The following is a 230,686-nucleotide window of genomic DNA, read 5'->3' as shown; positions in this document are numbered from 1 at the left end:
AGGCCATCACCGTAGACCGGCAGTTGCTTGCCGGCGAGGGCGTTGAGGATGACCAGCGGGATCAGTTTTTCGGGGAAGTGGAACGGCCCGTAGTTGTTCGAGCAGTTGGTCAGCAGCACCGGCAGGCCGTAAGTGCGCTGCCACGCGCGGACCAGGTGGTCGGACGCCGCCTTGCTGGCCGAGTACGGCGAGCTTGGCGCGTAAGGCGTGGTTTCAGTGAACAGGTCGTCCACGCCGTGCAGGTCGCCATAAACCTCATCGGTGGAGATGTGGTGAAAGCGAAACGCGCTCTTGGCCGGCTCTTCCAGCGTTTGCCAGTAAGCGCGAGTGGCTTCCAGCAGGCTGTAAGTGCCGACGATGTTGGTCTGGATGAAATCCGACGGGCCATCAATGGAGCGGTCGACATGCGACTCGGCTGCCAGGTGCATGATTGCCTCAGGCTTAAAGCGCGCAATCACGGCGCTGACCGCAGCCTGGTCGATGATATCGGCCTGCACGAACTCATAGCGGCTATTGGACGCAATGCTGGTCAGCGATTCCAGGTTGCCGGCGTAGGTGAGTTTGTCCAGGTTGAGCACGTCGTGCTCGGTGTTTTGAATCAGGTGACGAACCAGGGCGGAACCGATAAAACCGGCACCGCCGGTGATGAGAATACGCATGTCGAGGGCCTTTTCCTTAGACGAAGACTTGGCGAAGTTGGCATAGCTTGAGTTGTGAATCGGGACGGCACAAGCCCGGTATGCATGAGGGGTTGATTAACAGCCCCGAACAATGGCGATATAAGCGCCTGAAAAAGCAGAGGTCGCCACCATGTTGCTCGCCACGTTGATCCATCGTGCCAGTTTGCCTTGCCCACAAATAAGCGCCGATCAAGCCGCGCAATTGCTCGAGCAACATTACGGTTTGACGGGCGCGTTGCAGTCGCTGGGCAGCCAACAAGACCTCAATTACCGAGTTGACAGCGAGCGTGGCCGCTTCGTTCTGAAGATCTGCCGGGGCGACTACGCCACCATTGAACTGCAGGCCCAGCACGCCGCCCTCAATGACCTGCAAGCGCACGTGCGCGTGCCCAAGGTGAACCGCGCACTGACCGGGGAAGACGTGCTGAGCGTCACGGTGGGCGGGCAAACCGTGCACCTGCGGCTGCTGGACTATATCGACGGCCAGCCCCTGACGCATCTGCCGCACCTGGGCCGTGACGTGATCGCAGGCTTTGGTGAGCTGTGTGGACAGGTCAGCCGCGCACTTGAGCATTTCGAGCACCCGGGCCTGGACCGCACGTTGCAGTGGGACCCGCGCCACGCCCATGCACTGATCACGCACCTGCTGGCCAACCTGAATAACCTGCCGCACCGCGACGCCATCGAGCGCGCGGCCAACCACGCACACACGCGCCTTCAGCCTTTGGCCGATCACCTGCCGTGGCAAGCCGTGCACCTGGACATCACCGATGACAACGTCGTTTGGCAGCGCGACGCCCAGCGGCATTGGCAGGTCCAGGGCGTGATTGATTTCGGCGACCTGGTGCACACCTGGCGCATTGCCGACCTGTCGGTGACTTGCGCGGCGCTGTTGCACCATGCCGATGGAGACCCATTTGCCATCCTGCCGGCGGTCCAGGCCTGCCACGCGGTGACGCCATTGCTACGCGAGGAGTTACAGGCGTTGTGGCCGCTGATTGTGGCGCGCGCGGCGGTGCTGGTGCTCAGCAGCGAACAGCAGCAACGCCTTGATCCTGACAATACTTACCTGCTGAAAAATGCCGAGCACGAGTGGGAAATTTTTCATGTGGCGACCTCGGTGCCGTTTGCGCTGATGGAGGCGGCGATCCTGAGCTGTGTCGCACAAGCGTTGCCGCCGATGGCCGGCCAAGACTTTGCACCGTTGCTGCCGGGCCTGGTAGGGCGTGAGTTTGCGCTGATCGACCTGGGTGTACTCAGCCCGCATTTCGAGGCCGGCAATTGGGAGTTGCCCGGCATAGACCACCGGTTATTGGATGAAGCGGCGACCCTGCATGGGCTGGCGGCCAGTCGGTATGGGCAATATCGGTTGTCGCGAACGCGTGCCGACAGTGCCGTCGAGCCGCAGACTTTCCCGCTTCACGTGGAGTTGCATCTGCCTCATGGCACCGTATTGGAAGCGCCCTTTGGCGGTACGTTGCGCCAAGGCGACGACGGTCTGCTGTGCTTGCATGACGCTCAACTGAGCCTGCGCATAGGCGGCGCGAAAACCGCGTTGAAACCGGGTTCGGTGGTGGTGAAGGGGCAACTGCTCGGTGAGGTGCACGCCCCGCTCACCGTACAGTTATGCCGTGCCGAGCTCGAACCGCCGTTGTTCTGCACGCCGTCCAGGGCGCCGGCGTGGCAAGCCCTCTGCCCGTCGCCGGCTGCGTTGCTGGGGCTGGCCTGTGATGCCGAGCCGGAGCTGGACGCCGAAGCTCTGCTGGCGCGTCGGGATGCCAGTTTCGCTCGCTCGCAGAAGCACTATTACGTCGACCCACCGCGCATCGAGCGTGGCTGGCGCAACCACCTGATCGACATGCAGGGCCGTTCCTACCTGGACATGCTCAACAATGTCGCTGTGCTGGGCCATGGCCACCCGCGCATGGCGGCGGTGGCGGCGCGGCAATGGTCGCTGCTCAACACCAACTCGCGCTTTCACTATGCGGCGATTGCCGAGTTTTCCGAGCGTTTGCTGGCATTGGCGCCAGAGGGCATGGACCGGGTGTTTCTGGTCAACAGCGGCACCGAGGCCAATGACCTGGCGATCCGCCTGGCCTGGGCCTACAGCGGCGGGCGCGACATGCTCAGCGTGCTGGAGGCGTACCACGGCTGGTCGGTGGCGGCGGATGCGGTGTCGACCTCGATTGCCGACAACCCGCAGGCATTGAGCAGCCGCCCGGACTGGGTGCACCCGGTGACCGCGCCGAACACCTACCGCGGCGAGTTCCGTGGGCAGGACAGTGCGCCGGATTACGTGCGAAGCGTGGACCACAACCTGGCGAAAATCGCCGCGAGTAACCGCCAGTTGGCAGGGTTCATATGCGAGCCGGTCTACGGCAATGCGGGGGGCATTTCACTGCCGCCGGGTTATTTGCAGCAGGTGTACGCGCGGGTGCGCGCCCAGGGCGGCGTGTGCATCGCCGATGAGGTGCAGGTGGGGTATGGGCGCATGGGCCACTTTTTCTGGGGCTTTGAAGAGCAGGGCGTGGTGCCGGACATCATCACCATGGCCAAGGGCATGGGGAACGGCCAGCCGTTGGGCGCGGTGATCACCCGGCGCGAAATCGCCGAGGCGTTGGAGGCCGAAGGGTATTTCTTCTCGTCGTCGGGGGGCAGCCCGGTCAGCTGTCAGATCGGCATGGCCGTGCTGGACGTGATGCAGGAAGAAAAGCTGTGGGAAAACGCCCAGGTGGTGGGCGGGCATTTCAAGGCGCGCTTGGAGCAGTTGATCGATCGTCACCCACTGGTCGGCGCTGTTCATGGCTCCGGCTTCTATCTGGGGCTGGAGTTGGTGCGTGATCGCCATACGCTTGAACCGGCCACCGAAGAAACGGCGTTACTGTGTGACCGGTTACGGGAACTGGGTATTTTCATGCAGCCTACGGGTGACCACCTCAATATCCTCAAGATCAAGCCGCCGATGGTCACGTCCAAACGCAGCGTGGACTTCTTCGTCGACATGTTGTCGAAGGTGCTGGATGAGCAGTTGTAATAGTCGATTGTTATCGGTTATTTGCTGTGATGTTTTGTGATTGTCATCTTTTTTACCTTTTAAAGCCGATTTTTATCCGTTATAAAGTCGGTCTTTCACCCCATTCGGAGCCCTGAACGCCATGACCACCCTGCACAGCACACCTCGCGCCGATGGCTTCTACATGCCCGCCGAATGGGCACCACAGACTCAAACCTGGATGATCTGGCCTGAGCGGCCGGACAACTGGCGCCTGGGGGGTAAGCCCGCGCAGGCTGCGCACGTGGCGGTGGCCAAGGCCATCGCACGCTTTGAGCCGGTGACGGTGGGCGTCTCGGCCGGGCAATACGAAAACGCGCGCGCGCGGTTGGACGTGCCGAACATCCGCGTGGTGGAAATGTCCAGCGATGACGCTTGGGTGCGCGACACCGGCCCAACCTTCGTGATCAACAACAGCGGCGAAGTGCGCGGCGTGAACTGGGATTTCAATGCTTGGGGCGGTTTCGATGGCGGCCTGTACGCGCCGTGGAACCGCGATTCGCAGGTAGGCGGCAAGGTTCTCGAGATCGAACGTGCGCCGCGCTACCGCACCGAAGGCTTCGTGCTGGAAGGTGGCTCGATCCATGTGGACGGCGAAGGCACGTTGATCACCACCGAAGAATGCCTGTTAAACCGCAACCGCAATCCGCACCTGGATCGCGCGGCCATCGAAGCGGTGCTCAGCGCCAATCTGGCTGTGGATAAGATCATCTGGTTGCCGGACGGGCTGTTCAATGACGAAACCGATGGTCATGTGGATAACTTCTGCTGCTATGTGCGCCCAGGCGAAGTGCTGCTGGCGTGGACCGACGACCCGCAAGACCCGAACTACGCGCGTTGCCACGCTGCCATGGACGTGCTGCAAAGCAGCACCGACGCCCAGGGGCGCGCATTCATAGTGCACAAAATGCCGATCCCGGGGCCGCTGTATGCCACCGAAGAAGAGTGCGCGGGCGTCGACCCGGTGGACGGTAGCCAGGAACGTAACCCAAGCGTGCGGTTGGCCGGTTCCTACGTGAACTTCCTGATCGTCAACGGCGGCATCATCGCGCCAAGCTTCGACGACCCGTTGGACAGTCAGGCCAAGGGGATTCTGCAGAGCCTGTTCCCGCAGCACGAAGTGGTGATGGTGCCGGGGCGCGAACTGTTACTGGGTGGCGGCAATATCCATTGCCTGACCCAACAACAACCGGCGCCGCACAAAAACTGAGTGCAGTTGTAACAGCGTCTGAGCAACAGCCCGGCGCTACCCGTTCGTAGCGCTAATAGCAAGCCCGCGGCCCTGCACGGCCGCGGGCTTTTTTGTGTCCGAATGCCTGTATATACGGGACATTGGCATAGCTCTTGTATCGATGTCGTCACAGTGACTCAAGGCGATGACTGCGCAGTTCTGTCACAAACCTTGAGTAAGTTAGCCGCTCACGCAGTAGGAGAGAGCGCTGAAATGAATGCCGATATCAACCTGATCTACACGCGCCCGTTCCACCCCACGCGGGTCAACGGTGATGCGATCCGTGCGTTGGCGCTCTGGTTGAAGGCAAACGGCTCGCGACGGGTCAGGCAAGCTGACCTGCGCCGCGTGATGAGTGAACGTTACCCGGCGGGGCTGTTCAGTGAGGATGAAGTGCGCGCGTTGTGTGAATTGTTGAAAAACTGACCAGCACTGAGATCAGTGATGGCAGCGGGCTTGCCTGCGATGGCATCGCAGCCAAGCCCGCTCGCACATCAGGGTGTGAGGTTTTAGAAACTGTAGGTGCCCGTTACAACCAGGCTACGTGGCTCGCCCGGCTGGATCTGCGCCGCACTGGTGGCCGAAGCGTAATAGTTTTTATCGGCAATATTGTTCAGCGCCGCGCGTACGTCCCATTCCTTCTGGCGGAACCCGGCCAACGCGTCCCATCGCCCATAACCTGGTAGCGCCACGGTGTTGAGGTTGTCGGCGTAACGGTCACCCACCAGGGTCAGACCGGTTTCGGCGTACCAGCCCATCTCGGGTTTCCAGGTGATAAACAAGCTGCCATTGCGCTTGGCCACATCGCTGATGCGCTTGCCTTCAAAGCCATTATTGTCCTTCTCGACCTTGGCATCCTGCAGGCCGATGCCACCACGCACATACCAATTGCCGACGAGCTTGCCGGTGGCCGTCAGTTCCACGCCGCGCGAGCGTTGCATGCCTGTGAGCAGGGTGATGGTGCGGTCGAGCGGGTCGCTGGTGCGGCGGTTATAAAGCTCAAGCTCGTACACGGCGAGGGTGGTGCTCAGGCGGTCATCGAGCCAATCACTCTTCACGCCGATTTCCTTCTGTTTGGTCAGTTCAGGGCTCAGGTCGTTGACGCTGCCAGCGGCATTGGGCGTGATACCGATCAGGCCACCGCCCGCGGGGGAGAAGGTTTTGCTCCACGAGGCATAAAACGAGTGATGTTCCAGCGGCGTCCATACCAGGCCGACGCGCGGGCTGGTGCTGCGGCTATCGACAGCTTGCCGGGTGTTGAGCACCTTGCTGGTGGTGTCCACTTCGAAATGGTCATAGCGCAGGCCAGCCAGCAGTTGCCATTGATCGTTGAGGCGCAGTTGGTCCTGCACGTACACGGCGCGACTTTCGACTTCGGTGTGGTTGTAACTTGAAAGACTCATCGGCCCGTTGTGGCTCAGGTGGCGGTTGGGCTGGTTGAGATCCAGGCTCGGCACGGCTTGGCCGCCACGATTGACGGCGGTGGCGGTATACAGTTTCGGGTCGCGGCGCTGGCTGCCCAGCTCCAGGCCGGTGAGCAGGCGGTGCTCCAGGCCGAAGGTGTCGAAAGCGCCTTCCAGCTCGAGGTTGTTGAATACATTGCGGGTGGTCAAATCCTGCTGCCAGCGCTGGCGCGTGACCTTGTTGGTTTTCGGGTCGTAGCCGGTCTGGTAGGTGTTGTCGAAATCGCTGTCGAGCTTGAACACGCCCAAGGTGTGGCGCAGTTGCCAGTTGGCGTTGAGTTCATAAGCGAGCCTGGAGCGCAGCGACTGAGACTTGTCGTCGATGTAATCGCGGCTATCAAAATAGGTGGCGCTGCGGCTCACGTCTGCCGGGCGCCCGTTGACTCCGGGAATACCGCGGTCCGGCGTGCGGTTGTAGCGGCTGTATTCGTATTGCACCAACCAATTGAGGTCGGGCGTCAGTTGCCAGCTAATCGATGGCGCAAACAGCTGGCGATTGCCACTGACGCCATCGCGAAAACTGTTGTTGTCCTGGTTGCCCATGTTCAGACGCAGGCTGATGTCGTCTGTGGGGTCGGTGCTGAGGTCGGCATACAGGCTGCGCAAATCATGGCTGCCGCCCTGGGCTTCGATGCTGGAGGGGTGACCCGCGGTGGGCAATTTGCTCACGCGGTTGACGATCCCGCCCTGACCGCCGCGCCCGTACAGCACGGCTGCCGGGCCTTTGAGCACCTCAATGCGTTCGATGTTATGCAGGTCGCGCACGTATTGGCTGTCGTCGCGAATGCCGTCCAGGTAGAAGTCGTTGCTTGCGTCGAAACCACGAATGCGCAGGCTGTCGAAGCGCGTGTCGGCGCCGCTGCTTACGTTGGGAATGCCGCTTAACGCCTGGCCCAGATCGTTGGTGCCGTAGGCGCGCAGGGTTTCGGTTTTTACCGAATCGATGGCCTGCGGCACATAACGCACTGACGTGGCAGTGCGGGTGGCGGTGTGGGTCTCTTTGACGCGTGGGTCGTCTTCGTCAACTTCGGTGCTGATCGAGGTTTGCGGCAAAATCGTGGTGGCGCAGGCAAAACCAGCAGACAGCAGAGCAGAAAGCCCAAGGGTAACGGGCGTCAGGCGAGAGACTGGCATGGAGGAATCTATCCAAAAAAGTTCGGGAAGGAATGTACGCGTTAATGGTAATGCTTTGCATTTGCGCACGTTATGCATTCCCAAAAATGTAGGCTTTGGAAAGTGTTACTTGATGTGTTTTTTTAGCGGCTTTAAGCGATTTTCTGGCTTTCACACAAGCGCTGTAGGCCGTTGCTTAGAATTATTTCGCCTAAATACAGACGATTCACGAAATTGACACATAGTTCAACGCGCGCATAGGATTGCGCCCAACGCCTGTGGCTAACCGCCATGACTTATCCAATAAAAAAAGGCCCGCGGCAGTTCAGTCGTCCGCGGGCTTTGTTTTTTCCGGAAAAAGTCGACACCAGAAAAGCGACACGGAGCCTGGTGTCACAGCGCGTACTCAACCAGTAATAAGGAATATAAGAAATGTTGAAGCAACGGATGGGTCTGATCGCTCTGGGGATTTTGAGCGCTACTCAGGCAATGGCAAACGACCAGGAGCAATCCAAGGGTTTTGTTGACGACAGCCACCTGAACATCGCAGCACGTAACGCCTACATCAGCCGTGACTACAAAAACGGCAAGCAAGACAAAGCCGAGTGGGGCCAGGGCTTCATCGGTAAATTTGAATCCGGCTTCACCCAAGGCACCGTCGGTGTGGGTGTTGACGTGATCGGCCAATACGCCATTCGCCTGGATGGTGGCCGAGGCCGCGCAGGCGCGGGCGGTATCGACTTCTTTAAAGAAGGCGCAGCCACCACGCGCGCGGATGGCACGACACGTAACGGCGCACCTGCCGACGATCTGGCCAAGGGCGGCGCAGCCGTCAAATTCCGGGTTTCCAACACTGTGCTGAAGTACGGTGATCAGTTCCCGGCAGTCCCTGTTCTGCAGTACGACAACTCCCGCCTGTTGTCGGAAACCTACACAGGTACCTCGATCGTTTCCAAAGAGATCGCCGGCCTGCAACTGGACGCTGGTCACTTCACCAAGGAAGCGCGCAAGAGCGCCGAAGGCACCGACAGCGGTCGCCTGAAAAGCATTGATTACATCGGTGGTAGCTACAAATTCACCGAAAGCCTGTCGGCCGCGCTGTACGCCTCCGACATGCAAGACGTGCTGAAGAAGCAATACGTCAACGTCAACTACGTACTGGCCCTGCCAGAGAAGCAATCGTTGACCTTTGACTTCAACGGCTACAAAACCAAGCTGGACAAGAGCTTCGCCCTTGAAAACCAAGGTGACGCCGACGCTCGCGACAACAAAATCTGGAGCCTGGGCGCTACTTGGGCTGTTGGCCCGCACAGCTTCACCGTTGCTCACCAGCGCAGCACCGGCGACACCGGTTATCTGTACGGCGGCTACCGCAACGCTGGCGGCATCGGCGATGGCGGCAACACCATCTTGCTGGCCAACTCCTACTGGTCCGACTTCAACGGTAAGGACGAGCGCTCCTGGCAAGCAGGCTACGGCCTGGACTTCAGCGCCTTCGGCGTGCCTGGCCTGACCTACAACATTGCTTACGTGCGCGGCACCAACATTGACGACGGCTCCAACCGCGGCAGTGGCACCGAGCGTGAAATCTTCAACCAGTTCAAATACATCGTTCAGAGCGGCCCAGCCAAAGACCTGAGCCTGCGCGCTCGTGCGTCCTGGTTGCGCGTCTCCAGCAACGCCAGCAACTACAACGTAGGCGGTAACGAAATCCGTCTGTTCGCCGATTACCCGATCAACGTTTTCTAATTGATTTGGCGTCGCGCCTGATTTCAGGCGATCAAAAACCCCGACTGGTTCGGGGTTTTTTTATGCCTGCACTTCAGTCTTGGCGGTTTTGCAAAATTTTGCGGGCGAGCGAGGCATTCAGGTAGTTGAGCATCATCGTCAACCCTTCGTAAGGCTCGATTTTCTGGTTATCGATGCACAGTTGGGCCATCTGCAGTAGCACTTGGCGTTTCTTCTTGTTGACCCGCGCTCCGGGTACGCCGAATGCGGTTTTACATCGCTCGGGTAATGGCGCTTCGGGCGTCAGTTCTACCGTGACCCAGACTCCGTGGGCAAACTGCAGCCTGACATCGGCAATGTGTTCGATGGGCAAGGGGTGTTTCAGGTTGGCGAACACAAAATGCTCCGGCGTCAGGCGCAGCGCGGTTCGCGGTGCGCGCTTGAAGCGGCGGATGCCCATCCATAAAAAGATCAGCGCGATGCTACCGATCGCCGCGCCGGCGCCCACGGCCGATAGCGGGGTGCCTTTGAATTTTTCCGGGGAAAGCCAGGGCCGACTCATGATGGCCAACCCCAGCAACACGAACGGCACTGCCAACACCGCCATCAGCGTGCCGCGCCACCGGCCGCCTTCATGCAGCGAGCATTCGCCTGTAGTGGACGTCACCATGGTTTCCAACAGCTCGGTTTGCGCAGTGTTTTCGGTCTCTGCCAGCGCATTCAGGTCGTGCGAAAGTTGTACTCGCACGCTAAGCGGCGCACTGAAACACGCATCGATTTGCGCATTCGCAGCAGCTACATCCACCGCGCGCGTGGCGCTGTGCACGGCGTCTTCCACGTGCACTTGTAAGGCTTGCAAGCGTTCGCCATTTGATGGGTGAGAGTCGGTCGGGTGCGGTTGGTGAATGTCCAGCGCTTCGGGCGGCAGCTGCAAGGGTGTGTCGCGCAATGCGGTCAGCACCGCGCCCGGCAAGTCATCCTCTGTGGCCGTGTCACACAGCGTCAGCAACGCCTGCTCGATGTGGGCATGCAGCACCGAGATTCGCAACAACGCCGAGGCCGCCGCCGCATTCCCCACTAACCGGGCGCCGGCAGCATCTGCCAGCAACTCGCGTTCTCGGCTCCAGTGATTTACCGCGTGATCGAACCGCTGCATGAAAAACAGGCCGAACATGAACGAAGGGCGCATGAGCCAACCCTGGATCAGGTCGCTGGCCTGCATGGTTTCCAGCAGCGCCCGCAGGCTGCGGTCGACGCCGTCGTAGATCGGCAGAAAATGCAGGCTGTACTCGGTGTCTTCACCCACAAAGTGCGCCAGTTCGTGGCCGATCACCGCGCCGATTTCTTCACGGCTCAGCAGGCCCAGGTGCAGCAGCGGCACATGCAAGGTGCGCCCGCGCAATCGCGTTTCGGCGGGCATTACACTGGCTTCGCTGGAGGTCACGTAAAAGCCCTGGGCCAGGCTCACCACAATATGATCCGGCGCCAATGCACCCAGTTGGCCGGCCAGTTCGCGCACATGGCGCCATAACTCGGGTGCCTGCTGGGGTGTAACGGCCTGCCCGAACATCTGCAGAGGTTCGGGCTTGAACATCCCCAGCATGTAGCGCAGTTGTTTAAGCAGCGACCAGATTGAATACACACTGAAAGCGGCCAACACGCCCAGTGTCGCCATCAACTTCACTTCGCCGCTGCCCAGGCGGCCCACATGCCACATCGCCAGGCCTTCATAAATCAGCACCAACGCCAACGTCGCGGCCATTGCCACCACGTGGCTCACCAGCCCAAAAGGCAACAGCCGGCTGCCCAGGGAGAACACCTGCAGCAATTTCTCCCGCGACTGCTGCGCGCGTTGACCTGCCCACTGAGTGCCGGCCAGCGCGGCCAGGCCGATGCATGCCGCGAGCAACCCCAGGCCGACCACCCACGGTGCCAGCTCGCGCAGGGCGCGGTTTAGGCGATGAGCAGTCGGCAGCTCGGCTTCAACGTTATCCAGGCGCGAGAGCGCCAGTTGCACGCTGATTTTCTCTTTGCCCAGGTCGACCAGCGCCGCTGGATCTTGCGCTGCCAGCGCCTGCAACTGCTGTTTAGCGGCGTTCACCTTGGCGCTGTAGACGATGATGCTGGTGGATGCCTCGGCAGCACGTTCGCGCTCCCAGACACCGAGGGCGGCGAGCAATAGCGGGAAAATGACGAGCAGACAGATCAGTTTCAGGGCGTTCATGGAAGTCCGGTCCCAGCGCAGAGCTGTCGGTTATACCGAAAAAAACGCCAGGCGCGATACTTGAAGGTATTACCTAATACATCCGTTACACCGCGTCACTAATGAAGTACTCCAGCCCATCTTTATCCCCACCAGGCGCACGCCTAAATTAGCCCTGCCCGCCCATCACCCCGATGGCCGGCCACTGGAGCCACTGCCATGCCCTTTGTCAGCCTGCGCGTTACCCGTGACGGCGTTACCCCGGAGCAAAAAGCCCAGGTCATTGCCGAATTCACCGAAACCCTCGAACGCGTGCTCAACAAACGACCCGACTTGACCCACATCGTCATCGAAGAAGTCGATACCGATAACTGGGGCTACGCCGGCGTCACCACCACTCAATACCGTAAACAGCTCGCGGAAAATCCGTCATGAGCACGCCCGTCACCATCGACTTCATCTCCGATGTGGTCTGCCCGTGGTGCGCCCTGGGCGCTACTGCGTTGGAGCAAGCCATCGCCAACCTGGCGGGCGAAGTTAAGGTTGAACTGACCTTTAAACCCTTCGAACTCAACCCTGACATGCCGGCCGAGGGCGAAAACGCCGTCGCCCACATGATGCGCAAATACGGGCGCAGCGCTGAAGACGTCGCCAGCGGCAAAAGGATGTTGATGGAGCGCGGCGATGCCATCGGTTTCACCTTCGACCTGGAAAAACGCAGCCACTTCTACAACACCTTCGATGCGCATCGGCTGCTGCTGTGGGCGTTGCCGCTAGGGCGGCAGATCGTGTTGAAAAAGATGCTGTTGCGCGGTTTTTTCACCGACGGTCAGAACCTCAGCGATCACGAAACCCTCGCACGTTTAGCCGCCGAGGCCGGGCTGGACATTGATGACGCACGAAGGGTGCTGGCGTCTGCCGACTACGCCAATGAAGTGCGCGAGCTTGAAGCGTTCTACCGCGAGCGCGGCATCAACGCCGTGCCGGCCATGGTCCTCAATGGTCGTCAGCTGGTCTGCGGGTCGCAATCAGTCAGTTATTACGAACAGATGCTGCGGGAAATGTCCGCCGTGGCTGCTTGAACCATCTCACTTTCCATACAGAGGTTTCATCATGAGCAATTCGAAAAAAGTCGTTGTGATTACCGGCGCATCCCAGGGCCTTGGCGCTGCTGCGGTCGAGGCTTACCGCCAGCTGGGTTACCGTGTGGTTGCCACTTCGCGGTCGATCACGCCGTCGACGGATCCGGAGATTCTTACCGTGGCCGGCGATATCGCCGACCCGGCCACCGCCGAGCGCGTAATCCGCGAAGGCGTGGCGCACTTTGGCCGCATCGACAGCCTGGTCAACAACGCCGGTATCTTCGTCGCCAAACCCTTCACCCGCTACACCCACGAAGACTACAAGAATGTGCTGGGCGTGAACCTCAACGGGTTCTTCTACATCACCCAGCTGGCGATCACCGAAATGCTCAAACAGGGCGCCGGGCACATCGTCAACATCACCACCAGCCTGGTTGACCACGCCATTGACGGTGTGCCGTCGGTGCTGGCCTCTCTGACCAAAGGCGGCTTGAGCGCAGCGACCAAATCCCTGGCAATCGAATACGCCAAACGCGGCATTCGCGTGAACGCGGTGAGCCCCGGGATCATCAAGACGCCGATGCACGGTGAAGAAACCCACGCGGCATTGGGCAACCTGCATCCGGTCGGGCACATGGGCGAAGCGAGTGATATTGCCCAGGCAATCATCTACCTGGAGAACGCCGGGTTCGTCACCGGGGAGATCCTGCACGTGGACGGCGGCCAAAGCGCGGGGCACTGAAAAAAAGCCCCACGTCGATCCCCGTGGGAGCCGGGCTTGCCCGCGATAGCGCCACCCCGGCCCCCACATTCACATCCTATTGCCCAGCATTGCAGGGCGACTCCCACCTTCACCGCTTTTACCATCACCAAGAGGTGACGCCTGAAGTGCAGTTATTGGTGAGACGCCCCTATCGAGTGAGAGCTATCACGTTCGTTGATTTAACGACGGCGTGGCGCTTTTGGCGCCTGCCTCAAAATCGGATTCTCAAGCGTGGTCGTTGAGTTCGCAGCCGAGCGTCAGTCGTGTCGAAAGCCAGAAATCCCCAGGCAACAGGCCGCGAAGTTCAAACCATCACAACGTGAAACTGCTCTATGCCATTGTGGCAGCGCTTTCCTGGTGTCGGGATTTTCGATGCACATAGTTCAGCGCAGGCTTCTCGATAAACAGCCACGACAGGCTGGCCAGCACGATGACAACTGCCACGGTTGCCAGCATGGAAGCGTAGAAACTCAGCGCCGTCGTATTGATCATGAGTTGCTGCACGGGGAAGGCGTAGAGATACATCCCATACGAAATATCGAATCGAGATTTAATGATTCGATCTTTGCACAAACTCCCAAGTGACAGCACCAGAAGACTCACTCCGATGCTTGCAAACACCATAACCAACGGTGTGTTCAGGGAGACCAGAACAAGTGCCGCCGACAGAATGCCGATCAATAGTTTCGCTTTCACGCTGCTGAATGCAGCTCGATAGAAATACAGCGAAGACCCTACGAAGAATGCAATCCCGACGGTTGAGTACACCAGTAGCTTCGGCGCCATCGGGTGCGCTGACGTGCTGCATAGGTAGGTGGTTATGCAAAAGGCGAGTGCGATGATCTGCGGTACGGCTGCCCTGCGCATTACCAGCAGCGCCAACGCGAGCAGCACGTAGCAACCAAACTCAATTTTCAGCGACCACAAGCTTCCGTTGAACGAATCTTTAAATATGAAGGTGCGGGTGATGTCGCCTATGTCTGCGCGGCCAAACGCCGACACTTTCAAGAAGTCTGTCAACGACTCCAGGCTGAATGCATAGCCCAAACCGTTTTTGCTGAATGCAGGCCCGCAGAGGTACACCATCACAAATGCGCAGCCGATCAAGGCAGGAAAAATTCGCGCGATTCGCTTCTCCATGTAGTGGTAGAAGCTGCGAGTATTTAGAAAGCTTTGAGTGATGAGGAAGCCGGATATGGCGAAGAATGCCAATACGGCAATCGCCCCTAACGAGTTGTAGCCCTGCAACATGGGTTCTTGCTGGCCGGAAAGTACGTAGTGGTGGCTTACAAGAACTGCCAGCGCCGCTAGGTGCCTGATCAAGTCGAATGAATTGTCGCGATTAATCACGCACCGCTCCGTTGGTAATTGAATGATGAAATGTGTGCGTGACGGGCCGCTCAGGTGCAGCGTTTCCTTGCCGTGGCGCATTCTCCATCAATCATTCGGTAGGGCAAAGTCGTTTTTCAGCTGGACCAAAAGCTATTGATAGGGGATGAGGCCTCAGCTGAGGGAGGGGGCGCAAATGAGCGCAGAGACGAACGACATCACAGTCGATGTGAACAGCTGTGGGTGAACCGAGGGAGCTGATGCTTACGCCAGAAACAACAAAGCCCTCACATTGCTGTGAGGGCTTCGTCTTATATGGTGCCGGCACCAGGAGTCGAAAATTCTCACAACTAATTGATTTTTAAGTATTTTACTTCTATAGGCGCGTACTTCTATCTCTAAAACTATCCTCAGGCGCCCCCTCTGATGATTAACGAGTCAAGGAAAGCTAAAACAAGAACTTAGGGAATTACACTGCCTCGAGGTTTCGATATCGCAGACCCTCATAGTCGGATGATGGAGGGCACGACCCTACCGCTTAGGGTAAGCGACAGCACATGACCTCGTGTAAAAGGCAAAGCTCGATACTCTTTCAATTTGAGCTGACTGCTATAAATGCGTGGGAAGCGGCCATGGCGGAAAATGGCCGGAAGCTGAAAACAGTGCTAAAGAAATTTTAGCAAAAAAGCCCGGCAAGCGATTGAGCTTACCGGGCTTTCTATCTACATCAGTGAGGCTTGGATGGTGCGCTGTCGTCCGTCAGGTCGAGCGTACCTTGCTCACCGGCTCCTTCTGGTTGCTTCGCCTTCCGAACTTCATCTACCTCAAAGCAGAACGCGGTTTTACCAACCTCGTGTGCGAAAAGGCGTTTGCCGTTGCGGAGGGTAATGAAGGGTCTGCAAATCAAAGTCATACGGATTCTCCAAGAGAACCCGGAAGTACTTGCGACACTGCAAATGCCGCTAGTCAAGCAGGTGTTGTAAAGAGATCGATATGTACGTAGAATCTCTTCCCGAGTATGGAAACCTGACCTCCGGGTTTGTTTTCTAATTGTGCTTTGGAGTTCTGCAAAAACATCCATTGCACGGTTCAAATCGCCTGCCAATGCTGCAAACATTGGTGGGCTTTTTTGTCGATAAAAAAGCTATCGGCAATTATAATTATCCTGTCATATCATCTTGCCGTCAACCCTTCTCCTCTAATTTTCCCTTCGTTTTCAGGCCGTTGGCTCAGAAGTTGAGATTTTTTCACTCAGACGTCAAAAATTGGCTGCGCTGGGTCGCTTCGCAAGCTCACATAGTCAGCCTGCCATCTGATCAGGTTTAGCGACTGACCATAGGTCAGCGCCTCATCGGATATCACGTTGATTTCTGTCAGCTCGATCCATTCCCAAGCCTGATTCGCGCCTGTTCTGCAGCGGCTCAGAAAAAGTTCGTCGATGGCCTTTGCTGCAGCCAAGGCTGCTTCTTCCGCAGTCTCAGGATCTTCGTCGGTTTTGTAGAGAACCAAGATCGCGAGCTCGTAAAGATCGTCCGATCCTTCTCGGGTTCTCTCCGTCCCCTGATCAACGTCAAAGAACACTGCTGGAATGTGGTTCCCGGACTCTTTAAAAAGCCTGGCAAGTCGATCGGCAACCTTTGTATCTCGCAGCCTGCGGTCAAACTCGTCCGGGAACGATGATCGGCGATATCTTGCTGCTAGCCAGCGCTGGAAGATGCTTCGTTCCTGGCCGTTCATCAAGGCAGCCCGAGTCGGCTCGTAGGACACAAATGCCTTGGACGGATCCTTATGCTCCTTCTGAACCCTAACCCGCTTGCTTGCATCGAATTCGCAAAGTAAGTGCTCGTCCGTGCCAGTCAGTTCGATATGTAGGCGCCTCGCGGTTTTGCAGTGCGTATAGTTCCCATCAAGTTTGTCCGTCAGGACCTTCCCTAAAATGAGCTCCACCTCCGGTTCGCCGTATGCTAGCTGCGCAAGGTCGCAATCATGCGTGGCGACGGCTGCGATGATTTTTTCCTGGTCATCGCCGTCGATGGTGATGCCGAGCTGGGCGAGTGTTTCGCTATCGACAATATAACCTTGTCGCCACGGTGTTGATCGACTCCAGCTCACCATCAACTGCTACCTCATGCTCTGTCTTGCAAATGGGGTGAGCCGATCGACGCGAGATCTACGGCGGCCCGATTTCGAGTTTTCAGTCTCGAGTCCATTGCTGCACGTTGTGCGCCTTCCTTTTGAGCCATAGCGATGAGTTTCCCAGCTGCCTCTACACCCGACATGCCTCCGGCAACAGCTTCAAATAGAGATTTGCCGCCTGGGAGCTTCCGCTTGGCGTTCACTTGTCCTGCTAGCGGATGGGCCACGATACGATCGGCCGCTGCGGCCAGTTCGTAGAGCAGGGCTTGGTTGCCCTCTGAGATGTGCTCACCGGCTTGCCAGTTATAAATCGCCTGCCTCGAAACTCCGAAGATCAATGCCAATTCGGTCACCGCTGGTTTCAAGGTGTTGCGTACGTAAGACATAGCTTCTGCGGTTGTCCGTGGGGCAGTTGTTTGCTCATGCTTGGCGATGCCTTGAGCCGATTCTTTGTATTCCTTGCTAGCCCGGTTCTCGCGAGGTTGGGGTTGTGGTGACAAGGTTCCAAGGCATAGTGCAAAGGCAACAGTCAGGCCGTAGCCCCAAGCCAGTGCTGCGCTGCCTGCCGTGCGCTTGACCTTCTCTCGTTCGGATTCGAGATGCCGGCTTGCTGCATTAAATGATCGGTTTGCCATTCCCGGGTTTGGAGATGGCGCGTACATTGTGCTCATAGGTTAACTCCATGCTTTCCGTGCGTAGTCCGTCACAGTCGCGTTGAAGAACAGCTCAACGAGGTCGTGAAGGTGTTGAAACCTATCTTTGATTTCGGTCGAGTCGTACTTTCGGCGCTCGGAAAAACTGGCGTCGACGTCAACGGTTGCGTGCTGACCATTGAGTCCTCTGAAGCGCTCGCCAACTTTGAGCGGATCTGGCAGCAGGTCTGGTGGAAAGCGCAGTTCGCTGTTCTGGGCAACCACCCGCGAGACCACCTGCCCTATGCTTGGGATGGTGGCCGACGACTCGGCAAAAGAATGATTGTAAGTCAGTGGTTGCCCTTCGAACTGGTACATCTGGTTGAGATCGAGCGAGGCTGGTGTTCCCCACACCTCTCGAGCAAGGTACTGCTGTAAGGTTTCCCCTTCAGCAGGTACTACAGCATCGAGGTACCTCAGGCCTAAGCGCTCAAAATAAGCGAGACCGTCGACCGCTTCCTCCAGAATGCTCAAACCCCGTTCCAATTCAGCATAGAACTTCGGAAAGGTCTCGTATTCAGTGCAGCGAAACGAAAGCGCACTCGGCTCCATCAGAAAGCCTTGAGTACCTTCGAGGTTGGAGAACGTATAGCTTTCGATCTGCTGTACGCCCGGCTGGAAAGGCTGCGTGTCATCCCCGCCTGTAATAGCACCAAAAGAGAATTGCATCTGCTGAGCGCTTTTGAAATCAGGGTAACCAGCCTTGCGCATCCGCTCCTGAATAGCCGGAAGGTAAGCCTTCAGTGACAGCAGTGTGTTGTGACGCACCTGGCCGATGGTGAAGTAGACTGGGGCGTTTGCGTATTTCTTTCCCATTTCGATTACTCAGCTTGACACTTTGATTGACAGTTTACAGCTAGGTTTACACTCTAGCAAGCGGATGAGTGTCCGCTGTGTCTAGAGCTCGACATCAGCGCTCATCAAGGGGAGCTGACTGATGCCTACGCAAAAAGCCACTAGTCAAGGTCAGTTGCTTTTGGGTTGATTGCTATCGGTATCAGGTGCCACTTAGAGATTGAAAGTCCATGACGTCTGTAGGCGCTGAGCGAGCAGTCGGACGGTAAGCAGGTAATAGTAACGAGTCGCTTCACTACGCCCAGCTAGCCGATGGTCCATAAACCAAATTAGGTGTTTTCTCTGCCAGCTCCATGGCGTCTCTCGCCGCCATCGCGCTGCGATCTCGGCGCTAATAATCCTGGCTTGCCGCAAATGCCGCTGCTGCGTTGCATGCGATCCAGTCAGCACGCCACCTAGGAACATCTCCATATCAAACGCCTTACTCATGTCCGTCCTCCAATATAGGCAGCGGCAACGTCGATCCGACTGTGCCCCAGTTCTTTGCTGATCTGCATGCGAGCCTCACAGTCAAGACGCCGATCCACGGCATAGCACTGACCACCATTAACCGGCGCTTGGTGCTGGGTAATTTGCTCATAGCGCTCACAAGCAAACGCCGCCCGTAGCTCGTGAAAGCCTTTGAGGTTGTGCTTATGGAGAAGGTCCCGCGCGGGACGGACGATTTCCCGTTGGAAATCGAGGTATCTTTCATTCGGCGCAAGCAGGTTGTGGCTGCCGCGGGGTGAGACCTGTTCGGCGAATCTCAAAGCTTCGTGAATATGATCATCCACTCTGATCCAGCGAGGTGCCGAGGCACCTGAGCGCCCCCCTTTGGTGCCATCCTGGATGTTGATCTTGCCGTAGTGTTCGGCCTCACGTTTTAAGCGCGGTAAGTCGGCCAAAATGGCCTCGCGCAGGCGCATTCCGGTGGCCCGCGCTAACTGAGCGATGGCCGCGGCACGAGAGTGCTGTTCGCTGAGCGTCTCGACGATTCGCATCAGGTGTTCGCGATCCTGGCCTTGTGGAGCTGTCGTGCGGATGGTGGTGCGCTGCATTCCCAGCGCTTTGCTCGGACTCGGCACTTTCACGTACTGATCACCGCGAAGCGCCGCCATGGTTCGGTTGACGCTGGACAATCGATTTTGTGCGGTGGCGATGGAGAGGTCGCCGCGATCGACCAAGTGACGCAGATGCGCCACGTAATCCGCCAAGATCTGACGATCTACCTGTCGTGCATCGTTGAGTCCTGGTCCATCGTCTGAGCGGCACCAGCGCACGAATGCCTGCCAACGATCACAGTGCGCTTTAACGGTCCCGTAGTGCCCGCCACCGAACATGTCTCTCAGCGCTTGCGGCCCGGCATAGCTCAGTTGCCGGCCATAGCCAAAATTGCGCCCATCTCGTCTGCCCACCAGCGCCATGATCAAACTCCTCTCGAAGCCAAAACTTTTAAAACTTTCCCCACGTCATCCCGCCAAGAATGTTGAGTGTTATCAGGGATCAAGGCCCCTGCGACCTGTGAGGGTTGTCCATTAACGCGGGACTGGCGGCTCCTTACGACCGGGAGCGTGGGCATCTCATGATCTGGCCTCCTGAACACTTCCGAAGAAGTGGGCGGGTGGAGGCTGTGCTGGCTGACGAAACCAACGCCGCGAGATCCTGAGTCGAGTGAAGGCAGTGATGTGATGACCGGGGCATGCCTGACTGTCAGTCAGGTTCAGTCCATTCCCTGGGCTGCGACACCATCATCTGCATCGCTGTTGCTGGTGACTTCGGTGTTTGTCACGCCGATTGTCACGAGGGGGAATGCCGCAAAGCCTTGTACGAGTTGGGCTGCAGCAGCGGTAGGAGCGCCCGTCTCTTTCCGGGAGAAAGAGACGGGCGCAGGTTGGCGCAAGGAAATGGCCAAGCGGATAGGTTGCTGCAGGGCAGCTATGAAAGGGGTGAGTTGCCGCAGTGGGCACTCTGATAGAAGTAGGCATCCATCACATCGCTGTGACTGTGCGAGCCACCGGACGCTAATCGCACTTTGGGAGAACCACCACCGTGTGGCGTAGCCTTGAAGGTTCTGGCTACCTGGGTTGCTGTCGACGACAGCGCTTTGCTCGATCTTTTCTACGCCTGTGGATAATTTGGGTCAAGGCCCCAATTTTCGGGAGTTCTGCGGCTGTGGATGAAATTATCCACCGGTGGAAATCCGTGGTTTTCCACAGACAGTTGCGTGGGCTTTAGATTTTTTAAGTGAGGTCCATCCAAACAGGGCGGCTTTGCAGCCCTGTTTGGATGGACCCGCGTGGCAGAGCAGATTGCGAGAGCCTTACGGATGTACGCTTACTTTACTGCGGCACTTTAAAAGCCAAAGTAGTGTTAGCACCGTCGGCCAAAATAACGTGTTGAGAACGTCGTGAGCGCTTGCCTGCCAGCGCCAGTACCCGAAGCTTCCAATATCGTCTCGCCGATCTACCCACTCGCCTGCACACGCAATGATGAAAACAACCAGCCAGCCAAGGTATGGCCTGAATCGTCGGGTGCCAACGATCAACGTCAAATAGACCGCCATGCCCAAATAGATATGCAGCGCGTCTTTTGACAGTCCGGTTGCCGACACAATGGCGAGCTTGATGCTTTGTGCGGTTGAGATATCCATATCAACTCCTCCTCTCTGCGCCAATGCCAGGCTTCGCCTTTATGCGAGTAACGTTATCTCCAATCTGGTTGGCGAATTCGTGTGGAGTGACATGCTCCTGTCGGTTGGCCTCCAGGTACCGACTCCACCAGTTCATGATCAGCCTGCGTTCCTCAATGAATTCGGCCTTGTGGATGTAAGCGGCGCGGACATTGTTGCGTTCCTTGTGGCTCATCTGCCGTTCAATGGCTGTCTCGGACCACAATCCTGACTCGATCAGTGCGCTGCAGGCCATCGAACGAAACCCATGTCCGCAGATATCGGTTTTGGTGTCGTATCCCATCGTCCGTAGCGCGTTGTTCACGGTGTTTTCAGACATGGGTTTCCAGGGCTTGGCATCGCCTGCAAACACCAGGTCGAATTTACCGGTGAGTGCGTGGATCTGTTCAAGCAAGGCCACTGCTTGCGGCGATAAGGGTACTAAATGGATATCCCCTGCCATCTTCGTACCCCTTGTGGAAAAGGCTACTCCCTCCAACGCGGGTCGAGTGTCCGGGATTTCCCAGACGCCGCGCTTAAGGTCGAACTCGCTCCATCGGGCGAAGCGCAGCTCGCTGGACCGTACAAACACATGGAGCGACAGCATCACCGTCAGACGGGTAAGTGCCCGGCCTTTATAGGTGTCGATCCGCTCTTGCAGTTCCGGCAGTCGCGATAAGGGTAGAGCGGGGCGATGGATCACCCGCGGGGCTTTGATCAAGCCTTCGAGGTCGTAAGCAGGGTTTGCGGTGATAAGCCGGAGTCGCTTTGCCTCGCGCATGATGCTCTGCAGGTAGTTTTGTACCCTTAAAGCAACGTCTATCGTTCCGCGCTTCTTGATCGCTTCCAAGGGCTGCATAAGGTCATGGGTGTCGAGATCAACAATGGCGCGTGCGCCGATCAGCGGGAATACGTGGGTTTTTAGGCGGCTCATCACTGTCTTGGAATGGCCTGGTGCCCACTTGGCCGACATTTCTGTGTGCCAGTCCAGCGCAACGCTTTCAAAGGTTCTGCCTTTGATCACGGCTTCCGCCTTGGCTTGGTGCTTGGTCTCTATGGGATCAATGCCATCCGCCAGCATTCGCTTGATCTCCAAGCGCTTGCGGCGCGCATCGGCGAGGCCAATGACGGGGTAGTTGCCGAACGAGGTCAGTCCTTCCCGTCCGTCAGGTTTGACGTAACGGAGCCGCCAGCCTTTGCGGCCATTGGGTTGGACTAGGAGGTAGAGGCCGTCGCCGTCGAAAAGCTTGTAGGCGCGGTCGGTGGGCTTGGCTGAGCGGCAAGCCGAATCAGAGAGTGGAGCAGTGGTGCGCGACATAAGGGTACTCCCTTTTATCGAAGTGACCTGTATCCCAAACTCTACCCTTAAAACGGTTGGAATCCACCAGTTTCTGACGGAAACCGATGGAACGCCAAAACGAAAAAACCCGCCAGAAGGCGGGTTTTTCGGGGGTTCTAGAGATTTTGAAAGCCTTCTCTGGAACCTTGTATGGTGCCGGCACCAGGAGTCGAACCCGGGACCTACTGATTACAAGTCAGTTGCTCTACCAACTGAGCTATACCGGCGTGTTAGGGCGACGATTATAGCGATTGGCAAGCATCTGTAAACCCCTGAATTCTGACTATTTTTGCAGAGGCGAAGGTTTTTTTGCGATCACTGCTTTTTCGTCGTCTCCGGGGCCTCAAATCAGCCTCAATTTCCGTCCCCGCAAGCGTCGGTAAATTTCATGTAGTCCAACACCTGTGTCTGGCCCTTCGAATCCAGGTAGGTCATTCGCGCATTCACCACGCCGCAGCCCGAGCGGGCGTCTTCGGTGGTTGACAGTACGCGTTGGATGTCCGGCTTTTGGCTTGCCTCGGCATGGGCGCCGAAGGTCAGGGCAAGCAGGCCTAAGGCAATGCAGTGTTTCCAGTTGTTCGGGTTCATGGTGCTGTCCTCTGGGGCGTCAATGGTGGCGTGAGGTCATTGAATGCCTTGCAGGTATCTGGGCTGTGTCTCGCAGACTCGGTTTTGTCTCGTTATGTGTTGGCCTTAGATTTATGTACTTGCTGATACGAAAGAGGTTTGAGAGCGGTTTTCATGAATCACGAGCTGGTCAAAAAACACACAAATAATACTTAGTGTGTTGATTTAAAACATAATATTTAGGTATTGGCTTGCAGCCATAAAAATGGCGCCATGCCGCTCATCTGAAAGGAATTCGTTACAAACACCAAAATACTGACACCATCAGTGTGATATCACACAATGCGCGCCTTAATTGATCAGCGATGAGAACGGGAGGAGCAGTCAGTGGGGCGTGCAGATCACATTTCAAAACTTTACACCGCGCTGGCTGAACCCTGTTTGCGCGAGCCCTCGGTGGCCGAGCCTTTACAGCGCTTGCTGGATCAATTGAACCAAGGGGCGGCCGCTTCTGCTCACCCACCCCAAGTAGTAGAAAGCCCGCGTGGCGAGGTGTATTCGCACGCCTCGGCGCCCAAGGTCGTGGTGGTGGTTTCTGCTACCGGCGGCGTTGGGCGCAGCACGTTGGCCGCCGCGCTTGCCAGTGGTTTGCAGCGCCAGGGGCATCCAGCGCTGGCGCTGGACCTGGACCCGCAAAACGCGCTGCGTCATCACTTGTGCCCGGGGTTTGATCTACCTGGCCTGGGGGCGACCAGCTTGCTCAATCAAACCTGGCACGCCTTGCCCAAACGAGGGTTTGCCGGGTGCCGGCTGGTCAGCTTTGGTGAAACCGACGCCGTGCAGCAACAAAGCCTGAATCGTTGGCTGGGGCAGGATCTCGAATTTCTCGGCAAGCGTTTGGCCGGCCTCGGGCTCAATGGCCAGGACACGGTGGTCATCGACGTCCCTGCGGGCAACACGGTGTATCTCGGCCAGGCAATGTCGGTGGCGGATGCGGTGCTGGTGGTGGTTCAGCCGGACGCGGCTTCGTTTCGCCGATTGGCCAAGATGGACGAAGTGCTCGCGCCCTACCTTGCAAGTGAATCGCCGCCTCAACGGTTTTACGTGATCAATCAGGTCGACGGTGCTCACGCGTTCAGCCAGGACATGGCGGGCGTTTTCAAATTACGCCTGGGTGATGCCGTGTTGGGTACGGTTCAACGCGATCCCTCGTTCAGCGAAGCGCAGGCTTACGGTCGAGACCCGCTCGACCCAGTGCTTGATAGCGCCGGATGCCAGGACGTGAATGCGTTGTGTCGGGCGTTGAGCGCGAGAATGCGTTAAAACGCGCACGGCCATTAATTTGACTATTTACCGTTTGTCTAAAAAACAACCAGTCAAAACATCAAAATAATGACACTTCGCCGCACCTGTCACAGAATGCGTCACTAAGACGCCAATAATAAGACCTGCGGTAAGTGCCTGCTTGCCGACCTTCACGTCTTTACGCTGCGTCGTGAGGAGTAGGCCATGAGCCTGAGTGAAGAGCTTTTGACGTTGTTCGGCAAAAACGTCACCCACGATGCCCAAGGCATCAATGCGCGCATGCACTTTTTCGGCAGCGTGCCTTCCGACCCATCCCCCCACGCACACCCTCAAGCCATTGATCTGGCAGCACTGCGCCCGAAAATCGTCGCGCTGGTGTCGATGAATGGGGGTGTCGGCCGAAGCACATTGGCCACAGCCCTGAGCAGCGGCCTGCAGCGCCACGGCGAATCAGTGGTGGCGTTGGACCTGGACCCGCAGAACGCCTTGCACCATCACTTCGGCGTCAGCGCGGCGCTTCCCGGTATCGGCCGCACCAGCCTGGAGCATGGGCAGTGGAGCCCGTTGCAACAGCTTGGTTTCGCCGGTTGCCAAGTACTCACTTTTGGCGATATCGATGTCCAGCAGCAGGAAAATCTCGAGCGCTGGCTCAAGCACGAGCCGACCTGGCTGGCTCAACGCCTCTTGTCGCTTGGCCTGAGCGAGCGGCAAACGGTGATCATCGATACGCCGGCTGGCAACAACGTCTACTTTCATCAAGCGCTGAACGTTGCCGACGTGGTGTTGGTGATTGTGCAGGCGGATGCCGCGTGCCTTGGTACGCTCGATCACTTGGATGTATTGCTTGCGCCGCACCTTGCCGGTGAGCGCCCGCCTGCCGTGCATGTGGTGGTCAATCAGGTGGATGAGAGCAATGCATTCAGCCTGGACATGGTTGAGGCCTTCAAACAGCACCTCGGCAAGGCTCCGCTGGAGGTTCACCGTGACGTGGCGATCAACGAGGCGCTGGCGTTTGCCGCCGACCCGTTGGATAACGTCGCGAAACACCTGGCCAGCGACGATATCAACGAAATTTGCCGGTTGTTGAAGGCGCCCAAAAGAACGGCTTAAGCGTGGTTTATATGCTTTACGCCAGATGCTTATGCACAATCGGTTGGTCGTGGGTGTCACGAAACAGCCATTTTGTGGAGCCGTTCTCAACACGCTGCAACTGCCTGTTTTGCGTGCATTTTATAATGTGAACAAAAAATGACCAGCTTGGCTTTTGGCCTGTAGCGCTGATAGTTACAGCGCTCGTAAAGAATTCATCAACAGACTTATCCACAGGGCGCGTGTAGGAAAATTTGCCCCTTAATCGCGCTCAGCCACCACCATCAAATTACGCGGGGTCAGCGTGGCTTCGCAGAAGCGGCCTATCTCAACGTTGTAGCCCTGTTCGAGCAGAAAAAGTGCCCGGTCCAGCACCAGCCACATCTCCAATGGGCGCCGAAACAACCCACGCACCAACTCCAGGTTTCTGACCTCGGCCAGCCGGCGCCAGCCCTGCGCTTCCAGCGCCTGCCAATCCTGTTCACCTGTGGATAAGCCTTTAAGGCTCGCCAGCGCTTGGCAATAGTCTGCGAAAGGTTGATCCAGCCAGCGGGCGGGCAAGGACGGCGTGGGCAAATAGTCATCGCAGTCGCGCAATTGCCGCTGTAACTGATCGAAGCCCAGGCGTCGGGCCATGGAGATATCCCGCTGTTGGCGTACGCGGTTGCCGGCAGTGACGGTTTCGCTCAACGGCAGGCCCAGGTCATCAATCGATAGCCGTAATTGCGATGCGCGTGCGGCACTGGATACGGCTTGATAGCTGTCGGCGTTGATGCGGTTGTAACAGCAGGGCGCCAGTGCCAGTTGCTTGCAACCAGCCGCGCTGGCCAGTTGCAGCAGGCGCACGTGCAGGTCGCCGCAGGCATGCAGGGCGACGGGTGTGTGTTCGGGGCTGAGTGCCACCTGGGCCATCACGTCTTGCAGGCGATGGGTGACGGGCAAGCGGTGGTGGTCGCTTAATGCCTGGCCGGAGGCGATCAGCGCCGGGTCGTGTTCCAGGCACGTCAGCTGTTGGCCGGGTTGCAGCAGTCGGCGGCCAAGGTGGCCTTTGCCGGCGCACCAGTCCAGCCAATGGCCGGGCGTGTGGGTGAAGTTGAGTGCGGCGCCGAAAGCTTCTATCTGTTGCCATTTGCGACCCGGCACGTCGACATTCAATCGATGACGCGCCGGCTGCAGCGTCCGTGTCGGTAACCTGTCCACGGCACTGAGCTGAAGCGCCTGTTCGGCCAGCTGTGGAAAAGGCGCAGGCGCCGGCAGGTCGTGAGGCCAGTTGTGACAGCTTTCGGCATCGGCCAAAGTGCGCTGGCGTAACCACTGGGCAAGCTCGGGATACTCGCGTTCCCAGGGTAATTGCAGATGCGTAAAGGGCCGTGGTCGCCACAGCCCTTGGTGCTCGATCAGGAACGCATCCAGCGCCGCGAAGCGCGCCTCAACGTCCCTGGCAAGCATCGACGCGCAACCAGCGTTCGAGCAGTTTGAAGCCGCGTACCAGGATGTAGGAAATCAGCAGGTAGAACACGCCGGCGGTGAAGAACATCTCAACTGTCAGGTAGTTGCGCGCAATGATGGTCCTGGCCATGCCGGTCAGCTCCAGCAAGGTCACAGTGCTCGCGAGCGAGCTGGCCTTGAGCATCAAAATGACTTCGTTGCTGTAGGCCGGCAGGCCGATGCGGGCCGCACGCGGCAGGATGATATAGAACAGCGTTTTCGGCTTGGACATGCCCAGCGCGCGCGCCGCTTCGATTTCGCCCGGCGGGATAGCCTGGATGGCGCCGCGCAATATCTCGGCGATATAAGCCGCCGTGTGCAGGGTCATGGTGGCCGTGGCACACCAGAAAGGGTCGCGCAGATACGTCCACATGAAGCTTGCGCGCACGGCGTCGAATTGGGCCAGGCCGTAATAGACCAGGAACAACTGCACCAGCAACGGGGTGCCGCGAAAAAAGAAGATATACGCGTAGGGCAGCGAACGTACATACCAGCGCTTGGACGAGCGAGCGATACCCAGCGGGATCGCCAGGATCAGCCCGAGAATCACGGCAATGCCAACCAGTTCCAGGGTCAGAATGGCGCCCTGGATAAACTTCGGCAGCCACTTATAGATGACTTCCCATTCCATTACGTCGTCCTCACGAAGCCGCGGGCGGCGCGTTTTTCCAGCACGTGCATAGCGACCATCGACAGCGACGTCAGCCCCAGGTAAATGAACGCGGCGACCAGATAGAAGGTGAACGGCTGTTTGGTGACGGTGACCGCGATCTGGGCGTGGCGCATGATTTCTTCCAGGCCGATGACGGTGACCAGCGCGGTGTCTTTCATCAGGATCAGGAACAAGTTGCCCAGGCCCGGCAGGGCGATGCGCCACATCTGCGGCATGATCAGACGGGTGAAGATGCGAAACTTCGACAGGCCCAATGCCACACCGGCTTCGCGATGGCCCTTGGGAATAGCGATGATCGCGCCACGTAACACCTCGGTGGCGTAGGCCCCGAAACACAGGCCCAAGGCGATCACGCCGGCCGCGAAAGCGCTGAGCGACAGGTCGGGGATGCCGAGCATTTCACCCAGGCTGCGCATCGCATTGATCGTGCCGAAATAAATCAGCAACACCCACAACAGTTCCGGCACGCCGCGAACGATGGTCGAGTAAACGCCGCCAAGCCATTGCAACGGCTTGTACGGGGACGTCTTGGCCAAGGCGCCGGCAAGGCCCAGCACCAGCCCCAGGCATAAAGCCGTGAGTGCCAGTTTGACGGTCATCAGCGCGCCGGCGGCGAGCGCCGGGCCGAATCCGTAGAGATCGAAATTCATGGTGTTTTCATATCGCGGCAGGCATTGCTAAAAGCCGACGCGCTCAAGCAGCGCGTCGGGCAGGCCGTTCAGATCATTCGATGCTGAACGGGAAGTACTTGTCGTTGATCTTTTTGTAGGTGCCGTCTGCCTTGATCTCTGCCAAGGCTTTGTTCAGGCGCTCGCGCAGCGGGTCGCCCTTGCGCACGGCGATCCCGATCTTGTCGCTTTCTACAACGGGGTCGCCCTTGAATTCATAGGCCGAACCGTCTTTGCTCTTGAGCCATTCGTACTGCACGTATTTGTCGGCAAGGATGCCGTCAAGGCGGCCAGACGTCAGGTCGAGGTAGGCGTTTTCCTGGGTGTCGTAAAGCTTGGCCTCGGTGTCCGGCAGCTTGTCTTCCAGGTAGGTACCGGCCAACGTCGCGCGCTGTGCACCGATGACCTTGCCCTTCAGGTAGGCGGCGTCGGTCTTGAAGTCCGCAGTCGCTTTAGGCGCGATGAATTGCAGCTTGTTGGAGTAGTACGGGTCGGTGAAGTCGACGGCCTGCTTGCGCTCATCGGTGATCGACAGCGAGGACACCAGGAAGTCGAACTTCTTGGCGTTCAGGGCCGGGATGATGCCGTCCCAGTCGGACACATACACTTCGCACTTCTCGACTTTCATCTTCGCGCACAGGGCGTCGCCGATGTCTTTGTCGAAGCCGACGACGTTGCCGCTGGCGTCTTTATTGTTGAAGGGCGGGTAGGCCGCTTCGATCCCCATCTTCAAGGTTTCTGCCATGGCCGTGGCGCTGAACGCCATCGAAACGGCCGCGGCCAGAAGGAATTTTTTATAGTTCTGCATGCATGTTGCTCCGTTAGCGGTTGCTGGACATGAATTGTTTGCAGCGCGCCGAAAGCGGGTTTTCAAACACCTGCTGTGGCGATCCTTGCTCTTCGACCAGGCCCTGGTGCAGGAACACCACTTCACTGGACACCTGACGGGCAAAGCCCATTTCATGGGTGACCAACAGCATGGTGCGGCCTTCTTCGGCCAGCGCGCGGATCACATTAAGTACTTCCTGGACCATTTCCGGGTCAAGCGCCGATGTCGGCTCGTCGAACAGGATGACCTTGGGCTGCATCGCCAGGGTGCGCGCAATGGCCGCCCGTTGCTGCTGGCCACCGGACAGTTGCGCAGGGTAGGCGTGGCGCTTGTCAGCGATGCCGACCTTGGCCAGCAAGGCTTCGGCCACTTCTGTGGCTTCGGCTTTGCTTTGGCCGAGCACACGGCGGGGCGCCTCGATGATGTTGTCGAGGATGCTCATGTGCGGCCACAGATTAAAGTTTTGAAACACAAAACCGATTTCGCTGCGCAGGCGGTTGATCTGTTTGCCGTCGGCGGCCATCAGCTCGCCGTTTTTCGCGGCCTTGAGCTTGAGCTCTTCGCCGGCGACCAGGATCTGCCCCTGATGCGGGTTTTCCAGCAGATTGATGCAGCGCAGGAAGGTGGACTTGCCGGAACCGGAGGAACCCAGGATCGAGATCACGTCGCCGTCGCGGGCGGTCAGCGAGATACCTTTAAGTACCTCAAGCTCACCATAGCGTTTATGCAAGTTGCGGATTTCAAGCGCGGGCGCGGCCTCGGCCATGTGCGGTCCTCATTGTGTTCATTGCATTCCTGCTGTTGGGCCGCCTTCCTAGCGAGGCGCCAAGCTAGCATAGCGTTCGGATGGCAGCCAACAGCGCTGCGGACGGTTAACGGGTGGCCTGCGGCAGGGTGTCGCATCGGCGCAGCAGCGTGTCGCGCCATCAACAACCTACAGACGTTTGAACCCGAGAAATCCACAGGCTTTGCGTAAAAAAGGGCGCGATGGTGCCAGCTTTGGGCGGGTGTTGGAAGGGTTAACCGGGCAAACGGTCCATATCAGCCCCTTTGTGGGGCGTCACGCACTTTTTGTGTGTGTTTTTGGTGCGCTTGAGCGTCTTGAATGTGGGTCGCACGGTAACGCTATAGCGGAATGCCATTGTTCTCAATGACTTGCAGCTCACGTTGAATTGTCCTACAGCCCGCGTCAATCGCGGCTCTGTAACATTTTGGCGCAAATCTTGCGTAAAAAATAAAGAACGCCCCGTTGGTTTCTTTTCACGAGAAAGATCGCAGGCCGGGCGGCCCGTTTTCGCAATTCCTCGTAAAGGTGTGTCAATGAGTAGTACGCAAAGCTCCAATGACCTCGAACAGGGGCTCAAACCGCGTCACGTCACCATGCTGTCGATTGCCGGCGTCATTGGTGCCGGTTTGTTTGTTGGCTCCGGCCACGCGATTGCTGCCGCCGGCCCGGCCGTACTGCTGGCTTACGCCGCTGCGGGTACGCTGGTGGTATTGGTGATGCGCATGCTCGCCGAAATGGCCGTGGCCTCGCCGGATACCGGTTCGTTCTCCACCTATGCCGACCGCGCGATTGGCCATTGGGCCGGTTTCACCATTGGCTGGTTGTACTGGTTGTACTGGTGGTTCTGGGTGCTGGTGATTCCGTTGGAGGCCAACGCCGCTGCGACCATCCTTAATGCATGGTTCCCCGATGTGGCGATCTGGGCCTTTACCTTGATCATCACGTTGCTGCTCACGGCAACCAACTTGTTCAGCGTGAAAAACTACGGTGAGTTCGAGTTCTGGTTTGCGCTGATCAAAGTCGTGGCGATTGTGGGCTTTGTGATCCTCGGCCTGGCGGCAATTTTCGGCTTCCTGCCGACCAGTCAGGTCAGCGGTGTGTCCCACCTGTTCGACACCCAAGGCTTTATGCCTAATGGCATGGGCGCGGTGTTGGCGGCCATCCTGACCACCATGTTCTCGTTCATGGGCACCGAGATTGTCACCATCGCTGCGGCCGAATCGAAGAACCCTGGCCAGCAAATCACCAAGGCCACCAACTCGGTGATCTGGCGGATTGGTTTGTTCTACCTGCTGTCGATCTTCATTGTTGTGTCGCTGGTGCCATGGAACGATCCGACGCTGGCTGCCGTAGGTTCCTACCAGACTGTGCTGGAACGCATGGGCATTCCGAACGCCAAGCTGATCGTCGACCTGGTGGTATTGGTTGCCGTGACCAGCTGCCTGAATTCGGCGTTGTACACCGCCTCGCGCATGCTGTTCTCCCTGGGTCGTCGCGGTGATGCACCAGCGATGTCCAAGCGCACAAACAAAAGCGGCACGCCTTACTGCGCGGTGCTGTTGTCCACTGGCGCGGCGTTCCTGGCCGTGTTCGCCAACTACGTCGCCCCGGCGGCGGTGTTCGAGTTCCTGTTGGCTAGCTCCGGTGCCATCGCGTTGCTGGTGTACCTGGTGATCGCGGTGTCGCAACTGCGCATGCGCCAAAAGCGCACGGCTGCGGGCGAGAAGATTGTGTTCAAGATGTGGCTGTTCCCTGGCCTGACCTACGCGGTAATGGTGTTCATCGTCGGTACGCTGACCATCATGCTGTTCCAGGAAGCGCACCGGGTCGAGATTATTGCGACCGGGATTTTGAGCTTGCTGGTGGTGCTGGCGGGGTTGTTTGTGGCGAGTCGTCGCAAGGCGCAGAGGGTAGGCGCTGCCGTACTCAATTGATGTAATGAAATGCGGTGCTCATTGCACCGCAATGCAAATGTGGGAGCGGGCTTGCCCGCGATTACGGTAGATCAGCCAGCACATCTGGCGACTGATCCACCGCTTTTCGCGGGCAAGCCCGCTCCCACATTTGGTTTTGTGTCAGTCTGGCGAGTTGGTGAGCGCTTGGGACGCCGCCACGTAATCGGCCTGAAACTCCGGCGACTCGATCCACGCCAGCGCTGCCGCCTCATCGTCACTGTCCGTCGCCCACTGTCGGTACTCGATCAGTGCCGCGAGAATGAAGTCGGTGGCCTCTTCTTCGCCTTCCTGCTCCAGCACCAGCGCCAACAACGGATGCGCCAGGAATACTGCACACAGTGCCTGCTGGCTGGTTTCGCCCGCGGTGCGCATCTCCATAAACAACTCGGTCAAATCCACCGACTCAAGGTCGATGCGGCTGTCATCGCCGGCGAACGCATCCGGCTTGGTCGCCACGCTGCGTTGGGTACGGTTTTGCTTGGCCTTGGCCTTTGCCCGGTGGGCACGTTTTTGCTGCTTGTTCGGCGAGGCCATGGGCTCAACGTCCTTGGGTACTGGGTGTGGGTGGGTATTGAAGCGCAGGTTGGGGGTAAATCCCAAGGGATTCTAAACGCGCAGACCGGGGGCGCCTTGCATCAACTCACCATGTTGCAGCCACGCCAGTGCAATCGGCCACAGCCGGTCCTGATATTCACTGCGGAAAAAGGCGAAATGCCCGACGGCTTTTTCGCCAATATCTTCAGGTGCTATGCGCAGATGCGTGCGCTCGCTGTGTTCAAAATAGCCCAGCAGACGCTCAATGGCCGCCACTGTGCCAAACGGGTCATCGGTGATGCTGATCGCCAGCAATTGCGCCTTCACGCGGGCAAACGGCAGCTCATTCAGCACCCGCCCGCTGGGGCGCGTCTCATACCTGGGGGTTGGTGTGCCCCAGTCGTGCACCACGCCGGCCGGTGTGTCCTCCAGCCAGCCCAGGCGTTTACCGGGGAAGTAGCCATACAGCGCAGTTACCAGCGGCATCACCACATGCCACTTGGCAAACATGCGCCAGCGCCCGCTGGCCTCATAGTCGCGCCAGTACGCAAACTGCGCGCCGACGGTGACGATGCGTCGAATCATCGCGCCGGAAGCGCCAAGCCCCGCCGCACAGCCTCCAAAGCTATGACCGACCACGTCAATCGGCTGCCCTGGAAACTCCCGTTGCGCGCGCTGCAGCATCGCCTCGAAATCCAGCACGCCCCAATCCGACCACGTCGCCTTGAAGCCGCGCAGCGAGCCACTGCGGGATTCGCCTATGCCTCGGTAGTCGTACGTGATGACGTCCAAGCCGTTGGCAAACAGGTAGTCGGCGAAGCGTGAGTAGTGCCGGCAGCGCACGGAGGTGGCGGCGTTGATGATGACAACCGGGCGTGTCGGGTCGGTTCTGATATGGCGCCAGGTGAAGCCGCCGATGGGATAGCCGTCGGTGGCGGGCTCACGGAATGCTTCTGGGGCTGGTCGAGTGGGCAGGTTCATAGGGCGGCTTGATCCTTGCGCTTTTGGTGTGGGCTGTAGGGCCACGCGCTTTTATAAGAAACCGAAATTAACAAATTTAGCGCGGCAGGGGCGTAACAAATATCGCGATGCTCGACCTCGGCCCCCTGAGTGCTTAGGCTTGCGATCTGTTCATCAGCCAAAGTCAGTCCATGACCCGCGACACCCTCGAACACAATCAGATCCTCATCTACTTCGTCGCCGTCCTGCTGGCGGCCGCATTCGGCGTGCTTGCGCCGCTTGCAGCCCACGGTCTTGGCGTACTGGTGACGCCTGCCATCGCGGTGCTGATGTACGCGATGTTCCTGCAAATCCCGTTTCTGGACCTGCGCCAGGGCTTGGGCAACAAGCGCTTTATTTCGGCGCTGCTGTTGGCCAATTTCATCCTGGTGCCCTTGCTGGCGTGGGCGCTGACCCGTGGCCTGGTGGAGCGCCCGGCGCTGTTGGTGGGGGCGTTGCTGGTGTTGCTGACGCCGTGCATCGACTACGTGGTGGTGTTTACCCACATCGGTAAAGGCGATTCGCGGCTGATGTTGGCGGCAACACCGGTGCTGTTACTGCTGCAACTGGTACTGCTGCCGGTGTACCTGGGTTTCATGCTGGGCGCGCAATCCGCTGTCGTCGTGGCAGTAGAGCCGTTCGTGGAGGCGTTTGTGCTGTTGATTGTGCTGCCGATGATGCTGGCGGTACTGACGACGTTCCTGGCGCGGCGCTCCAGTGTGATCAATGCCTGGAACGACGCCTGGGCCTGGCTGCCGGTGCCCGCGATGGCGCTGGTGCTGTTTGTGGTCATCGGCTCGCAGATTACCTCGGTGGTGCGCGATATCGGTGTGCTGTTGCCGCTGATGCCGGTGTACGTGGGCTTCTTGTTGCTGGCGCCGTTGATGGGCGCGCTGGCTGCGCGGTTGTTTGCGTTGCCTGCTGTGACCGCGCGGGCGGTCACGTTCAGTGCCTCGACCCGCAATTCTCTGGTGGTCTTGCCCCTTGCGCTGGCTTTGCCGGAAGACGTGCGCGGGCTGGCTGCAACGGCGGTGATTCTGCAAACCCTCGTTGAGTTGATGGGCGAGCTAGTCTACATCCGGCTGATTCCGGCACTGGTATGGCGCGCTGGTCGATAAATCCATAAATGTTCGGGTTTGTTCAGGCGCTATTCAGGGGCTGAGTCGGCACCATGGCGTCGGAGCAGCCTACTGAAAGGATATTCGATGGATCACCGCAGCCGTTTTCGCCTGGAGTCCCTGGGCCTGTTTCTGATCGCTTTATTGCTGTTCACCTTGGGCATCTGGGATGAGCAGCCCCAAGGGTTTGACGGGCGTTGGGCACTGTTCCTGCAGGAAATGTTTCGCAATGGCGCGAGTCTTTTTCCTACTACCTACGGTCAGCCTTACCCTGACTACCCGGGCACCGCGACCTTTTTCAGCTTCGTGTTTGCCCGCGTGTTCGGGGCGCCCAACCACCTCGCGAATGTGCTGCCGACGGCGCTTGCCTCGGCGGGCATGATTGCGCTGATCTATCGCTTGCTGGTGCCATTTAGCCGACCTTGGGCGTGGCTGACGGTATTGCTGACGCTGCTCACCACCCAATTGCTCGATAAGTCGCGCTCGGTGTGCCTGGACCTGATGATCGCATTGCTATGTGTGGGCAGTTTCTACCTGCTGCACAGCGGCGAGCGCATGGGGTCGCGGGTAAGGCAGCTTGCCGTGTTCCCGTTATTTATTCTGGCGTTCGCGATTCGCGGGCCGCTTGGATTGATCGAGGTGTGTGGCGTGGTGTGCGTGTACTGGGCGCTCGGCCGGCCGGGGGAGCGCGTCAAGCAGGTGCTGATTCACGGTGTTGTGGGGTTGGTGTTGCTGGTGGCGTGCTGGTGGATGTTGATGAAGCTGGCGCGGTTCAGCGGGGGCGACGCCTTTGCCGATGAGGTGTTCAGGATGCAGGTCAGCGGGCGCCTTGATGAGAGTGGCGAGCCGTTTTACTTCTACTTCAAGCTCAGTTTGTACCGCTACTTCCCGGTGGTGCCGCTCGCGCTGGCCACGATGATTGCGCTGCGTCATCGCTGGTCTGAGCGCTGGGTCAATGACGATATTGAGCTGGTGGTGCGGCTTGGCGCCTGTGGCTTGATGATTTTGCTCGGGCTTTCGGTGCCGCACTTCAAACGCGCTTATTACATCTTGCCGATGGTGCCGATGTTTGCCGCTGTCGCCGCCTATGGGCTGCTTCAGGCGCAACATTGGCTGATTGGCGTGCGCCGCTGCTACGAAGGGCTTGTCGCGGTGCTACCGGCGTTGTGCGTGGTCGTGCTGTTTGTGTGTCGGCATGCCTGGCAAAAGCACGGCTACTGGCCGGACGTTTCGTTACCGCTGATGATTGGCGCGATGCTGGTGTTGCAAGTGGCGGCGCTGATGGCCTGGCGTCGTCCATTGCGGTTGGTGTGGCTTAGCGTGGTCGCACTGGCGGCGCAATGGCTGCTGTTGGTGGTGGTGATAGACCCCGCCAAGGATCTGCAATTTGATACGCGCAAGTTTGTCACCCAGGTTGAAGCGCTGCGTGTGGCCGAGCCAGGCCCCTTGGTGTTCGTCAATCTGGGGCGCGATACCTGGGCGGTGCGCTACATGATGAACCTGGATCACGATGAACAGCCGCTGTTCGTCGCTGGTAATCAGCTTGAACAATTAACCACGTTGCCACGGCCATCCTGGGTGATTGTGCCGCGCAAGGAGGCAGCGCTATTGAAAGGGACGTCGATGGAGCAGCAAGCGCCAAGCTTTGAAGGGCGGCTGAACGATAATCCGCTGATGGTGTTTCTGCTGAAGTAGGCGGGCGGCTTACTGGCGTTGCATAGGCTCGGGGCGATAGTGGATCGCCCTGGGTAGAGTGCATAAATTCCAGACAACAAAAAACCCGCACTTGGCGGGTTTTTTGTGTGTTTCAGATGACGTTTGCACCACCTGAAACTAATTAGTGGTGCCCAGAGACGGAATCGAACCGCCGACACGGGGATTTTCAATCCCCTGCTCTACCGACTGAGCTATCTGGGCAACGGGGCGCATTAAACGGGTTTTTCAGGGGGTCGTCAAGCAAGTTTTCAAAAAATATTTAATTATTACCGTCGCTTACGTGCCGACCCCGATTTTTGATCAATTATTGAGCAGGCGGCACGTAACCGTCGGCCTTGGCGTAATCCTCGCCGGAAAAGAACTTGTCCATCTCGCCCTGCAGGTATTTGCGGTCTTCGGCGTTCATCATGTTCAGGCGTTTTTCGTTGATCAGCAGGGTCTGGTGTTTTTGCCAGTCAGCCCAGGCTTTGGCGGAGACATTGTCGAAGATGTCCTGGCCTTTGGCGCCGGGGAACGGTGCACGCTCCAGGGCAGGCAATTCTTCGTGGTACTTGCGGCACATGATGGTGCGGGTCATGACGGAACTCCTGCGTTCAATACGTCGGCCGCGCGCTTCAGCAGTTTTTTTACCGGGGCGGCAAGGCCCAGGCGCGGCGGGGTGGCGAGGTTATACCAGAGCCAGTCGGCCTCGGCCACGTGATGGGCGGATTCCTCCACCTGGACCAGCCAGGGTTCGATGGCCAGCTGGAAATGGCTGAAGGTGTGGATCAGCCCCGGCAGTTCATGCGGCGTACCCAGCGCGAGCGCGTGCTGGTTGGCCAGGTGTTCCAGGTCTTGGAGGTCGTCCAGCTCCGGCAAACTCCACAAACCGCCCCACAGGCCCGTGGAAGGGCGGCGGTAAAGCAGAATCGCGCCCTCTGCGTTAGCCAGCATCGGCATCAGCGTGCGCTTTTGCGGGATGGTCTTGCGCGGCTTGGGAATGGGGTAGCGCGTCTCCAGACCGAGCATGTGCGCCTCGCAGCCCTTTTCCAGCGGGCACAACAGGCAGCTGGGTTTGCTGCGGGTGCAGAGCGTGGCGCCCATGTCCATCATCGCCTGGGTGTAGGCGTTGACGCGATCGTGCGGCGTAAAGCGCTCTGCGGTGGCCCAGAGCTGCTTGGCGACCTTGGGCTCGCCGGGGTAGCCCTCTTGCGCGGTAAAGCGCGCCAATACGCGCTTGACGTTGCCGTCGAGGATGGGCGCCCGCAGGCCCATGCTCAGGCTCGCGATCGCACCGGCAGTGGATAAGCCAATGCCGGGCAGTTCAGTGAGTTTTTCGACGTCCTTGGGAAACTCGCCACCGTATTGGGCGACGACGATTTTGGCGGTCTTCTGCAGGTTGCGTGCGCGGGTGTAGTAACCCAGGCCGGTCCACAGGTGCAGCACTTCGTCTTCCGGCGCGGCGGCCAGGGCTTCGACCGTCGGCAGGGAAGCCATGAACCGGTCGAAGTAGTTGAGCACGGTGCTGACCTGGGTCTGTTGCAGCATGATCTCCGAGACCCACACCCGGTAAGGCGTAATGCCCTGTTGCCAGGGCAGGTCATGGCGGCCGTGGCGGTCGTACCAGTCCAGCACCGCCTGTGAAAACTGCTCGTTTCTCATCGTTTGAACAAGCCTTTAAGGGCGTCTTTCAACTGCGGGTTGACCTTGTCGAGTTTCTCTTCGAGCTTCTCGCTGAGTTTGTTGCCGGCGGCTTTGACCGCAACCTGAGTCAAGCCGTCCTTGTCCAGGCGGCAGGCTTTGGCGCCCAGTTCCAGCGGGCCACGGCAGCGCAGCGGAACTTCGATGCCCTGGAAGTTGGAGCCGACCTGGCAGGCCGGGTCCGGCACGTCGCGTGTATCGCCTTCGACGATGATACCGACGCGGTAATCCATGCCCAGCACGCGCAGGTCGATGTCACCGTTGCCGTTGACTGTCAGGCCCGGGATACGCACTTTCAGGTCCGGGTTGCTGGCCACGCCGTTGCGCAAGGTCAGGTTGCCGCGCAGTTCCTGGAACGGCGTGTCCTTGCCTTGTGGCGTGGTGCTCAAGGTCTTGCGGTTGAGCAGTGCGATGCCGGTGCACAGCTGCTGTTCAATGTTGGCGTTGAGTAGCGCGCCGTTATTGATCACAAAGCTGGCGGTGCCGTTAAGGCTGTCGATCAGCGCCTTCTGGCTGTTGCCACGGCCGTTGAGGTTGCTGTCGAGGGTGATCTGGCCTTTTACCGGCGGGTTTTGCCCCTGAGCTTGCAGGATGCGCTCAACCGGCACTTGCTTGATGTGGGTTTGCAGCGCCAGCGCCGGGATGTCCTGGCGCACATCGAGTGTGCCGTTGGCCTGGAAGGTGCCGTTGTAGAGCCCGCCGCTGAGGGTATCAAGCTTGAGCTGGCCATCGACGCCGGAGGCTTTGAGTGCCGCGTTCTGGATCGGCAACTTGCTCAGGGTCAGTTGACCGAAGGCCAGGTCGGCGTCCACGTCCAGCGTGCGCAGACGCGTGAGTGGCAACAGCTTGTCGGTGCTCCACGCGCCTTTGGTCGGTGCGTCAGGCAGCGGTGTGGTGCCACCGGCGGCCATGGCGCCGGCCTCGCTGTTCTGCACTTCGGCCTGGCGTGCGGCCGCTGCACCTTTGGCGGTTTCGGACTTGGCCGGCAGGTAGTTGTCGGCGTTGAAGGTATCGCCTTTGAGTTGCAGGCGCAGGGATTGCTTGGCGAAATCCTCTACAGCGATGCGGCCGGTGAAGGTGCTGCTGTCGAGTTTCAGGTTCAAGTCTTCCAGTGCCGCGCTGGTAGGCGTGCCCTTGAGGCGGCTGACCAGTTCGACCTTGCTGAGGCTGCCCGCCGCCATCGGCGGCAACGGGTGGCCGACGCTGTCGAGGAACTTGGCCAGGTCAAACTGGGCAATGGACAGGGCGCCGCTGAGCTGTGGGGTTTTGTTCAGGTCATTGACCTTCAGTTCTCCCAAGGCGCGCAGCTGGTTGGCGGAGAGTTTCAGGTTGGTCCATTCGGCAATGTTGGCCGCCAGGTCCACCAGCAGTTGGCCCTGGGTGGAGAACGTTACGGTCTTGCCCAGCAGTGGCTCGCCGGTGGCTTCGCCGCTCAGCTTCAAGTCTTCGAACTGGTAGCGCTGGAGCGCACGCTGGATGCGCAGGTTGCCGTTCAACTCGGTCTTGACGCGCATCAGCGGCTGGTTGCTGCCCAGAAATGCCGTGAGTTTGAGCGGAATGCTCGCGCCTTCGTGCACGGCACCGGCGCTCAACTGGATGCTTTCGGCGCTGTACTGCTTGCCGGTCTGCTCATCGTTGTATTCAACGCGGGCGTTGTTGATGGTGAGGCTGTCGATGTCCAGACGGATCGGTTTTGGCGGCTTTTCCGGTTCAGGTTCGGCCGGCGTTTGCTCGGGGGCAGGCACCGGCGCATTGGCCGGTTTCTCGGTCACGTTCTTGCCGATGTCCTCCCAGTTGCCGTGGCCTTGCTTGTCGCGGTTGAGGCGCAGGTTCAGGCCTTCGACACGCACATCGCTCATCTGCACTTCACGGCGCAGCAGCGGCAGCACGCGCACCGACAAGCCGAGCATCTGCAGGTCGGCAAACGGCTGAGTCGGGTTGGTCATGGTCGCGACGCTGGCTTCGTGCAATTCCAGGCCCAGCCAGGGGAACAGGCTCCAACCAATATCGCCATTGAGCGTCAGCTCGATGTGGGCCTTGTCGCGGGCAATCTGGCGGATCTCGTCTTTGTAATCGTTGGGATCGAAGAGGTGGGTCAGGGCAAAGCCCAGGGCCACAATGATCAGCAACAGCCCGAGAAGTACCAGACCCAGGATTTTGCCGAACGCTTTCATGGGCGAGTCCTTGTATGTCGATTTCAAAATTTAGCCGCAGAGTATAACGCCCGACGGCCTGCGTCAGTTCATGCATCGTTACATTGTATCTAGACGCAGCAAAATCGGATTTTGCCGCCCAACAGAGCAGGTTGCGTGAAAAAGGTGATGTCAGTTTGGTTTTTCTGTCATCCACTGGTGCTAATCTGCGCGGGTTCGTCTGTCGTCTGCGACACAGCGTCGCGCTCAAAAGGAGCTTTACTCAACAACAACGGCCAACGCTCTGCGTGCAAGGCCGAGGGAGAGAGCGCCTGACGGACACATACTAATAACTGGGGGAAATACCAATGAGCACAAGCACTGCGGCGGGTAGTAATGCCGCACAGCCTGCGTTCCTGTCCAAGGAACGCATTATCGCCAAGCCAGGGTTCAACCGCTGGCTGGTGCCACCGGCCGCTCTGGCCATCCACCTCTGCATCGGCATGGCCTACGGGTTCTCGGTGTTTTGGCTGCCGCTGTCCAAGGCGCTGGGTATCACTGCACCGGTCGCCTGCGCGCCGGACATGAGCTTCATCACACAAGTGTTCTCGTCCCAATGCGACTGGCCCATCTCCATGCTGGGCTGGATCTACACGCTGTTCTTCATCTTCCTGGGTTGCTCCGCAGCGATCTGGGGCGGCTGGCTGGAACATGCCGGGCCACGTAAAGCCGGCGTTGTATCGGCCTTGTGCTGGTGTGGCGGTCTGTTGATCTCGGCGTTGGGCATCTAGACCCACCAGATCTGGCTGATGTGGATCGGCTCCGGCGTGATCGGCGGTATCGGCCTGGGCCTGGGCTACATTTCGCCCGTGTCGACCCTGATCAAATGGTTCCCGGACAAACGCGGCATGGCTACCGGCATGGCGATCATGGGTTTCGGCGGCGGCGCGATGGTTGGTGCTCCGTTGGCAGCCGCCCTGATGGGCCACTTCGCTTCGCCGACCAGCGTTGGCGTATGGCAGAGCTTCGTGGTCATGGCTGTGATCTACTTCGTGTTCATGATCGGCGGTGCCTTGTCCTACCGCGTTCCGCCAACCGGCTGGAAGCCTGAGGGCTGGACCGCGCCGGTAAAAAAAGCCGCCAATGCGATGATCACCCACCGTCACGTTCATGTGAACGTGGCGTGGAAAACCCCGCAATTCCGTCTGGTGTGGCTGGTGCTGTGCCTGAACGTGTCTGCCGGTATCGGCATTCTCGGCATGGCGTCGCCGCTGCTGCAGGAAGTGTTCGGTGGCAAGTTGCTGGGTGTGGATGTGCCGTTCGGCCAACTGGATGCCGGGCAATTGGCGTCCATCGCGGCCATCGCCGCAGGCTTCACCGGCTTGTTGAGCCTGTTCAACATCGGTGGACGGTTCTTCTGGGCATCGTTCTCCGACTACCTGGGCCGTAAAAATACCTACTTCGTGTTCTTCGCCCTGGGCTTTGCCCTCTACGCGCTGATCCCGAATCTGGGGCACCTGGGCAACGTGGCGCTGTTCGTGGCGGCGTTCTGCATCGTCCTGTCGATGTACGGCGGCGGTTTTGCGACCGTTCCGGCCTACCTGGCCGACCTGTTCGGCACCCAGATGGTCGGCGCAATCCACGGTCGCCTGTTGACCGCTTGGGCGGCGGCGGGCGTGTTGGGCCCGGTGCTGGTCAACTACCTGCGTGAGTATCAGCTGAGCATCGGCGTTGAACGTGCCGCAGCGTATGACATCACCTTGTACATCCTCGCCGGCCTGCTGGTGCTGGGTTTCATCTGCAACCTGCTGGTGCGCCCGGTGGCCGACAAGTACTTCATGACCGACGCGGAACTGGCTGCCGAACAGGCGCTGGGCCATGACAAAGGCGCCACTGCCTCTACCTCGCTGGAGTGGAAGGCCGCTTCCGCCAGCGTGCCATTAGCCATCGTGGCGTGGCTGGCAGTGGGTATTCCGTTGGCGTGGGGTGTGTGGGTGACCCTGCAGAAGACCGCGGTATTGTTCCACTGACAGACCGTTCCCCAGTGCCCGCTCACGCAAGGTGAGCGGGCCTCGGGCAGCCAGCGCGGGCTAATCCTGCTTCTTGTCAGGCAAGGCTTTGGTTGATTGACCGCGCCATGGGATGCGTTGAAACCATGGCCGCGGCACCGGATGCACAATCACCCGCAAGGCTCGTGCGTAATCCATCACCAGGCCGGGTGTCCAGGCCATGGTCATGGCGCGCTTGCGTACTTGCGCGGCAATCCACAGTTCCGGCATGAGCAGGGTCTGCAACACCGACCGCCAGCGTCGCGAGCGTTCCGCCAATACCCCATCCATCGAGGCTTCCAAGGCAAATGCCACGCTGCTCGAGCAGTTGCGGTAGGTCAGGTTGTAAGTGGCCTGTTGGCGATAGTTATTGGAAAACTCAATCAACGCCTTGCGGCTGTACCGGTGAAAAATGATCTTGCGGTCCGAATCGCACCAGTTGGCCACTTCGGTGGCGTAGTCCGGCTGGAAGGTGCCCGGCACGTCATTGTTGCGGGTGGCCTTGAGGATACGGAAAAACTCTGACGGTGAGCGATCGATGTCTGCCACCGGATACAGGCTCAGGTACACCGACGGCGACAGTTCAAGGGCAGCGTGCCCGGTTGAAATCACGCCTTGTGCGTCCACGGCCGCGATGTAGCGATTGATGATCGGGCGTGGAATGGTGGTTGCGCTGGCGGTGCCTTCCGGCGTCCAGATATGCACCACCAGTGGATCGGTGCAGGCAGGCTCCGGCTCAAGCTGCGGTGGCGGTTCCTGCGGCGGCAGCTTCTTGAAATCCGATAGCAGATCCCTGGGCGCAAGCAGCTCGAACGTCGAGGTGCCATGGCGCAATCGCCTGACGCGACGCGCAATGCGTACCGTGTTCAGGCCGCTGACGATCATCAGCGCGCCAAGAAAAAAAGACACGGTGGCACTGTTGGCGATGGGGTAGGGGCTGACCAGCAACCCGGCGAATACCACTTGGGCGCCGCCGCTGATCAACGATGATCGCCAGCGCGGGAACCTGACGACCCAGGCCGAGGTGATGGTCAGCAGGCCGATCACAAAATAGGTAAAGCCAAAAATGATCGCCAGCAGCAGGTTGCTGTAGACCTTGTCGGCGAGGATCAATACCGCGACAAAAAAGCAAATCCCGCCCTTGAAATACAGCACGGCGCGCTGAGTACCTACGCCGCTGGCGGCCACGCTCAGGGTGACAATGCTTTCCAGCAGCAACAGCAAGCCGAACGCGCGCAGCGGAAAGTACAACTCGCCATCCAGGCCGTCGATCATCACGCCAACGCCCATCACGCCCCATACGATACCGATCAGGCCGAGAAACCAGAATTTGGATCGGACGAATTCAACGCCGAACAGCAGTAAAGCAATCTGAATCATGAAGGTGCTCGTACAGGTAGACGCTGGTCGGCAAAGGGCGAAGGTTCAGGAATAACGACTGCTTTGCCAGTTGCCGACAAATGCTTGGCCCCTGGCATCGCGCATGGCGCCGGGGCTTTGGTCGTAAAGGGTCAGCCAGTCACCGTTACCTTTGTCGATGCGAAAGGCCAGCGATGAGGCGTGGGTACGGGTGTCCGGCGACCAGTGCTGTTTGAGTTTTTCGCGGTCTTCGGGGTGCACGCGCGCCAGCACCTGCTCAATGGTGCCCAGGGGCCGGGTGCCGATATCCAGTAGCGAATCAAGGTTGTCGTCCCAGAGGATGTCGCCTGTTTCGGGATGCAACTGGTACATCACGCCGTCGCCCCCCAGCCGCCCGGTTTGCGGGTCGTAGGGCTTGGCCGATTGCGTCATCAGGCGTATCACCACCACCAGCAGGGCGGTAATGGACAAGTAGCTTTGCGCAAGCAGCAGAGGCTCGCCTTCGAGCAGGCCCGGCACATAAAACGGCCCGGTCTTCTGATCGGTGTAATTGACCACGATGCTGCCCAGCACCAGCAGCGCGATTGAGCCGCCAGGGCTGCGCCAGGTCACGCAAACAGCAAGGGCGAGAGCGATCGGCAGGCAGGCCAGGATGAAATACACCGCGGCGCCGGCATCGGTGTCCAGCATGCTGGTGAGCCAGTGCGGCGCGGCCCCGAAGACGTACCAGGTATTCAATGCGAGCAGCAGCAGCCACCCTGCGCCGGCGAGTTTCTCCCGCGCGCTGGTGGGAAATTCGCGCAGGTTGCTGTTCAGCACGTTCATGACCACGACGGTCGCAAAGAACACGCCGTTAACGCCAGACATCCAGTTGGTCATCAGTGTATGGGGTGATGTTTCCCCGGCCAGCATCAGCCAACCCTTCCTGATCAGCGCCTGTACGCCACAAATGGCCACGGTCGCCAGCAACCACAGCACGATGGCGTGCAGGTCGTCGCCACGGCGCGCGAAGCGCCGTACCAGCCAGGCAATGGCAATCGAACCTGCCAGCGCCTCAGCCGACAGCGCGATGGCGGCCGGTGACTCCTCCCAGCCGTGCGCACCGAGCAGCACCCGCGCGATCAACAACACAAGGAACAGCATCGGCCAGTGAGCACGGCGCGAGCTCAGGAAGGCCGACACCGAGACGCCCGCCGGAAACCAGATAATCGCCATCTTCGAGACGGGGTCATCAAAGGCCAGCGAGGCCATGCCGGTGACGTAGTAGGTCAGCGCCCACAGGAGGAGAATGCCGCTGCGCCGTAAGACTCTGGGTATCGTCACTGTTCAGTATTCATCAGGTTTCAAACGTAGCGCTCATATTACAGCGAAGCCGGCGCTGGCATTTGGCTAATATGCCGCGCGCACCATCCTGGAGCACGCACTTGTACGCACATGTCTATCGCCGACACTCCATCAGTCTTATCCCCTTCGATGTTTCTGTTTAGCGCCCGCGCCCCTATAATGGCTGCCTTTTTCGCCCAATGATTTTGCGGAGCTGGTGATGGCCGAACGTAAGGCGTCCGTCGAGCGCGACACTCTGGAAACCCAGATCAAAGCCTCGATCAACCTGGATGGCACCGGAAAGGCCCGATTTGATATCGGTGTACCTTTTCTTGAGCACATGCTGGACCAGATCGCCCGTCACGGGCTGATCGACCTGGATATCGTCAGCAAGGGCGACCTGCATATCGACGACCACCACACGGTGGAAGACGTCGGTATCACGTTGGGCCAGGCTTTTGCCAAAGCCATCGGCGACAAAAAAGGCATCCGTCGCTACGGCCACGCCTATGTCCCGCTGGACGAAGCGCTGTCGCGCGTAGTCATCGACTTCTCCGGCCGCCCAGGCCTGCAGATGCACGTGCCCTACACCCGCGCCACCGTGGGCGGCTTTGACGTTGACCTGTTCCAGGAATTCTTCCAGGGCTTCGTCAACCACGCCCTCGTCAGCCTGCACATCGACAACCTGCGCGGCACCAACACCCACCACCAGATCGAAACCGTGTTCAAGGCTTTCGGCCGCGCGCTGCGCATGGCCGTGGAGCTGGATGACCGCATGGCCGGGCAAATGCCCTCGACCAAGGGCGTTCTGTAATGCAGACGGTCGCGGTTATCGATTACGGCATGGGTAACCTGCACTCGGTGGCCAAGGCCCTCGAGCACGTAGGCGCCGGCAAGGTGCTGATCACCAGTGACGCCAACGTGATTCGCGAAGCCGACCGGGTGGTATTTCCTGGGGTTGGCGCGATTCGCGATTGCATGGCCGAGATCCGCCGCCTGGGCTTTGACGACCTGGTGCGCGAAGTCAGCCAGGACCGCCCGTTCCTCGGCATCTGCGTGGGCATGCAAGCCTTGCTTGAGCGCAGCGAAGAGAACGCCGGCGTTGACTGCATCGGCCTGTTTCCAGGCCAGGTGAAGTTCTTTGGCAAGGACCTGCACGAAGACGGCGAGCACTTGAAGGTCCCGCACATGGGCTGGAACGAGGTGCGCCGCACCGTCGACCACCCGCTGTGGCACGAAATCCCGGACATGGCGCGTTTCTACTTTGTGCACAGCTACTACATCGCCGCCGGTAACCCGCGTCAGGTGGTCGGTGGCGGGCACTACGGCGTCGACTTCGCCGCAGCGCTGGCCGAAGGTTCGCGTTTTGCCGTGCAATTCCACCCGGAGAAGAGCCATACCCATGGCCTGCAATTGCTGCAGAACTTCGCCGCGTGGGATGGCCGGTGGTAAATGGCCAAGAAGCCGAAAGTGCCGATCTTGAACCTCACGCCCGAACAGGAGCGTGAGGCGACGCTCAAGATCAAGCGCTTCATGGAAGACCGCTTTGAGCTCAAGTTGGGCTCGTTCGAGGTCGCCGAGCTTCTTGAACTGTTCACCACCGAAGTAGCGCCGCACTATTACAACAGGGCGATTTTCGACACGCAGACGCTCCTTAAAGAAAGGTTCGAAAGCATCGAAAGCGACTTGTGGTCGCTTGAGAAACCCTGATTTCCCAAGCATTGCTGAATATCGAATAAGGTTTGCCAGATGCTGATTATCCCCGCTATCGATCTCAAGGACGGCGCTTGTGTACGCCTGCGCCAAGGCCGCATGGAAGACTCCACCGTGTTCTCCGATGACCCGGTGAGCATGGCTGCCAAATGGGTAGAAGGTGGCTGCCGTCGTCTGCATCTGGTGGACTTGAACGGCGCCTTCGAAGGCCAGCCGGTCAACGGCGAGGTGGTGACCGCCATTGCCAAGCGCTACCCGAACCTGCCGATTCAGATCGGCGGCGGCATTCGCTCCCTGGAAACCATCGAGCACTACGTCAAGGCTGGCGTGAGCTACGTGATCATCGGCACCAAGGCCGTGAAAGACCCGGCGTTCGTTGCCCAAGCCTGCCGCGCGTTCCCGGGCAAGGTGATTGTCGGCCTGGATGCCAAGGACGGTTTCGTCGCCACCGACGGCTGGGCTGAAATCAGCACCGTGCAGGTAATCGACCTGGCCAAGCAGTTCGAAGCCGACGGCGTGTCCGCCATCGTTTATACCGACATCGCCAAAGACGGCATGATGCAAGGCTGCAACGTGCCGTTCACCGCCGCGTTGGCTGCCGCCACCAAGATTCCAGTGATCGCTTCCGGTGGTATCCACAACCTGGGCGACATCAAGTCGCTGCTGGACGCCAAGGCGCCTGGCATCATCGGCGCCATCACCGGCCGTGCGATCTATGAAGGTACCCTGGACGTCGCCGAAGCCCAGGCTTACTGCGATGCCTACAACGGCTGAGGACTGACCATGGCGCTGGCCAAACGCATCATCCCTTGCCTGGACGTCGACAACGGTCGCGTGGTCAAGGGCGTCAAGTTCGAGAACATCCGTGACGCCGGCGACCCGGTGGAAATCGCCCGTCGCTACGATGAGCAAGGTGCCGACGAGATTACCTTTCTCGACATCACCGCCAGCGTCGATGGCCGTGACACCACGCTGCATACCGTGGAGCGCATGGCCAGCCAGGTGTTTATCCCGCTGACCGTGGGCGGTGGCGTGCGCACCGTGCAAGACATCCGCAACCTGCTCAATGCCGGTGCGGACAAGGTCTCGATCAACACCGCCGCCGTGTTCAACCCGGAGTTTGTCGGCGAAGCCGCGCAGCACTTCGGGTCGCAATGCATCGTGGTCGCCATCGACGCCAAGAAAGTCTCCGGGCCTGGCGAAACCCCGCGTTGGGAGATCTTCACCCACGGCGGTCGCAAACCTACCGGGCTGGACGCGGTGGAGTGGGCGATGAAGATGGAAGGCCTGGGCGCCGGTGAAATCCTGCTGACCAGCATGGACCAGGACGGCATGAAAAACGGCTTCGACCTCGGCGTGACCCGCGCCATCAGCGATGCGCTGGGCATTCCGGTCATTGCGTCCGGCGGTGTCGGCAACCTGCAGCACCTGGCCGACGGCGTGATCGAAGGCCATGCCAGTGCGGTGCTGGCGGCAAGCATTTTCCACTTTGGCGAATACACCGTTCCGGAGGCCAAGGCCTACATGGCGGCGCGCGGTATCGTCGTTCGCTAAACGCTGCTGGACACCATGGCGAGCGCGCGGCACTCTCTGCGCTTGCCATGGATTCCGGTAACTTTCATGTTCAAACACCTGCTGCTCGCCCTCGCCAGTTCTTCCATGCTTTTGGCAGGCTCGGCCCGTGCCGAAGAACCGTCTGACGCCTCTTTGGTGTTGCTGACGGAAAACTTCCCGCCGTACAACATGGCAAAAAACGGCAAGAACTTCGCCAAGGACGAGAACATCGAAGGCATCGCCGTGGACATCGTGCGCGAGACCTTCAAGCGTGCCGGCATTTCCTACAACCTGACCCTGCGTTTTCCTTGGGAGCGAATCTACAAACTCGCCCTGGAAAAACCTGGTTATGGCGTATTCGTGATGGCGCGCCTGCCGGACCGTGAAGCCCTGTTCAAGTGGGTCGGCCCGATCGGCCCGGACGATTGGGTGATGCTGGCCAAGGCCGACAGCAAGATAGAGCTGGCGGATCTTGAACACGCCCGTCGCTACAAGATTGGCGCCTACAAGGGCGACGCTATTGCCGAAACCTTGGAGAAGCAGGGCCTCAACCCACTGGTGGTGTTACGCGATCAGGACAACGCGCAAAAACTCATGGATGGCCAGATCGACTTATGGGCGACGGGCGATCCGGCTGGGCGCTACCTGGCGCGTCAGGTCGGCGTGACGGGGCTCAAGACCGTGTTGCGCTTCAACAGCGCGCAACTCTACCTTGCGCTGAACAAGGACGTGCCGGACGAACTGGTCGCCAAGCTTCAGGCCGCGCTGGATCAACTGCGCAAAGACGGCGTAATCGACGAGATCATGGCGCGCTACCTCTAACTGGCAAGAACTACTGTGGGAGCTGGCTTGCCTGCGATAGCGGTGGTTCAGCTGAAATAGGTGTCATTGAAAGACTGCTATCGCAGGCAAGCCAGCTCCCACCGCGAATACTGCATTTCAAATGCACCCATGCGGCGCACTGCAATCAGCGGGAAAACCACGGTCAAAAATGTGGGAGCGGGCTTGCTCGCGAAAGCGGAGTGTCAGCCACTCAATCGGCTGACTGAACCACCGCCTTCGCGAGCAAGTCCGCTCTCACACTGGAATGTCGCCACCTTATCTAACGGTACTGACCGTTCTTGCCATGCCCGGCCATGGCCTGATTGCCGCGCACGCTGATCATCAGCTTGATATCAATCCAGTCGATGCCCTGAGCCTTGAGCTTGGGCAACTCGCGCTCCAGCACCGCCAGCGTCTGCGGATAGGGGTGGCCGATCATCACCACCGAGCCCTGCTTGTGTGCCAGCTTGATCGCGGTTTGCAGCTGCGTGGTAATGGCCGCCTCGGTGCGCTCGTCATCGAGGAATACATCCCGCGAGACATGCGCCAAACCAATCTTTTGCGCTTCGGCGGCGGCGACGGTTTGCGCGCTGGTGCGGCTGTCGACAAAGAACTTGTTACGCCGCTGCAGCTCGCCCATCAACCAGGCCATGGCGTCCCGTTGGGCAGTCATGCGGCTGCCCATATGGTTGTTGATGCCAGCGGTGTAGGGCACGGCCTTGAACGCGGCGTCCAGGCGTTTGCCAAGTTCTTCGATCGGCAGCTCGGGGTGCCAGGCGAACGGGCCGGTGGCCGGGTCCATGGGCATGTGCAGGATCACAATCTTGCCGGCCTTGTGCGCTTCGCGGGCGAATTCGGCGGCGTGGGGCGTGTCCGGCATCACCGCGGTGGTCACCGGCCCGGGCAGGGCCAGCACGCGACGATCCCGGGGCAGGTTTTGCCCCAGGTCGTCGATGATGAGGGTCAGGTAGGCTTTGTGTGGCTCGCCGTCAGGCGTCGCGTGGGCGACGCCTGCCAGACTGCACAGCAGGGCGATGATCAGGGCAAAACGCATATCAACGGCTGCGCGTGATGCTCAGGCCTTTCAGCAGGCTCAGCGCCTGGGCCAGTTGGTAATCGTCGTCCTGCGGCATCGGCTTGGCTTTGGCGCCGCTGCCGGTTGGCTGGTCGGCACCGCCGTTGCCATTGCCCAGGTGACCTTGCAGGTCGGCCTCTTTGTAGTATTCGCTGTCGATCTCGTTGGTGATCTTGGCTTTACGCACTTCGATGTCCGGGACGATGCCCTGCGCCTGAATCGAACGGCCGTTCGGCGTGTAGTACAACGCCGTGGTGATCTTCAATGCGCGGTCATTGTTCAGCGGCAATACGGTTTGTACCGAGCCTTTGCCGAAGCTGGTGGTGCCCATCAGCACGCCGCGTTTCTGGTCTTGCAGGGCACCGGCGACGATTTCCGACGCCGAGGCACTGCCGCCGTTGATCAATACAGCCAATGGCACGCCTTCGCTCAAGTCATTGCCGGTGGCCGAGAAGCGCAACTCGGAGTTGGCGATGCGGCCTTTGGTGTAAACGATCAGGCCCTTGGTGATGAAGTGGTCGACCACTTCCACCGCAGACTGCAACACGCCGCCTGGGTTGTTACGCAGGTCGAGCACGATGCCGTTGAGCTTCTTGCCGTTGTCTTTGCGCAGCTTGGCCAGGGCCTTGGCCACTTCGTCGCCGGTCTTGACCTGGAACTGGGTGATGCGGATGTAGCCGTAGCCGGACTCCAGCAGTTGGCTCTTCACGCTCTTGACCGTGATGGTCGCGCGGGCCAGCGTCACGTCAAACGGGTTGCCGCCGTCGCGCACCAGGGTCAGGGTGATTTTCTGGCCGAGCTTGCCACGCATCTTGTCGACCGCTTCGGTCATGGTTTGGCCGCGTGTCGGCTGACCGTTGATCTTTACGATCAGGTCGCCGGCCTGGATGCCGGCCTTGGACGCCGGGGTGTCGTCAATCGGCGAGACCACTTTGATCTGGCCGTCTTCGGAGCCGACTTCGATGCCCAGGCCGCCGAACTCGCCGCTGGTGCTTTCCTGCAACTCGGCAAAATCTTCCGGGCCCAGGTAAGCGGAGTGCGGGTCGAGGTTGCTGAGCATGCCTTTAATGGCATTTTCCAGCAGGGTTTTATCGTCTACGGGTTCGACATAGGCTGCCTTGATCCGGTCCATGACCTCGGCAAAGGTACGCAGCTCGTCCAGCGGCAGCGGGGCCTTGGTGGTCGCAGCCGTGGCAGCGGGTGCAGCCCCGGCGGCCTGGTCGGCAAAAGCCAGAGGCGCGCCGATCACCAGGGCGATCGTCAGGGCCAGCGATGTGAGGCGGGACAAATGCAGCATGTCGAACGAACTCCTAATGTAGATGCGGCCCTATCCTTGGGAACGGCACCATTGTGCAGGGTCGCTCGGGCGGCCCTGCTGACGAATAGCGAAGTACAGCGCCGGCGTGTCCTGGCCACCACTGTTACCGACAGTGGAGATGGATTCACCGGCTTTTACAACATCACCTGCCGACTTGAGTAAAGTCTGATTGTGGCCGTAAAGACTCAAATAGCCATTACCGTGGTCAAGAATCACCAACAAACCGGCACCGCGCAGCCAATCGGCAAACACCACGCGCCCACCGTGAACGGCATGAACCTGGCTGCCGGCGGCAGCGCTGATCATGACCCCGTCCCATTTGGCGCGGGTATCGTCACCCCGGGTTTCACCGAAGCGTGCCAGTAGTCGACCATCAACAGGCCATGGAAGTTTTCCACGCGCTGAAGCAAAAGGTCCGCCGAACGACTCGCCGGCGCTGGAAACCAGCGGGCCAGGCGCTGCGTGCGCCGGTTTGCGTGGGGCCGGAGCGTCGGTGGCGGCGGCCAGTTCGGCTTCACGCTGACGCTTTTTTTCCGCTTCCTGCTGGGCGATCAGCGCTTTCTGCCGCGCTTCTTCGGCCTCACGTGCCTGGCGAGCCAGGGTTTCCTCGATGGTTTTGAGCACTTTGCCCAGGTCAGCCTGGTCTTGCTCGCGGGCCTGCAGCTTGGCGTCGCGGGCTTTCACATCGTCGTTGAGCTTGGCCAGGGCTAGCTGGCGCTCTTTGCGTACCTTGTCCAGCTGGTCGCGCTGGGTATCGAGGGCGGTTTTCTGGTCGAGCAGTTGCGACTGCTGGTCGGCGATTTCCTGCTCGACGTTGGCCAGCTGGCGCAGGGTTTCGTTAAAGCCCTTCAATTGCGCCAGGCGTGCCTTGCTCAGGTAGTCGTAATAGGTAAGGGTACGCGCGAATTTTTCCGGGTTCTGCTGGTTGAGCAGCAGCTTGAGGTATTCCTGGCGGCCGCTCTGGTACGCGGCGCGGGCCTGGATCGCAATCAGGCGTTGCTGTTCAACGCGTGCGCTCTGGAGTTTTTTTTTCTCAGCGTCGAGTCGCTCCAGTTCCGACTCGCTCTTCTTTAATTCTTTTTGTAGCTCCTGGACCTGCTTCTCGAGCTTGCCCATCTCGGTTTCGGTACCGCGCAGGTCTTTCTGCACCCCGGATTTCTCTTCCTGGAGCTTGCCGAGCAGTTTCTTCAGCTCGGTAATGTCCTGACGCGTAGCGTCCAACTGTTGTTGGGTTTGTGCGCGCTCATCGGCAAATGCCGGTTGGAGCAGGCAGACTAGAGCGAGAGTAATCAAGGCGCGAAGCATAGAGGCGGGCGACACCAGGGAAAGGGACGGCCTAGTATGCCCGCCAAGCGCCGCAAAAAAAACGCCCAATTCGGGCTGGGAGGCAAGATAGGTGCCGAGTGGCGGTGGTATGGCGAAAAGATATCGACCAAACACAGGAGATCCAATGTGGGAGGGGGCTTGCCCCCGATAGCGGTGTATAAGCCACCTAGGTGTCAGCTGACCCACCGTAATCGGGGGCAAGCCCCCTCCCACACTGTTTAACGGTGATGCTGGGGATCAAACCAGAATCGAAGTGCCGGTCATTTCCTTCGGCTTCTCCAGCCCCATCAGCATCAACATGGTCGGCGCCACATCGGCCAGCACGCCGCCGTGCCGCACTTTGAAGTCGCGCTTGCCGACATAAATGAACGGCACGGGCTCGGTGGTGTGCGCGGTGTGGGCCTGGCCGGTGGATTCATCCGACATCTGCTCGCAGTTACCGTGGTCAGCGGTGATCAGCGCTTCGCCGCCGACTTTGTCCAGGGCGTCGACGATGCGGCCGACGCACAGGTCCAGGCATTCCACGGCTTTTACGGCCGCTTCCAGGTTGCCGCTGTGGCCAACCATGTCGCCGTTGGCGTAGTTGACCACGATCACGTCGTAACGCTGGTGTTCGATGGCATCGACGATCTTGTCGGTCACTTCCGGCGCGCTCATTTCCGGCTGCAGGTCGTAGGTGGCGACTTTTGGCGATGGAATGAGGATGCGTTCTTCGCCCGGGAACGGTTCTTCACGCCCGCCGGAGAAGAAGAAGGTGACGTGAGCGTATTTTTCGGTTTCGGCGATGCGCAGCTGGGTCTTGCCGTTCTTGGCCAGGTAATCGCCCAGCACGTTTTCCAGGCTGCCCGGCGCGAACGCTGACGGGGCCGGGATGTTGGCGGCGTATTGGGTGAGCATCACGAACTCGGCCTTTGGCTGACGTGCGCGCTCGAAGTCCTTGAAGCCGGCATCGACGAATACGTGGCTCAGCTCACGGGCACGGTCGGCGCGGAAGTTCATGAATACCACGGCGTCGCCGTCTTCGACTTTCACGGGCTCGCCGATGGTGGTGGCTTTGACGAATTCATCGCTCTCGCCTCGGGCGTAGGCGGCTTGCAAGCCTTCCTGGGCGGTAGCCGCGTTGAATTCGGCCTGGCCGTCGACGATCAGATTGTAGGCCTGGGCCACGCGGTCCCAGCGGTTATCGCGGTCCATGGCAAAGTAACGGCCGACCAGGCTGGCGATGCGGCCTTTGCCGAGGGCGGCGAAGGTGGCGTCGAGCAGTTCAATGGACGACTGGGCGCTTTTTGGCGGGGTGTCGCGGCCGTCGAGGAAAGCGTGCAGGTAAATTTTGTCGGCGCCGCGCTTGAACGCCAGCTCGGCCATGGCGACCAGGTGGTCCTGGTGGCTGTGTACACCGCCGTCGGACAGCAGGCCCATGAAGTGCACGGCCTTGCCGGCCGCAACTGCTTTATCCACCGCCGCGCAAATGGCCGGGTTCTCGAAGAACTCGCCGTCACGGATCGATTTGGTCACGCGTGTGAAGTCTTGGTATACCACTCGTCCGGCGCCGAGGTTCATGTGGCCGACTTCCGAGTTGCCCATCTGGCCGTCCGGCAGGCCTACGTCCATACCGGAACCGGAGATCAATCCGTTGGGTACTGTGGCGGTCAGGCGGTCGAGTACCGGCTTCTTGGCCGAGTACACGGCGTTGTCGTGGTGGCTTTCACTGTGTCCGAAGCCATCGAGAATTATCAGGACCAAAGGTTTAGGCGTAGTAGTCATAGATCCTCTCGCGGCGGTAATAAAGGAAGGCAATCTAAAAGGGAGTAGCAGTTTAAAGCGAAGTTCCGACCACGTCACCGCTTTACGGGGGTTGGCCCCCCCTGACGGCTGTGTATACTTACCGCCATTTTAACGCCCTGGAACCTCCTTGATGGTTGATCACCTGATTGCATTTGCCACTGCCCACTACCTGCTCGCGGGTGCCTTCGTCATCCTGCTGGCGCTGCTGATCGCTCATGAAATGAGCCGCGGTGGCCGCAGCCTGAGCACGTCGGAGCTGACCGCGCTGGTCAACAAGGATGAGGCCGTTGTCGTGGATATTCGCCCGGCCAAGGATTTTGCCGCCGGCCATATCGTCGGCGCCCTGAACATTCCGCAGGACAAGCTGATCGCACGCTTGCCCGAGCTGGAAAAATACAAAGCCAAGACCATCATTCTGGTCGACGCCCAAGGCCAGCACGCCGGCACCCACGCCCGCGAGATGCTCAAGACCGGTTTCACCGCCGCCAAACTGTCCGGCGGTATCGGCAGCTGGAAGGCCGATAACCTGCCGCTGGTGAAGTGATATGAGCCAGGTTGTCGTTTATTCCAGCGATTATTGCCCTTACTGCATGCGAGCCAAGGCTCTGCTGGAGAAAAAGGGCGTTGCCTTCGAAGAGATCAAGGTCGATGGCAAGCCCCAGGTGCGCGCCGAGATGACCAAGAAAGCGGGACGCACGTCCGTGCCGCAGATCTGGATCGGCGACAAGCATGTCGGTGGTTGCGATGACCTGTTCGCCCTGGAGCGCGCCGGTAAGCTTGATGCGCTGCTGCTCGTCTGACTCCTAACCCCTAAAAGACCCCAAGATCAAGAAGGATCTGCGATGACTGACCAACAGAACACCGAAGCAGCGCAAGACCAAGGCCCACAATTCTCGCTGCAGCGGATCTACGTGCGTGACCTGTCGTTCGAAGCGCCGAAAAGCCCGGCTATCTTCCGCCAGGAATGGACCCCAAGCGTTGCGCTGGACCTGAACACCCGTCAAAAGGCACTGGAAGGCGACTTCCACGAAGTCGTGCTGACCCTGTCGGTCACCGTCAAAAACGGCGAAGAAGTGGCCTTCATCGCTGAAGTGCAACAGGCCGGCATCTTCCTGATCCAGGGCCTGGATGAGGCTTCGATGAGCCACACCCTGGGCGCGTTCTGCCCGAACATTCTGTTCCCGTATGCCCGTGAGACCCTGGACAGCCTGGTCACCCGTGGCTCGTTCCCGGCGCTGATGCTGGCTCCGGTGAACTTCGATGCCTTGTACGCGCAAGAGCTGCAGCGCATGCAAACAGAAGGTTCGTCGACCGTTCAGTAATGGGCCCGACGCAGTACCCAATGTGGGAGGGGGCTTGCCCCCGATAGCGGTGGATCAGTCACATAGTTGTCGACTGACACTCTGCCATCGGGGGCAAGCCCCCTCCCACATTTTGTTTTGTGTGTTATTTAAAACCGAGTTGGCGCCAGCCTTCGTACACAGCGACGGCCACGGTGTTGGACAGGTTCAAGCTGCGGCAGCCCTCACGCATCGGCAAGCGCAGGCGATGGCCGTCGGGCAGGGCGTCGAGCACCTCGGCCGGCAGGCCACGGCTTTCCGGGCCGAACAGGAAGGCGTCGCCTTCGGCAAAGCTGGCGTCATGAAACGGCCGCGAACCCTTGGTGGTGAACGCGAACAGCCGCGGGTGGCCCAGGCTTTCCAGGCAACTGGCCAGGTCCGCATGGCGCTTGAGCGTGGCGTACTCGTGGTAGTCCAGCCCGGCGCGGCGCAGGCGCTTGTCGTCCATGTCGAAGCCCAGAGGCTCGATCAAATGCAGGTGGCAGCCACTGTTGGCGCACAGCCTGATAACGTTGCCGGTATTCGGCGGAATTTCTGGTTGAAAAAGGATGACGTGAAACATGCACGGCTCCGAAGGCAAAGATGCGCTGCATTCTACCCCCGAAGACGACCCAAGACCGAAGCTATTGCCCAGGGTTTTGGGCTCATTGGCGATTGTGGGGTTGATGATCGGCCTGATGATCGGCCGCCTCACCACGCCGGACCCGGTCGAGCTGCAACACGTCGAGACCGCGGCGGACGGCCTGATGGTGTGGTTCAACAGTGAACCCAAGCTGCACGGCGAACATATCGACGGCACCGTGGCGCTGCTGTTTGACGCACTGGGCAAAGCCGCCAGCGGGCAACTCAAGGTCAATGACAAGGACGTGAACTGGCGCATCCGCAAGACTGATGGCGGCCTGCTGCTGAACCTGGTGGCGGCTCGGCCGTTGCGCGGGGAGTGGAAGGGAGAGAAGGCCGATGGCCGTTGGCGGTTGCAGATCCATCTGCGCGAGGAATAAAAGAGGGAATCCCCGGCCTGCCTGTACCAAGGTTCCCAAAACGGGGTGAAGCCAACGGCTTCGGTATTAAAGAGGGAATCCCCGGCCTGCCTGTACCGAGGTTCCCGAAACGGGTGTGGGGCGCGACGCTATCCGCATCAAGCACCCCGGGTGTAAAGAGGGGATTCTCGGCCTGCCTGTACCAAGGTCCCCGAAACTGGGTAGTACAAGGGTTATTGCAGGGCGCGTGCCAGAACTTGCAATGGGTGCCAAAAAAAATTGCCAGAAAGCGCAAAGCCCCGAAATACGGGGCTTTGGCGTTTTCGATGTGCAAGATTTTTTCAACGAGGTTGAGGTTTCAGGCGTTAGATACGTGCCCGATGCCGGTTCATGGTGCATTGAAGCGGTGCACGGTCACGCAACCTTGTGGCGATCCAAACGTGCAGACAATCAAAATGTGGGAGGGGGCTTGCCCCCGATAGCAGTGTGTCAGTCAGCGAGTGTGTGGCTGATACACCGTAATCGGGGGCAAGCCCCCTCCCCACATTTGATATTCAGTGGATGAGAAGGCTGTGATCAGCCTTCATCACCCTCATCATCGTCGCCGCCATCCACCTTCATCCCCAGCTCCTTGATCTTGCGCGTCAGGGTATTACGGCCCCAACCCAGCAGCACGGCGGCGTCGCGGCGGCGGCCGGCGGTGTGCTTCAAGGCGGTTTCGATCATGATCCGCTCGAACGCCGGTACGGCGCTGTCGAGCAGGTTCGACTGGCCGCGTGCCAAGGCCTGATCAGCCCACTGGCGCAGCGCCTGTTCCCAGTTGGTCACGGGTGCCGAGTCCTGCGGCAGGCTCAGCAGCTCCGGCGGCAGGTCGCTGATATGCACTTCGCGACCCGATGCCATCACCGTGATCCAGCGGCAGGTGTTTTCCAGCTGACGTACGTTGCCCGGCCATGGCAGGTTTTTCAGGTACTCCTCGGTCTCGCTTTTAAGCAACTTCGGCTCGACGGCCAGCTCTTGAGCGGCGCGGCTGAGGAAGTGGCGAGCCAGCGTCGGAATGTCTTCGCGGCGATCCGACATGCGTGGGATGTGAATGCGGATAACGTTCAGACGGTGGAACAAGTCCTCACGGAATTTGCCCGCGTGCACCAGGGTTTCGAGGTTCTGGTGCGTCGCTGCGATGATGCGCACATCGACCTTGACCGGCGTGTGCCCGCCCACGCGATAGAACTCACCGTCGGCCAATACGCGCAGCAAGCGGGTTTGGGTGTCGGCCGGCATGTCGCCGATTTCATCGAGGAACAACGTGCCGCCGTCCGCCTGTTCAAAGCGCCCACGACGCAGGTTGGCCGCGCCGGTAAACGCGCCTTTTTCATGGCCGAACAGCTCGGACTCCATCAAGTCCTTGGGAATCGCCGCCATGTTCAGCGCGATGAACGGCGAAGCCGCCCGCGGGCTGTGGCGGTGCAACGCATGGGCCACAAGCTCTTTACCGGTGCCAGACTCACCGTTGATCAGCACGGTGATGTTGGAGTGGCTCAAGCGCCCGATGGCGCGAAACACTTCCTGCATCGCCGGCGCTTCACCAATGATTTCCGGGGTGCGAGTCAGGGCCGGTGGGGCTTCCTGGCTCTGCTGTTCTTGGGCGTGCTGGTTGGCGCGCTTGACCAGCGCCACCGCCTCGTCCACGTCGAACGGCTTGGGCAAGTATTCAAACGCGCCGCCCTGGTAGGACGCGACAGCGCTGTCCAGGTCCGAGTGCGCGGTCATGATGATCACCGGCAGGCGCGGGTGCTGCTCGCGGATGCGCGCCAGCAAGTCCAGGCCACTGGCGCCGGGCATGCGGATGTCGGAGATGATCACGTCCGGCTGCTGGCGCGCCAGGCGGCTCATCACCCCGTCGGCGCTGTCGAAGCTCTGGGTGGTCATGCCTTCCTGTTGCAAGGCTTTCTCGAGGACCCAGCGGATAGAACGGTCGTCATCGACGATCCAGACAGTTTCACTACGGCTCATGTCGATGGGGCTCCTTGTTCCAGAGGCAGAAAGATCGAGAAGGTGGTGTGGCCGGGATGGCTCTCACACTCGATCAAACCCTGGTGCTGGCTGATGATGTTCTGGGTAATGGCCAGGCCCAGCCCGGTACCGTCCGGGCGGCCGCTGACCATGGGAAAGAAGATGGTTTCCTGCAGTTCTGCAGGAATGCCCGGGCCGTTGTCGATGATCTCGACCTTGGTGACCAGGCGATGGCGCACATGGCCGATGGTGAACTGGCGCAGGGCACGGGTGCGCAGGCTGATGCGGCCCAGGCGCAGCTCGTTCTGGCTGCTGATGGCCTGCATGGCGTTGCGCACGATATTGAGCACGGCCTGGATCATCTGTTCGCGGTCGATCAACACGTCCGGAATGCTTGGGTCGTAGTCGCGTACCAGGGTGATGCAGCCTTGGCTTTCGGCCTCGACCAACTGGCAAACGCGCTCCAGCACTTCGTGCACGTTGGTCATCGCCAGCGACGGCAATTTGTTGGAGCCGAGCATGCGGTCCACCAGGTTACGCAGGCGGTCGGCTTCTTCGATGATGACGTTGGTGTAGTCCTTGAGGTTCTCGTCCGGCAGCTCGCGGGCCAGCAATTGCGCGGCGCCGCGAATCCCGCCCAGCGGGTTCTTGATCTCATGGGCCAGGCCGCGCACCAGCATCTTGCTGGTTTCCTGCTTGGACAGCTGCGCTTCTTCTTTAGTGATACGCAGCAGGCGATCACGCGGGTGCACTTCGAGCAGCAGCAAGGTGGCGCCGTTGCTCAGGATCGGGGTCACGGCGTAGTCGACGGTCAGGGTCTGGCCGGTGAGGGCGGTGAGCATCGCTTCGCGCTTGGTGAACGGGTGTGCCTGCTCCACCGCCTGGCGCAACGAGCTCAAGGCTTCGGCCGACTCGGTGAACAATTCGCTGATGAACTGCCCATGGCTGCGCTGCCCGCTGATGGCCAGGAGCATCTCCGCCGCCGGGTTCATGTACTCAAGACGCAGGTCGTCATTGAGCAGAATGGTCGCGGTGGTCAGGTTGTCGAGTAACAAACGGTGCAGTGCATCGCTAATGGTCATCAGGACCTCTTTTGGAGCAAGGCGCGGGCTTGAGGCACACGCTGATACAAGGAAAATGCAAAAACCAAACCAAGGCTCCGAAAAGAAGCGTTAAAGCCCTGAAATAGGGGTTTAAGGCGCGAAACTGTGGCGTTCTGCCAGCTCACTCGGGAAGATTCGAACCAAAATGGGCTGTCAGGGTGGGAAGGGTGCGGCGCTATGCACCAATATAGTGCAGTTTTGCGAGGTCTGTTCAGGAAGGTTTTTTAGGCGTGCTTTTACGATTGTTCAGGCAGGGCTTGATGACCTCGCGCAAGCCTTTGCTGTCTTTGGGCAGGATGAACTCGGCGCTCAGTGGCGAATCACCGGGAATCGCGGAGGGAATGGTCATCCTGATGAGCTGGCCACCCATGTCGTCGGTGATCCACTCGCGCAGCTCCTGGCGGTTGGCGGGCATGGTGAGTTTGAACAGCACGCCGTGCTGCTGCGTGGGCTCGGCGCTGTAATAGCCGTTTACGCGGTAAGTGCGGGGTGGGAGCACGCCGGTGGTGAGGCTGAGCGGCCCGGTGGAGCGAGCATCCGGGCCTTCATAAATGCCGGGTTTGAAATGCAACTGGTCGGTGTGGGTGAGCAGCGAGATCATTGGGCGCAAGGGCGCGCTGTAGCAGGCCACATGCAGGATCGCCATGCTGGAATTGCCGTCGTGGGCGGCGGTGCCATTGATGCGGGCATTGATAATCGTGCTTTGCGGGTAAGGCGCCTCTACCGTCCACGCCGTGGGCTCAAGGTCGAGGGGCGTAGGCGGTGTGGGTTTTTGCGCTGCGGCGATTGGGCTGAGCGCGAGCGTTAGTGAACACAGGGTCTTACAGATAAGGTTCATCGCGAAGACATCGGCGAGTGGCGGCAGGACGCTGCATCGTAGGGGGTCGATGGCCTGGGATGTATCAGACATTTCCGCGATTTAACCAAGGTTCGGGAAAGGGCCTTCAATGAAGCAGGCCCTTATCCTTCAAGGCGTGTAGACGCACAATTCGGCTGTGGCGCGGGTCATTGCGATCTGCACCAAGGGATCGTTCAACGGTTGATGCACGGCCAGGGCTACCCAGTGCGGGCACTGCGGGTTGCTGCGCTCGGGGCCGAAGTCGGCTAATTGTTGCAGCATGCGCTTTTGCAGTTGGTCCAGTTGGGGGCGAATCTTGCCGGTCAGGTCCGGGCGCGGCGTATCGGGCGCCTTGCCTTTAAACTGCCAGTCGGACAGTCGGGTGTATTGCACCAGTTTATTCGCCTCTATCTGCGCGGAGAAAAATTGCTCCGCCGCCTCGGGCGAGACTTTGTAGTCGGGGGCCTGGGCTCTCGCGCTGGCGATCACAGCCTGTTCGCGAGGTCGGTCTTCCACGGTCTTGTGGCTGTCCCATTTGCTCAGTGCGACCTGGTCGGCGATGGACAGGCGCTCGGCGATGCTGTTGAGCAGCGGTTCGAGTGTCGGCGGCGCGGCGCTGGCCGTGGCGCTGGCGAACAGCAAGGCAAGTACGAGTCGATGTTTCAAAGGCGATCCCCTGTAGGCACGAGCGTGTTCGAAGGTCGCCAACGATAACGCGTAATTATTGAAGGCGCGCGGCACGCATGAGATTTTTTGCGCCGCCGTTGCCCGGCGGTTATTGGCGCCGGGCGGCATCAATCGGTGTGGGAGAGCGGCATGCCCGGGCTGCCGGCATAAAACACCAGTAATTCCACCGGTGTATCCCCTGTGACGCCTCGATGGACGATGTTGACCATCTCGGCGAGTGTCTGCCCTTGTTTGAAAACCTGAGCGTGACCGCTGTCGCGGCTTTGCACGGTGAGTTCTCCACGGAGTATGTAAGCCGCGTTGGGCATCGGGTGTGTGTGCCAGGCGAGGGTGGTGTGTGGCGCAATCTTGAGCTTCAGCAGCGTCAGCTCCGGGGCGCTTTGGGGGTAGCCGGTATAAGGCGTACCGTCCCAGGATGCGCTGCTTTGCAGCAGAATTTGCCTTTCGATTGGCGCAAGGGCGTTGGGCGGGGTGCCACACCCGTGCAGGAACAGGCAGGCGATGAGCGCGAGCGAGCGGTTGTCCATGATTTGATCCGTTGAGCAGAGTAGTGCTTCAGGCTACGGGCGTGCGGTCGGGATGGATGTCGGGCGCGGCGGTAAGTCTGCGCAGTTATCTGCCTGCGTGATGTAAGAGGTGGGCGTGGCAGGTGCCGCGGCGCTGCCAGAAACACGATGGCCTTGATTGGCATCGACCGCCGCCTTCTGCCGCGCCGCGCGGGTAGCTTCGATATTTTTTCAGGCATAAAAAAAGCCTCCCGAAGGAGGCCTTTTTGTCACGCCGCTTTAAGCGGCGCTACCGGATCAGCAGCTGTAGTACAGCTCGTATTCCAGTGGGTGTACGAAGGTGCGTACTTTGATTTCTTCTTCGCTTTTCAGCTCGATGTAGGCATCGATGAAGTCGTCGCTGAATACGCCGCCTTTGGTCAGGAACGCACGGCCCTTGTCCAGCTCTTCCAGGGCTTCTTTCAGGCTGCCGCACACTTGTGGGATCTCTTTGGCCTCTTCAGGCGGCAGGTCGTACAAGTTTTTGTCGGCGGCGTCGCCAGGGTGGATCTTGTTCTGGATACCGTCCAGGCCGGCCATTACCAGGGCAGCGAAGGCCAGGTACGGGTTGGCTGCCGGATCCGGGAAGCGCGCTTCGATACGGCGAGCGCGAGGGCTGGACACGTAAGGAATACGGATCGAGGCGGAACGGTTACGTGCCGAGTAAGCCAGCATTACCGGTGCTTCGAAACCTGGGACCAGACGCTTGTAGGAGTTGGTCGACGGGTTGGTGAAACCGTTCAGGGCCTTACCGTGCTTGATGATGCCGCCGATGAAGTACAGGGCAGTGTCGGACAGGCCGGCATAACCTTCGCCAGCGAAGGTGTTCTTGCCTTCTTTAGCGATGGACAGGTGAACGTGCATACCCGAACCGTTATCGCCGTACAGCGGCTTAGGCATGAAAGTAGCGGTACGGCCGTAGGCATCAGCCACGTTGTGTACGCAGTACTTGAGGGTCTGAACTTCGTCAGCCTTGGCAACCAGGGTGTTGAACTTCACGCCGATTTCGTTCTGGCCGGCAGTCGCCACTTCGTGGTGGTGAACTTCGATGACCAGGCCCATTTCTTCCATGGCGTTGCACATGGAGGTACGGATTTCGTGGTCGTGGTCGAACGGCGGAACTGGGAAGTAGCCACCTTTGATACCTGGACGGTGGCCTTTGTTGCCGCCTTCGATGTCCTGATCGGACATCCACGAACCTTGTTCGGAGAAGATCTTGAACATGGAGCCGGAGATGTCGGACTTGAACTTGACCGAATCAAAGATGAAGAATTCTGGCTCTGGGCCTACGAATACGGTGTCGCCGATACCGGTCGACTTCAGGTATTCCTCGGCACGCTTGGCGATCGCACGTGGGTCGCGGTCGTAGCCTTGCATGGTCGAAGGCTCGATCACGTCGCAGACGATGATCAGGGTTGGGTCTTCGGTGAACGGGTCGAGAACGGCAGTGCTGTCGTCCGGCATCAGGATCATGTCGGAGGCTTCGATGCCTTTCCAGCCAGCAATGGAGGAACCGTCGAACATTTTGCCTTCTTCGAAGAAAGCATCATCCAGCGCGTCGCGAGCCGGCATGGTCACGTGGTGCTGAGTACCTTTAGTGTCCGTGAAGCGCAGATCAATCCATTTAACGTCATGATCTTTGATGAGTTGAACCGACTTCGACATGGTGTCCTCCGGGTGGCTTCGGGCTGGGGTAGTGGAGTTAGCCCTTAGAATGTGGGTGATGCCGGCGCGAATACTCGACCAAGGCAACCTGCCTCACAAGAGAGCAAATTGCATGCCAGTGCGCCAACATGGCCTTTTTGCCTCAAAATGGCCCCTATAAAGGTGCAATCCGCTGAAGCGGAATAATTAACGCACTGCAATGTAGCGTTAATTTGCGCAAATGACCCGTTTTGGTGCGCGCTGTGTCTGATGCATATTAACTGGTTAAACCTTGAGCGATTTCCGCTATAATCCGCGCCCCCCTTTTTCAGCAGGCCCGGCGCGCGCTGTTTCCATGAAATTAATCGTTAAAGTGTTCCCCGAGATCACCATCAAAAGCCGACCGGTACGGACGCGTTTCATCCGTCAGTTGGCCAAGAACATCCGTGCCGTGCTCCGTGACCTGGACCCGGCTGTGGTGGTGAACGGCGTGTGGGACAACCTCGAGCTGGAAACCCGTGTCACCGACGCCAAAGCCTTGAAGGACATGACTGAGCGCCTGAGCTGCATGCCGGGCATCGCGCATTTCCTGCAGGTGGATGAGTACCCGCTGGGCGACTTCGACGACATCACCGAAAAGTGCAAGCAGCACTACGGTAGCGAGCTTGAGGGCAAGATTTTTTCGGTGCGCTGCAAGCGCGCCGGCAAGCACACCTTCAGCTCCATGGACGTCGAGAAATACGTCGGCAGCAAGCTGCGTCGCGAGTGCGGTGCTGCCGGAATTTCCCTGAAAGCGCCGCAAATTGAAGTGCGCATGGAAATTCGCGACCAACGGTTGTTTGTGATCCACAGCCAGCACAACAGCATCGGCGGCTACCCGCTGGGTGCCCTGGAACAGACCCTGGTATTGATGTCCGGCGGTTTCGATTCCACGGTGGCGGCCTACCAGATCATGCGCCGCGGCCTGATGAGCCACTTCTGCTTCTTTAATCTGGGCGGGCGTGCACACGAATTGGGCGTGATGGAAGTCGCGCACTTTATCTGGAAGAAGTACGGCAGCTCCCAGCGCGTGCTATTCGTAAGCGTGCCGTTTGAGGAAGTGCTGGGCGAAATTCTCGGCAAAGTCGATAACAGTCATATGGGCGTAGTATTGAAGCGTATGATGTTGCGCGCTGCGTCGCGGATTGCCGATCAGTTGCAGATCGACGCGCTGGTGACCGGTGAAGCGATTTCCCAGGTCTCCAGCCAGACGCTGCCGAACCTGTCGCTGATCGACTGCGTGACCGAGAAGCTGGTGCTGCGCCCGCTGATTGCCAGTCACAAGCAGGACATCATCGACCAGGCCGAAGAAATCGGCACGGCGGCGTTTGCCAAACACATGCCTGAATATTGCGGGGTCATCTCGGTGAACCCCAAGACCCACGCCAAGCGCAACCGCGTGGAGTACGAAGAACAACAGTTCGACATGGCGATTCTGGAGCGTGCGCTCGAGAACGCCAAAATGGTCCCGATCGATCGCGTAATCGACGAACTGGGCCAGGATGTGCAAATCGAAGAAGTCAGCGAAGTCCTGGCCGGCCAGATTGTCGTCGATATCCGTCACCCGGATGCCGCCGAAGATGAACCGCTGGAAATCGCTGGCATCGACGTGCAAACGCTGCCGTTCTACGCATTGAACGCGCGTTTCAAGGAACTGGATAACAGCCGTCAGTACCTGCTGTATTGCGACAAAGGCGTGATGAGTCGCCTGCATGCCCACCATTTGCTCAGTGAGGGGCATGCCAATGTGCGCGTTTATCGACCGAGCTAAGAGCCCGGGGCTGTTTGCCTGTGGCCTGCGTCACCGGCCCCCCGACTCTGCCGTCAAGCTGTAACGGCAAGGCCTGACTCTACTGTTAATCGCTGCCACGACCTGTCAGCACACCGAATCCTCTGATCGAGATACACAAGTGATCGAAAATCTACGTAACATCGCCATCATTGCTCACGTTGACCATGGTAAAACCACCCTGGTAGACAAACTCCTGCGTCAATCCGGCACCCTGGAGCGCAACGAGCTCAACGACGAGCGCGTGATGGACTCCAACGACCAGGAAAAAGAGCGCGGTATTACCATCCTGGCTAAAAACACCGCTATCAACTGGAACGGCTACCACATCAACATCGTGGACACCCCGGGCCACGCCGACTTCGGCGGCGAAGTTGAACGTGTAATGTCGATGGTTGACTCCGTTCTGCTGCTGGTTGACGCTCAAGACGGCCCTATGCCGCAAACCCGTTTCGTGACCAAGAAGGCGTTCGAAGCCGGCCTGCGTCCGATCGTGTGCATCAACAAGGTTGACCGTCCAGGCGCGCGTCCGGACTGGGTTCTGGACCAGATCTTCGACCTGTTCGACAACCTGGGTGCTACCGAAGAACAGCTGGACTTCAAAGTCGTCTACGCCTCGGCCCTGAACGGCATTGCCGGTCTGGAACACACCGACATGGCTGAAGACATGACCCCGCTGTACCAGTCGATCGTCGACAACGTACCGGCGCCAAAAGTTGACCGTGAAGGTCCGTTCCAGATGCAAATCTCGGCACTGGACTACAACAGCTTCCTGGGTGTTATCGGTGTTGGCCGTATCGCTCGTGGTAGCGTCAAGCCGAACACCCCGGTTGTCGCCATCGGCGCCGACGGCAAGAAACGCAACGGCCGTATCCTGAAGCTGATGGGTCACCACGGTCTGCACCGTATCGACGTTGAAGAAGCGTTTGCCGGTGACATCGTGTGCGTGAGCGGTATGGACTCGCTGTTCATCTCCGACACCCTGTGCCAGCCGGACAACGTCGAGGCGATGAAGCCTCTGACCGTTGACGAGCCAACCGTTTCCATGACCTTCCAGGTAAACGACTCGCCTTTCTGCGGTAAAGAAGGCAAGTTCGTGACTTCCCGTAACATCAAGGAACGTCTGGACAAAGAGCTGCTGTACAACGTTGCTCTGCGCGTTGAAGAAGGCGACTCGGCTGACAAGTTCAAGGTTTCCGGCCGTGGTGAGCTGCACCTCTCGGTACTGATCGAAACCATGCGTCGCGAAGGCTTCGAAATGGGCGTTGGTCGTCCAGAAGTGATCATCCGTCAGGTTGACGGCGTGAAGCAGGAACCGTTTGAAAACGTCACCATCGACACCCCTGAAGAATCCCAGGGCAAGGTCATGGAAGAGATGGGCCTGCGTAAGGGCGACCTGACCAACATGGTGCCGGATGGCAAAGGCCGTGTGCGTCTGGAATACAACATCCCTGCTCGTGGTCTGATCGGTTTCCGTAACCAGTTCCTGACCCTGACCAACGGTGCTGGCATCCTGACCTCGATCTTCGATCGCTACGACACCATGAAGTCCGGCGACATGTCCGGCCGTCAGAACGGTGTTCTGGTATCGGTAGAAACCGGTAAGGCACTGACCTACTCCCTGGAAACTCTGCAGGCGCGTGGCAAGCTGTTCGTGGAACACGGTCAAGAGATCTACAACGGTCAGATCGTTGGTCTGAACAGCCGTGACAACGACATGGGCGTCAACCCAACCAAAGGCAAGAAGCTCGACAACATGCGTGCTTCGGGTAAAGACGAAACCATCGCTCTGGTTCCACCTGTTCGCTTCACCCTGGAACAGGCCCTGGAATTCATCCAGGACGACGAGCTGTGCGAAGTCACGCCTAAGTCGATCCGCCTGCGTAAGAAGATCCTGGACGAAGGCGAGCGTACCCGCGCTGCCAAGAAAGCCAAGAACTGAGTTAACTCAGGCTGAATGAAAAACGCCCCCGGTCGAAAGGCCGGGGGCGTTTTTTTGTGCCTGCAGAATTTGTGGTGAATATACCGGCCTCATCGGGGGCGAGCCCCCTCCCACACTTGAATGTGCTCACAGATCAAAGGTGGGAGGGGGCTTGCCTCCGATAGGGCCCTCAACAGCCCCACAAAAATCGAATCAGAACTTATCGAGCGTCTTGAACTTCGTCTCGCGCACCACTTCCTTGGGCTTGTACGCGCAATACCCCGGCCGCGGCCCGATTTTCGGGTGGTTGCGGCACGTATCCGGGCGCTTGTCATAAATAGTGCAGAAGCGCGTCTTACGATCCAGGTACAGGCAATCGTTATTGCTCATGCGCTGCAGGGTAAAAATCTCGGATTTGGAATTGAAGCGCTCGACGATGCCTTCTTTCTGCAAGCGCTTGGCGATGTTCTTGGGCGGGTCGCCGCGCTCGAACTCATCGACGATGCCAATGCGGATCAGGTCCTTGATCTTCACCTCAACCGGCAGCGTGCAGCAGCTGGACACGCAGCCACCGCACATGTGGGCGGAATATTTCTGCCAGGTCTCGAGACGGTCGAGTTCCGCAGCGGCGATCAGTTGAGGCTTCATCAGGGTTCCAAGGTGGGGCTATATCCGGGCGCGCGATCATACCGGGATTGATGGTTTTTTGAACAATATTTTGCGGTTTTCAGCCCGAAGGCTACTCACGCACCGATTGGGCACGACCCCTGCATCAATTTTGCGCAACGGTGAATGAGTTAAAAAACTGCCGAACCAGAGCGTCTACCGTCTGTCAGACCGACTAGGCTCTAGCAACTCCTTCAATCTCGCCCGAGGTCGCACCGATGTCTCAGGAACCGCTTGCACGAGAAGCAGAGGTAGCCGCATTCCGCGATGCTGTCTTGACCAAACTCACCTACGCGGTGGGCAAGGACCCCGACCACGCTTTCGACCACGACTGGTTCGAAGCCATTGCGCTGGCCGCCCGCGACCAGATGGTCGATCACTGGATGGACCACACGCGGCGTATTTACCGCAAAGGCCAGAAGCGGGTTTATTACCTTTCGCTGGAATTTCTTATCGGCCGTTTGCTCTACGACAGCCTGAGCAACCTCGGCGTGCTGGAGATCGCGCGCGAAGCGCTGTCCGAACTCGGTGTGGACCTGGAGCGCATCCGCCTGCTGGAGCCCGACGCGGCGCTTGGCAACGGTGGCCTGGGCCGCCTGGCCGCATGCTTTATGGAAAGCATGTCGACCTTGGGCATTGCCGGCCACGGTTATGGCATTCGTTACGAGCACGGTTTGTTCCGCCAGGCGATCGTCGATGGCTGGCAACAGGAACAGACTGAGCGTTGGCTGGACTTTGGCAACCCGTGGGAATTCGAACGGGCCGAGGTGATTTACCCCATCGGTTTTGGCGGCAGCGTCGAAACCCTGGCGGACGCTTCCGGCAAGATGATCCAGGTGTGGTCGCCGAATGAAACCGTGCGCGCGGTGGCTTATGACACCCCCGTCGTCGGCTGGCGCGGCGCCAGCGTCAACACCCTGCGCCTGTGGCGTGCACGGGCCGTGGAAGACTTGCACCTGGAGCGTTTCAACGCCGGTGACCACCTGGGCGCCGTCGCTGAAGTCGCCCGCGCCGAAAGCATCTCCCGCGTGCTCTACCCGGCCGACAGCACCGAAGCAGGGCAGGAACTGCGCCTGCGCCAAGAATACTTCTTCGTCTCTGCCTCGCTGCAGGATCTGCTGCGCCGCCACAAAAACATGCACGGCTCGGTATTGAGCCTGGGCGAGCACGCCGCCATTCAGCTCAACGACACTCACCCCTCGATTGCCGTCGCCGAGCTGATGCGCCAACTGGTCGACCTGCATGACATTCCGTGGGAAGCGGCGTGGGACGTGACGGTTGAAACCCTTTCCTACACCAACCACACCCTGCTGCCCGAAGCCCTGGAGACCTGGCCTGTAGGCTTGATGGAGCGCATGCTCCCGCGGCACATGCAAATCATCTACCTGATCAACGCCCAGCACATCGACTCGCTGCGGGCCAAAGGCATTCACGACTTCGACGTGCTGCGCGCCGTGTCGCTGATCGAAGAAGACAACGGCCGCCGCGTGCGCATGGGTAACCTGGCGTTCCTCGGCTCGCATAGCGTCAACGGCGTGTCTGGCCTGCATACCCAACTGATGCGCAGCACGGTGTTCTCCGAGCTGCACAAGCTGTACCCGGAGCGCATCAACAACAAAACCAACGGCATCACCTTCCGCCGCTGGCTGTACCAGGCCAACCCCAAGCTCACCGAGATGCTGGTGGAGGCGCTGGGCCCGGATATTCTCGACACCATGGAAACCCGCCTGACGGAGCTGGAAACCTTCGCCGAGAAGCAATCCTTCCGCAAAGCCTTCGCCGACCAGCGCCTGCACAGCAAACGTGCACTGGCCGAGATCATCCACGAGCGCCTGGGTATTTCAGTCAACCCGGCGGCGATGTTCGACGTGCAGGTCAAGCGCATCCACGAGTACAAACGCCAACTGCTCAACCTGCTGCACACCGTGGCGTTGTACCAGGCGATCCGCGCCGAGCCTGGCACCGACTGGGTGCCACGGGTGAAGATCTTCGCCGGCAAGGCAGCAGCGAGTTATCACCAGGCCAAGTTGATCATCAAGTTGACCAACGACATCGCCCGCACCGTGAACAACGACCCGACCGTGCGCGGTTTGCTCAAGGTGGTGTTCCTGCCCAACTACAACGTCAGCCTGGCGGAAAGCATTATTCCGGCAGCGGATTTGTCGGAGCAGATCTCCACGGCCGGCTTTGAAGCCTCGGGCACCAGCAACATGAAGTTCGGCCTCAACGGCGCGCTGACCATCGGCACCATGGACGGCGCCAACGTGGAAATGCACGAGCACGTGGGCGCCGATCACATGTTCATTTTTGGCCTCAGTGCTCAGCAGGTTGAAGCCCGCAAGCACGCTGGCGAATTCAACGCCGGGCCGGAAATTGCTGCCTCCCATCGTCTCAACGACGTGTTGCAAGCGATTCGGGGCGGGGTGTTCTCGCCGGATGATCCCGGCCGCTATGTGGGCCTGATCGACGGGCTGATCGACTACGACCGCTTCCTGGTGTGTGCCGACTTCGACTCCTACTGGGACGCTCAGGCGCGGGTCGAGGCGCATTGGCATGACTCCAAGGCGTGGTGGCGCTCGGCGGTGCTGAACACGGCGCGCATGGGCTGGTTCTCCTCGGACCGCACCATCAGGGAGTACGCGACCGAAATCTGGAAAGCGCTCGACTAATCACCGCAATACTAAATGTGAGAGGGGGCTTGCCCCCGACAGCGGATTGCCAGTTTGCAGATATGTCGACTGGCACACCGCTATCGGGGGCAAGCCCCCTCCCACATTGGCCCCGCGTCGATATACTAGGCTCCGGTTTGCCCGCCTCGGGCTGCTTAGGGATATCGACCATGCAATGGATTTTCATGCTGATTGGCCTGGTGCTCGGCTGGACACTCGATGAGTCGTTCAGTGATGCGGGTATCGGTGCGCTGCTGGGCTTGGGCATTGGCCAGGCCATTCGTCTGGCGAAGCTGTCGGCGCAGGCGGACCAGCAGGCTCGTCAGTTGGAAACCACGCAGAAGGCGCTGATTGCGCTGGGTGAGCGCCTGCGGCAACTGGAGGTGCCCGCGCCGACGAACAGCGTGATTGTCGAACCCTCCGTGCCTGAACCCCCTCCTGTCGTTGCAAAGCCCGAACTTGTCTGGGAGCTACCCGCCGAACTTGCGCCCGTGGCTGTGGCCGCCCAAGCCAGTCAGCCGCTGCCCGATGACGCCTGGGTCGCAGCGCCAACTCCCAAAGCGCCTGCCGCGCCCCGCGGCCCCAACCTGATCGAGCGCGCCATCAGTGGCGCACGCAATTGGCTGTTTGGCGGTAACACCGTGCTGCGCGTCGGCGTGGTGCTGTTGTTCCTGGGCCTGGCCTTTTTGCTGCGCTATGCCACCGAAGGCGTGGTGGTGCCGATCGAGTTGCGTTACGCCGGGGTTGCCGCTGCCGCCATCGGCCTGTTGGGCTTGGGTTGGTGGTTGCGGCTGCGTAACAGCAATTACGGCCTGATGCTGCAAGGCACCGGCATTGCCGTGTTGTACCTGACGGTGTTCGCCGCGATGCGCTTGCACCCGTTGATCGATCCGGGCGCCGCGCTGGGCCTGCTGGTGGCGGTCACGGTGTTCTCGGCGATCCTTGCGATCACCCAGGATGCCCTCGGCCTGGCTTGCGCGGCGGCGTTGGGTGGTTTTGCCGCACCGATTCTCACGTCAACCGGCGCCGGTAATCACGTGGCGTTGTTCAGCTACTTCGCATTGCTGAACGCCGGCATCCTCGCCATCGCCTGGCTCAAGGCCTGGCGCTTGCTTAACCTGATCGGTTTTGTCGGCACCTTCGGCATTGGTTTCGCTTGGGGCATGCGTTCCTACACGCCGGAACTGCTGTGGAGCACCGAGCCGTTCCTGATCGTGTTTTTCCTGATGTACCTGGCCATCGGCCTGTTGTTCGCCCGGCGCACCTTGCTTGAGATGAGCGACGTACCGGAAGACGACAGTCGGGGTGCGCTGCTGCGCTGGTCGGCGGCCAAGGGTGATTATGTCGACGGCAGCATGCTGTTCGGCCCGCCGTTGGTGGGCTTTGGTTTGCAGTTCGCGCTGGTGCAGCACCTGGAATTTGCCGCCGCATTCAGTGCGCTGGGCCTTGGCATCCTGTACATGGGGCTGGCGCAAGGGCTGCGTGGCGGGCGGGCTTTGTTGCTGGCGGAAACATGCCTGGCGTTGGGCGTGATCTTTGCCAGTTTGGCGATTCCGCTGGGCCTCGACGCACGCTGGACGGCCGCGGCCTGGGCGGTGGAGGGCGCCGGGATCTTCTGGCTCGGCTTGCGTCAGCAGCGGCCGCTGGCACGTGCATTTGGCCTGTTGTTGCAATTGGGTTCGGCGCTGACCTTCCTCAGCGAACTGCGCGTAGGCGAACTGACCTTGCTTGATGGTGCACCGCTGGGCGCGCTGTTGCTGGTGGCTGCGCTGTTGTTCAGCTTCGATCAGTTGCGCAGGGCGTCGTCCGAGCAGGCGGCGGACTGGGAGCGCAAAGGCCTGCCCGTGCTGGCGAGCCTGGGCCTGAGCTTTTTGTACCTGCTTGCACCGTTGCTGCTGCTGACCCAAGGCACCGCCATCAGTTGGGCAATCGCGGGTCTTGTGACGTTGTTTGTCGGCCTGCGCATCGGCTCGCGCACCTTCTTGTTCACTGCGTTTGGCGTGCAGTTGCTCGGCGGGGCGTTGTTCCTCCTGCGCCTGCAGGGCGGCGACGGGACGGCGGTATTCAGTGCGGGCTGGAGCGGTTTGTTGACCGCCTCGCTGATCGGTTTGGCGTTGGTTGGCGGCATGCTGCTGGCCGTGCGCGACGACAAGGTGCGCAGCGACGTCGGCCTGCTGCGCGGTCTGTCAGTGGTGCTGCTCGCCGGTCTGGTACTGATCAACCTCGCGGTACTGTTTGTACTGCCGTGGCAAAGCGCCAGCGGCGTGTGGGCGGCCAGTGGTTTGCTAATCATCTGGCTGAGCCTGTACCTGCAACAGCGTGTGAGCTTCGTGTTTGGGTTACTGCTGCAACTGATCGGCGGCGCCTCGTTCCTGATGGCGGTGCCGCAGCTGCTCGGGCCGTTGAGCAGCGAAGGCTTGCGCCCCTTGGCGCACAGCGGTTTCTGGACGCCAATGGTGTTGGGCCTGGCTGCCTTGGTCGGCGCCTGGCGCTTGCAGCGTGAGCCGCATGCGCCGGTGTTTGCCGTGTTGAAACTGCAACGCCTGTCTGACCTGCTGCTGGTGTGGGGCGCGGCCTGGTGGACGCTGGCGCTGATCGGTGAAGTGTTGCGGTTTATCGCGCAGCCGCTGCAAGGCGCATATTTGCTCGGCATCGCAGCGGTGAGCGTGGCGATCTGGGCACTGCTGGCCGAACGTTTGCGCTGGGCGTCGCTGGGCATGTTATGCGCGTTGCTGATGCCGGCGGCGGGCGTGGTGTTGCTGGGCTCAGCCGATGATTATTACCACCCGGCGGCGCAGTACGGCTGGCTGGCATGGTTGGCAGTGTTTGTGGTGCATTTCATTTCGCTACGGCGTTTGGCGGCGGTTGTGCCGAGCAACGTGCCGAGCAACGTGCTGAGCATCGCTCACGTACTCGGCTGCTGGATGCTGATCGGCGTGCTGGCGCTGGAGCTGCGTTACGGCCTGTTGCTGCTGTCGAGCGAGTACAACGCCTGGCGCTGGCTGGGTTGGGCGATCCTGCCAAGTCTGTACCTGGTGTTGGCGGCTGCGCCACGCCGCTGGCCATGGCCGGTGTCCGCGTATCCGCGTGAATACCGTGTGCTCGCCGCGCTGCCGCTGGCGGTGTTGATGCTCGGCTGGTTCTGGTTGGCCAATATCTTCAGCGATGGCACGGCCAAACCGCTGCCATATGTGCCGCTGCTCAGCCCCCTGGACCTGGGCCTGTTGTTCGCGTTGCTGGGTATTTACCTGTGGTCGCGCAGCATCGCGCCGCAGCGCGGTCCACGCGCCGAGCTGGTCGCCCAAGGTGTTGCGGGTGTTTCGCTGTTTGCCTTTTTCACGGCCCTGGTGATGCGCGCTGCCCACCATTGGGCAGGCGTGCCGTTCCATCCGGAGGCGTTGCTGGAGTCGATGCTGGTTCAGGCCGGCCTGTCGATTGTCTGGACCCTCATCGCCCTCGGGCTGATGATCGGCGGCCATCTGCGCCATCGTCGCGAAGTGTGGTTGATCGGTGCGGCGCTGATTGCGGTGGTGGTCGCCAAGCTGTTCTTCGTCGAGCTGAGCAACCGCGGCGGGCTGGCGCGGATCGTGTCGTTTATCGGCGTGGGTGGGTTGCTGCTGGTGGTGGGTTACTTTGCGCCGCTGCCGCCCAAGCGTGCCGAACCTGTGTTGGAAACTGAAGGAGCATCCTCTTGATCGGTAAGTTGAGCGTGATCGCGGTGGGCGTGTGTATGACGTCGTCGGTGTGGGCGCAGGAAACGCCTGCCGACTTCACCACGCAAGTGCCGCTGGCGGTGAGTGGCAACGGCCCTTGGTATCGCCTGGAGTTGCCGCTGTCTGTACAACTGAGCGCGCGCCAGGCGGATCTCGGCGATGTGCGCGTGTTTAACGCCGCCGGTGAACCTCAGGCCTATGCGCTGTCACGCCAATCTGCGCAACGCACCGAAAGCCGTACTGTGACCGACGTGAAGTGGTTCCCGCTGTACGCCGCCGACACGCGCGAAAGCGTGCCGGATGTGGTGATGAAATCCACGGCCGAAGGCACGTTGCTCGAAGTGCGCCCGTCCAGGGCGGGCAAGCAAGTGCTGCGCGGTTGGGTGCTGGACGCCAGTGCGATCAAGGCGCCGTTGCAGCAACTGAGCCTGGACTGGAGCCGCGAACAGGACGGCTTCCAGCGTTTCAGCATTGAGGCCAGCGACGACTTGCAGCACTGGGCGTCGTGGGGCGATGGCCAGGTGGCACGTCTGTCGTTTGCCGACGAGCGTGTCGAGCAACATGAGGTGAGTTTGCCGGGGCAATCGGCGCGCTACCTGCGCCTGCTGTGGCAGGGCCAGGTCGCGCCGACGCTGACCTCGGCCAAGCTGGTGAGCGCCACCAGCAGTAGCCTGCCGATGCCGTTGGTGTGGTCGCAGCCCTTGTCGGGCGCGCGGCTCAAGGCGGGCGAGTACAGCTGGCAGTTGCCGACGGGGCTGCATGTCGAGCGTTTGCGCATCGAGCTGAAGCAGCCGAACACGCTGGCGCCGGTCACCTTGGCGGGGCGCCGTGATGCCAATCAAGCCTGGCAGCCGCTGAGCACTGGTGTGTTGTACCGCTTGACCCAGAATGGCCAGGATGTGGTGCAGGATGAGTTGCAACTGCCGGGAGTGGCCGTCGGCGAGCTTAAATTGCAGGTGGATGAGCGCGGCGGTGGCCTGGGCGTTGAGGCGCCAGCCCTGCGTTTTGCCGTGCGCGCCACGCAGTTGGTGTTTCTGGCGCGGGGTGAGCCGCCGTTTACCCTGGCGTTGGGCAATGGCGGGGTCAAGGCGGCGAACCTGCCCTTGTCGACTTTGATTCCCGACTACAGCGCCGAGCGTCTCAAGACGCTGGGCCAGGCCAGGGTCACCGGTGACGCTGTGGTTAAAAGCGCCACCGTTGCCGCATCGCCCGAAGTGGGCACCGATTGGAAGAAACTCGGCCTGTGGGCCGTGCTCCTGTTGGGTGTGGCGGCGCTGGGGGCGATGGCCTACAGTTTGTTGCGTGCGCCTGCGGCCAAACCGTGAACTCTATTGGCGTTAAATCCTCTGATTAGAGGAAATAACCCTCGACTCGCGTTAAACTGCGCGGGTTTTTAAGCCCCCCATTCTCCGGAGCCTTACATGTCCCGCGTTACCCTGAGTCGCTATTTGATCGAGCAGACCCGCAGCAACAACACGCCTGCCGATCTGCGCTTCCTTATCGAAGTGGTGGCGCGTGCTTGCAAGGAAATCAGCCACGCCGTGTCCAAAGGCGCACTGGGTGGTGTTCTGGGCAGCATGGGCACTGAAAACGTCCAAGGCGAAGTGCAGAAGAAGCTCGACGTGATTTCCAACGAGATCCTGCTCGAAGCCAACGAATGGGGCGGTCACCTGGCCGGCATGGCGTCCGAAGAAATGGACAATGCCTACCAGATCCCGGGCAAATACCCGAAAGGCGCCTACCTGCTGGTGTTCGACCCACTGGACGGTTCGTCCAACATCGACATCAACGCTCCGGTCGGCACCATCTTCTCGGTACTGCGTTGCCCGAACGAATACCTGAGCCAGAACGAAGCGCTGAACGAAAAGGCCTTCCTGCAGCCAGGCACCGAGCAAGTGGCTGCCGGCTACGCGATCTACGGCCCACAGACCATGCTGGTGCTGACCCTGGGCGATGGCGTCAAAGGCTTCACCCTGGACCGCGAAATGGGCAGCTTCGTGCTGACCCACGAAGACATCACTATTCCTGCTTCTACCCAGGAATTCGCGATCAACATGTCCAACCAGCGTCACTGGGAAGAGCCGGTGACTCGCTACGTCGGCGAGTTGATGGCAGGTGAGGAAGGCCCGTTGAAGAAGAACTTCAACATGCGCTGGGTCGCCGCGATGGTGGCTGACGTGCACCGTATCCTGACCCGTGGTGGCTTGTTCATGTACCCGCGTGACAGCCGCGAGCCGTCCAAGCCGGGCAAGCTGCGTTTGATGTACGAAGCCAACCCGATGTCCTTCCTGGTTGAGCAAGCGGGCGGCGCGTCCACCGACGGCCACCAGCGCATCCTCGACATCCAGCCCGAAGGCCTGCACCAGCGCGTGGCGGTATTCCTGGGTTCCAAAGAAGAAGTTGAGCGTGTGACCGGTTACCACAAGAAGTAAGACGCGGCGATCACTTATCCGCGATGTTGTGAGGCTGTTCACTCTTGAAAAAGCCCCGAAACGTTTCAGCGTTTTCGGGGCTTTTTTGTTTTTGCTCATCGGGAACCAGACACCTCTTTTCCCTTCTAAGCTTCTGGCAGATACCCAAGCTGCTTCGTCCCTCCAGGAGTTTTTCCATGTCGTTACGCCGTCTCGCCCTGCTGGCTTTTTGCGTGCTATTGGCCGCTTGCAGCAAGGTCAACCAAGAAAACTACGCGAAGTTGTCGGCTGGCATGGCCAAGGCTGAGGTGGAGTCGCTGCTGGGCAAGCCAACCGATTGTTCTGGCGCACTGGGCATGTCCAGTTGCACCTGGGGCGATAAAAACAGCTTTATCAGCGTTCAATATGCCGGTGACAAAGTTTTGATGTTTTCCGGGCAAGGCCTGAAGTAAACCGGGGCGCGAGCCTGCGGGAGAAGAAGAATGATGCGTTTTGTTTTGTGCCTTTGTGCCAGCCTGTTTTTGGCAGGCTGCGCCAGCCATTCTGGCGATGATCTGCAACCCAAGACAGCAAGCAACGTCAACCTCAAGCGTTACCAGGGCACCTGGTATGAGTTGGCCCGATTGCCCATGTACTTCCAGCGCAACTGCGCGCAGTCAGAAGCCCGCTACACGTTGCTGCCCGATGGCGACATGTCGGTGTTCAACCGCTGCCTGACACCTGAATGGAAGTGGGAAGAAGCCAAGGGCACGGCCACGCCGCAAGTGCCGGGCAAGACCGACAAGCTTTGGGTGGAATTCAATAACTGGTTCACGGCGCTGCTGCCGGGCGTCGCCAAGGGCGATTACTGGGTGCTGTATGTCAGCGACGACTACAAGACCGCCATCGTCGGCAGCCCAAGCCGGCGTTACATGTGGATATTGTCACGTACGCCGACGGTGAACGCCGACACTCGCGAAGACCTGCTGAGCAGGGCGCGCCAGCAAGGGTATGACACCACGCGATTGATCTGGCGCACGTCGGACAGGCAGATGGCGAAGACCTCGCAGTAAACCTGTACCAGCGCCGATAAAAATGTGGGAGCGGGCTTGCTCGCGAATACGCAGTGTCAGTCGACAGAGGTAATGACTGATACACCGCATTCGCGAGCAAGCCCGCTCCCACATTGGTTTTGCATTGTTGGTTAGCCCAGCAAATCTCTCAGCACGTGCGTGAATGCCCGGCTGCTTTCTTCTTCACCGGCATGGCGGCCATCGCGCACCATCCACTTGCCGTTGACCAGCACATCGCGCACTTGCCGGTCACCACCGGCGAACAGCCAGCGGTTGAGAATGCCGTCTTCGCTGGCCGTGGCCAGGTACGGGTCATCACCGTCCAGCACAATCCAATCCGCGCGTTTCCCCACTTCCAATCGACCAATCGGCTGGCCCAGCGCCTGGGCACCGCCGTCCAGCGCGGCATCAAACAGCGTGCGGCCGACCATCGGTTGGTCACTGCGGTATAAGCGGTTGCGCCGTTGATCGCGCAGGCGCTGGCCGTATTCCAGCCATCGTAATTCTTCCACCACACTCAACGACACGTGGCTGTCGGAACCAATGCCCATGCGCCCGCCTTGAGCGAGGAAATCGACTGCGGGGAAAATCCCGTCGCCCAGGTTGGCTTCGGTGGTCAGGCACAGACCGGCAATCGCGCGGCTCTTGGCCATGCGCGCCACTTCATCAGCATCAGCATGAGTGGCGTGCACCAGGCACCAACGCTCATCGACGTCGACATTGTCATACAGCCATTGCAGCGGGCGTTTGCCGCTCCAGGCCAGGCAGTCATCGACCTCTTTTTGCTGCTCGGCGATGTGGATATGCACCGGGCACGTCTTGTCGCTGGCAGCCAGGACGTCATTGATTTGTTGCGGCGTGACAGCGCGCAAGGAGTGAAAGCACAGGCCCAACTGCTGCGCCGGTTGTGCGGCGAGGATCGGCTTGAGGCGCGCTTGCAGGTCCAGGTAGTTTTCGGTGCTGTTGATAAATCGGCGCTGGCCTTCGTTCGGTGCTTGGCCGCCAAACCCGGAATGGGTGTAAAGCACCGGCACCAGCGTCAGGCCGATCCCGCTGCTGGCGGCTGCCTGGCTGATCTGCCGCGACAGCTCCGTGCGATCGGCATAGGGCTGGCCGCTGACGTCGTGATGCACGTAGTGAAATTCGGCCACCGAGGTGTAACCGGCCTTGAGCATCTCGATATACAGCTGGCGCGCGATGATCTGGAGTTGCTCCGGGTTGATCTTGCCCACCATGCGGTACATCAGATCGCGCCAGGTCCAGAAGCTGTCATTCGGGTTGCCGGCCACTTCGGCCAGGCCCGCCATGGCGCGCTGGAACGCATGTGAATGCAGGTTCGGCATGCCCGCCAACACCGGGCCTCTGAGCCGCTCGGCGCCGTCTGCCGTGGCGTTGGGCTCAACGTGGGTCAGTACGCCATCGGCGCTGACATCAAAGCGTACATCGTTGGCCCATCCATTAGGCAGCAGCGCGCGTTCGGCAAAGAAAGCGGACATGATCAAGGCACCCCGGTCGTGTGTTTATTTGTATATACATATACAGACGTTTGCCTGCTCGGTAAACTCCGGCAATCTATGCATCTTTTCCCCCTGCAAGGATTCCCTGTGCCGACTCCGCCTGCCAAGTCTTCGCTGGCTGCCCACATGGACGAAAGTCCGGCGCCCTTGTATGCCCGCGTCAAACAGATGATCAGCCAGCAGATCCTCAACGGCAACTGGCCGCCGCATTACCGCGTGCCGTCCGAGAGCGAACTGGTCAGCCAGCTGGGTTTCAGCCGCATGACCATCAACCGCGCCCTGCGCGAACTCACCGCCGAAGGGTTGCTGGTGCGCATGCAAGGCGTCGGCACGTTCGTCGCCGAGCCCAAGAGCCAGTCGGCGCTGTTTGAAGTGCACAACATTGCCGATGAGATCGCCTCCCGCGGTCATCGGCATACCTGCCAGGTCATCCATTTGTGCGAAGAGGCCGCAGGCTCCGAGCGCGCCGTCGCCCTGGAAATGCGCGAAGGCGGGCGGGTGTTCCACTCGCTGATCGTGCACTTCGAAAACGACATTCCGGTGCAAATCGAAGACCGTTTCGTCAATGCCCTCGTCGCGCCGGATTACTTGCAGCAGGATTTCACCCAGCAAACGCCGTACGCCTACCTCAACCAGGTTGCACCGCTGACCGAAGGCGAGCACGTGGTTGAAGCGATCCTCGCCGATGCCGAGGAGTGCAAGCTGCTGCAGATCGAGCCGAGCGAGCCGTGCCTGTTGATTCGCCGGCGTACCTGGTCCGGTCGCCAGCCGGTAACCGCCGCGCGTTTGATCCACCCCGGTTCCCGTCATAGCCTGGAAGGACGTTTCAGTAAATGAGTGCAGTGAAAGTCTGGCGCGCCACCGATTACATCCGCATGCCGTGGAAAAACGGCGGCGGCAGCACCGAAGAAATCACCCGTGACGCGGGCACCGGCCTGGATGGCTTTGGCTGGCGCCTGTCGATTGCCGATATCGCCGAGTCGGGTGGGTTTTCCACCTTCGCCGGCTACCAGCGCGTGATCACTGTGATCAAGGGCGCGGGCATGGTGTTGACCGTGGATGGCGAAGAGCAGCGTGGTTTGTTGCCGCTGCAGCCCTTTGCGTTCAGCGGTGAAAGCGAGGTTTCGTGCCGCTTGATCACCGGACCGATCCGCGATTTCAACCTGATTTATTCGCCGCAGCGTTATCAGGCGCGCTTTCAGTGGATTGATGGCGTGCAGCGGTTTTTCACGACGGCGCAGACGGTGCTGGTGTTCAGCGTGGCGGATGAAGTGAAGGTGCTGGACCAGAAGCTGGGGCATCACGATTGTCTGCAGGTGGACGGTAACACCGGCCTGTTGGACCTCTCGGTCAGTGGCCGCTGCTGCGTCATCGAACTGACCGCACGCGGTTAAAAAATGTGGGAGGGGGCTTGCCCCCGATTAGCGTGTATCAGTACCAGATGGGCTGGCTGATACACCGCAATCGGGGGCAAGCCCCCTCCCACATTTGCTTCTGTGGCGCTTACAGCATGTGTTTCCAGGTCCCGCACCAATTTGTTACCGAATGCCCCAGCGTGGCGCAATGCCGCGTTGTTATGAACAATCTCCCTCGCTGAAAAACGCCTCTGTAAGAAATTTCACCAAACCTCCAAGCCTTAATTTTCAAGGCTTACACACGCCTTCCAAAAAATTCTCAACAGCTCACGCGCAAAGTTGGCCGCTCGATTGCATATGCTTGTATGTACAAGTAAAGATGTGTGCGTAAGACTCTGCTTCGCACCATCAATGTTCGCGCATCGATCGCCGAGGAGTCTGTTGTGACCAAGCCTACAAAGTACCGTGACGTCGAAATCCGTGCCGCTCGCGGTAACAAGCTCACCGCCAAAAGCTGGCTGACTGAAGCGCCGCTGCGCATGCTGATGAACAACCTCGACCCACAAGTGGCCGAGAACCCGAAAGAATTGGTGGTTTACGGCGGTATTGGCCGTGCAGCGCGTAACTGGGAGTGCTACGACCAGATCGTTGAAAGCCTCACCAACCTGAATGACGACGAGACCCTGCTGGTGCAATCCGGCAAGCCGGTCGGCGTGTTCAAGACCCACAGCAACGCCCCGCGCGTGCTGATCGCCAACTCCAACCTGGTGCCGCACTGGGCCAGCTGGGAACACTTCAACGAGCTGGATGCCAAGGGCCTGGCCATGTACGGCCAGATGACCGCCGGCAGCTGGATCTACATCGGCAGCCAGGGCATCGTCCAGGGCACCTACGAAACCTTCGTCGAAGCCGGTCGTCAGCATTACAACAGCGACCTGACCGGCCGCTGGGTTCTCACCGCCGGCCTCGGCGGCATGGGCGGCGCGCAGCCATTGGCAGCAACCCTGGCTGGCGCCTGCTCGCTGAACATCGAGTGCCAGCAGGTCAGCATCGACTTCCGCCTGAGCAGCCGCTATGTCGACGAGCAAGCCACCGACCTCGACGACGCCCTGGCGCGCATCGCCAAATACACCAAGGAAGGCAAGGCCATCTCCATCGCCCTGCTGGGTAACGCGGCGGAAATCCTGCCGGAACTGGTCAAGCGCGGCGTGCGCCCGGACATGGTCACCGACCAGACCAGCGCCCACGACCCGCTCAACGGCTACCTGCCGGCCGGCTGGACCTGGGACGAATACCGCGCCCGCGCCAAGACCGAACCGGCTGCCGTAATCAAAGCCGCCAAGCAGTCGATGGCCGTGCACGTCAGAGCCATGCTCGAGTTCCAGAAGCAAGGCATCCCGACCTTCGACTACGGCAACAACATTCGCCAGATGGCCCAGGAAGAAGGCGTGGAAGATGCCTTCGCCTTCCCGGGTTTCGTACCGGCCTACATCCGCCCACTGTTCTGCCGTGGTATCGGCCCGTTCCGTTGGGCTGCACTGTCCGGCGACCCGCAAGACATCTACAAGACCGACGCCAAAGTCAAAGAGCTGATCCCCGACGACGCCCACCTGCACAACTGGCTGGACATGGCCCGCGAGCGCATCAGCTTCCAGGGCCTGCCGGCACGCATCTGCTGGGTTGGCTTGGGCCAGCGCGCCAAGCTGGGCCTGGCGTTCAACGAAATGGTGCGCAGCGGCGAGCTGTCGGCGCCGGTGGTGATCGGCCGTGACCACCTCGACTCCGGCTCGGTAGCCAGCCCGAACCGCGAAACCGAAGCCATGCAGGACGGCTCCGACGCCGTGTCCGACTGGCCACTGCTCAACGCCTTGCTCAACACCGCCAGCGGCGCAACCTGGGTCTCGCTGCACCACGGCGGCGGCGTGGGCATGGGCTTCTCGCAGCATTCGGGCATGGTGATCGTCTGCGACGGCACCGACGAAGCGGCTGAGCGCATTGCTCGCGTACTGCACAACGACCCGGCCACCGGGGTGATGCGTCACGCCGATGCCGGTTACCAGATCGCCATCGACTGCGCCAAGGAACAGGGCCTCAATCTGCCGATGATCAAGTAACTCAATGTGGGAGCGGGCTTGCTCGCGAATGCGGTGCGCCAGTCACCGTAATCGTTAGCTGACCCACCGCTTTCGCGAGCAAGCCCGCTCCCACATTTGATCTGCGTTGCAAGTACAAACAATCCATCAGAGGTTGAACACACATGGCTGCAAATGACGCACGTGCAAGCACCACCCCGTTGATCGAAAGGCGTTCGATCGACTACATCCCGGAAGCGGAAAGACACGGTCGTCTATTGAGTCAGTTCACCCTGTGGCTGGGTGCCAACCTGCAAATCACTGCGATTGTCACCGGGGCCTTGGCCGTGGTGCTGGGCGGCGATGTGTTCTGGTCGTTGATCGGTCTGTTGATCGGCCAACTGCTGGGCGGCGGCGTGATGGCGCTGCATGCGGCGCAAGGCCCGCAACTGGGCTTGCCGCAGATGATTTCCAGCCGCGTGCAGTTTGGCGTGTATGGCGCGGTGATCCCGCTGGTGCTGGTGTGCCTGATGTACATCGGTTTTTCGGCCAGCGGCTCGCTGCTGGCGGGGCAGGCGGTGGCGCAGTTGCTGCACGTGGAAGACTGGGTCGGCATTGTGCTGTTCGCCGGGCTGATCATGGTGTTCACCGTCTTCGGTTACCGCGTGATCCACGGTATTGGTCGCGTCGCCAGCGTGCTTGGCGTGGTTGCCTTCATCTACCTGTTCTACAAATTGCTCGCCGGTAACGATGTCGGTGCGCTGCTGGGCAACAAGCATTTTTCGCTGAGCAGTTTCCTGCTGGCGATTTCGTTGTCGGCGTCCTGGCAGATTGCGTTCGGCCCATATGTGGCGGACTACTCCCGCTACTTGCCACGCAGCACGCAGGCGTCGAAAACCTTCTGGGCGGTTGGCCTGGGCTCGGTGATCGGGGCGCAGGCGTCGATGGTGTTCGGTGTGTTCGCGGCGGCCCTGGCCGGTGCGCAATTCGCCCACCACGAAGTGTCGTTTATCGTCGGCCTGGGCGGCACCGGCATTGTCGCGGCGCTGCTGTATTTCAGCATCGCCTTCGGCAAGGTCACGGTGACCACCCTCAATGCCTACGGCAGCTTTATGTCCATCGCGACGATCATCAGCGGCTTTCGTGGCAGCCGGCACATTTCGAGTGCGGTACGCCTGCTGTACATCTTCCTGATGGTGTCGATTGCCGCCGCGCTGGCGCTGCTGGGCAAGGACTCGTTCCTCAAGGATTTCTCCGCGTTCATCCTGTTTCTGCTGGCGTTTTTCACGCCGTGGAGCGCGATCAACCTGGTGGATTTCTACTGCATCACCAAAGAGCGTTACGACATCCCGGCACTCTCCAACCCCAATGGTCGCTACGGCCGCTGGAACTGGATGGGCATCAGCATCTACGTGCTGGGCGTGCTGATCCAGATGCCGTTCATCTCCACGCATTTCTACACCGGCCCATTGGTTGCCAGCCTTGGCGACACCGATATCTCCTGGATCATCGGCCTGGTGGTGCCCGCAGCACTTTATTACTGGGCCGCGAAAAAGTGGCACAGCGCAATTCCTGAACGACTGATCCTGCCGGTAGAGCAGGGCGCTATACCAACGACAAACGGGCTGGCTGCACAGGCCTGATGGGACGTGGACAGGGCAGGATGCCTACTGACTGCCGTAATCCATTTCAAGATTGGGAGCGTCACAACAATGAAGATGAATAAGACCCTGCTGGCCACGTTGTTCTCTGCAAGCGTGTTGGCGAGTGCCGGCGCCCAGGCGGCCGGTTGGTGCGAATCCGGCAAACCGGTGAAGTTTGCGGGCCTGAATTGGGAAAGCGGCATGTTGCTCACCGACATCCTGCAAACCGTGCTGGAAAAAGGCTACGACTGCAAAACCGACAGCCTGCCGGGTAACTCCATCACCATGGAAAACGCCCTGAGCAGCAACGACATCCAAGTGTTTGCCGAAGAATGGGTCGGCCGCAGCGAAGTCTGGAACAAGGCCGAGAAGGCCGGCAAAGTCGTTGGCGTCGGTGCGCCGGTCGTCGGCGCGGTGGAAGGTTGGTACGTGCCACGCTACGTGATTGAAGGCGACGCCAAGCGCAAGTTGGAACCCAAGGCGCCGGACCTGAAAACCATCGCCGACCTGGCCAAATACGCCTCGGTGTTCAAGGACCAGGAAGAACCGTCCAAAGGCCGTTTCTACAACTGCCCGGCCGGCTGGACCTGTGAGCTGGACAACAGCGAAATGCTCAAAAGCTACGGCCTGGAAAGCACCTACACCAACTTCCGCCCAGGCACCGGCCCGGCGCTGGATGCGGCGGTGCTGTCGAGCTACAAGCGTGGCGAGCCGATCCTGTTCTACTACTGGTCGCCGACGCCGCTGATGGGCCAGGTCGACCTGGTCAAACTGGAAGAAAAGCCCGGTGTGGATAAAAGCGTGAGCATCAAGGTCGGCTTGTCCAAGACCTTTCACGAGCAAGCGCCAGAGCTGGTGGCCGTGCTGGAGAAGGTCAACCTGCCTATCGACTTGTTGAACCAGAACCTGGGCCGCATGGCCAAAGAGCGAATTGAGTCGCCAAAACTGGCGAAAATTTTCCTCAAGGAACATCCTGAAGTCTGGCACGCATGGGTGAGCGACGACGCAGCCAAGAAAATCGACGCGGCCTTGTAGGTCAAGCGTGTCCGACTACCCTGAGGGGCTGGTCGGACACCCGGCCACAACCCACTGGATCGAGAGCACGATATGTTTCCTGAGAGTTTTACGTTTTCCATCGCCGACTGGGTCAACGGTTGGGTGGACTCACTGGTCACCAACTACGGCGATGTGTTCCGGCACATCTCCGACACCCTGCTGTGGGCCATCGTCAACCTGGAAGGGTTGCTGCGCGCGGCGCCCTGGTGGCTGATGCTGGCCATCGTCGGCGGCATCGCCTGGCATGCCACCCGCAAGGTGCTGACCACCGCAGTGATCGTCGGCTTGCTGTTCCTGGTGGGCGCGGTTGGCCTGTGGGACAAGCTGATGCAAACCCTGGCGCTGATGATGGTCGCCACGGTGATTTCGGTGCTGATCGGCATTCCGCTGGGCATCTTGTCGGCGCGCAGCAATCGCCTGCGCTCGGTGCTGATGCCGTTGCTGGACATCATGCAAACCATGCCGAGCTTCGTGTACCTGATTCCGGTGCTGATGCTGTTCGGCCTGGGCAAGGTGCCGGCGATTTTCGCCACGGTGATCTACGCCGCGCCGCCGCTGATTCGCCTCACCGACCTGGGCATTCGCCAAGTCGACGGCGAAGTCATGGAAGCCATCAACGCCTTTGGCGCCAACCGCTGGCAGCAGCTGTTCGGCGTGCAACTGCCGCTGGCGCTGCCAAGCATCATGGCCGGTATCAACCAGACCACCATGATGGCGTTGTCGATGGTGGTCATCGCCTCGATGATCGGCGCGCGTGGCTTGGGTGAAGACGTGCTCGTCGGCATCCAGACCCTCAACGTTGGTCGTGGCCTCGAAGCCGGGCTGGCGATTGTGATTCTCGCAGTGGTCATCGACCGCATTACCCAGGCCTATGGTCGTCCACGGCATGAGGCGAGCAAATGACTACTGTCAGCAAAATTGAAGTTAAAAACGTCTTCAAGATTTTCGGCAACCGTTCCAAGGACGCCCTGGCCATGGTTGGCCAAGGCAAGACCAAGGACCAGGTACTGGCCGAGACCGGTTGCGTGGTCGGCGTCAACGACTTGTCCCTGAGCATCGGCACCGGCGAGATCTTCGTGATCATGGGCCTGTCGGGCTCCGGCAAATCCACGCTGGTGCGCCACTTCAACCGCCTGATCGACCCTACCAGCGGCGCGATACTGGTGGACGGCGAAGACATCCTGCAACTGGACATGGAAGCCCTGCGCCAATTCCGTCGGCACAAGATCAGCATGGTGTTCCAGAGCTTCGGCCTGCTGCCCCACAAGAGCGTGCTCGACAACGTCGCCTACGGCCTGAAAGTGCGTGGCGAAACCAAGCAGGTGTGCGCCGAACGCGCGCTGCACTGGATCGAAACCGTGGGCCTCAAAGGCTACGAAAACAAATACCCGCACCAGCTGTCCGGCGGCATGCGCCAGCGTGTGGGCCTGGCCCGCGCCTTGGCGGCCGACACCGACATCATCCTGATGGACGAAGCCTTCAGCGCCCTCGATCCGTTGATCCGCGCCGAGATGCAGGACCAGTTGCTGGAGCTGCAAAAGACCCTGCACAAAACCATCGTGTTCATCACTCACGACCTCGACGAAGCCGTGCGCATCGGCAACCGCATCGCGATCCTCAAGGACGGCAAGCTGATCCAGGTCGGCACGCCGCGCGAGATTCTGCATTCGCCGGCGGATGAGTATGTGGACCGGTTTGTTCAGCGCCGCGCTGCGGTGGTTTGAGCCCGATTGTGTGGTGAGGCTGCGGGCCCTATCGGGGGCAATCCCCCTCCCACATGTTGAACTGTGAACACCTTCAAAGGTGGGAGGGGGCTTGCCCCCGAAGAGGCCGGTAAGGCTGCACAAGAATTGAAGAAGGTATGAAGATGTCCCAGGCAGCAAAAATCATCATCGCCGACGCTCCCCTGCGCTGGCAGGACGTGGTCGCCGTCGCCCGCTTTGGTGCGCAGCTCGAACTCTCGGGCCACGCCTGGGCGCGCATCGACAATGCCCAGGCCATCGTGCAGCGCATCGTCACCAGCGGCGAGCGCGCCTATGGCGTGAACACCGGCCTGGGCGCGCTGTGCAATGTGTCGCTCAAGGGCGAGCAACTCAGCCAGCTGTCGCGCAATACCTTGCTGAGCCACGCCTGCGGCGTCGGCCCGGTGCTGAGTGACGAGCAAACCCGCGCGATTATTTGCGCGGCGATCATCAACTACAGCCACGGCAAATCCGGCTTGCACCCACAGGTGGTGCATTCGCTGCTGGCGCTGCTCAACCACGGCATCACGCCGCAGGTGCCGTCCCAGGGTTCGGTGGGTTACTTGACTCACATGGCCCACGTCGGCGTGGCATTGCTCGGTGTCGGCACGGTGAGCTATCGCGGTCAGATCGTGACAGCGCAACAAGCATTACAGGCAGAAGGTTTGCAGCCGGTGGTACTCGGCGCCAAAGACGGCCTGTGCCTGGTCAATGGCACGCCGTGCATGACCGGCCTGAGCTGCCTGGCCCTGGCCGACGCACATCATTTGCTGCAATGGGCCGACGTGATCGGCGCCATGAGTTTCGAAGCCCAGCGCGGCCAGATCGACGCGTTCGACGAAGCCATCATCGCCCTCAAGCCGCACCCGGGCATGCAGCAAGTCGGCATCAACCTGCGCGCCTTGCTCGACGGCAGTGAAGTGATCGCCAGCAGCCATGGCATTCGCACCCAGGACGCCTTGAGCATCCGCTCGATCCCGCACATTCACGGCGCAGCGCGCGACCAGGTCGAACACGCCACGCGCCAGATCGAGACCGAACTCAACAGCGCCACTGACAACCCGCTGGTGCTCGGCACGCCGGACACCTACCGCGTGGTGTCCCAGGCCAACCCGCACGGGCAGTCCGTGGCCCTGGCGGCCGACATGCTCGCCATCGCCATGGCGGAAATCGGCTCGGTGGCCGAGCGCCGCCTGGACCGCCTGATCAACCCGCACGTCAGCGGCTTGCCGGCGTTCCTGGTCAGCAACCCTGGGGTCAACTCCGGGATGATGATTGTGCAATACGTCGCTGCCTCGCTGTGCGGGCAGAACCGCCAGCTGGCGCAACCGGCGGTGCTCGACAATTTCGTCACCTCCGGCCTGCAGGAAGACCACCTGAGCATGGGCACCAACGCCGCGCTCAAGCTGCACCAGTTACTGGCCAACGTTACCCAGATTCTCGCCATCGAGTACCTGCTGGCGGCCCAGGCCTTCGAGTTTCTCAAGGACCAGCGTTTCGGCGCGGGCACCGACAGCGCCTGGCGCCTGCTACGTGAAAAAGTCCCACCTTACGAGCAAGACCGCTGGCTGGCGCCGGACATCGCCAGCGCTGCCGCGTTGCTTAAGGACACCGCTTTGCTGCACCACGTATTACCCCATTTGCACTGATTACTTATTCACAAATATTCAGAAGAACAATTCAAAGGAGCATGAATGTGACTGCGCTAAATCTGATTCCAGGCCAACTGAGCCTTGCCCAACTGCGGGCCATCTACCAGCAGCCGGTAACCCTCAGTCTGGATGACAGCGCCACGGCGCAGATCGAAGCCAGTGTTGCCTGCGTGGAGCAGATTCTCGCCGAGAATCGCACCGCCTATGGCATCAACACCGGTTTCGGCCTGCTGGCCTCGACCCGCATCGCAAGCGAAGACCTGGAAAACCTCCAGCGTTCGCTGGTGCTGTCCCACGCCGCCGGCGTTGGTGAGCCGATCAGCGACGCGCTGGTGCGGCTGGTCATGGTGCTCAAGGTCAACAGCCTGAGCCGTGGGTTCTCCGGGATTCGCCGCCAGGTGATCGACGCACTGATCGCACTGATCAACGCCGAGGTGTACCCGCACATCCCACTCAAAGGTTCGGTCGGCGCTTCGGGCGATCTGGCGCCGTTGGCGCACATGTCGCTGGTGCTGCTGGGCGAAGGCAAGGCGCGCTACAAAGGCGAATGGCTGGAAGCCACCGAGGCACTGAAAGTCGCCGGCCTGACGCCGTTGACCCTTGCCGCCAAAGAAGGCCTGGCCCTGCTCAACGGCACTCAGGTGTCCACCGCCTATGCGCTGCGCGGCCTGTTCGAGGGTGAAGACTTGTTCGCCGCTGCACTGGCGTGCGGCGGCCTGACCGTGGAAGCCGTGCTCGGCTCGCGCTCGCCGTTCGACGCGCGTATTCACGCCGCGCGTGGCCAGCGTGGGCAGATCGATTCGGCTGCGGCCTATCGCGACCTGTTCGGCGAAAGCAGCCAGGTCTCCCAGTCGCACCAGAACTGCGACAAGGTGCAAGACCCGTACTCCCTGCGCTGCCAGCCACAAGTCATGGGCGCCTGCCTGACCCAGTTCCGCCAGGCCGCCGACGTGCTGGTGGTGGAAGCCAACGCCGTGTCGGATAACCCGCTGGTGTTTGCCGCCGAAGGCGACGTGATTTCCGGTGGCAACTTCCACGCCGAACCGGTGGCCATGGCGGCTGACAACATGGCGTTGGCCATCGCCGAAATCGGCTCCCTGAGCGAGCGCCGTATCTCGTTGATGATGGACAAACACATGTCGCAATTGCCGCCGTTTTTGGTGGGCAATGGCGGGGTCAACTCCGGCTTCATGATCGCCCAGGTGACTGCTGCTGCCCTCGCCAGCGAGAACAAGGCGCTGTCCCATCCGCACAGCGTGGATAGCCTGCCGACCTCGGCGAACCAGGAAGACCACGTGTCCATGGCCCCGGCTGCGGGCAAACGCCTGTGGGAAATGGCTGAGAACACCCGTGGCATCCTGGCAGTGGAATGGCTGGCCGCGTGCCAGGGCCTGGACCTGCGCGACGGCCTGAAAACCTCGCCGAAGCTGGAGCAAGCCCGTGGCATCCTGCGCGCCAAAGTCGGCTTCTACGACAAGGACCGCTTCTTCGCCCCGGACATCAATGCCGCCAGCGAACTGCTCGCCAGCCGCTGCCTGAACGAGCTGGTGCCGGCCAAGTTGCTGCCGAGCCTCTAAGCTCGCCGCTGTCCAATGTGGGAGCTGTCGAGCCCCAGCGAGGCTGCGAAGGCGTCGGTACAGGCAACATTTTTGTTGCCTGACACACCGCTTTCGCAGCCTCGCTAAAGCTCGACAGCTCCCACATCTAAGTTGCGATAGCTTTGAATTTTCTCGGGATAACAATAACTAGGGAAGAGAAATGCACCAGCAAGAAAAGGGTTTGAAACGCGGGCTGAACGCCCGACATATTCGCTTCATGGCACTCGGTTCCGCGATCGGCACCGGGCTGTTCTATGGCTCTGCCTCCGCCATACAGATGGCCGGCCCCGCCGTGCTGCTCGCTTACCTGATCGGCGGCGCCGCCGTATTCATGGTGATGCGCGCACTCGGCGAGATGGCTGTGCACAATCCGGTTGCAGGCTCCTTCGGCCAGTACGCCAGCACCTACCTGGGCCCAATGGCCGGGTTTATCCTCGGCTGGACCTATGCGTTTGAAATGATCATTGTCTGCCTCGCCGACGTCACCGCGTTCGGCATCTACATGGGCTTCTGGTTTCCCGAGGTCGCGCGCTGGGTGTGGGTGCTCGGCATTGTGTTTTTGATCGGCGGCCTGAACCTGTGCAACGTCAAAGTGTTTGGCGAGATGGAGTTCTGGCTGTCGCTGCTCAAGGTCGGCGCCATTGTGGCGATGATCCTCGGTGGCTTGGGCATCATGCTGTTTGGCATCCATTCGGCCGGCGACACCCAGGCCAGCGGCATCAGCAACCTGTGGGCCCATGGCGGCTTCATGCCCAACGGCGTTGGCGGCCTGATTGCCTCGTTCGCGGTGGTGATGTTTGCGTTCGGCGGCATCGAAATCATCGGCATCACCGCCGGTGAAGCCAAGGACCCGCAACGCGTGATCCCCAAGGCGATCAACGCGGTGCCGTTGCGCATCCTGCTGTTCTACGTGCTGACGCTGTTTGTGTTGATGGCGATCTACCCGTGGCCGCAGATCGGCAGCCAGGGCAGCCCGTTCGTGCAGATCTTCAGCAACCTCGGCATCGGCTCGGCGGCGACCCTCCTTAATATCGTGGTGATCTCAGCGGCCGTCTCGGCCATCAACAGCGACATCTTTGGCGCCGGCCGCATGATGTACGGCCTGGCCCAGCAGGGGCAGGCGCCCAAGGGCTTTGCCCAGCTGTCCAAACAGGGCGTGCCGTGGATGACCGTGGTGGTGATGGGCGCGGCGTTGCTCGGCGGCGTCGTGCTCAATTACCTGATCCCGGAAAACGTGTTCCTGGTGATCGCCTCGATTGCCACCTTCGCCACGGTGTGGGTGTGGCTGATGATTCTGTTCACTCAGGTCGCGATGCGCCGCTCGATGACCAGGGAGCAGGTCGCCGAGCTGAAATTCCCGGTGCCGTTCTGGCCCTATGCGCCCGCAGCGGCCATCGTGTTCATGCTGTTCGTGTTTGGCGTGCTGGGTTACTTCCCGGACACCCAGGCCGCTTTGCTGGTCGGCGCCGTGTGGATCGTGCTGCTCGTCGTCGCTTACCTGCTGTGGGTCAAACCGGCTGCCGGGCAAGCGGCCACGGTTCATTACGACCCGGCTTTGTCTCATCGTTAACTTAGGGAGGCGTTGATGAAAACGCTTTGGCAACACTGCCACGTCGCAACCATGGCAGACGGCAAGTACTCGATCATCGAGGATGCCGCCATGGTCACCGCCAATTCGCTCATCGAGTGGATCGGCCCCCGCAGCCAGGCGCCGACGGCGGATTACGCCCAGGTGCATGACCTGCAAGGCGCGTGGGTCACCCCCGGGCTGATCGACTGCCACACCCACACGGTGTTCGGCGGCAACCGCAGCGGCGAATTCGAGCAGCGCCTTCAAGGCGTGAGCTACGCCGACATCGCGGCCAAGGGCGGCGGTATTGCCAGCACGGTGCGCGCCACCCGCGCGGCCACTGAAGATGAACTGTTTGCCAGCGCGCACAAGCGCCTGCGCAGTTTGCTGCGTGACGGCGTGACCACGGTGGAGATCAAATCCGGCTACGGCCTGGACCTGGTCAACGAGCGCAAGATGTTGCGCGTGGCACGGCGCCTCGGCGAAGCACTGCCGGTCAGCGTGCGCGCCACGTGCCTGGCGGCGCATGCGTTGCCGCCGGAGTACAAGGGCCGCGCCGACGATTACATCGACCACATCTGCCACGAGATGCTGCCGGCCCTGGCAGCCGAAGGGCTGGTAGACGCGGTAGACGCCTTCTGCGAATACCTGGCGTTTTCCCCGGAACAGGTGGAGCGTGTGTTCAAGGTCGCCCAGCAACTTGGCCTGCCGGTGAAGCTGCACGCCGAGCAACTCTCTTCGTTGCATGGCTCAAGCCTGGCCGCGCGTTACCACGCGCTGTCGGCGGACCATCTGGAATTCATGACCGAAGACGACGCCATCGCCATGGCCGCGTCGGGCACCGTCGCCGTGTTGCTGCCGGGCGCGTTCTACTTCCTGCGTGAAACCCAGCTGCCGCCGATGGATGCGCTGCGCAAGCACGGCGTGAAGATTGCCATCGCCAGTGACCTCAACCCCGGCACCTCGCCGGCGCTGTCGGTGCGCCTGATGCTGAACATGGCCTGCACGCTGTTCCGCATGACTCCGGAAGAAGCTTTGGCCGGCGCCACGCAACACGCGGCTACCGCGCTGGGCATGGGCGACACCCACGGTTCGCTGCAAGTGGGCAAGGTCGCCGACTTTGTCGCCTGGCAGATTGATCGCCCCGCTGACCTGGCCTACTGGCTGGGCGGCGAACTGGATAAACGCGTCGTGCGCCACGGCGTCGATGTCACTGTTTAAGGAGCACTGCTGTGGATAAGGTTCTGAACTTCAAACAAGGTCGAGTGCCACTGCTGATCAGCATGCCCCACGCGGGCCTGCGCCTGACGCCTGCGGTGGAAGCCGGATTGATCCCCGAGGCACAAAGCCTGCCGGACACCGACTGGCACATTCCCACGCTGTATGACTTTGCCGAAGACCTGGGCGCCAGCACCTTGTCGGCAGAGTACTCACGGTTTGTGATCGACCTGAACCGGCCATCGGATGACAAGCCGCTGTATGTCGGCGCCACTACCGGGCTGTACCCGGCGACGCTGTTCGACGGCGTGCCGTTATTTCGCGAAGGCCTGGAGCCTTCCGCCGAGGAGCGCGCCACCTACCTGCAGAAGATTTGGGGGCCGTACCACCGCGCCCTGCAAGAGGAACTGGCGCGGCTCAAGGCCGAGTTCGGCTACGCGCTGCTGTTTGATGCGCACTCGATTCGCTCGGTGATCCCGCACCTGTTCGAAGGCAAGCTGCCGGACTTCAACCTCGGCACTTTCAACGGCGCCGCCTGTGATCCTGAGCTGGCCAGCCAGCTGGAGGCGATTTGCGCCGCGCATCCGCAGTACACCCATGTGCTCAACGGGCGCTTCAAGGGTGGGCACATCACCCGGCATTACGGCGACCCGGCGCAGGACATCCACGCGGTGCAGCTGGAGTTGTGTCAGAGCGCGTACATGGAAGAGGTCGAGCCGTTTCGGTATCGCCCTGACTTGGCTGAACCGACCCAGGTGGTGTTGAAGCAGTTGCTGGAAGGGGTGTTGGCCTGGGGACAGAAGCACTACCGTTAAACTTTTGGTACTGCTGAAATAGCTTTCGCGAGCAAGCCCGCTCCCACATTTGGCCGCGTTCCAACATGAGAATGCGGTGTAAATGTGGGAGCTGGCTTGCCTGCGATGAGGCCTCGCAGTCGCCGCAGTGCAATTGCCGGTCGCCACAGGTCGCTTTCACCAAAGCCCCGCTGGGTAATGTTGTGGATAGGGCGCGTCAGACGCCACTCCCCACAATAACGCTGCCGAGTGAGACCTCTTTTCATGAAAAGACTGTTCAACCGTTACCTGTTGACCCTCACCGGCGCCGCACTGCTCAGTGCGCACGCCATGGCTGCGGAACCGGCCTCCTGCAAAACCGTGCGCATGGGCGTGGTCAGTTGGACTGACGTGGTCGCCACCTCCGGCATGGCCGACGTGTTGCTCAATGGCCTGGGCTACGACAGCAAACAGACCAGCGCCGTGCAACAGATCATTTTTGCCGGCATCCGCGACAAGCGCCTGGATATTTTCCTCGGCTACTGGAAACCGGCGATGGACAACAACATCGCGCCATTCCTGGCCGCCAAGCAGGTCAAAGTCTTCGATACGCCCAGCTTGTCTGACGCCCAGGCCACTCTGGCGGTGCCGCAATACGTGGCCGATGCCGGGCTGAAAACCTTCGCCGACATTGCGCGCTTCAAGGACAAGCTGGGTGCCAAGATCTACGGCATCGAGCCCGGCAGTGGCGCGAATACCGATATCCAGAAAATGATCGACACCAACCACTTCGGCCTGGGCGGCTTCAAGCTGGTTGCCTCCGGTGAAGCGGGCATGCTCGCGGCCGTGCAGCGTGCGGTGAACCGCAAAGAGTTTGTCGTGTTTGTCGGTTGGACTCCGCACCCGATGAACATCAACATGAAAATGGCTTACCTCACCGGCAGCGAGGATGTATTTGGGGCTGACGAAGGCCGGGCCACGGTGTCCACCGTAACCGCGCCGGATTTCGCCCAGCGTTGCCCGAACGCCACCCGCCTGTTGGAAAACCTGACCTTCACCGCCGCGCAGGAAAGTCAGTTGATGGTGCCGATCATGGAGCGCCAATCGCCGCAGGACGTGGCCAAGCAATGGTTGCGCGACCACCCGGAGGATTTGCAGCGCTGGCTGGCTGGGGTAGCAGCGTTTGATGGCGGCGATGGCGTCGCGGCCGTCAAGGCCAGCCTCAAACCCTAAGCCAGGCACGGTAGCTCAAACAACACAGGGCAAATGTGGAGCGGGCTTGCCCGCGATGGCGGTGTATCAGGTTATTCACAAGTGGCTGACACACCGCTGTGGCAGGCAAGCCAGCTCCCGCACTTGATCTACAGCGATTAGGGATATTTGCGCATGTATCCGATTTCTCCGCAGCTTGCGGCCTTCGTCACTAAAACCGAATCTCTCAGCAGCGACGACTCGTCGCTCGCAGGTTTACGCCGCAGCTACGACCGCATGTGCCAGGCATTTACCCCGCCGAAGCCAGAAGGGCTGCAAGTCACTGACTTTGCCCTCGGTGCAGTCGGCGTGCGCAGCTATCTCCCTTCGGCGCCCACGCCAATCGAAGGCTGGCCATGCCTCCTTTATATGCACGGCGGCGGCTGGGTGGTCGGCGGGCTGGATTCCCATGACTTCATTTGCTTCGAACTGGCCAGCACGCTTGAAGTACTGGTGATCGCCATCGACTACCGCCTGGCGCCGGAACACCCGTTCCCGGCGGCGTACCAGGATTGCCGCGCAGTGTGGCAGGCCATCCAGGCCGGGCAGGGGCCGCACGTGATCAACCTGCAGCGCCTGGTGGTGATGGGCGACAGCGCGGGCGGCAATCTGGCCGCGGCGTTGTGCCTGGGTTTGCGCGATGACGGCCAACCGCTGCCCCGCGCCCAAGTGCTGATTTACCCAGGTTTGGGCGGCGCGGCGGACCTGCCGTCGCGCCGCGACTGCCGAGATGCGCCCTTGCTCAGCACCGCCGACACCGACTGCTACCTGGCGCTCTACTTGCCGGGCGCAGACACGCCTTCGGCCTATGCCATGCCACTGCTGGCCAAGGACTTCAGCGGTTTACCCAAGGCGCTGATCGCCGTGGCCGAGTTCGACCCGCTGCGCGATGACGGCATGCTGTATGCCGAACGCCTGCGGGCGGCGACTGTGGAGGCTGTGTTGTACCCCGGCAAAGGCCTGGTCCACGGCTGTTTGCGCGCGCGCGGCCACGTGGCGCAGGTGGATCAACTCTACGACTATCTGCTGGGCTACGTGCGGCGCTGCCTGCGGAGCGAAGGGCTGACACAGGTCTAAGTGCTCAAGGACATGCTCATTGCACAATTCGGGTTTATGATGCCAGACGGCAAAAATAATAGACGTCCCCTCAGGGATGAACCCGACACCCTACGGAGCGCGCAATGCAGACTTGGTACCCGCAGATCAAACCCTACGCCCGGCACGATCTGGCCGTCGATGACACCCACACGCTGTACGTCGATGAAAGTGGCTCCCCCGAAGGCTTGCCCGTCGTCTTTATCCACGGTGGCCCAGGCTCCGGCTGCGACGCCCAGAGCCGCTGCTACTTTGATCCGAACCTGTACCGCATTGTCACCTTCGACCAGCGCGGCTGCGGACGCTCCACGCCTCGCGCCAGCCTGGAAAACAACACCACCTGGGACCTGGTCGCCGACCTTGAGCGCATTCGCGAACACCTGGGCATCGAAAAGTGGGTGCTGTTTGGCGGCTCCTGGGGCTCGACCCTGTCGCTGGCTTACGCGCAAACCCATCCCGAGCGCGTGCATGGCCTGATCCTGCGCGGAATCTTCCTGGCTCGCGACCAGGACATTCACTGGTTTTACCAGGAAGGCGCGAGCCGCATGTTCCCGGATTACTGGCAGGACTACCTGGCACCGATCCCGGCGGATGAGCGTCACGACCTGGTCGCCGCGTACCACAAACGCCTCACCGGCAACGATCAGATCGCCCAGATGCACGCTGCCAAGGCGTGGTCCGGCTGGGAAGGCCGCATGCTGGGCCTGTGCCCGAGCCCGCAGCATGTCGAGCGGTTTTCCGAGCCGCAGCGCGCGCTGTCGATCGCACGTATCGAGTGCCACTACTTCACCAACAACTCCTTCCTGGAGCCCAACCAGCTGATTCGCGACATGCACAAGATCGCCCACTTGCCTGGCGTAATCATTCACGGGCGCTACGATATGATCTGCCCGCTGGACAATGCCTGGGAGCTGCATCAGGCGTGGCCCAACAGTGAGCTGCAGGTGATCCGCGAGGCCGGCCATGCCGCGTCCGAGCCCGGCATCACCGATGCATTGGTGCGTGCAACCGGCGAAATGGCACGGCGCCTGCTTGATCTGCCGCCAGAAGAAGCATGAAGGGCCTGTTGCAACGGGTGCGTGGCGCCCGCGTCGAGGTGGCGGGCGAGGTCGTAGGCGCAATTGACCAGGGTTTGCTGGTGCTTGTCGCCGTTGAGCCTTCAGATACCCCAGAGAGCGCCGACAAACTGTTGCACAAGCTGCTTAACTACCGGGTATTCAGTGATGACGAGGGCAAGATGAACCTGTCCTTGAAGGACATTGGCGGTGGTTTGCTGCTGGTGTCGCAGTTCACCCTGGCGGCGGATACCAAAAGCGGCCTGCGGCCGAGCTTCTCCACCGCGGCCCCTCCGGCGCTGGGAGCAACGCTTTTTGAGCACTTGCTGTTACAAGCGCAACAATTGCATGGCAAGGTGGCGTCAGGGCGTTTTGGGGCGGATATGCAGGTGCATTTGGTCAATGATGGCCCTGTGACCTTCCTCTTACAGACATGAATGTATTAAAAACGACGTTAATGCCTAAAAACGCAGGGTTTCGCTACAAATACTTCGTTGTCCCTGATGCGTTGTTTCGCGGGCTACTAGATAATCGCGCGCTACGGGGATCAGCGTTGTTTGGTCCATTTTTGACTTAGGTAGAGACTTGTCCGACAAACCAATGGGGAATCATTTTGACCCAAGGGAGTCGGAACAATGCTCGCCAACCTGGCATATAGATAGCTGGCCGTTGGTTTTTTGATCTGTTTTCGGCGAGGGTTGCTCGTGATTGTTAGTCCCTGTAATGCACCAAAATTGTCTGCCAAACGGTTACGAAACGCACTGGTGACGGGCTCCGCCCTGTTTTGCCTGTTCGGCGCGGGTCAACTGTGGGCATTCAGTCTGGATGATGTGTCGGCCAAGGCAAAAGAGCTGGCCGGGCAGAAATACGAAGCTCCGCGCAGCAATCTGCCGAACGAATTTCGCGAAATGAAATTCGCCGACTATCAGAAGATTCGTTTCCGTAACGAAAAAGCCGAGTGGGCCGATCAAAACACACCGTTCAAGCTGTCCTTCTATCACCAGGGCATGCACTTCGACACGCCGGTGAAAATCAACGAAGTCACCGCCGACACCGTTCAGGAAATCAAATACGACCCGACGCGTTTCGATTTCGGCGACGTGAAATACGATCCCAAGTCCACTGAACAGCTGGGTTATGCCGGTTTCCGTGTGCTGTACCCGATCAACACGCCTGACAAGCAAGACGAAATCATGACCATGCTCGGCGCCAGCTACTTCCGCGTCGTCGGCAAAGGCCAGTCGTATGGCCTGTCGGCCCGTGGCATGGCGATCGACACTGCATTGCCGTCCGGTGAAGAGTTTCCGCGTTTCACCGAATTCTGGATCGAGCGTCCAAAACCGGGTGAAAAGCAGTTGGTGATTTTCGCCTTGCTGGACTCCCCACGCGCCACCGGCGCCTATCGCCTGACCCTGCGCCCTGGCACCGACACCGTTGTCGACGTCAAGTCCCAGATGTTCCTGCGCGACAAGGTCAGCAAACTGGGCGTTGCCCCGCTGACCAGCATGTTCCTGTTTGGTGCGAACCAGCCGTCGAAGGTGCTCAACTACCGTCGTGAACTGCACGATTCCAGCGGTCTGTCGATCCATGCCGGCAACGGTGAGTGGATCTGGCGCCCTCTGAACAACCCTAAACATCTGTCGGTCAGCAACTTCACCATCGAAAACCCGCGTGGTTTCGGCCTGCTGCAACGCGGCCGCGACTTCAGCCACTACGAAGACCTGGACGACAACTACGACAAGCGCCCAAGCGCCTGGATCGAGCCTGAAGGCGACTGGGGCAAGGGTTCCGTCGATTTGGTAGAGATTCCGACCGCCGATGAAACCAACGACAACATCGTTGCGTTCTGGAGCCCGGCCGAGCTGCCAAAAGTCGGCGAGCCGCTGGACATCAGCTACCGCTTGCACTGGACCATGGACGAGAAAGCCCTGCACCCGGCCGACAGCGCCTGGGTCAAGCAAACCTTGCGCTCCACCGGTGACGTGAAGCAGTCCAACCTGATCCGTCAGCCGGACGGCAGCGTGGCCTACCTGGTTGACTTCGAGGGCCCGTCCCTCAAAGCCCTGCCGGCAGACGCCGCGGTGCGCAGCCAGGTGAGTGTCGGCGACAACGCCGAAATCGTTGAAAACAGCGTGCGTTACAACGAACACACCAAAGGCTGGCGCTTGACCCTGCGGATGAAGATCAAGGACGCAGGCAAACCGACTGAAATGCGTGCAGCCCTGGTCCAGGACATCCCGCAGCCGGAGCCTGAGAAAGCGTCGACCCAAGTGATCAAGGCCGACAAGCTGTTGGCCAAGCAGCACGAGAAACAGGCCAAGAAAGAAGCAAAAGAAGCAAAAGAAGCAAAAGACGCGAAAGAAGCCAAAGACAAGGAAGCCAAGCAGCCAGAAGCTGCCCCGGCCACGCCACTCTCTAATCCGGAGCCGGCCAAGACAGAACACGTCCTGACCGAAACCTGGAGCTATCAGTTGCCTGCCGATGAGTAATTCTCAAACCACGCCCGAGACTCTGTCCGAGTACCTGGCGCACCTCCCGATGACCGCCGAGCAGCGCGCCGAACTGGCGGGCTGCACGTCCTTCAGCGAGCTGCATGAGCGGCTTTCGTCTGCGACCTTCGACGCACCAGCCGACGCTGCCCAAGCGTCGGTCGGCCGTCGGCTGACCCTCAACACCGCCGAAGAGCTGCAAGACGCAGAAATGCTTGCGCTCGACGCCAGTGGCCGGGTTTGCCTGAAGGCTACGCCGCCGATTCGTCGGACCAAAGTAGTGCCTGAGCCTTGGCGCACCAACATTCTGGTGCGCGGTTGGCGCCGGATGACCGGTCGCACCAACCCGCCGAAGCCGCCCAAAGACGAGCGTGTACTGCCGGCCGCGCGCTGGCGTACCGTCGGTTCGATCCGCCGCTACATCCTGCTGATTTTGATGCTCGGTCAGACCATCGTTGCCGGCTGGTACATGAAAGGCATCATGCCGTACCAGGGCTGGTCACTGGTCGACTTCGACGAAGTGCGCAACCAGACCTTGCTGCAAACCGCGACCCAAGTCCTGCCTTACGCCCTGCAAACCAGCATCCTGATCATGTTCGGGATCTTGTTCTGCTGGGTCTCGGCCGGTTTCTGGACCGCGCTGATGGGCTTTCTGGAACTGCTGACCGGTCACGATAAATACCGGATTTCCGGTAAAAGTGCCGGTGACGAGCCGATCCCGAAGGATGCGCGTACCGCGCTGGTGATGCCCATCTGCAACGAAGACGTGCCCCGGGTATTTGCCGGTCTGCGCGCCACCTTCGAGTCGGTGGCCGCCACAGGCGACCTGGACCGTTTCGATTTCTTCGTCCTCAGCGACAGTAACGAAGCCGATATCTGCATCGCCGAACAGCAAGCCTGGCTTGACGTGTGCCGCGAAGCCGGGGGGTTCGGCAAGATCTTCTATCGCCGCCGTCGCCGTCGCGTCAAACGCAAAAGCGGCAACCTCGACGACTTCTGCCGTCGCTGGGGCGGTGACTACAAGTACATGGTGGTCCTCGACGCCGACAGCGTGATGAGCGGCGAATGCCTGACCAGCCTGGTGCGCCTGATGGAAGCCACGCCGGATGCCGGGATTATCCAGACCGCGCCGCGTGCGTCGGGCATGGACACCCTGTATGCGCGCATGCAGCAGTTCGCCACCCGTGTATACGGCCCGCTGTTTACCGCCGGCCTGCACTTCTGGCAGTTGGGTGAATCCCACTACTGGGGCCACAACGCGATCATTCGCATGAAGCCGTTTATCGAGCACTGCGCCCTGGCGCCGTTGCCGGGTAAAGGCGCGTTTGCCGGTGCGATCCTCTCTCACGACTTCGTTGAAGCAGCGCTGATGCGCCGTGCCGGCTGGGGCGTGTGGATTGCCTACGACTTGCCGGGCAGCTACGAAGAACTGCCGCCGAACCTGCTGGACGAACTCAAGCGTGACCGTCGCTGGTGCCACGGTAACCTGATGAACTTCCGCCTGTTCCTGGTAAAAGGCATGCACCCGGTGCACCGCGCGGTGTTCCTGACCGGCGTGATGTCGTACCTGTCGGCGCCGTTGTGGTTCTTCTTCCTGGTGCTGTCGACGGCGTTGCTGGCGGTGAACACCCTGATGGAGCCGCAGTACTTCATGGCACCACGCCAGTTGTACCCGCTGTGGCCGCAATGGCATCCGGACAAGGCGGTGGCGCTGTTCTCCACCACCATCGTGCTGTTGTTCCTGCCCAAACTGCTGAGCATCATCCTGATCTGGGCCAAGGGCGCGAAAGAGTTCGGCGGCAAGTTCAAGGTGACCTTGTCGATGCTGCTGGAGATGCTGTTCTCGATGCTGCTGGCGCCGGTGCGGATGATCTTCCACACCCGTTTCGTGCTCGCCGCGTTCCTCGGCTGGGCTGCGACCTGGAACTCGCCACAGCGTGACGACGACTCCACGCCGTGGAGCGAGGCGGTCAAGCGTCACGGCCCGCAAACATTGCTCGGCTTCCTCTGGGCGTTGTTGGTGGTGTGGCTGAACCCAAGCTTCCTGTGGTGGCTGATCCCGATTGTCGGCTCGCTGATGCTGTCGATTCCGGTGTCGGTGATTTCCAGCCGCGTGAAACTGGGCCTCAAGTCCCGCGACGAGAGCCTGTTCCTGATCCCTGAGGAATACAATCCGCCGCAAGCCCTACTGTCGACCGAGAAGTACACCCACGAAAACCGTTGGCACGCGCTGAACGACGGGTTTGTGCGTTCGGTCGTCGACCCGCAGCAGAATGCGTTGGCCTGCGCCCTGGCGACCTCGCGTCACCGTGAAGCGGAGCCGATCGAGCATCTGCGTCAGGAGCGTGTCCGCCACGCATTGAAAGTCGGCCCTGCCGGCCTCAACAACGGCGAACGCGTGGCGCTGCTCAGCGATCCGGTCGCCCTGGCTCGTCTGCACCAGCAAGTCTGGAGCGAAGGCCACGCCGAGTGGCTGGGCGCCTGGCGTGCTTCGATCAAGGCGGACCCGCACGCGCCTTTGCTGCCGCTGCAACCGCTGTCGTCCCAGGCTCAACCGGCCTGATTCATACGCCCCCGAGGGCCCACCTCGGGGGCGTTTGAAGCGCTGTTCCTACAGCGTTTCGCGCTTCTTCCTCTAAGCACTAACGCCTTGTTATTTCGAAACAAAAGTCCTTTGTTCGCGACGTATTGCCGTGCCTGTGGCTGGGTTAGCATCGCCCCCTCGAATTGACGAGGTCACAGGGGGGAATCATGAGCAAGAGCTATTGTTGGGCGTGGCTGGCAGGCGCTGTCGCATGGGTGTACGCGGGCCTGTTGAGTGCCGGCGCCCTGGATGACGCCGTGCGCCGTGGCGTGCTCAAAGTCGGTACCACGCCCGCCTATGTGCCCTTCGAGATGAAGGACAAGCAGGGGCGCATCGTCGGCTTCGAGATCGATTTGCTCCAGGCCATGAGCCATGCCCTGGGCGTCCAACTTGAATTGGTCACGATGCCCTATGCCGACCTGGTACCGGGGCTGATGGCGAAGAAGTTCGATCTGATCGGCAGCGGCATGACGGTCACGCAAGAGCGCAATCTGAAGCTGAATTTCAGCGACTCCTTCATCGTGGTTGGCCAAACCGTGCTGCTGCATCCGAGCCTGGCCGGCAAAATTTCCAGTATCGAAGACCTGGACGATGCGGGTTACCGGATCGCCGCCACGGCAGGTACGACCGGAGAGGCAGCGGCGCGACGTTTGCTCGGGGCGGCCCGATTAAGCAGTTTCGCCACCGCGCAAGAGGGCGTGCGGCAGGTGGTGGAGGGTAAGGCCGATGCCTTCATTCATGACGCGCCCTACAACCTGATCGCAATGGCCCGGCCGGAAAACCGCACACTGTTGGCACTTGAACAGCCGTTTACCTTTGAGCCTCTGGCGTTCGGGTTGAAAAAGGGTGATTACGACAGCCTCAATTGGATCAACCACTTCCTCAGCCAGGTGGCCCAGGACGGGACCTACGATCGCCTGCACGACAAGTGGTTCAAGGACACCGCCTGGATGGCCGAGATCGATTAATCGTTCTAACCACTTATCTATCAAGACGTTGTCGCGCTTGCCTGCTGAACCTGTCTAACCCTGCGCGTCGCCGCACCGTTGTGGGGCTTTTCCGACATACGCAGGGAACATTTACCCGCGAAACCTTTGTGACGGGCAGCGAGTGGGGTAGGATCGCACCCCGAATTGGTGCAGCCCTTTTGCGCGCCGACTTTATAAGAACCGTTCAGGGGACTTGATGATGAAAAAGTATCTTTCGATGCTGATGCTCGGCGTCACCGCGCTGGTCGCGGCCACTGCGGCTCACGCTGGCGCCATCGATGATGCGGTCAAGCGCGGCACGCTGAAAGTCGGCATGGACCCGACCTACATGCCGTTCGAAATGACAGACAAGCGCGGTGAAATCATCGGCTTTGAAGTCGACATCCTCAAGGCAATGGCTAAATCGATGGGCGTCAAACTGGAGCTGGTGTCGACCGGTTACGACGGCATCATCCCGGCCTTTCTGACCGGCAAGTTCGACATGATCGGCAGCGGCATGACCCTGACTCAAGAGCGCAACCTGCGACTCAATTTCAGCGAACCTTTCATCGTGGTCGGCCAGACGCTGCTGATTCGCAAGGACCTGGAAGGCACCATCAAGACCTACAAAGACCTCAACGATGAGAAATACCGCCTGACCTCCAAGCTGGGCACCACCGGTGAAATGGTCGCCAAAAAGCTGATCTCCAAAGCCAAGTACCACGGCTACGACAACGAGCAGGAAGGCGTGCTCGACGTGGTCAACGGCAAGGCAGATGCCTTTGTGTATGACGCGCCGTACAACGTGGTTGCCGAGAAAAAGGTCGGCAACGGCAAACTGGTGTTCCTGGAAGAACCCTTCACGTTCGAGCCGTTGGCGTTCGGCCTGAAAAAAGGCGATTACGACAGCCTCAACTACATCAATAACTTCCTGCACCAGATCCGCAACGACGGCACCTATGATCGCATCCATGATAAGTGGTTCAAGAGCGCCGAGTGGCTCAAGGACATGGAATAAGGGCTGACACCCAGTCGACTTCATCGCAGGCAAGCCAGCTCCCACAGTTGAAATGTGTTCCCTTGTGGGAGCGGGCTTGCCCGCGATGACGGCATGCCAGGCGATACATCTTCGGAAAGTGAAATGAAACAGAAAAAAGCCCAATGGCCCTGGCACCTGTTGACCGTGGTCGTGCTGGTTGGCCTGGCTGGCGCGTTGTACTACGCCACTTCGCTGATGTCTTACGAGTGGCGCTGGAACCGCGTGCCGCAGTACTTCGCCTATCAGGCCGAAACGTCCCAGCGTGCCGCCGACATTTCCACCGTGGTGGAACTGGTGCACAAAGGCGACGTCGCTGAAGTGACCCTGCGCAACGACGCCGGCACCGAGCAAAAGCTCACCGTGGCCGACAACAGCCTGCAAGTGTCGCGTGGCGATGATGTCGCCGAAGGCGACGTGGTGGGCGTGACCCGGCATTGGGCGCTGGGGCCGTTGATGTGGGGCTTGTGGACCACATTGTGGCTCTCGGTGGTGTCCGGCATTCTCGGCCTGGCGATCGGCTTGGCAACCGGCCTGTGCCGTCTGTCCAATAACCCGACCTTGCGCGACCTGTCGACTATCTACGTCGAGCTGGTGCGCGGGACGCCGCTGTTGGTGCAGATCTTTATTTTCTATTTCTTCATCGGCACGGTGCTCAATCTGTCGCGGGAGTTTGCCGGGATCGCGGCACTGTCGCTGTTCACTGGCGCTTATGTGGCGGAAATCGTGCGCGCCGGTGTGCAGTCGATCACCCGTGGCCAGAATGAAGCCGCGCGTTCGCTGGGCCTCAGTGCCAGCCAGTCGATGCGCCATGTGGTACTGCCGCAAGCGTTCAAACGCGTGCTGCCGCCTTTGGCCGGGCAATTTATCAGCCTGGTCAAGGACACGTCGCTGGTGTCGGTAATCGCGATTACCGAGCTGCTCAAAAGTGGTCGAGAAGTGATCACCACCTCGTTCTCGCCGTTTGAAATCCTGTTCTGTGTGGCAGGCCTGTACCTGCTGATCAACCTGCCGCTGTCAAAAATGGCCAGCCGGCTTGAGCGGAGGCTCGCGCAAAGTGATTGAAGTCCGCGATCTGGTAAAAGTCTTCGACACCCGTGGTCACGTGGTGCGCGCGGTGGACCACGTCACCACTCACGTCGCCAAGGGCGAAGTGCTGGTGGTGATCGGCCCGTCGGGTTCCGGCAAATCCACCTTCCTGCGTTGCCTGAATGGTTTGGAAGCATTCGACTCGGGCTCCGTCAGCATCGACGGCTTGCAACTGGCTGACCCGAAAACCGACGTGAACGCCTACCGCCGCGAAGTTGGCATGGTGTTCCAGCATTTCAACTTGTTCCCGCACATGACCGTGCTGGAAAACCTGTGCCTGGCGCAAAAAGTCGTGCGCAAGCGCGGCAAACAAGAGCGCGAGGCCAAGGCCCTGGCGCTGCTCGAAAAGGTCGGTATTGCGCAAAAGGCCAACGAGTTTCCGTCACGTTTGTCTGGTGGACAGCAACAGCGTGTGGCCATCGCCCGCGCGTTGGCAATGGAACCCAAGGTCATGCTGTTTGACGAGCCCACTTCGGCGCTGGACCCGGAAATGGTCGGTGAAGTGCTGGACGTGATGAAGACCCTCGCCCTGGAAGGCATGACCATGGTCTGCGTCACCCACGAAATGGGTTTTGCCCGCGAAGTGGCCGACCGTGTGCTGTTTTTCGATCATGGCAAATTGCTGGAAGACGCGTCCCCTGCCGCGTTCTTTGACGCGCCGAAAGACCCGCGGGCCCAGGCCTTCCTGCGCCAGGTCCTGTAAACCTCACGGCCGGGCCCGACGGGGTCAACTGAGCACCGGCCGCCACAGTGCGTGGCGACACGCACCGCACCCTCATCACTCTGCGATTGATTGCCTCCGGCATTGCATTGTGCGGCGTCTGCAAGCGGTTCAGCGCCAACGCGCTGAAACGCTCAAGGGATTCGGCGGCCCGGGTCGGCCGCCGTGCAAGGCGGCTCAGATGCGGAAGCGGCCAACCAGGGTTTGCAGGTAAATCCCCAGGCGCGCCAGTTCGGCACTGGAGGCGGCGGTTTCCTCACTGGCCGAAGAGGTCTGTTCAGACACATCGCGTACATTCAGCACGCTGCGGTTGATCTCTTCGGCCACGGCACTCTGCTGCTCGGCGGCGGTGGCGATCTGCGAGTTCATCGCCTGGATGGTCGAGACCGTGCGTGTGATATTGCCCAGCGCGTTGCCGGCCCGACGGGTCAGCTCGACACTGCTGTCGGTGAGGCCACGGCTGTTGTCCATGATGGTCGCCACCTGCTGGGTGCCGCTTTGCAGGCCGACGATCAGCTCTTCGATCTCTTCAGTGGACTTCTGCGTACGCTGGGCCAGGCTGCGCACCTCATCGGCGACCACGGCAAAGCCACGTCCGGCTTCACCGGCACGCGCGGCCTCGATCGCGGCGTTAAGCGCGAGCAGGTTGGTTTGCTGGGCCACCGACTTGATCACGTCGAGCACGCTGCCGATCTTGTCGCTCTCGCGCTTCAGATGGCCCATGGCTTCGGTGGAGTTGCCCACCTCAGTGGCCAGGCGCTCGATCTGGGCGATGGCCTCACCCACGACTTTGTCACCTTCGCGGGCCTGCTGGTCAGCGGCCACGGCGGCTTCAGAGGCTTCTTCGGCGTTACGCGCTACTTCCTGCACGGTGGCTGCCATCTCATTCATGGCAGTGGCTACCTGGTCGGTCTCGACCTTCTGGCTATTGACCCCCGCGCTGGTCTGCTCGGTGACGGCCGACAGTTGCTCGGCGGCGCTGGCGATCTGAGTGACGCCATCGCTGATGCCGCCGATCAACTCGCGCAGGCCGACGGTCATGCTTTGCATGGCGCGTTGCAGCTGCCCCAACTCATCCTGGCGCGCAGAGTTGAGGTTGTGGCTCAGGTCGCCAGAGGCGACTTGCTCAGCGACGTTGAGGGTCTGGTTCAGCGGAATGACGATTTGGCGCGTGATGGCCCAGGCGGCGACCATGCCGAAGATCAGCGCCAGGACGGTGGCCAGCAGCAACAGCTGCTTGGCTTGCGCCGCGTCGGCATCGCGTACTGCGGTTTGCGAGAGGGTGAGTTTTTCGCTGTGGCCCAGCAGGATATCGCCTTGCTCGGTCATGATTTTCAGGGCCGCAGCGCTGGCGACCTGGGAATCGCGGTACTGGCTGACGGCGGCGCGATAGGCTTGCAGCGACACGCCGGCTTCTTGCAGGTTGGCCTGATACTGGGCAGGCAATTGGCCTTGCAGGTCGGTGATTTTCTTGAGGGCGTTGTCGATGGCATCCAGGGCCGGCTGCTCGGCTTCCGCCTTGGCGCTGTAGGTGTAGCCGCGCACCTGGAAGCGTGATTGCTGGATCAGCTTGCTCAAGTCGACCACGCTGTTGAACTGGGTGACGCTGTCACCTTGCAGCAGTGCCTTCTCGACCTCGTTGGTCTTGGCCACGGCGTTGTCGGCGGTGTCGCCGAGCTTGCTGCGCGCGCCTTCGCGCTTCAGACCGGCCTGGACCATGGTGGCGAAGGCTTTTTGGTATTGGTTCAAGGCCTCCTGCTGTTGCTCCACCAGGGCCTTGTCGTCGGGTTGCTCGATCAGGGTTTGTGCAGTTTTAAGGCCGTTGTCCAGCTGGGTGAGCAGGCCGTTGACCGCGTCCGTGCCTTGTTCGCCGCGACGCATTTCAAAGTCCAGGCGCGCCAGACGCAGGTCTTTGGTCAGGCCGTTGAGGCTGGAGATAAAGCCCAGTTTGTCACCGCGACTGATCACATCGCCCAGGCCGGTCCAGCCGGTGAAGGTGGTCAACAACGTCAGGACTAACACCAAGCCAAAGCCAATGCTCAGCTTGCGGTTGACGCTCACATTCCCCAGTTTTTCGGCTAACCAACGATACATGCTGCGAACTCCCTTTGAACAAGGCTTGGACTTATTCAGAGGCTATCGGCTGGGCGGGATTATTCTGTAGGCGCGATGGATCATGTGGCGCGTCTTGAGGCGGGCAGGCTTGGTGTGCTGGGCGGGCTGGCCGTGGCCCGCGGGCTTGTTGTGGCGAGCTGGCTTGTTGTGGCGAGCGGGCTTGCCCCGCGTTGGGCTGCGCAGCAGCCCCAGTCAGAGCAACGCCGCGTCTGTCAGGCATAACGAGCTGACCGTTTTGGGATCGCTTCGCGCCCCAACGCGGGGCAAGCCCGCTCGCCACAACAGGCGCGCTGCTACCGATGGCAGTGTTGTTGGCGGGCGGTGAGGTTTAGAACAGGCGGGCGAGCAGGGCGGTGACGGCGGTTTCTACGCGCAGGATTCGCGCACCAAGCTGCACGGGTTGCAGGCCGGCTTTGGTCAGCAGGTCCACTTCGTAGGGTATCCAGCCACCTTCCGGGCCGATGGCCAGCGTTACCGGTTCATCCAGCGCCCGCGGGCAGGCCGGGTAGTCGCCGGGATGGCCGATCAGGCCGAGGGTGCCTGCGGTCATGGCCGGCAGGCGATCTTCGACGAACGGCTTGAAGCGCTTTTCGATAACGATCTCGGGCAGCACTGTATCGCGCGCCTGCTCCAGACCCAGAACCAGCTGCTCGCGAATCGCCTCGGGCTCAAGGAACGGGGTTTGCCAGAAGCTCTTCTCCACGCGGTAGCTGTTGAGTAGCACCACTTTGGGCACGCCCATGGCTGCAACGGTTTGCAACACCCGGCGCAGCATCTTCGGGCGCGGCAGGGCCAGCAGCAGGGTCAACGGCAGTTTGGCCGGCGGCTGCAGGTCGAAGCTGACTTGCAACTCGGCTTCGCCGGGTTCCAGGCGCAGCAGTTGGGCATTGCCCATCAGCCCGCCAATGCGCCCCACACGCAGGTTGTCGCCCACCGCAGCGCGGTGGACGTCCTGCATATGCACCAGGCGGCGATCACGCAGGATCACCCGGTCGGCCGCGATAAAGTCGGCCTCCTCAAGCAGCAGCAGGTTCACGGCTGGGTCGCTGGCGGCTGATCGTCGTCGGCGGGTTGGTCGTCCGGGTGCTCGCCACGCTTGCTGATCAAACTGCCAAACAGGATGCCGATCTCGAACAGCATCCACATCGGCACAGCCAACAGGGTCTGCGAGAAGATGTCCGGTGGCGTCAGGATCATGCCCACCACAAAGCAACCGATGATCACGTACGGGCGCACTTTCTTCAGGTACTTGACGTCCACCACGCCGATCCATACCAGCAGCACCACGGCGACCGGGATTTCGAAGGCGACGCCAAAGGCGAAAAACAGCGTCATTACGAAGTCGAGGTAACTGGTGATGTCGGTCATCATCTCCACGCCGGCCGGGGTGGCGGCGGCGAAGAACTTGAAGATCAGCGGGAACACCAGGAAATAGGCGAAGGCCATGCCGGTGTAGAACAGCAGGATGCTCGACACCAGCAATGGCACCGCGATGCGCTTCTCATGCTTGTACAGGCCCGGCGCGATAAAGCCCCAGATCTGATGCAGGATCACCGGAATCGCCAGGAACAGCGAAACCATCATGGTCAGCTTCAACGGCGTCAGGAACGGTGACGACACGTCGGTGGCGATCATCGTTGCGCCGGCCGGCAGGTACTGGCGCAGCGGTGTCGAAACGAAGGTGTAGATCTGCTGGGTGAAGGCGAACAGCCCGGCAAAGATGATGAAGATGGCCGCTACGCAACGCAGCAGGCGGGTACGCAGCTCGGTGAGGTGCGAGACCAGCGGCATGTGCTGGTCGTTTTCCGGTTTATCAGCGCTCATGGGGCTCGCGGCGGCAATGTAGGGTCATGGGGAGCGGGCGACGCAACGGGCGTCGGCGCTGGCGCTGTCGGGGCAGGTGCGGTGGGTGCCGGGGTGTGTTCCAGCACCGGTGCAGCTTCGGTCACAGGCGGCGGCGCGATGCTGTGCTCGGCCACGGGCTCTGCCGGTTTGCTCGGCTCATTGACCGGCGACAGAATCTTGCGCGCTTCCTGCTCCAGCGAAAGGATATGTTCGTTGTGCAGTTGGCGGCGAATCTCGTCGGCGCCGATTTCCCGTTCAACTTCCTGTTTGATGGCGTTGAAACTGCGTTTCAGGCGCCCGATCCATAGGCCGGCCGTGCGCGCGGCACCGGGCAGGCGTTCCGGCCCCAATACCAGCAGGGCGACGAGGCCGACGAGGAGCAGTTCAGAGAAGCTGATACCAAACATTAGTCAGTGCTCACGAGTCTTTGCGGGTCGGCTCTTGGACTTTTTCAGCCTGCACGTCGAAGGTACGACGCTCGGTGATGGGCTGGGTGGCCTGCGGGTGCACAGGCTGGACCGGCGGCGCTGGGTTAACGACAGGGTTGACCACGGGGTCGGCTGGCTTTTCGTCATCGTTCATGGCTTTGCGAAAGCCCTTGATCGATTCGCCCACGTCGGTGCCCAGGTTTTTGAGTTTCTTGGTGCCGAACACCAGTACCACCACCACCAGAATGACGATCCAGTGTTTCCAGTCAAAAATGCCCATGCTGCAATTCCTCTGTAAAAGTTATTCAGGCGGACGGGCGCGAGGCCTTTTCGGCGTGCCCGGACAAGCCGAAGCGACGGTCCAGTTCGTCCAGCACGGCCTGTGGATGCTGCCCCAGTTGGGCGAGCATGACCAGGCTGTGGAACCATAGGTCAGCGGTTTCGTAGATGACATCGCTGCAGTCGCCGCTGATCTGTGCGTCTTTGGCAGCAATGATGGTTTCGACGGATTCCTCGCCGAGTTTTTCCAGAATCTTGTTCAAACCCTTGTGGTACAGGCTGGCGACATAGGAGCTGTCGGCGTCCGCGCCTTTGCGGTCTTCCAGCACCTGGGCCACGCGGTTGAGGGTATCGCTCATGTCTAGTGTCCTGCCGAGTAAATGGCGTGCGGGTCTTTGAGCACCGGTTCGACCACCTTCCATTCGCCATTCTCGAACACGCGATAGAAGCAGCTGTGACGGCCGGTGTGGCAAGCGATGTCGCCGATCTGCTCGACTTTGAGGATCACCACGTCGGCGTCGCAATCGATGCGCATCTCGTGCAGGGTTTGCACGTGCCCGGACTCTTCGCCCTTGCGCCACAGTTTGCCACGCGAACGTGACCAGTAAATGGCGCGCTGCTCAGTGGCAGTCAGGCTCAGGGCCTCACGGTTCATCCAGGCCATCATCAGCACGCGCCCGGTCTTGTAGTCCTGGGCAATGGCCGGCACCAGGCCGTCACTGTCCCATTTGATCTCGTCCAGCCAGTCTTTCATGTTCCGCTCCGGCAATTTGCGACAGTGTATAACCGGATCGGCTATCGGCGCACGATCAGATAAACACCCACGGCGACCATGATGCCGGCCGGCCAGTGGCCCAGTTGGTTCAACGGCCCACCGATGGCCAGCATCACGCCGCCCACCAGGTGCGCGGCGCCCAGCAGGCGCAGGAACCAATCGTCCTTGCGCTTCTGCCAGGGCGGCGCGGGGTCTTTGGCATGGGGCTGGGACATGCGCTCCAGCAGGTCGCGCGTCATGTTGGCCAGGTGCGGCAGCTGCTCGACCTGGCTTTGCAGGTTGCCCAGCAAGGTTTTTGGGCTGACCCGCTCACGCATCCAGCGCTCCAGGAACGGCTGCGCGGTGTTCCACAGGTCGAGGTCCGGGTACAGCTGACGGCCCAGGCCTTCGATGTTGAGCAGGGTTTTCTGCAAAAGAACAAGCTGCGGCTGCACTTCCATATTGAAGCGCCGCGCGGTCTGGAACAGGCGCATCAGTACCTGGCCGAATGAAATATCTTTTAACGGTTTTTCAAAGATCGGTTCGCACACGGTGCGGATGGCCGCTTCGAATTCGTTGAGCTTGGTTTCTGCCGGCACCCAGCCCGAATCGATGTGCAGTTGCGCCACGCGGCGGTAGTCACGCTTGAAGAAGGCGAACAGGTTGCGCGCCAGGTAGTCCTGGTCTTCCGGGGTCAGGCTGCCGACGATGCCGCAGTCGATCGCAATGTACTGCGGGCTCCACGGGTTGACGGTGCTGACGAAGATGTTGCCCGGGTGCATGTCGGCGTGGAAGAAACTGTCGCGGAATACCTGGGTGAAGAAGATCTCCACGCCGCGCTCGGCGAGCATTTTCATGTCGGTGCGCTGGTCGGCCAGGGTGGCGAGGTCGGTGACCTGCACGCCGTAGATGCGCTCCATCACCAGCACTTTGGGGCGGCACCAGTCCCAATACACTTGCGGTACGTACAGCAGCTGCGAGCCTTCGAAGTTGCGCTTGAGCTGGCTGGCGTTGGCGGCCTCGCGCAGCAGGTCGAGTTCGTCGTAGATGGTTTTTTCGTAATCGGCGACCACGTCCACCGGGTGCAGCAGGCGCGCGTCGGCGGAGAAGCGCTCGGCGGCGCGCGCAAGAATGAACAGCCACGCCAGGTCCTGGCCGATGATCGGCTTGAGGCCGGGGCGAATCACCTTCACCACCACCTCTTCGCCAGTCTTGAGCTGCGCGGCGTGCACTTGTGCGACCGAGGCCGAGGCCAGCGGGTCGACGTCGAAACGGCTGAATACGTCGCTGATCTTCTTGCCCAACTGCTCTTCGATCAGCCTCATCGACTGTTGGGAATCAAACGGCGGCACGCGGTCCTGCAGCAGCATCAACTCATCGGCGATGTCTTCGGGCAACAGGTCGCGGCGGGTGGAGAGGATCTGCCCGAACTTGATAAAAATCGGCCCCAAATCCTGCAACGCCAGGCGCAGGCGCGCGCCGCGGCTCAGGTCCAGCGGTTTGCGCGGGAACCAGCGCCACGGCAGTGCATAGCGCACCGCCAGCAGAAACCACGGCAAGGGCAGGGCGAACAGCAGGTCATCGAGGCGGTAGCGGATTACGACGCGCTGGATACGAAACAGACGGCGGACGGCGAGCAGCTTCATGCGTTATCGCTTGGATCAAGGGAACGGCTCAGGCGCTCAACGCGCGCCTCGAGGCGTTCCAGGTCGATTTTGGCCTTGTCGAGTTCGCGAAAGCGCGCTTGCGCTTCCCGTTCCCCGACCAGGGTGCGCGATTCTTCGCTCAGGTATTCGGCAAGGTTCTGGTTGAGGGCGGCGAACCCTTGCTGGTACCAGCGCGAGCGGCTGCGCAGGTGCCCGCTGATCAACTGGGTGGCGACGGGGCCGATCCAGCGGGACAGCTCGTATTCCCAGTCCAGTTCCAGGTCTTGCAGCACGGCGGCCAGGTCCATCAGCACCGCGCTGTCGCCCTCCAGTTCCACGTCGGGGCCGTGGAGGATGGCGGTCTTGTTGCGGCTCAGTGCCAGGTGCAAGAGGCTCGACGCCGGTGCGCGCAGGGTGCAATCGGCTTCGGCGGCCCATTGGCTGGCGAGCAGCACGCCTTCATCGCTGGGCAGGATAAACAGCTGCAAGGCGGGGCTCGTGCAGTCGACGGCAATGACTTTGCCGTTCAAGTGCGCGAGCCGCGCCAGGGCGGTGCTGTCCAGGCGCAGAACACGATTGAGGCCGTGTTCAACGCTGGCGAGAAGGCCTGCGAACAGCATCAGGGTTTGATGCCGCGGTGCAGGGCGACGATGCCCGAGGTCATGTTGTGGTAGGTCACGCGGTCGAAACCGGCGTCTACCATCATCGACTTCAAGGTCTCCTGGTCGGGGTGCATGCGGATCGATTCGGCCAGGTAACGGTAGCTCTCGGCGTCATTGGTGATCAGCTTGCCCATCAACGGCATGAAGGCGAACGAGTAGGTGTCGTAGACCTTGGACATCAACGCGTTGGTCGGCTTGGAGAACTCCAGCACCAGCAGGCGGCCACCTGGCTTGAGCACACGCAGCATCGAGCGGATAGCGTCTTCTTTGTGCGTTACGTTGCGCAGGCCGAAGGCGATGGTCACGCAGTCGAAATGGTTATCCGGGAACGGCAGCTTTTCAGCGTCGGCCTGGACGAATTCGATGTTGCCGGCCACGCCTTTATCCAGCAGGCGATCACGGCCAACCTTGAGCATCGAACCGTTGATATCCGCCAGCACTACTTGGCCGGTAGGGCCAACCAGCTTGGAGAACTTGGCCGCCAGGTCGCCCGTACCGCCGGCGATGTCCAGCACGCGGTTGCCGGTGCGTACACCCGACAACTCGATAGTGAAGCGCTTCCACAGGCGGTGCATGCCGCCCGACAGCACGTCGTTCATCAGGTCGTACTTGGCGGCTACGGAGTGGAACACCTCAGCGACTTTTTCCGCTTTCTGGCTTTCCGGAACGTTCTTGAAGCCGAAGTGAGTGGTGGGTTCGGCATCGCTGCCTTTGCGCTGATCAGTCATATCGCTGTCACCAAAAGAGAATGCGGGACATGATAATCCCCATGGCTTGCTTTGTCTTGGCAAGGCTGAAGGTAAGATAGACGGTCACCGAGACCTTTTGCCGCATGGCAGGTGTTCTGAGTCGTTATAAAGAGGAGTCATTGCAATGGCCCGTATTACCGTAGAGCGTGCACATTCCCTGGGTAAAGAAGGCGCGCGGGCGAAGGCCGAGAAGTTGGCGCACAAACTCAAAGAGCAATATGGCCTCGAGCCCACGTGGTCCGGCGACACCCTGATGCTCAAACGGTCCGGGGTTAAAGGCACGGTACTTGTGGCGGATGATTCGCTGCGCATTGATGTGGAACTGGGCCTGTTGATGTCGGCCATGAGTGGCACTATCAAATCCGAAATCGAGAAAGCCGTGGATAAGGCGTTGGCCTGATTCGAGTGCGCTTAGGGTGCCGATTCTAATTTTTCACCCTACTTTGTGCCCAAGCCCTCAACTCCTGTGGGCCGTTCCTCGACCCTAATTTGCGTGAGGTGCACCATGGCCAAAGTTATTTTGAAGAAAAAAATCGACATTCAGACCACCGCCCTGAGTGACGTTAAAAGCTACGCCCGCAAGATCTGGCTGGCAGGTCTTGGTGCCTACGCCAAGGTCGGCAGTGAAGGCAGCGAGTACTTCAAAGAGCTGGTTAAGACTGGTCAACATGTTGAAAGTAAAGGTAAAAAAGTTGTCGTTGAACAACTTGATGCTGCCAACAGTCAGATTGATCAAGTCAAGAGTAATGTCTCAAGCGTCAAAGGTGTGGTTGAAGTTCAACTGGATAAAGTTGAAAAAGCTTTTGACACGCGTGTTGCCAGTGCCTTGAATCGGATCGGCATTGCGTCTAAACATGACGTTGAGACACTCTCTGCTAAGCTCGAAGAGCTGACGGCATTGCTAGAACGTGTCGCGCGTAAACACTAAGGAGACATCGGGATGGCTGTTAAAAAGACTACTCAGAAAGAAGGCAGCTCGTGGATCGGGGAAGTTGAAAAATATTCCCGTAAGATCTGGCTTGCTGGTTTAGGCGTGTACTCGAAGGTTAGCAGTGACGGCGGTAAGTACTTCGAGACTTTGGTCAAGGACGGCGAAAAGGCCGAGAAGTTGACCAAGACTACAGTCGGTAAGAAAGTAGAAGCGGCAAAGGCGAGTGCGGGTTCTGCCAAGTCGAGCATTTCTGACACGTGGGGCAAGTTGGAAGAAACTTTCGACAAGCGCCTTAACAGTGCCATTTCGCGACTGGGCGTGCCGAGCAAAGCTGAGCTGAAGACGCTGCACGGCAAGGTCGATACCCTAACCCGTCAAATCGAAAAACTCACGGGCGCAAAAGTGGCTCCGGCTAAAACCGCAGCGGCCAAACCAGCTGCCAAGCCTGCCGCTAAAACGGCTGCGGCAAAACCTGCTGCGAAAACTGCAGCCAAGCCTCTGGTTAAAGCGGCGGCAAAAACCGCTGCCAAACCTGCGGCGAAGGCTCCGGCCAAATCGGCGGCTAAACCGGCTGCCAAGCCTGCCGCTAAAACAGCCGCTGCCAAACCTGCCGCCAAGTCTGCTGCTAAACCCGTGGCCGCTAAAGCAGCTGCCAAGCCAGCGGCTAAACCGGCTGCCAAGGCGGCCGCGAAACCTGCGGCTAAAACGGCTGCTGCAAAACCCGCTGCCAAGCCTGCGGCGAAATCTGCGGCCAAACCAGCCGCGGCAAAACCGGCTGCCAAAGCTGTGGCTGCCAAGCCAGCGGCAAAACCAGCCGCCGCCAAGAAGCCTGCTGCAGCGAAAAAACCCGCAGCGGCAAAACCAGCGGTTGCGGCCAAGCCTGCAACGCCGGCGCCTACCGCTTCGACAGCCAACTCGGTGTCCGCACCGACGCACGCTGCTACTGCCCCGACTGCATCGCCGGCAACCCCGACGCCATCCAGTCAGTCCTGATTTTTTCAGGGCAAAAAAACGCCCGGCCTGTGAAGGTCGGGCGTTTTTTATTGGCGATCTTATGACCCCCTCATGTCCGCTGTGGGAACGGGCTTGCCCGCGATGGCGGTGAATCGATGACATAGGTGCCAACTGATCTGGCGCTATCGTGGGCAAGCCTGCTCCCACAGGTTTTAATCCGTGTCATCCAGGTACTTGAGGGCAAATTTTTCGGTCGCCTGTCGCGCCGGCAGCAACAGATGCGGCGCCACCAGCATCATGATCTGGTACACCACCACGCGCACTTCGCCTTCTCGGTCGAGGATGCGCTGGTAGTCCAGCGAAAATAGCAGCGTCAGGGTGATCTGCTCCACCAATTGGCCCAGTGCCTGAGTATCACTGACCAACTGCCCCGCCGCCTTCAAACGCGCAAGCAGCGACGCCAGCGTGCGTTTGAGCGCCGTGAGCAAGGTGCGAATGCCCTTGGCCAGCTTTGGCAGGCGCCCCGCCAGGTTTGACAGGTCCTGAAACAGGAACCGGTAATGGGCCATGCGCTCGACGATCAGGTGCAGGAACAGCCAGTAATCCTCGGCGCTGAGTTGCGCATCCGCCGGCGGGTCAAGCAGCGGCGCCAGTTCATTCTGAAAGCGCTCGAACAGCCCAAGCACCAACGGCTCCTTGCCATGGAAGTGGTAGTAGAGGTTGCCGGGGCTGATCCCCATTTCATTGGCTACCTCCATGGTCGACACGTTCGGTTCGCCCTTGTGGTTGAACAACTGCAAGGCACATTCAAGGATACGGTCGCGGGTCTTCATCCAGTCTTCTTAATGTGATCGTTGAGCTCAGCGCACACGCACGTAAGTGCCCGGCGCCGCTTCCATCGGTGGGTAATTCTGGTTGCCCAGGGCGGTCAGGGTTTCGCGCTGCACGCCGGAGCGTTGTTGAATCCACTCCAGCCACTGTGGCCACCAGCTGCCTTCGACGTGGTGGGCGTCGTAGTACCAGGCACGCGGGTCACTGCTCAGCTTGAGGTTTTCGACGTAATTGGCCTTGGGGTTCCCCGGCGGGTTGAGGATGCTCTGCACATGCCCGCTGTTGGACAGCACGAAGCGCCCCTCACCGCCCAGCAATTGCGTGGAGCGATACACCGCATCCCACGGCGTGATGTGGTCGTTGATGCCAGCCACGCTGAAGCTGTCCACCGTGACCTTCTGCAAGTCGATAGGCGTGCCGCACACTTCCAGGCCACCGGGATGGCTCAACGGGTTGTGCTTGAAGAAGTCCAGCAAGTCGCCATGCAGCGCGGCAGGCAGGCGCGTGTTGTCGTTGTTCCAGTAAAGGATATCGAACGCCGGCGGTTCCTTGCCCAGCAGGTAATTGTTGATCCAGTAGTTCCAGATCAGGTCGTTGGGACGCATCCAGGCAAACACCTTGGCCATGTCCCGGCCGTCGAGCACGCCTTGCTGGTAGGAACGGCGCTTGGCGGCTTCCAGGGTCTGCTCATCGGCAAACAGGGTGGCGGGGCTGTCGATCTGGCTGTCCAGCAGGCTCACCAGGTAGCTGGCGCTGGAGATGCGTCGCAACTGGCGCTTGGCTTGTAGATGGCCTTGCAGTGCGGCGATGGTCAGGCCACCCGCGCAGGCGCCCATCAGGTTGACTTCGCGGGCACCGGTGATCGCGCGGCACACGTTCAGCGCTTCCTCCAGCGCGGCGACGTAGGTGGACAGGCCCCATTCACGATGACGCACATCCGGGTTGCGCCAGCTGACCATAAACGTCTGCAGGCCGTTTTTCAGTGCGTACTGCACAAAGCTGTTGGCCGGGCTGAGGTCAAAAATGTAGTACTTGTTGATTTGCGGCGGCACGATCAGCAGCGGCTTGGCGTACTGTTTTTCGCTCATGGGCTTGTACTGGATCAGCTCCAGCAGTTCGTTGCGAAACACCACTGAGCCGGGGGTGGTCGCCACTGTCTTGCCGACTTCGAAAGCGTGTTTGCTGACCTGGCGGGGCAGGCCGTTGTTGTGCAGCAGATCATCAAACAGGTTGCTCACGCCACGCACCACGCTGTTGCCGCCGGAGTTGAGCAATTCCTTGACGGCCAGCGGGTTGAGCAAGGTGTTGGAAGGCGACACCGCATCGTTGAGCAGCGAGAACGCAAAGTGCGCGCGGGCGCGATCGTCAGTGTTGAGACTGCTGTCGTCGATCCAGTGGCGGGTCTGTTTCTGCCAGCTCAAATAGGCTTGCAGGCTGCGGCGGTACAGCGGGTTGAGCTTCCAGGTCGGGTCGATGAAGCGCGCGTCGTTGGGGTTGGGCTCATGCACGGTTTCGCCCAACAGCACGCGGCCCAGCTGACCACCCAGCGCCAGGGCGTGGCGCGCGGTGTGCACCGGGTTGCGCAAGCCGTGGGCGGCGACGCTGCGCAGGGTCGCCAGCAAATCCCGACCGCGCAGGCCGGTGATTGCATTTTGCGCGTTGATGAACACGGCAGGGGTGGGCGCCGGGTTCGTCACGGGTCTTTCTCGCATGAGCCAACACTCCTTCGTCAAGGCAACAACAGGCACGCCAATTCAGAACCATAGTCGGTTCTCGGCAAGTTGCGCGGCAGTGCGGTCCTTACACGGCCGGTCGCGGGTGAATCACGGCCCGCAGGCGCTCCTCTTCAAGAAACTTCATGATGATCGGCGCCACGGCTTCGGCCCGAGTGATCAGGAACAGGTGACCGTCATCGATGATGTGCAACTGCGCGTTGGGAATACGCCAGGCGAGCATGCGCATATTGATCAGCGGAATCAGCGGGTCGTCGTCACCCGCCAGCACCAGCGTGGGTTGGCGGATCTTGTGCAGCCAGTGAATGCTGGTCCAACCCAGCCCGGCGAACAGCTGCCAGTAATAGCCGAGCTTGCCGGCCGAGCGCACTTTGCTCGCGTGCTCGGCGGCCAGTTTCGCGTCGCGCCGGAACGAGCCGCCATAAATCATCGGCGCAATGCGCACCACGTGGGACGGTTGGATGTAGCGCCGTGGGCTTGCCATCAGCCACAGCACCTTGGGCTTGCCCGGCACCATGAACGCACCGGCAGCGGTGGCGGCGAGAATGAGTTTTTTGCAGCGCTCCGGGTAGTCGTAGGCGAACTGCTGCGCGAGCGCGCCACCCCATGACACGCCCACGGCATTCACTTGGCCATAGTCGAGGTAATCGAGCATGCGCGCGGTGAGTTTGGCCAGGCCAGGAAAGCGATAGGGCCGACTCGGCGTCGAGGAGCCACCGACGCCCGGTACATCGAAGGCGATTACTTCCAGGTCCGGGTCCAGCGCCTGGACGAACGGAAACACCAGCTCAAGGTTGGCGCCGATGCCGTTGAAAATCAGCAGCGGCGTCAAGTGAGGCTTGCCCGGGCGTACCGCCGTGCGGATGGCCTGGCCATCCAGGTCGATGGTACGGAAGATGAACGGTTGCGGCATGGGCTTACCCTGCAAAATGGCGCTATTTCCCTGCGGGAACACGGTCAATGTGGGAGCTGGCTTGCCTGCGATGCAGGCGCTGCGGTGTATCAGGCCTACCGAGTGGATGCCATCGCAGGCAAGCCAGCTCCCACATTTGATCCCATTCCAGCCTACCTTTCGTGAACGTATGTGCCCGGCGCCGCCTCAGCGGCCGCATAGGTTTTGTTACCCAGACTCGTAGGTGCTTTCTTCAACTTACCCGCCCGCTCTGCCTGCCACATCTGCCAATGCAGCCACCACGAGTCAGTGTGCTTGGTCGCATTTTCCTGCCATTCCAGCGCCTTGCCCGCCAGGCCATCGCTGGTCTGGTAGCGCGCCTTGGGGTTGCCCGGCGGGTTGAGGATGCTCTGGATATGCCCACTGCTGGACAACACAAACTCGACCTTGCCGCCAAACAGCTGCGCCGACTTGTAGCAGGACTGCCACGGCGTGATGTGGTCGTTGGTGCCGGCCAGTGAGTAGATGTCGGCGGTAACCTGCTTGAGGTCGATCGGCGTGCCGCACACTTCCAGGGCGTTGGCACGCACCAGCGGGTTGTTCTTGAACAGCTCGATCAGGTCACCGTGAAAGGCGGCCGGTAAACGCGTGGTGTCGTTGTTCCAGAAGAGGATGTCGAACACCGGCGGCTCGTTGCCCAGCAGGTAGTTATTGACCCAGTAGTTCCAGATCAGGTCGTTGGGGCGCATCCAGGCAAACACCTTGGCCATGTCGCGGCCTTCCAGCACACCGGCCTGGTAGGAGTGGCGCTTGGCTGCCTCCAGGGTCTGCTCGTCGACGAACAGCGCTACCTGGGTGTCCAGCGTGGTGTCCAGCACGCTCACCAGCAAGGTCAGGGCGTTGACCTTCTTCTCCCCCAGCGCCGCGTAGTGGCCCAGCAGCGCGGTGCAGGTGATACCGCCGGAGCAGGCGCCGAGCATGTTGATGTCTTTGCTGCCGGTAATCGCCGTGACCACATCGACCGCTTCCTTGAGCGCCTCGATATAGGTCGACAGGCCCCACTCGCGTTGGGCCTTGGTCGGGTTGCGCCAGCTGACGATAAACGTCTGCTGGCCATTACGCAGGCAGAAGCGCGCCAGGCTCTTTTCCGGGCTCAGGTCGAATACATAGAATTTGTTGATCTGCGGCGGCACCACCAGCAGTGGGCGCTCGTGCACCTGTTCGGTGATCGGCTTGTACTGGATCAGCTCCAGCACGTCGTTGCGAAAGACCACGGCGCCTTCGGTGGTGCCCAGGGTCTTGCCCACTTCGAAGGCACCCATGTTGACCTGGCTGGGCATGCCGCCGTTGTGCACCATGTCCTTGGCCAGATGGGACAAGCCATCGAGCAGGCTTTTGCCGCCGGTTTCAAAGAAGCGTTTGACCGCCGCCGGGTTGGCCGCGCTGTTGGTGGGGGCCATGGCTTCGGTCATCAGGTTGATCACGAAGTGGCCGCGGCTGATGTCTTGTTCCGACAGGTTGCTGTCGCCGATCCAGTCGTGCAGTTCCTTGCGCCACGCCAGGTAGGTTTGCAGGTAACGTTTGTAGAGCGGGTTCTGGCTCCACGCCGGGTCGTTGAAGCGACGGTCATCGCCTTCGGGCACCAGCGCGGATTTGCCGAACATCACGTTCTTCAACTCGACACCAAAATGCGCGACGTGTTTGACGCTGTGTAACGGTTGCTTGATGGCTTGGGTCAGCACCATCTTCGCCGAAGCTAATAAGTCCTTTTTTCGTAACGCGATGATCGGGTTCAGCCCCAGGGTGTTTTCAGAGGCCTGGCGTTTCAAGTCATCGTTATTCTTGTTACTCATCTACGACGCTCCATTGTCCGAAAGACGAGTACCGGCGATTGCTGCGCACCCAATTTCGATACACGACACCAGCCTGGTACTGCGACTCGGGTGACCGTTGATACCGCATCGTCAAATGCAGGGAACTTGCCAGTTCCATTGGTTACCCGAGTTTAATTTTTTTCGCAAGCGGGCCAATCGTTGACCACGCGACAGGGCATTCAAGCAGATGAAATTAGAAAATGCCCTCTAAAGAGCAAGACGCCTGAGTTAGAGCATCAGCCGCACGACCGACTCCCTCGGGTCGCGGGTTTTACCGGCTGCTTTGAGCTCAGCGAGATAGTCGGCCCACAGGGCTTCCTGGCGCACGGCCAACTGGTAGAGGTAATCCCAGGTGAACAGGCCGCTGTCATGACCGTCGTCGAAGGTCAATTTCAGTGCGTACTGACCGGCCGGTTCTATCTTGATCAGCCTGACGTTGATCTTGCCGAATTGCAGGATGGGTTTGCCGTGGCCCTGGACCTCGGCGGAAGGCGAGTGGGTGCGCAGCAGCTCGGCGCTGAGCTGGTAGGCCTCATCGGGCCCGTAGGTGAGGCCGAGGGTGTTGGAGGTTTTGTGCAGGTTTACAGCAGTAGGGAATTTGGTCATGGCGATCATCCTGAAGGAACCGGCTTCAAAATGTGGGAGCGGGCTTGCTCGCGAATGCGGTGTGTCAGTCAGCAGATCTGATACTGAGACACCGCATTCGCGAGCAAGCCCGCTCCCACAGTAAAGCAAAGCGGTCCTGAGTGAGGCTTACAGGATATAACGAGACAGGTCTTCGTTCTGCGCCAATTCGCCCAGGTGGCTGTTGACGTAGTCGGCGTCGATCTTGATCGCTTCGCCGTTTTGCGCACCGGCCATGTCACCGGCGCTGAAAGACACTTCCTCCAGCAGGCGCTCAAGCAAGGTGTGCAGGCGACGCGCACCAATGTTTTCGGTCTTCTCGTTGACCTGCCAGGCAATCTCCGCCAGGCGCTTGATACCGTCCGGCAGGAACTCGATCGCCAAGCCTTCGGTTTTCAGCAGCTCACGGTACTGCTCGGTAAGCGACGCATGCGGCTCGCTGAGGATGCGTTCGAAGTCGCCTGGGGTCAGCGCCTTGAGTTCCACACGAATCGGCAGACGGCCTTGCAGCTCCGGCACCAGATCGCTTGGCTTGCTCAGGTGGAACGCACCGGAGGCGATAAACAGGATGTGGTCGGTCTTGACCATGCCCAGCTTGGTGTTCACGGTGCAGCCTTCGATCAGTGGCAGCAGGTCACGCTGTACGCCCTCGCGGGACACGTCGACGCCACCGGAGTTACCGCGCTTGGCCACCTTGTCGATCTCGTCGATAAACACGATGCCGTGCTGCTCGACCGCTTCCAGCGCCTTGGCCTTGAGTTCTTCCTCATTCACCAGGCGCCCGGCTTCCTCGTCGCGCACCAGTTTCAGCGCCTCCTTCACCTTGAGCTTGCGGCTTTTCTTCTTGCCCTTGCCCATGTTGGCGAACAGGTTCTGCAGCTGGCTGGTCATTTCTTCCATGCCAGGCGGTGCGGAAATATCCACGCCAGACACTTCGGCGACTTCGATCTCGATTTCCTTGTCGTCCAGCTGGCCTTCACGCAGGCGCTTGCGGAACAGCTGACGGGTATTGGAATCGGACGACGGCGCGGCATCTTCGTTAAAGCCCATGCGCGCCGGTGGCAGCAGGGCGTCGAGGATGCGTTCTTCGGCGGCGTCTTCGGCGCGGTGGCTGACCTTGGTCATTTCCTGTTCGCGCAGCAACTTCAGTGCGGCGTCGGCCAGGTTACGAATGATCGACTCTACGTCGCGGCCCACATAGCCCACTTCGGTGAACTTGGTGGCTTCGACTTTGATGAACGGGGCGTTGGCCAATTTGGCCAGGCGCCGGGCGATTTCGGTTTTACCGACGCCGGTCGGGCCGATCATCAGGATGTTCTTCGGCGTTACTTCAACGCGCAATTCTTCCGGCAATTGCATCCGGCGCCAGCGGTTACGCAGCGCAATGGCAACGGCGCGCTTGGCATCGTCCTGGCCGATGATATGGCGATTAAGTTCATGGACGATTTCGCGGGGAGTCATGGACATAGTGTTTGGCGGCCTCAAGCGGGAATAAGCCTGCGGCTTACTCGGCGAGGTCCTGCTCCTCAATGGTGAAGTTGTGGTTGGTGAACACGCAGATGTCGCCGGCAATGCCCAAGGCAGTCTCGACGATTTCACGGGCCGACAGATCGGTTTTCTTCAGCAAGGCGCTGGCCGCCGCTTGGGCATAACCACCGCCGGAACCCATGGCGATCAGGCCATGTTCAGGCTCAACCACATCGCCGTTACCGGTGATGATCAAGGACGCGTCTTTGTTGGCGACGGCCAACATGGCTTCCAGGCGGCTGAGGGAGCGATCGGTACGCCATTCTTTGGCGAGTTCGACCGCGGCGCGAACGAGGTGGCCCTGGTGTTTTTCCAGCTGGCCCTCGAAACGCTCGAAGAGGGTGAAGGCGTCGGCGGTAGCGCCGGCAAAGCCCGCGAGAACCTGCCCGTGGTATAGACGACGCACCTTTTTGGCGTTGCCTTTCATCACGGTGTTGCCAAGGGAAACCTGGCCGTCGCCGCCCATGACGACTTTGCCGTGGCGACGTACTGAAACGATGGTGGTCAAGGGGAGAGTCTCCACGCAGCGGGGCGAAAATGCCCTGATGGAATCTCATATGGGGGTGGCGGGAGGGATTTCAACCGTAGAGGGTTATGGCGGACGGGCGGTGTTTATAAGCCTTACACCTTCTCAAGCACACCTCAAAACCAAATGTGGGAGGGGGCTTGCCCCCGATGGCGGCGCATCAGTCGCCAAAAATAGTGACTGATCTACCGCTATCGGGGGCAAGCCCCCTCCCACATTTTGATCCGCGTTGACTAAAGAATCAGCGGCTCTGGCGTTGTTGTAACAACAGGTTGCTAAACCCTGCGCCGGCCAGTTGCTTCTGCGCCACGGTCAGCTGTTCACGGTTGCTGAATGGCCCCACCAGCACGCGATACCACGTCGCATCCTTCACCGTGCCGGACTCCACCGTCACCGCCTGGCCCAGCAGGATGATCTGCGCACGCACGCGATCCGCGTCCGCCTGTTTCGGGAACGAGCCCGCTTGCAGGAAGAACTTGGTCACCGGCGCAGCCTTGGTGGTGGCCACGGGCGGCGGTGGCGGCGGGGTGATCCCGGCCAGCGCAGCTTGCGCCCGCGCGGTGTCGATTTTCGCCGCTTCGGCTGGCGTCACCGGCGTGGTCGGCACTTGCGGCGTCGGCAGGGTTTTCTCCGGCACGGCATCGGGCGGCACGATCACTTCCGATTCCGGCAGCAGCGTGTAGAAGTCGTATTTCGGCTTCACCGGTGCAGTCGGGCTTGGCGCCGTCTTGTTGGCTTCGGCCATTTTCGTGGCCTTCTGCTGCTCTTGCTTGACGCGCTTGACGTCATCGCCCTTGCCCGGCTCCAGCTTCATCAGGATCACGACGAACGCACCGACCGCCAGGCCGATGGCCATCCACAACCAGCCCGGAATAGGCTTCTTTGCCGGGGCTTGATAGCGGCTGGCGCCGCGCTTGGGTGCAGGTTTTTTCTTGGCAGCCAACTTACATACGCTCCAGGGTTTCCAGGCCTAACAGTTCCAGGCCTTGCTTGAGGGTCCGTCCAGCCAGTGCGGCGAGGCGCAGGCGACTTTGCTTTTGGGCTTCGTCGTCGGCGGTGAGGATCGGGCAGTTCTCGTAGAAGCTGGAGAACAGGCCGGCGACTTCGTACAAATAGGTGCACAGGATATGGGGCGTGCCTTTCTCACCGACGCTGTTCAGCACTTCGCCGAATTGCGCCAGTTTGGCCGCCAATTCCTGTTCATGCGGGGCATCCAGCACGATCTGGCCTTCAACTTCGCTGAAGTCCTTGCCCAGTTTGCGGAACACACCGGCGACGCGAGTGTAGGCGTACAGCAGGTACGGCGCGGTGTTGCCTTCGAAGTTGAGCATCAGTTCGAAGTTGAAGCTGTAGTCGCTGGTGCGGTGCTTGGACAGGTCGGCGTATTTCACCGCGCCAATGCCCACCACGCGGGCGATGTTGCGCAGCTCGGCTTCGGCCAGTTCCGGGTTCTTTTCCTTCACCAGGTTGTAGGCACGTTCCTGGGCTTCGTTCAGCAGGTCGATCAGCTTCACGGTGCCGCCGTCGCGGGTCTTGAACGGGCGGCCATCGGCGCCGTTCATGGTGCCGAAGCCCATGTGTTCCATGTGCATCGGGTGCGTGACGAAACCCGCGCGACGCGCCACTTCAAACACTTGCTGGAAGTGCAGGGCCTGGCGTTGGTCGACGAAATACAGCGCGCGGTCGGCTTTGAGCACGCCGCTGCGGTAGCGCACGGCCGCCAGGTCAGTGGTGGCGTAGAGGTAGCCGCCATCGGCCTTGACGATGATCACCGGCAGCGGCTCGCCGTCGGCGGTCTTGAATTCTTCGAGGAACACGCACTGCGCGCCGTTGCTCTCGACCAGCAGGCCTTTGGCCTTGAGGTCGTTGACCACGTTGATCAGGTCGTCGTTGTAGGCGCTTTCGCCCATCACGTCGGCCATGGTCAACTTCACGTTGAGCAACTCGTAGATTTCCTGGCAGTGCGACAGCGAGATCTCGCGGAAGCGGCCCCACAACGCCAGGCATTCCTCGTCACCGGCTTGCAGCTTGACCACCAGGCCACGGGCGCGGTCGGCGAATTCTTCGGATTCGTCAAAACGCTTTTTGGCGGCGCGGTAGAAGTTTTCCAGGTCGGCCAGCTCGTTGCTGGTGATCGGGTTTTCCTGCAGGTAGGCCATCAGCATGCCGAACTGGGTGCCCCAGTCGCCCACGTGGTTCTGACGGATCACGGTGTCGCCGAGGAACTCCAGCACCCGCGCCACGCCGTCGCCGATGATGGTCGAACGCAAGTGGCCGACGTGCATCTCTTTGGCCAGGTTGGGTGCCGACAGGTCGATGGCCACGCGCTGCAGCGGGCCGGCCTTGCGCACGCCGATCCTGGCGTCGGCCAGGGCGGCGTCCAGGCGCGAGGCCAGGGCCTGGGTGTTCTGGAAGAAGTTGATGAAGCCAGGGCCGGCAATTTCGGCCTTGGTGACGCTGTCGTCAGCCGGCAGCGCGGCAATGATTTTTTCCGCCAGGTCGCGCGGTTTCATGCCCGCAGGCTTGGACAGCATCATCGCGATGTTGCTGGCGAAGTCACCGTGGGTCTTGTCGCGGGTGTTTTCCACCTGGATCGCCGGCGTCAGGCCTTCAGGCAACACACCTTCGTTGACGAGTTGGGTGAGGGCTTGTTGGATCAGCTGGCGAATGGTGTCTTTCATGGTGTTCTCTTTCGACCGCAAGCGGCGGCGCGCGATGCGCAGGTGGAAAAACTGGGCATTATCCGTGGCGAGGGCAGGCTTGCCAACCGTTCAGACGGGTTGGTAGACCTGCGGGCCTCGTCGCGGGCAAGCCCGCTCCCACATTTAAGGGTATTCACATTTCAAAATGTGGGCGCTGGCTTGCCTGCGATAGCGGTTTTGCTATCAATACAAATCTACCGGGTCCACATCCAACGACCATCGCACCTGGCGGCCACTGGGCATTTGCTCCAGAGCAAGCAACCAGCTACTTAATAGCCGATGCAGGGGCGCGCGGGAGGTTGCCTGCAAGAGTAGCTGAGCGCGATAACGCCCGGCGCGGCGTTCCATAGGTGCAGGCACCGGGCCGAGCAATTCGATGCCGGTCAGACCCAGTTCGCCGAGCAAACGTTCGGCGGCGCTGCATGCCTCATCCAGAAAACCTTCCGCCTGCCCCGGTTTATGGGCCTCGGCCCGCAGCAGGGCAAGGTGAGAGAAGGGCGGCAAGCCGGCAGAGCGGCGTTCACTCAGCGCCTGCTCGGCGAAGGCGAAATAGCCTTGTTCTGTTAGCTGGATCAGCAGCGGATGGTCGGCCAGGTGGGTCTGGATAATCACTTTGCCCGGCTCTTCAGCGCGCCCGGCGCGGCCTGCGACCTGCACGATCAGCTGCGCCATGCGCTCGCTGGCGCGAAAATCACCGGAGAACAGGCCGCCGTCGGCATCCAGGATCGACACCAGCGTCACCCGTGGAAAGTGGTGCCCTTTGGCAAGCATCTGCGTGCCGATCAGGATGCACGGCTGGCCTTTCTGGATGGTCGCGAACAGCTGGTTCATCGCGTCTTTACGAGAAGTGCTGTCGCGGTCGACCCGCAGCACCGGGTAGTCCGGGAACAGAATGCCCAGGCGCTCTTCGGCGCGCTCGGTGCCCGCACCCACTGGGCGCAAATCCACTTTGCCGCACTGCGGGCAGTGGCGCGGCACCCGCTCCACATGGCCGCAGTGATGGCAGCGCAGCTCGCCGTGGCGCTGGTGCACGGTCATGCGCGCATCGCAGCGCTCGCACTCGGACATCCAGCCGCAGTCATGGCACAGCAACGTCGGCGCAAACCCTCGGCGGTTGAGAAACACCAGCACTTGCTGGCCGGCGGCGAGAGTCTGGCCGATGGCTTGCTGCATCGGTCCGGAAATGCCGCTGTCCAGTGGACGGCTTTTTACATCCAGGCGTAGGAAGCGCGGTTGCTTGGCGCCGCCTGCACGCTCATTCAAACGAAGGAGTCCGTACCGGCCGGTGTAGGCGTTGTGCAGGCTTTCCAGGGACGGCGTGGCCGAGCCCAGCACAATCGGGATGTCTTCCTGGCGTGCGCGCACCAGCGCCAGATCGCGGGCGTGGTAGCGCAGGCCTTCCTGCTGTTTATAGGAGCCGTCGTGCTCCTCGTCGATGATGATCAGCCCGGGGTTTTTCATCGGCGTGAACAGCGCCGAGCGGGTGCCGATAATAATGTCGGCTTCGCCGTCCCGCGCGGCCAACCAGGACTCCAGGCGTTCGCGGTCGTTGACCGCCGAGTGCACCAGGGCGATGCGCGCGTTGAAGCGCTGCTCGAAACGCGCCAGGGTTTGCGGGCCCAGGTTGATCTCGGGGATCAGCACCAGCGCCTGCTTGCCGGCCTGCAGGGTTTCGCGGATGAGCTGCAGATAGACTTCGGTCTTGCCGCTGCCCGTCACGCCCGCCAGCAGGAACGCGTGGAAACTGTCGAAGCCTGCGCGGATCGCTTCATAAGCAGCACGTTGCTCGGTGTTCAGCGGCAGTTCGGGCTGGGCCAGCCAGTGTTCGTGGCGTGGGTCGGGAGCGTGCTTGCGGATTTCCACCTGCACCAAGCCCTTGGCCAGCAGCAGGTCGAGGCTGTCCTTGCTCAGCATCAGCTTGCTCAATAGCTGATGCGCTACGCCGTGGGGATGCTGCGCCAGCGTGGCCAGGGCTTCACGCTGGCGCGGCGCGCGGGCGATGCGCGGGTCATCGAGGCGCGCGCCGGGCACCATCGACCAGAAGCGCTCCTGGCGTGCTTCGGCCAGCTCGCCCTGACGCAGCAGCACCGGCAGCGCCCAGCTCAACGTATCGCCCAGGCTGTGCTGATAATACTGAGCGGTCCACAGGCACAGCTTGAACAGGGCCGGTGGCAGCGGCGCAGTGGTGTCGAGGATGGCTATGGCGGGCTTGAGCTTTTCTGCGGGTACTTCGCTGTGGTCGGCGACTTCGACCAGAATGCCGATCATTTCTCGGCGCCCGAACGGCACGCGCACGCGCATGCCTGGCTGCAACTGCGCCCGCAGCACGCCGGCGGGGGCTCGGTAGTCGAACAGACGGCGCAGAGGCGAGGGCAGGGCTAGGCGCAAAATGGCGTCGGGCACGCGGGGGAGTCTCATATAAAGGCAGGCGGTGGCGCAGGGGCGGGAGCCTAGCAGACCTGCGGTAGAGGTGTCCCGTCTCTGCTGCAGCAGCCAGCACTTCTGTGGGAACCGGGCCTATCGTGGCGAGCAGGCTTGCCCTGCGTTGGGGCGCGCAGCGGCCCCGATGCCTACAGCGAGTTTTGACTGCAAAAACACCATTGGCCTATTGAGGCTGCTTTGCAGCCCAGCGCAGGGCAAGCCTGCTCGCCACAACACGCCCGGCTCCCACATTGATCGTGGTGAACCGGCAGTTTTTCTGATGAAAGGGGCTCATATGTGGGAAATCGGCCGGAAGCGCAGCTTGCGCGTTTAAAAAGGTCTGGTAGAATCCGCGGCCTAATTACGTGCGGTATTCGACAATAGTGTCGAGTGGCGGCACGCTAGCCCGAGGAAGTCACCATGAAAGCCGATATCCATCCAGCGTACGAAACCATCGAAGTAACCTGCAGCTGCGGCAACAAGTTCGAAACACGTTCGAACCTGTGCAAGCCACTGGGTACTGACGTATGCAACGAGTGCCACCCGTTCTACACCGGTAAGCAGAAAACTCTGGACACCGGCGGCCGTGTACAGCGCTTCGCAGATCGCTTTGGTGCTTTCGGCAAGAAGCCTGCTACTCCAGCAGAGTAAGGCTCAAAAGCCCTCCGGGTTTTTGTCAGCTGTTGAAGAAGGCGTCCTTTGGGACGCCTTTTTTGTGCCTGCAATTTGGCTGCGCGTGATTCAAATCGATTTTAATAAAAAGAATTGTAGACATTTTTTAATGCGATTGTGAACAGTTGAGCCCTTGTATCCCGTGGCTCTTGGCCAAAAGTCGTAGCGCAGGGCCCTTGACACCTGTGACTGCCCAGTCTTGTAGGGACTTTGCGACACGCGTATCCTCGGCGGTCCGTCGACCAACAGTAAAAGCGGAATGCCGATATGTCTGATTTGAAAACTGCCGCTCTCGAATATCATGCCCATCCTCGTCCAGGAAAGCTGAGTGTAGAGCTCACCAAAGCCACTGCCACCGCCCGCGACCTGTCGCTGGCCTACAGCCCTGGCGTTGCCGAGCCCGTACGTGAAATCGCCCGCGACCCTGAACTGGCGTACAAGTACACCGGCAAAGGCAACCTGGTTGCAGTGATTTCCGATGGCACCGCGATTCTCGGCCTGGGCAACCTCGGCCCATTGGCTTCCAAGCCAGTCATGGAAGGTAAGGGCGTGCTGTTCAAGCGCTTTGCCGGCATCGACGTTTTCGACATCGAAGTCGACTCCGAAAGCCCGCAGGCTTTCATCGACACCGTAAAGCGCATTTCCATCACGTTCGGTGGCATCAACCTGGAAGACATCAAGGCACCTGAGTGCTTCGAGATCGAAAAGGCCCTGATCGAGCAGTGCGACATTCCGGTATTCCACGATGACCAGCACGGCACCGCGATCGTTACCGCGGCCGGCATGATCAACGCCCTGGAAATCGCCGGCAAAACCCTGGCTGACGCGCAGATCGTCTGCCTGGGTGCCGGCGCTGCAGCCATCTCCTGCATGAAATTGCTGGTGAGCATGGGCGCCAAGCTGGAAAACATCTTCATGGTCGACAGCAAGGGCGTTGTTCAGTCCGAGCGTACCGACCTGAACCAGTACAAGGCGATGTTTGCCCACGCGACCGACAAGCGCACCCTGGCTGACGCCCTTGACGGTGCAGACGTGTTCGTCGGCCTGTCTGGCCCGAACCTGCTGAGCGCCGAAGGCCTCAAGTCCATGGCGGCCAACCCGATCGTGTTCGCCTGCTCCAACCCTGATCCGGAGATCTCCCCGGAACTGGCACACGCCACCCGTAACGACGTGATCATGGCCACCGGCCGTTCGGACTACCCGAACCAGGTCAACAACGTACTGGGCTTCCCATTCATCTTCCGCGGTGCCCTGGACGTTCGCGCCAAGCGCATCAACGAAGAGATGAAAGTCGCTGCCGCCAACGCCCTGCGTGAACTGGCCAAGCTGCCGGTGCCTCAGGAAGTGTGCGACGCCTACGGTGGCATCAAGCTGGAATTCGGCCGTGAGTACATCATTCCGAAACCAATGGATAAGCGCCTGATCACCCTGATATCCGATGCCGTGGCCAAAGCCGCTATCGAGACCGGTGTGGCGACCCTGCCGTATCCGAAGCACTACCCGCTGCAAAGCGTGGATGATGTGTTCAACGGCTAAGCCGTTGTAGCGCACCAACAAAAAGCCCCGGCTCTTGCGAGTCGGGGCTTTTTTATTGCCTGCGATTAACTGGAGCTGTGTAGGAATCCAGATGTGGGAGGGGGTTTGCCCCCGATTGCGATGTATCAGTCAGCAGCTTCATTGGCTGGAAGTTCGCTATCGGGGGCAAGCCCCCTCCCACATTTTGCACCTCGTCAGCTCGCGGTCGCGATCAGAACAAATCGATCGGCGCCCCTTCATCCGCCGGCAGCGGGCTGCCCGGTGCAACGCCATTGCCCAGTTCGTTGACCGACGGCGGCGTGTCTTCGCTCTTGAACAGCTCGAAGTACGCGTTCGGCGTGCTTGGCGAAGCCGCACGGCCACTCACCGGGTCAATGCGCAGGCTGAGAATGCCTTCCGGCTCAGGCTGGGTGTGCAACGGCTTGTCCTTCAAGGCCGCGCCCATGTAGCTCATCCAGATCGGCAACGCGACGGTGCCACCAAACTCGCGGCGACCCAGGCTTTCCGGCTGGTCGTAGCCGGTCCACACGGTGGTCACGTAGTCGGCGTTGTAGCCGGAGAACCAGGCGTCCTTGGAGTCGTTGGTGGTACCGGTCTTGCCGGCAATGTCCGCACGGCCCAGCGCCAGGGCGCGACGGCCGGTGCCTTTCTTGATCACGTCTTCCAGGATGCTGTTGAGGATATACGTGGTGCGGCCATCCACTACGCGTTCAGCGACTGCGGGCGTTTGTGGCTCGTTTGCGGCGGCAGTGTTCGGTGTGGCTGGCGCTGCGCCCGGTGTCGGCTCGATGGTGATGCCGCCGTTGCTGGGCGCCGCGATGCCATCAGGCGCCGCCACGCCGTTGACCACGTCACCCGGTACGCGCGGAGGGTTGGCGGTAAACAGGGTGTCGCCATTGCGGCTTTCGATTTTGTCGATCAGGTACGGTGAGATCTTATAGCCGCCGTTGGCAAAGGTGCTCCAGCCCGTGGCGATTTCCATCGGCGTGAGGGTCGCGGTGCCCAGCGCCAGGGACAGGTTGGGCGGCAGGTCCGACTTGTTGAAGCCGAAACGCGTCATGTAGTCGATGGTTTTGCCGACGCCCATTGCCTGCAGCAGGCGGATCGACACCAGGTTACGCGACTTGTACAGCGCCTCGCGGATGCGGATCGGGCCGAGGAAGGTGTTGGTGTCGTTCTTCGGGCGCCAGACCTTGTCCAGGTACTCGTCGACAAACACTATCGGGGCGTCGTTGACCAGGCTGGCGGCGGTGTAGCCGTTATCCAGTGCGGCGCTGTAGACGAACGGCTTGAAGCTCGAGCCCGGCTGGCGCTTGGCCTGGGTCGCACGGTTGTAGTTGCTCTGCTCGAAGGCAAAACCGCCGACCAGGGCGCGGATCGCACCGTTCTGCGGGTCCAGGGACACCAGCGCGCCTTGGGCCACAGGGACCTGGCTGAATTTCAGGCTGTCGTCTTTCTGGCGTTGCACGCGGATCAAATCACCCACCTGCGCCACGTCCGAGGGCTGCTTGGGCATCGGGCCCATGCTGTTGGTGTTCAGGAAGGGGCGTGCCCACTTCATGCTGTCCCACGGCACATGCGCTTCGCCGGAGCGGGTCAGCACCTGCACGCCATCTTTCTTCACTTGGGTGACGATGGCGGGTTCCAGGCCGCTGATCGGGCGCTGTTTGCCCAGTTCAGTGGTCCAGGCGCTCAGCGTCTTGCCGGGCAGGCGGGATTCGGGGCCGCGGTAGCCGTGGCGCTGGTCATAGGTGACGAGGCCATCGCGTACCGAGTTGTTGGCAATTTCCTGCAAGTTGCTGGGAACGGTCGTGGTCACGCGGAAGCCTTCGGTGTAGGCCTCGCTGCCGTAACGGCCGACCATCTCGGCGCGCGCCATTTCAGCGATATACGGTGCGTTCACTTCCGGCGTCGGCACGTGGTAGCTGGCATTCAGGGGCTCGGCCACGGCGCTTTCATAGGCGGCCTGGTCGATCTTGCCCAGCTTGTACATGCGGCCAAGGATCCAGTCGCGGCGCTCTTTGCTGCGCGCCGGGTTGGCCAGCGGGTTAAAGCGCGAAGGGGCCTTGGGCAGGCCGGCAATCATTGCCATTTGCGCCAGGCTGGCATCACGAATCGACTTGCCGTAGTAGACCTGCGACGCCGCTTCGATGCCGTAGGCGCGGTTACCCAGGTAGATCTTGTTCACGTACAGCTCAAGGATCTCGTCCTTGGTCAGCTGGCGTTCGATCTGCAGGGCCAGCAGGATTTCAGTGGCCTTGCGCGAAAAACTGCGCTCGCTGGTGAGGAAGAAGTTCTTCGCCACCTGCATGGTGATGGTGCTGCCACCGGATTGAATGTGTCCGCTTTTTACCAGCTGGGTAGCCGCACGCACCAGACTGCTGGGGTCAACGCCGTAGTGATTGGCGAAATTATCGTCTTCTGCCGACAGCAGGGCATTGATGAAATTGGGTGGAATGTCGGCGAAACGGATCGGTGTGCGGCGCATCTCGCCGAACTCCGCGATCAGTTTCTCGTCGCTGCTGTAGACCCGCAAAGGAATCTGCAACTGGATACTTCTGAGTGCCTCTACGGAAGGCAAACCCGGACTAAGGTAGAGGTAGGCACCGCTGAGTACGAGCAGCAGCCCGCAGACGATCGCGACAATGGAGTACCCGAAAAACTTCAGCAGACGAATCAAGGCTTTTGGATTTCCAGAGAAAAGAATGAGTTAGGCGTCGGGGCATGCATGGCAAACGATGGATCGACCCGAGCAGCAGATAAATAGCGGGAAAAAACGCTGGGCATTAAAGCATTTTTCGGCTTGGGGCGTCATTCACGCCACTCAAACAAGTCGACCGAATGCACGGTGGCCGGTGGTAATCAGGCGGTATGACAGGCAAAGTTTTGGGGAGTTTTATGAGAAAGGGATTTTTCAGGCGCAAAACCGACACCCTGCTGGGTGTCGACATCAATGACACGGGCATCAAGCTGATAGAACTGGGCCGTTCGGCCGCGGGTTACCAGGTGCAGGGCTACAGCACCCAAATGTTGCCGCCGAATGCGATGGTTGATGGCACTTTGTTGGACCTTGAAGAGGCAGGGCGAGCCTTGCACCTGGCGTTATCCCGACTACGCACGTCCGCACGGCAGGCGGCGGTTGCTGTAGCGGGCCCGTCGGTCATCACGCGGGTCATCGACATGGAGGCAGGGCTCAGTGATGAAGAGATGGTGTGGAAGATCCAGATGGAAGCCGACCAGTACATTCCTTACCCGCTGGATGAGGTGGCCATCGATTTTCAGGTGCGTGGCCCTTCGGCCCAGGATCCGGCCCGGGTCGAGGTTTTACTGGCTGCCTGCCTGAGGGAGCAAGTCGAGGCTCGCACTGCGGTTTTGGCCCTGGCGGGGCTCGTGACGCGGGTGGTGGATGTCGAAGGGTTTGCATTGGAGCGCGCTTGCAGTCAGGATTTCGCCAGCTTCACGCCGGGTCATCAAGTCGATGGCACACAATGGGCCGTGGATGCCCACGGGATGGGAATTGCTTGCGGGTTGGCCCTGAGGAGTTTCGCTTGATGACAAGAATCAACCTTTTGCCCTGGCGACAAGCCCTGGCGGACCGGCGTCGCAAATACTTTCTGATGTTTTTGCTGGCGTTTGCCTGTGCGGCCTTCGCGGCGTTATGGCTGGCGGACCAGGTGATCGACCAGGCCATCGACCGGCAGGGCGCACGCAATAACCACCTGAGCAAAGAAGTGACAGTCGTCGATTCGCGCATCAAGACCATCGGTGACTTGCAGGAGCAAAGCCAGCAACTGGCCGCGCGCATGAAAGTCGTGCAGGACCTGCATGATGCCCGCTCTTCCAGCGCCCAGATGTTTGATCAACTGGCCCGCGCGGTGCCCGAGGGTGTCCATCTGCATGAAGTGGTGGCGAACGGCGACACCATCAGCGTCAGCGGCAGTGCCGAGTCCAGCCAGGACATTGCTCAACTGATGCGCCGCCTGGAAGCCTCGCAGGGCACCCACGCCACTCGGCTGCAGCATGTGCGAGCAGAGGGCGAGCGGGGCGGTAACGAATTCCAGTTGATGGTGCGCCAGGGGGAATCCACCGAGGCTCAGCCTTGAGCCTGCCCAGGCTCGACTTTTCCACGTTCTCTCACAACGCTTCGAAATGGCCCTTGCCGGGCAAGCTTCTGCTGGGCTGTGCGCTGGCAGGCTTGGTGCTGGTGGTGGGCGATTGCGTTTATTTGAGCCCGTCACGCGAGCGTTTGCACGAGCGGGAGGCGCAGGAAGAGGTCTTACAACAGGTGCTCGCGCAGAAAGTCGATCTGGCCTCCCGGCTTGAGGGCGGTGCCCACCCGGCTCAGGTGATGCAGGAAAAAACCGGCGGGGCCTTAGGGCATTTGTCTGGCACACCTGACATGCCTGCCCTGCTGGATGAAATTGCGCGGCTGGTGGCTGCCAACGGCGTGGTGGTCGAAGGTATCACGGTGCTGGACGAGCAAACTCGGCCGTTTTACATCGAGGAGCCGGTGCAGGTCGATGTGGTTGGGGCCTACCACGACCTGGCTACCTTCGTGAGTGCGTTGGGCGGCTTGTCCCGGATCGTTACCGTGCATGACATCACGCTTCGTTCTGAAGGGTCGTTGCTGCGCCTCGGCATGTTGGTGAAGACCTACCGCAGCACGTCGCTGCGCGGCGAACCTGACTCGGTTTTCGAGTCGGGGCCAGCATTCGTCTACGACGCATTTTCCCTGCGTGACCCGTTCCAGCCGGTTGCATTGCAGGTTGATCACCTGCCCGGACGCCCGGTGCTGGCGCCCGACCTTGCCCGAGCCCGCGGCGCCCTGGAAAAGGTCGCCATCGACCAGTTCGAGATGGTCGGTACGCTGTCTCGCGGTGAGCAGAACTTTGCGCTGTTGCGTGTGGCCTCCACGGTGCACCGGCTGGCCGTTGGCGACTACCTGGGGCCGAACCACGGCAAGGTCACGGCCATTCATGACGGCTACATCGAGCTGGCAGAGCTGTTCCCCGATAAACAGGGCGCGTGGCTGGAGCGCCCGCGAACCCTCGTGTTGAAACTCAACTCATAACGGAATCAAACAATGAAATGGACTTTCTCGTCCTTCGGTGTGGCGCTATGGATAGCGTTCATGGCACCGACGGCATTCGCTGTGCCCAATCGTGTGGACCTTATCCAGCTGCCGCCGCCTGGCAGCGCGGCGCCAGGCACCTATAACGGCGCCAAACTGAACCTCAACTTCCAGAACATCGATGTGCGCGCGGTATTGCAGCAGATTGCCGATGTCGCCGGGCTCAACCTGGTTGCCAGCGATGAAGTGCAAGGCTCCATTACCTTGCGGCTCAAGGACGTGCCCTGGGACCAGGCGCTGGACCTGGTATTGCAGACCAAGGGGCTGGATAAGCGCGTGAAGGCCGGCGTTTTGCTGGTGGCACCTGCCGATGAGCTGGCGGCGCGTGAATTGCTCACGCTGGAATCGCGCAGGCAGATGGCCGAGCTGGCGCCTTTGCGCCGCGAGCTGTTGCAGGTCAACTACGCCAAGGCGGCGGACCTGGCCAAGCTGTTCCAGTCGGTGACAGGCCTTGAAGGCGCCGGCGATGAGCGCGGTTCCGTGGCAGTGGATGACCGCACCAATAACATCATTGCGTACCAGACTGGCGAGCGCCTCGAAGAGCTGCGCCGAATTGTGGCGCAACTGGACGTCCCGGTGCGCCAAGTGATGATCGAGGCGCGGATCGTCGAGGCCAATGTTGATTATGACAAAAGCCTCGGCGTGCGCTGGGGAGGGCGACTCAACCGTGCCAATTGGGGCGCTGGGGGCATCAGCAAACCCTTGGCCTCCGGTGCCGAGCCACCGCAGAACCCTGTCAGTTCGCCATTTGTCGACATGGGTGCGCTCACCGGTACATCGGGCTTGGGCATCGCCTATATCACCAACAACCTGTTGCTGGACCTTGAATTGACGGCCATGGAGAAAACCGGCAACGGCGAAATCGTCTCACAGCCCAAGGTGGTCACTTCCGACAAGGAGACGGCACGGATCCTCAAGGGCACCGAGATTCCCTATCAGGAATCCAGCTCCAGTGGCGCCACTTCAGTGTCGTTCAAGGAAGCTTCGCTATCGCTGGAAGTGACCCCGCAAATCACCCCTGATGGCTGGGTGATCATGGAGGTCAAGGTTACCAAGGATGAGCCCGACTACCTGAACAAGCTCAACGACGTGCCACCGATCAAGAAAAACGAAGTCAACGCCAAGGTGCTGGTCAAGGATGGCGAGACCATCGTCATCGGTGGCGTTTTCTCCAATACCCAGAGCAAAGTGGTAGATAAAGTGCCATTTTTAGGCGATGTGCCGTATCTTGGCCGCCTTTTCCGGCGCGATGTGATGGCGGAAAGAAAATCCGAGCTGCTGGTATTCCTGACTCCGCGTATTATGAATAACCAGGCGATTGCTGTGAGTCGTTGATTCTGTGCGAAATTTGATTCTTGTAGGACCGATGGGGGCTGGAAAAAGCACCATCGGCCGTTTGCTGGCCAAAGAGCTGCGCCTGCCATTCAAAGATTCCGACAAGGAAATTGAATTGCGCACGGGCGCCAATATCCCATGGATCTTCGATAAGGAAGGCGAACTGGGCTTTCGCGACCGCGAGCAGGCGATGATTGCCGAGCTGTGCGGTTGCGACGGCGTGGTATTGGCCACCGGCGGCGGCGCTGTGATGCGCGATGAAAACCGCCGGGCGCTGCATGCCGGTGGGCGCGTGGTCTACCTGCATGCGTCGGTCGAGCAGCAAGTGGGCCGCACCGCCCGCGACCGGAATCGCCCGTTGTTACGCACTGCCGACCCGGCAAAAACCCTGCGGGATTTGCTGACGCTGCGCGATCCGCTGTATCGGGAAATTGCCGATCTGGTGGTGGAAACCGATGAGCGGCCGCCGCGAATGGTCGTTCTCGACATTCTCGAGCGTTTACAGCAGCTGCCACCCCGTTAAAGCCAGACCCGAAATGCGCTATTCTCGGCGGCGCGCTAACAGCCTTCGAGGTGTGGCGTAGAGCCATCAGGCAGCGTCAGATCTGAGCGTTGCCGATCGTATATCCATCTTCACGCGGGGACACATGCAGACACTTAAGGTCGATCTAGGCGAGCGCAGCTACCCAATCCATATTGGCGAAGGTTTGTTGGACCTGCCCGAGTTGCTTGCCCCGCATATTGCCGGTCGGCAAGTGGCGATCATCTCCAATGAAACGGTCGCGCCGCTGTATCTTGAGCGCCTGAGCCGCAGCCTTGCGGCGTACTCGGTGATTTCGGTGATCCTGCCTGACGGCGAGGCCCACAAGAACTGGGAAACCCTGCAACTGATCTTTGATGGCCTGCTGACTGCGCGTCATGACCGCCGGACCACCGTAGTCGCCCTGGGCGGCGGTGTGATCGGCGACATGGCCGGCTTTGCGGCGGCCTGTTACCAGCGCGGCGTGGACTTTATCCAGGTGCCAACCACCTTGTTGTCCCAGGTCGATTCGTCGGTCGGTGGCAAGACCGGCATCAACCACCCGCTGGGCAAGAACATGGTGGGTGCGTTCTATCAGCCCCAGGCCGTGCTGATCGACACCGCGACGCTGAACACCCTGCCTTCGCGCGAGCTGTCGGCGGGCCTGGCGGAAGTCATCAAGTACGGGCTGATCTGCGACGAGCCGTTCCTGACCTGGCTTGAAGAGCATATGGACGCCCTGCGCGCTCTGGATCAGGTGGCACTGACCAAGGCGATTTCACGCTCCTGCGCCGCCAAGGCGCTGGTGGTAAATGCCGACGAGCGGGAGTCCGGCGTACGCGCCACCTTGAACCTGGGTCACACCTTCGGCCATGCGATCGAAACGCACATGGGCTATGGTGTGTGGTTGCATGGGGAAGCCGTAGCGGCTGGCACAGTGATGGCGTTGGAGATGTCGCACCGCCTGGGCTGGATCAGTGCCCAGGAGCGGGATCGGGGTATTCGCCTGTTCCAGCGCGCCGGTTTGCCGGTTGTTCCTCCTCAGGAGATGACCGAGGCGGATTTCCTCGAACATATGGCAATAGACAAGAAAGTGATCGACGGTCGCCTACGACTGGTGCTGCTGCGCCACATGGGCGAAGCGGTAGTGACCGACGATTATCCGAAAGAGATTTTACAGGCCACGCTGGGAGCGGATTACCGCGCCCTGGCCCAGCTTAAAGGTTAATAAGATCCCGATGACTAGTTTGCATGCCGACGAGGCGTTCCTCGGCCATTACCAGTTAAGCCACGACCCTTTTGCTCCGCGGGTACCTGGCTTCAAATTTTTCCCTGCCCAGCGCAAGCCGGTGCTTGGCCAGTTGCACCATCTGGCGCGCTACAGCCAGCTGTTGCTGGTGGTCACCGGGCCGTTGGGCAGCGGCAAGACCCTGCTGCGCCAGGCACTGGTCGCCAGCACCAACAAACAATCGGTACAGAGCGTGGTGGTGTCGGCCCGTGGTGCCGGTGACGCGGCGGGCGTGTTGCGCCAAGTGGCCCAGGCGCTGAATGTACCCAATGCCGAGCCGAACGCGATTCTCAAGCAAGTGGTGCAACTGGGCCTGACCGGCCAGGAAGTCTACTTGCTGGTAGACGACGCCGAGCAGCTCGACGAATCCGCCCTGGAAGCGCTGCTGGCGCTGGCGGCGGGTACGCCTGAAGGCCGCCCGCACGTGTTCCTGTTTGGCGAGTCGTCGTTGATCGCCGATCTGGAGCAGATCAGCGGTGATCAGGAGCTGTTTCACGTCATCGAATTGCAGCCGTACGAAGAGGAAGAAACCCGCGAATACCTGGCCCAACGCCTTGAGGGCGCCGGGGCCGGTATCGAACTTTTCTCCGCTGCGCAGATCTCTGATATTCACGAAAGCTCCGACGGCTGGCCTGGCACCATCAACCAGGTTGCCCGGGATGCCTTGATCGAAGCCATGATTGCAAGCCGCTCTGCGGTTAAGCGTCCAAAGATGGGGTTTACTATGCCTAAGAAGCACGTATTGGCTATTTCCGCCGTTGTCGTGGTCGCTGTCGCCGCCGCCTGGTTGATCCCAGGTCGTAGCAAGGCTCCCGCCACCGCCGGCGCGCCAACCGAACAGGCGCAGTTGCCACTGGGCAAACCCACGCCAAACGTCGAATTCGCCAACTCCGGCCAACCGACCAACCTGCCGATGGTTGGCCAGCCGGTAATGCGCGGCCCACTCGCCGAAGAAGCCGGTGGCATTTCCGAAGGTGACGACGGTGTGCCGGTGGAGGGCTCCAGCGCCACGCCGCCGACCGTGACCACTACCGCGCCGCCTGCGGGCGTGCCAGCCGGTCAGCCAGCAGCTCCGGCTGCCAAGCCGACCCCTGCACCGACTGTCGCCACTGCCAAGCCAGCGCCAGCGCCGGTGACCAAGCCTGTCGCACCCGCGCCAGCCGCCAAGCCAGCGCCGGCTCCGGCTGCCAAGCCTGCTGAGAAGCCCGCCGCCACCGTCGCCAAGGCCGGCGGCACCGGCAGCAGCTGGTACACCAGCCAGCCAACCGGCAACTTCGTGGTGCAGATCCTCGGCACCAGCTCCGAAGCCAACGCTCAGGCGTTCGTGAAAGAGCAGGGCGGTGAGTACCGTTATTTCAAGAAAGTGCTCAACGGCAAGCCTCTCTACGTGATCACCTACGGCAACTTCTCCAGCCGTGCAGCAGCTGAATCCGCTATCAAGGCCTTGCCAGCGAAGGTTCAGGCTGGTAAACCTTGGCCTCGCACTGTTGCCAGCGTTCAACAAGAACTCGCAACAACTCGCTGAAGATTCGGCGGCCTTACCCAGGCCGCCTCTCCCGGCACCTCAAAAAACTACAAAAGCGTGCAGCCCTGAAGGCCGCGCGCTTTGTGGTGTCTGCGCACGTTGCGTTTGAGTCGTGGCAGTCAAGACTAAAAAAGTTTTGACTAGCACAGCATATCGTTTTAAACCTTTCATAAATGCGACATAGATTTGCGACATTTCGTCGTTAAATTTGTGAGCGTTCGTGTCGGTGTGTACAATGACCTCCCTTTTGCCCCCGCTAAGCCGGCGTACGTTCGGCGTGGAAGGTAACCGGTTGAATTGAAAAGAAATTTGCCTCGATATAAGAGGCAGCCTGGTGAGAAAGTGTCTATGAAAGCAGGTCTGTACCAACCCGATGAATTCAAGGATAACTGCGGTTTCGGCCTGATAGCCCACATGCAGGGCGAGCCCAGTCATACCCTTTTGCAAACGGCCATCGAGGCCCTGACCTGCATGACCCACCGCGGTGGGATCAACGCCGACGGCAAGACCGGTGACGGTTGCGGCTTGCTGATTCAAAAGCCCGACCAGTTCCTGCGCGCTGTCGCAAAAGAGCAATTTGCGGTCGACCTGCCCAAGCAATACGCCGTGGGCATGGTGTTTTTCAACCAGGACCCGGTGAAAGCCGAGGCCGCTCGCGAGAACATGAACCGCGAGATCCTGGCTGCCGGCCTGCAACTGGTTGGCTGGCGCAAAGTGCCAATCGACACCAGCGTGCTCGGCCGCCTGGCCCTGGAGCGCCTGCCGCAGATCGAACAAGTGTTCATCGCAGGCGAAGGCCTGAGCGACCAGGACATGGCGATCAAGCTGTTCACCTCGCGTCGTCGTTCGTCGGTGTCCAACGCCGCCGACACCGACCACTACATCTGCAGCTTTTCGCACAAAACCATCATTTATAAAGGCCTGATGATGCCGGCGGATTTGACCGCCTTCTATCCGGACCTGAGCGATGAGCGCCTGCAAACCGCAATCTGCGTGTTCCACCAGCGCTTCTCCACCAACACCCTGCCGAAATGGCCGCTGGCCCAGCCATTCCGCTTCCTCGCCCACAACGGCGAGATCAACACCATCACCGGCAACCGCAACTGGGCCGTGGCCCGTCGCACCAAGTTCGCCAACGATTTGATGGACCTCGAAGAGCTCGGCCCGCTGGTCAACCGCGTGGGTTCCGACTCCTCCAGCATGGACAACATGCTCGAGTTGATGGTCACCGGCGGCATCGACCTGTTCCGTGGCGTGCGCATGATCATTCCGCCTGCGTGGCAGAACGTCGAGACCATGGACCCGGACCTGCGTGCGTTCTACGAGTACAACTCGATGCACATGGAGCCGTGGGACGGCCCGGCCGGCGTGGTCATGACCGACGGCCGCTACGCGGTGTGCCTGCTCGACCGTAACGGTCTGCGCCCGGCGCGTTGGGTCACCACCACCAACGGTTTCATCACCCTGGCGTCGGAAATCGGCGTGTGGGACTACAAGCCTGAAGACGTGATCGCCAAAGGCCGCGTCGGCCCTGGCCAGATCCTGGCCGTGGACACCGAAACCGGGCAGATCCTCGACACCGATGCCATCGATAACCGCTTGAAGTCGCGTCACCCGTACAAGCAATGGCTGCGCAAGAATGCCCTGCGCATCCAGGCGACCATGGAAGACAACGACCACGGTTCGGCTTTCTACGATGTGGACCAGCTCAAGCAGTACATGAAGATGTACCAGGTCACGTTCGAAGAGCGCGACCAGGTGCTGCGTCCGCTCGGTGAGCAAGGCTATGAGGCTGTCGGCTCCATGGGTGACGACACGCCAATGGCCGTGCTGTCCCAGCGCGTGCGCACGCCGTACGACTACTTCCGCCAGCAGTTCGCGCAGGTGACCAACCCGCCGATCGACCCGCTGCGTGAAGCCATCGTGATGTCGCTGGAAGTGTGCCTCGGGGCCGAGCGCAACATCTTCCAGGAATCGCCTGAGCACGCCTCGCGTGTGATCCTCAGCTCGCCGGTGGTGTCTCCGGCCAAGTGGCGCTCGTTGATGACCCTGGAACGCCCAGGCTTCGACCGCCAGATCATCGACCTGAACTACGACGAGAGCCTCGGCCTTGAAGCCGCGGTGCGTAACGTCGCCGATCAGGCCGAAGAAGCCGTGCGCGCCGGCCGTACCCAGATCGTGCTGACCGACCGCCACATCGCCCCAGGCAAGCTGCCGATCCACGCCTCGCTCGCCACCGGCGCGGTGCACCACCGTCTGACCGAAAAAGGCCTGCGTTGCGACTCCAATATCCTCGTCGAAACCGCCACCGCCCGTGACCCGCACCACTTTGCGGTGTTGATCGGCTTCGGCGCCTCGGCGGTGTACCCGTTCCTGGCGTACGAAGTGCTCGGTGACCTGATCCGCACGGGTGAAGTGCTGGGCGACCTCTATGAGGTGTTCAAGAACTACCGTAAAGGCATCACCAAGGGCCTGCTGAAGATCCTGTCGAAGATGGGCATCTCCACCGTTACGTCCTACCGCGGCGCGCAACTGTTCGAGGCCATCGGCCTGTCCGAAGAAGTCTGCGAGCTTAGCTTCCGTGGCGTGCCGAGCCGCATCAAGGGCGCGCGTTTCGTCGACATCGAAGCTGAACAGAAAGCCTTGGCAGCCGAAGCCTGGAGCGCGCGCAAGCCGATCCAGCAAGGCGGCCTGCTCAAGTTCGTGCACGGTGGCGAATACCACGCCTACAACCCGGACGTGGTCAGCACCCTGCAAGCCGCTGTGCAGCAGGGCGACTACGCCAAGTTCAAGGAATACACCGCGCTGGTGGATAACCGCCCGGTGTCGATGATCCGCGACCTGTTCAAGGTGAAGACCCTGGATACGCCGCTGGCCATCAGCGAGATCGAGCCGCTGGAATCTATCCTCAAGCGTTTCGACTCTGCCGGTATTTCCCTCGGCGCCTTGTCGCCTGAGGCCCACGAAGCCCTCGCCGAAGCCATGAACCGCCTGGGTGCGCGTTCCAACTCCGGCGAAGGCGGTGAAGACCCGGCGCGCTACGGCACCATCAAGAGCTCGAAAATCAAGCAAGTGGCGACCGGTCGTTTCGGTGTGACCCCGGAATACCTGGTCAACGCCGAAGTGCTGCAGATCAAGGTCGCCCAGGGCGCCAAGCCGGGTGAAGGCGGGCAACTGCCCGGCGGCAAGGTCAACGGTCTGATCGCCAAGCTGCGTTACGCAGTGCCCGGCGTGACCCTGATTTCGCCACCGCCGCACCACGACATCTACTCGATTGAAGACTTGTCGCAGCTGATTTTCGACCTGAAACAAGTCAACCCGCAGGCGCTGGTCTCGGTGAAACTGGTCGCGGAAGCCGGCGTGGGTACCATTGCCGCCGGCGTGGCCAAGGCCTATGCCGACCTGATCACCATCTCCGGCTACGACGGCGGCACCGGCGCATCGCCGCTGACCTCCATCAAGTACGCCGGTGCGCCGTGGGAGCTGGGCCTGGCGGAAACCCACCAGACCCTGCGCGGTAACGACCTGCGTGGCAAAGTTCGGGTACAGACCGACGGCGGCCTGAAAACCGGCCTCGACGTGATCAAGGCTGCGATCCTCGGCGCCGAAAGCTTCGGCTTCGGCACTGCGCCGATGATCGCCCTGGGCTGCAAATACCTGCGCATCTGCCACCTGAACAACTGCGCCACCGGCGTCGCCACTCAGAACGAGAAGCTGCGCAAGGATCACTACATCGGCACCGTCGACATGGTGGTGAATTTCTTCACCTACGTCGCCGAAGAAACCCGTGAGTGGCTGGCCAAGCTGGGCGTGCGCTCGCTGGAAGAGCTGATCGGGCGTACCGACCTGCTCGACATCCTCGAAGGCCAGACCGCCAAGCAACAGCACCTGGACCTGACGCCGCTGCTGGGCAGCGACCACATCCCGGCAGACAAGCCACAATTCTGCCAGGTTGACCGCAACCCGCCGTTCGACAAAGGCCTGCTGGCCGAGAAGATGGTCGAAATGGCCAGCTCCTCAATCAACGACGCCAGCGGTGGCGAATTCGCGCTGGATATCTGCAACTGCGACCGTTCCATCGGCGCACGCATCTCCGGCGAAATCGCGCGCAAGCACGGCAACCAGGGCATGGCCAAGGCGCCGATCACCTTCCGCTTCAAGGGTACTGCGGGCCAGAGCTTCGGCGTGTGGAACGCCGGTGGCCTGAACATGTACCTGGAAGGCGACGCCAACGACTACGTGGGCAAAGGCATGACCGGCGGCAAGCTGGTGATCGTTCCGCCCATCGGCAGCGTCTACAAGTCGCAGGAAAGCGCGATCATCGGCAACACCTGCCTGTACGGCGCCACCGGTGGCAAGCTGTTCGCCGCCGGCACGGCCGGTGAGCGTTTCGCCGTGCGTAACTCCGGTGCCCACACCGTGGTGGAAGGCACGGGCGATCACTGCTGCGAGTACATGACCGGGGGCTTTGTCGCGGTACTGGGCAAGACGGGTTACAACTTCGGTTCGGGCATGACCGGCGGTTTCGCCTACGTGCTCGACCAGGACAACACCTTCGTCGACAAGGTCAACCACGAGTTGGTCGAGATCCAGCGGATCAGCGGCGAAGCCATGGAATCCTACCGGAACCACTTGCAGCACGTGCTGGACGAGTACGTCGAGGAGACCGGCAGCGAATGGGGTCGCAACCTCGCCGAAAACCTCGATGATTACCTGCGTCGTTTCTGGCTGGTCAAGCCCAAGGCTGCCAACCTGAAATCGTTGCTTTCCAGCATCCGTGCCAACCCGCAGTGATATGCGCCTGAAGAGTTTGATGAGGTTTTAACATGGCTGAACGTCTGAATAACGACTTCCAGTTCATCGATGTCGGGCGCAAAGATCCGAAGAAGAAACTGTTGCGTCAACGCAAGAAAGAGTTCGTGGAAATCTACGAGCCCTTCAAACCCCAGCACTCGGCCGACCAGGCCCACCGCTGCCTGGGTTGCGGTAACCCGTATTGCGAATGGAAGTGCCCGGTGCACAACTTCATTCCCAACTGGCTCAAATTGGTGGCCGAAGGCAACATCCTCGCCGCCGCCGAGCTGTCGCACCAGACCAACACCTTGCCGGAAGTGTGCGGCCGGGTGTGCCCGCAAGACCGTCTGTGCGAGGGTGCCTGCACCCTCAACGACGGCTTTGGCGCGGTGACCATCGGTTCGGTGGAGAAGTACATCACCGACACCGCGTTCGCCATGGGCTGGCGCCCGGACATGTCCAAGGTCAAGCCAACCGGCAAGCGCGTTGCGATCATCGGCGCGGGCCCGGCGGGCCTGGGCTGTGCCGACGTGCTGGTGCGTGGTGGCGTGACCCCGGTGGTGTTTGACAAGAACCCGGAAATCGGTGGCTTGCTGACCTTCGGCATCCCCGAGTTCAAGCTGGAAAAAACCGTACTGAGCAACCGTCGTGAAGTCTTCACCGGCATGGGTATCGAGTTCCGTCTCAATACCGAAATCGGCAAAGACATCACCATGGAGCAACTGCTCGCCGAATACGATGCCGTGTTCATGGGCATGGGCACCTACACCTACATGAAAGGCGGCTTTGCCGGTGAGGACCTGCCGGGCGTGTATGACGCGCTCGACTTCCTGATCGCCAACGTCAACCGCAACCTGGGCTTTGAAAAGTCGCCGGAAGATTTCGTCGACATGAAAGGCAAGAAAGTTGTGGTGCTGGGTGGTGGCGACACCGCGATGGACTGCAACCGTACCTCGATCCGCCAGGGCGCCAAGTCGGTGACCTGTGCTTATCGCCGTGACGAAGCCAACATGCCCGGCTCGCGCAAAGAGGTGAAGAACGCCAAGGAAGAAGGCGTGAAATTCCTCTACAACCGCCAGCCGATCGCCATTGTGGGCGAGGACCGTGTTGAAGGCGTGAAAGTGGTCGAGACCCGTCTCGGCGAGCCGGATGCCCGTGGCCGTCGCAGCCCTGAGCCGATCCCGGGTTCCGAAGAAATCATCCCGGCCGACGCCGTGGTCATCGCCTTTGGTTTCCGCCCAAGCCCGGCGCCGTGGTTCGAGCAGTTCGAAATCCAGACCGACAGCCAGGGCCGCGTTGTAGCCCCGGAACAAGGCCAGTACAAGCACCAGACCAGCAACCCGAAAATCTTCGCCGGTGGCGATATGGTGCGCGGCTCTGATTTGGTAGTGACGGCCATCTTCGAAGGCCGCAACGCCGCCGAAGGTATCCTGGATTACTTGCAGGTCTGACCCCTGATCCCAGGTTGAAATGGGATCAAAATGTGGGAGGGGGCTTGCTCCCGATAGCGGTGGTTCAGTTACAGATACTGAAATCGACACACTGCAATCGGGGGCAAGCCCCCTCCCACATTGGTTTTGCAGCGCTTTGATATCCGCGACAAATTGACCCGATAGACAAAAGGCACGGCTCACTCCGTGCCTTTTGCGTCGCGCTCTGAGAAAATGCCCGCACTTTTTTTGCGGATGCCGACATGACTGCCCTCAAGAACGACCGTTTCCTTCGTGCCCTGCTCAAGCAACCCGTAGACGTCACGCCCGTGTGGATGATGCGTCAAGCCGGTCGCTACCTGCCGGAATACCGCGCCAGTCGCGCCCACGCCGGCGACTTCATGAGCCTGTGCATGAACCCGGAGTTCGCCTGCGAGGTCACCATGCAGCCGCTGGACCGCTACCCACAACTGGACGCGGCCATCCTGTTCTCCGATATTTTGACCATCCCTGACGCCATGGGCCAAGGCCTGTACTTCGAAACCGGCGAAGGCCCGCGTTTCAAGAAAGTCGTCAGCACCCTGGCCGACATCGAAGCACTGCCGATCCCCGATCCGCACAAAGACCTGGGCTACGTGATGGACGCCGTGAGCACCATCCGCCGCGAGCTGAACGGCCGCGTGCCGCTGATCGGCTTCTCCGGCAGCCCGTGGACACTGGCCACCTACATGGTCGAAGGCGGCTCGTCGAAAGACTTCCGCAAGACCAAAGCCATGCTCTACGACAACCCAAAGGCCATGCACCTGCTGCTGGATAAACTGGCGCAGTCGGTTACCGCCTACCTCAACGGCCAGATCATGGCCGGCGCGCAAGCGGTACAGATTTTCGATACCTGGGGTGGCAACTTGTCGGCGGCGGCGTATCAGGAGTTCTCCCTGGCCTACATGCGCAAGATCGTCAGCGGCCTGATCCGCGAACACGAAGGCCGCAAAGTGCCGGTCATCCTGTTCACAAAAGGCGGCGGCCTGTGGCTGGAAAGCATCGCCGATGCCGGCGCCGATGCACTCGGCCTGGACTGGACCTGCGACATTGGCGAAGCTCGCCGTCGCGTTGGCAACCAAGTCGCGCTGCAAGGCAACATGGACCCGACCGTGCTCTACGCCAAGCCGGAAGCGATCTGCACCGAAGTCGGCCGCATCCTGGCCAGCTACGGCAAGGGCACGGGGCACGTGTTCAACCTCGGCCATGGCATCACCCCGGAAGTGAATCCGGAGCATGCCGGCGCGTTCTTGCGCGCGGTGCACGAGCTGTCGGCGCAGTACCACGAATAACACGCGCAACAAATGTGGGAGGGGGCTTGCCCCCGATAGCGGTGTATCAGTCACCACATTCATTGGCTGACACACTGCAATCGGGGGCAAGCCCCCTCCCACATTAAAAGCCAGAAATCCTCAGGCCTGCACATTCCCCAGCGGTGGCAACTTCGCCAGCTTCAGCGCCACCAGCAGCGCGCCAATCAACAGCGCCACGATAAACCCGCCAATCCCGTTCCACCCGGCAAAGTGCCAGAAGAACCCGCCCGCCGTCCCCGCAATGCTTGAGCCCACGTAGTAGCAGAACAGGTACAGCGACGACGCCTGCCCCTTGGCCTTGACCGCGCGCCGGCCGATCCAGCTGCTGGCCACCGAGTGCGCGCCGAAGAAGCCGAAGGTAAAGATCAGCATGCCCGGCACCACCAGCCACAGCGGGGTGAACAGGGTCAGTAACATGCCCGACAGCATCAATACGATCGTGCCCCACAACACGCGCCGCCGGCCAAGGCGGTCGGCCAGCGAGCCGATTTTCGCCGAGCTGTAGATGCCCGAAAGGTACACCAACGACAGCAGGCCGACCACGGCCTGGCTCAACGCGTAAGGCGACGCCAGCAGGCGATAGCCGATGTAGTTGAACATCGTCACGAACGCGCCCATCAGCAGGAAGGCTTCGAGAAAAAGCCAGGGCAGGCCTGCATCCTTGAAGTGCATCACGAAGCCGTCCACCAGGCTGCGCGGTTTGAGGCTGCTGGCGCGGAAGTTGCGCGATTCGGGGAGGATCTTCCAGAACACCGTGGCAGCGATCAGCGCCAGGGCGCCGATGATCAGCGTGGCGGTGTGCCAACTGACGAAGTCGATCAGCACGCCCATGATCAGGCGCCCGCTCATGCCGCCAATCGCGTTGCCGCCGATGTACAAGCCCATGGCCAGGCCGATGTGTTGCGGGTGGATCTCTTCGCTCAGGTAAGTCATCGCAACGGCGGCCAGGCCGCTCAGGGACAGGCCGACCAGCGCACGCATCAGCAGGATGCCTTCCCAGGACGGCATCAGGCCGCTGGCGATGGTGGCCAGGGCGGCGCAAAACAGCGCGGCGACCATCACCGGTTTACGCCCGAGGGTGTCGGAAATCGGTCCGGTGATCAGCAGGCCAAACGCGAGCATGGCGGTGGCGACTGACAGGATCAGGCTGCTCTGCGCCGCGTTGATGGAAAACTCGTGGGACAGCGCGGGCATCATCGGCTGCACGCAATACAGCAGGGCAAAGGTGGCAAAGCCACCGGAGAACAGCGCCAGCACGGTGCGCATGAACATCGGCGTGCCTTTTTCGATGAACTGTTCGTTGAGCTGGGCCACCACCTCATCCAGGGCGGTAGGCGGGATTTCTTGAGCGGATGAAGCGACAGCAGATTTCACGGGGACCTCGGCGAGGGAAAGCCTGCCAGGACTGGCAATGCAAAAAGAATATAGCTGGCTAATGATTCTTTCCAATATATTGTTCGACCTGTTTGATAGCTTTTACGACCTAATGAGGTTTGCATGGAATTGCGTCACCTGCGGTACTTCATCGCCGTCGCCGAAGAACTGCATTTTGGCCGCGCTGCACAGGTGCTGGGCATCTCACAGCCGCCGCTGAGCCAGCAGATCCAGGCCCTGGAACAAGAGGTGGGCGCGCGCTTGTTTGAGCGCACCAATCGTCGGGTCGAGCTCAGTGAGGCCGGGCGGTTGTTCCTGCAAGAGGCGCGACTGGTGCTGGCGCAGGTCGACAAGGCCGCGGATGTCGCTCGGCGTGCGCAGTTGGGAGAGCTGGGGGAGCTGAAGATTGGTTTCACCTCGTCCGCACCCTTCAATTCGAGCATTCCGCAGGCGATCTTTGCGTTTCGTCAGGCCTTCCCGGCGGTGCACTTGAACCTGCAGGAAATGAGCAGCACCGAAGTGGCCGAATCGTTGGTGGATCAATCGATCCAGGTCGGCCTGATGCGCCCGCTGCCGTTGCCGGATTCGCTGAGTGTCATCGAGCTGATGCGCGAACCGCTGGTTGCCGTACTCAACGCCGGCCACCCGCTGGCGGAAGGCAGCGAACGCGGTTTGCACCTGGCGCAATTGGCGCAGGAGCCGTTTGTATTCTTCCCGCGCAGCTATGGCAGCGGCCTCTACGCGCAGCTGCTGAACCTGGCCCGTGACGCAGGCTTCAGCCCGCACTTCGCCCAGGAAGCGGGGGAGGCGATGACGATTATCGGGTTGGTGGCGGCGGGCTTGGGCGTGTCGGTGCTGCCGGCGTCTTACCAGCGCATACGCATTGATGGCGTGGTGTATCGCACGCTGCTCGATCAGGAGGCGGTCACGGCGGTGTGGCTGGTGCAGCGCAAGGGCGCGCAGTCGCCGAGGGCGAAGGCGTTTGTGGAGTTGTTGACGCGCAAGGCCATGGTGTAGGCGAAGTCACATATCAGGTAACGGAACTGGCTTAGTGATTAGCCAGAAACCTGCGCAGAATCGCTCTTTTTCAAGCGAGTGATATGGATGGCACTGCTCTATCAGCCCAAGGAGGGTAGCGTGTTGATGTGTGATTTTCGAGGCTATGAGGTCCCGGAAATCATCAAGGTTCGACCCGTTATTGTGATACGCAAACACCGAACCAATAAGCTGCTGGTGACGGTCGTGCCTTTGAGTACCACCGCCCCGCAAACGCTGCTGGCGCATCATTTGCAGCTAGACAGTCATCTGCAGGGCGCGAACCCCATCTGCTGGGCGAAGTGCGACATTGTGGCGACCGTAGGCCTGGGGCGACTGGATCGAATTAAAAGCAAAGGCCGTCATGGAAAACGAACTTACACAATCGCGGAGCTCACCAATGATCAGTTTTCAGCGATAAAAGCAGCGGTGCGCAGTGCGCTGGGGTTGCGATGAAGTGGGTAAAGAACAAGCGGCGCTTTGCCACCGATTGCAGCCGAGATGTTTTCAGGCATACTGGCCGAGTTCCCGAAAGGGGCTTGTGAGACTCTGAGGATCCTGGGTAACCAGCCATCGCAGAGCCAGGCAGGAAGCGGCGATGACAAGCCAACCTGTTTGTGAAAAGGGCGCCGAAAGGCGCCCTTTGTCGTTTCTGACGGACCGCGATCCTCAGTTCTGCTTCGACGCCCCTGTCTGCTCAAACGACTGCGCCGCCGATCCGGGTGCGTTACCCACGCCATTGCTGCGCAGCGCCGCCATGATGTCGCGATCGAGCATGCTCACCCAGCGGTTGTAGTTGCGATGGATCTTGCCGTCCTTGTAGCCCAGGTCGCGGCTGTCGCGGTAGGTGATGGCGTAGCTGTTGCGGCTGTAACGGATGTCGATGGCCGCGTAGAACTGGTTGCGCACGGTGATCTCGGCCTGCACGAGTTGTGGGCTGAAACGCTGCACGGTCCACTCGCGTTTTTGCAGGGCCGTGACGATGACCTGCTTCATGGTTTCTTCGCTCACCTGAGTGCCGGCCGGCAGCTCGTGCTGGGTGTTGAGCACGGGTTTGCTGGTGCAACCGCCGGCGGTCAGCAAGGCCAGGGTGATCAGGGTGGCGCGTAGCAAGGAAGACATTCCATTTTCTCCAATCAATTAAAAAATCAGGCCCAGCGACGGAAAATCAGCGAGGTGTTGACGCCGCCAAACGCAAAGTTGTTGTTCATCACGTAATCGTGGTGCATCTCGCGAAAGCCGCCCTGCAGGTAATCCAGCTCGCCACATTGCGGGTCGACCACATCCAGGTTGAAGGTGTGTACGTACTGGTCGCGGTTCATCATTTCGATGCTGAACCACGACTCCAGCGCACCGCATGCGCCCAGGGTGTGGCCAAGAAAGCTTTTCTGCGAACTGATAGGCATGCGGCTGCCGAACAGGCTGCTGGTGGCCAATGTTTCGGCGATGTCGCCTTGGTCGGTGGCGGTACCGTGACCGTTCACGTAGCCAATGGCAGAAGGCTCAAGCCCGGCGTCTTCCAGGGCCAACTCCATCGCGCGGCGCATGGTTTTCTGCTCCGGGCGGGTGGTGTGCTGGCCGTCGGCGTTACTGCCGAAGCCGACCAGTTCGGCGTGGATGTGCGCACCACGCGCCAACGCATGTTCCAGTTCTTCGAGCACCAGCATGCCGCCGCCTTCACCAATCACCAGGCCATCACGGCCGCTGTCGTAAGGACGTGGGCTGGTCTGCGGCGCGTCGTTTTTCAGGCTGGTGGCGTAGAGCGCATCAAACACCATGGCTTCGGTGGGGCACAGCTCTTCGGCGCCGCCGGCGAGCATCAACGGCAGGCGTCCGAACTTGATCGCTTCATACGCATAACCGATGCCCTGGCTGCCGCTGGTGCAGGCGCTGGACGTCGGGATCAGCCGTCCGGTGAGGCCAAAAAAGATGCTGATATTCGCCGCCGTGGTGTGCGGCATCATGCGCACATAGGAGTTGGCATTCAGCCCCTCGGCCACCGAGTTCAGCAGCATGTTGCCGAATGCCTTGATCTCGTCGGTGCTGCCGGTGGACGAGCCACAGGCCACGCCCATGCGCCCGTCCTTGATCGACTCGTCGCCGAGCAAGCCGGCGTCCTGCAACGCCTGTTCCGCCGCCCACACCGCCAGGCGCGACACGCGGCCCATGCTGCGCAGTTGCTTGCGGGTCCAGTGGGCGGGCACCACGAAATCGTCAATCGGCCCGGCCAGGCGCGTGTTCAGTTCGGTGAAGCGGTCCCACTCGTCCATGCGCCGAATGCCGCTGCGGTTGGCGCGAAAGTTGGCGGCGATGGTGTCCCAATCGCTGCCCAGGGAGGTCATGCCGGCCATGCCGGTGACGACGACGCGTTTCATCAGCACAGGCCTCCGTTCACGGCCAGCACCTGGCGCGTGATGTAGCCGGCTTCGGCCGACATCAGGAAATTCACTGCACCGGCCACTTCTTCCGGGGTGCCCATGCGCTGCGCCGGGATCATTTTCATCAGCTCTTCGACCGGCACGTTTTCGTCCAGCATCGCGGTGTCGATCAAGCCGGGCGCTACACAATTGACGGTGATCTTGCGCTTGCCCAGCTCGATGGCCAGCGCCTTGGCCGCGCCAATCAGACCGGCCTTCGACGCGCTGTAATTGACCTGCCCACGGTTGCCGATCAGCCCCGACACCGAGGTGATGCACACAATGCGGCCGGCGGCGCGACGACGAATCATCGGCATCATCACCGGGTGCAGCACGTTGTAGAAACCGTCGAGATTGGTGCGCATCACCACGTCCCAATCGTCTTCGGACAAGGCCGGGAACGCGCCGTCACGGGTCAGGCCGGCATTGAGCACCACGCCGTAGTAGGCGCCATGCTGCTCCACGTCGGCTTCAAGGATTTGCTTGCAGCTGGCGCGATCGGCCACGTCAAACTGCAGCACCCGCGCCTTGCGGCCCAGGGCTTCAATCTCGACCTGCACCGCGTCCGCTTCCGCGCGGCCGCTGCGGCAATGCAGCACGATGTCATGCCCGGCCTGCGCCAGACGCAGGGCAATGGCGCGGCCGATGCCACGGCTGGAGCCGGTGACCAGTACGGATTCAGTCATGGCGTTTCGTCCTTCGGTTCATCTAAATAGGTGGCCGCCTGGGGCGGTCGAAATACGTTCAAGCGCGCGCTGGCCTGGATACCGTCGCCGGTGAGGTGGCATTCGAACACACCCATGCCGTTGTCGTCTTCCAGCGAGCGCAGGCCGTGGATGCGCAGCTCAGCGCCTGCCGGGAAGTGTTCCACGTTGCACTCGAACTTACGCGTGCCGAGCAGGAACCCCAGCTCCACGGCTTCGCCGTTCTGACGCGCGCGGCACCCGGCATACGCGGCGACGCTCTGGGCCATCAGCTCGATGCCGACCCAGGCCGGCAGGCTGCCGTCCGGGCGGTTGAACAGGCCGCCGGGCTTGACGGTAAGGCGTGTGTGAATCTGCTCCTCATCGAACGACAGCACCTGGTCGATCAGGATCATGTCGCCCGCGTGGGGCAGCAATTGGGCGAGTGGCCAATCAATCATGGGGCCTCTGCGATTATCAGGCTGACGTTGTTACCGCCGAAGGCAAACGAGTTGCTCATCAGGCAGCGTTTTTCCAAGGTGTCGCCGGTCTGCGCCCATTGCAGGGCGGGCAGCGCCGGGTCGGCCTGGCCGTCCCACACATGCGGCGGCACGCGGCCGTGCGTCAGGCTCAGCCAGCAGAACGCCGCTTCCAGCGCGCCAGCTGCACCGAGGGTGTGGCCGCTCATGGGTTTGGTCGACGAACAGGCCACGCCGTGGGGAAACAGGCTGGCGACGGCCAGGCTTTCCATGGCGTCGTTGTGCTGGGTCGCGGTGCCGTGCAGGTTCAAGTAACCGATCTGCTCGGGCACCAGCTTCGCGCTGGCCAAGGCCTTGCGCATCGCCTGCAATGCGCCTTTGCCGGTAGGCTCAGGCGCAGAAATATGGTGCGCGTCGCAACTGGCGCCACTGCCCAGCAGGGCAATCGGCGCAGGGTGTTGGGTCATCAGAAACAGCACGGCCGCTTCGCCGATATTGATGCCATTGCGGTTCACTGAAAACGGATTGCAGCGCTCGCTGGAGACCGCCTCCAGCGCGGTAAAACCGTTGAGCGTCAGCTTGCACAGGCTGTCGACGCCGCCGCAGATCACCGCGTCGCACACACCCAGGTCCAACAGGCGTTGGGCGCTCATCAACGCGCGGGCGCTGGAGGTGCAGGCAGTAGAAATCACATAGGCCGGGCCGCTCAGTTGCAGCCAGTCGGCGAGGAAGTTGGCGGGGGCGCTGAGTTCCTGTTGCTGGTAGTCGTAGTCGCCGGGGAACTGCTTGTCGCGCAGGTAATTGGCGATGCCACGGCTGGCCTCGTCGATGCCCGAGGTGCTGGTGCCCAGCACCACGCCGACTCGCGAGGCGCCATAGGTGTGAATGGCGTGGCGGATCTCGCCCTCGATCTGCAACGCTGCTTCCAGCAACAACTGGTTGTTGCGGCTGCTTTGCTGGTTCAGTTCGGCCGGAATAGTCACCAGCTCGCCGCGCACGCCGCCAACCGGCAATACGCGTTCCGGCACCCAGCCGCTCTTGGCGCGCATGCCCGAGCAGTCGCCGGCAAACAGGCTGCGGCTGACCTCGGCCTGGCCGCGCCCCAGGGCGCAAATCACGCCCAGCGCATTCAGATAAGCCGTCATCGAGCGGCCCCCAGCGGGGTGATGCGATAGCTCAGCGGTTGGCCCGTCATGTTCACGCTGAACACCTCTGAAGACTGATAGACGATTTGCCAATGACCCGGCAGCGTGCGCGTGAGGTCCATGGCCTGGGCGCTCGGGTAAAGCGCGCGCACGTCATCCGATGAAGTCAGGGCAAACAGCAAGGCGGCAAACAGTTCCCGCGCCGCCGGGTTGGGCGGCAGCAGACCATCGGCCTGCCACTGGCCATCGAGCAGTTTTTGCCGGGCCTGGGGAATGCCCAGTGGGTCCATCATCGACCAGCGAAGGGCCGCGCCTTCGCGCTGGATCACCAACAGCCAGTCCTGGCTCTGGCCACCCGAAAGGCGCTGCACATGCAATTGCATCGGCAAGGCCAGCGCCGGGGTTTTTGCGGGCAACGGCGGTTGGCTGGCGCAGGCGCTCAGCAGCAACAGGCAACCGATCAACAGCAGGCGGATCATGGTGCGACGCTCGCGAAAGGTTTACGCGCCACACAGTTGACCAGCGTCTCTTCGCGCTGGCCCACCGGTGGCGGGTTGCGCAGGCCCCAGCGCTCAAGCAGGCCAAAATCGCTGGAACGGCTCCACCACAGATACGGGTACGAGACATTCTGCGGGGCGAATTCAAAACCCTGCTCGCGCAGCATCTCCAGGTATTGGTCGGCGCTTTTCTGCACGTGCATCGGGTGGCGGAACAGCCAGCGAATCACCCAGGTATCGATATAGGCTTCGGTGGACTCGGCAAACAGCAGGTAGCCGCCCGGCTTGAGCACGCGGTAGAACTCCTTCAAGGCGCGATGCTGTTCGACCAGATGATGGAAGGTCTGGTGGCAGAACACGATATCGACGCTGGCGTCGGGCACCTCAAGGGTGGCGCAGTCGCTGCCGATCAGCTCGACGGCCAGGCCCTGGCGCGCGGCTTCGGCCTTGCTCAGCGCCAGGCTATGCGGGTCGGCATCCACACCGATCAGGCGCTGCGGCGCGAACACCTGCTGCAAATACTGGAACGACTTGCCCTGGCCGCAACCGGCGTCCAGCAGCACCGGCGCGACCGGCAATGGCTCGGTGAACAGACCGCGCAGGTCGTTGATCGCCACGCGCAACACGTGGTGCTGCCAAGTGTGGCTGCGCAGGAACCAGAAACCGAACCTGGTTTCTTCGACGTAGTTTTTACTCAGGTAGTTTTTTTCCAGCGCTGGACTGCTCATACCGGCTCACCCGCGCAAATCTCCGACAACATCCGCAACCGCCGCTTGGGCTCGCTGACAAACGGGTTGCGCTCATCCCACGCGTAGCCGGCGAGGATCGAGCTGATCATCCGGCGAATGTCCGGCGAGCTGCCCGGATGGAAAATCACATCCTGGAAGGTGCCGGCGTACCAGCCTTCGACGTAGCAGCGGAAGGTGTCGACGCCGCGTTTCAACGGCTCGGCAAACTCGGTTTGCCAGTCCACTGTTTCGCCCTTGAGTTGGCGGTGCAGCAAGCCCGCCGCCATGCTCGCCGAGCGCATGGCGATGGTCACGCCGGAGGAAAATACCGGGTCGAGGAATTCCGCCGCGTTGCCCAGCAGCGCAAAGCCCGGACCGTGCAGGGTTTTGACGTTGGCCGAGTAGCCGCCGATGGTGCGCGCAGGCGTGTCCCATACGGCGTTTTGCAGCACGCCGGCCAGGCTCGGCGTTTCCGCGATAAAGCCGCGCAGGCACGCGTCGAGGTCGCTGTCGCGGCCGTCGAAATGCGCCTTCGCCGCGACCACGCCCACCGAGCAGCGGCCATTGCTGAACGGGATGGTCCAGAACCAGATGTCACGCTGGGTCGGGTGGGTGGTCACGAGGATTTTGGTGCGGTCGAAACCGGCGTGTTCGATGCGGTCTTCGACGTGAGTGAACACTGCCTGGCGCACCGGGAAATCCGATGGCGCCTCAAGGTCCAGCAGGCGCGGCAACACACGGCCGTAGCCGCTGGCGTCGAGGATAAATTTGGCCTTGAGGTGGTACTCGCTGCCATTCTCGCGGCGCACATGCAGGTAGCGGCTGTCGCCGGCAAAATCCACACCGACGACGCTTTCGCCGTAGCGAATGTCGACGCCTTGCAAGGCGGCCTGGTCGGCCAAAAGTTTGTCGAATTCAGCGCGCTGCACCTGGAAGGTGGTGGGTTTGCCGTGGCTGAACGTGTCGCCAAAATCAAACGCGCTGTAGCGCTCGCCCCAGGCAAACGCAGCGCCGGTTTTTACCTGGAAACCCGCTGCCTGCACGGCCTCGAGCATGTCGGCTTCTTCGATAAAATCGATGCAGTGCGACAGCAGGCTTTCGCCAATCGAGAAGCGTGGAAAATGCTGGCGCTCGATAATCAATACATCATGCCCGTTGCGCTTTAACAGCGCGGCGGCGATGGCACCGGACGGGCCGGCACCGATCACCACCACCTGGCGACGTTCCATTTCAACTGTGGGCACGAGGGCTCCTTGCCGCTATGGCGATAATCACATTCATAAGGCGTGCTTCTGATGGCCGGCCCAGGGCGCCAGCATAAAGCTGAAGGCCAGGCCCAGGCTGACCGACAGGCCGAAATTGCTCACGGCCGGTGTACTCGACACCGCCAGCAGGCCGAACGACAACCAGGTCGTCAGCGCCGCCAGCAGCGTACCTAAAAGACTCACGGCAGGGCCGCCGATCTGTTCGCGCATCAAGATCGCGTAGTCAACGCTGATCGCCGTGACCAGTAGCAGGCCGAACAGGCTGAACAAGGTCAGTGGCTGGCCCAGCCAACCCAGGCTGGCCAGGCTGCACAGCGCTGCGAGCAGCGGCAGGGCAACGATGCGCAAGGCGCCGCCGACACCGAACGGCACGATCAGCAACAGCACGATCAGCACGCACGACATCAATTTCAATTCAGCGGCGCTGATCTGCGTGTCGGCGAACACCCGGTTCAAGTCGCCCAGGCGATCCACCAGCTGTACGCCAGGCAAGTCCAGCGCCTGCACCCGTAGCAGCGCCGGGTTGTTCAGGCCTTGCAGGCTGACCATCGCCGCGACGCCGCCGTCCACCGGGCCCAGCCACAGCGTGCGCCAAGGCTCGGCGAGCGGGCCGACCAGCGCCGCGTCGATGTCTTCGGTGGGCAAGCCTTGCAGTTGCGCGATTTCGGCGTGCAGGGCGCTGGCGGGCACGCCCAGGTCCAACAGCGGCTGCCAGTGTTGCGGCAATTGGTTCAGCGCGTCGCGCAGCCGTTGCTGCTCGGCGGGCAGGTTGACCAGTTGGTTAAGCGCCAGGTAGCCCTGCAGCTTGTCCATGTTCACCAGTTGATCCAGGCGTTGGCCCAGGGCTGCCTGACGTTCGAGCAACTGCTGCTGATTGTCGGCGCGCACCAGAAAGAACTGGCTGGTGGGCTGGAACCCGGTGATGCGCGCCACGGCCTGGGCTTCCTGCAGCAATTGCGGCGGGGCGCCGATCCATTGGCGCAGATCGTTCTTGCTGTTCAGGTGCCACAGGCCGCCGGCGCAAAACAGCAGCACCAGCGCCAGGAGCAGCGGGCTCGGTAAGTGTTTGATCAAGGTGGCCCGCAGCACCCACAGGCCTTCAGCGATGCGCAGCGGCCATTGCGCCGGGCGCAGGTCCACGCCTTGGAGCAGCGCGGGCAACAGGCACACGGCCGACAGGTAGGCGCCGACCAGACCGGCGGCAGAGAACACCGCGATCTGGGTGAGCGCCGGGAACGGCGTCCAGGCCAGCGCCAGGTAGCCGATGCAACTGGTCGCCAGGCTCAGGCTCAGCCCCGGCAGGGTCAGGCGCAACGCCGGCCAACTGCGCCACGGCTGCAGGCTCCAGCTTTTGGACAGGTAATGCAGCGGGTAATCCACCGCCACGCCGATCAGGCTGGAGCCGAGCACCAAGGTCATCACATGCATATGGCCGAACAGCGCCACACAGGCCACCGCGCCAAACAACGTGCCCACCAGCACCGGCACAAAGGCCAGCAGCACACGCCAGCGGCGGAAGGCGAGCAACAGCAATAACAGGATGCCCAGCGTGGCGCCGCCGCCCACCCAGGTAATTTCCCGGGTCGCCTGCTGCTGCCCATTGGCCGCGTAGAGCAAGCCACTGGCGGCGAGCAATTGCGCGCCTTGCTCGCCGGCCTGCGCGCGGCTGGCCTGGAGCAGATCCGCCACTTGCACCGGCAGTTTCATATCAAAGGCATTGCCGGTGGTGCGCGCACGCAGCAGCACCCAGCTTTTGCCGTCGGCATCGGCGATCAAGGCGCCGCTGCCGATATCCAATTGCACCGAGCCGTGTTGCGGCTGGCTGTTCTGGATACGCCCGGTCAGGCCCAGCCAGTCGTCCTGGCTCGGCACCAGGCTGAACCCGGTGAAGGGATCGAACAGGGCTTGCACGCGTTGTTGGATGAACGCGTCGGGGTGCTCGATCAGTTGTTCGCGGTCCTTGGCCGAGAGCATCGCCAGGCGCCCGCGCAGCAATTGCTCGCGCAGGGCCGGCAAGTCGGCCTGCAGGTTCCACTGCACTTTTTCGAACAGCCCGCTGGCTTGCCAGCGCTCGCCCAATTGCTGCGCCACCGCCACGGCTTTTTGCCGATCCGCATGCCCGACCAATACCAGCATTTCGCGGTTCAGCGGCTCCTGCATGCGTTGTTCGGCTTTTAGCTCAAGCGCATCCGGCGTGCTGCCCGGCACCAGCTCCATGAGGTTGGCCGACAGCGGCGCGCCATGGCGCCACTGCCAGCCGGCCAGCGCCAGCACGGCCACCAGCAGGATCAGGAACAGGCGCGGCAGCAGGCGCTCACTGGGCAAAGTCGTGTTGCTCCGCATCGCTTAACGGTTGGGCGGCGGTGCTGTCCTGCATGCGCAGCACGGTGCTGTCGCCTTGGGTTTCGAGCAGTTGGATGGTCTGCACCAATTCGCCGCCGTCGATATTGATCTGGGTGAAAACCTGCTTGAGCAGCAATGAGCGCGGGATCAGCGTCAGCTTCCACTGCTTGGCTTCGCCTTGCAGCTGCAATTCGAAATCGCGTTGCAGGCCGCTGCTGTCGCCTTGGAGTACGGCGAGGAACAGGCGGTTCTGCTCGGCCCCGGCGCTCTTGTTCGGCAGCAGTTGCCAGCCATTGGCGTCACGGCGCGCAATGCCTTGGGCGCTGATGCGGTAGTCCTGCTGCAGCGGGGTTTTCAACAGCCACAACAGGCCGTGGTCTTTGGCGAGCACGAAGGTGCCTTTGCTGACCAAGGGTTGGGGCAGGGCGCGCAGGTGTTTTTCCTGGATGAAGTTGCCGTGGATCACCGAGGGCTTGGCCAACTGATCGCTGAGCTGTTGCAGGTCGAAGGCATGGGCGCTGAAGCTCAGCAACAACCCGATCAATGTGGGAGCGGGCTTGCCCGCGAAGAACCTGAGGGCGCTGCGCAGTGTCAGGCGGTTCGCGTTATCGTTAACGTCCTTCGCGGGCAAGCCCGCTCCCACAGGGGTCAGCATTTCAGGGCCCTTTCTACGGCGTCGGTGAAGATGTTGGGGGAGGCCAGCTGCATCTCGCGGCTGGCGATTTCTACCGCCACTTGCACGGTGCTGGCGCGGGTCAGGCGTTCGCCGCTGGCCAGGTCTGTGATCAGGTAATTGACCTTCAAACGGTTCTCCCACTCCACCAAGCTGGCGCGCACATTGATCCTCTGGCCGAACACCGCGCCGCGCACGTAGCGCAGCTGCATGTCGATCACTGGCCACGCGTAGCCGGACTCCAGCATCGCCGTGTAGTTATGGCCGATCTTGTCCAGCAGCGCGCAGCGCGCCACTTCAAGGTACTTCACGTAATGCCCGTGCCACACCACGTGCATGGTGTCGATGTCGAAAAACGGCACGAGGATTTCAGTGTCGCAATGCAACACGCCCTGGCTACGCATGCAGCCTCCAGTGTTGCTCGGCAATACGTTTCAGGCACAGGCGCAGCTCGCCCTCCAGCGCACGGTCTTCGATGACCGGCGGGAAGTCTTTACCCAGCGCTTCATGCATGGCTGCCAGCGCCGGTGGCAGGGGGCGCGCATCGTCCGCCTGGGCGCGCAGCCACACACCCTGGTTGGCCGCGAGCAACGTGGCGGCCGCCACTTGTTCGGTCAATTCCAGCACGCGGATAGCATCACGTGCGGCAATGGTGCCCATGCTGACTTTGTCCTGGTTATGGCACTCGGTGGAGCGCGAGAACACGCTGGCCGGCATGGTGTTTTTCAACGCTTCGGCGGTCCACGCGCTGGTGCCGATCTGCACGGCCTTGAAACCGTGGTTGATCATCGCGCGGTCGGCCGGCGCGCCGGACAGGTTGCTCGGCAGGCCGTGGTTGTAACGCACGTCCACCAGCAGCGCGAGCTGGCGGTCGAGCAGGTCGGCGACATTGGCCACCAGGGTCTTGAGGCTGTCCATGGCAAAGGCGATGTGCCCGCCGTAGAAGTGCCCGCCGTGCAGCACGCGCTCTTCTTCGGCGTCGATGATCGGGTTGTCGTTGGCGCTGTTCAGTTCGATTTCGATAAACGAGCGCAGCCAGTTCAGGCTGTCGGCCAGCACGCCAAGTACGTGCGGTGCGCAGCGCAGCGAGTAGCGGTCCTGCAGGCGGTGCAGCGGCGCGGTCGGCGCATCAATCGCAAGGTCTTTGCGCAGCCACGCAGCGACTTGCATCTGCCCTGGGTGCGGCTTGGCGGCGAACAGGCGCTCGTCGAAGTGTTCCGGGTTGCCTTGCAGCGCCACGACGTTCATTGCAGTAATGCGCGTGGCCAGTTGCAGCAGGTAGTCGGCGCGGGCGAAGGCCAGGCAGGCCAGGCCGGTCATTACGGCAGTGCCGTTCATCAAAGCCAGGGCTTCTTTGGGGCGCAGTACCAGCGGTTCCCACCCGAGTTCGCGGTGCACGTCAGCCGCCTGGCGACGCTCGCCACGGAACATCACTTCACGCTCGCCGGACAAGGTCGCGGCCACGTAGGACAGCGGCGTCAAATCACCGCTGGCGCCTACCGAGCCTTCTTCCGGAATCAGCGGCAGCACATCGTGTTCGAGGAACGCGTGCAGGCGCTCGAGCAATTCCACACGCACCCCGGACACGCCGTGGCACAGCGACTGCAAACGCGCCGCCAGCACCGCGCGGGTGGCTTGGGCGTCGAGCAACTTGCCCAGCCCGCAGCCGTGGAAGGTATACAGGTGACGCGGCAGCGCCTCGACGTGCTGCAACGGCACCGCCACCACGCACGAGTCGCCGTAGCCGGTGGTCACGCCGTAGATCACGCCTTCCTTGTCCAGCAGCGAGTCGAGGAACTGCGCGCCTTTGGCTATGCGCTGGCGATACGCTGCGTCGCCCTGCAACTGCGTGGGCGCCTGACGGTTGGCCAAGGCCAGCACGTCTTCAATGCGCAAAGCGCGTTCGCCAAAGGTTACTGGCTCAAGATGCGTCGTCATCGGTTTTCCAGAAAGGGTAAAAGTTGAACCATTGTTGGGGCGCTTCCAGGCAGAACTGGCCCAGGCGTGCGGCGTAGCGCGCGGTCCACAGGGCGATGACCTGCTCGCGGGTGCTGCGCTTCCATTCGATCAATTGCGCGAACGGCTCGATGGTCAGGCGATAGCGACCGTTGTGTTTCAGGCACATCAGCAGGTTGACCGGGCATTTGAGCAGCCCGGCCAGCAGCCACGGGCCCTGCGGGAACGCCGCGTCAACGCCGAGGAAATCCACGCGCACCTTGCGCCCGCCGTGCAGCGGCACGCGGTCGCCGGCAATCGCCAGCCACTCGCCGTCGTCCAGGCGCTGGCTGAGCAGCAGCATGGTCGCCGGGTCCAGTTCGCTGACCTGGATCAGGCGCAGATGCGTGGCCCCGGCTTCGCCCAGCAGGCGGTTGAAACGCTCGGCGTGCTTGGTGTGCACCAGCACGTTCATGGTGACTTGTTCACCGATCTCGGCCAGCGCGCGGCACACTTCGAGGTTGCCCAAGTGCGCGCCGACCAGCATCTGCCCGCGCTCGCCGCGCAGTTGACCGCGCAATTGCGCCGGGTCGTTGATTTCGATTTGCTCCAGGCGCAGCTTGCCGTTCCACACGTCGAGTTTGTCGAGCAGTGAGTCGGCAAACGCCATGAACTGGCCGAAGACTTTTTTATGCGTGGGCCGCAGCTCATCGCGCCCGCTCCAGTCGGCCAGGCGCTGTTGGTATTCCCACGCGCTGAGGCGGGCGGTGCGGCCGAACAGGAAGAAGTACAGCACGATGCTGTACAGCAACGGGCTCAGCAGGCGGCGGCCGAGGACCCTGGCGGCGACGGCAGTGAGCTTCATCAGCCAGAAACTGCCGCGCTCCTCGCGGTCGGCCCAGTGTTTGGTGCGCTCGCTCATGCCTGCCACCGTCGCCACAGAATCATCGGCGCGCGCACCAACATGCCGAAAAACAGCCGCGTGTGCATGGCCGAGATGCGCACGTTGTCGCGAAACAGGCGGAAGTGCGAAAGGCCATCGGCAGGGTAATGCACCTTTGTCGGCAGCCAGCGCATGGGTTGGTTGCGCCAGGCCAGGCGCACCAGGATGTCGGAGTCAAAATCCATGCGCGTGCCGATGTAGGCCGAGTCCATCAAGGCCAGCGTAGGTGACAGCGGGTACACGCGAAAGCCGCACATCGAGTCGCGAATTTGCAGCGACAAGGTGTTGATCCAGACCCACACGTGGGTCAAGTAGCGCGCGTAGAGGCGACCTTTGGGCACGGTGTCGTCGTATTCGGGGTAGCCGCAGATCACCGCATTTGGGTGCGTGCGTGAGGCGTCGAGGAAACTCTCGACTTCACGCAGGTCGTGCTGGCCGTCGGCGTCCACTTGCAGCGCGTGCGTGAAGCCCAGGCGCGCGGCTTCGCGGAAACCGGCCATGACCGCGCCGCCTTTGCCTTGGTTGTTGGGCAAGGTCAGCAGGGTGACGTTTTCGAGTGTCGCCAATTGCGCCAGTACCGCCGCGCACACCGGGCTGCTGCCGTCGTCGACGAGCAGGCACGGCAGGCCGCTGTTCAACAGGCTGTGGACCACGGCGGGCACGGCGGCTTCATGGTTGTAGACCGGGATCAGGGCGCAGGGGTTATGCATGGCTGACCCAACCGACTGGTAGCGCACTTACTGTGCTGAGCGCGCTTGTTGTGGCGAGCGGGCTTGCCCCGCGTTGGGCTGCGAAGCGGCCCCCGCAAGGTAACCGAGGTGTCTCAGGCATACCGAGTTGGCAGGTTTTGGGGCTGCTGCGCAGCCCAACGCGGGGCAAGCCCGCTCGCCACAGGAAGCCCGCTCGACACACCAGGCCCTCTGGCCATCGACGGTTATGCACTTGGCGCCTCAAGCACTATGCGGCCACTGGAGCAGGCGGCGACGCCATTGCGGTAGGCAAAATACAGCTTGCCGCGTTCCTGGTCGAAGCGCAGGTGCAGTTCAACCCGATCGCCGGGGCGCACCAGTTGCTGGAACTTGAGCACTTCCATGCCGGCAAAAGTCGCGGGCAGGTCGAGCAACTGCTGGCCGAGGTTAAAGGCCCATTCGACCTGCACCACGCCCGGCAACACGGGCGTGACAGGGAAGTGGCCGCTGAAATAGGCCAGGTCTGGCGGGATGCTCAGTTGCACGGTCCATTCGCCGTTGGCTTGCACTTGCGCCAGCACGTCCGGCGCTTTGGGCCGTGGGGCGAGTAACAGCGCTGTGACGTCGGCTTGAGGCAGTTTGCCCTGGGCATTCAGCGGCAACTGGCGCAGCAACCGCCAGCGCCGCGGCAGCGCCAGGGCTTCGCAATGTTGGCTCAGATGCTGGCGCAGGGTTTGGGTAACGGCGCGGCGGCCTTGATTGCGCAGGGCATGCAGGCCGTCGGCGCTCAACACCACCAGCGCGCCGAGCGAGGCGCGGTTTTCCTGCACCACGCCCAGGCGGGTTTCGGCGACCCAGGCGTGGGCCATCAGCGCCTGTTCGAGCATCGGCAGGGAGATGCGTTTCTCTTCCAGCTTGACGATGCGGTCCAGGCGGCCGAGCAGTTCGAAGCGCCCGTCGGAGTGGATGCGGGCAGCGTCGGCGGTCTGTTCAATGTGCCCGGCCGGTAAATAAGGTGAGGCAATGCGCAGCGCGCCGTCGGCATCCTGGCTCAGTTCTACCTCGGCAAACGGCTGCCACGGCTGCGCGCCCTGACGCCAGGCAATGCCGCCGGTTTCCGAGCTGCCAAGGATTTCGGTCGGCCATTGCTGCAGGCGGTCGTACAGGCTGCCGGCAGCCTCGATGGGCAGCGCGCCACCGGACGAAAACACCCGCGACACGTGGCTCAGGGCGGGCCAGTCGAGGTTGTCGCCCATGCGTTTGAGCAGCGCGGGGCTGGCCACCCAGGCAAATGTTGAGTGTTCGCGGCTGGCGCGCTGCAGGTCTTCGGGGAAGGCCAGTTGTTTGCGTACAAACGTGCGCCCGGCGCACAGCGGCCACAACACCCGAAACAGCAACCCGTAGATGTGCTGGGTGGCGACGCTGCCGATGATGCAGGCGTCGTTAAGGTCCGCGCCCCACAAGGCTTCCAGCGCTTCCACTTCGTTGGCAAGTTGGCGCAGGGTCTTGTCGATGCGCTTGGGCTCGCCGCTGGAGCCGGAGGTGCACAGGCTCAAGTGGCAGGCGTCCAGGTCGAGTGCGGCGGCGCTCAACGGCGCCTGGTACAGCGCGTCGAGGTCAGCGGCTTCCACCAGCCAGGCATCTACAGCGTCGTCCCAGCGCTGGCGGGTCTGGGGTTGCAGGTCGGCCGGCAGCAGCACACTGACCCCGGCCCGCCAGGCGCCCAGCAGGGCAATGGCCAACAGGCCGGCGTCTTCCAGGTGCACGGCCAAACGCCGGATGCCGCGCGCTTGCAGGCCCGCCGCCAGGCTCAGTGAGTGCGCCCACAGTTGGGCATGGTTCATTTCAGGCTCGGTAGTGACCAAGCGCTGTTGCAGCGGCTCAAGCAGCAGGTGCTCAAGTTTCAACCCATTCATACGCGGCCTCGAACCCTTTGTCGTACCAGCCATTCCACGGCAAACAACAACCCCATCAGCCCATAGGCGATCAGGCCGTTGTACAACGTCCACCAGCTCAGCGGCGCCCACAGGGTGAGGGCGGCGGCGAGCAGGCCATTACACAGAAAAAACACACTCCACACCACGGTGACCTGGCGCGTATAGCGGATGGCCTCGGGCGGCAGTTGCGGTTCAGTGATGCGTGCCAGGCGCTCGACCATCGGCGGGCCGTATTTCAGGCTCAAGCCGAACAGCGCCAGCATGAATGCGCTGACCAGGCTGGGGTACCAGCGCAGCAGCTGCGGGTTGTCGAACCAGGCCAGCAGCAGGCAAAACACGATCACCGCCATCGCCATCCAGCGGCTGCCCGGGCGGCGTGCGCCGGTCAGCGCGCGCAGCAACCACAGGCTGCCCAGCAGCAGGCCGAATTGCCACGGCGCAAAGTGCTCGGTGCCGTAATACACCGCAAAAGGGTACAACAGCCCCGCCAGCAACAGGCCAAGGCCGATCAGCCGGCTCATGCGGCAGGTGCGACCAGACGGTACACCGCCTCAACCACGTCGTTTACGGTGCGCACTGCCTTGAATTCTTCGGCGGCGATCTTCTTGCCAGTCTGGCGCTTGATGTGATCGATCAAGTCCACGGCGTCGATGCTGTCGATTTCCAGGTCCTGGTACAGGTTGGCGTCGAGGGTGACGCGCGCAGGCTCCAGTTCAAACAGTTCCACCAAGGCGTCGCGCAGGGTGTTGAAAATATCGTCACGAGTTTGCATGGTCCGGTCTCAAGCTGCCTGTCTGGCCGTGACGAACGCCGCAAGGCTGGCCACGTTGGTGAAGTGATTGCGTGTGTCTTTGGCGTCGGCATCGATTTTGATGCCGTACTTTTTCTGGATCGCCAGGCCCAATTCCAGGGCGTCTACCGAATCCAGGCCCAGGCCTTCGCCGAACAGGGTCTGCTCGCTGCCGATGTCGTCGACGCTGATGTCTTCCAGGCCCAGGGCCTCGATGATCAGCATCTTTATGTCGTGCTCAAGGCGGTGTTGGTCGCTCATCTTCGGCGAGCTCCTTAATGAAATAGTGGTGCAGGTAATCGTTGAGCTTGCGTGAAGCCTGGGGCGCGGGCCCGAGTGCGGCAAAGGTGTGTGGTTCTATATCGGCACCCACGCGCAAACTGAAATGAAATCGACGTTTGGGAATGCGGTACCAGGGTTCTGCCTTGGTCAACGTCGTAGGGCTGACCTTGATCACCACGGGGGTGATGATTGTCGCACCGCGCAGCGCAATCGCGGCGCCACCGCGATGAAAGGCGGGTGCCGCGCCGGGTGTGGTGCGGGTGCCCTCGGGGAAAATGATCAGGGTCTGGCCCTGGCGCAACGCCTCGGCGGCGGCGTCGAGCATGTCGGCGCTGCCGTCATTGCTGATATAGCCTGCATCGCGCACCGGCCCACGGGTGAACGGGTTCTGAAACAGGCTCTGCTTGACCACGCAGTTGGTCTGGCGCATCAGGCCGATCAGGAACACCACGTCGATCAGCGACGGGTGGTTGGCAATGATCATCTGGCCTGGGCGACCGAGTTTTTCTGCGCCTTCGACGCTGTAGGTCAGCACGCCGGCGCGCTGCATCAGGCGGATAAAGAACCAGAACAGTTTGCTGATGGTGTGGCGGGCGCGGCGCTGGTGTTTTTCAGCGCTGCCTGGCAGGCAACTGAGCAGCGGAAACACCAGCAATCGCAGGCACAACCCCCCGACACCGAAGAAGAAAAAGCTCGCGGCGGTGGCGAACAGGCGCCAGTAATAGGCGTCCCGGGGTTTTTCGGTCAGGGCTTGCGTTGCCAGTTCCATACACGGTTCTTCCAGGCATGTTGGCAGGCAACCTGTTCGGTGAGCAGGGTGCGTAGCAGGTTCAGGGCGTGGGGCCACTGGGTTTGAGTGAGTTGGACAGCGCCGCTGTTTAGTTCCAATCGCCACTCGTCGCCCGGTGTCAGCAGCAGGCCGAGGGCGTAAGGGAAGGGCACGTCATGAATCCAGCGAGCATAGGCTTCCGGGGGCTGCTCCTCGGTGATCACCAGCAACACCGCCGGGGCACCTTCGTTGAGCAGCGCAGCGGCTTCGAGCATGCCGTGCTCCAGGCCGTCGCCTGCGGCGGCGAGTGCGGTCATTTCGCTGGTTTCATTGCGCAGGATCGACCACAGGCCGATCACCGCGTTATGCACCGATAGGCTGAACTGGGTCGGCGACAGGGGTTGGCCATCGGCCAGATCACTGAGGATGTCGAGGGTGCGCGGGGTTTCGCCGTGCCGGGAAATAAACACCAGCGGCAGGTCTTGCAGGCCTTCGGCCAGGGGCCAACCGACACTGAACGCCATGCGTGCCAGGCGACTCAGGCGTCGGCGCTGCATGGCAGGCAAAAAGGACACGTCAGGCGAAGCATCGCTGCCAGGCAGCGCCACTGGGGCCTGGCACCAGGCGTGCCAGTCGTGCGCACTCTCCAGGCCGGGAGCCCAGGCGCGCCATTGGGCGATGTTGAAAGTGATCACTGAGAAGTTATCCCGCCCCTGCGGGCTTCCATGTGCGGCCGTTGGCCCCGAATACCGGGACAGGGAACACAGGCCGAATGGCGCGCATTATCCCGGTGCTGTGGGCTTCTAGCAAACTTTGGTAAAGAATTGTTCACGGCTGATTACAATTTACTGGGAAAGATTTGCAGATTGTCCTTTACCCGAGGACTGGCGGGGTTGTCGGAGTATTCCTTTTAGTTTGTCAGCGCTGGATTACGCGTATCGCGCATCCGGCCGCGCAATGCGCCAGTGCATGGATGAACGAGGTAGCTAACAGGCGCTTTTGCCCTCTACACTCGGACATTCATTGATACACAGAGGTTTTTCCATGCGGCGTGTGGTGTTCAATCAGAAAGGCGGCGTTGGCAAGTCCAGCATTGCCTGCAACCTGGCGGCGGTCAGCGCCAGTGAAGGCTATCGAACCCTGTTGGTGGACCTCGATGCGCAAGCCAACTCGACTCAGTACCTCACCGGGCTGACCGGCGACGATATCCCGATGGGCATCGCCGAATTCTTCAAGCAAACCCTGTCATCCGGGCCGTTTTCCAAGAAAAACCGCGTGGACATCTACGAAACGCCGTTCGACAACCTGCACGTCATTACCGCGACGGCCGAGCTTGCCGACCTGCAGCCCAAGCTTGAGGCCAAGCACAAGATCAACAAGCTGCGAAAGCTGCTCGATGAACTGAGCGAGGACTACGACCGGATCTACCTGGACACGCCGCCGGCGCTGAATTTTTATGCGGTTTCGGCGCTGATTGCCGCTGATCGTGTATTGATTCCGTTCGATTGCGACAGTTTTTCACGCCAGGCGCTGTATGGCCTGCTGGCGGAAATCGAAGAATTGAAGGAAGACCACAACGAAGGCCTGGAAGTGGAAGGCATCGTGGTCAACCAATTCCAGGCGCGCGCAAGCCTGCCGCAGCAGATGCTCGATGAGCTGATTGCCGAAGGCCTGCCGGTGCTGCCGGTGTACCTGGCCAGCTCCGTGCGCATGCGCGAGTCGCACCAGGAGAGCAAGCCGCTGATCCACCTGGACCCACGGCACAAGCTGACGCAGCAGTTTGTGGAGTTGCATAACTTGCTGGAAAGCGCGTGATCCTTGCCGGCACCGCCTGACCCTGTGGGAGCTGGCTTGCCAGCGATAGCCTCACCTGGGTTTAACTGGCAAACCGAGTTGCCTGCATCGCAGGCAAGCCAGCTCCCACATTTGTTTTGCATTGCTGCAGGGGGAATTGGATTGTTCCCACAGAGGCTGTAGGAAGGGTCTGGCAAGCGGGGTTGCGCCTTGTCTCGCTGCCTACAGATAAGCCAGAATCCGCCGGCTTGTGCGTCTGGATGGGCGTCTCTAAGGTTCTCGGACCGCTGAATTCTCAGTGGTCGGGTTTAGTAGCCCGAGTGTGATCGCCGAACGTACAAGTGTCGTCTATCGGACCTTCTGGTCTGAGCATGATGGTGGCTGTGCGTAGGGCACCCTCGGGTGCGCCGGTCTTCGGCTTTCCACCGGTCTACTAACCTGCGTACAGCTGCCACCCCTCCGTTTAGTAGCGGTGTGATAGCAGCCAAATTCAGGAAAAGTCGATTATGCCAAACGCCACCAACCTGTTCTGCGTATCACCCAACCTCCCCACCGAAACCGTCGTGCTCAACAGCTACGAAACCTTCTCTTCCGTGCGCACGCTATTACTCAAGCTGTCCAACGACCTCACCGGCGAACACCGCGACATCGCCCTGGCCATCCATCAATTAAGCGAACTCGGCGTACAACTCGTAGGCCAGATGATGGACCGCGAAACCCCCGTAGCCCAAGCTTAAAACACGGTCAGTGTGGGAGCTGGCTTGCCTGCGATGCAGACAACTCGGTCTGTCAGGCAAGCCGTGGTGATGCCATCGCAGGCAAGCCAGCTCCCACATTTGACCGAGTTGATATCGGGTTTGGATTACACGCCTTGGCTACGTAACCAACTCATCAACTGCGGCAACGGGAATGCCCCACTCTGGCGCGCTACTTCGCGGCCGTTCTTGAACAGAATCAGGCTGGGAATCGAGCGAATCCCCAATTGCGCCGACAGCTGCTGATTGGCCTCGCTGTCGAGCTTGGCCAACCGGCACTTGCCCTCCAACTGCCCAGCCGCCTGCTCGAACACCGGCGCAAACGACTTGCACGGCCCGCACCACTCAGCCCACACATCCACCAGCAGCGGCAGGTCGCCCTTGATCTGGGTGGCGTAGTCGCCCTGTTTCAACTCAAAGGGCTTGTTCAACAACACCGGCTGTTTACAGCGCCCGCACTTTGGCGCATCACCCAGGCGTTCGCCGGGGATGCGGTTGAGGCCGTTGCAATGGGGGCAGGGAATGACGAGAGGTTCGGACATGGAGGGCTCCTGGAGATGGCCAATAGTTTCTATCTGGAGCCAGCGCCGCTATTTATCAAGGCAAATACATAACTGTGGCGAGCGGGCATGCCCCGCGTTGGGCTGCGGAGCAGCCCCCAGTAAAGTAACCGAGTTGTATCAGGCGGATCTTCATTGCAGATTTTGCGGCTGCTGCGCAGCCCAGTGCGGGGCAAGCCCGCTCGCCACCGTGAACGTATCGCTTTTGCGAACTTACGACGAACAACTGATCTCCAAATGCTTGCCCCAATCCGGCGGCCGCTGGGCGTATTGCTCCATCCCCGCCTGCTCTTCAAACGGATTGCTCAGCACTTCATGCAATCGACGTACTTCGCTGTAGTCGCCTGACTCGGCGGCGGCGATGGCGTTTTGTGCCAGATAGTTGCGCAGGATGTACAGCGGGTTTACCGCGTGCATGCGCTCACGGCGCTGCGCTTCGCTGTAGTCCCCGTCGCGCGCAACTCGGGCTGTGTACAGTTCGGCCCAGGCATCGAACCCTGCAAGGTCGACGAAGTCATCGCGCAGCCGCGCCACAGCTTGCGCTGCGGGCTCATCACCCAGGCGGCGGAAGAACAGCGTGTAGTCCACGCCGCTGTTTTGCATCAGCTTGAGCAACTGCTCCACCAGCTTTTGGTCATCGTCTTCAGCCGTGGTCAACCCAAGCCGACGGCGCATCAGGTCCAGGTAATGGGCCTGGTACAGCGGTAGGTAGAGGCCAAGCGCCTCTTTCAAGGCGTCAACGCTGATAAACGGCGTGAGCGCCTGGGCCAGCGCACTCAGGTTCCACTGCCCAATGGGCACTTGATTGCTGAAGGAATAGCGCCCTTCGTGATCGGAGTGGTTGCAGATGAAGTGCGCGTCAAAGTCATCGAGGAACGCAAACGGCCCGAAGTCGAAGGTGATGCCCAGGATCGACATGTTGTCGGTGTTCATCACGCCGTGACAGAAACCGTAGGCCTGCCATTTGGCGATCATCTCGGCATTGCGCTCGACGATTTCGCGGAACATCGCCAGGTACGGCTCGGGCTGCTCGCGGCACTCGGGGTAGTGCAGGTTCAACACGTGTTCGGCCAGTTCAGCCTGCTGCTCGGGCTTTTTGGTGTAGTAAAAATATTCGAAATGCCCGAAGCGGATATGGCTGTGCGCAAGGCGCAGCACCATGGCGCCGCGCTCCTGTTTCTCGCGCCACACGGGTGTGCTGGAGCCAATCACGCACAAGGCGCGGCTGCTGGGGATGCCCAGCGCATGCAACGCCTCGGAGGCGAGAAACTCACGGATCGAAGAGCGCAGCACCGCGCGGCCGTCGCCCATGCGCGAATAAGGCGTCATCCCGGCGCCTTTGAGGTGCAGGTCCCAGTGTTCGCCGGCCTCGTTGTACACCTCGCCCAGCAGCAGCCCGCGGCCGTCGCCCAGTTGCGGGGTGTAGCCGCCAAACTGGTGCCCGGAATAGACCATTGCCCGCGGCTCCGCTTCGGCCCACAGCTTGTGCCCGCTGAACAGCTCGGCAAACACCGGCGTGTCGGCCACTGCCGGGTCGAGGTCGAGCAGGGCCATGGCGGCATTGCTTGCGACCACAAGGCGCGGCTCGTCGAGCGGCTCAGGCAATACGTGGGTTGAGAACGCGTCGCCCAGGCGTGCGAAGCGGTTGTCGAAGGTCAGTTCGTCGAGGGCTTTCACCGGCCATCTCCAGCAGAATGTCCGAGCATTCTGCTGGGGATAGGCGCGTTAGTCGAGTTTGCTCGGCGGTGGTTCTTGCACGCCGCCGTCGTTGGCGGGTTTGGCCGGGGTGTCGACTTCCACCAGTTTGTATTCCTGGCCGTGGAGGTTCTTGAGGTAAACCTCCATCTGGCGGAACGAGATGTTGATGTGGTGGTTCTTGAACTCGCGGTTGATAAAGCGGTTCACCTCGTCGATCACCGGGTTGCGGTCACCGAGGTCGCGCACGTGCATGCGCAATTCGTGGTCGAGGGTGCTTTCGCCGAAGTTGAGGAAGTACACGTGGGGTTCCGGCTCTTTCAGCACGCGTGGGTTTTCTCGCGCGGCCTTGAGCAGCAGTTCCTTCACCAGGTCCAGGTCGGAGCCGTAGTCCACACCCAGTTTTAGCGTGACGCGGGTGATGGTGTCGGTCAGCGACCAGTTGATCAGTTGCCCGGTAATAAACGTCTTGTTCGGGACAATGATGTCTTTGCGGTCAAAGTCGGTGATGGTCGTCGCACGGATGCGGATCTTGCTGACGGTGCCCGACAGGTTGCCGATGGTGATGGTGTCGCCGATACGCACCGGGCGTTCGAACAGGATCATGATGCCGGAGATAAAGTTGGCGAAGATCTCCTGCATCCCGAAGCCCAACCCCACCGAGAGCGCTGCCACCAGCCATTGCAACTTGTCCCAGCTCACGCCGAGCGTGGACAGGGTGGAGACGAAGCCGACCCCGGCAATCACATAAGACAGCAAGGTGGTTGTGGCGTAGGCGCTGCCTTGAGCCAGGTCCAGCTTGGACAGCACCAGCACTTCCAGCAAACCCGGCAAGTTGCGCGCCAGGGCGAAGGTGATGCCGACGATGATTGACGCACCCAGCAAGTCGCCGAAGCTGATCGGCACCATGCTGATGTTGGCGCCGGTGCCGCTGGTGTACTCGTACAGGGTGATGTTGTCGAGGTAGGAGAACACGGTGATCAGGTCTTTCCACACCCAGTACAGCGCCGCGATAAAGCCGCCGAGCAAGGCCAGGCGAATCAGGCGCATGGACTGTTCGTTGACCTGTTCGATGTCCAGGGTCGGTTCTTCGATCACCGCTTCGCCATCACCGGCTTCCTTGGCGGCCTGGCGTTTGGCCAGTGCACGCGCGTAGGCCAGGCGCCGTGCGGCGACGCCGAGGCCGCGCACGAAGGTGGCTTCGATCACTAGCCAGAACATCAGCAGGTACAGGGTATTGATCAAGCGGTCGCTGAGTTTGAGCGCGGTGTAGTAATAGCCAAAGCACACCGCCAGAAACAGGGCGACGGGCAGGGCGGTGAACACCAGGCCCACGGCTTTACGAAACAGTGAAGCTTTCTCGTGGGTCGGGCTGTTCAGCAGCAGGCGGCCCAGCAGCCAGGCCATCAGCGCGTAGCACGTCAGTACTACACCGATGCCCAGCACGTCGTCGGCCAGCGCCTCGGGTTGGTGCTCGGCGATGGCCACTACGGCCACCAATGCCAGCACTACCAGGCCAAGTTTGCGCACCCAGCCTTGCAGGAATTCAACCTGGGGTTTCTCCCAGCGAAAGTGCAGTTCCGCCACGCCGCCCGGCGCCAGGATGCGGTAGGCGGTGTAGAACACCAGCCACGCTTGGGCGATCTGCAGCAGTGCATCGCCAAGGTTGGCGTTTTGCCCGCGGGCGTCGATCTGCAGCGCGTAGCCGCACAGCGCCAGGCCCAGGGACACCGGCATCGCCAGCAGGATGTTGATCAGGATGGCCTGCGGCGTGTGCCACTGGCTGTCGCGCTTGAAGTGGCCGATGTCCAGGTGAACCTTGTTCAGGCGCTGGTACAGCGCTTTACGCCGCCACAACAATGCACCGATCAACAGCAGCAGTGGCAGGAACAACAGTGGGCGCTGGGTCAGGCCGTCGTAGAGTTCGCTGACGCTGGAGGCCCACGGCAGGGTGGTGATCTGTTTGTTCAGGTGCGCCGGTACGGTTTCCAGCCACTCGGTGTCCAGCGGCTTGTTGCTGGGGATCCAGAACATTTGCTCGTCCAGCGTCGCGCGCAGGGTGGTGGCGGTGCTGAGCAGTTGTTTCTGGTTCAGTTGCAGGGTGATCGATTCGTTCAGCAGTGCACTCAGCTCACGGCTCAGGCGCTCAAGCAAGTCGCTGCGGGTGATCGCCAACTCCAGCAAGGTGCGGCGCAGTTGCGGCGTCACGTCTTCCGGCGGCTGGTTGGCCAGCAAGTTATCCACATACGCACTGGGCGAGTTGATCAGCTCACGCTGCTGGTTGATCTCGAACTGGTACAGGCGAATGTTGGCGATATCGTCTGCCAGGTCGCGGTCGACCGTGAGACGGGGCAGCGCCTGTTTCTGCTTGTAGAGAATCTTGGAGAGCAGCAGGCTGCCCTTGAGCACGTTGATTTGCTCGTCCAGGGCCGAGTCGCTTTGCGTCACTGCGTCCAGTTGCTGCTTGGTCTTGAGGTTGGTCTGGGTCAGCTCGTTGAGGCGGTCGGTACTCTTGAGCAGGTAGTCGGACAGTTTAAGGTTGGCCGCGCTTTCCGAGGCCAGCAGGCTGCTGCCGCCGGCCTTCTGCGCTTCGATGGACTGTTGGGTCACGGTCTGCTGGGACTGGGCCAGGCGTTTCTGGTTGATCAGCGTTTGCAGGTCCTGGATTTCCTGCTCCAGGCGGCTGGTTTTCTCGGTTGCCAGGTCGCGCTGGCTATTGCCCAGGTCTTGCAGTTGGCTGTTGCCGGCCAGTTCCTGGCGGCGCAGTGGAATCAGGGCATTGAGGGCGGCCAGTTCGGCGTTCAGTTGGTTGCGCTGGTCGCCGGTGAGGGTCTTGCCGTTGTCTTTGCCCGCCTTGAGGATCGAGTTGATCTGCTGGATGCGGGTCTGGCTGTTGCTGATTTCGGTCTGGGCGCGTTCGGGACGGGTCTGGGCGGCAACGGACATGCTGTTGGCGTCGGCCACGGTTTTTTGCAGATCGCCTTGCTGGGTGGTGCGTTGCACCAGCAACTGCTCAAGCTGCGGCACCGGCAGGGTGGCGTAGCGCTGCGCCACCGGGATGATTTTGGTGGCCTTGAGTCGTACCAGTTCGCGCTGGTTTTCAGTGGTCTGGCGCGGGGCGTCTTCGAGCTGGCGCTTGAGGTCGACAAGGCGCTGCTCGTAATCCTGCTTGTTGCCCAGGTAGGTCAGGGTCTGTTGCAGGATGGTTTGCAGCGCCTTCATGTCGGCGTCAGGCAGCTTGCGGTCGGGCAGTTTGTCCAGGGTTTGCTGGATGGACTCGGCGCTGGGCGGGTCGGCGGCGTAAACGCTGCCGACACAGAGGGTCAGGCCCAGCAGGGCAGTGGCTAAAAAGGTGCGCAGAGTTGTCATGGATACCGGTCGAGCAAGGTAAAAAAGGTGGGGGCGTGGCGCCGTAGCCCCGCAGTTTAGAGGAAGAGTCCAGGGCCTGGACGACTTCCTTCGGGGAATTTGACGCCGACTTTTCCGATTCTGTTCCCGTCCATGACCGCGACGGTCCACAGCGTGTTGTTCCATTCCACTTGGTCGCCTACCACTGGTGCGCCGCCGACCTTCTGGGTAATGAAGCGACTCAGTGGCATATCCGGGTCGATACCCTCGAGCTTGAGGCCGTAGAGCGCCGACACCGCGCCCAGCTGGGCGTCGCCTTCGAGCACAAAGTCGCCGAAGAAGCGCAGGTCGAGACCGCGTTGCGGCGCCTGGCTGAACAGTTTGCCCAGGGCCGGCAGGTTGTGTTCGTGGCCGATCACACAGAGCAAATCGTCGACTTCAAGCACCGTACTGCCCGACGGATGGAGCAGTTGCTGGCCACGGAACAGCGCGGCGATCCGCGTGCCTTCGGGCATTTTCAGTTCGCGCAGGGCCGCGCCGATGCACCATTTTTCCGCGCCCAGGCGGTAGACGAACAGCTCCCACTCGCTGGTAACGTGCACTTCCAGGGCGGCGCGGGAGATCGGCGCAGGGTCCGGCGGTACGGTCACTTTCAGCAGCTTGGCCACCCACGGCAGGCTTGTGCCCTGCACCAGCAGCGAGACCAGCACGATAAAGAACGCCAGGTTGAAATACAGCTGCGCGTGCGGCAGGCCGGCCATCAGCGGGAACACCGCCAGAATGATCGGTACCGCGCCGCGCAGGCCGACCCAGGCGATAAAGGCTTTTTCGCGCCCGTGGAACGCCTTGAATGGCAGCAGGCCGACCATCACCGACAACGGCCGCGCAAAGAGGATCATCCACAGTGCCAGGCCCAGGGCGGGCAGGGCGATGGGCAGCAAGTCATGCGGCGTGACCAGCAGGCCCAGCACCAGGAACATACCGATCTGTGCCAGCCAGGCCATGCCATCGAGCATATGCAAAATGCCATGGCGGCTGCGCACCGGGCGGTTGCCGATCACCAGACCGCACAGGTACACGGCGAGGAAGCCGCTGCCGTGCAGGGCGTTGGTCAGGGCGAACACCACCAGGCCACCGGCGATCACCAGGATCGGGTACAGGCCGGTGGCCAGGTTGATGCGGTTGACCATCTGCAGCATCAGCCAGCCGCCGCCCAGGCCGACGATGCCGCCAATGCCGAACTCGCGGACCAGATGGGTCAGCAGGCTCCAGTGCAGGCCGGTCTGGCCGGTGGCGAGCATGTCGATCAGGGTCACGGTGAGAAACACCGCCATCGGGTCGTTACTGCCGGATTCGATTTCCAGGCTGGCGGTGACCCGCTCGTTCAAGCCTTTGCCGCCCAGCAGCGAGAACACCGCGGCGGCATCGGTTGAGCCGACGATGGCGCCGATCAGCAAGCCTTGAATGATATTAAGGTTGAACAGCCAGGCCGCGGCCATGCCGGTGAGCCCGGTGGTGATCAATACCCCCACCGTGGCCAGCGACAACGCCGGCCAGAGTGCCACGCGAAAACTCGCCACCCGTGTGCGCAAGCCGCCGTCGAGCAGGATCACTGCCAAGGCAAGGTTGCCCACCAGGTAGGCGGTCGGGTAATTGTCGAAGATGATGCCGCCGCCATCGACGCCGGCGATCATGCCCACGGCCAGGATGATCACCAGAATCGGGATACCCAGGCGGGACGAAAGAGAACTCACCAGAATGCTCGCACCCACCAGCAACGCGCCGATCAAGAACAGGCTGTTGATGGTCGTCGCATTCAAAGGCAGTACTCCAGAACGGGGAAGACAGGGCGCAAACTGACCATGCAGTCTGCGTGCCAGCGATTCTAACCTGTTGAATTGCTGTGCTGTCAAAAAGCTTTTGCCGGCCTACATCAATCCAATGTGGGAGCTGGCTTGCCTGCGATGCAGGCAACTCGGTGGGTCAGGTTCACCGAGGAGATGCTATCGCAGGCAAGCCAGCTCCCACAGGAATCGACTTACAGCCTGAAGCGCCCCACCATCCCATTCAAATCCACTGCCAGGCGCGACAACTCACTGCTCGCCGCACTGGTCTGGCTGGCACCGGTGGCTGACTGCACCGACAGATCACGAATGTTCACCAGGTTGCGGTCCACTTCCCGCGCCACCTGCGCCTGCTCTTCTGCCGCGCTGGCGATCACCAGGTTGCGCTCGTTGATCTCGACAATCGCGGTGTTGATGGTATCCAGCGACAGGCCCGCGCCTTTGGCGATGTTGAGTGTCGACTCCGCGCGTTCGGTGCTGTTACGCATCGAGTCCACCGCGTGCTCGGTGCCGGCCTGAATGCTGCCAATCATCCGCTCGATCTCGCTGGTCGACTGCTGGGTGCGATGGGCCAGGGCGCGCACTTCATCAGCCACCACGGCAAACCCGCGACCGGCTTCACCGGCGCGTGCGGCTTCAATTGCGGCGTTCAGCGCCAGCAGGTTGGTCTGGTCGGCCAGGCCGCGAATCACGTCCAGCACCTTGCCGATGTCACGCGATTCATTGGCCAGGTCGCCAATCAGTGTGGCGGTGGCCTGTACGTCACCGCTCATGCGCTCGATGGCGCTGACGGTTTCCTGCACCAGGTCACGGCCGTCACCCGCTGACGTGGTGGCATTGCGCGAGGCCTCGGAGGTGCTGACCGCATTGCGCGCCACCTCTTCGACGGCGCTGGTCATCTCGTTGACGGCGGTGGCGGCTTGTTCGATTTCGTTGTTTTGCTGGGTCAGACCACGGGCGCTTTCGTCGGTGACGGCATTCAGCTCCTCGGCGGCGGAGGCCAGCTGCGTGGCGGAACCGGCGATGCGTTGCAGCGTGTCGCGCAATTTTTCCTGCATCTTGGCCATGGCGGCCAGCAGGCGGCCGGCTTCGTCGTTGCCGTCGACCTTGATCGGGCGCGTGAGGTTGCCTTCGGCGACTTCTTCGGCCGCTTCCAGTGCCTGGGCGATTGGCAGGGTGATGCTGCGGGTCAGCAGCCACGCAAACAGCAGGGTCAGCGCCGTGGCAATGATCAGCAGGCCCACCACCAGGTCAAAGGCCATGTCGTATTGGTCTTTGGCTTGCTGATTGGTGGCGTTGGCCATCTTGTTGTTGATGTCCAGCAGGCGTGTCAGCACCGCGTTGACTTGCTCGGAGTTGCTCAGCAATTCGGTGTTGAGCAAGTTGCGCAGGTCGTCGATCTGGTTGGCGCGAGACAAACTCTTCATGCGCTCTTCGATCTGGTGGTACTGACCGAGCAAGCGCACGTATTCGTCGTAGGTCGAGCGTTCTTCGCCACTCTCGATGAGTTTTTCGTAGACGCCCTGGGCGGTGCGGATCTGCTGGTTGCGCAGTTCAAAGGCTTCCAGGGTCTTTTGCTGCACGTCTGGCTCACGGTTGGTCAGCAAGCGATACGACAACACCCGCAGGCGCAGGGTCAGCTGGGTGAACTCGTCGAGAGCGCGAATGCTCGGTACGCTGGACAGTGTGATGTCTTCGGTGGCAGCACGGATCTTGCTCATTTGGTTCAGGGCGAACACACCGAGAAACAACATGAGCGCACCAATAAACGCGAAGCCAAGAAAGGCGCGCGGCGCGATATTCATATTACGAAGAGACATGCTGAAGTCCTGGGGAGAAGCGCGATCCGTGCGGCCATGAGACGGGGTGTGCATCAGCTATCGGCCATGCGACTAAAGTCTTAAGGGGGCGCGCGCTTTTGTCGCATCAGACGAGGGGTTGGGCGGATTCAGGAACCAGATGGGGTAAATGCAGTCACTAAGGCTCGAAAGTGCGGCCCGGCCCTTAAATATCGGGCTGCGCGCCTGGGATAACCCTGGCATCCGAGGTGAATTTTCTTTATCGTCACCGCCCTTTGAAAAAGCCCGAGAAATCAAAATGTTAGAAGCATCCCTCAGCCAACTCGAACAACTGGTCAGCGACCTGGTACAGCAAAACCAGGACCTACTGGGCAGCAACGAATCCCTCAAGGCCGAACTGGCCCGCGCCAAGGATGAAAACGACAGCCTGCAACTGAACCTGATGGAACAGGAAGAAAAGCACGGCGCAACCGCCGCGCGCATCCAGGCCTTGGTTGAGCGTGTGAGCGCAGGTCCTGTCGGCGCATGAATGAAGGCATAAAGGTCGTTTCGATTCTCGGAGAGGATTACTCGATCAAGGCGCCGGACGGGGAAGATCAAACCCTGATGCACGCCGTGACCATGCTCAAGGCCTCCCTGGCCACCACCAAGAAAAAGTACCCGACCCTGATCGGTGACAAATTATTGGTACTGGCTGCGCTGAACCTGTGCGCCGAGCAGATCGAAATGCAAAAGCACCACCAGCAGGAACTCGACCGTTACCAAGAGCAAGTCAGCGCCACGGTCGAAGTGATTTCCAAGGCGATCGGAACGCCTTAGAACCACGCATCCTGCATCCCCAGGCACGTGTCATCGCGTGCCTCCAGAATCGCCAGTTCATGATGGCAGCTCGGCACTTCCCAGGTCAGGAAGTACCGAGCGGCCTGGAGCTTGCCTTTATAGAAGGCAGCATCCGCCGCATTGCCCTTGGCCAGGCCTTCCTCGGCGCGAATTGCCTGTTCCAGCCAGCGCCAGCCAATCACCGTGTGCCCGAACACCTTCAAATACAGTGCCGAATTCGCCAGGCTGCTGTTGACCTTGCCTTGGGCGAGATCGGTCAGCAGGCCGAGTGTGACGCGCTGCAGGTTGGTCACTAATTCTTCCAGTGGTTCTCGCAGTGCGGTCAGTGATGGGTATTGCTGTGCGCGTGCGCCTGTCTCGGCGATCAGGCGGATCAGTTGCTTGAGGCCCGCGCCGCCATTCTGCGCCAGCTTGCGCCCGAGCAGGTCCAGGGACTGGATGCCGTGGGTGCCTTCGTGGATAGGGTTCAGGCGGTTGTCGCGGTAGTACTGCTCCACCGGGTATTCGCGAGTGTAGCCGTGGCCGCCGAGAATCTGGATCGCCAGCTCGTTGGCCTTGAGGCAGAACTCCGACGGCCAGGATTTGACGATGGGCGTGAGCAGGTCGAGCAGTTCGTGGGCTTGCTTGCGCTCGGTGTCGGTTTCCAGCGTGGTGGTGTCATCGAACAACCGCGCGGCATACAGGCCGAGGTCGAAAGCGCCTTCGACATAGGCTTTTTGTGTCAGCAGCATGCGTTTGATATCGGCGTGCTGGATGATCGAAACCGGCGCGGTGCCTGGGTCTTTGCTGTCGGGCAGGCGACCTTGTGGGCGTTCGCGGGCATATTCCAGCGAGTAGAGGTAGCCGGCGTAACCGAGCATGACTGCGCCCATGCCCACGCCGATGCGCGCCTCGTTCATCATCTGGAACATGCAGCTCAGACCCTGATGCGGCTTGCCTACCAGATAGCCGACGCAATTGCCGTTATCGCCGAAGTTAAGCGCCGTGGACGTGGTGCCGCGCCAGCCCATCTTGTGAAACAACCCGGCCAGCAGCACATCGTTGCGCGCGCCCAGGCTGCCATCCTCATTGACCAGGAACTTGGGCACGATAAACAGCGAAATGCCCTTCACCCCGGCCGGCGCGTCCGGCAGCTTGGCCAGCACCATGTGCACGATGTTTTCCGACAGCGGGTGGTCGCCCCCGGAGATAAAGATCTTGTTGCCCTTGAGGCGATAACTGCCGTCAGCCGCTGGCTCTGCCCGCGTACGAATATCCGACAGGGATGACCCGGCATGCGGCTCGGTCAGTGCCATGGTGCCGAAAAAGCGGCCCTCGATCATTGGCTGCAGGAAGCGCTGCTTCTGCGCCTCGGTGCCGAAGCTTTCGATCAGGTTGGCGGCGCCCATGGTCAGGAACGGGTAGGAGGTCGAGGCCGCGTTGGCCGACTGGAAGTGCGCAAAGCAGGCTTGCGACAGCAGGGTCGGCAACTGCATGCCGCCGGCGTCGAAACTGCGCGCGGCGTTCAGAAAGCCGGCTTCGAGGAAGGCGTCCACGGCAGGTTTGACGTCCGGGATCAGGATCGCCTTGCCGTCTTCATAGCGCGGTTCGTTTTCGTCGTTCTTGCGGTTGTGCGGCGCGAAATACTTTTCGGCAATGCTGCGCGCGGTGCTGATGGCGGCATCGAACGTTTCGCGGTTGTGCTCGGCAAACCGCTCGCGCTGGGTCAGGCCCTCGGCATCGAGGACTTCGTACAGCTCGAAAGCCAGATTGCGGGAACTGAGCAGCGTCTCGGACATGGCGGCTTACCTTTTAAGGGAATGGCCGGAGTCTAAGTGCGCCAATAGAGGCTGGATAGCAAGATTGATCTAAGTGATGGAAGGGCAGAACAAGGGCCGAAGGTGGGGTGCGGTCAGTGTGGGAGCTGGCTTGCCTGCGATGAGGCCGTGCCAGCCGACATTTCTGTCACTGACTCGCCGCTATCGCAGGCAAGCCAGCTCCCACATTTTTACTGCATTTAGCCAGTTAACCGATGGTCATCAGGCTGGCGTTACCGCCCGCCGCAGCGGTGTTAACACTCAACGCCCGCTCGATCACCAGACGCTCCAGCGCAATCGCCGTCTCACCTTGCGACAAACCATGCACCCCGACAATCGCACCACCACGCTGCGCCACTTGCTGGCACACCGCACGCAATTGGTCGGAATCACCGTGGTGCAGGACGGCGTCGAATACCACCTCATCCTTGGTCCAGTCAGCCACGCGCTTGATCTTCGCCTGAACTTCCCTCGGCAGGCGTGGGAACACAGCTTTAGTCAGGTCAGTTTCCGGCCATACCGCCGAACCGCCGACGGCCAATACTGCCGCCAGTTGCGTCAGCAGATCACCTTCCACGTCCGCCAGACACAGCACGTGCTCGCGGGGCAGGATTGCGTAGCTGTTGCGCTCGCCGGTCGGGCCGGCCAGTTGGCGGGTGATACCGCTTTGCGACTGCGCGGCGAACTGGCTGCACAGGGCGCTCAGTTCGCTGAACTTGCTGCTGTCGGCCCAGGTTTTCAGGGCGGTCAGCGGTTGGCTCATGGCATCGCGCAGACGCACGTCCGGCGCGGTCAGCTTGTCGCCACGCACGAAGGATTGTTCGATCGCATCGGTAGGACGAGTCGACAGCAGACGGTACAGGTACAGCGGCCCACCGGCTTTCGGACCAGTGCCCGACAGGCCTTCGCCGCCGAAGGGCTGCACGCCAACCACGGCGCCCACGATGTTGCGGTTCACATAGACGTTACCGGCGTGAACATTGTCGATCACCTTGGCGATGGTCTCATCGATGCGGGTGTGCACGCCCAGCGTCAGGCCGTAGCCGGAGGCATTGATCTGCGCAATGAGCTGGTCGATCTCTTTACGCTTGTAACGCACCACGTGCAGCACCGGGCCGAAGATCTCGCGTTGCAGTTCGTCGAAGCTTTCGAGTTCGATCAGGGTGGGCATCACGAAGGTGCCGCGCTTGATCTCTTCGCCGTCGGCAATCGCCACTTGGTACACATTGCGGCCTTTATCGCGCATGGCCTGGATGTGTTTTTCGATGCCAGCCTTGGCTTCGGCGTCGATCACCGGGCCGATGTCTACCGACAGGCGCTCCGGGTTGCCCAGACGGCATTCAGCCATGGCGCCCTTGAGCATTTCGATCACACGGTCTGCCGAATCTTCCTGCAGGCACAGAACGCGCAGGGCCGAGCAGCGCTGGCCGGCGCTGTCGAAGGCCGAGGACACAACGTCGATGACCACTTGCTCGGTCAGCGCCGAAGAGTCGACGATCATTGCGTTCTGGCCACCGGTTTCGGCGATCAGCGGAATTGGGCGGCCCTGGGCATCCAGGCGACCGGCGACGCTGCGTTGCAGCAGGCGCGCCACTTCGGTGGAACCGGTGAACATCACGCCTTTGACGCGATCATCACCCACCAGGCGGGCACCGACGCTTTCCCCCTGGCCCGGCAGCAGTTGCAGCACGCCTTCCGGAATACCGGCTTCGAGCAACATGCGCACGGCTTGTGCCGCCACCAGCGGGGTTTGCTCGGCAGGCTTGGCCAATACCGGGTTACCGGCAGCCAGTGCCGCAGCCACTTGACCGCTGAAGATTGCCAGCGGGAAGTTCCACGGGCTGATGCACACCACGGGGCCCAATGGGCGGTGGGCGTCGTTGGTGAAATCGTTACGGGCCTGTACCGCGTAGTAGCGCAGGAAGTCCACGGCTTCGCGCACTTCGGCGATGGCGTTGGCGAAGGTCTTGCCGGCCTCGCGGGCCAGCAGGCCCATCAGCGGCTGGATCTCGCCTTCCATCAAGTCGGCGGCACGCTCCAGGATCGCGGCGCGCTCGGCGGGCGGGGTGGCCTGCCAGATCGGGCCGGCATTGATCGCGCATTGAATGGCGTTGTCGACGTCTTCGACGGTGGCTTCCTGTACATGGCCGACCACGTCACGCAGGTCGGAGGGGTTCAGCACAGGTGCGGCCGGCTCATTGCTGGAGGCGCAGCCCAGCATCGGCGCGGCTTTCCAGTCGTTGTGCGCGGTGGCCAGCAGCGCGCAAGACAGCGACGCCAAGCGGTGTTCGTTGGCCAGGTCGATACCGGCCGAGTTGGCGCGGTCGCTGCCATACAGGTCACGCGGCAGTGGAATACGCGGGTGCGGCAGGCCGAAGCCGCCTTCCAGCGTGGCCATCTGCTCGATGCTGGCCACTGGGTCGGCCACCAGTTCCTGGATCGAAATAGTGTGGTCGGCGATACGGTTGACGAACGAGGTGTTGGCGCCGTTTTCCAGCAGGCGACGCACCAGGTAAGCCAGCAATGTTTCGTGGGTACCGACCGGGGCGTACACGCGGCACGGACGGTTCAGCTTGCCCTCGGAAACTTTGCCTACAACCTGCTCGTACAGCGGCTCGCCCATGCCGTGCAGGCATTGGAACTCGTACTGGCCGGGGTAATAGTTCTGGCCGGCGATGTGGTAAATGGCCGACAGGGTGTGGGCGTTGTGCGTGGCGAACTGCGGGTAGATGGCTTCCGGCACCGACAGCAGTTTGCGTGCGCAGGCAATGTAGGAAACGTCGGTGTACACCTTGCGGGTGTACACCGGGTAGCCTTCCAGGCCTTCAACTTGAGCGCGCTTGATCTCGCTGTCCCAGTACGCGCCTTTTACCAGGCGGATCATCAGGCGATGGCGGCTGCGGCGGGCCAGGTCGATGACGTAGTCGATCACATACGGGCAGCGTTTCTGATAGGCCTGGATCACGAAACCGATGCCGTTCCAACCGGTCAGTTGCGGCTCGAAGCACAGGCGTTCGAGCAGGTCGAGCGACAGCTCCAGGCGGTCGGCTTCTTCGGCGTCGATGTTCAGGCCGATGTCGTATTGCTTGGCCAGCAAGGTCAGCGACAGCAGGCGCGGGTACAGCTCGTCCATCACACGCTCGTATTGCGCACGGCTGTAACGCGGGTGCAGTGCCGAGAGCTTGATGGAAATGCCCGGGCCTTCATAAATCCCACGGCCGTGAGAGGCTTTGCCGATGGAGTGAATGGCTTGTTCGTACGAGGCCAGGTACTTCTGGGCGTCGTGTTCGGTCAGCGCGGCTTCGCCGAGCATGTCGTAGGAATAGCGGAAACCCTTGGCTTCGAACTTGCTCGCATTGGCCAGGGCTTCGGCGATGGTTTCGCCGGTGACGAACTGCTCGCCCATCAGGCGCATGGCCATGTCGACGCCCTTGCGGATCATCGGCTCGCCGCTCTTGCCGATGATGCGGCTCAGGGACGAGGTGAGGCCGGCTTCATTGTGCGTGGCGACCAGTTTGCCGGTCAGCAGCAGGCCCCACGTGGCGGCGTTGACGAACAGCGACGGGCTGTTGCCCAGATGGGGCTGCCAGTTGCCGGTGCTGATTTTGTCGCGGATCAGTGCATCGCGCGTGCCCTTGTCCGGGATGCGCAGCAGCGCTTCGGCCAGGCACATCAGGGCCACGCCTTCCTGGGACGACAGGGAAAATTCTTGCAGCAGGCCTTGAACAATACCGGCACGGCCGCCGGCGCTCTTTTGATTGCGCAACTTCTCGGCAATCGAGGCGGCCAGCTTGTTGGTGGCTTCGGCCATCTGCTGCGGCAGGCGGGCCTGCTCGATCAGCATCGGTACCACTTCCGGTTCCGGGCGGCGGTAGGCGGCGGTGATCGAGGCGCGCAGTACGGACTGCGGCAGGATGCTTTCGGCGAACTCCAGGAAGCACTGGTGGGCGTGGTCTGGCTGAATTTCTCCAGCGTCCTCCGCGTCCTTGCTGCCCAAGCCATTAATCTCGTTCAGGGTTGCACCACCCTCCAGTTTCTCCAGGTAATTGAAAATCGCCTGCTTGATCAGCCAGTGCGGCGTGCGATCAATGGAGGTCGCGGCGGCCTTGAGGCGTTCGCGGGTCGGGTCGTCGAGTTTGACCCCAAGGGTGGTCGTTGCCATCTTTTTATCCTCATGGGTGCCACTACTGCGTGGCATCTGCTGGCGGCAAGATTAGCTTTGCGCATGCAGAGGTGCAACCGGGTGCAACCCAAATTGTTCAGGAAATTTTTGATCGTGATCGGGAAAAAATCCGGCCTTCAACAGAATCCGCTCTCCCTTGGTGCGTTTGCTTCTGAGGTCGGCCGTTCTTGCTCCGAAAAGGAGCAAAAAACCGTTGTTTGAGCGTAAACACGCCCAGGTGCAACTTATTCTCAAGAAACTGGTTGCACCTTATTTGCTTTGTTGAATAGCATTCGCGCCCAAGGTGCAACCGCCTGCAAGGTTCGGTTCATCGGCTGGCGGCTTTCCTGGGGAAACGCCAGTCATAAATGCGCGGCACGCAGTCTCGTCTATCCGCTTATCAACGGGTGGCCGTCTGACACAGACCGTCGCTACATAAAAACAAAGCCAGGGCGTCACTCTTATGAGCGTTAGTAATCCCACCCTGATCACATTTGTGATCTACATCGCAGCAATGGTGTTGATCGGCTTCATGGCCTATCGCTCCACCAACAACCTCTCTGACTACATCCTCGGCGGTCGCAGCCTCGGCAGCGTGGTCACCGCATTGTCCGCCGGTGCTTCCGATATGAGCGGCTGGTTGTTGATGGGCCTGCCGGGCGCCATCTATATGTCCGGTCTGTCGGAAAGCTGGATCGCCATCGGCTTGATCGTCGGCGCGTACCTGAATTGGTTGTTCGTGGCCGGTCGCCTGCGGGTGCAAACCGAACACAACGGCGACGCCCTGACGCTGCCGGATTACTTCTCCAGCCGTTTCGAAGACAAAAGCGGCCTGCTGCGAATCATCTCTGCGGTGGTGATCCTGGTGTTCTTTACCATTTATTGCGCTTCCGGCATCGTGGCCGGCGCCCGTCTGTTTGAAAGCACCTTCGGCATGTCCTACGAGACCGCGCTGTGGGCCGGTGCTGCCGCGACAATTGCCTACACCTTCGTCGGTGGTTTCCTGGCGGTCAGCTGGACAGATACTGTACAAGCCACGCTGATGATCTTTGCGCTGATCCTGACGCCGATCATCGTGTTGCTGGCCACCGGAGGTATCGACACCACGTTCCTGGCGATCGAAGCCAAGAACCCTGACAACTTCAACATGCTGAAAAACACCACCTTCATCGGCATCATTTCGCTGATGGGCTGGGGCCTGGGTTACTTCGGCCAGCCGCACATCCTCGCGCGGTTCATGGCGGCGGATTCGGTGAAGTCGATTGCCAAGGCGCGTCGCATCTCCATGACCTGGATGATCCTGTGCCTGGGCGGCACCGTGGCGGTGGGCTTCTTCGGCATCGCTTACTTCTCGGCGCACCCGGAAGTGGCCGGCCCGGTCAACGAGAACCACGAACGTGTGTTCATCGAACTGGCCAAACTGCTGTTCAATCCATGGATCGCGGGCGTGCTGTTGTCGGCCATTCTGGCTGCCGTCATGAGCACCCTGAGCTGCCAACTGCTGGTGTGCTCGAGCGCGCTGACCGAAGACTTCTACAAAACCTTCCTGCGCAAAAACGCCTCCCAGGTTGAGCTGGTGTGGGTCGGCCGCGCGATGGTGCTGCTGGTTGCCCTGATCGCGATTGCCATGGCAGCCAACCCGAACAACCGCGTACTGGGCCTGGTGAGCTACGCCTGGGCCGGTTTCGGCGCCGCGTTCGGGCCTGTGGTGCTGATCTCGGTGATCTGGAAACAGATGACGCGCAACGGCGCACTGGCCGGCATCCTGGTCGGCGCGGTCACTGTGATTGTGTGGAAGCACTTCGAGTTGCTGGGCCTGTACGAAATCATCCCAGGCTTTATCTTCGCCAGCCTGGCGATCTACTTCGTCAGCAAGCTGGGCGCACCGACTGCCGGTATGGTCGAGCGTTTTGACGCGGCGGAAAAAGACTACAACCTCAACAAATAATTCGTCGGGTGATAAGCGCCCGTTGAATTAGAAAAAGGCCCGCGTCCTACGGATGGCGGGCCTTTTTTTGCGTGTGATTCGGGTTGGTCCGAAGAAGATTCTGATGCGAGCGTGTAGGGATTTACTGATTTGTCTGGGGCGTGCTCAGCAGGGCGCACCCGTAGTGCAGAATCGGCCGCCTACCCTTCGCAGAGAAACACCGGATGTTCGCTCCTGCCAATCAAAGTGCGTTTAACCTGACCCTGGATGGGGTTGCCAGCGACCTCAAGGTCTACAGCTTCCAGGGTGAGGAGGCGCTGAGTCGGCCTTACTGTATCGACCTTGAACTGGTCAGCGAACAGCCCGATCTCGATTTGGAAAGCTTGCTGCATCGCCAGGCCTATCTGGGGTTCGATGAGCAGGGGCATGGTGTGCATGGCCTGGTCTATCGAGTCGGGCAGGGCGAGTCGGGGCGGCGCCTGACGCGTTATCAGATCCGTCTTGTGCCGCATCTGCAGTACCTGGCGCACAGCAGTCATCAGCGTATTTTTCAGCACAAGAGTGTGCCGCAGATTGTGGCGCTGGTGTTGGTCGGGCAAGGCATCCTGAGCGACCGCTTTGAGTTTCGCCTGAGCGGTACTTATCCACTGCGCGAGTACTGCGTGCAGTTCGGCGAGACTGATCTGGCGTTCATTCAACGTCTGTGCGCCGAGGTGGGCATCCACTACCACTTCCAGCATTCGCCCGATGGGCACCTGCTGGTATTCGGTGATGATCAGACGGTGTTCGCCCGGGCCGAACAGCCCACTCCCTACAGCCCCGGTTCCGGGATGGTGGCGGCGACTCCGGCGATCAAGCGCTTTGCGATGCAACTGGAAACCCGCGCAACAGGGATAAACCTGCGCGATTATGATTTTCGTAAGCCGCGCCTGACGCTGGAAAGTGCCGTGGCTGGCGAGCAGCTTCCGAGCCTTGAAATGCAGCAGTATCCCGGCCACTTTTCCGATCGCCCCCATGGCAAATACCTTGCGCAGCGAGGCTTGGAGCGCCTGCGCACGGACTCGAGAGCCGCCCGGGGTGAAGGCGATGATCCTGCCTTGGCCAGTGGTCGGTTCCTCAGGCTTGGCGGGCACCCGCGAGAAAGCTGGAATGATTTGTGGCTGGTCACCCAGGTTTCCCATCAGGGCAAACAACCCCAGGTGCTGGAAGAGGCTGTTACCGAGGCTTCAGGTGAGGGTTTACGTCAGGGTTATCACAACACGTTTATCGCCGTGCCATGGGATGTGATTTTCCGCCCACCCTTGTCTGAATTTCCGCGCCCGAGCATCGGCGGTTATCAACACGCGGTGGTTACCGGGCCTGCCGACAGCGAAATCCATTGCGACGAATACGGTCGGGTCAAGGTGCAACTGGCCTGGGACCGTGACGGGCAACACAACGAGCACTCCAGCTGCTGGCTGCGTGTCGCCAGTGGCTGGGCGCATGATCGTTACGGCTCGGTGCTGATACCCAGAGTCGGTATGGAAGTGCTGGTGGGATTCGCCAATGGTGACCTGGACATGCCACTGGTGATGGGCTGCCTGCCCAACGCGGCAACGCCGGTGCCCCTCGATCTGCCAGCGGACAAGACCCGCAGTATCTTTCGCAGCCAGAGCAGCCCGGGCGGTGGCGGCTACAACGAGCTGCGCATTGAGGACCGCAAAGGCGCCGAGGAAATCTACTTGCGTGCCCAGCGTGACTGGACCCAGCACGTGCTGAATGACCAGCAGGTGCAGGTCGATAACGGGCGCCGGGTGAAGGTGGGCGGCGAGTCGCATCACGAGCTGCAAGGCGCAGAGCAGCGCATTACCCATGGCAATCGCCTCACCGAACTCAAGCAGGATGACCACCTGACGGTTGGCGGTTCGCAGCAGATGCGTGCAGGTCGCACCATCCAGATCGGAGCGGGGCAGAGCATCGTCATCGACGCCGGTGCGAGCGTGACAATCCAGGCCGGAGGGCAGTCGATCACGCTGTCGGCGGGTGGGATTTTCAGCAGCGTGCCGATCCAGCTTGGCGGCGCGCCGGCTGCCGCGACTGCGCCGTTAATGCCGGGAATAAAGGAAAAGCTGCTGGCGGTTGTTCCTGCCCCGTTAAGCCGCGTGCAAGTGGCCAGCCTGAAACGTAGTGCACCTTTTTGCGAAGAGTGCGAGCGCTGCAAGAACGGCCAGTGCGACCTCCCGCAGCATGGGAATAAAGGTCCGGGACCCTCTGCCGGGAAAGCTGCTGGCGTCGAGCCGGGGTTTCATATCGTGCAGCGCGCAATGTCTCGGGATGCCTTGGAAAAGTCGCTGTTCGAATCGCCCAGTGCGATCGTGCTGGAGCGGTTTCGCAGCCTCAATCCACAACTCACGCAGTACGCCAGGCCGGGGCAAATGCTCGTCCTCAGCGACCCGCCTAACAGCCAATGCACGCGTGAAGAGGCATTGCTGATGGAGGCGGCGAAAGAAGTGAACGATGCACTGACGCCGATGAGCGATGACGAGGCGGCGTTTATGGTTGAGCACCAGCAAGAGGTTGGTGCTTTTTTGGCGCAGAGTTGATGGCGTTGGGGGTGGGATCAAGCATGGTGGAAAATCATTTAACGCGGACCACGTCCGTCCTCGTGGATCTTGAAAAGTTGCACGTCAAAACCTTCCAGGCTCAGGGCAATTTGCAAGGTGCAGAATTTTTCGCTAAACGTCAGAAGCTGTTAACTCAACTGGATAACAGCCTCGGGCCTCTGGTACGCAAAGGAGTTGGCATTGCCGATCACCCAAAGCTCAAAAAAGCATTGGGGATTTCCAGTCGTAGTTTGGTTCATCATTGGAGCAAAGCGGGTGTGTCAGGTGGGATTCCTGGATATGCGACACATATTCAAAGTGTCGCGCGGGCGAGTCAGTATATGAAGGTCGGCGGGTTTATCGGTATTGGGCTAGGGGGATCAGCGTCCGCATTGAAGGTGAAGGAAACGTGTCGAGTTGAAAGTAAAGATAATTGTCAAAGAGTGAAATATACAGAAGGAGGGAATTTTGTCGGGAGCGCCGCGGTTGGCTGGTTAGGTGGTGCTTCCGCAGCAGCGGGTGCAGGAACAGTGTGTGTTGCTATAGGTGCAGGTACTGCGGGTTTAGGAGGTATTTTATGTATTTTGGTTATTGTAGGTGCAGGCACTGCTGCCGGTGGCGCCGTTGGTGCGCTTGCTGGAGAGAGGGTCGGAGATTTTATTTATGAGGTGGGGAAGTAATGAAGGGTGAATTTTACGCATTTTATATGTGGTGCTGGTTAGGCGTATTTGTGTTCATTTTTTTTACATTTTTGGTTCAAGTTTATTTTTCTTACTCTAAAGTTAATGAAATATTGGAATGCCTAGGTGAGTCAAATAGTGTATTGGGTCGTCAATTTCTTCTTGGGGACGGGGTTTTCAGTAGGTCTTTTTTTGTACTGTCGATTGCGGGGGTGCTTGTGTTTCCTGAAACGCATATAAAAGACGGCGAGTTTACTCGTGAGGAGTTTGAAAGCGTTCCTTATCGGCTTAGATTTCAACTAAAAGCACTGGTGTACGTTTTGTTTGTTTTGGTTGGGGTTTGCATCGCTTTATTGTGTATGGGTGAGTATATGGGTTGGCTTAATGAACATTCTTAAACGCTCGGTTATTCGCCGCTTGTTTTGCCATATTTTGTGGTGAAGGAGCATTATTTTATGCTAATGCAGTCCATACCCTGCACATGGCTATTCCACTCCCCGATTCAAACAGCCGAAAAACTCTTCGTCATTTTCAGCAGCGCCAGCGCCGCGAGGCCTTTGGACGCTTGGCGAACCCTTTCAGCCGGTCTACCGCCCCATCCCATCTGGGCAGGCACGGTTTACAGCGAATGGAGGGAAGTGGGCCATATGTGTCAGTATTGGCTTTGCTACCGTCGGGGTGGGTGGGGCGGTTTGCGCTGTTGTAGTCGGGGGGTGGGATCTACTGTAGGGGGTAACGCATTTTTAAAAGTGGGTGAAACTATTGGGGAAGTTGTTTATAAGGTTGTCCGATGATAAGTGACTCGGAAATCATTTTTTTGATGTCCTCCTTAGGCTTGTTTTTGTCCGGTATTTTTATTGTTGGTATTTGGTTTTATATGGTTTTTTTTAGAATGTCAGAAATTGTCAGATGTTTGGGGCGATCATTAGTTGTTCAAAATAGGAGCTCGCTTTTGAACGCTGGCCTGGTCGGTAAGTTTCATATTCTAAGTGGTGTCTCGGGTGTGTTGGTTTTTCCTCAAAAATCAATTGAAAGAGGTGAACTTGACCCGGATGACTATGGGCGGTTTCCGAAGCTCTTAAAGTTTTGGATTGTATCCTCTGCGACAGCAGCAATTGTGCTCACATTAGGTGGTGTGCTGATGGCCTTGGTAATTAATTTTCTAGGGTGGCCTACCTAGAGTACTTAAAATTTTATCGCGTAGCGATAAAATTTACTGAGTCAATTGAATAACTGTCTCGGACCTCTCGTGCGTAAAGGCGTTGGCAAGTGTAAGTGCATTGTCTGGCAATGGGGGCGAAAAGTTAGGCGAAAATATCTATGAGGTTGTACATTGGCTCATGGGGGGTTGTGACATGTTTAGCTTTGTTGCCTCAACTTTGTCCTTTGAAGGTGCAAGAATTATTTGCTGAAGCTTAATGGTTGCGTGTTTTTTTATTTATTTTGACTGTTTCTGTGTGGGCTTTGTAACTTTCTTATTTTAAAAAGGGAAAGATACGGAAGAACTTAAGGCGTAGTTGGTATGTTATAAGTTCGGATGGAAGTGTCGGTTGGGATCCTATAAGTAGATCGTGGGCGATAAGGGCTGTGATCGGTGCTTTCGCATTTCCCGCACACTCTATAAAACACGGATGTCTTAGTGCTGAGGACTACGCTGAGTTTCCGAAGATGCTCAAATTTATTTTGAAAAGTCTAGGTGTCTGTTCAGTGGCCTCCGTCCTTGGCATTTTTATTCTGCTTGTAATAGGAGAGCTTGTGGGGTGGGAGGATGTTGATTGGCTCTAGATTAGGCGAGAGCTTTTCAAAATGAAATTGTTGACGCTTTGTTTGTGGCAGAAATTGTTTTGAACGACGAATCATTGCTTGCGTCCTCCTTTGAATGGAATGTATCTAATGCCGAATCAGTTGTTACCAAAAACTTGGTTAACCCATTGTCCCCTTCGGACGACTGAGAATGCGTTCGTCATTCTTAGTAACGCCAGCGACGCAAAGCCGGTAGATGTCTGGCGAAAAATGGCAGCTGGCATGCCGCCCCAGCCCGTCTGGGCAAGCACGGCCTATGCTGAGTGGACTGAGGTCATGCCTTACGTCGCCATCATCGAGCCCGAAAGCCCATTCCTCGACTGGATAGCAACCACCGAATCTACGGACTGGGGTTGGCTGGCCGTATCGTCCAGCCCACTGGAAACAGTGGTCGCGCACCTGCGAAGCTTGACCAAGGTGCTGTTGCCCGAGGGGCAGGAAGTGTTTTTGCGCTTCTGGGATGGCGGTCAATTTCTGCCGATTGTGCAAAACATCGGCGATGAGGCGGGGAAGGTGTTGCCGGTATTTCAGCGTTACCTGATCAACGGCCAACCGCTAACGGTTGCGACTGGCCCGGTCACTGCCGCCAACACCAGCCCATGGTGGCAAGTGACTGCCTCGTTGCTGGAGCATCTGGCAGAGCAGTCCCCCCACGTGCTGATCGACAACTTGCTGCAATGGCTCGAAGAGCAGCGCCCCGACCTGCAGACCGCTTTCAAGCCTGCGATCTTGCGCCACAAGGTAGCCTGCTTTGCGCGCGGGGCGGATGTCAGCCATGGGGCGCTTGCCGACTATCTGGCCTCAGAGTTGAGTTGACGCAGCGCCTGCTGGAAACAGTCATCGGTGTGAGGGGTGGTTGTGGCGAGCAGGCTTGCCCTGCGTCGGGCTGCGTAGCGGCCCCAAAACCTGTCAATGAGTTCTGGCAAAAAAAGAACGCGGTGATCGTATCAGGGCTGCTGCGCAGCCCAACGCGAGGCGAGCCCGCTCGCCACACTCTGCCCCTTTGCGCCTGTAGAAGGTAAACTTCGCCCCCTGCGCAGGAGCAACCATGAATTATCGTCACGCCTTTCACGCCGGCAACCACGCCGATGTCTTCAAACACCTGACCTTGACCCGCCTCATCGCCCTGATGTCGCGCAAGGAGCAGCCGTTCGCCTACCTCGACACCCACGCCGGGATCGGGCTGTACGACCTGCAAGGTGATCAGGCCAACCGCACCGGTGAATACCTGGAAGGCATTGCGCGCCTGTGGGGCGAGAGCGACCTGCCGCCGCTGACCGACGACTACATGCGCGTGTTGCATGAGATGAACCCGGATGGCCAGTTGCGCTACTACCCGGGCTCGCCGGAGCTGGCGCGCCGCCTTACGCGGCTTCAGGACCGTGTGCTGCTGAATGAAAAACACCCGGAAGATGGCGTGCTGCTCAAGGACAACATGAAGGGCGATCGCCGCGTCAAAGTGCACTTGGGCGAAGGCTGGCATGTGCCACGCGCCTTGCTGCCGGTGCCGGAAAAACGTGCGTTGATGCTGATCGATCCGCCGTTCGAAAAGCTCGACGAGATGCAGCGCTGCGCAGCGTCCCTCAAGGAGGCGGTCAGCCGCATGCGCCAGACCGTTGCGGCGATCTGGTACCCGGTGAAAGACCAGCGCATGTTGCGCCGCTTCTACCAGGACCTGGCCGGCACGGGTGCGCCGAAGTTGCTGCGGGTGGAGTTGCTGGTGCATCCGCTGGACACGCCCAACACCCTGACCGGCTCGGGCCTGGCGATTGCCAATCCGCCGTGGGGTTTGGAAGAGGAGTTGCGTGAGCTGCTGCCGTGGCTGTCCAAGAAACTTGGCCAGACCCAGGGTGGGTGGCAGATGGATTGGCTCATCGCTGAGTAATCAGATCTCAAGCCAAGCACAAAACTAAATGTGGGTGCGGGCTTGCTCGCGAAAGCGGAGTGTCAGTTAACAGATATGTCGACTGGTATACCGCATTCGCGAGCAAGCCCGCTCCCACATTTTTTGATCTGCGTTGTGCTTAGATCGGGCAGGTCACGCCTGTGCCGCCGATCCCGCAATAGCCCTGCGGGTTCTTCGCCAGGTATTGCTGGTGATACGCCTCGGCGAAGTACACCGTCGGTGCCTCTTCGATTTCTGTGGTGATGGTGCCCAGGCCGGCCTTGGTCAGTTCGCCCTGATACGCCTCGGCGCTGGCCTTGGCCGCTTCCAGGTGCTCAGGCTTCACCGCGTAGATCACCGAACGGTACTGGCTGCCGATGTCGTTGCCCTGGCGCATGCCCTGGGTCGGGTTGTGCAGCTCCCAGAACATTTTCAGCAGCTCTTCGTAGCTGATCTTGTCTTGGTCGAACACCACCAGTACCACTTCGCTATGGCCGGTCAGGCCCGAGCAAACTTCTTCGTAAGTTGGGTTCGGCGTGTAGCCGCCGGCGTAGCCGACCACGGTGCTGACCACACCGTCGCGCTGCCAGAACCGGCGTTCGGCACCCCAGAAACAACCGAGACCGAAGATCGCGAACTCGACGTTGTCGACAAAGGGGCCGAGCAGCGGGTTGCCGTTGACGAAATGCGTCTCTGGCAGTGCCATCGGGGTTTCACGGCCAGGCAAAGCTTGTTCTTGAGTGGGCAACACGTTTTTGTTCACCAGAATTTCCGAGCGCAAGACCATGATCAGTCCTCTCGTCAGGTTGAGTTAGCGGTAAAGATTCAGACAGCCAGTGTGCCCGAGTGTTACAGCGCTGTCAGGCGATTGGCCCGCGCGGGTAACGTTTAAGCTTCTCGAGCAGCTCTGAACCGGGGATCGGCCGGTCGAACAAATAGCCCTGGCCCACATCGCAACGATGCCGGCGCAGGAAGGCCAGTTGCTCGGAGGTTTCGACGCCCTCGGCCACCACTTTGAGCTTGAGGTTGTGGGCCATGGCGATCACTGCCGAGGTGATTTCCATGTCGTCCTGGTTGTCCGGGATTTCGTGGATAAAGCTGCGATCGATCTTGATGATGTCGATGGGGAATTTCTTCAGGTAGCTCAGCGACGAATAGCCGGTGCCGAAGTCATCCATGGCCAGGGTCAGCCCAAAGCTCTTCAGCTGGTCCAGCTGAAGGCGCGTGTCTTCGGTGGCTTCCAGCAGCAAACCTTCGGTCAGCTCCAGCTCCAGCAGGTTCGCGGGCAACTGTTCTTCCTTGAGGATGGTGGCAATCGAGGCCACCAGGTCCGGATCGGAGAATTGCTTGGGCGACAGGTTGATCGCCACCTGCAAATTGCCCATGCCGGCGGCGCTCAATTGCTTGCTCATGCGGCAGGCCTGGCGCGCGATCCATTTGCCGATGGGGATGATCAGCCCGGTTTCTTCCGCCACGCTGATGAACTGGTCGGGACGGATCATGCCCTTTTCCGGGTGGTTCCAGCGCAACAGTGCTTCCATGCCCAGCAGCCGGCCGCTGCGCAGGCACAGCTTGGGCTGGTAGAACACGTCCAACTCGTTTTGGGTCAGGGCGCGGCGCAGGTTGTTTTCCACGAACAGTTTGTAACTGGCCTCGGCGTTCAGCGCCTCGGTAAACACCTGTACCTGGTGTTTGCCGTTGGCCTTGGCCTTGTGCAGGGCCAGCCCGGCGTTACGCATCAGGGTTTGCGGGTCGCGACCGTGCAGCGGCGCACAGGCCAGGCCCACGGAGCCGGTGACGCTGATCAGTTGGTTGTCGACAAACATCGGTTTGTCGAGGGTTGCCAGCAACTGGCTGGCAACCTGTTGGCCACTCTCCAGGTCGGTGTCGTCGAGCAACACCGCGAACTCGTTACTGGCAAACCGCGCCAGGCTGCCACTGGCACTCAGGCTGTTGCGCAGGCGCCGGGCCAGGCTGATCAGCAACTTGTCGCCGGTCTGGTGGCCGAGGCTGTCGTTGATCCGCTTGAAATTGTCGATGTCCACCAGCAACAGGCTGATCGGGCTGTCGCTGTCGCGCGCGAAGCGCTCATCCAGGTTGCGGATAAACGCCGGGCGGTTGCCCAGGTTGGTCAAGTTGTCGGTGTAGGCCAGGCGCTCGATGCGCTGCTGGGCCAGCTTGGTCTGGGTGATGTCTTCGTAGATGCCGATGTAGTGCGTCAACTCACGGTTGTCGCCATACACCTTGGAAATCGACAGCTGGCCCCAGTAGGGTTCGAGGTTTTTGCGTCGGCTCTTGAACTCACCCTGCCAGCTGTTGCTTTTGGCCAGGCTCGACGGTGCATCGAAGAGCAACTCGCTGAGGTTTTCCAGGGCCGGCAACTGTGCCAGTCGATGGCCGTGGACTTCTTCGGCGCTGTACTGGGTGATCGCGGTAAAGCTTGGGTTGACGTACTCGACCACGCCGTCGCAATTGACCAGCAAAAACGCGTTGGCGCTTTGCTCCACAGCCCGCTGGAACAAGTGCAGCGCGCTGGTGGCGGTGCGCCGGTTGTGGTTGTTGATCACTTGCGCGAACTGGTCCGCCAGCTCGCCGGCGAAGGCGATCTCATCCGCCTGCCAGGCACGCGAGCTGCCGCTTTGTTCCAGGCACAGCACACCGATGACTTGGCCGTCCACACGGATGCTCGCGTCGAGCATCGCGTGCACGTCCTTGGCGCGCAGGCTTTCGGCCATTTCCCGGGTGCGCGGGTCGCGCAACGCGTGGGTGGCGTCGATCGCGCGGCTCGAGTGCAGGGCTTCCAGGTAGTCCGGGAAGCCGCTGGCGTCGATCGCTTCAGGCAAGTGATGCTGTTGGTCGTCGCGGTGGTACGCCGAAATCGGCACCAGGCGCTGGCCTTCAAGGTTCCAGATGCTCGCGCAATCGATCTGGTAGATGTCGCACGCGCTGCGGGTGATCAGCTCGGCGGCTTCCTGCAGCGAGTTGGGCGTGGTGTAGCGCTGGCGTGCCAGCAGCAGGATCAGCTCCTGTTGGGCGCGCACACGCTCCAGATGCTGCAACTGTTCCTGCTGGGCACGCTGGTTGAGTTCCAGGGCGATCTGCAGGCGGCTGTTCTGGTTTTCCAGGTCTGCGGTCGGGGCGGCAGTGGGGATTTCGCTGAACAGCCCGTCAACCACCATCAGGTAGCCGCGCAGCAGGTGACGATTGTGTTGTTTGTAGGCCTCGCCCATCTCCAGCAGGCTCAAAGGCCCGTCGCTGGTATGCAAGGTGTAGCGCACCAGGTAATGCGGGCTCTGGGTCAGTTGTTGCTGGATGGCGTCGTGCAGTTGGTAGCGCGCCTGCGGTTCCATCAGGCTCGCATAGGGCGTGCCGACCAGGGCGCACAGCTCAACCGCCGGCAGACCAAATTGGCGCTCGCAATTGGGGTCGAGGTACAGCAGCGCCCAGCTTGCCTCATTAAGCCGTTCGAAACGCAGCATGCCGAGGCGCGAAGGCACCGGTAACTGCGTCACTACCTCGGCCGCCATACGGGCGACATCGGGTTGGCTTTTCATGGGGAAACTCGCTTGGAAAAATGCGCACGGCGCCGGGCTCACGCCCTCTTTACTGTCGCCTGCGGCAAGGTTGCATCATGCAGCACGCACTGACAAGAGAGGATGAAGGCTAAGTGCTATATGGCTGTTATCGGCCGCGGGAGCGGTTTCTACAATCCAGGTGATGGGTGGCGCATTGACGCAGGCGCTACGCCCCTTGCCCCGACAAAAAAGCAGGCCAAAAAAAGCCCCGCCAGTTGGCGGGGTTGAGGTACGAGCGTGGCGCTCGGAAATCGGTGCAGCCGGGCCTCCCCGGTGAAAGGGAGGCCCGTTTGAGGCTTACAGCAGGATGGTGCGGATGTCGTTCAGCAGTTGGCTCAGACGCTGCGTGAAGCGTGCAGCGGCGGCGCCGTTGATCACACGGTGATCGTAGGACAACGACAGCGGCAGCATCAGCTTCGGCTGGAACGCTTTACCGTCCCACACAGGCTGGATAGTGGCCTTGGACACACCCAGGATCGCCACTTCCGGCGCGTTGACGATTGGCGTGAAGCCAGTGCCGCCAATGTGCCCGAGGCTGGAGATGGTGAAGCAGGCGCCCTGCATATCGTCTGCGGTCAGCTTCTTGTCACGGGCCTTGGCGGCCAGTGCAGCAGCTTCAGCAGCCAGTTGCAGCAGGCTCTTCTGATCAACGTTCTTGATCACAGGCACCAGCAGGCCGTCCGGGGTATCAACTGCAAAACCGATGTGCACGTATTTCTTGCGAATAATCGCTTTACCGCTTGGCGCCAGCGAACTGTTGAAGTCCGGCAGTTCCTTGAGCAGGTGCGCGCAGGCCTTGAGCAGCAGAGGCAGCACGGTCAGTTTCACGCCAGCTTTCTCGGCCACGGCTTTCTGCGCAACGCGGAAAGCTTCCAGGTCGGTGATGTCGGCCTGGTCGAACTGGGTCACGTGCGGAATGTTCAGCCAGCTGCGGTGCAGGCTCGACGCGCCGATTTGCATCAGGCGAGTCATCGGCACTTCTTCGGTTTCGCCGAAGCGGCTGAAGTCCACGACCGGGATCGGCGGAATACCAGCGCCACCGGTAGCAGCGCCGGCAGCCGGAGCTTCCTTGGCCTTCTGCATCATGGCCTTGACGTAAACCTGCACGTCTTCCTTGAGCACGCGACCGTGCGGGCCGGTGGCCGACACAGCGTTCAACTCAACGCCGAACTCACGGGCCAGCTGACGCACGGCTGGGCCGGCGTGAACCTTAGCACCGCTTGGCGCAGGTGCGGCAGCAGCAGGGGCCGGAGCGGCCTCGGCTTTTGCAGCAGGTGCAGGGGCGGCAGCAGCCGGAGCCGGAGCCGCGTCAGCTTTTGCAGCAGGAGCGGCCGCAGCCGGTGCTGGAGCAGCAGCCGGCGCAGCGCCTTGTACTTTCAGCTTGAGGATGAAGTCGCCAGTGCCGACTTCGTCTTCGAGCTTGACCGCGATGCTTTCCACCACGCCGGCCGCCGGCGATGGGATTTCCATGGAGGCCTTGTCGGACTCCAGGGTGATCAGCGACTGGTCGGCTTCGACGGTGTCGCCGACTTTGACCAGCAGCTCGATGATCTTGGCCTTGCCCGACGAGCCGATGTCCGGGACGTGAATGTCCTGAACAGAGGCCTCAGCCGGAGCAGCGGCCGGGGCTGCAGGCGCCTCGGCAGCGGCGGCAGGCTTTTCAGCAGCCGGTGCGGGTGCTGCAGCGGCAGCAGGCGCTGGCGCAGGGGCCGCGTCAGCGGCACCTTCGATTTCCAGTTCCAGCAGTTCGTCGCCTTCTTTCAGGCGGTCGCCCAGCTTCACTTTCAGGCTTTTGACCACGCCGGCCTTGGGAGCAGGGATTTCCATGCTCGCCTTGTCCGATTCCAGGGTCAGGATGCTCTGGTCGGCTTCGACGGTGTCGCCGACCTTCACAAACAGCTCGATTACTTCACCTTCACCGCTGCCGATGTCAGGTACGCGAATGAGTTCGCTCACAAAAAATCTCCTCAGCAGTCCAGTGGGTTGCGTTTTTCCGGGTTGATCCCGAACTTGACGATAGCGTCAGCCACCACCTTAGGTTCGATCTCACCACGGTCAGCCAAGGCTTCCAGGGCTGCCAACACCACGAAGTGACGGTCAACTTCGAAGAAGTGACGCAGCTTCTTGCGGCTGTCACTGCGGCCGAAACCGTCGGTGCCCAGGACTTTGAATTCCTTGGACGGGACCCACTGGCGAATCTGTTCAGCAAACAGCTTCATGTAGTCGGTAGAGGCAATGACTGGACCTTTACGGCCGGCCAGGCACTCTTCGACGTAGCTTTTCGCTGGCTTCTGACCTGGGTGCAGGCGGTTGTTACGCTCCACTGCCAGGCCGTCGCGACGCAGTTCGTTGAAGCTGGTAACGCTCCACACGTCAGCGCCGACGTTGAACTCTTCACGCAGGATCTTGGCCGCTTCACGCACTTCGCGCAGGATGGTGCCGGAGCCCATCAGCTGTACGTGGTGCGCCGCTTCCTTGGTGTCTTCTTCGAGCAGGTACATGCCCTTGATGATGCCTTCCTCGACACCGGCCGGCATGGCTGGCTGCTGGTAGGACTCGTTCATCACGGTGATGTAGTAGAAAACGTCCTGCTGCTCTTCGGTCATCTTCTTCATGCCGTCCTGGATGATCACCGCCAGCTCATAGCCGTAGGTTGGATCAAAGGTGCGGCAGTTCGGGATGGTGGCAGCCAGGATGTGGCTGTGACCGTCTTCGTGTTGCAGGCCTTCGCCGTTCAGCGTGGTCCGCCCGGCAGTACCGCCGATCAGGAAGCCACGGGTACGGCTGTCGCCTGCTGCCCACGCCAGGTCGCCGATACGCTGGAAGCCGAACATCGAGTAGAAGATGTAGAACGGCAGCATCGGCTGGTTGTGGCTGGAGTACGAAGTACCGGCAGCGATGAAGGAGCTCATGGCGCCCGCTTCGTTGATGCCTTCTTCGAGGATCTGGCCCTTTTTGTCTTCCTTGTAGAACATCACCTGGTCTTTATCGACTGGCTCGTAGAGCTGGCCGACGGAGGAGTAGATGCCCAACTGACGGAACATGCCTTCCATACCGAAGGTACGGGCTTCGTCCGGGATGATCGGGACGATACGCGAGCCGATTTCCTTGTCCTTGACCAGCTGCGCCAGGATGCGCACGAAGGCCATGGTGGTGGAGATTTCACGGTCGCCCGAGCCGTCCAGGATAGCCTTGAGGGTATCGAGTGGCGGCGTCGGAATGTTGAAGCTCTTGGCGCGGCGCTGTGGCACGAAACCGCCCAGTGCAGTGCGACGCTCGCTGAGGTAGCGGGCTTCGGCGCTGTTTGGCTCCGGCTTGAAGAACGGCAGGTTCTCCAGCTCTTCGTCCTTGACCGGGATGTCGAAGCGGTCGCGGAACAGCTTCAGGCTTTCAACATCAACCTTCTTGGTGTTGTGCGCGGTGTTTTTCGCTTCGCCGGCACCAGTGCCATAACCCTTGATGGTCTTGGCCAGGATGACGGTCGGTTGTTCTTTGTGGTTGACCGCTTCGTGGTACGCCGCGTAGACCTTGTACGGGTCGTGGCCGCCACGGTTGAGTTTCCAGATCTCGTCGTCGGACAGGTCTGCAACCATTGCCTTGAGTTCAGGCGTGTTGAAGAAGTGTTCACGGACGAACGCGCCGTCTTTGGCTTTGTAGTTCTGGTACTCGCCGTCGATGACTTCGTCCATGCGACGTTGCAGGATACCGTCGACGTCTTTGGCCAGCAGTGGGTCCCAGAAACGGCCCCAGATCACTTTGGTCACGTTCCACTGAGCACCGCGGAACACGCCTTCGAGTTCCTGGATGATCTTGCCGTTGCCGCGAACCGGGCCGTCGAGGCGCTGCAGGTTGCAGTTGATGACGAAGATCAGGTTGTCGAGCTTCTCGCGGCCGGCCAGGGAGATGGCGCCCAGGGATTCCGGCTCGTCACACTCGCCGTCGCCCAGGAAGCACCAGACTTTCTGCTTGCCTTCAGGGATGAAGCCACGCGCTTCCAGGTACTTCATGAAACGTGCCTGGTAGATCGCCTGGATCGGGCCAAGGCCCATCGACACAGTCGGGAACTGCCAGAAATCAGGCATCAGCCAAGGGTGCGGGTACGACGACAGGCCGTTACCGTCCACTTCCTGGCGGAAGTTGTTCATGTGTTCTTCGGTGATGCGGCCTTCCATGAACGCACGGGCGTAAACGCCTGGAGAAGTGTGGCCCTGGAAGTAGATCAGGTCGCCGCCGTGTTCGTCGGTCGGGGCCTGGAAGAAGTAGTTGAAGCCGATGTCATACAGGGTTGCGCTGGAAGCGAAGCTGGAGATGTGACCGCCCAGGTCAGAATCTTTCAAGTTCGTGCGCATCACCATCGCCATGGCGTTCCAACGTACCAGCGAGCGAATGCGGCGTTCCATGAACAGGTCGCCAGGCATGCGTGCTTCGTGGGTAACGGGGATGGTGTTGCGGTATGGCGTGGTGATGGCGTAAGGCAATTGCGAGCCGCTGCGGGTCGCGAGTTCGCCCATACGGGTCATCAGGTAGTGAGCACGGTCTTCGCCTTCTTTGTCGAGAACCGATTCCAGGGCGTCCAGCCATTCCTGGGTTTCGACGGGATCGAGGTCTTGCATGGCTTGCTCCAGGGCGGAAAGGCTACCAGAATCGGTTGCCTGAAGTTTGCGACTGGCCTTGTGGGCAGACGACATAAATTCTTGGATGGCCGAAGGTTGCTTCGGCGTCCTGTAGTTTTACTACAAATCGTCGGCCATTTCAGCCTTTCGAATGTATATACGAGTAGTAAAACTACACAAGACCGAGTGGATTGCTCGGTCTGGCTGGTGAGCATAATCGTTATTGTTGATCTTTTGCGAACAAGAAAAGGTGAAAGTTTGATGTTGCCTGCCAAGATTAATTTAATTTCAGCTATTTATAACCTTTGTTCGACAGTCCTTCACCGAGCGTGGTTCTTGCGTTCACAGCAACAAGCCTTTTACGCGCCGATCAAGGATAGACCATGAGCCTTCCAACACTGGCCCCATTACCGGCCATTCTCTCGCCTTTTGCCCAGCGGGCCGAGCAGTCATTTCGTGACGCAGTGGCCGCGCTGGACGACGATCATGGACTTTCTGCATGGACGCCGCAACGGTGGGCTGACTTCGCCCGCGTGTGCGCCGCCAGTGATTTTGTCATTGAACAGAGCCTGCGTGACCCTTTGATGTTGCTCGAACTGGTGGCCTGGGGCGAGCTGGACCGCGGCTTTGCACCCGGCGAGCTGTGCGGTCAGATCGCCGGCGCCGTGCAACAGGCCGAAACAGAAGATGAGCTGGGTCGCGTGCTGCGCCGCCAGCGCACCCGCCAGCAAGTGCGCATCATCTGGCGCGACCTGACGCGCCAGGCCGACCTGGTGCAAACCTGTCGCGACCTTTCCGACATGGCCGACGCCAGCATCGACCAAGCCTACCAGTGGCTGTACCAACGCCATTGCGTGCAATTCGGCACCCCCACCGGCCGACGCAGCGGCGAAGCCCAGCACATGGTCATCCTCGGCATGGGCAAACTCGGCGCCGTGGAGCTGAACCTGTCCTCTGATATCGACCTGATCTTCGCCTATCCCGAGGGCGGCGAGACGGTGGGCGTGAAGCGCGCGCTGGATAACCAGGAGTTTTTTATCCGGCTTGGTCAAAAACTGATCAAGGCGCTCGACCCGATGACGGTCGACGGGTTTGTGTTCCGCGTCGACATGCGCCTGCGCCCCTACGGTTCGGCTGGCGCCCTGGTGCTCAGCTTCAACGCGCTGGAACAGTACTACCAGGACCAGGGCCGTGATTGGGAACGCTACGCCATGATCAAGGCGCGCGTGGTTGCCGGTGATCAGGTGGCCGGTGCGCAACTGCTGGATATGCTGCGCCCGTTCGTCTATCGGCGTTACCTGGACTTTTCGGCCATCGAAGCGCTGCGCACCATGAAGCAGCTGATCCAGCAGGAAGTGCGGCGCAAAGGCATGGCCGACAACATCAAGCTGGGCTCGGGCGGCATCCGCGAAGTGGAATTTATCGCCCAGGCGTTCCAGCTGATCCACGGCGGCCGCGACCTGAGCCTGCAACAACGGCCATTGCTCAAGGTGCTCGGCACGCTCGAAGGGCAGGGTTATTTGCCTGCGGCAGTGATTGCCGAGTTACGCAACGGCTACGAATTCTTGCGTTACACCGAGCATGCGATCCAGGCGATCGCCGACCGCCAGACGCAAATGCTCCCGGACACCCCGGAAGATCAGGCGCGTATTGCCTTTATGCTGGGCTTTGCCGATTGGTCCGCGTTCCATGAGCGCCTGATGTATTGGCGTGGTCGGGTGGACTGGCACTTCCGCCAGGTCATCGCCGACCCCGACGAAGAAGAAGGCGCAGAGAGTGAGCTGGTCGTAGGCGGCGAGTGGCTGCCACTGTGGGAAGAGTCTCAGGACGAAGACGCCGCTCGCCTGCAATTGCAGGAAGGTGGCTTTACCGACGCGCTCAAAGCCCTCAAAGCCCTGGCCGGCTTGCGCGGCAGCCCGCAATTGCGCGCCATGCAGCGCCTGGGGCGGGAGCGGCTGGATGCCTTTATTCCGCGTCTGCTGGCCCAGGCGGTCGAACATGCCAACCCGGATTTGGTGCTTGAACGTGTACTGCCGCTGGTCGAAGCCGTCGCCCGCCGTTCCGCTTATTTGGTGCTGCTCACGGAAAACCCCGACGCTTTGCGCCGTCTGCTCACGCTGTGCGCCGCCAGCCCGTGGATCGCCGAACAGATCACGCGCTTCCCGCTGTTGCTCGACGAACTGCTTAACGAAGGCCGCCTGTTCAAACCGCCGTTGGCGCCGGAACTCGCCGCCGAGCTGCGCGAGCGCCTCACGCGCATTCCCGAGGATGACCTAGAGCAGCAGATGGAGGCGCTGCGCCACTTCAAGCTGGCTCACCGTCTGCGCGTGGCCGCTTCGGAAATCGCCGGCAGCCTGCCATTGATGAAAGTCAGCGATTACCTGACCTGGCTTGCCGAAGCCATTCTCGAACAAGTACTAGCCCTGGCGTGGCGCCAGACCGTGGCCCGCCACGGCTCGCCGCAGCGGCTTGACGGTACGCTGTGCGACCCGGGGTTCATCATTGTCGGTTATGGCAAGGTGGGTGGCATCGAGCTGGGGCATGGTTCCGACCTGGACCTGGTGTTTATCCACGACGGTGACCCGCAGGCCGAGACTGACGGCGCCAAGCCGATCGACGGCGCGCAGTTCTTCACGCGCCTGGGCCAGCGCATCATCCACTTGCTGACCACCCAGACCAACTCCGGCCAGCTGTATGAGGTCGACATGCGCCTGCGCCCATCCGGCGCGTCCGGCTTGCTGGTGAGTTCACTCGGAGCCTTCGAGCGCTATCAGCAAAATGAGGCCTGGACCTGGGAACATCAGGCGCTGATCCGCGCGCGGGTGCTGGTGGGCAGTCAGGATGTGGGCCAGGCGTTCGAGCACGTACGCGCCAGGGTATTGGGGCGTGAGCGTGACCTGGCCAAGCTGCGCCAGGAGGTCAGCGAGATGCGCGCCAAGATGCGCGACAACCTGGGCACCCGGTCTACGGCGGCCGGCACCGGCGCCAATGCCTTTGAGCCCACGGTGGTGTTCGACCTCAAGCAGGACGCCGGAGGTATCGTCGATATTGAATTTATGGTGCAATACGCGGCTTTGGCGTGGTCTGCGCAACATCCATCGTTGCTGCGCTACACCGACAATATTCGCATTCTGGAGGGCCTGGAGCAGGTCGGGCTGATGCCCGCCGCCGATGCCCATCTGCTGCGCGAGGTGTATAAAGCCTACCGTTCCGCCGCGCACCGCCAGGCCTTGCAAAATGAGGCTGGCACGGTAGCCGGGGATCAGTTCGCCGACGAACGGCGCCAGGTGATGCGAATCTGGCAGGCGCTGGGGTTAAGCTGATACTCGATTAATTGAGCGATGCCAATCTAATGTGGAAACCAGCCTTGTGTGGGAGCGGGCTTGCTCGCGAAGCAGACGCTGCGGTCTGTCTGGCGGACCGCGGTGATGCTTTCGCGAGCAAGCCCGCTCTCACACAAAGCGGTTCCGTGGCTACCGCAACCTGGGATAATTATCGATGCGGGGAGGCATAAGCCTCCCCGCATCGTTTGTGGAAACTACATGAATATTCTGATCGTTGGGCCCAGTTGGGTCGGTGACATGGTGATGGCGCAGACACTGTTCCAGTGCCTGAAACAGCGTCATCCCGACTGCCAAATCGACGTGCTCGCCCCCGAGTGGAGCCGGCCGATCCTCGAGCGCATGCCCCAGGTGCGCAAGGCCTTGAGCTTCCCGCTCGGCCACGGTGCCCTCGAATTGGCGACGCGCCGGCGCATCGGCAAATCCATGGTCGGCCAGTACGACCAGGCGATCCTGTTGCCCAACTCGCTCAAGTCGGCGCTGGTGCCGTATTTCGCCGGCATCCCTAAACGCACCGGCTGGCGCGGCGAGTTTCGCTACGTCTTGCTCAACGATGTGCGCACCCTCGACAAAGCACGCTACCCGCTGATGATCGAGCGCTTCATGGCCCTGGCCTACGAGCCAGGTGCCGACCTGCCGACGCCGTACCCGCGCCCCAGCTTGCAGATCGACCCGGTGACCCGTGACGCGGCCCTGGCCAAGTTCGGCCTGATGCTCGACCGTCCGGTGCTGGCGCTGTGCCCAGGCGCGGAGTTTGGCGAGTCCAAGCGCTGGCCGTCGGAGCATTACGCCAAAGTCGCCGAGATGAAGATTCGCGAAGGCTGGCAGGTGTGGTTGTTCGGTTCGAAAAACGATCACTCGGTGGGCGAGGACATCCGCCAGCGCCTGATCCCTGGGCTGCGCGAAGAAGCAGTGAACCTCAGCGGCGACACGTCACTGGCCGAAGCCATCGACCTGCTGTCCTGCGCCGACTCGGTGGTGTCCAACGACTCCGGCCTGATGCACGTGGCTGCCGCGTTGAATCGCCCACTGGTGGCGGTGTACGGCTCGACCTCGCCTGGCTTCACACCGCCGTTGGCCGACAAGGTCGAAGTGGTGCGCCTGGGCCTGGATTGCAGCCCGTGTTTTGAGCGTACCTGCCGTTTCGGCCACTACAATTGCCTTCGCCAACTGCTGCCGCAACCGGTCAGCGACGCGTTGCAGCGGTTGCAAGGCTCTGTGGTCGAGGTCCGTTAGTTTGCGAGTACTGGTAGTCAAGACCTCATCCCTGGGCGACGTGATCCACGCCTTGCCGGCACTGACCGACGCGGCGCGGGCGATCCCCGGCATTCGCTTTGACTGGGTGGTGGAAGAAGGCTTTGCCGAGATCCCCACCTGGCACCCGGCGGTGGACCAGGTGATTCCGGTGGCGATTCGTCGCTGGCGCAAAAACATCTGGCAAACCATCAAGAGCGGCGAGTGGCGACGGTTCAAGCAGCGTGTTCAGTCGACCAAATATGACTTGGTGATTGACGCCCAAGGCCTGCTGAAAAGTGCCTGGCTGACGCGCTACGTGCGCGCTCCGGTAGCGGGTTTCGACAAGCATTCTGCACGCGAACCCATCGCTGCGCGTTTCTACTCGCGCCGGCTGGCCGTGGCCCGTGGGCAGCATGCGGTAGAGCGTTTGCGCCAGCTGTTCGCCGTTGCGCTGGGCTACGACCTGCCCAAGGGGTTGGGCGACTACGGCCTGAGCACCGACAAGCTGCTCGGCCTGCCGCCGAAAAAACCTTTTGTGCTGCTGCTGCACGGCACCACCTGGGACACCAAGCACTGGCCCGAAGCCTATTGGCGCGAGCTGGCCGAGCGCATGGGCCGCCTGGGCGTGGACGTGAAGTTGCCGTGGGGCAATGCCGACGAAAAAGCCCGTGCCGAGCGCCTGGCCCATGGCCTGCAAAACGCCGAAGTGCTGCCCAAGCTCAACCTGGCCGGCGTGGCCCGCGTGCTGGCCGGCGCCCGTGCCTGCGTGGCGGTGGACACTGGCCTTGGCCATCTGGCCGCTGCGTTGGATGTGCCGACCATTTCCCTGTTCGGCCCCACCAACCCCGGCCTGACCGGCGCCTATGGCAAGGGCCAGATTCACCTGGCCAGCGACTTCCCGTGCGCGCCGTGCCTGCAAAAACACTGTACCTATCAACCAACGGCCGACGACCTGCGTCGGTTCGACATCAAGCGCGAGTCGCCCCTGTGCTTCACGCGCCTGAACCCTGAGCGTGTGGCAAGCCGACTGAGCACGTTGTTACTGGCTGAGGAGCTGCACTGATGCAACTGGCTTTTGTTCTGTACAAATATTTCCCCTTCGGTGGCCTGCAGCGCGACTTCATGCGCATCGCCCTGGAGTGCCAGCAGCGCGGCCATCAGATTCGTGTCTACACGCTGATCTGGGAAGGCGACATTCCGCCGGGCTTCGAAGTGCTGGTGGCGCCGGTCAAGGCGTTCTTCAACCATCGGCGCAATGAAAAGCTCAGCGCCTGGATGGAAGCCGACCTGGCCGAACGCCCGGTGGACCGTCTGATCGGCTTCAACAAAATGCCCGGCCTGGACGTGTACTACGCCGCCGATGGCTGCTTTGAAGACAAGGCGCAAAACCTGCGCCACTCGCTGTACAAAAGCTTTGGCCGTTACCGCCACTTTGCCGAGTACGAGCGCGCGGTGTTCGCCAAGGACGCCAAGACTGAAATCCTGATGATCTCTGAAGTGCAGCAACCGCTGTTCATCAAGCATTACGACACCCCGCTGGAACGTTTCCACCTGCTGCCGCCGGGCATCGCCCAGGACCGCCGCGCGCCGCCGAATGCCGCCGAAATCCGCGAAGGTTTCCGCCAGGAATTCAAGCTCGCCGACGACGACTTGCTGCTGGTGCAAATCGGTTCGGGCTTCAAGACCAAGGGGGTTGATCGCAGCCTCAAGGCCCTGGCCGCCTTACCGGCGGAACTGAAAAAACGCACGCGTCTGTTTGTAATTGGCCAGGACGACCCCAAAGTATTCCAATTGCAGAGTGCTACGTTGGGGCTGGGCGATAACGTGCAGTTCCTCAAAGGGCGCAGCGATATTCCGCGTTTCCTGCTGGGCGCCGACCTGTTGATCCACCCGGCGTACAACGAAAACACCGGCACCGTGTTGCTCGAAGCCCTGGTGGCTGGGTTGCCGGTGCTGGTCTCGGCGGTGTGTGGTTACGCCCATTATATCAGCGAGGCCGACAGTGGGTTGGTGCTGGACGAGCCGTTCGATCAAACGCAGCTCAACCACTACCTGACACGCATGCTTACCGACACTGCACAGCGTGCGGCCTGGGGCCGCAATGGGTTGGCGTACGCCGAGACGGCCGACCTCTACAGCATGCCGCAGCACGCGGCGGATGTGATTCTGGCGGAGCCAAAACGATGAAGTTGATGCTTGCCGAACCGTTCAAGACCCTCTGGGCCGGGCGTGATGCCTTCGCCGAAGTCGAGCGGCTGGAAGGCGAGGTGTACCGCGAACTTGAAGCCCGGCGCACCTTGCGCACCGAGGTGGATGGGCGTGGCTATTTCGTGAAAATCCACCGTGGCATCGGCTGGGGCGAGATCGTCAAGAATCTGGTCACCGCCAAGCTGCCGGTGCTCGGTGCGGGCCAGGAGTGGCAGGCCATCCAGCGCTTGCAGGAGATCGGCGTGCCGACCATGACCGCGGTGGCGTACGGCGAGCGCGGCAGCAACCCGGCTGACCAGCACTCGTTCATCATCACTGAAGAACTGGCGCCGACTGTCAGCCTGGAAGATTTCAGCATCGACTGGCTCAAGCAGCCGCCCGCGCCGCGCCTCAAGCACGCGCTGATCGCCGAAGTGGCGCGCATGACCGGCATGATGCATCGCGGTGGGGTCAACCATCGCGATTGCTACATCTGCCACTTCCTGTTGCACACCGATACGCCGGTGACGGCTGACACCTTCAAGTTGTCGGTGATCGACCTGCACCGCGCCCAGACCCGCGACAAAATCAGTCATCGCTGGCGCGACAAAGACCTGGCCGCGTTGTACTTCTCGGCGCTGGACATTGGCTTGACGCGTCGTGACAAGCTGCGCTTCCTCAAAGGCTACTTCCAGCAGCCGTTGCGCCAGATCCTCGCTGAAGAAAATGCTTTGTTGCAGTGGCTGCAAACCAAGGCCGACAAGCTGTATGCACGTAAACAACGCTACGGGGATGCGCTCTGATGGCGGGTTGGAACCTGGAACCTGCTTACGCCGCCCTGGCGGATGATTTCGGCAGCCTTGAAGCGGTCTTCGCCCTGCAAGGCGAGCGCCTGACCCGCGACCCATTGTCGGAAGTGATTCGAGTGGCGCGCGGCGGGATCAATTACTACGTCAAGCGCTACGTCGGTGCCGGCAAGGGGCTGCGCCGCTACTTGGGCAAACCTCGGGTGAAGTCCGAATGGCAGAACCTCAAGCGTTTTGCCAAGTGGGGCATTCCCACCGCCGACGTGGTGGCCTGGGGGCTGGAACGCAAAGGCCTGGCCTACGCGCGGGGCGCGATGATCACCCGCGAATTGCCCAAGACTGAAGACTTGTCGGTGCTGGCTGATCGCAAAGATCCGCGCTTGAAAGACCCCAACTGGGTCAGCGTGATCAGTCGCCAGCTCGCCGAATACACGCGCACCATGCATGAGCACCGCTTCACCCATAACGATTTGAAGTGGCGCAACCTGCTGGTCGACGACCAGCAGACCCTGTACCTCATCGATTGCCCCAACGGTGATTTCTGGCGCGGTTTCTGGCTCAAGTACCGAATTACCAAGGACCTGGCCTGCCTGGACAAGGTCGCCAAGTATCACTTGTCGGCCACGCAGCGCCTGCGCTTCTACATGCAATACCGCCAACGCACGCACCTGACGGCGTCAGACAAACAGCGAATTCGCCACGTGGTGAAGTTTTTCGAGGGACGCGAATGAGTGATTTCCTGGCGGCCGAAGACCGCGCTTTGCTGGAGCGCCACGGTCTGGCAACCTTTGACGCCCTGTGGGCCAGGCAACTGGACGCGGTGGATGAGCCCAATACCAGCAAGGGTGGCTGGAGCAGCGTGTTTCGCCTGGAGCTTGAAGGGCAGGGTTACTACCTCAAGCGCCAGAGCAACTACCGGACACGCACGTTGCACAAGCCGTTTGGCGAGCCCACCTTTGCGCGCGAATTTCGCAATATCAGCCGTTATCAGAAACTCGGTATTCCGGCGTTGCAGGCCGCTTTTTTCGGTGAGCGCAAGGTCAACGGCGAGCACCGCGCGATGTTGCTGACCCGTGCCCTGGACGGTTGGAACGACCTGGATTCGTTGTTGGAGCAGTGGTCGCAACTGACTGACGCCCAGCACCGCGCGATTCTGCTGGCCTGCGGTCAATTGGCCCGTCATCTGCACAGCGTAGGCCAGGTACATGGCTGTTTTTATCCCAAGCATATTTTTCTGCAGACCCTGGGCGACGGTTACGCCGCGCAGCTGATCGACCTGGAGAAAACCCGCCCGCTGTTGTTCGGCCAGCGTGACCGGGTCAAAGACCTGGAGCCGCTGCTGCGCCGCGCGCCGCAGTGGACGGACGCGCAGGTGCGGCAGTTGCTGGCGGCCTACCTGGCAGAGCCTGAAAACAGCGCAAAGGTGGGTGCCTGGTTTGAGCGGCTGACGGCGCGTCGCAGCCACAAGGAGAACCGCTGATGCGTTTGTCCGAGCTGAAAAAAGCCGGCCGCACGCCCAGCCTGCCGCTGACCATCGAACTGGCAGATGCCGCCGGCCCGGGGCAGTTGCAACTGCTCAGTCTGCTGCGTGTGTTGCCGGGCGAGCGTTATGTGGGCGCCGGCGTCTGGCGCGGGCGTACGGTGCTGGCCAAGTTATTGGTGGGCAGCAAGGCGGCACGGCATTTTCAGCGCGAGCTCAGCGGCGTACGCTTGCTCGCCCAGCAAGGCCTGACCACGCCGCAGCTGTTGGCCGATGGCTTGCAGGAAGGCGAGGGCGGCTGGCTGCTGTTCGACTTCATTGAAGGCGCCCAGAGCCTCGCCGATGCCTGGCAAGCAGTTGAAGGCTTGCCGCCGCTGGCGGACGAACAAACAGCCGTGCTCGCCGAGGCGCTGGGGGCGATTGCCCACATGCATGCCAAAGGGCTGTGGCAGGAAGACCTGCACCTGGACAACCTGCTGCGTCAGGACGGCAAGCTGTACCTGATTGACGGCGCCGGCATTCGTGTCGAAGCCGCAGGCAAGCCGCTGTCGCGCAACCGGGTACTGGAAAACCTCGGGGTGTTTTTTGCGCAGTTGCCGAAAAACCTCGAACCCTTTACCGAAGAATTATTGGTCTATTACCTGCTGAGCAATGGCGAGCACGCCGTGCCGCTGGAAGCGCTCGAAAAGCAGGTGCGCAAGGTCAGCGCCTGGCGCTTGAAGGACTTTTTGAACAAGGTTGGCCGCGACTGCACGCTGTTCAGTGTCGTGCGTGGCGCCTTTGCCTTGCGCGCCATTCGCCGTGAGGAAGAGGCCGCCTTGCTGCCGGTGCTGGAGCAGGCCGATGCATTGCTGGATCAGGGCCACCTGTACAAAACCGGCGGGGCCGCCAGCGTGGGCAAGGTCGAGGTGGGCGGTCGGCCGCTGGTGATCAAGCGCTACAACATCAAGGGTTTTGCCCATTGGCTCAAGCGCTTCTGGCGCCCGAGTCGCGCCTGGCATTCGTGGCGCGAAGGCAACCGTCTGGCGTTTCTGGGGATTGCTACGCCCAAGCCGCTGGCGGTGCTGGAGAAGCGGTTTTTGTGGCTGCGCAGCCGGGCGTACCTGGTGACTGAATACTTGCCGGGGCCGGACATCATCGAGCGTTTTGCGCCGTACGTTGAGCGCGGTGATGCGCCAGAAAATGAGCTGCTGGCGCTGGATCATCTGTTTGCCGAGCTGATTCGTGAGCGCATCAGTCATGGTGACTTCAAAGGCCATAACCTGTTCTGGCATGCAGACCGCTGGGCCTTGATCGACCTGGACGCCATGTGTCAGCACAGTTCACTCGCCAGCTTCGCGCCGGCTTATGCCAAGGACCGCGCGCGGTTTATGCGCAACTGGCCCGAGAGCAGCGCGCTGTACCAGCTGATCGATCAGCGTTTGCCCAAAGCGATCGGCGCCGCCGGTTAAGACGGGCCTTCAGCTCTAGCGCGGGCAAGCCCGCTCCTACAGGTTAATGTGGGAGCGGGCTGGCCCGCGATGACGGGCGCCCAGCCGCCGCGCTGGCTGATCAAAACTGATATTCAGCCCCCGCCCCCGCGTACCACGACCTTCCCGGCGCCGCTTCGTAATAGCGGAAGTTGCCGTCCCCGACGATCACCGAACCCACGTACTGGCGATCCAGCAAGTTATCCAGGCGCAGGGTCTGGTGGAAGGTCCAGTGCTCGACCTTCTGCTCGAAGCGCGCACGCCAGTTGAACACGCTGTAGGCCGGCGCGGCGCGTTGCTGGTTGGTGTCTTCCACGTAGACTTTGCTGCGGTACATGCCTTCGAGGGCCGTGCTGACCCAGTCGCGTGGTTTCCAGTTCAGCTCGGCGAAGAGCGTGGTCTGGGGGACGCCGGGCAGGTAGTTGCCTTTGTCGACCGCCGTGCTGGCGCCGCTGACGAAGTCGCTGTCATAGGTGGCTTGCAGGCGGGTGTAGGCGAGGTGGGTGCTCCACTGTTCGGTCAATTGGCTTTCCAGGCCCAGTTCGAAACCACGGCGCAAGGTGCGACCGGCGTTCTGGTAGGTGGTGCGACCGCCGCTGGATTGCTGCACGACCAGTTCGTCATCGGTGGTGATCTGGAACACCGCAGCATTCACGCGTGTGTCCTGGCCAATCCGGGCCTTGAGCCCCATTTCATACTGCTTGCTGACCGACGGCTTGAGCGCGAAATTGAAGCCGTTCGAGCTGCTGGAATACGCCGACTCCGCCTGGGTCGGGGTTTCAAACCCTCTGCCTGCGCTCACATAGCCATGCAGGTCCGGCGTGAACGCATACATCACGCTCACTGACGGGGTGTTCTTCTGGTAGGTCTTGTTGCCGCTGTCGTTGCCGTCGCTGAGGAAGTGGTCGTCCACGTCCATCTTCATGGTGCTGTGACGCAGGCCGGCTTGCAGGGTCCAGTCGCCCAGCAGCCAGTTGGCCTGCACGAACGGGTCGAGGCTGGTGGCGGTGTCGATTTCATCGCGGCCCAGCGCGCCTTTGACGCCGTGCACGCCGTTGAGGGTGTTGGAGTAGCCTTGGCGATCATCCTGGCTGCGGTCGTAGTCGAGGCCGGTGATCAGGGTCAGGTCGCCGGGAACGCTGGTGATCGGCTGCAGCCAGTGGACGGAGCCGCCGTAGAATGTGCGGTCGAAGTTCACCACGCCGCCGCGTTTGTCTGACGCCGTTCCGCCGGGAATCGACAGGTACTGAATCACACTGCGCCGCCCTGTATACGCATTCACCTGCAGCGTGGCATCACCGATATAGCGCTCGTAATTCAGGCCCAATTGCTGATGATCGATGCTTTTTCGCGTGTTGTACTGCAGCGCGGCCGGTGCTACCGAGCGCGGGTCCGCCTTGTACGCGGCCCAGGTCTGGCCCAGCGGGTCTTGCGTGCCGTTTTGCTCCAGGCTGCTGTAGATCAGTGCCAGTTTGCTGTCGTCATCGGGTTGGACATTCAGCTTGGCAAAGGTCTGGTCACGACGGGCACTGCTGTGGTCGCGGTAGCCGTCGGTGTCCATGCGCGAGGCGTCGAGTACAAAACCGGCGCCATTCGCCGCGCCTTCGGCCGTCAGGTGGTTCTTGTTCAGGCCGTCACTGCCCACCAGCGTTTCGGCGCCGATGCGCGGCGGGCCTTCGCCATCGCGCGAGAACATCTGGATCACGCCGCCGGCATTGCTGCCATACAGCGTGGCGGCCGGGCCGCGCAGCACTTCGATGCGTTCGGCGGTGTCGAGGTTGAACGTGGCGGCCTGGCCCTGGCCATCCGGAGTGCTGGCGGGGATGCCGTCGGCGATCAGCTTGATGCCGCGCACGCCAAACGCCGAGCGCGCACCGAAGCCGCGTGAGGAGATCTGCAGGTCCTGCGCGTAGTTCTGACGGTTCTGCACCACCAGGCCAGGCACGCGGGACAGGGCTTCGGAGGCATTGATGCCGAGTTGGCCCTCGCTGATCTGCTCACGGCTGATGCTGTCGACCGAATACGGAAGGTCGAACGTTGGGCTGGCGCTGCGTGAACCGGTTACCACGCTGGGGTCGAGGACCAGCGCTGCGTCTTCAGCCCGGGCGGTGTCGCACAAGGTGAACAGGCTTGGCAGCAATAGGGTGAGGCGAGCAAGGGTTTTCATGGGGCAGCCCGAATCCGTGGCGCATAAGACATAAACGCGCAAAAGGGCGCGAGTTTAGTGAAATGCTGAGTTTTTGCCATTTCGGATTTTTCGCACGCAATTTGGCGATGCGCTTGGGTGGGGGATCCGACCTTTCGCTGATAGCGTGGCCGGCCGTTGGCGATCACAGGACAAACACAATGAAAATCACGGCTGCAATGGGTATTGCCGCACTGCTGGTGGGCGGTTGTGGGACCGTCAACAGCGTCATCCGCAAAGACGGCGACACCGCGCGTGAGCTGCGGCTTATCAAAACGTACTGCCAGTCCATACCCCGCGTTTACAGTGGCGTGGCCTTTGATTTCTGCGCGCTGCACGCGGCTCCCGATCCGACCGGCATACTGATACCCTTCGTGCTGCTGGACATTGCAGCGTCCGGCGTTGCCGATACCGTTGTGTTGCCCTACACGATTTATCGCCAGGCAAACGACGGCAACATCAGCGTCTATTGGCGCCCTGGCGGTTCTTGAGCGAGGCTGTGCATAAGCTGGCCATGACAAATGGAGTTGTCTATGAATCGTGGTTTCACCCTTCCATGGATGCTGACGCTCGCACTGCTCACCGGCTGCGGCACCATCAATACCGTGTTTCGCCCGGACGCTGTGGCCAGCCAGAGCCTCAAGGATGCGCACAGCCACTGCGAAAGCGTGCCGCGTATCTACAGCGGCGTGATCTACGGGTTTTGTTACTTGAACAGCGAGCCCCAGCCTGAAAAAGGCATCAACAACCCAACCTTTCCACCGCGCGAAAGCAATGCGTTCCCGGTCATTGCCATTGAGGCGATTGCCTCCGGTGTAATGGACACGCTGGTGCTGCCCTACACGATCTACCGCCAGAACAAGGACGGCAGCATTGAGATCTACCGCTAGGCGCAGTGACAACCGGTCGCCACATTCCCTAGATCATCACGTGGCGTGTTTACGCTATAATCCCGCCCTTTAGCTGTTTCTCGTCCAGGCGAGAGGCACACTTTTTTCAGGCGCAACCCGCCTGCATGCAGACTAAAAGAGGCTAGACCCCTGTGGCATTGACGATTCTTGGCCTGTCCGGCGCCCTTAGCCATGATCCTTCCGCAGCCTTGTATATCGACGGCAAGCTGATCGCGGCCGCCGAAGAAGAGCGCTTCGTACGCGACAAACATGCAAAGAACCGCATGCCCTACGAATCGGCGAAGTTCTGCCTGGAACAAGCCGGTATCAAGCCTTCCGACGTTGACGTGGTGGCGATTCCGTTCGCCCCGATCAGCCTGTTCGGCGAGGCGCGCTGGCACTATGCCAAGCGTTACTGGTACGCCCCGGACCGCGCCCTTGACGCGATCCTGATGGGCAACCGTCGCTACAAGCGCTACCGCAACAAGATCGTCTGGTGCCTGGAGCAACTGGGCTTCGATCCGAAGAAAATCAAGATCGAACCGGTTGAACACCACCTGGCCCACGCCTCCAGCGCTTACCACTGCTCCGGCTTCCAGGAGAAAACCGCGATTCTCGGGATCGACGGCAAGGGCGAGTACGCCACCACCTTCTTCGGCTACGGCGAAAACGGCAAGATCCACAAGATCAAGGAATTCTACGATCCGGACTCCCTCGGCGGCCTGTATGGCGCGATCACCGAGTTCCTCGGTTTCGAGATGCTCGACGGCGAGTTCAAGGTCATGGGCATGGCGCCGTATGGCGATGCCAGCAAGTACGATTTCTCGCGTCTGGCCTCGTTTGAGAACGGCGAGCTGGTGATCAACACCGACTACGCCAACGTCATCGGCCTGCGTCGCTACAAAGAGAAGGGCAAGGGGTTCTACTTCTCGCCAAAACTGATCGAGTGGCTGGGTCCCAAGCGCGAAGGCGATATCGCCGACGAGCCGTACATCCACTACGCGGCCAGCATGCAAGCGCTGTTCGAGAAGCTGGCCCTGCAGATGATCGACCACTACCTGGGCGACATCCTCAAAGACACCGGCAAGCTGGCCTTCGCCGGCGGCTGCGCGCTGAACGTCAAGCTGAACCAGAAGATCATTGCCCGCGATGACGTCAAGGAGCTGTTCGTGCAGCCGGCGTCCGGCGATGCCGGCACCGCGGTGGGTGCCGCCGCCTACGTGTCCCACGCCCGTGGTGTACCGGTCGAGAAGATGGAACACGTCTACCTCGGCCCGTCCTACAGCAACGAAGACGTGATCGCCGCGTGCGCCAAGCACGCAAGCAAACCGGTGTGGCGCAAGATCGAGAACATGCCCAAGCGCATCGCCAAGATCATGGTCGACGGTAACCCGGTGGCCTGGTTCCAGGGCCGCATGGAGTTTGGCCCGCGCGCGTTGGGCGGTCGTTCGATCATTGGTTGCCCAAGCGCCACCGGCGTGGCGGATCGCATCAACCACCAGATCAAGTTCCGCGAGCGCTGGAGGCCTTTCTGCCCGTCGATGCTCGACACCGTTGCGCCACAGATGATCAAGGTCGATCACCCGGCGCCGTTCATGACCTTCACCTTTGAAGTGTCGGAAGAATGGAAAACCCGTGTGCCGGAAGTGGTGCACGAAGACGGCACTTCCCGTGCCCAGGTGCTCAAGCGCGAATACAACCCGCGTTACTACGACATGATGAAAGAGCTGGAAGTACTGACCGGCAACGGCGTGTCCCTGAACACCTCGCTCAACCGTCGCGGCGAAGCAATGATCTGCTCGCCGACCGACGCGCTGAACATGTTCTTCGGCTCCGACCTGCAGTACCTGATCATGGAAGACATCCTGGTCGTCAAAGACGGCGTGGACCCTTATGACTCGGTCGGCTGATCGCCACGTCCTGCAGTTCTGCCACGGCTATGACGGGCCGTTCCTCGATTGCGCGCGGCAGTACGCCAGCCTGTTTGCAGGCTCGGGCTACAAGGTGACCACGGTGTTTCTCACCGGGGTCGCCGACCCCGATGTGGCGGCCGGTTGTGCCTCTGATGAAGTGTTGTTCATGGAATTCAGCTCCAAGGCCATTCGTGGCCTGAAGCTGGGCGCCATCGGTGAGCTGCGCAAGATCGCGGCGTCACGCAATTTCAGTTTCTGCATTGCTCACCGGTTCAAGCCGATCTATATCGCCTTGCTCGGCACGCGCTTGCCGGTGATCGGTGTGCATCACGCTTTTGGTGATTATCAGCGCCGCAGCCGCAAGCTGTTTGCGTCGATTTTCCGCAAGCGTTTGAGCCTGCTTGGTGTGTCCGATGCGGTGCGTGACGACATACGCCGTTGCTTGCCGGCCTGGCCGGCAGCGCGGATTCAAACGCTGTACAACCGCATCGACGTCGACGCCATGCAGGCCCTGCAGGTTCCGGCCGAAGCGGCGCGTGATGCGTTGGGGCTGTCGCCGGATGAGTGGGTGGTCGGCAACGTTGGCCGCCTGCACCCGGACAAGGACCAGGCGACCTTGCTCAAAGGGTTTGCCCTGGCGCTGCCGCATTTGCCGGCACAAAGTCGTCTGGCCATCCTCGGCACCGGCCGCTTGGAGAAAGACCTCAAGGCCTTGGCCCGTGAGCTTGGGATTGCCGAGCAGGTGCTGTTCCTTGGCCAGGTGCCGGATGCGCGCCGTTACTTCCGAGCCTTCGACGCCTTTGCCCTGAGTTCCGATCACGAGCCTTTCGGCATGGTACTGCTGGAGGCGATGGCCGCCGGCGTGCCGCTGTTGGCAACAGCGTGTGGTGGCGCCCGGGAAGTGGTCGAAGGCGTGGGGATCCTGTTTCCCTTCGGCGATGCCGAACACTTGGGTCAGGGGCTTCGGCACCTGGCGGCAATGGATCGTCAGCAGCACGCGCAATGCGCCCAGATGATGCTGGAGCGCTTGCACGAGCAGTTCTCGGACCAGGCGGTTCGCGCTGCCTTCTGGCAGCTGCCGCACGTTACTGAACTGACCGCGAGGGCGTGATGCTCAATCGATTCCAAGGCTGGCGCGAGCGTGGCTGGTCCGTCGTTGACGCGTCCACCTACAGCGACGCCTGGCAGCGTTATGGTGGCAGTGTTGCCACCCATCCGCAGGTGGTTGAGCGTCTTGCCGGGCTGGCCGAGATTCCTGTGCGCTACCTGGCGTGGGAACACGGCGGCGAACTCAAGGCCTGTATTGCGACCTGGGGCCAGGACTTGGCGTTATCCAAGGATGTGCTCAAGCGCAAAGGCAAGAAGGGCTTGTTCGACCTGGGCAATGCCGAGTTGATTCTGCCGGCCGCCGCCGATGCTCAAGCCCCTTTGCGTCATCGCGCGCGCTACCTGTCGGCGCTGAATGAAGGCCGTTTTGCCGGCATCAAGCTGCAGACCGAGCAGTTGGCCATGGCGCGTACCCCGGAAGAACTCTCGAAGAAATTTCGCTATAACCAGCGCCGCGAGTTGCGTCTGCTGGAAGAGGCGGGCGGTGTTGTGCGTGCGGTCCAGACGTTCACCAGTGCCGAGCTGGCGGCAATTTACTGTGATTTGTTCCAACGCCGCTGGGGCTTTCCCGCCACCGGCGCCGAGCGCATGGCGCAGGTGATCGAACTGCTGCGTGAATGGCTGATCGGTTCGGTGATTTTCCTCAACGATGCGCCGATCGCGATTCAGCTGGTTTACCGCGTTGAAGCGCCAGAGTGGGTCAGCGTCGAGTACGTCAATGGCGGCGTAGACCCTCAGACGCGTGAGTTCAGCCCCGGCAGCGTGCTGAGTTTCCTCAACACGCAAAGTGCCTGGGAACAGGCGCGGGAAGCCGGCAAGCCGCTGCGATTTTCGTTTGGCCGGGCAGACCGCGAGTATAAAGACCGTTGGTGCAACCCGGTGCCGGTGTTCAAGGTATGAGTGATTCTCCCAGCCGCAAGCAAGCCCTGCTCAAACGCCATCGCCGCAACAAGCGTACGGCGCTGCTGGTCGGTTTGCTGGTGTTGATCGGCGTCGGCGTGGCGGTGGCCTGGTGGCTGCCGCTGCTGCTGGCAATTCTGGCCTGGGTGGCCCATGAAGCCTGGTTTGCCGATCATCTGTTTTACTCGCCCGGCGACGACTATCAGTACGCCTTTGCGGCCGAGACCGAGCAACCCAAGGTTGTTCTGGATAACGGCCGATTGCTGCTGGAGCAGGCGCTGGAGCTGTCGGGCGACGAGACGCTGATCCTTGCGCTGCGGCTCAAGAGCGGCTTGCTGGGGCGCTTTATTGATCCGTTTATCGCCTTGCCACAGGGCGATCGGCAGGTGTTCGAGCGCGGCGTCAACGGCTTGCGCTACTTGAACCTCACCGGCCAGGCGCAAGCGCTGCTCGCTGGGCAACTGCGCCTGAGCGGCCGGTTCTGCCGTGTGCAAGGCACGCCGGTGTTGTCGGTATTTCGCCAGCCCGACGTGCGTCAGCAGCGGGTGATGGTGATTGCGCCCCATGCCGATGATGCCGAGCTTGCCGCCTTTGGCCTGTACAGTCAGGCGGCGCAGCCCTGGATCGTGACGTTGACGGCCGGCGAAATCGAAGCCGAGCATTATCAACAGATGGGCCTGGGCAAGCCCGAGGCTGCACGCCTCAAGGGCCGGTTGCGCGCCTGGGACAGTGTCGCCGTACCGCGTTGGGCGGGTGTGCCGCAGGAAAACTGCGTGCAGCTGGGGTACTTCTGCCTGCAGCTGGCGGCGATGAGGGCCGAGCCTGATCGCGCGGTGGCGTCACGAGAAGCCGAGTTGAGCGACATTCGCGTGTTTCGCCAATTCAACCCGCTCCCCTTGCCTGCGGATGCCGATGGCCGGCCGACCTGGAACAATCTGCTGGCAGATCTGCGCGCGGTGCTGCTGATGGCGCGTCCTGACGTTATCGTGCTGCCGCATCCGGTGCTCGACCCGCACCCTGACCATGTCTGCGCACAGCACGCCGTGCTGCAAGCCCTGCAAGGGCTGGAGTGGCAGCCGACCACGCTGCTCGGCTATGCCAATCACCTGCATGACAACGACCGCTGGCCGATGGGCGATTCGGGCAACGGCATCGCGTTGCCGCCCTGTTTTGATTCGACCATCACCTTGCAGCCTTTTTGCGTGCCGGTGTCTGCCGAACAACAGCGTGACAAGGCCATGTCGCTGGGCATGATGCATGACTTGCAGCCCAGGATGCCGTTCAAGCGGCGCGTGCGGCGTGCGATTCAACGGTTGCTGGCCGCAAGGGCCATTTCACCCTGGGGGGAAAATGAGTTTTACCGCAAGGCTGTAAGGCGACATGAACTTTTTTGGTTCATCAAGCACAAGTAAGGTTACGTAACGTGGAGGGGCGCAGTGCGCTCCCGCAAAAAATGACAGTGAGTCCGTTTTGATCAATCAGTGCCCCCGCATCCTCTTCCTCATTCCTTACTTTGGCCGCTGGCCATTCTGGATGCCGTTTTTTCTCGAAAGCTGCCGACACAATGCCGATATTGACTGGCTGTTATTCAGCGACTGCCCGATACCGAGCAACGTGCCGGACAACGTCAGGATTGAAAGCATTACCTTCGCCGATTACTGCGCGTTGGTTTCGCAACGGTTGAACATCCCGTTTGCCCCGCAAGCGGCTTACAAGTTGTGTGACATCAAGCCTGCGCTGGGGCATATCCATGCTGATCGCCTCCAAAGTTATGACTTCTGGGCGTTTGGCGACCTGGACCTTGTTTACGGCAATCTGCGTCGCTATTTCACGCCCGATCGACTGGCTGGCTATGATTTGTTTTCGACCCACGAACGACGGGTCGCCGGCCATTTGTGCCTGATGCGCAACACGGCCAGAAAGCGCCAGGTGTTCATGCAGATCAAGGATTGGGAGGCGCGTTTCACTGATCAGGCGCATCATGCGCTGGATGAAGGCGCGTTCAGCAGGATTTTCCTGTGGCGCAAGAATTTTCCGAAACCGTTGTTCGAGTTGGTCGGCAAGCTCAATTCCTGGCGCCGCCGCAGTGAGTTCACCGAGGCGTTCAGTACGCCGGGCGGTGTGATCAAATGGCACGACGGCAGTGATCGCTTCCCGCATCAGTGGTTCTGGAATAACGGTCGCCTGACCAATGACAGGGATGGCGAGCGCGAATTTCCCTATTTCCATTTTGTCTGCTGGAAGCGTAATCAGTGGCCACGGTTACCGGAGCCCGACAGCGAGTACGTCGAGGCGCTGGCGGCTGAACCGTCGTGGGTCGTTGATGCCACAGGTTTCCATCGAGGAGAGTTATGAGTCGGCGTTTCAAGGTCCTGCAATTGCAGCCTGACTACAATGTTAAATCCCATGATTTTGCCGACCTGGCCGAACAGATCGTCAAGGCATTGCCTGCGGACCGCTATGAAGTCACCGCCGCGTTTTTGCGTGGCCGACCCGGGCCCGCGGACCCGGTCAGCCGGGCGGCAACGTCGGTCTACTTCGATTTCTCCGACAAGGCGCTCAAGGGCTTGAGGCTGCGCGCCATGTGGCAGATGTATAAGTTCTGTCGCAAGGAACAGTTTGACGTGGTGGTGTGCAACCGCTTCAAGCCGGTCAACATGATGTTGCAACTGAACCGCTGGTTGAAGATTCCACTGTGTATCGGGATCTCCCACGGCTTTGGCGAGTATGACCGTCTCTACCGCCGTAAACAGGCGCAGCGCTGGATCGACGAGCATTGGCGGTTTGTCGGGGTTTCGCCGGCGGTCAAACAGTACTTGCTGGACTGCAAGTGCGGGTTTACCGACAGCAATACCTACGCGATTACCAACGCCATCGACATCGAGCAGGCCGAAGGCTTGCAGCATTCGCGCGAACGCGCGCGTGAGTTACTGGGCATCGACCCTTCGGTGCGGTTGATCGGCGCCCTGGGCCGTCTGGTTCCGGTCAAGGGGCACACCTATTTGCTGCAGGCGTTTGCAGCGCTCAAGGATAAATACCCTGCGGCGCAACTCGCCATCATTGGCGCGGGGCGTGAGCAGGCCAACCTGGCCGCGCAGATCCAGAGCCTTGGCCTTGATGGGCGGGTGCACTTGCTGGGCTTCAAGGAAAACGCCCTGCAGTACGTGCGCGCTTTCGATATCTGGGCCATGCCCTCGCTGGCAGAAGGCTTGGGCCTGGCGCTGCTCGAAGGCATGAGCGGTCGCCTGCCGGTGATCGCCTCCAGTGTGCCGGCCATGCTGCCACTGATTGAAGGCGCCGGTGGCCTGGCGGTGGAGCCGGCCAACGTGCCCGCATTGACCCAGGCGCTGGACACGTATCTGGCGCTGTCCGATGAAGCGCTCGCGCAAAAGGGCGAGCAGGCTTACCAATACCTTCAGGCGCAACATGACATTGAGGTGTTCCGCCAGCAATACCTGGAGTTGATCGAATCCGGGTTGGCCCAAGCACGCAGGAACAATGTATGAACCCAAGTCAGCCCTTGGTCACGGTGATCATTGCCTCGTACAACCACGGCCCGTACATCGAGGAAAGCATCCTCAGTGTGCTGAACCAGACCTACCCCAACATCGAACTGCTGGTGATTGATGACGGCTCGACAGACGACAGTGTCGAGCGCATCCGCCGCCTGCAGGAGCGCCACACCTTCGACTTTCGCGTCCAGCAGAATCAAGGCCTGACGAATACGCTCAATGGCGCTATTGCACGCTCTCAAGGCCCGCTGATCGTGCCGTTTGGCTCCGACGACATCATGAAGCCAGAGCGCATTGCGATTCAGGTGGCTTACATGGACGGCAAGCCGGAAGTGGGTATCTGTGCGGGTAACATCGAGCTGATCGATTCGCGAGGCGAACTGCTTCCGGAGAAGCGCCAGCGCCGCGACGTGCCGTTTCGGCGCCTGGACTTCGACGACATGTTCCTGGAGCGCAAACCCTATCCGCCGGCACCCACGCTGATGATTCGGCGTGAGGCGCTGGAAAAGGTCGGTGGGTTTGACCCCGAGATTCGCCTGGAAGACTTGTTGATCGAGTTGAAGATTACCCATGCCGGGTACTTCATCGATGGCCTGAACGTGGTCATGGCCCGCTACCGCAAGCACGCCACCAACTCGTACAAGAACCACCGATTCATGATCGACAATATCCTGCGCTCTTACGCGTTGTTCAGTGACCACCCGCTCTATGACGAGGTGCGTTACAAGTTTCTCAGCTCCATGTTCCTCAAGACCTCCAACCGCAATCGCGCGTTGGCGCGAGAGTTGTTGGCGCAGATCCCGTTTCGGGCCTGGAACAAGAAAACCTGGCGGGGTTTGGCGCGGCTGTATTTTTCGCCGCTGGAAAAAGACTGACACGCCAGTGTGCGCCCCTCGCCGGGGCGCACTTGGCGAGTGTCAAGCGGCGGGGCGTGCCAGGGTCAGCACGTGCTCACGGAGTTTGACCGTGGCTTGCGGCGACGCAACCAGCGCATAGCCACTGGCCAACTGTTCAAAGTGAGCTTCGAACAACCAGTTGCGGTCCTGCGTGTAGCGTTGCATGTGCTTCACGTTGCGCTGGCGCAGCGTGTTGCGCAGCGGCGACGGATAAATGCGCATGTCGGCCACGTCGATCAGGCCGAACTCACCATCGTCCATCAGCAGAACGTTGCCCAAGTGCAGCGAGCGGAAGTACACGCCGCGCTCATGCAGCTGGGCCATGAACCTGCCAAAGCGTTCGATCAGCGATTCTCGCAGGCTGCTGTCCAGGCTTTGCAGCGCCTGGCGCAGTGTCAGGCCGGGGAGTGGCTGATAGCGCACGGCACTGCTGCCATCGCGCAAACTGTACACATCCAGAATCCGCGGTGACGCGATACCCAGTTGCTGCAGGTGTTCGCTGTTGCTGGCAAAGCGTTCCGAATACGGATTGAAACCCCCGGAGGTGTACCAGCGGCGCGCCCTGAACAGCTTGAGGAAGCTGCCGTCCTCAAGGCGCAGGACCTTGGGCCCAAGACCATCTTCCTCGATGACGGCAGCGCCTTTACGCAGGGCGTCGAACGCCAGCGGTGCGGGCGTTTGCACACGCATGCCGAGCAGGCTGCGACGGCGCTTGGCGATACTCAGGCCGGCGATCAGCGCCAGCGGAATCCACAGCAGGAACCAATGCTCTTTAGGGCGCGACAGGATCCCGCCGCCTTCAGTCAGGCCGGCGCCGATGCCATAGGCCAGCAGGGCGGACGCCAGCAGAAACAGCGGTTGTGCGCGCTCTTTGAAACCTTTGTACAGGCCCCAGCCGAGCATGAAGATCCACGGGATAAAGCCGATGATGCCGACGTAATAGAGCACGCCGAGAGCAAAGCTGTGCGGTTCCATCAGTTCGTAACCGTCCACGATCAAGGACAGTTCGGAGTCGTAGCTATGGCCGATCAGCGGATGGTCGGCGATACGCTGCAGGGTCATGCCCCACAATTCAAAACGGTACGAACTGCCACGCTCGGTAATCGCTTCAGGATAAAACAGCAGCAGCGCTGCAGCGCCAAGCACCAGGGCCGCGATCATCAGTGCTGAACGGCGATTGCGGCTGACAAAGGCGATCCACACGGCGGCCAGCGTCAGCGCAACCAGCGGCGTGCGAGAGCCGGTGGCCAGGACCGCGAGCGTCATGATCGCCAGCGCAGGCGCGCTGAACAACAACACCTGCAAGCGCTGGGTGGTGATGCAGACATAGAGCCAATAGATGCAGAAAAAGCCGAACAGATGGGAGCTCAGCAGTGGGTTATCGAGAGCACCCAGGCCGCCGATCATGCGCATGCTCACGCCGGGCACGAAGCCTTTGGCGAACGCCACCAGGTTGAACAGGCACACCACCAGGGCAATGACGGCGGCGCTGAAAAAGATCGGTTTGAACAGCTCGCTGCGGTAGTGCAGCAACAGCCCACAGCCGGCAAACAGCATGAAGGTTTGCAGCGGCACCTTGAACAGGTTGGAGTCGCCGGTGGGTTGCGGGCTCCACAGCACGGTGATCAGCGCCCAGGCGCAAAATGCCAGAAGCGCAATGATCAAAGGTTCGCGCAGCAGTTCTTTGATTTCCCGCGGGCGCAGGCACAGCAGGAACAAGGTCGGCACACTGAAAAAGCCGTAGTAGAGACGGTGCATGACGTTGCGGTTGGTGACGTAGAACAATGAACTCAGAAGCAACAACAAGCCAATGGGCAAAATCCATAGGACCAAGAAGTCGAAAACGCGATTTGAGCCATAAATAAGGCGCTTGGAGTGCATACAGAAAAGCCATTCCAGAATAGAGAAAGCCGACCATCTTAAAGTAGTGGCTATATAATGTCGTCGGCTGGATCCAACCAGGCCGAGGGTCATACCGGGTGCAAGTACAACAGAGAAGCTGTGCTAAAGTCAGCCTCCTTTTTCAAAACGCCGCGTGATATGACCGACTCCAGTCCGAGCGCAAGCCCTTCGAGCTTGAAAATATACTTCCGCCTGCTCATGTACGTTAAGCCCTACGCCGGCTTGTTCGCATTGAGTATTGTCGGATTTCTGATTTTCGCGTCGACCCAGCCCATGCTGGGGTACATCCTCAAGTACTTCGTCGACGGTTTGTCCAACCCTGAAGCGGTGCTGTTTCCCAGCGTACCGTTCCTGCGTGACCTGCAATTGCTGCAAGCTGTGCCGTTGTTGATCATTCTGATCGCAGCCTGGCAGGGCCTGGGTTCGTTCCTGGGCAACTACCTGTTGGCCAAGGTTTCCCTGGGCCTGGTCCACGACCTGCGCGTGCAGTTGTTCAACAACCTGCTGACGCTGCCCAACCGCTACTTCGACAACCACAACTCCGGGCACCTGATTTCGCGCATCACCTTTAACGTGACCATGGTCACGGGTGCGGCGACCGATGCCATTAAAGTGGTGATCCGCGAAGGCATGACGGTGATCTTCCTGTTCGCCTCGCTGCTGTTCATGAACTGGCGCCTGACGCTGGTGATGATCGCCATCCTGCCGTTGATTGCGGTGATGGTCAGCACGGCCAGCAAGAAATTCCGCAAGCAGAGCAAGAAGATCCAGGTTGCCATGGGTGACGTGACCCACGTGGCCTCGGAAACCATTCAGGGTTACCGCGTGGTGCGCAGCTTCGGCGGCGAAGTCTACGAGGAGAAGCGTTTCCTCAAGGCCAGCCAGGGCAACACCGACAAGCAACTGCGCATGACCCGCACCGGGGCGATCTACACCCCGTTGCTGCAACTGGTGATCTACACCGCCATGGCGGTGCTGATGTTCCTGGTGCTTTACCTTCGCGGTGATGCGTCGGCGGGTGACATGGTGGCCTACATCACATTGGCCGGGCTGTTGCCCAAGCCGATCCGTCAATTGTCGGAAGTCAGCTCGACCATCCAGAAAGGTGTGGCCGGCGCCGAGAGCATTTTCGAGCAGTTGGACGAAGAGCAGGAAATCGACCGCGGCACCGTTGAGCGCGACAAGGTCAGCGGCCGCCTGGAAGTGCGTCACCTGAACTTCACCTACCCAGGCACTGAGCGCCATGTGCTCAAGGACATCAGCTTCACCGCCGAGCCTGGGCAGATGATCGCGCTGGTGGGGCGTTCCGGCAGCGGCAAGTCGACCCTGGCCAGCCTGATTCCGCGTTTCTACCACCACGAGAGCGGTGAAATCCTGCTCGACGGCGTAGAGATCGAAGATTACAAACTGCTTAACCTGCGCCGGCACATCGCCCAGGTGACCCAGCATGTGACCTTGTTCAGCGACACCGTCACCAACAACATCGCCTACGGCGACCTGGCCGGCGCGCCACGTGCGGACGTTGAAGCGGCGGCGGCGGATGCCTATGCCAAGGACTTCATCGACCAATTGCCGAAGGGTTTCGACACCCAGGTTGGCGAGAACGGCGTGCTGTTGTCCGGCGGCCAGCGTCAGCGCCTGGCGATCGCGCGGGCGTTGCTCAAGAACGCGCCGTTGCTGATTCTCGACGAGGCCACCTCGGCCCTCGACACCGAATCCGAGCGGCACATCCAGGCCGCACTGGACAAAGTCATGCAGGGCCGCACGACGTTAGTGATTGCGCATCGCCTCTCTACCATTGAGAAAGCCGACCTGATCCTGGTGATGGACGACGGCCGGATTGTCGAGCGCGGCACTCACGCCGAGCTGCTGGCCCAGAACGGCTATTACGCCCGTCTGCATGCCATGGGCCTGGATGCGCCGGTACCGGCTGACATCACCTGAGTCAGGGGCCACCGGCCCAGTGTGGGAGCGGGCTTGCTCGCGAATGCGGTAGATCAGTCATAGAGATGTCGACTGACACGCCGTCTTCGCGGGCAAGCCCGCTCCCACATTTGTTTCATCGGCGGATTCG

188 protein-coding genes, 2 tRNA genes and 7 pseudogenes (1 of these 197 only partly in view) are annotated in these 230,686 nt (G+C 60.7%); 99 read left to right on the top strand and 98 right to left on the bottom strand.

What is annotated here, in order from left to right; translation table 11 throughout:
• Positions 1-659: the 5' portion of a dTDP-glucose 4,6-dehydratase gene (gene rfbB, locus AC19YS_RS05400; RefSeq protein WP_106577432.1), read on the bottom strand. Its footprint begins 424 nt before the window's first position; 659 of the gene's 1,083 nt are visible here — the first part of the coding sequence; its start codon is at positions 657-659; its stop codon lies off the left edge, out of view.
• A gap of 151 nt (positions 660-810) precedes the next feature.
• Here rfbB and AC19YS_RS05395 point away from each other — a divergent pair, with 151 nt between their 5' ends.
• The 3 genes from AC19YS_RS05395 (at position 811) to AC19YS_RS05385 (ending at position 5,389) form a co-directional block, all read left to right on the top strand.
• Positions 811-3,714, top strand: coding sequence for an aminotransferase (locus tag AC19YS_RS05395; RefSeq protein ID WP_500601132.1), 2,904 nt, complete (start codon positions 811-813; stop codon positions 3,712-3,714).
• A gap of 121 nt (positions 3,715-3,835) precedes the next feature.
• A complete protein-coding gene (gene aguA / locus AC19YS_RS05390; protein ID WP_500601130.1) occupies positions 3,836-4,942 on the top strand; it encodes an agmatine deiminase in 1,107 nt (368 codons plus the stop codon).
• A 234-nt stretch (positions 4,943-5,176) separates the two neighbouring features.
• Positions 5,177-5,389 carry a hypothetical protein gene (locus AC19YS_RS05385; RefSeq protein WP_106577435.1) on the top strand — a complete coding sequence of 71 codons (213 nt, stop codon included), beginning with the start codon at positions 5,177-5,179 and terminating at the stop codon, positions 5,387-5,389.
• Between the two features lie 83 nt (positions 5,390-5,472).
• Here AC19YS_RS05385 and AC19YS_RS05380 read toward each other — a convergent pair whose 3' ends face one another.
• Positions 5,473-7,560, bottom strand: coding sequence for a TonB-dependent receptor (locus AC19YS_RS05380; RefSeq protein WP_200624266.1), 2,088 nt, complete (start codon positions 7,558-7,560; stop codon positions 5,473-5,475).
• Between the two features lie 411 nt (positions 7,561-7,971).
• Here AC19YS_RS05380 and AC19YS_RS05375 point away from each other — a divergent pair, with 411 nt between their 5' ends.
• Positions 7,972-9,288, top strand: a complete 1,317-nt coding sequence (locus tag AC19YS_RS05375) for an OprD family porin (RefSeq protein ID WP_200624267.1) — start codon at positions 7,972-7,974, stop codon at positions 9,286-9,288.
• A gap of 73 nt (positions 9,289-9,361) precedes the next feature.
• On the opposite strand, the gene AC19YS_RS05370 is transcribed toward AC19YS_RS05375, so the two are convergent.
• The gene (locus AC19YS_RS05370; RefSeq protein ID WP_200624268.1) at positions 9,362-11,491 is read right to left on the bottom strand and encodes a M48 family metallopeptidase; all 2,130 of its coding nucleotides are present in this window, start codon (positions 11,489-11,491) and stop codon (positions 9,362-9,364) included.
• Positions 11,492-11,689: 198 nt separating this feature from the next.
• Here AC19YS_RS05370 and AC19YS_RS05365 point away from each other — a divergent pair, with 198 nt between their 5' ends.
• The 3 genes from AC19YS_RS05365 to AC19YS_RS05355 are packed head-to-tail and all read left to right on the top strand — an operon-like array spanning position 11,690 to position 13,294.
• Positions 11,690-11,905, top strand: a complete 216-nt coding sequence (locus AC19YS_RS05365) for a tautomerase family protein (RefSeq protein ID WP_119738148.1) — start codon at positions 11,690-11,692, stop codon at positions 11,903-11,905.
• The gene (locus tag AC19YS_RS05360) at positions 11,902-12,552 is read left to right on the top strand and encodes a DsbA family oxidoreductase (protein WP_200624269.1); all 651 of its coding nucleotides are present in this window, start codon (positions 11,902-11,904) and stop codon (positions 12,550-12,552) included. The genes AC19YS_RS05365 and AC19YS_RS05360 overlap by 4 nt, the downstream gene beginning before the upstream one ends.
• 31 nt (positions 12,553-12,583) lie before the next feature.
• Complete coding sequence (locus AC19YS_RS05355) at positions 12,584-13,294, top strand: SDR family NAD(P)-dependent oxidoreductase (protein ID WP_500601127.1); 711 nt, start codon at positions 12,584-12,586, stop codon at positions 13,292-13,294.
• 351 nt (positions 13,295-13,645) lie between these two features.
• Here AC19YS_RS05355 and AC19YS_RS05350 read toward each other — a convergent pair whose 3' ends face one another.
• The 10 genes from AC19YS_RS05350 to AC19YS_RS05305 all read right to left on the bottom strand — a co-directional run bounded on the left by AC19YS_RS05350 (position 13,646) and on the right by AC19YS_RS05305 (position 22,901).
• The gene (locus AC19YS_RS05350; RefSeq protein ID WP_500601125.1) at positions 13,646-14,746 is read right to left on the bottom strand and encodes an acyltransferase family protein; all 1,101 of its coding nucleotides are present in this window, start codon (positions 14,744-14,746) and stop codon (positions 13,646-13,648) included.
• A 1,149-nt stretch (positions 14,747-15,895) separates the two neighbouring features.
• Positions 15,896-16,759: a hypothetical protein gene (locus AC19YS_RS05345; protein ID WP_014336076.1), complete on the bottom strand. Its 864-nt coding sequence runs from the start codon at positions 16,757-16,759 to the stop codon at positions 15,896-15,898.
• Positions 16,760-16,770: 11 nt separating this feature from the next.
• On the bottom strand, positions 16,771-17,451 hold the full coding sequence (locus AC19YS_RS05340) for a hypothetical protein (protein WP_038445253.1): 681 nt from the start codon (positions 17,449-17,451) through the stop codon (positions 16,771-16,773).
• A 3-nt stretch (positions 17,452-17,454) separates the two neighbouring features.
• Positions 17,455-18,288, bottom strand: coding sequence for a TIGR04255 family protein (locus tag AC19YS_RS05335; RefSeq protein WP_014336078.1), 834 nt, complete (start codon positions 18,286-18,288; stop codon positions 17,455-17,457).
• A 192-nt stretch (positions 18,289-18,480) separates the two neighbouring features.
• A complete protein-coding gene (locus AC19YS_RS05330) occupies positions 18,481-18,756 on the bottom strand; it encodes a hypothetical protein (RefSeq protein ID WP_038445255.1) in 276 nt (91 codons plus the stop codon).
• Positions 18,753-19,730 (bottom strand): integrase domain-containing protein, encoded by a 978-nt coding sequence (locus AC19YS_RS05325; RefSeq protein WP_038445257.1) that lies wholly within the window; start codon positions 19,728-19,730, stop codon positions 18,753-18,755. Before AC19YS_RS05325 ends, AC19YS_RS05330 begins: the two co-directional genes overlap by 4 nt.
• Before the next feature lie 896 nt (positions 19,731-20,626).
• Entirely contained in the window at positions 20,627-20,956 is a 330-nt protein-coding gene (locus AC19YS_RS05320; protein WP_038445259.1) for a hypothetical protein, read from the bottom strand.
• A gap of 1 nt (position 20,957) precedes the next feature.
• Positions 20,958-22,292 (bottom strand): tyrosine-type recombinase/integrase, encoded by a 1,335-nt coding sequence (locus AC19YS_RS05315; RefSeq protein ID WP_038445261.1) that lies wholly within the window; start codon positions 22,290-22,292, stop codon positions 20,958-20,960.
• A 172-nt stretch (positions 22,293-22,464) separates the two neighbouring features.
• Positions 22,465-22,540 (bottom strand) — tRNA-Thr (locus AC19YS_RS05310).
• Between the two features lie 127 nt (positions 22,541-22,667).
• Entirely contained in the window at positions 22,668-22,901 is a 234-nt protein-coding gene (locus AC19YS_RS05305) for a DUF2790 domain-containing protein (RefSeq protein WP_500601122.1), read from the bottom strand.
• Positions 22,902-23,336: 435 nt separating this feature from the next.
• Between AC19YS_RS05305 and bcsQ (AC19YS_RS05300) the strand changes: the two genes are divergently transcribed.
• Both bcsQ (AC19YS_RS05300) and bcsQ (AC19YS_RS05295) read left to right on the top strand, forming a co-directional pair.
• Positions 23,337-24,203, top strand: a complete 867-nt coding sequence (gene bcsQ / locus AC19YS_RS05300) for a cellulose biosynthesis protein BcsQ (protein ID WP_500601121.1) — start codon at positions 23,337-23,339, stop codon at positions 24,201-24,203.
• A 186-nt stretch (positions 24,204-24,389) separates the two neighbouring features.
• On the top strand, positions 24,390-25,295 hold the full coding sequence (gene bcsQ / locus AC19YS_RS05295; RefSeq protein WP_500601119.1) for a cellulose biosynthesis protein BcsQ: 906 nt from the start codon (positions 24,390-24,392) through the stop codon (positions 25,293-25,295).
• Between the two features lie 240 nt (positions 25,296-25,535).
• On the opposite strand, the gene AC19YS_RS05290 is transcribed toward bcsQ (AC19YS_RS05295), so the two are convergent.
• The 5 genes from AC19YS_RS05290 to AC19YS_RS05270 all read right to left on the bottom strand — a co-directional run bounded on the left by AC19YS_RS05290 (position 25,536) and on the right by AC19YS_RS05270 (position 29,698).
• Positions 25,536-26,723 carry a methyltransferase gene (locus AC19YS_RS05290; RefSeq protein WP_500601118.1) on the bottom strand — a complete coding sequence of 396 codons (1,188 nt, stop codon included), beginning with the start codon at positions 26,721-26,723 and terminating at the stop codon, positions 25,536-25,538.
• On the bottom strand, positions 26,704-27,393 hold the full coding sequence (locus AC19YS_RS05285; protein WP_106577455.1) for an ABC transporter permease: 690 nt from the start codon (positions 27,391-27,393) through the stop codon (positions 26,704-26,706). The genes AC19YS_RS05290 and AC19YS_RS05285 overlap by 20 nt, the downstream gene beginning before the upstream one ends.
• Positions 27,393-28,085: an ABC transporter permease gene (locus AC19YS_RS05280; RefSeq protein ID WP_106577456.1), complete on the bottom strand. Its 693-nt coding sequence runs from the start codon at positions 28,083-28,085 to the stop codon at positions 27,393-27,395. The genes AC19YS_RS05285 and AC19YS_RS05280 overlap by 1 nt, the downstream gene beginning before the upstream one ends.
• Before the next feature lie 73 nt (positions 28,086-28,158).
• Complete coding sequence (locus AC19YS_RS05275; RefSeq protein WP_003187758.1) at positions 28,159-28,911, bottom strand: ABC transporter substrate-binding protein; 753 nt, start codon at positions 28,909-28,911, stop codon at positions 28,159-28,161.
• A gap of 13 nt (positions 28,912-28,924) precedes the next feature.
• Entirely contained in the window at positions 28,925-29,698 is a 774-nt protein-coding gene (locus tag AC19YS_RS05270; RefSeq protein ID WP_106577457.1) for an ABC transporter ATP-binding protein, read from the bottom strand.
• A 554-nt stretch (positions 29,699-30,252) separates the two neighbouring features.
• Here AC19YS_RS05270 and gabP point away from each other — a divergent pair.
• Positions 30,253-31,653, top strand: coding sequence for a GABA permease (gene gabP / locus AC19YS_RS05265; RefSeq protein ID WP_500601115.1), 1,401 nt, complete (start codon positions 30,253-30,255; stop codon positions 31,651-31,653).
• Between the two features lie 141 nt (positions 31,654-31,794).
• On the opposite strand, the gene AC19YS_RS05260 is transcribed toward gabP, so the two are convergent.
• Complete coding sequence (locus AC19YS_RS05260) at positions 31,795-32,208, bottom strand: hypothetical protein (RefSeq protein WP_106577459.1); 414 nt, start codon at positions 32,206-32,208, stop codon at positions 31,795-31,797.
• Between the two features lie 72 nt (positions 32,209-32,280).
• A complete protein-coding gene (locus AC19YS_RS05255) occupies positions 32,281-33,189 on the bottom strand; it encodes an alpha/beta hydrolase family protein (protein ID WP_200624274.1) in 909 nt (302 codons plus the stop codon).
• A 170-nt stretch (positions 33,190-33,359) separates the two neighbouring features.
• Between AC19YS_RS05255 and AC19YS_RS05250 the strand changes: the two genes are divergently transcribed.
• Positions 33,360-34,325 carry an arsenic resistance protein gene (locus AC19YS_RS05250; protein WP_500601112.1) on the top strand — a complete coding sequence of 322 codons (966 nt, stop codon included), beginning with the start codon at positions 33,360-33,362 and terminating at the stop codon, positions 34,323-34,325.
• 87 nt (positions 34,326-34,412) lie between these two features.
• A complete protein-coding gene (locus AC19YS_RS05245; RefSeq protein ID WP_169368013.1) occupies positions 34,413-36,020 on the top strand; it encodes an ArnT family glycosyltransferase in 1,608 nt (535 codons plus the stop codon).
• A gap of 146 nt (positions 36,021-36,166) precedes the next feature.
• On the opposite strand, the gene AC19YS_RS05240 is transcribed toward AC19YS_RS05245, so the two are convergent.
• From AC19YS_RS05240 to AC19YS_RS05225, 4 genes are all read right to left on the bottom strand, one after another.
• A tRNA-Phe gene (locus AC19YS_RS05240) sits at positions 36,167-36,242 on the bottom strand.
• A gap of 103 nt (positions 36,243-36,345) precedes the next feature.
• Positions 36,346-36,618 carry an oxidative damage protection protein gene (locus AC19YS_RS05235; protein ID WP_106577463.1) on the bottom strand — a complete coding sequence of 91 codons (273 nt, stop codon included), beginning with the start codon at positions 36,616-36,618 and terminating at the stop codon, positions 36,346-36,348.
• A complete protein-coding gene (gene mutY, locus AC19YS_RS05230) occupies positions 36,615-37,682 on the bottom strand; it encodes an A/G-specific adenine glycosylase (RefSeq protein ID WP_106577464.1) in 1,068 nt (355 codons plus the stop codon). Before mutY ends, AC19YS_RS05235 begins: the two co-directional genes overlap by 4 nt.
• A complete protein-coding gene (locus AC19YS_RS05225) occupies positions 37,679-39,895 on the bottom strand; it encodes an AsmA family protein (RefSeq protein ID WP_500601110.1) in 2,217 nt (738 codons plus the stop codon). The genes mutY and AC19YS_RS05225 overlap by 4 nt, the downstream gene beginning before the upstream one ends.
• A 326-nt stretch (positions 39,896-40,221) precedes the next feature.
• On the opposite strand from AC19YS_RS05225, the pseudogene AC19YS_RS05220 reads away from it, so the two are divergent.
• Positions 40,222-41,883: pseudogene (locus AC19YS_RS05220) on the top strand (OFA family MFS transporter).
• Positions 41,884-41,943: 60 nt separating this feature from the next.
• On the opposite strand, the gene AC19YS_RS05215 reads toward AC19YS_RS05220, so the two are convergent.
• Both AC19YS_RS05215 and AC19YS_RS05210 read right to left on the bottom strand, forming a co-directional pair.
• Positions 41,944-43,281, bottom strand: a complete 1,338-nt coding sequence (locus AC19YS_RS05215) for an HdeD family acid-resistance protein (RefSeq protein ID WP_119738120.1) — start codon at positions 43,279-43,281, stop codon at positions 41,944-41,946.
• 45 nt (positions 43,282-43,326) lie between these two features.
• On the bottom strand, positions 43,327-44,583 hold the full coding sequence (locus AC19YS_RS05210; protein WP_500601109.1) for an MASE1 domain-containing protein: 1,257 nt from the start codon (positions 44,581-44,583) through the stop codon (positions 43,327-43,329).
• A gap of 220 nt (positions 44,584-44,803) precedes the next feature.
• On the opposite strand from AC19YS_RS05210, the gene hisB reads away from it, so the two are divergent.
• The 6 genes from hisB (at position 44,804) to AC19YS_RS05180 (ending at position 48,672) form a co-directional block, all read left to right on the top strand.
• Entirely contained in the window at positions 44,804-45,397 is a 594-nt protein-coding gene (gene hisB / locus AC19YS_RS05205; RefSeq protein ID WP_003218037.1) for an imidazoleglycerol-phosphate dehydratase HisB, read from the top strand.
• Positions 45,397-46,035, top strand: coding sequence for an imidazole glycerol phosphate synthase subunit HisH (hisH, locus tag AC19YS_RS05200; RefSeq protein ID WP_500601107.1), 639 nt, complete (start codon positions 45,397-45,399; stop codon positions 46,033-46,035). The genes hisB and hisH overlap by 1 nt, the downstream gene beginning before the upstream one ends.
• Positions 46,036-46,293: a DUF2164 domain-containing protein gene (locus tag AC19YS_RS05195; RefSeq protein ID WP_106577470.1), complete on the top strand. Its 258-nt coding sequence runs from the start codon at positions 46,036-46,038 to the stop codon at positions 46,291-46,293.
• Positions 46,294-46,332: 39 nt separating this feature from the next.
• Complete coding sequence (gene hisA, locus AC19YS_RS05190) at positions 46,333-47,070, top strand: 1-(5-phosphoribosyl)-5-[(5-phosphoribosylamino)methylideneamino]imidazole-4-carboxamide isomerase (protein WP_057025453.1); 738 nt, start codon at positions 46,333-46,335, stop codon at positions 47,068-47,070.
• A 9-nt stretch (positions 47,071-47,079) separates the two neighbouring features.
• On the top strand, positions 47,080-47,850 hold the full coding sequence (gene hisF, locus AC19YS_RS05185) for an imidazole glycerol phosphate synthase subunit HisF (protein WP_003171107.1): 771 nt from the start codon (positions 47,080-47,082) through the stop codon (positions 47,848-47,850).
• 66 nt (positions 47,851-47,916) lie between these two features.
• Positions 47,917-48,672: a substrate-binding periplasmic protein gene (locus AC19YS_RS05180; protein ID WP_106577472.1), complete on the top strand. Its 756-nt coding sequence runs from the start codon at positions 47,917-47,919 to the stop codon at positions 48,670-48,672.
• A 280-nt stretch (positions 48,673-48,952) separates the two neighbouring features.
• On the opposite strand, the gene AC19YS_RS05175 is transcribed toward AC19YS_RS05180, so the two are convergent.
• The 4 genes from AC19YS_RS05175 to gpmI all read right to left on the bottom strand — a co-directional run bounded on the left by AC19YS_RS05175 (position 48,953) and on the right by gpmI (position 54,155).
• The gene (locus AC19YS_RS05175) at positions 48,953-49,726 is read right to left on the bottom strand and encodes a divergent polysaccharide deacetylase family protein (protein WP_106577473.1); all 774 of its coding nucleotides are present in this window, start codon (positions 49,724-49,726) and stop codon (positions 48,953-48,955) included.
• A gap of 1 nt (position 49,727) precedes the next feature.
• The gene (locus tag AC19YS_RS05170) at positions 49,728-51,044 is read right to left on the bottom strand and encodes a S41 family peptidase (protein WP_106577474.1); all 1,317 of its coding nucleotides are present in this window, start codon (positions 51,042-51,044) and stop codon (positions 49,728-49,730) included.
• A gap of 30 nt (positions 51,045-51,074) precedes the next feature.
• Complete coding sequence (locus AC19YS_RS05165; RefSeq protein WP_500601106.1) at positions 51,075-52,370, bottom strand: murein hydrolase activator EnvC family protein; 1,296 nt, start codon at positions 52,368-52,370, stop codon at positions 51,075-51,077.
• Between the two features lie 258 nt (positions 52,371-52,628).
• Positions 52,629-54,155 (bottom strand): 2,3-bisphosphoglycerate-independent phosphoglycerate mutase, encoded by a 1,527-nt coding sequence (gene gpmI, locus AC19YS_RS05160; protein WP_106577476.1) that lies wholly within the window; start codon positions 54,153-54,155, stop codon positions 52,629-52,631.
• A 151-nt stretch (positions 54,156-54,306) separates the two neighbouring features.
• On the opposite strand from gpmI, the gene AC19YS_RS05155 reads away from it, so the two are divergent.
• From AC19YS_RS05155 to secB, 3 genes are read left to right on the top strand one after another with little or no spacing between them, the layout of a single operon-like run.
• Positions 54,307-54,720, top strand: a complete 414-nt coding sequence (locus AC19YS_RS05155) for a rhodanese-like domain-containing protein (protein ID WP_078740246.1) — start codon at positions 54,307-54,309, stop codon at positions 54,718-54,720.
• Between the two features lies 1 nt (position 54,721).
• Complete coding sequence (gene grxC, locus AC19YS_RS05150) at positions 54,722-54,976, top strand: glutaredoxin 3 (RefSeq protein WP_053253893.1); 255 nt, start codon at positions 54,722-54,724, stop codon at positions 54,974-54,976.
• A gap of 42 nt (positions 54,977-55,018) precedes the next feature.
• Positions 55,019-55,498, top strand: a complete 480-nt coding sequence (gene secB / locus AC19YS_RS05145; protein ID WP_106577478.1) for a protein-export chaperone SecB — start codon at positions 55,019-55,021, stop codon at positions 55,496-55,498.
• A 124-nt stretch (positions 55,499-55,622) separates the two neighbouring features.
• On the opposite strand, the gene AC19YS_RS05140 is transcribed toward secB, so the two are convergent.
• On the bottom strand, positions 55,623-56,078 hold the full coding sequence (locus AC19YS_RS05140) for a tRNA (cytidine(34)-2'-O)-methyltransferase (RefSeq protein WP_003171120.1): 456 nt from the start codon (positions 56,076-56,078) through the stop codon (positions 55,623-55,625).
• On the opposite strand from AC19YS_RS05140, the gene AC19YS_RS05135 reads away from it, so the two are divergent.
• Positions 56,077-56,517, top strand: a complete 441-nt coding sequence (locus tag AC19YS_RS05135) for a hypothetical protein (protein ID WP_200624279.1) — start codon at positions 56,077-56,079, stop codon at positions 56,515-56,517. The two genes, AC19YS_RS05140 and AC19YS_RS05135, sit on opposite strands and share 2 nt — an antisense overlap.
• 555 nt (positions 56,518-57,072) lie before the next feature.
• On the opposite strand, the gene ntrC is transcribed toward AC19YS_RS05135, so the two are convergent.
• The 6 genes from ntrC to glnA all read right to left on the bottom strand — a co-directional run bounded on the left by ntrC (position 57,073) and on the right by glnA (position 63,347).
• Positions 57,073-58,509 (bottom strand): nitrogen regulation protein NR(I), encoded by a 1,437-nt coding sequence (gene ntrC, locus AC19YS_RS05130; protein ID WP_016979129.1) that lies wholly within the window; start codon positions 58,507-58,509, stop codon positions 57,073-57,075.
• Positions 58,506-59,591: a nitrogen regulation protein NR(II) gene (gene glnL, locus AC19YS_RS05125; protein WP_016979130.1), complete on the bottom strand. Its 1,086-nt coding sequence runs from the start codon at positions 59,589-59,591 to the stop codon at positions 58,506-58,508. Before glnL ends, ntrC begins: the two co-directional genes overlap by 4 nt.
• A gap of 232 nt (positions 59,592-59,823) precedes the next feature.
• Complete coding sequence (locus AC19YS_RS05120) at positions 59,824-60,450, bottom strand: hypothetical protein (RefSeq protein ID WP_169368016.1); 627 nt, start codon at positions 60,448-60,450, stop codon at positions 59,824-59,826.
• A 129-nt stretch (positions 60,451-60,579) separates the two neighbouring features.
• Positions 60,580-61,116, bottom strand: coding sequence for a chorismate mutase (locus AC19YS_RS05115; RefSeq protein ID WP_200624280.1), 537 nt, complete (start codon positions 61,114-61,116; stop codon positions 60,580-60,582).
• Positions 61,117-61,244: 128 nt separating this feature from the next.
• A complete protein-coding gene (locus AC19YS_RS05110; RefSeq protein WP_119738108.1) occupies positions 61,245-61,664 on the bottom strand; it encodes a cupin domain-containing protein in 420 nt (139 codons plus the stop codon).
• A gap of 276 nt (positions 61,665-61,940) precedes the next feature.
• On the bottom strand, positions 61,941-63,347 hold the full coding sequence (gene glnA, locus AC19YS_RS05105; RefSeq protein ID WP_034117297.1) for a glutamate--ammonia ligase: 1,407 nt from the start codon (positions 63,345-63,347) through the stop codon (positions 61,941-61,943).
• A gap of 334 nt (positions 63,348-63,681) precedes the next feature.
• Here glnA and thiI point away from each other — a divergent pair, with 334 nt between their 5' ends.
• Positions 63,682-65,136 carry a tRNA uracil 4-sulfurtransferase ThiI gene (thiI, locus tag AC19YS_RS05100; RefSeq protein ID WP_106577484.1) on the top strand — a complete coding sequence of 485 codons (1,455 nt, stop codon included), beginning with the start codon at positions 63,682-63,684 and terminating at the stop codon, positions 65,134-65,136.
• A gap of 139 nt (positions 65,137-65,275) precedes the next feature.
• Complete coding sequence (gene typA / locus AC19YS_RS05095; RefSeq protein WP_003217997.1) at positions 65,276-67,096, top strand: translational GTPase TypA; 1,821 nt, start codon at positions 65,276-65,278, stop codon at positions 67,094-67,096.
• 192 nt (positions 67,097-67,288) lie between these two features.
• Here the strand turns inward: typA and AC19YS_RS05090 are convergent, their stop codons facing one another.
• Complete coding sequence (locus tag AC19YS_RS05090) at positions 67,289-67,723, bottom strand: YkgJ family cysteine cluster protein (RefSeq protein ID WP_017529542.1); 435 nt, start codon at positions 67,721-67,723, stop codon at positions 67,289-67,291.
• A 236-nt stretch (positions 67,724-67,959) separates the two neighbouring features.
• Between AC19YS_RS05090 and AC19YS_RS05085 the strand changes: the two genes are divergently transcribed.
• From AC19YS_RS05085 to AC19YS_RS05070, 4 genes are all read left to right on the top strand, one after another.
• On the top strand, positions 67,960-70,410 hold the full coding sequence (locus tag AC19YS_RS05085) for a glycogen/starch/alpha-glucan phosphorylase (RefSeq protein WP_200624281.1): 2,451 nt from the start codon (positions 67,960-67,962) through the stop codon (positions 70,408-70,410).
• A 170-nt stretch (positions 70,411-70,580) separates the two neighbouring features.
• Complete coding sequence (locus AC19YS_RS05080) at positions 70,581-74,105, top strand: DUF2339 domain-containing protein (protein ID WP_500601102.1); 3,525 nt, start codon at positions 70,581-70,583, stop codon at positions 74,103-74,105.
• Complete coding sequence (locus tag AC19YS_RS05075) at positions 74,105-75,448, top strand: DUF3999 domain-containing protein (protein WP_179610137.1); 1,344 nt, start codon at positions 74,105-74,107, stop codon at positions 75,446-75,448. The genes AC19YS_RS05080 and AC19YS_RS05075 overlap by 1 nt, the downstream gene beginning before the upstream one ends.
• Positions 75,449-75,544: 96 nt before the next feature.
• Positions 75,545-76,555: a class 1 fructose-bisphosphatase gene (locus AC19YS_RS05070; RefSeq protein ID WP_053253909.1), complete on the top strand. Its 1,011-nt coding sequence runs from the start codon at positions 75,545-75,547 to the stop codon at positions 76,553-76,555.
• Positions 76,556-76,565: 10 nt separating this feature from the next.
• Here AC19YS_RS05070 and AC19YS_RS05065 read toward each other — a convergent pair whose 3' ends face one another.
• Positions 76,566-76,733 (bottom strand): hypothetical protein, encoded by a 168-nt coding sequence (locus AC19YS_RS05065; RefSeq protein WP_157986811.1) that lies wholly within the window; start codon positions 76,731-76,733, stop codon positions 76,566-76,568.
• Here AC19YS_RS05065 and AC19YS_RS05060 point away from each other — a divergent pair.
• The gene (locus AC19YS_RS05060) at positions 76,732-76,986 is read left to right on the top strand and encodes a hypothetical protein (RefSeq protein WP_017849914.1); all 255 of its coding nucleotides are present in this window, start codon (positions 76,732-76,734) and stop codon (positions 76,984-76,986) included. The genes AC19YS_RS05065 and AC19YS_RS05060 overlap by 2 nt on opposite strands.
• Positions 76,987-77,016: 30 nt before the next feature.
• Positions 77,017-77,586: a lipocalin family protein gene (locus tag AC19YS_RS05055; protein ID WP_106577487.1), complete on the top strand. Its 570-nt coding sequence runs from the start codon at positions 77,017-77,019 to the stop codon at positions 77,584-77,586.
• 131 nt (positions 77,587-77,717) lie between these two features.
• On the opposite strand, the gene AC19YS_RS05050 is transcribed toward AC19YS_RS05055, so the two are convergent.
• Positions 77,718-79,082 (bottom strand): formimidoylglutamate deiminase, encoded by a 1,365-nt coding sequence (locus tag AC19YS_RS05050; protein WP_500601100.1) that lies wholly within the window; start codon positions 79,080-79,082, stop codon positions 77,718-77,720.
• Between the two features lie 147 nt (positions 79,083-79,229).
• On the opposite strand from AC19YS_RS05050, the gene hutC reads away from it, so the two are divergent.
• The 22 genes and pseudogenes from hutC to AC19YS_RS04940 all read left to right on the top strand — a co-directional run bounded on the left by hutC (position 79,230) and on the right by AC19YS_RS04940 (position 106,052).
• A complete protein-coding gene (gene hutC, locus AC19YS_RS05045; protein WP_232000148.1) occupies positions 79,230-79,940 on the top strand; it encodes a histidine utilization transcriptional repressor HutC in 711 nt (236 codons plus the stop codon).
• A complete protein-coding gene (locus AC19YS_RS05040; protein ID WP_106577489.1) occupies positions 79,937-80,497 on the top strand; it encodes a HutD/Ves family protein in 561 nt (186 codons plus the stop codon). The genes hutC and AC19YS_RS05040 overlap by 4 nt, the downstream gene beginning before the upstream one ends.
• A gap of 404 nt (positions 80,498-80,901) precedes the next feature.
• Entirely contained in the window at positions 80,902-82,572 is a 1,671-nt protein-coding gene (gene hutU / locus AC19YS_RS05035) for a urocanate hydratase (protein ID WP_119738101.1), read from the top strand.
• A gap of 143 nt (positions 82,573-82,715) precedes the next feature.
• Positions 82,716-84,173, top strand: a complete 1,458-nt coding sequence (locus AC19YS_RS05030; protein WP_124416213.1) for a purine-cytosine permease family protein — start codon at positions 82,716-82,718, stop codon at positions 84,171-84,173.
• A 69-nt stretch (positions 84,174-84,242) separates the two neighbouring features.
• On the top strand, positions 84,243-85,208 hold the full coding sequence (locus AC19YS_RS05025; protein ID WP_106577491.1) for an ABC transporter substrate-binding protein: 966 nt from the start codon (positions 84,243-84,245) through the stop codon (positions 85,206-85,208).
• A gap of 72 nt (positions 85,209-85,280) precedes the next feature.
• Positions 85,281-86,132, top strand: coding sequence for an ABC transporter permease (locus tag AC19YS_RS05020; RefSeq protein ID WP_058411854.1), 852 nt, complete (start codon positions 85,281-85,283; stop codon positions 86,130-86,132).
• Positions 86,129-86,953 carry a quaternary amine ABC transporter ATP-binding protein gene (locus AC19YS_RS05015; protein ID WP_106577492.1) on the top strand — a complete coding sequence of 275 codons (825 nt, stop codon included), beginning with the start codon at positions 86,129-86,131 and terminating at the stop codon, positions 86,951-86,953. The genes AC19YS_RS05020 and AC19YS_RS05015 overlap by 4 nt, the downstream gene beginning before the upstream one ends.
• A gap of 143 nt (positions 86,954-87,096) precedes the next feature.
• Positions 87,097-88,620: an HAL/PAL/TAL family ammonia-lyase gene (locus AC19YS_RS05010; RefSeq protein ID WP_500601098.1), complete on the top strand. Its 1,524-nt coding sequence runs from the start codon at positions 87,097-87,099 to the stop codon at positions 88,618-88,620.
• Positions 88,621-88,661: 41 nt separating this feature from the next.
• Positions 88,662-90,200: a histidine ammonia-lyase gene (gene hutH, locus AC19YS_RS05005; protein ID WP_500601096.1), complete on the top strand. Its 1,539-nt coding sequence runs from the start codon at positions 88,662-88,664 to the stop codon at positions 90,198-90,200.
• A gap of 181 nt (positions 90,201-90,381) precedes the next feature.
• Positions 90,382-91,791, top strand: a complete 1,410-nt coding sequence (locus AC19YS_RS05000) for an amino acid permease (RefSeq protein WP_119738095.1) — start codon at positions 90,382-90,384, stop codon at positions 91,789-91,791.
• A gap of 15 nt (positions 91,792-91,806) precedes the next feature.
• Positions 91,807-93,012 (top strand): imidazolonepropionase, encoded by a 1,206-nt coding sequence (hutI, locus tag AC19YS_RS04995; protein ID WP_500601094.1) that lies wholly within the window; start codon positions 91,807-91,809, stop codon positions 93,010-93,012.
• 11 nt (positions 93,013-93,023) lie between these two features.
• On the top strand, positions 93,024-93,824 hold the full coding sequence (gene hutG / locus AC19YS_RS04990; RefSeq protein WP_119738091.1) for an N-formylglutamate deformylase: 801 nt from the start codon (positions 93,024-93,026) through the stop codon (positions 93,822-93,824).
• Between the two features lie 243 nt (positions 93,825-94,067).
• A complete protein-coding gene (locus tag AC19YS_RS04985) occupies positions 94,068-95,015 on the top strand; it encodes a choline ABC transporter substrate-binding protein (protein ID WP_500601092.1) in 948 nt (315 codons plus the stop codon).
• A 153-nt stretch (positions 95,016-95,168) separates the two neighbouring features.
• On the top strand, positions 95,169-96,110 hold the full coding sequence (locus AC19YS_RS04980; RefSeq protein WP_500601090.1) for an alpha/beta hydrolase: 942 nt from the start codon (positions 95,169-95,171) through the stop codon (positions 96,108-96,110).
• Between the two features lie 104 nt (positions 96,111-96,214).
• The gene (pip, locus tag AC19YS_RS04975) at positions 96,215-97,186 is read left to right on the top strand and encodes a prolyl aminopeptidase (RefSeq protein ID WP_119738084.1); all 972 of its coding nucleotides are present in this window, start codon (positions 96,215-96,217) and stop codon (positions 97,184-97,186) included.
• Entirely contained in the window at positions 97,183-97,620 is a 438-nt protein-coding gene (gene dtd / locus AC19YS_RS04970; protein WP_124416220.1) for a D-aminoacyl-tRNA deacylase, read from the top strand. The genes pip and dtd overlap by 4 nt, the downstream gene beginning before the upstream one ends.
• A gap of 267 nt (positions 97,621-97,887) precedes the next feature.
• Positions 97,888-99,672: a glucan biosynthesis protein G gene (locus AC19YS_RS04965; protein ID WP_106577762.1), complete on the top strand. Its 1,785-nt coding sequence runs from the start codon at positions 97,888-97,890 to the stop codon at positions 99,670-99,672.
• Positions 99,665-102,273, top strand: a pseudogene (gene mdoH, locus AC19YS_RS04960) (glucans biosynthesis glucosyltransferase MdoH). The gene AC19YS_RS04965 and the pseudogene mdoH overlap by 8 nt, the downstream one beginning before the upstream one ends.
• A 150-nt stretch (positions 102,274-102,423) precedes the next feature.
• Entirely contained in the window at positions 102,424-103,224 is an 801-nt protein-coding gene (locus tag AC19YS_RS04955; protein ID WP_500601088.1) for a transporter substrate-binding domain-containing protein, read from the top strand.
• A gap of 220 nt (positions 103,225-103,444) precedes the next feature.
• A complete protein-coding gene (locus AC19YS_RS04950) occupies positions 103,445-104,242 on the top strand; it encodes a transporter substrate-binding domain-containing protein (protein ID WP_106577502.1) in 798 nt (265 codons plus the stop codon).
• Positions 104,243-104,365: 123 nt separating this feature from the next.
• On the top strand, positions 104,366-105,325 hold the full coding sequence (locus AC19YS_RS04945) for an amino acid ABC transporter permease (protein ID WP_106577503.1): 960 nt from the start codon (positions 104,366-104,368) through the stop codon (positions 105,323-105,325).
• Complete coding sequence (locus AC19YS_RS04940; protein WP_106577504.1) at positions 105,318-106,052, top strand: amino acid ABC transporter ATP-binding protein; 735 nt, start codon at positions 105,318-105,320, stop codon at positions 106,050-106,052. The genes AC19YS_RS04945 and AC19YS_RS04940 overlap by 8 nt, the downstream gene beginning before the upstream one ends.
• A 195-nt stretch (positions 106,053-106,247) precedes the next feature.
• Here AC19YS_RS04940 and AC19YS_RS04935 read toward each other — a convergent pair whose 3' ends face one another.
• The 11 genes and pseudogenes from AC19YS_RS04935 to ubiE all read right to left on the bottom strand — a co-directional run bounded on the left by AC19YS_RS04935 (position 106,248) and on the right by ubiE (position 114,527).
• Positions 106,248-106,961, bottom strand: a complete 714-nt coding sequence (locus tag AC19YS_RS04935) for a methyl-accepting chemotaxis protein (RefSeq protein WP_372239724.1) — start codon at positions 106,959-106,961, stop codon at positions 106,248-106,250.
• A 144-nt stretch (positions 106,962-107,105) separates the two neighbouring features.
• Positions 107,106-108,164: pseudogene (locus tag AC19YS_RS04930) on the bottom strand (methyl-accepting chemotaxis protein); the annotation flags it as partial.
• A gap of 349 nt (positions 108,165-108,513) precedes the next feature.
• Entirely contained in the window at positions 108,514-109,221 is a 708-nt protein-coding gene (locus tag AC19YS_RS04925; protein ID WP_119738074.1) for a 16S rRNA (uracil(1498)-N(3))-methyltransferase, read from the bottom strand.
• Complete coding sequence (gene tatC / locus AC19YS_RS04920; protein ID WP_106577507.1) at positions 109,218-110,009, bottom strand: twin-arginine translocase subunit TatC; 792 nt, start codon at positions 110,007-110,009, stop codon at positions 109,218-109,220. Before tatC ends, AC19YS_RS04925 begins: the two co-directional genes overlap by 4 nt.
• On the bottom strand, positions 110,006-110,437 hold the full coding sequence (tatB, locus tag AC19YS_RS04915; RefSeq protein WP_200623976.1) for a Sec-independent protein translocase protein TatB: 432 nt from the start codon (positions 110,435-110,437) through the stop codon (positions 110,006-110,008). Before tatB ends, tatC begins: the two co-directional genes overlap by 4 nt.
• A 10-nt stretch (positions 110,438-110,447) precedes the next feature.
• The gene (locus AC19YS_RS04910) at positions 110,448-110,738 is read right to left on the bottom strand and encodes a twin-arginine translocase TatA/TatE family subunit (RefSeq protein WP_106577509.1); all 291 of its coding nucleotides are present in this window, start codon (positions 110,736-110,738) and stop codon (positions 110,448-110,450) included.
• A 25-nt stretch (positions 110,739-110,763) separates the two neighbouring features.
• A complete protein-coding gene (locus AC19YS_RS04905) occupies positions 110,764-111,096 on the bottom strand; it encodes a phosphoribosyl-ATP diphosphatase (protein WP_003209299.1) in 333 nt (110 codons plus the stop codon).
• 2 nt (positions 111,097-111,098) lie between these two features.
• Positions 111,099-111,491, bottom strand: coding sequence for a phosphoribosyl-AMP cyclohydrolase (hisI, locus tag AC19YS_RS04900; RefSeq protein WP_012721796.1), 393 nt, complete (start codon positions 111,489-111,491; stop codon positions 111,099-111,101).
• Between the two features lie 41 nt (positions 111,492-111,532).
• Positions 111,533-113,137 (bottom strand): ubiquinone biosynthesis regulatory protein kinase UbiB, encoded by a 1,605-nt coding sequence (gene ubiB / locus AC19YS_RS04895; RefSeq protein ID WP_200623977.1) that lies wholly within the window; start codon positions 113,135-113,137, stop codon positions 111,533-111,535.
• Positions 113,134-113,757: a ubiquinone biosynthesis accessory factor UbiJ gene (locus tag AC19YS_RS04890; protein WP_106577512.1), complete on the bottom strand. Its 624-nt coding sequence runs from the start codon at positions 113,755-113,757 to the stop codon at positions 113,134-113,136. Before AC19YS_RS04890 ends, ubiB begins: the two co-directional genes overlap by 4 nt.
• Positions 113,757-114,527, bottom strand: coding sequence for a bifunctional demethylmenaquinone methyltransferase/2-methoxy-6-polyprenyl-1,4-benzoquinol methylase UbiE (gene ubiE / locus AC19YS_RS04885; RefSeq protein WP_106577513.1), 771 nt, complete (start codon positions 114,525-114,527; stop codon positions 113,757-113,759). The genes AC19YS_RS04890 and ubiE overlap by 1 nt, the downstream gene beginning before the upstream one ends.
• Before the next feature lie 145 nt (positions 114,528-114,672).
• Between ubiE and AC19YS_RS04880 the strand changes: the two genes are divergently transcribed.
• The 3 genes from AC19YS_RS04880 (at position 114,673) to AC19YS_RS04870 (ending at position 116,472) form a co-directional block, all read left to right on the top strand.
• A complete protein-coding gene (locus AC19YS_RS04880) occupies positions 114,673-114,948 on the top strand; it encodes a polyhydroxyalkanoic acid system family protein (RefSeq protein ID WP_106577514.1) in 276 nt (91 codons plus the stop codon).
• Between the two features lie 105 nt (positions 114,949-115,053).
• Complete coding sequence (locus AC19YS_RS04875) at positions 115,054-115,476, top strand: phasin family protein (RefSeq protein ID WP_106577515.1); 423 nt, start codon at positions 115,054-115,056, stop codon at positions 115,474-115,476.
• Between the two features lie 12 nt (positions 115,477-115,488).
• Positions 115,489-116,472, top strand: a complete 984-nt coding sequence (locus tag AC19YS_RS04870; protein ID WP_200623978.1) for a phasin family protein — start codon at positions 115,489-115,491, stop codon at positions 116,470-116,472.
• 173 nt (positions 116,473-116,645) lie between these two features.
• Here the strand turns inward: AC19YS_RS04870 and AC19YS_RS04865 are convergent, their stop codons facing one another.
• The 10 genes from AC19YS_RS04865 to AC19YS_RS04820 form a co-directional block, all read right to left on the bottom strand.
• The gene (locus tag AC19YS_RS04865; protein WP_169368031.1) at positions 116,646-117,266 is read right to left on the bottom strand and encodes a TetR/AcrR family transcriptional regulator; all 621 of its coding nucleotides are present in this window, start codon (positions 117,264-117,266) and stop codon (positions 116,646-116,648) included.
• A 27-nt stretch (positions 117,267-117,293) separates the two neighbouring features.
• A complete protein-coding gene (gene phaC / locus AC19YS_RS04860) occupies positions 117,294-118,976 on the bottom strand; it encodes a class II poly(R)-hydroxyalkanoic acid synthase (RefSeq protein ID WP_500601082.1) in 1,683 nt (560 codons plus the stop codon).
• Positions 118,977-119,064: 88 nt separating this feature from the next.
• Entirely contained in the window at positions 119,065-119,910 is an 846-nt protein-coding gene (phaZ, locus tag AC19YS_RS04855; protein ID WP_106577519.1) for a poly(3-hydroxyalkanoate) depolymerase, read from the bottom strand.
• A 152-nt stretch (positions 119,911-120,062) separates the two neighbouring features.
• Positions 120,063-121,742, bottom strand: a complete 1,680-nt coding sequence (phaC, locus tag AC19YS_RS04850) for a class II poly(R)-hydroxyalkanoic acid synthase (RefSeq protein WP_500601081.1) — start codon at positions 121,740-121,742, stop codon at positions 120,063-120,065.
• Between the two features lie 249 nt (positions 121,743-121,991).
• Positions 121,992-122,369 (bottom strand): gamma-butyrobetaine hydroxylase family protein, encoded by a 378-nt coding sequence (locus tag AC19YS_RS04845; RefSeq protein WP_500601080.1) that lies wholly within the window; start codon positions 122,367-122,369, stop codon positions 121,992-121,994.
• 147 nt (positions 122,370-122,516) lie between these two features.
• Positions 122,517-123,854 (bottom strand): ATP-dependent protease ATPase subunit HslU, encoded by a 1,338-nt coding sequence (gene hslU, locus AC19YS_RS04840; RefSeq protein ID WP_500601078.1) that lies wholly within the window; start codon positions 123,852-123,854, stop codon positions 122,517-122,519.
• A gap of 37 nt (positions 123,855-123,891) precedes the next feature.
• Positions 123,892-124,422, bottom strand: coding sequence for an ATP-dependent protease subunit HslV (gene hslV, locus AC19YS_RS04835; RefSeq protein WP_010563201.1), 531 nt, complete (start codon positions 124,420-124,422; stop codon positions 123,892-123,894).
• Positions 124,423-124,681: 259 nt separating this feature from the next.
• Positions 124,682-125,383: an SPOR domain-containing protein gene (locus tag AC19YS_RS04830; RefSeq protein WP_053253947.1), complete on the bottom strand. Its 702-nt coding sequence runs from the start codon at positions 125,381-125,383 to the stop codon at positions 124,682-124,684.
• Between the two features lies 1 nt (position 125,384).
• Positions 125,385-127,121 (bottom strand): arginine--tRNA ligase, encoded by a 1,737-nt coding sequence (gene argS, locus AC19YS_RS04825; protein WP_106577523.1) that lies wholly within the window; start codon positions 127,119-127,121, stop codon positions 125,385-125,387.
• A gap of 204 nt (positions 127,122-127,325) precedes the next feature.
• Positions 127,326-129,545: a primosomal protein N' gene (locus AC19YS_RS04820; protein ID WP_119738057.1), complete on the bottom strand. Its 2,220-nt coding sequence runs from the start codon at positions 129,543-129,545 to the stop codon at positions 127,326-127,328.
• 438 nt (positions 129,546-129,983) lie between these two features.
• Between AC19YS_RS04820 and rpmE the strand changes: the two genes are divergently transcribed.
• Both rpmE and AC19YS_RS04810 read left to right on the top strand, forming a co-directional pair.
• Positions 129,984-130,214 carry a 50S ribosomal protein L31 gene (gene rpmE, locus AC19YS_RS04815; protein WP_049710411.1) on the top strand — a complete coding sequence of 77 codons (231 nt, stop codon included), beginning with the start codon at positions 129,984-129,986 and terminating at the stop codon, positions 130,212-130,214.
• Positions 130,215-130,502: 288 nt separating this feature from the next.
• Entirely contained in the window at positions 130,503-131,771 is a 1,269-nt protein-coding gene (locus AC19YS_RS04810; RefSeq protein ID WP_071497103.1) for a malic enzyme-like NAD(P)-binding protein, read from the top strand.
• 211 nt (positions 131,772-131,982) lie between these two features.
• Here the strand turns inward: AC19YS_RS04810 and AC19YS_RS04805 are convergent, their stop codons facing one another.
• Positions 131,983-134,448: a penicillin-binding protein 1A gene (locus tag AC19YS_RS04805; protein ID WP_372239314.1), complete on the bottom strand. Its 2,466-nt coding sequence runs from the start codon at positions 134,446-134,448 to the stop codon at positions 131,983-131,985.
• 221 nt (positions 134,449-134,669) lie between these two features.
• On the opposite strand from AC19YS_RS04805, the gene pilM reads away from it, so the two are divergent.
• The 10 genes and pseudogenes from pilM (at position 134,670) to hemE (ending at position 149,125) form a co-directional block, all read left to right on the top strand.
• A complete protein-coding gene (gene pilM, locus AC19YS_RS04800; protein ID WP_106577763.1) occupies positions 134,670-135,323 on the top strand; it encodes a type IV pilus assembly protein PilM in 654 nt (217 codons plus the stop codon).
• On the top strand, positions 135,323-135,874 hold the full coding sequence (locus AC19YS_RS04795) for a PilN domain-containing protein (RefSeq protein ID WP_106577526.1): 552 nt from the start codon (positions 135,323-135,325) through the stop codon (positions 135,872-135,874). The genes pilM and AC19YS_RS04795 overlap by 1 nt, the downstream gene beginning before the upstream one ends.
• Entirely contained in the window at positions 135,871-136,842 is a 972-nt protein-coding gene (locus tag AC19YS_RS04790) for a pilus assembly protein PilP (RefSeq protein ID WP_200623982.1), read from the top strand. Before AC19YS_RS04795 ends, AC19YS_RS04790 begins: the two co-directional genes overlap by 4 nt.
• Positions 136,843-136,983: 141 nt before the next feature.
• A pseudogene (locus AC19YS_RS04785) lies at positions 136,984-138,237 on the top strand (type IV pilus secretin PilQ); the annotation flags it as partial.
• 4 nt (positions 138,238-138,241) lie between these two features.
• Positions 138,242-138,760, top strand: a complete 519-nt coding sequence (gene aroK, locus AC19YS_RS04780) for a shikimate kinase AroK (protein WP_017138567.1) — start codon at positions 138,242-138,244, stop codon at positions 138,758-138,760.
• Positions 138,761-138,884: 124 nt separating this feature from the next.
• On the top strand, positions 138,885-139,985 hold the full coding sequence (gene aroB, locus AC19YS_RS04775; RefSeq protein ID WP_200623984.1) for a 3-dehydroquinate synthase: 1,101 nt from the start codon (positions 138,885-138,887) through the stop codon (positions 139,983-139,985).
• Between the two features lie 10 nt (positions 139,986-139,995).
• The gene (locus AC19YS_RS04770; RefSeq protein WP_200623985.1) at positions 139,996-141,570 is read left to right on the top strand and encodes an SPOR domain-containing protein; all 1,575 of its coding nucleotides are present in this window, start codon (positions 139,996-139,998) and stop codon (positions 141,568-141,570) included.
• A 348-nt stretch (positions 141,571-141,918) separates the two neighbouring features.
• Complete coding sequence (gltB, locus tag AC19YS_RS04765) at positions 141,919-146,364, top strand: glutamate synthase large subunit (RefSeq protein WP_367242320.1); 4,446 nt, start codon at positions 141,919-141,921, stop codon at positions 146,362-146,364.
• A 32-nt stretch (positions 146,365-146,396) separates the two neighbouring features.
• Complete coding sequence (locus AC19YS_RS04760; protein WP_003171228.1) at positions 146,397-147,815, top strand: FAD-dependent oxidoreductase; 1,419 nt, start codon at positions 146,397-146,399, stop codon at positions 147,813-147,815.
• A 242-nt stretch (positions 147,816-148,057) separates the two neighbouring features.
• A complete protein-coding gene (gene hemE / locus AC19YS_RS04755) occupies positions 148,058-149,125 on the top strand; it encodes a uroporphyrinogen decarboxylase (RefSeq protein ID WP_500601073.1) in 1,068 nt (355 codons plus the stop codon).
• Between the two features lie 120 nt (positions 149,126-149,245).
• On the opposite strand, the gene AC19YS_RS04750 is transcribed toward hemE, so the two are convergent.
• The gene (locus AC19YS_RS04750) at positions 149,246-150,520 is read right to left on the bottom strand and encodes an MFS transporter (protein ID WP_119738045.1); all 1,275 of its coding nucleotides are present in this window, start codon (positions 150,518-150,520) and stop codon (positions 149,246-149,248) included.
• 123 nt (positions 150,521-150,643) lie between these two features.
• Between AC19YS_RS04750 and AC19YS_RS04745 the strand changes: the two genes are divergently transcribed.
• Together AC19YS_RS04745 and AC19YS_RS04740 are read left to right on the top strand one after the other, a co-directional pair.
• Positions 150,644-151,537, top strand: a complete 894-nt coding sequence (locus AC19YS_RS04745; RefSeq protein ID WP_500601071.1) for a LysR family transcriptional regulator — start codon at positions 150,644-150,646, stop codon at positions 151,535-151,537.
• A gap of 87 nt (positions 151,538-151,624) precedes the next feature.
• Positions 151,625-152,011, top strand: a complete 387-nt coding sequence (locus AC19YS_RS04740; RefSeq protein ID WP_500601070.1) for a type II toxin-antitoxin system PemK/MazF family toxin — start codon at positions 151,625-151,627, stop codon at positions 152,009-152,011.
• 213 nt (positions 152,012-152,224) lie between these two features.
• Here AC19YS_RS04740 and AC19YS_RS04735 read toward each other — a convergent pair whose 3' ends face one another.
• The 20 genes from AC19YS_RS04735 to AC19YS_RS04640 all read right to left on the bottom strand — a co-directional run bounded on the left by AC19YS_RS04735 (position 152,225) and on the right by AC19YS_RS04640 (position 169,825).
• Positions 152,225-152,677: a hypothetical protein gene (locus AC19YS_RS04735; protein WP_448210046.1), complete on the bottom strand. Its 453-nt coding sequence runs from the start codon at positions 152,675-152,677 to the stop codon at positions 152,225-152,227.
• A 26-nt stretch (positions 152,678-152,703) separates the two neighbouring features.
• Complete coding sequence (locus AC19YS_RS04730) at positions 152,704-153,930, bottom strand: beta-ketoacyl-ACP synthase (protein WP_119738037.1); 1,227 nt, start codon at positions 153,928-153,930, stop codon at positions 152,704-152,706.
• Positions 153,930-154,658, bottom strand: a complete 729-nt coding sequence (gene fabG / locus AC19YS_RS04725; protein WP_145160005.1) for a 3-oxoacyl-ACP reductase FabG — start codon at positions 154,656-154,658, stop codon at positions 153,930-153,932. The genes AC19YS_RS04730 and fabG overlap by 1 nt, the downstream gene beginning before the upstream one ends.
• Positions 154,655-155,116, bottom strand: coding sequence for a hotdog family protein (locus AC19YS_RS04720; protein WP_119738035.1), 462 nt, complete (start codon positions 155,114-155,116; stop codon positions 154,655-154,657). The genes fabG and AC19YS_RS04720 overlap by 4 nt, the downstream gene beginning before the upstream one ends.
• Positions 155,113-156,279 carry a beta-ketoacyl-[acyl-carrier-protein] synthase family protein gene (locus AC19YS_RS04715; RefSeq protein WP_179678352.1) on the bottom strand — a complete coding sequence of 389 codons (1,167 nt, stop codon included), beginning with the start codon at positions 156,277-156,279 and terminating at the stop codon, positions 155,113-155,115. Before AC19YS_RS04715 ends, AC19YS_RS04720 begins: the two co-directional genes overlap by 4 nt.
• The gene (locus AC19YS_RS04710; protein WP_106577541.1) at positions 156,276-156,758 is read right to left on the bottom strand and encodes a hypothetical protein; all 483 of its coding nucleotides are present in this window, start codon (positions 156,756-156,758) and stop codon (positions 156,276-156,278) included. Before AC19YS_RS04710 ends, AC19YS_RS04715 begins: the two co-directional genes overlap by 4 nt.
• On the bottom strand, positions 156,755-157,489 hold the full coding sequence (locus tag AC19YS_RS04705; RefSeq protein ID WP_177413688.1) for a class I SAM-dependent methyltransferase: 735 nt from the start codon (positions 157,487-157,489) through the stop codon (positions 156,755-156,757). The genes AC19YS_RS04710 and AC19YS_RS04705 overlap by 4 nt, the downstream gene beginning before the upstream one ends.
• An 11-nt stretch (positions 157,490-157,500) precedes the next feature.
• A complete protein-coding gene (locus AC19YS_RS04700) occupies positions 157,501-158,748 on the bottom strand; it encodes an NAD(P)/FAD-dependent oxidoreductase (RefSeq protein WP_500601067.1) in 1,248 nt (415 codons plus the stop codon).
• A 33-nt stretch (positions 158,749-158,781) separates the two neighbouring features.
• On the bottom strand, positions 158,782-161,094 hold the full coding sequence (locus tag AC19YS_RS04695) for an MMPL family transporter (RefSeq protein ID WP_500601065.1): 2,313 nt from the start codon (positions 161,092-161,094) through the stop codon (positions 158,782-158,784).
• A complete protein-coding gene (locus AC19YS_RS04690) occupies positions 161,084-161,767 on the bottom strand; it encodes an outer membrane lipoprotein carrier protein LolA (protein WP_119738028.1) in 684 nt (227 codons plus the stop codon). Before AC19YS_RS04690 ends, AC19YS_RS04695 begins: the two co-directional genes overlap by 11 nt.
• Positions 161,761-162,189, bottom strand: a complete 429-nt coding sequence (locus tag AC19YS_RS04685; RefSeq protein ID WP_169368048.1) for an acyl-CoA thioesterase — start codon at positions 162,187-162,189, stop codon at positions 161,761-161,763. Before AC19YS_RS04685 ends, AC19YS_RS04690 begins: the two co-directional genes overlap by 7 nt.
• The gene (locus AC19YS_RS04680) at positions 162,182-163,723 is read right to left on the bottom strand and encodes an HAL/PAL/TAL family ammonia-lyase (RefSeq protein WP_500601063.1); all 1,542 of its coding nucleotides are present in this window, start codon (positions 163,721-163,723) and stop codon (positions 162,182-162,184) included. The genes AC19YS_RS04685 and AC19YS_RS04680 overlap by 8 nt, the downstream gene beginning before the upstream one ends.
• Entirely contained in the window at positions 163,707-164,642 is a 936-nt protein-coding gene (locus AC19YS_RS04675) for a lysophospholipid acyltransferase family protein (protein ID WP_200623996.1), read from the bottom strand. Before AC19YS_RS04675 ends, AC19YS_RS04680 begins: the two co-directional genes overlap by 17 nt.
• A complete protein-coding gene (locus AC19YS_RS04670; RefSeq protein ID WP_200623997.1) occupies positions 164,639-165,373 on the bottom strand; it encodes a glycosyltransferase family 2 protein in 735 nt (244 codons plus the stop codon). The genes AC19YS_RS04675 and AC19YS_RS04670 overlap by 4 nt, the downstream gene beginning before the upstream one ends.
• A gap of 224 nt (positions 165,374-165,597) precedes the next feature.
• Entirely contained in the window at positions 165,598-167,268 is a 1,671-nt protein-coding gene (locus AC19YS_RS04665) for an ApeI family dehydratase (RefSeq protein ID WP_500601060.1), read from the bottom strand.
• Complete coding sequence (locus AC19YS_RS04660; RefSeq protein WP_106577550.1) at positions 167,265-167,810, bottom strand: COG4648 family protein; 546 nt, start codon at positions 167,808-167,810, stop codon at positions 167,265-167,267. Before AC19YS_RS04660 ends, AC19YS_RS04665 begins: the two co-directional genes overlap by 4 nt.
• Positions 167,807-168,061 (bottom strand): acyl carrier protein, encoded by a 255-nt coding sequence (locus AC19YS_RS04655; RefSeq protein ID WP_500601059.1) that lies wholly within the window; start codon positions 168,059-168,061, stop codon positions 167,807-167,809. Before AC19YS_RS04655 ends, AC19YS_RS04660 begins: the two co-directional genes overlap by 4 nt.
• Positions 168,062-168,070: 9 nt before the next feature.
• Positions 168,071-168,340, bottom strand: coding sequence for a phosphopantetheine-binding protein (locus tag AC19YS_RS04650; RefSeq protein ID WP_010213712.1), 270 nt, complete (start codon positions 168,338-168,340; stop codon positions 168,071-168,073).
• Entirely contained in the window at positions 168,318-169,130 is an 813-nt protein-coding gene (locus tag AC19YS_RS04645; RefSeq protein WP_106577552.1) for a lysophospholipid acyltransferase family protein, read from the bottom strand. The genes AC19YS_RS04650 and AC19YS_RS04645 overlap by 23 nt, the downstream gene beginning before the upstream one ends.
• Positions 169,106-169,825 carry a beta-ketoacyl synthase chain length factor gene (locus tag AC19YS_RS04640; RefSeq protein WP_106577553.1) on the bottom strand — a complete coding sequence of 240 codons (720 nt, stop codon included), beginning with the start codon at positions 169,823-169,825 and terminating at the stop codon, positions 169,106-169,108. The genes AC19YS_RS04645 and AC19YS_RS04640 overlap by 25 nt, the downstream gene beginning before the upstream one ends.
• A 349-nt stretch (positions 169,826-170,174) precedes the next feature.
• Here AC19YS_RS04640 and AC19YS_RS04635 point away from each other — a divergent pair, with 349 nt between their 5' ends.
• Positions 170,175-170,945 carry a ParA family protein gene (locus tag AC19YS_RS04635; protein WP_106577554.1) on the top strand — a complete coding sequence of 257 codons (771 nt, stop codon included), beginning with the start codon at positions 170,175-170,177 and terminating at the stop codon, positions 170,943-170,945.
• 485 nt (positions 170,946-171,430) lie between these two features.
• Positions 171,431-171,661 (top strand): DUF6124 family protein, encoded by a 231-nt coding sequence (locus AC19YS_RS04630; RefSeq protein ID WP_500601056.1) that lies wholly within the window; start codon positions 171,431-171,433, stop codon positions 171,659-171,661.
• Between the two features lie 125 nt (positions 171,662-171,786).
• Here the strand turns inward: AC19YS_RS04630 and trxC are convergent, their stop codons facing one another.
• The 6 genes and pseudogenes from trxC to AC19YS_RS04600 all read right to left on the bottom strand — a co-directional run.
• Complete coding sequence (trxC, locus tag AC19YS_RS04625; RefSeq protein ID WP_169986571.1) at positions 171,787-172,221, bottom strand: thioredoxin TrxC; 435 nt, start codon at positions 172,219-172,221, stop codon at positions 171,787-171,789.
• 231 nt (positions 172,222-172,452) lie between these two features.
• Positions 172,453-173,916 (bottom strand): protein adenylyltransferase SelO, encoded by a 1,464-nt coding sequence (gene selO / locus AC19YS_RS04620; protein ID WP_106577557.1) that lies wholly within the window; start codon positions 173,914-173,916, stop codon positions 172,453-172,455.
• Between the two features lie 48 nt (positions 173,917-173,964).
• A complete protein-coding gene (mscK, locus tag AC19YS_RS04615) occupies positions 173,965-177,303 on the bottom strand; it encodes a mechanosensitive channel MscK (protein ID WP_106577558.1) in 3,339 nt (1,112 codons plus the stop codon).
• 56 nt (positions 177,304-177,359) lie between these two features.
• The gene (locus AC19YS_RS04610; protein WP_500601053.1) at positions 177,360-179,102 is read right to left on the bottom strand and encodes a potassium/proton antiporter; all 1,743 of its coding nucleotides are present in this window, start codon (positions 179,100-179,102) and stop codon (positions 177,360-177,362) included.
• A gap of 218 nt (positions 179,103-179,320) precedes the next feature.
• Positions 179,321-179,920, bottom strand: a pseudogene (locus tag AC19YS_RS04605) (methyl-accepting chemotaxis protein); the annotation flags it as partial.
• Between the two features lie 303 nt (positions 179,921-180,223).
• Positions 180,224-180,880, bottom strand: a pseudogene (locus AC19YS_RS04600) (MCP four helix bundle domain-containing protein); the annotation flags it as partial.
• Positions 180,881-181,223: 343 nt separating this feature from the next.
• Here AC19YS_RS04600 and AC19YS_RS04595 point away from each other — a divergent pair.
• Together AC19YS_RS04595 and AC19YS_RS04590 are read left to right on the top strand one after the other, a co-directional pair.
• On the top strand, positions 181,224-181,454 hold the full coding sequence (locus tag AC19YS_RS04595) for a hypothetical protein (protein ID WP_038844376.1): 231 nt from the start codon (positions 181,224-181,226) through the stop codon (positions 181,452-181,454).
• Positions 181,451-181,744, top strand: coding sequence for a cell division protein ZapA (locus AC19YS_RS04590; protein WP_119738009.1), 294 nt, complete (start codon positions 181,451-181,453; stop codon positions 181,742-181,744). The genes AC19YS_RS04595 and AC19YS_RS04590 overlap by 4 nt, the downstream gene beginning before the upstream one ends.
• On the opposite strand, the gene AC19YS_RS04585 is transcribed toward AC19YS_RS04590, so the two are convergent.
• Entirely contained in the window at positions 181,741-183,543 is a 1,803-nt protein-coding gene (locus tag AC19YS_RS04585; RefSeq protein ID WP_200624002.1) for an acyl-CoA dehydrogenase, read from the bottom strand. The genes AC19YS_RS04590 and AC19YS_RS04585 overlap by 4 nt on opposite strands.
• 226 nt (positions 183,544-183,769) lie before the next feature.
• The gene (gene putA, locus AC19YS_RS04580) at positions 183,770-187,723 is read right to left on the bottom strand and encodes a trifunctional transcriptional regulator/proline dehydrogenase/L-glutamate gamma-semialdehyde dehydrogenase (protein WP_119738005.1); all 3,954 of its coding nucleotides are present in this window, start codon (positions 187,721-187,723) and stop codon (positions 183,770-183,772) included.
• A gap of 463 nt (positions 187,724-188,186) precedes the next feature.
• On the opposite strand from putA, the gene putP reads away from it, so the two are divergent.
• The 5 genes and pseudogenes from putP to AC19YS_RS04555 all read left to right on the top strand — a co-directional run bounded on the left by putP (position 188,187) and on the right by AC19YS_RS04555 (position 194,092).
• Positions 188,187-189,671, top strand: a complete 1,485-nt coding sequence (gene putP / locus AC19YS_RS04575; RefSeq protein WP_106577565.1) for a sodium/proline symporter PutP — start codon at positions 188,187-188,189, stop codon at positions 189,669-189,671.
• A 203-nt stretch (positions 189,672-189,874) separates the two neighbouring features.
• Positions 189,875-191,878: pseudogene (locus tag AC19YS_RS04570) on the top strand (type VI secretion system Vgr family protein); the annotation flags it as partial.
• A gap of 416 nt (positions 191,879-192,294) precedes the next feature.
• Complete coding sequence (locus AC19YS_RS04565; RefSeq protein ID WP_500601049.1) at positions 192,295-192,912, top strand: hypothetical protein; 618 nt, start codon at positions 192,295-192,297, stop codon at positions 192,910-192,912.
• Positions 192,912-193,310 (top strand): hypothetical protein, encoded by a 399-nt coding sequence (locus AC19YS_RS04560; protein WP_500601047.1) that lies wholly within the window; start codon positions 192,912-192,914, stop codon positions 193,308-193,310. The genes AC19YS_RS04565 and AC19YS_RS04560 overlap by 1 nt, the downstream gene beginning before the upstream one ends.
• A 392-nt stretch (positions 193,311-193,702) precedes the next feature.
• A complete protein-coding gene (locus AC19YS_RS04555; RefSeq protein ID WP_500601045.1) occupies positions 193,703-194,092 on the top strand; it encodes a hypothetical protein in 390 nt (129 codons plus the stop codon).
• A 524-nt stretch (positions 194,093-194,616) separates the two neighbouring features.
• Here the strand turns inward: AC19YS_RS04555 and AC19YS_RS04550 are convergent.
• Positions 194,617-194,772: a hypothetical protein gene (locus tag AC19YS_RS04550; protein WP_200624006.1), complete on the bottom strand. Its 156-nt coding sequence runs from the start codon at positions 194,770-194,772 to the stop codon at positions 194,617-194,619.
• Positions 194,773-194,805: 33 nt separating this feature from the next.
• Here AC19YS_RS04550 and AC19YS_RS04545 point away from each other — a divergent pair, with 33 nt between their 5' ends.
• Together AC19YS_RS04545 and AC19YS_RS04540 are read left to right on the top strand one after the other, a co-directional pair.
• Positions 194,806-195,531 carry a DUF4123 domain-containing protein gene (locus AC19YS_RS04545; protein ID WP_500601043.1) on the top strand — a complete coding sequence of 242 codons (726 nt, stop codon included), beginning with the start codon at positions 194,806-194,808 and terminating at the stop codon, positions 195,529-195,531.
• Between the two features lie 232 nt (positions 195,532-195,763).
• Positions 195,764-196,600 (top strand): 23S rRNA (adenine(2030)-N(6))-methyltransferase RlmJ, encoded by an 837-nt coding sequence (locus tag AC19YS_RS04540; RefSeq protein ID WP_500601041.1) that lies wholly within the window; start codon positions 195,764-195,766, stop codon positions 196,598-196,600.
• A 139-nt stretch (positions 196,601-196,739) separates the two neighbouring features.
• Here AC19YS_RS04540 and msrA read toward each other — a convergent pair whose 3' ends face one another.
• The 4 genes from msrA to aceE all read right to left on the bottom strand — a co-directional run bounded on the left by msrA (position 196,740) and on the right by aceE (position 204,788).
• Positions 196,740-197,387 (bottom strand): peptide-methionine (S)-S-oxide reductase MsrA, encoded by a 648-nt coding sequence (gene msrA / locus AC19YS_RS04535; RefSeq protein WP_106577569.1) that lies wholly within the window; start codon positions 197,385-197,387, stop codon positions 196,740-196,742.
• 73 nt (positions 197,388-197,460) lie between these two features.
• Complete coding sequence (locus tag AC19YS_RS04530) at positions 197,461-200,154, bottom strand: putative bifunctional diguanylate cyclase/phosphodiesterase (RefSeq protein ID WP_124416259.1); 2,694 nt, start codon at positions 200,152-200,154, stop codon at positions 197,461-197,463.
• A 318-nt stretch (positions 200,155-200,472) separates the two neighbouring features.
• The gene (aceF, locus tag AC19YS_RS04525; protein WP_119737998.1) at positions 200,473-202,131 is read right to left on the bottom strand and encodes a dihydrolipoyllysine-residue acetyltransferase; all 1,659 of its coding nucleotides are present in this window, start codon (positions 202,129-202,131) and stop codon (positions 200,473-200,475) included.
• An 11-nt stretch (positions 202,132-202,142) separates the two neighbouring features.
• The gene (aceE, locus tag AC19YS_RS04520; protein WP_124416260.1) at positions 202,143-204,788 is read right to left on the bottom strand and encodes a pyruvate dehydrogenase (acetyl-transferring), homodimeric type; all 2,646 of its coding nucleotides are present in this window, start codon (positions 204,786-204,788) and stop codon (positions 202,143-202,145) included.
• 383 nt (positions 204,789-205,171) lie between these two features.
• On the opposite strand from aceE, the gene glnE reads away from it, so the two are divergent.
• The 8 genes from glnE (at position 205,172) to AC19YS_RS04480 (ending at position 215,289) form a co-directional block, all read left to right on the top strand.
• Positions 205,172-208,111, top strand: coding sequence for a bifunctional [glutamate--ammonia ligase]-adenylyl-L-tyrosine phosphorylase/[glutamate--ammonia-ligase] adenylyltransferase (gene glnE / locus AC19YS_RS04515; RefSeq protein WP_500601038.1), 2,940 nt, complete (start codon positions 205,172-205,174; stop codon positions 208,109-208,111).
• A gap of 219 nt (positions 208,112-208,330) precedes the next feature.
• Positions 208,331-209,365 (top strand): lipopolysaccharide heptosyltransferase II, encoded by a 1,035-nt coding sequence (gene waaF, locus AC19YS_RS04510; RefSeq protein WP_106577574.1) that lies wholly within the window; start codon positions 208,331-208,333, stop codon positions 209,363-209,365.
• 1 nt (position 209,366) lies between these two features.
• A complete protein-coding gene (waaC, locus tag AC19YS_RS04505) occupies positions 209,367-210,428 on the top strand; it encodes a lipopolysaccharide heptosyltransferase I (RefSeq protein WP_106577575.1) in 1,062 nt (353 codons plus the stop codon).
• Complete coding sequence (locus tag AC19YS_RS04500) at positions 210,428-211,552, top strand: glycosyltransferase family 4 protein (RefSeq protein WP_500601036.1); 1,125 nt, start codon at positions 210,428-210,430, stop codon at positions 211,550-211,552. Before waaC ends, AC19YS_RS04500 begins: the two co-directional genes overlap by 1 nt.
• The gene (rfaP, locus tag AC19YS_RS04495; RefSeq protein WP_106577577.1) at positions 211,549-212,355 is read left to right on the top strand and encodes a lipopolysaccharide core heptose(I) kinase RfaP; all 807 of its coding nucleotides are present in this window, start codon (positions 211,549-211,551) and stop codon (positions 212,353-212,355) included. Before AC19YS_RS04500 ends, rfaP begins: the two co-directional genes overlap by 4 nt.
• Complete coding sequence (locus AC19YS_RS04490) at positions 212,355-213,089, top strand: lipopolysaccharide kinase InaA family protein (protein WP_119737986.1); 735 nt, start codon at positions 212,355-212,357, stop codon at positions 213,087-213,089. Before rfaP ends, AC19YS_RS04490 begins: the two co-directional genes overlap by 1 nt.
• Positions 213,086-213,838, top strand: coding sequence for a lipopolysaccharide kinase InaA family protein (locus AC19YS_RS04485; protein WP_500601034.1), 753 nt, complete (start codon positions 213,086-213,088; stop codon positions 213,836-213,838). Before AC19YS_RS04490 ends, AC19YS_RS04485 begins: the two co-directional genes overlap by 4 nt.
• Positions 213,838-215,289, top strand: a complete 1,452-nt coding sequence (locus tag AC19YS_RS04480; protein ID WP_500601033.1) for a lipopolysaccharide kinase InaA family protein — start codon at positions 213,838-213,840, stop codon at positions 215,287-215,289. Before AC19YS_RS04485 ends, AC19YS_RS04480 begins: the two co-directional genes overlap by 1 nt.
• 100 nt (positions 215,290-215,389) lie before the next feature.
• Here AC19YS_RS04480 and AC19YS_RS04475 read toward each other — a convergent pair whose 3' ends face one another.
• Positions 215,390-217,474 carry a TonB-dependent receptor family protein gene (locus AC19YS_RS04475; protein ID WP_500601031.1) on the bottom strand — a complete coding sequence of 695 codons (2,085 nt, stop codon included), beginning with the start codon at positions 217,472-217,474 and terminating at the stop codon, positions 215,390-215,392.
• Positions 217,475-217,653: 179 nt separating this feature from the next.
• Here AC19YS_RS04475 and AC19YS_RS04470 point away from each other — a divergent pair, with 179 nt between their 5' ends.
• The 9 genes from AC19YS_RS04470 to AC19YS_RS04430 all read left to right on the top strand — a co-directional run bounded on the left by AC19YS_RS04470 (position 217,654) and on the right by AC19YS_RS04430 (position 226,689).
• Positions 217,654-217,983 (top strand): YceK/YidQ family lipoprotein, encoded by a 330-nt coding sequence (locus tag AC19YS_RS04470; RefSeq protein ID WP_119737978.1) that lies wholly within the window; start codon positions 217,654-217,656, stop codon positions 217,981-217,983.
• Positions 217,984-218,025: 42 nt separating this feature from the next.
• Positions 218,026-218,382: a YceK/YidQ family lipoprotein gene (locus tag AC19YS_RS04465; protein ID WP_214247493.1), complete on the top strand. Its 357-nt coding sequence runs from the start codon at positions 218,026-218,028 to the stop codon at positions 218,380-218,382.
• A 152-nt stretch (positions 218,383-218,534) separates the two neighbouring features.
• Positions 218,535-220,292: a carbamoyltransferase family protein gene (locus AC19YS_RS04460; protein ID WP_119737974.1), complete on the top strand. Its 1,758-nt coding sequence runs from the start codon at positions 218,535-218,537 to the stop codon at positions 220,290-220,292.
• Complete coding sequence (locus AC19YS_RS04455; protein WP_200624015.1) at positions 220,276-221,406, top strand: glycosyltransferase; 1,131 nt, start codon at positions 220,276-220,278, stop codon at positions 221,404-221,406. The genes AC19YS_RS04460 and AC19YS_RS04455 overlap by 17 nt, the downstream gene beginning before the upstream one ends.
• Positions 221,406-222,302 carry an antimicrobial resistance protein Mig-14 gene (locus AC19YS_RS04450; protein WP_106577586.1) on the top strand — a complete coding sequence of 299 codons (897 nt, stop codon included), beginning with the start codon at positions 221,406-221,408 and terminating at the stop codon, positions 222,300-222,302. The genes AC19YS_RS04455 and AC19YS_RS04450 overlap by 1 nt, the downstream gene beginning before the upstream one ends.
• Positions 222,299-223,714, top strand: coding sequence for a PIG-L family deacetylase (locus AC19YS_RS04445; protein ID WP_500601029.1), 1,416 nt, complete (start codon positions 222,299-222,301; stop codon positions 223,712-223,714). Before AC19YS_RS04450 ends, AC19YS_RS04445 begins: the two co-directional genes overlap by 4 nt.
• A gap of 58 nt (positions 223,715-223,772) precedes the next feature.
• Positions 223,773-224,657, top strand: a complete 885-nt coding sequence (locus AC19YS_RS04440) for a DUF6625 family protein (RefSeq protein ID WP_500601027.1) — start codon at positions 223,773-223,775, stop codon at positions 224,655-224,657.
• Positions 224,654-225,808 (top strand): glycosyltransferase family 4 protein, encoded by a 1,155-nt coding sequence (locus AC19YS_RS04435; RefSeq protein ID WP_106577589.1) that lies wholly within the window; start codon positions 224,654-224,656, stop codon positions 225,806-225,808. Before AC19YS_RS04440 ends, AC19YS_RS04435 begins: the two co-directional genes overlap by 4 nt.
• The gene (locus tag AC19YS_RS04430) at positions 225,805-226,689 is read left to right on the top strand and encodes a glycosyltransferase (RefSeq protein ID WP_106577590.1); all 885 of its coding nucleotides are present in this window, start codon (positions 225,805-225,807) and stop codon (positions 226,687-226,689) included. Before AC19YS_RS04435 ends, AC19YS_RS04430 begins: the two co-directional genes overlap by 4 nt.
• 42 nt (positions 226,690-226,731) lie before the next feature.
• Here AC19YS_RS04430 and AC19YS_RS04425 read toward each other — a convergent pair whose 3' ends face one another.
• A complete protein-coding gene (locus AC19YS_RS04425) occupies positions 226,732-228,591 on the bottom strand; it encodes an O-antigen ligase family protein (protein ID WP_500601025.1) in 1,860 nt (619 codons plus the stop codon).
• A 159-nt stretch (positions 228,592-228,750) separates the two neighbouring features.
• Between AC19YS_RS04425 and msbA the strand changes: the two genes are divergently transcribed.
• Positions 228,751-230,556 (top strand): lipid A export permease/ATP-binding protein MsbA, encoded by a 1,806-nt coding sequence (msbA, locus tag AC19YS_RS04420; RefSeq protein ID WP_106577592.1) that lies wholly within the window; start codon positions 228,751-228,753, stop codon positions 230,554-230,556.
• Positions 230,557-230,686: the final 130 nt, after the last annotated feature.

The organism is Pseudomonas sp. MF08831 (assembly GCF_059862645.1).
This window is presented reverse-complemented; position numbering and strand designations above follow the sequence as displayed.

Coding starts and splice junctions, on each gene's coding strand:
- AC19YS_RS05395 (WP_500601132.1), top strand. CDS start 811: ATGTTGCTCGCCACGTTGATCCATCGTGCCAGTTTGCCTTGCCCACAA.
- aguA (WP_500601130.1), top strand. CDS start 3,836: ATGACCACCCTGCACAGCACACCTCGCGCCGATGGCTTCTACATGCCC.
- AC19YS_RS05385 (WP_106577435.1), top strand. CDS start 5,177: ATGAATGCCGATATCAACCTGATCTACACGCGCCCGTTCCACCCCACG.
- AC19YS_RS05380 (WP_200624266.1), bottom strand. CDS start 7,560: ATGCCAGTCTCTCGCCTGACGCCCGTTACCCTTGGGCTTTCTGCTCTG.
- AC19YS_RS05375 (WP_200624267.1), top strand. CDS start 7,972: ATGTTGAAGCAACGGATGGGTCTGATCGCTCTGGGGATTTTGAGCGCT.
- AC19YS_RS05370 (WP_200624268.1), bottom strand. CDS start 11,491: ATGAACGCCCTGAAACTGATCTGTCTGCTCGTCATTTTCCCGCTATTG.
- AC19YS_RS05365 (WP_119738148.1), top strand. CDS start 11,690: ATGCCCTTTGTCAGCCTGCGCGTTACCCGTGACGGCGTTACCCCGGAG.
- AC19YS_RS05360 (WP_200624269.1), top strand. CDS start 11,902: ATGAGCACGCCCGTCACCATCGACTTCATCTCCGATGTGGTCTGCCCG.
- AC19YS_RS05355 (WP_500601127.1), top strand. CDS start 12,584: ATGAGCAATTCGAAAAAAGTCGTTGTGATTACCGGCGCATCCCAGGGC.
- AC19YS_RS05350 (WP_500601125.1), bottom strand. CDS start 14,746: ATGCGCCACGGCAAGGAAACGCTGCACCTGAGCGGCCCGTCACGCACA.
- AC19YS_RS05345 (WP_014336076.1), bottom strand. CDS start 16,759: ATGGTGAGCTGGAGTCGATCAACACCGTGGCGACAAGGTTATATTGTC.
- AC19YS_RS05340 (WP_038445253.1), bottom strand. CDS start 17,451: ATGAGCACAATGTACGCGCCATCTCCAAACCCGGGAATGGCAAACCGA.
- AC19YS_RS05335 (WP_014336078.1), bottom strand. CDS start 18,288: ATGGGAAAGAAATACGCAAACGCCCCAGTCTACTTCACCATCGGCCAG.
- AC19YS_RS05330 (WP_038445255.1), bottom strand. CDS start 18,756: ATGAGTAAGGCGTTTGATATGGAGATGTTCCTAGGTGGCGTGCTGACT.
- AC19YS_RS05325 (WP_038445257.1), bottom strand. CDS start 19,730: ATGGCGCTGGTGGGCAGACGAGATGGGCGCAATTTTGGCTATGGCCGG.
- AC19YS_RS05320 (WP_038445259.1), bottom strand. CDS start 20,956: ATGGATATCTCAACCGCACAAAGCATCAAGCTCGCCATTGTGTCGGCA.
- AC19YS_RS05315 (WP_038445261.1), bottom strand. CDS start 22,292: ATGTCGCGCACCACTGCTCCACTCTCTGATTCGGCTTGCCGCTCAGCC.
- AC19YS_RS05305 (WP_500601122.1), bottom strand. CDS start 22,901: ATGAACCCGAACAACTGGAAACACTGCATTGCCTTAGGCCTGCTTGCC.
- bcsQ (WP_500601119.1), top strand. CDS start 24,390: ATGAGCCTGAGTGAAGAGCTTTTGACGTTGTTCGGCAAAAACGTCACC.
- AC19YS_RS05290 (WP_500601118.1), bottom strand. CDS start 26,723: ATGCTTGCCAGGGACGTTGAGGCGCGCTTCGCGGCGCTGGATGCGTTC.
- AC19YS_RS05285 (WP_106577455.1), bottom strand. CDS start 27,393: ATGGAATGGGAAGTCATCTATAAGTGGCTGCCGAAGTTTATCCAGGGC.
- AC19YS_RS05280 (WP_106577456.1), bottom strand. CDS start 28,085: ATGAATTTCGATCTCTACGGATTCGGCCCGGCGCTCGCCGCCGGCGCG.
- AC19YS_RS05275 (WP_003187758.1), bottom strand. CDS start 28,911: ATGCAGAACTATAAAAAATTCCTTCTGGCCGCGGCCGTTTCGATGGCG.
- AC19YS_RS05270 (WP_106577457.1), bottom strand. CDS start 29,698: ATGGCCGAGGCCGCGCCCGCGCTTGAAATCCGCAACTTGCATAAACGC.
- gabP (WP_500601115.1), top strand. CDS start 30,253: ATGAGTAGTACGCAAAGCTCCAATGACCTCGAACAGGGGCTCAAACCG.
- AC19YS_RS05260 (WP_106577459.1), bottom strand. CDS start 32,208: ATGGCCTCGCCGAACAAGCAGCAAAAACGTGCCCACCGGGCAAAGGCC.
- AC19YS_RS05255 (WP_200624274.1), bottom strand. CDS start 33,189: ATGAACCTGCCCACTCGACCAGCCCCAGAAGCATTCCGTGAGCCCGCC.
- AC19YS_RS05250 (WP_500601112.1), top strand. CDS start 33,360: ATGACCCGCGACACCCTCGAACACAATCAGATCCTCATCTACTTCGTC.
- AC19YS_RS05245 (WP_169368013.1), top strand. CDS start 34,413: ATGGATCACCGCAGCCGTTTTCGCCTGGAGTCCCTGGGCCTGTTTCTG.
- AC19YS_RS05235 (WP_106577463.1), bottom strand. CDS start 36,618: ATGACCCGCACCATCATGTGCCGCAAGTACCACGAAGAATTGCCTGCC.
- mutY (WP_106577464.1), bottom strand. CDS start 37,682: ATGAGAAACGAGCAGTTTTCACAGGCGGTGCTGGACTGGTACGACCGC.
- AC19YS_RS05225 (WP_500601110.1), bottom strand. CDS start 39,895: ATGAAAGCGTTCGGCAAAATCCTGGGTCTGGTACTTCTCGGGCTGTTG.
- AC19YS_RS05215 (WP_119738120.1), bottom strand. CDS start 43,281: ATGATTCAGATTGCTTTACTGCTGTTCGGCGTTGAATTCGTCCGATCC.
- hisB (WP_003218037.1), top strand. CDS start 44,804: ATGGCCGAACGTAAGGCGTCCGTCGAGCGCGACACTCTGGAAACCCAG.
- hisH (WP_500601107.1), top strand. CDS start 45,397: ATGCAGACGGTCGCGGTTATCGATTACGGCATGGGTAACCTGCACTCG.
- AC19YS_RS05195 (WP_106577470.1), top strand. CDS start 46,036: ATGGCCAAGAAGCCGAAAGTGCCGATCTTGAACCTCACGCCCGAACAG.
- hisA (WP_057025453.1), top strand. CDS start 46,333: ATGCTGATTATCCCCGCTATCGATCTCAAGGACGGCGCTTGTGTACGC.
- hisF (WP_003171107.1), top strand. CDS start 47,080: ATGGCGCTGGCCAAACGCATCATCCCTTGCCTGGACGTCGACAACGGT.
- AC19YS_RS05180 (WP_106577472.1), top strand. CDS start 47,917: ATGTTCAAACACCTGCTGCTCGCCCTCGCCAGTTCTTCCATGCTTTTG.
- AC19YS_RS05175 (WP_106577473.1), bottom strand. CDS start 49,726: ATGCGTTTTGCCCTGATCATCGCCCTGCTGTGCAGTCTGGCAGGCGTC.
- AC19YS_RS05170 (WP_106577474.1), bottom strand. CDS start 51,044: ATGCTGCATTTGTCCCGCCTCACATCGCTGGCCCTGACGATCGCCCTG.
- AC19YS_RS05165 (WP_500601106.1), bottom strand. CDS start 52,370: ATGCTTCGCGCCTTGATTACTCTCGCTCTAGTCTGCCTGCTCCAACCG.
- gpmI (WP_106577476.1), bottom strand. CDS start 54,155: ATGACTACTACGCCTAAACCTTTGGTCCTGATAATTCTCGATGGCTTC.
- AC19YS_RS05155 (WP_078740246.1), top strand. CDS start 54,307: ATGGTTGATCACCTGATTGCATTTGCCACTGCCCACTACCTGCTCGCG.
- grxC (WP_053253893.1), top strand. CDS start 54,722: ATGAGCCAGGTTGTCGTTTATTCCAGCGATTATTGCCCTTACTGCATG.
- secB (WP_106577478.1), top strand. CDS start 55,019: ATGACTGACCAACAGAACACCGAAGCAGCGCAAGACCAAGGCCCACAA.
- AC19YS_RS05135 (WP_200624279.1), top strand. CDS start 56,077: ATGCACGGCTCCGAAGGCAAAGATGCGCTGCATTCTACCCCCGAAGAC.
- AC19YS_RS05140 (WP_003171120.1), bottom strand. CDS start 56,078: ATGTTTCACGTCATCCTTTTTCAACCAGAAATTCCGCCGAATACCGGC.
- ntrC (WP_016979129.1), bottom strand. CDS start 58,509: ATGAGCCGTAGTGAAACTGTCTGGATCGTCGATGACGACCGTTCTATC.
- glnL (WP_016979130.1), bottom strand. CDS start 59,591: ATGACCATTAGCGATGCACTGCACCGTTTGTTACTCGACAACCTGACC.
- AC19YS_RS05120 (WP_169368016.1), bottom strand. CDS start 60,450: ATGAACCTTATCTGTAAGACCCTGTGTTCACTAACGCTCGCGCTCAGC.
- AC19YS_RS05110 (WP_119738108.1), bottom strand. CDS start 61,664: ATGGACAACCGCTCGCTCGCGCTCATCGCCTGCCTGTTCCTGCACGGG.
- glnA (WP_034117297.1), bottom strand. CDS start 63,347: ATGTCGAAGTCGGTTCAACTCATCAAAGATCATGACGTTAAATGGATT.
- thiI (WP_106577484.1), top strand. CDS start 63,682: ATGAAATTAATCGTTAAAGTGTTCCCCGAGATCACCATCAAAAGCCGA.
- AC19YS_RS05090 (WP_017529542.1), bottom strand. CDS start 67,723: ATGAAGCCTCAACTGATCGCCGCTGCGGAACTCGACCGTCTCGAGACC.
- AC19YS_RS05085 (WP_200624281.1), top strand. CDS start 67,960: ATGTCTCAGGAACCGCTTGCACGAGAAGCAGAGGTAGCCGCATTCCGC.
- AC19YS_RS05080 (WP_500601102.1), top strand. CDS start 70,581: ATGCAATGGATTTTCATGCTGATTGGCCTGGTGCTCGGCTGGACACTC.
- AC19YS_RS05070 (WP_053253909.1), top strand. CDS start 75,545: ATGTCCCGCGTTACCCTGAGTCGCTATTTGATCGAGCAGACCCGCAGC.
- AC19YS_RS05060 (WP_017849914.1), top strand. CDS start 76,732: ATGTCGTTACGCCGTCTCGCCCTGCTGGCTTTTTGCGTGCTATTGGCC.
- AC19YS_RS05065 (WP_157986811.1), bottom strand. CDS start 76,733: ATGGAAAAACTCCTGGAGGGACGAAGCAGCTTGGGTATCTGCCAGAAG.
- AC19YS_RS05055 (WP_106577487.1), top strand. CDS start 77,017: ATGATGCGTTTTGTTTTGTGCCTTTGTGCCAGCCTGTTTTTGGCAGGC.
- AC19YS_RS05050 (WP_500601100.1), bottom strand. CDS start 79,082: ATGTCCGCTTTCTTTGCCGAACGCGCGCTGCTGCCTAATGGATGGGCC.
- hutC (WP_232000148.1), top strand. CDS start 79,230: ATGGACGAAAGTCCGGCGCCCTTGTATGCCCGCGTCAAACAGATGATC.
- AC19YS_RS05040 (WP_106577489.1), top strand. CDS start 79,937: ATGAGTGCAGTGAAAGTCTGGCGCGCCACCGATTACATCCGCATGCCG.
- AC19YS_RS05030 (WP_124416213.1), top strand. CDS start 82,716: ATGGCTGCAAATGACGCACGTGCAAGCACCACCCCGTTGATCGAAAGG.
- AC19YS_RS05025 (WP_106577491.1), top strand. CDS start 84,243: ATGAAGATGAATAAGACCCTGCTGGCCACGTTGTTCTCTGCAAGCGTG.
- AC19YS_RS05020 (WP_058411854.1), top strand. CDS start 85,281: ATGTTTCCTGAGAGTTTTACGTTTTCCATCGCCGACTGGGTCAACGGT.
- AC19YS_RS05015 (WP_106577492.1), top strand. CDS start 86,129: ATGACTACTGTCAGCAAAATTGAAGTTAAAAACGTCTTCAAGATTTTC.
- AC19YS_RS05010 (WP_500601098.1), top strand. CDS start 87,097: ATGTCCCAGGCAGCAAAAATCATCATCGCCGACGCTCCCCTGCGCTGG.
- hutH (WP_500601096.1), top strand. CDS start 88,662: ATGAATGTGACTGCGCTAAATCTGATTCCAGGCCAACTGAGCCTTGCC.
- AC19YS_RS05000 (WP_119738095.1), top strand. CDS start 90,382: ATGCACCAGCAAGAAAAGGGTTTGAAACGCGGGCTGAACGCCCGACAT.
- hutI (WP_500601094.1), top strand. CDS start 91,807: ATGAAAACGCTTTGGCAACACTGCCACGTCGCAACCATGGCAGACGGC.
- AC19YS_RS04985 (WP_500601092.1), top strand. CDS start 94,068: ATGAAAAGACTGTTCAACCGTTACCTGTTGACCCTCACCGGCGCCGCA.
- AC19YS_RS04980 (WP_500601090.1), top strand. CDS start 95,169: ATGTATCCGATTTCTCCGCAGCTTGCGGCCTTCGTCACTAAAACCGAA.
- pip (WP_119738084.1), top strand. CDS start 96,215: ATGCAGACTTGGTACCCGCAGATCAAACCCTACGCCCGGCACGATCTG.
- dtd (WP_124416220.1), top strand. CDS start 97,183: ATGAAGGGCCTGTTGCAACGGGTGCGTGGCGCCCGCGTCGAGGTGGCG.
- AC19YS_RS04955 (WP_500601088.1), top strand. CDS start 102,424: ATGAGCAAGAGCTATTGTTGGGCGTGGCTGGCAGGCGCTGTCGCATGG.
- AC19YS_RS04950 (WP_106577502.1), top strand. CDS start 103,445: ATGAAAAAGTATCTTTCGATGCTGATGCTCGGCGTCACCGCGCTGGTC.
- AC19YS_RS04945 (WP_106577503.1), top strand. CDS start 104,366: ATGAAACAGAAAAAAGCCCAATGGCCCTGGCACCTGTTGACCGTGGTC.
- AC19YS_RS04935 (WP_372239724.1), bottom strand. CDS start 106,961: ATGAATGAGATGGCAGCCACCGTGCAGGAAGTAGCGCGTAACGCCGAA.
- tatC (WP_106577507.1), bottom strand. CDS start 110,009: ATGAGCGCTGATAAACCGGAAAACGACCAGCACATGCCGCTGGTCTCG.
- tatB (WP_200623976.1), bottom strand. CDS start 110,437: ATGTTTGGTATCAGCTTCTCTGAACTGCTCCTCGTCGGCCTCGTCGCC.
- AC19YS_RS04910 (WP_106577509.1), bottom strand. CDS start 110,738: ATGGGCATTTTTGACTGGAAACACTGGATCGTCATTCTGGTGGTGGTG.
- AC19YS_RS04905 (WP_003209299.1), bottom strand. CDS start 111,096: ATGAGCGATACCCTCAACCGCGTGGCCCAGGTGCTGGAAGACCGCAAA.
- hisI (WP_012721796.1), bottom strand. CDS start 111,491: ATGAAAGACTGGCTGGACGAGATCAAATGGGACAGTGACGGCCTGGTG.
- ubiB (WP_200623977.1), bottom strand. CDS start 113,137: ATGAAGCTGCTCGCCGTCCGCCGTCTGTTTCGTATCCAGCGCGTCGTA.
- AC19YS_RS04890 (WP_106577512.1), bottom strand. CDS start 113,757: ATGCTGTTCGCAGGCCTTCTCGCCAGCGTTGAACACGGCCTCAATCGT.
- ubiE (WP_106577513.1), bottom strand. CDS start 114,527: ATGACTGATCAGCGCAAAGGCAGCGATGCCGAACCCACCACTCACTTC.
- AC19YS_RS04880 (WP_106577514.1), top strand. CDS start 114,673: ATGGCCCGTATTACCGTAGAGCGTGCACATTCCCTGGGTAAAGAAGGC.
- AC19YS_RS04875 (WP_106577515.1), top strand. CDS start 115,054: ATGGCCAAAGTTATTTTGAAGAAAAAAATCGACATTCAGACCACCGCC.
- AC19YS_RS04870 (WP_200623978.1), top strand. CDS start 115,489: ATGGCTGTTAAAAAGACTACTCAGAAAGAAGGCAGCTCGTGGATCGGG.
- AC19YS_RS04865 (WP_169368031.1), bottom strand. CDS start 117,266: ATGAAGACCCGCGACCGTATCCTTGAATGTGCCTTGCAGTTGTTCAAC.
- phaC (WP_500601082.1), bottom strand. CDS start 118,976: ATGCGAGAAAGACCCGTGACGAACCCGGCGCCCACCCCTGCCGTGTTC.
- phaZ (WP_106577519.1), bottom strand. CDS start 119,910: ATGCCGCAACCGTTCATCTTCCGTACCATCGACCTGGATGGCCAGGCC.
- phaC (WP_500601081.1), bottom strand. CDS start 121,742: ATGAGTAACAAGAATAACGATGACTTGAAACGCCAGGCCTCTGAAAAC.
- AC19YS_RS04845 (WP_500601080.1), bottom strand. CDS start 122,369: ATGACCAAATTCCCTACTGCTGTAAACCTGCACAAAACCTCCAACACC.
- hslU (WP_500601078.1), bottom strand. CDS start 123,854: ATGTCCATGACTCCCCGCGAAATCGTCCATGAACTTAATCGCCATATC.
- argS (WP_106577523.1), bottom strand. CDS start 127,121: ATGAAAGACACCATTCGCCAGCTGATCCAACAAGCCCTCACCCAACTC.
- rpmE (WP_049710411.1), top strand. CDS start 129,984: ATGAAAGCCGATATCCATCCAGCGTACGAAACCATCGAAGTAACCTGC.
- AC19YS_RS04810 (WP_071497103.1), top strand. CDS start 130,503: ATGTCTGATTTGAAAACTGCCGCTCTCGAATATCATGCCCATCCTCGT.
- pilM (WP_106577763.1), top strand. CDS start 134,670: ATGAGAAAGGGATTTTTCAGGCGCAAAACCGACACCCTGCTGGGTGTC.
- AC19YS_RS04795 (WP_106577526.1), top strand. CDS start 135,323: ATGACAAGAATCAACCTTTTGCCCTGGCGACAAGCCCTGGCGGACCGG.
- aroB (WP_200623984.1), top strand. CDS start 138,885: ATGCAGACACTTAAGGTCGATCTAGGCGAGCGCAGCTACCCAATCCAT.
- AC19YS_RS04770 (WP_200623985.1), top strand. CDS start 139,996: ATGACTAGTTTGCATGCCGACGAGGCGTTCCTCGGCCATTACCAGTTA.
- gltB (WP_367242320.1), top strand. CDS start 141,919: ATGAAAGCAGGTCTGTACCAACCCGATGAATTCAAGGATAACTGCGGT.
- AC19YS_RS04760 (WP_003171228.1), top strand. CDS start 146,397: ATGGCTGAACGTCTGAATAACGACTTCCAGTTCATCGATGTCGGGCGC.
- hemE (WP_500601073.1), top strand. CDS start 148,058: ATGACTGCCCTCAAGAACGACCGTTTCCTTCGTGCCCTGCTCAAGCAA.
- AC19YS_RS04745 (WP_500601071.1), top strand. CDS start 150,644: ATGGAATTGCGTCACCTGCGGTACTTCATCGCCGTCGCCGAAGAACTG.
- AC19YS_RS04740 (WP_500601070.1), top strand. CDS start 151,625: ATGGCACTGCTCTATCAGCCCAAGGAGGGTAGCGTGTTGATGTGTGAT.
- AC19YS_RS04735 (WP_448210046.1), bottom strand. CDS start 152,677: ATGTCTTCCTTGCTACGCGCCACCCTGATCACCCTGGCCTTGCTGACC.
- AC19YS_RS04730 (WP_119738037.1), bottom strand. CDS start 153,930: ATGAAACGCGTCGTCGTCACCGGCATGGCCGGCATGACCTCCCTGGGC.
- fabG (WP_145160005.1), bottom strand. CDS start 154,658: ATGACTGAATCCGTACTGGTCACCGGCTCCAGCCGTGGCATCGGCCGC.
- AC19YS_RS04720 (WP_119738035.1), bottom strand. CDS start 155,116: ATGATTGATTGGCCACTCGCCCAATTGCTGCCCCACGCGGGCGACATG.
- AC19YS_RS04715 (WP_179678352.1), bottom strand. CDS start 156,279: ATGACGGCTTATCTGAATGCGCTGGGCGTGATTTGCGCCCTGGGGCGC.
- AC19YS_RS04710 (WP_106577541.1), bottom strand. CDS start 156,758: ATGATCCGCCTGCTGTTGATCGGTTGCCTGTTGCTGCTGAGCGCCTGC.
- AC19YS_RS04690 (WP_119738028.1), bottom strand. CDS start 161,767: ATGCTGACCCCTGTGGGAGCGGGCTTGCCCGCGAAGGACGTTAACGAT.
- AC19YS_RS04685 (WP_169368048.1), bottom strand. CDS start 162,189: ATGCGTAGCCAGGGCGTGTTGCATTGCGACACTGAAATCCTCGTGCCG.
- AC19YS_RS04680 (WP_500601063.1), bottom strand. CDS start 163,723: ATGACGACGCATCTTGAGCCAGTAACCTTTGGCGAACGCGCTTTGCGC.
- AC19YS_RS04675 (WP_200623996.1), bottom strand. CDS start 164,642: ATGAGCGAGCGCACCAAACACTGGGCCGACCGCGAGGAGCGCGGCAGT.
- AC19YS_RS04670 (WP_200623997.1), bottom strand. CDS start 165,373: ATGCATAACCCCTGCGCCCTGATCCCGGTCTACAACCATGAAGCCGCC.
- AC19YS_RS04665 (WP_500601060.1), bottom strand. CDS start 167,268: ATGAATGGGTTGAAACTTGAGCACCTGCTGCTTGAGCCGCTGCAACAG.
- AC19YS_RS04660 (WP_106577550.1), bottom strand. CDS start 167,810: ATGAGCCGGCTGATCGGCCTTGGCCTGTTGCTGGCGGGGCTGTTGTAC.
- AC19YS_RS04655 (WP_500601059.1), bottom strand. CDS start 168,061: ATGCAAACTCGTGACGATATTTTCAACACCCTGCGCGACGCCTTGGTG.
- AC19YS_RS04650 (WP_010213712.1), bottom strand. CDS start 168,340: ATGAGCGACCAACACCGCCTTGAGCACGACATAAAGATGCTGATCATC.
- AC19YS_RS04645 (WP_106577552.1), bottom strand. CDS start 169,130: ATGGAACTGGCAACGCAAGCCCTGACCGAAAAACCCCGGGACGCCTAT.
- AC19YS_RS04635 (WP_106577554.1), top strand. CDS start 170,175: ATGCGGCGTGTGGTGTTCAATCAGAAAGGCGGCGTTGGCAAGTCCAGC.
- AC19YS_RS04630 (WP_500601056.1), top strand. CDS start 171,431: ATGCCAAACGCCACCAACCTGTTCTGCGTATCACCCAACCTCCCCACC.
- trxC (WP_169986571.1), bottom strand. CDS start 172,221: ATGTCCGAACCTCTCGTCATTCCCTGCCCCCATTGCAACGGCCTCAAC.
- mscK (WP_106577558.1), bottom strand. CDS start 177,303: ATGACAACTCTGCGCACCTTTTTAGCCACTGCCCTGCTGGGCCTGACC.
- AC19YS_RS04595 (WP_038844376.1), top strand. CDS start 181,224: ATGTTAGAAGCATCCCTCAGCCAACTCGAACAACTGGTCAGCGACCTG.
- AC19YS_RS04590 (WP_119738009.1), top strand. CDS start 181,451: ATGAATGAAGGCATAAAGGTCGTTTCGATTCTCGGAGAGGATTACTCG.
- AC19YS_RS04585 (WP_200624002.1), bottom strand. CDS start 183,543: ATGTCCGAGACGCTGCTCAGTTCCCGCAATCTGGCTTTCGAGCTGTAC.
- putA (WP_119738005.1), bottom strand. CDS start 187,723: ATGGCAACGACCACCCTTGGGGTCAAACTCGACGACCCGACCCGCGAA.
- putP (WP_106577565.1), top strand. CDS start 188,187: ATGAGCGTTAGTAATCCCACCCTGATCACATTTGTGATCTACATCGCA.
- AC19YS_RS04560 (WP_500601047.1), top strand. CDS start 192,912: ATGAAGGGTGAATTTTACGCATTTTATATGTGGTGCTGGTTAGGCGTA.
- AC19YS_RS04555 (WP_500601045.1), top strand. CDS start 193,703: ATGATAAGTGACTCGGAAATCATTTTTTTGATGTCCTCCTTAGGCTTG.
- AC19YS_RS04550 (WP_200624006.1), bottom strand. CDS start 194,772: ATGATTCGTCGTTCAAAACAATTTCTGCCACAAACAAAGCGTCAACAA.
- AC19YS_RS04545 (WP_500601043.1), top strand. CDS start 194,806: ATGCCGAATCAGTTGTTACCAAAAACTTGGTTAACCCATTGTCCCCTT.
- AC19YS_RS04540 (WP_500601041.1), top strand. CDS start 195,764: ATGAATTATCGTCACGCCTTTCACGCCGGCAACCACGCCGATGTCTTC.
- msrA (WP_106577569.1), bottom strand. CDS start 197,387: ATGGTCTTGCGCTCGGAAATTCTGGTGAACAAAAACGTGTTGCCCACT.
- AC19YS_RS04530 (WP_124416259.1), bottom strand. CDS start 200,154: ATGAAAAGCCAACCCGATGTCGCCCGTATGGCGGCCGAGGTAGTGACG.
- aceE (WP_124416260.1), bottom strand. CDS start 204,788: ATGCAAGACCTCGATCCCGTCGAAACCCAGGAATGGCTGGACGCCCTG.
- glnE (WP_500601038.1), top strand. CDS start 205,172: ATGAGCCTTCCAACACTGGCCCCATTACCGGCCATTCTCTCGCCTTTT.
- waaF (WP_106577574.1), top strand. CDS start 208,331: ATGAATATTCTGATCGTTGGGCCCAGTTGGGTCGGTGACATGGTGATG.
- AC19YS_RS04500 (WP_500601036.1), top strand. CDS start 210,428: ATGCAACTGGCTTTTGTTCTGTACAAATATTTCCCCTTCGGTGGCCTG.
- rfaP (WP_106577577.1), top strand. CDS start 211,549: ATGAAGTTGATGCTTGCCGAACCGTTCAAGACCCTCTGGGCCGGGCGT.
- AC19YS_RS04490 (WP_119737986.1), top strand. CDS start 212,355: ATGGCGGGTTGGAACCTGGAACCTGCTTACGCCGCCCTGGCGGATGAT.
- AC19YS_RS04485 (WP_500601034.1), top strand. CDS start 213,086: ATGAGTGATTTCCTGGCGGCCGAAGACCGCGCTTTGCTGGAGCGCCAC.
- AC19YS_RS04480 (WP_500601033.1), top strand. CDS start 213,838: ATGCGTTTGTCCGAGCTGAAAAAAGCCGGCCGCACGCCCAGCCTGCCG.
- AC19YS_RS04475 (WP_500601031.1), bottom strand. CDS start 217,474: ATGAAAACCCTTGCTCGCCTCACCCTATTGCTGCCAAGCCTGTTCACC.
- AC19YS_RS04470 (WP_119737978.1), top strand. CDS start 217,654: ATGAAAATCACGGCTGCAATGGGTATTGCCGCACTGCTGGTGGGCGGT.
- AC19YS_RS04465 (WP_214247493.1), top strand. CDS start 218,026: ATGAATCGTGGTTTCACCCTTCCATGGATGCTGACGCTCGCACTGCTC.
- AC19YS_RS04455 (WP_200624015.1), top strand. CDS start 220,276: ATGACTCGGTCGGCTGATCGCCACGTCCTGCAGTTCTGCCACGGCTAT.
- AC19YS_RS04450 (WP_106577586.1), top strand. CDS start 221,406: ATGCTCAATCGATTCCAAGGCTGGCGCGAGCGTGGCTGGTCCGTCGTT.
- AC19YS_RS04445 (WP_500601029.1), top strand. CDS start 222,299: ATGAGTGATTCTCCCAGCCGCAAGCAAGCCCTGCTCAAACGCCATCGC.
- AC19YS_RS04435 (WP_106577589.1), top strand. CDS start 224,654: ATGAGTCGGCGTTTCAAGGTCCTGCAATTGCAGCCTGACTACAATGTT.
- AC19YS_RS04430 (WP_106577590.1), top strand. CDS start 225,805: ATGAACCCAAGTCAGCCCTTGGTCACGGTGATCATTGCCTCGTACAAC.
- AC19YS_RS04425 (WP_500601025.1), bottom strand. CDS start 228,591: ATGCACTCCAAGCGCCTTATTTATGGCTCAAATCGCGTTTTCGACTTC.
- msbA (WP_106577592.1), top strand. CDS start 228,751: ATGACCGACTCCAGTCCGAGCGCAAGCCCTTCGAGCTTGAAAATATAC.